The following is a 221,148-nucleotide window of genomic DNA, read 5'->3' as shown; positions in this document are numbered from 1 at the left end:
ATGATCGACGGGGTGCCCACGAAATACATGCGCGAGGTGTCCCCGTGCCAGCCGTCCTTGATGACCGTGACATCGATGTTGACGATGTCGCCGTCCTTCAGGACCTTGGATTCGCTGGGGATGCCGTGGCAGATCACGTTGTTGACGGACGTGCAGACGGTGGCCGGGAAGCCCCGGTAACCGACGTTGGCCGGGATGGCCTGCTGCACGTTGACGATGTGGTCGTGGCAGATGCGGTCCAGTTCGGCGGTGGTGGCCCCCGGCTTCACGTACGGGGCCACGACTTGCAGGACCTCGGCGGCCAGGCGGCCGGCGACGCGCATCTTTTCGATGTCCGCGGGGGACTTGATGGTGATCGACATGCGGCGATTATCGCCCCCCGGGCCCCGGTCCGGCCATCGGGGAATCCCGGAACGGTCCGTTGATTTGCCCCGGACCCCCACGGGCGACTAGAATCCCGCGGCTTCGCAGGGCTTCGTGCCCTCCGATCCGCCCACGAGGGGCGTCACCCTCGAATCCACACCTGTCGCAACAGCCCGCTCCGGGGTGCCTCGCAAGGGGTTCGGAGGCGGAAGCGAACAGGGAGGCCCAACCCCGGAACCATTCCCCGCCCACTGTCGGCGGCCGGTTCCCTTTCAGGAGTTACCTGCAATGCCCCAGATCACCATGCGCCAGATGCTGGAGGCCGGCGTGCACTTCGGCCACCAGACCCGTTACTGGAACCCCAAGATGGGTCCGTACATCTTCGGCGCCCGCGGCAAGATCCACATCATCAACCTCGAGAAGACGATGCCGCTCTTCTCCGACGCGATGAATTTCATCTCGGCCATCGCGCAGAAGCGCGGCTCGATCCTGTTCGTCGGCACCAAGCGCTCGGCGCGCGAGTCGATCAAGGAAGAAGCGACCCGTTGCGGCATGCCGTACATGACGCAGCGCTGGCTGGGCGGCACGCTCACCAACTTCCGCACCGTCAAGCAGTCCGTGCAGCGCCTGAAGGAACTGGAAGCCGGCGAAACCGACGGCACGTTCCAGAAGCTGGTCAAGCACGAAGTGCTGGGCCTGCGCCGCGAGCGCGACAAGCTGGAAGCCTCGCTGGGCGGCATCAAGGAAATGAACCGCCTGCCCGACGCGCTGTTCGTGATCGACATCGGCCATGAAGACATCGCCGTGAAGGAAGCCAAGAAGCTCGGCATCCCGGTCATCGCGGTCGTCGACACCAACTACGATCCGGCGCTGGTCGACTACGCGATCCCGGGCAACGACGACGCCATCCGCGCCGTGCAGCTGTACGCCCGCGCCGCCGCCGACGCGGTGCTCGAAGGCAAGGCCGCCGCGCCGTCGGCCGCCAACGTCCGCGAGGAAGACTTCGCCGAAGCCGCCAACGCCGAAGGCGACGACAAGAAGGGCCCGCGCCGCGCCCCGGCCAAGAAGGCCCCGCCGCGCAAGCCGGCTGCCCCGGCCGCCAAGGCCGAGTAATCCCGGCGTCATGCGGCCGCGCAAGCATGCGCGGCCGCACATCCTGGCTCGTCACTCCCGCGCAGGCGGGAGTCCACGCCGCCACCGCATTCGCTGGATCCCCGCCTTCGCGGGGATGACGGCATTTCAAAACAGAGGAACACCCCCATGGCTGAAATCACCGCTTCCCTCGTCAAGGAACTGCGCGAGCGCACCGGCGCCGGCATGATGGAGTGCAAGAAGGCGCTCACCGAGAACAACGGCGACATCGATGCGTCGGCCGAGTGGCTGCGCAAGACGGGCCAGGTCAAGGCCGACAAGAAGGCCGGCCGCGTCGCCGCCGAAGGCCGCATCGCGGTCGCCCAGGCCGCCGGCAAGGCCGTGCTGGTCGAGGTGAACTCCGAGACCGACTTCGTGGCCAAGGACGACAACTTCATCGCGTTCGCCAACGCCGTGGCCAAGGCCGCGCTGGAATCCGGCGCCGCCGATGCCGAAGCGCTGAAGGCCGTGAAGCTGGCCTCGGGCGAGACCGTCGAGGAAGCGCGCGCCGCCGTGATCCAGAAGGTCGGCGAGAACGTGCAGGTCCGTCGCCTGGTGCGCTTCGAGAGCAGCAACAACCTCGCTGCCTACGTGCACACCAACCACCGCATCGGCGTGCTGGTCGAAGTGAAGGGCGGCGACGCCGACTTCGCGCGCGGCGTGGCGATGCACATCACCGCGCTCAACCCGCCGCACAACAAGGCCGCCGACGTGCCGGCCGACTTCGTCGCGAAGGAAAAGGAAATCGAACTGGCCAAGATGTCCGACAAGGACAAGCAGAAGCCGGCCGAGATCCTCGAGAAGATCATCAGCGGCAAGATCGCGAAGATCGTCAACGAAGTGACGCTGTACGGCCAGTCCTACGCGCTCAACCAGGACCAGACGGTCGAAGCCGCGGCGAAGGCCGCCGGCGCCGACGTGCTGCGCTTCCAGCGCCTGGAAGTGGGCGAAGGCATCGAGAAGGTCAAGGAAGACTACGCGGCCGAAGTGGCCAAGGCGATGCAGGTCTGATCGCCGGGCGCCAAGCCTGATCCACGAAAAACCCGCGAGCGATCGCGGGTTTTTTGTTGCGCGTCAATCGAACAGGCGCTTGCCGACCTGCGGCGCGGACTTGCCGGTGGTGCGGCCCTTCTCGAAGACGACGAAGGAATCGTAGAAGCAGATCGAACGCGTGCTGGCGGTGAAGTCGTCCGGCGCGATCGCGCCGCGCGCGTGGTCGGCATTGAGGCGGTCCACCAGCGCCTTGCTGCGTTCGATGAAACTCCCCGCCCTGCCCAGGCCGCCGCCGAATTCGTCCCAGTACGCCGTGTGCATGTCTTCGACCATGTACACGCCATTCTTCGGGACCAGCGGATACAGCACGTCGAAGGTGGCGTTGACGTGTTCCATCACGTGGCTGCCGTCGTCGAGCACGATGTCCGGCGCGCCGAATTCCTCGACGACGCTGCGCAGGAACGCGGCATCGGCCTGGCTGCCGATGCGCACGTCGACCTGGTCTTCGGCGGCGCCCGCCGCGCGCGGGTCGATGTCGATGCCCACGATGCGTGCATGCGGGCCGAGCATCCGTTTCCACATCCGCAGGCTGCCGCCGTGGCTCACGCCGATCTCCAGCATCAGCACGTCCTGGTCGCGGAAGCGCGCGAGGTGGCGTTCGTAGATCGGGAAGTAGTGCTTCCACTTGTGGATCAGCAAGTCTTCGTTGGTCAGGAAATCGGACCAGAGCGACATGGCGTGCTCCTTGCGGGCGCGGATGGCCAGCTTGCCCGCAAGGCGGGGCGTTCACCCGTCCAGCGCGATGGTTTCCGACAAGTGGTGCGCGACGGTGGCGATCCTGCGCAGGTGGCGCGACTCGGGGTGCGTGAGCATCCATAGCTGCGTGCGCGCATCGAGGAGCACGTCCGTGAGCGCGACCAGGTCGTCGCGTTCGCGCGCGAGGAACACCGGCAACACGCCGATGCCCAATCCCGCGGCGATGCCTTCGGCCACCGACAGGATGCTGTTGACCTGGTAGCGCGGCACGATCGCGGGATATCTGCGCTTGCGCCACAGCACGCCGGGATGTTGCGGCAGGGCTTCGTCGGGCGCGATCCACGGTGCCGTCGCGGGATCGATGGGCGGCACGTGCTTGCCGCGACTGCGCGCGGCGTACAACGCGACGTCGATCGGGCCCAGGCGCTTGCCGACGACGTGGTCCGGCGGCGCCGATGTGGCGCGCACCGCGATGTCGGCATCGCGGCGCGTGAGGCTGGCGAGTTCGTTGCTCGCGGTGATCTCGAATTGCAGCAAGGGATGCTCGACCGACAACGTGCGCAGCGCCGGCATGATCAGGCCGTGCAGCAATGTGTCGGTGGTGCTGATGCGCACGGTGCCCGACACCGCACCGCCCGGCGATTGCGTGGCGCTGCGCGCGGCGTCGAGTTCGGCTTCGATGCGTTCGGCGTGGCGTACCAGGTGCGCGCCGAGCTCGGTCGGCCGATAGCCGCCACGCGTGCGTTCGAACAGGCGCTGGTGCACGCCCTTCTCGATGCGCTGCAGCGCGCGGAAGACGGTGGAGCTGTCGATGGCGAGGAGTTCGCCGGCGGCGGCCAGGGTGCCGCGGCGCGCGAGCGCGAGGACGGTGGCGAGGTCCGCGGGGGACAGGTCGTATTGCGATGGTGCAACGGGCATTTGCTTTTCCACCTATTCCGATTGCAGCGCCGCAATCCTAGGCTGGCGCCCCCCGAATCGCAAAGGAGCCTGTCATGGCTATTTCCGTTACTGCTTCCACCGGCGTCGCTTCGGCCCGTCCCGCGCCCCTGGGCGCCAACGCCGCCGGCCTCGCGCTGCTGCGGGTCTCGCTCGCCGCGATGTGGCTGTCGCACGCGATGCTCAAGCTCTTCGTCTTCACCCTGCCCGGCACGGCGGCCTTCTTCGATGCGCACGGCATCCCGGGGGCGCTCGCCTATGCGGTGGTGCCGTACGAGATCGCCGGCGGCCTGGCGCTGCTGTTCGGCGTGTACGCGCGGCAGGTGGCGGTGGCGCTGCTGCCGGTCCTGGTCGGCGCGCTCGCGGTGCACCTGCCCAATGGCTGGGTGTTCACGGCCACCGGCGGCGGCTGGGAGTACCCGCTGTTCCTGATCGTGGCCTCGGTGGTGTTGTGGCTGTCGGGCGATGGCGCGTTCGCGCTGCTGCGCTCGGATCGCTTCGCCCCGGCCGTCGGATAGAGCGGTTCGGCTAGAATCGCCGCCATCCCCTGCTATGCCCGGAGCGTCCATGTCCCAGCTCGCCTGTCGCCGCGTCCTGTTGAAGTTGTCCGGCGAGGCGTTGATGGGCGACGAGGACTACGGGATCGACCCGAAGGTCATCGGGCGCCTGGCGCGCGAAGTGATGGAGGCCCGCGAGGCCGGCGCGGAGATCGCGCTGGTCATCGGCGGGGGCAACATCTTCCGCGGCGCGGGCCTGGCCGCCGGCGGCATGGACCGCGTCACCGGCGACCAGATGGGCATGCTCGCCACCGTGATCAACGCGCTCGCGATGCAGGACGCGCTGGAGAAGGTGGGCGGCCGCTGCCGCGTGATGAGCGCGATCAAGATCAACGACGTGTGCGAGGACTACATCCGCCGCCGCGCCGTGCGCCATCTTGAAAAGGGCCGCATCACCATCTTCGCCGCGGGCACGGGCAATCCGTTCTTCACCACCGATTCGGGCGCGGCGTTGCGCGCGATCGAGATCGGCGCCGACCTGCTGCTCAAGGCCACCAAGGTCGACGGCGTGTACGACAAGGATCCGAAGAAGCACAGCGACGCGGTGCGCTTCGATTCGCTCACCTACGACGAGGTGATCTCGCGCGACCTGCAGGTGATGGATACCGCGGCGTTCGCGCTCGCGCGCGACAGCGACCTGCCGTTGCGCATCTTCGACATGTCGCAGCCCGGCGTGCTGCTGCGCATCCTGCGCGGCGAGAACATCGGCACGCTGGTCCGCGGCCGCAACTGACGGCATGGGCGCCGGACACTCGCACGGCGCCGACGACGCGCACGCAGCGCGCGACCACCACCACGGCGACGCCGGCGTCCGCGCCTTCGCGTGGGTGACGCTGCTCAACCTCGCCTACACCGTGCTCGAAGCCGCGTACGGCTTCGCGACCAATTCGCTCGCGTTGCTGTCCGATGCGGTGCACAACCTCGGCGACGTGCTGGGGCTGGCGCTCGCGTGGGGCGCGGCGACGATCGCGCGACGTGCGCCGACCGAGCGCCATACGTACGGCTGGCGACGCGCCACGCTGCTGTCGCCGCTCGCCAACGCGATCGTGCTCGCGGGGTTTTCCGGCGCGCTGGCGTGGGAAGCGGTGCGTCGCTTCAGCGCACCGCCGGAAGTGCCGGGCATTCCCGTGATGATCGTGGCCGGCATCGGCATCGCGGTGAACCTGGGCGCGGCGAAGTTCATGCATGGCGGGCACGACGACCTCAACCGGCGCGGTGCCTTCCTGCACCTGGTGGCGGATGCGGCGGTGTCGGCCGCGGCCGTACTCGCCGGCGCGGGCATGCTGGCCTTCGGCTGGCGCTGGCTGGATCCGCTGACCGCGTTGCTGGTCGGCGCGGTGGTCGCCTTCAGCGCCTTCGGCCTGCTGCGCGACAGCTTCGCTGCGGCGATGGACGCGGTGCCGCGCGGGCTGGATCCGGCGCAGGTCCACGACTTCCTCGCCGCGCAGCCCGGCGTCTCGGCGGTGCACCACGTGCACATCTGGTCCCTCGGCGCGGGCGAAATCGCGATGACCGCGCACCTGATCCGCCCCGGCCAGGTGGACCACGACGCCTTCCTCGACGCGGTGGTGGTGGAACTCGACGCCCGTTTCGGCATCAACCACCCGACCCTGCAGATCGAGCACGGGGCCGGCTGCGAGCACGATTTGCACGATCGGGCGCCGCATCACTGAAAAGCAGGGACCGGGGACCAGGGACCGGGGACCGGTAAAGCCAAGCGCTGTTCTGCTCGTCCCTGGTCCCTGGTCCCCGGTCCCTCGTCCCCGCTCCCCTATAATCCCGCGCCTGATCGCAAGGACCGGAGCCCCCGATGCTCAACGACATCAAGAAAGACGCCACGACCCGCATGCAGAAGAGCGTCGATGCCTTCCGCCAGGACCTCACCAAGCTCCGCACCGGCCGCGCCTCCACCGCGCTGGTCGAGCACCTGAAGGTCAACTATTACGGCACCGACATGCCGCTGAGCCAGGTGGCGACGATCGGCGTGGCCGACGCGCGCACGCTCACCATCACGCCGTGGGAGAAGCCCATGGTGGCGGCGGTGGAGAAGGCGATCTTCGCGTCCGACCTCGGCCTGACGCCCAACACCGCCGGCACCGTCATCCGCATCAACCTGCCGCCGCTCACCGAAGAGCGCCGCAAGGAACTGTCCAAGCACGTGCACGCCGGTGGCGAAGACGCCAAGGTCGCGATCCGCAACATCCGCCGCGACGCGAACCACCAGGTCAAGGAACTGCTGAAGGACAAGAAGATCACGGAAGACGAAGAGCGCCGCAGCGAGGACGAGATCCAGAAGCTGACCGACAAGGCGATCAAGGACGTCGACGACGTGGTGAAGGACAAGGAAAAAGAACTGATGGCGGTCTGAGACCGTCGCCATGCCTTCCGACGCATCGCCGGCGCGGGTTCCGCGCCACCTCGCCGTCATCATGGACGGCAACGGCCGCTGGGCCGAACGCCGTCGCCGTCCGCGCGCCATCGGCCATCGCGCCGGCGCGCGCGCGGTGAACCTGTGCATCGACTTCTGCATCGAGCACGGCATCCAGGCGCTCACGCTGTTCGCCTTCTCCAGCGAGAACTGGGGACGCCCCGACGAAGAAGTGGGCGCGCTGATGAAGTTGTTCCTCAACGCGCTGGATCGCGAAGTGGACGAACTGCATCGCTGCGGCGTGCGCGTGCGCTTCATCGGTGAACGCGAACGCTTCGGCGCCGCGATCCTCGCGCGCATGGACGCCGCCGAAGCCACCACGCGCGCCAACACCGTGCTGCACCTGACCATCGCCGCCAGCTACGGCGGGCGCTGGGACATCGCCAACGCGGCGCGCGCGCTCGCGCGCGAGGTCGCCGCGGGCCGCCTGCAGCCGGACGACATCGACGAGGCGTCACTGGGCCTGCACATGGCGCTGGCCGACCTTCCGGCGCCGGACCTGTTCATCCGCACCGGCGGCGACCTGCGCATCAGCAACTTCCTGCTGTGGCAACTGGCCTATACCGAGCTGTGGTTCACCGAAACGTTGTGGCCGGACGTGGATGCCGCCACACTCCGCCAGGCCCTCGCGGATTACGCGATGCGGGAGCGGCGCTTCGGACTCACGGGCGCCCAGGCCGGCACCCCTCAACGGAACCAAGAATGACCCGCACGCGATTGCTGGCCGCGCTGTTCATGACCCCGATCGCCGTGGGCGCCGTGTTGTTCGTCGACACGCCGTGGCTGGTGATGCTGGCGGCCATCCTGTTCCTGGCCGGCCTGTGGGAATGGTTCCGCCTGTCGGAGATCGACGACACGCTGCACCGCACGGTGCTGCTGGTGGCCAACCTCGCGCTGATGGTCGCCATCGTGTGGGCCTCGCGCACGCCGACGGGTTTCAGTTTCGTGCTGTTCCAGATCGCCACGGTGGTCGGCGTCGTCTGGTGGCTGCTCGCGATGTTGTGGCTCAAGCATTTCGAATTCGCGTCCGACCACGACACGCATGCGCGCATGTTCAAGCTCGCCGCGGGCACGCTGGCGGTGATCCCGGCGTGGGCCGCGCTCGCGCTGATCCACGGCAGCGATCCCGACGGCCACGTGTGGCTGCTGATCGCGCTGGGCATCTGCTGGGCCGCGGACTCGGGTGCGTATTTCGCGGGCCGCAAGTTCGGCAAGCACAAGCTCAGCCCGCGCATCAGCCCGAACAAGACGATCGAAGGCTTCGTCGGCGGGCTCGTCGCCGCAGTGGTCGTGTCGTTGATCGCCGCGCCCTTCGCCGGCGCCACCGTGGCGCAGTTGCCGCTGGTGGCGATCGTGGTGGTGGTGACGGTGGGCTTCTCGGTGGTGGGCGATCTCTTCGAAAGCTTGCTCAAGCGCCACGTGGGCGCGAAGGATTCGGGCGACCTCATCCCCGGGCACGGCGGCATCCTCGACCGCATCGACAGCGTGCTGGCCGCGCTGCCCGTGTTCGCGCTGGGCAAGGGCCTCCTCGGCTTCTGACGATGCAACGGGTCGCAGTCCTCGGCGCTACCGGTTCGATCGGGTGCAGCGCGCTCGACGTCATCGCGCGGCATCCGCAGCGGATGCGCGCGAGCGTGCTCGCGGCCGGATCGCAGGTGGACGCGTTGCTGGCGTTGTGCCGCACGCACCGGCCCGACCACGCGGTGATCGCCGATGGCGCGAAGTTCGCGGCGTTGCGCGATGGCTTGCGCGAGGCCGGCCTGCCGACGCAGGCGCACACCGGCGAAGACGCCCTCGATGCACTCGTGGCCGGGGATGCGTGCGACACCGTCGTCGCCGCCATCGTCGGCGCCGCGGGATTGCGCTCCACGCTCGCTGCGGCGCAAGCCGGCAAGCGCCTGCTGCTCGCGAACAAGGAATCCCTCGTCCTCGCCGGCGAACTGCTCACGCGCGCCGCGCACGCCGCCGGCGCAACGATCGTGCCGATCGACAGCGAACACAACGCGATCTTCCAGTGCCTGCCCGACGCGGCGGCGCACGCGGGGCTCGCACGCATCTGCCTCACGGCGTCGGGCGGTCCGTTCCGCGGACGCACGCGCGCGCAGCTGGCCGATGTCACGCCGGCGCAGGCCGTCGCGCATCCCAAGTGGTCGATGGGGCCGAAGATCTCGGTCGATTCGGCCACGCTGATGAACAAGGGCCTCGAAGTGATCGAGGCGCATCACCTGTTCGGCGTGGATGCGTCGCGCATCGACGTGCTCGTGCATCCGCAGAGCCTCGTGCATTCGCTGGTGCATTTCGTCGACGGCAGCACGCTCGCGCAGCTCGGCCTGCCCGACATGCGCACTGCGCTCGCCGTCGGCCTGGCCTGGCCGGAACGCGTGGCCTCGGGCGTCGGCACGCTCGACCTGCTGCAGCACGGCACGCTGGAGTTCGAAGCCCCGGATCGCGCCGCTTTCCCGTGCCTGGGCCTGGCGTATTCCGCGCTGGAAGCGGGCGGCACGGCGCCGGCGATCTTGAATGCCGCCAACGAAGTCGCGGTTTCAGCCTTTCTTCAGGGCCGCGTGGGCTTCCTAGGCATCCCCGCGCTGGTCGAGGACACCCTGGCCGCGCTGCCCGCCACCCCCGCCGGCACGCTCGACATCCTCCGCGAGGCCGACCGGGCCGCGCGCGAGCATGCCGGGCGCGCCATCGTCCGCATCCACGACCGAGACTGAGCAATGGGCGAAACGATCGGCTCTGCGTGGTGGTTCATCGTCGCACTCGGCGTGCTCGTCACCATCCACGAATTCGGACACTTCTTCGTCGCGCGCCGCTGCGGGGTGAAGGTGCTGCGCTTCTCCGTCGGCTTCGGCCGCCCGCTGTGGCTGCGCCGCGGCAAGGACGGCACCGAATACGTCGTCGCGATGCTGCCGCTCGGCGGCTACGTGCGCATGCTCGACGAGCGCGACGACCAGTACACGCCCGCGCTGCAGGCGCAGACGCTCGCCGCGAAACCCGTCGGCCAGCGCATCGCGATCGCCGCCGCCGGTCCGCTCGCCAACCTCGTGCTGTGCGTGTTCCTGCTGTGGGCGATGTTCGTCGTCGGGCGTCCCGATTACGCGGCGGCCGTCGGCAGCGCGCAGGGCATCGCCGCGCAGGCGGGCCTGCGCACCGGCGATGTCATCCAGAAAATCGACGGCAGCGACACGCCGACTTGGACCGAGGCGCAGTACGCGCTCACCATTTCGGCGATCGATCGCAAGCCGGTGCAGATCGACGTGCGCACGCGCGAGGGCGGTACCGCGCGCCGCACGCTGGACCTGTCGAAGATGCCGCAGGGCTTCGACGAGACCAACGCGGTCCGCCTGATGGGCCTGGTGCCGCGCCACATGCTGGTGCCGCCGGTGATCGGCGACATCACCAAGGGCGCGCCGGCCTACGGGATCCTCGCGCAGGACGACCGCGTCACCGCCGTGGACGGCCAGCCGGTCGAAAGCTTCGACGACATCGCGCCGAAGGTGCGCGCGCTCGCCGCGCGCGGCGGCCCCGGGATGATCGAAGTGCAGCGCGAAGGCGAACGCCTCGCGCTCGAAATCACGCCCGGCAAGCTGAAGCAGCCCGATGGCCGCGAAATCGTGGGCCTGGGCATCGTCAGCGCCAAGGCCACCCAGCCGGCCTTCGACGCGATGCTGCGCTACGGGCCCCTCGCGGCCGTGCCGCAGGCCTTCAAGGCCACCGGCGAGCTCACCGGGCAGATCACCGGCCTGATCAAGCGCATGGTCACCGGCCAGATGTCGCTGAAGTACGTGACGGGCCCCGTCACCACGGCCCGCGCCGCCAATGCCACCGCGCAACTCGGGCTGGGCTGGTTCCTGAACTTCCTGGCCCTGTTGTCGCTCAGTCTGGCGATCCTCAACCTCTTGCCCATCCCGCTCTTGGACGGTGGACACCTCTTGTACTACCTTATCGAGTTGGTCAAGGGCAGCCCATTGAGCGAGCGGGCGATGGCTGCCGGACAATACGTGGGCCTGGTGCTGCTGGTTGGCCTGATGGGGTTGGCGCTGTTCAACGACGTGCTGTTGAACCGACTGCTCCATTGGTGATCTTCCTGCTGCCGGCCCCCGGCGCGCCCTGCCCTGCGACCCAGCCACCGACCGTGGCACCGACCCCCAACCGGACGTGACGATGACGCGACACCTGCCCCGCCGCCTGCTCGCCCTTGCCCTCGCTTCGGCGATCGCCGCTCCCGCGGCCGCACAGGTTGCAGATCCCTTCTCCGTCCCCGGTGGCACGCCCGCGCAGTCCACCGCGCCCGGCCCGCTGGCGCAGCCCGCCGCCACCGGCTACGTGCCGTCCACGGTCGATGCGTCCGCGTTCACCATCAGCGACATCCGCATCGAGGGCCTGCAGCGCATCTCCGCGGGCACGGTGTTCACCTACCTGCCCGTGCAGCGGGGCGACACGCTGGATGCCGCCTCGGCCGCCGAGTCCATCCGCGCGCTGTACAAGACCGGCTTCTTCGAAGACGTGCACCTCGATCGCCAGGGCGACATCCTGGTGATCACGGTCGTCGAGCGTCCCGCCATCAACAAGCTCACGTTGACCGGCAACAAGGACATCAAGACCGAAGACCTGACGAAGGGCCTGAAGGAAATCGGCCTGTCCGAAGGCGAGACCTTCGACCGCCTGAGCCTGGACCGCGTCACCCAGGAGCTCAACCGCCAGTACAACAACCGCGGCAAGTACAACGTCCAGATCACGCCCACCGTGGCGCGCCTGGACCGCAACCGCGTCGATGTCACGATCACGATCAAGGAAGGCAAGGCCGCCAAGATCCAGCACATCAACCTGGTCGGCAACGAGAAGTTCTCCGACGAGGCGATCACGGACAACTGGGAATCCAAGGAACACAACTGGCTGTCCTGGTACAAGCGCGACGACCAGTACTCGCGCGAAAAGCTTTCCGGCGACATCGAGAAGCTCAACAGCTGGTACCTCGACCGCGGCTACGTCGATTTCAGCCTCGATTCCACCGAGGTCTCGATCAGCCCCGACAAGCGCGACATGTACCTCACCGCCGGCATCAGCGAAGGCGAGCAGTACACGATCTCCAGCGTGAAGGTCACCGGCGACACGGTCCTGCCGCAGGAAGACGTCGAGCGCATGGTGCCGGTGAAGAAGGGTCAGATCTTCTCGCGCGCGCTGCTGGAGTACACGTCGGACACCATCACCGCCAACCTCGCCAACATCGGCTATGCGTTCGCGCAGGTGAACCCGATCCCGGACGTCGACCAGCAGGCCAAGACGGTCGGGATCAACTTCCAGGTCGTGCCGGGCCCGCGCGTCAACGTCCGCCAGATCGTGTTCAAGGGCAACACGCGCACCGCCGACGAAGTGCTGCGCCGCGAACTGCGCCAGTTCGAAGGCGCGTGGTATTCGCAGGCCGCGGTCGACCGTTCGAAGGTCCGCCTGCAGCGCCTGGGCTACTTCGAAACCGTGGAAGTGGAGAACGTGCCGGTCGCCGGCAGCGACGACCAGGTGGACGTCACCTTCACCGTCAAGGAAACCACCTCGGGCAGCTTCATGTTCGGCGTGGGTTACTCGCAGCTGTCGGGCGTCAACCTGTCGGTGCAGCTGTCCGAGAACAACTTCCTGGGCAGCGGCAACCGCGTGAGCATGGCCGCGCAGCAGTCCAGCTACCAGAAGCGCTACGACTTCTCGTTCACCAACCCGTACTTCACCGACGAAGGCATGTCGCTGGGCTACAACTTCTGGTGGCGCGAGTTCGACTACTCCGACTTCGGCGTGGCCAACTACTCCACCAACAGCGGTTCGGCGCAGGTGTTCCTGGGCCTGCCGATCACCGAGTACGACACCGTCTCGGCGCTGGTGGGCATCGACACCAACGAGATCCTCACCTCGCTGGGCACGCCGCGCAGCTTCCGCGACTACATCGACGCCGTCGGCCAGAACACGTTCCATGCCTGGCGCACGCAGCTGGCCTACGCGCGCGACACGCGCAACGACTACTTCATGCCGTCGCGCGGCACGTACCAGCGCGCCAGCCTCGAAATCGCACTACCCGGTTCCACCGCGCAGTACTACAAGGCCGAATACGAGTTCCAGAAATACTGGCCGCTCAGCCAGTCGCTGATCCTGCTCACCGGCTTCGACGTCGGCTACGGCGACAACTACGGCAGCTTCCAGACGCGCGACCTGTGCGTGAACATGACCGTGCCCTGCACGCCGGCGTCCGACGACTTCCTGCGCACCGTCAACAGCGATGCGATGCCGTTCTTCGAGAACTTCTACGCGGGCGGCATCAGCTCGGCGGGCCGCGTGCGCGGCTTCGTCGACAACTCCCTCGGCCCGCGCGAATTCACCGGCGTGTGGCAGCCGATCGGCGGCGCGCTGAAGACCGTGGGCACGTTCGAACTGGTGTTCCCGAAGCTGTTCGATTCCCCGGCGGCGCGCATCTCGGCGTTCGTCGACTTCGGCAACGTGTTCGAAAGCTTCGACGCCTTCGACGCCGGCGAACTGCGCGCCTCCACGGGCGTGGCGCTGCTGTGGCGTTCGCCGATGGGTCCGCTGTCGATCAGCTACGCGATCCCGATCAAGTCGCAGGACAAGATCGACCCGGTCACGTTCCTGCCGGCCGACGAAACCGAACGCCTGCAGTTCAGCTTCGGCGGGCAGTTCTGACGCGCGTCGTCAGGACACGCAACGCATGAGCGACGCGACGTACAGCGCAGCAGACCTGGCGTCGCGGTTCGGCCTGGAAGTCGCCGGCGATCCGGCGACCACCGTGCACGGCGTGGCCACGTTGGCCGACGCCGGGCCCGGCACCCTCGCCTTCCTCGCCAACCCGCGTTACCGCGCGCAGCTCGCGCAGACGCAGGCCAGCCTCGTGGTGATGCGCGCCGAGGATGCCGAAGGCTTCACCGGCAACGCCCTCGTCGCGCGCGATCCGTACGCCACGTTCGCGCGCATCTCCGCCTTGTTCGAACCGGTCGTCGTCGCGCCGCCCGGCGTGCATGCGACGGCCGTCGTGGATCCCACGGCCACCGTCGATCCCACCGCGCACCTGGGCCCGCACGTCGTCATCGGCGCGCGCAGCGTGGTGGGTGCGGGCGCGATGCTCGGGCCCGGCTGCATCGTCGGCGACGACTGCATCGTGGGCGACGGCGCGCAACTCATCGCGCGCGTCACGCTGGTCGTGCGCGTGCGCCTCGGCAAGCGCGTGCGCATCCATCCGGGCGCCGTGCTCGGCGCCGACGGCTTCGGCCTGGCGATGGATGCCGGCCACTGGATCAAGGTGCCGCAGCTCGGCGGTGTGGTAGTCGGCGACGACTGCGAGATCGGCGCCAACACCACCATCGACCGCGGCGCCCTCGGCGACACCGTGCTCGAGGAAGACGTGCGCCTGGACAACCAGATCCAGGTCGGCCACAACGTGACCATCGGCGCGCACACCGCGATGGCCGGCTGCGCCGCGGTGGCCGGCAGCGCGAAGATCGGCCGCTACTGCCTCATCGGCGGCGGCGCCGGCGTGCTGGGGCACCTGGAAGTGTGCGACCGCGTCATCGTGACCGCGATGAGCCTGGTCACCCACAGCATCCGCGAACCGGGCGAATACTCCTCCGGCACGCCGATCATGGACAATCGCGCGTGGCGCAAGAGCGCCGCCCGCTTCAAGCAACTCGACGCCATGGCCCGACGCCTGTCGGCCGGCGACAAGGACTGACGAACGATGGACGTGCAACTCCCCCTCGACGTGCTGGCGATCCAGGAACTGCTGCCGCACCGCTATCCCTTCCTGCTGGTCGACCGCGTGACCGAATTCGAAGCGCACAAGCGCATCGTCGGCCTGAAGAACGTCACGATCAACGAGCCGTTCTTCAACGGCCACTTCCCCGGCCACCCGGTGATGCCAGGCGTGCTGGTGATCGAAGCGCTCGCGCAGACCGGCGGCCTGCTCACGCAGCTCTCGCACGGCGAAGGCGCGGCCGGCAAGTTGTTCTACCTGGTGAAGATCGACAACGCGAAGTTCACCAAGATGGTGGTGCCCGGCGACCAGCTGGTGCTGGAAGTCGTGCTCAAGCGCACCATCCGCAACATGGCCATGTACAACGGCATCGCGCGCGTGGACGGCGAACACGTCGCCTGCGCCGACATCCTGTGCGCGGAAGTGAAGGCCTGACCGCATGAGCGCGCAGGTGCACGCCAGCGCAGCCGTCCACCCGAGCGCGCAAGTGGATCCCGGCGCGCGCCTCGGCGCGAACGTGCGCATCGGTGCGTTCTGCGTCATCGGCGCGGACGTGGAGATCGGCGACGACACCATCGTCGGCCCGCACTGCACGATCACCGGCCCCACGCGCATCGGCGCGCGCAACCATTTCCACGCTCACGCCGCCATCGGCGGCGATCCGCAGGACAAGAAGTTCGCCGGCGAACGCACCGAACTGGTGATCGGCGACGACAACGTCATCCGCGAATTCACCACGATCAGCCGCGGCACCGGCAACGGCGGCGGCACCACGCGCATCGGCAACGGCAACTGGCTGCTCGCCTACGTGCACGTGGCGCACGATTGCATCGTCGGCAACGGCTGCATCTTCTCCAACAACGCCACGCTGGCCGGGCACGTGGAAGTGGGCGACCAGGTGATCCTGAGCGGCTTCGTCGGCGTGCACCAGTTCTGCCGCATCGGCGACCACGCCTTCGTCGGCATGGGCGCGTTCGTCAACGGCGACGTGCCGCCCTTCGTGATGGTGGCGCAGGAAGGCTACGGCCGTCCGCGCGGCATCAACGCCGAAGGCCTCAAGCGCCGCGGCTTCGACGCCGCGCGCGTCTCGGCGATCAAGCGCGCGTACCGCACGCTCTACGTCTCCGGCGCGAAGCTCGACGAGGCGCTGGCGCAACTGGACGAACAGGCCCGCGACAGCATCGATGTGCGCGCCATGCGCGACTTCATCGCGCGCGGCGAACGCGCACTGCTGCGCTGACGCGATGACCCCGGCCGACGCCCCGCGCCGCGCCTTCCGCATCGGCCTCGTCGCGGGCGAAACCTCCGGCGACCAGCTGGGCGCCGGATTGATCGAGGCCTTGCGCACGCGCTTCCCCGAGGCGGAGTTCGCCGGCATCGGCGGCCCGTTGATGCGGCAGGCCGGCTTCGACGCCTGGCACGACGCCGCCGAACTCGCCGTGATGGGCCTGGCCGAAGTGCTCGCGCACCTGCCGCGCCTGCTGGCGCTGCGTTCGGTCTTCCGCGCGCGCATGCTCGCGTGGCAACCCGATGTCTTCATCGGCATCGACGCCCCCGATTTCAATTTGCCCGTCGAACGCTGGCTCAAGCAGCGCGGCATCCGCACCGTGCACGACGTCAGCCCGTCGGTGTGGGCGTGGCGCGAATCGCGCGCCGCGAAGATCGGCCGCAGCGCGGATCGCGTGCTGTGCCTGTTCCCGATGGAACCACCCATCTACGCGCGCCACGGCATCGATGCGCGCTACATCGGCCATCCGCTCGCCGACGCATTGCCGCTGGAACCGGATCGCATGGCCGCGCGCGAAGCGCTCGGCTTCGCGCCGGACGACCACGTGCTCGCGATCCTGCCGGGCTCGCGCGTCGGCGAGATCCAGCGCCTGGGCCGCATCTTCTTCGACGCCGCTTCGCGCCTCGCGCGCGACATCCCGAAGCTCCGCGTCGTGGTGCCCGCGGCCAACGCGCCCTGCCGCGCGGCCATCGACGCCTTGCGCACATCGAACGACGCCTTCGACGTGACGATCCTCGACGGCCAGGCGCAGCGCGCGATGATCGCCAGCGACGCCGTGCTCCTCGCCTCCGGCACGGCCGCGCTCGAAGCGATGCTGTGCAAGCGGCCGATGGTCGTGGGCTATCGGCTCGCGCCGCTCAGCCACGCGATCGTGCGGGCGTTCGGCTTGCTGAAAGTGCAGTCGGTCTCGCTGCCGAACGTGCTGGCCGGCGAACCCATCGTCCCCGAACTGCTGCAGGACGACTGCACGCCCGACAAGCTCGCCGCCGCGCTGCTGCCGTTCCTGCGCACGCCGGACGCGGGCGCGATGCTGCAGCCGACCTTCCGCGCCCTGCACCTGGCCTTGCGCCGCGATGCCTCCGCGCGCGCGGCCGACGCGATCGCCGAACTGCTCGACGACGTGCCCGCCGTCGCCGTCGCGCAGGCCCCTCTTGCGTGAATGCGTCGCGCCGTCGCACGCTCGCGCCGCCGCCCGCCCTCGCCCGCCATGTCCTTCGAACCCGCCCTCGCCACCGACAGCGCCGATCCGCGCCAGCAGCGCTACGCCGGCGTCGATGAAGCCGGCCGCGGGCCGCTCGCGGGACCGGTCGTCGTCGCCGCCGTGGTGTTCGCGCCTGGCCGCACGCCGATCAACGGACTCGCCGATTCGAAGCAGCTCAACGCGGAACGCCGCGAGGAGTTGTTCCTGCGCATCGTCGATCGCGCGATGGCGTACAAGATCGTGAGCGTGGAAGTCGACGACATCGATCGCATCAACATCTACCACGCCACCATGCTCGGCATGCGCCTGGCGGTGGAAGGCGTGCGCCATGCCTGCGCGCTCGCGCGCATCGACGGCAACGCGATCCCGCGCATGCTGCCGTGCCCCGCCGAAGCATTGGTGGGTGGCGATGCGAGCGACCGCGCGATCATGGCCGCCTCGATCCTCGCCAAGGTCACGCGCGATCGCCACATGGTCGGCCTGCACGCGCAGTGGCCGCAGTACGGCTTCGACGAACACAAGGGCTATTCGACGCCGCAGCACCTGGCGGCGTTGCGCATGCATGGCCCGTGCCCGCACCACCGGCGCAGCTTCATGCCGGTGCGCGAATCCTTGCAGGGGTCGTTGCTGCTGGAACCGCTGCTCGCGGAGCCGGAAGCGGGCTGAACTCAGCGATTGCGCGCCGGGTGATGCGGCGCGGACGCGGGACGCGCCGGATTGCGCGGATCGGCGGAATCCATCGGATGGTCGTCGTCCTCGTGAGCCGCGTCCGCCGCATCCAGCGGTGTCTCCGGATGCTGGCTCGCGCCATCGGGCAACACCCGCTCGGGTTTCACCATGAAGCGATAACCGCGGCCGTGCAGCGTCTGGATGTACTTCGGATTGGCCGCGTCGTCGCCGAGCGCGCGGCGCAGTTGGGCGATGATCCGGTTGAGCACGCTGGGCGTGACGTGGCGATGGCCCCACACCGTGTCGAGCAGCGCTTCGCGCCCCACGGCCTCGCCGGCGCGTGACAGCAGCACCAGCAACACCGCGTGGGCCTTGGGTTCCACGCCGATGGCGCGGTCGCCGCGGCGCACTTCGTTCGCACGGCCGCGCACCTCGACATCGTCGAAGCGCCAGGATTCGTTCCGGTCACGCATGGGGGTCTGCATTCCCTCGCCAACGCGCAATCCTCGCGGGCCCGGCTACCGTCGGTCGGGACGTTCGGCACCCCGACTTCCCGGCCGGGACATCCCCGACGCAACGGCGCAGACTCATCCTGCATCCCGCTAGGGAGATGCCGGCGGGATGCACCGCATTCCGTGCCCGGCATCGGGACCCGCGCCGCTTCCGGCCGACGCCCGCCCCACCCCCCGTTCGCAGCCGGACACTTGGGAGGTGCGCCATGCGTCTTTACACCCCCACCCTGACCGATGAGCCCCTGCCGATGTCCTTCGGCACCGACCCCTCAGCCCCGGGTCCGGTCCTGCGTGGCGAAGCCGTCGCGCAGTTCGATGCCTTGCTCCACGAGCTCTATCCCGACGCCGTGCGCGTCGATGCCGACCGCGTGCGCAACCTGTGCATCTGGCTGGCCTCCATGCCGCCGCAGGCCGCCCAGGACGTGCTGGACCGCCGCCTGCGCCGCATCGAGGAACTGCGGCACATGCTCGACGACGACTGCTGGGACCCGCCGGATTCCGTCCGCGCCCGCCTGGCCAAGCTGATGGCCTACCTGGACCAGGACGACGACCTGATCCCGGACCACGAACCGCTGCTGGGCAAGCTCGACGACGTCCTGCTGCTGGAACTGGCGTGGCCTGCGTTCGCCTCGGAGGTCGAGGACTACCGCGACTTCTGCGCCTACCGCAGCGAGCACCAGCCCGCCGGCGAAGGCAGCGAACAGCGCGCCGCGTGGATCCGCGACCGCCTGGCCGAGATCGCGCTGTGGCAGCACAACATGCGCGTGAACGCGAGCCACTACAGCTATTCGGGCCACGCAGAGAATCCCTTCCACGTCGGCGGCTGACGCGTTGGAGCGGGAACGGGGAACGGGGAACAGGGAACGGACTGAACTTCTGTTCCCTGTTCCCTGTTCCCGCCTTTCGTTGTCAAGAACTTGTCCGCCCCTCCCCCTCCCCCCACACTGCCGGGCACCCAAGCCAACGTCCCGGCATGCCCGCTTTCGCCCACCTGCACCTGCACAGCGAGTACTCGCTGGTCGACTCGACCATCCGGATCCCGGAGCTGGTCGCGCGGTGCGTGGCGCTGGGCCAGCCCGCGGTCGCGGTGACCGACCAGAACAACCTGTTCGCGCTGGTGAAGTTCTACAAGGCAGCCGAAGGCGCGGGCGTCAAGCCGATCGCCGGTGCCGACATCCTGCTCGCCGATGGCGACGAAGCGCCCACGCGCCTCACCCTGCTGTGCCGCGATCGTGCCGGTTACCTCAGCCTGTCGCGCCTGCTGACGCGCGCGTGGATGGAAGGCCATCGCAACGATGGCGTCGTCGTGCGCCCCGCGTGGCTGCGCGACGAAAACGAAGGCCTGTTTGCGCTCGCGGGGCGCCACAGCGAAGCGGGCCGCCTCGCCGCCGCGGGCAAGCACGAGCTCGCCGAACAATGGCTCGCCGACTGGCAACGCCACACCGGCGAGCGCATGTACCTGGAGCTCTCGCGCACCGCGCGCGAAGGCGAAGACACGTTCAATGCATTTGCGTTGCACGCCGCGACGCGCCGCGGGCTGCCGGTCATCGCGACCAACGACGCACGCTTCCTCGACGCCGATGGCTTCGAAGCGCACGAAGCGCGCGTGTGCATCGCGACGGGCCGCGTGCTCGACGATCCGAAACGCCCGAAGGACTACAGCACCGAACAGTTCGTCAAATCGTCCGAGGCGATGTCGGAATTGTTCGCCGACGTGCCCGACGCGATCGACAACGCGATCGCGCTCGCCACGCGCTGCAACCTGGAATTGCGCCTCGGCACGTACTACCTGCCCGCGTTCCCGGTGCCCGACGACGAAACGCTGGACAGCTGGATGCGCGTGCAGGCGCGCGAAGGCCTGGTCAAGCGCCTGGAGAAGGCGCCGATCGCCGCGGGCCACACGCGCGAAACCTATTTCGAGCGCCTGGAGATCGAGCTCGACGTCATCATCAAGATGGGCTTCCCCGGCTACTTCCTGATCGTGGCCGACTTCATCAACTGGGCGAAGGACCACGACATCCCCGTCGGTCCGGGCCGCGGTTCGGGTGCGGGTTCGCTGGTGGCCTGGGCGCTGGGCATCACCGACCTGGACCCGCTGCCGTACGACTTGCTGTTCGAGCGCTTCCTCAATCCCGAACGCGTGTCGATGCCCGACTTCGACATCGACTTCTGCATGGACCGCCGCGACGAAGTCATCGACTACGTCGCCGCGAAGTACGGCCGCGACCGCGTCAGCCAGATCATCACCTACGGCACGATGGCCGCGAAGGCCGTGGTGCGCGACACCGGCCGCGTGCTCGGGCATCCGTACGGCTTCGTCGACGGCATCGCGAAACTGATCCCGCTCACGCTGGGCGTGAGCCTGGACGATGCGCTGGGCGAATCCGACGCCGCGCGCAAGAACCCCGAGCTCGCCTCCGCGGAGCTGATGCAGCGCAACGCGGCCGAGGACGACGTCCGCGACCTGCTGTCGCTGGCGCGCGACCTGGAAGACCTGACGCGCAACGCCGGCAAGCACGCCGGCGGCGTGGTGATCGCGCCGAGTCCGCTGTCCGACTTCTGCCCGCTGTTCGCCGAACACGACGCCGACGGCCGCGGCCGCAACCCGGTGACGCAGTTCGACAAGGACGACGTCGAATCCATCGGCCTGGTGAAGTTCGACTTCCTCGGCCTGCGCACGCTCACGATCATCGACTGGGCGGTGAAGGCGATCAACGTGCGCCGCGCCGCCGAAGGCGGCGAACCGCTCGACATCATCGCGCTGCCGCTGGACGACAAGCCCACCTACGACCTGTTCGCGCGCGGCGACAGCGTCGCGGTGTTCCAGTTCGAATCGCGCGGCATGCGCGAGCTGCTCAAGCGCGCCAAGCCCGATACGTTCGAAGACATCATCGCGCTCGCCGCGTTGTTCCGTCCCGGCCCGCTGGGCTCGGGGATGGACCGCGACTGGGTGGACCGCAAGCACGGCAACGCGGCCGTGACGTATCCGCATCCGTTGCTGGAACCCGTGCTCGCGCCGACCTACGGCGTGATCGTGTACCAGGAACAGGTGATGCAGATCGCGCAGGTGCTGGCGGGCTATTCGCTCGGCGGCGCCGACCTGCTGCGCCGCGCGATGGGCAAGAAGAAGCCCGAGGAGATGGCCAAGGAACGCGTCAAGTTCGAGACCGGCGCTTCCGCGCAGGGCGTCGACGCGCGCGTGGCCTCGTCGATCTTCGACTTGATGGAAAAGTTCGCCGAGTACGGCTTCAACAAGTCGCACTCGGCGGCGTACGCGCTGGTCGCCTACCAGACCGCGTGGCTGAAGGTGCACTACCCCGCCGAGTTCATGGCGGCGGTGTTGTCGTCGGACATGGACAACACGGACAAGGTGGTCGGTTTCCTCGACGAAGCGCGTGCGCTGAAACTCGAGGTGTTGCCGCCGGACGTCAACGCGTCGGTGTACATGTTCGAAGCGAAGGATCCCAAGACGATCCGCTACGGCCTCGGCGCGGTGAAGGGCGTCGGCCGCGGTGCGTGCGAAGCGATCGCCGAAGAACGCGCGCGCGGCGGCACGTTCGCGGACCTGCTGGATTTCTGCAAGCGCGTGGATTCCACCAAGCTCAACCGGCGTGCGCTGGAAGCGATGGTCAATGCCGGTGCGCTTGATGCGCTCGGGCGCAATCGCGCGTCGCTGATGGCGCAGTTGCCGGAAGTGCTGAAGGCCACCGAGCAGTTGGCGCGCGAACGCGAGGCCGGCCAGGTGTCGCTGTTCGGCGCGATGCCGGAAGCGCCCGCGCTGCACCTCACGCTGGCGGACCTCGACGAGTGGCCGCTGCAGCAGAAGCTGCAGGGCGAACGCGAAACGCTCGGCCATTACCTCAGCGGCCATCCGCTGGATCCGTATCGCGACGAGTTGCGCGGGCTGGTGGGCCACGACCTCAGCGACCTCGATCGCATGTGGAGCGAGCGCCCCGACAGCGAACGCAAGGGGTGGCGCCCGGAAATGCAGGTGGTGCTCGCCGGGCAAGTGGTCGGCATGCGCAAGCGCGGCGACAGCCAGGCCTTCGTGCAGCTGGAGGACGGGCGCGGGCGCATCGAGTGCGCGTTCTTCGCCGAGGCGTACTACAGCTTCGCGCAGTTGCTGACGCGCGATCGCATCCTCATCGTCGAAGGCGGGTTGCGCGAAGACGAGTTCAGCGGCGGGTTTTCGCTGCGGGCGAAGCGCTGCTGGGATTTCGGGCAGGTGTGCGCGCAGTACGCACAACGCCTGTCGGTGAAGCTGGACCTGCGGCAGAAGGATGCGTTGGCGCAGTTCGAACGCGCGTTGCTGCCCTACTCGCCGGGCGCCACGCCGATGTTGCTGGAAGCCATCACGTCGACGGCCGTGGGCCGGTTGAACATCAACGGCGGCCAGGGCATCCGCGCCGATGCGGCCTTGCCGGGCGTGTTGCGCGCGTTGCCGGCCGTGCGCACCGTGCGGCTGGCGCTGGCGAAGCCGTGGATCGGTGGCAACGCGTAACCCGGGCAAATTCCGCCCCAACTGACAATTGCATCGCCTAGTCCACGGCAGTGGAGTGCGTTATCCCACGCACCTCCCTCGCACCGCGGACTCCCATGGCGACCACACCGACCCTCGCGCCCTCGCGCAGCCTGCTCGACCGATTCCTCCGCATCGTCGAAACCGGCGGCAATGCCTTGCCGCATCCGGCCACGTTGTTCGCGCTGCTCGCCTTCGGCGTGGTGTGCGCGTCGTGGCTGGCGGTGCGGTTCGACCTCACCGCGGTGCATCCGGCCACCGGCGAAACCATCCACGCGGTCAACCTGCTCGGACGCGAGGGCTTGCATCGCATGCTCACGGGGCTCGTCACCAACTTCACCGGCTTCGCGCCGCTCGGTGCGGTGCTGGTCTCGCTGGTCGGCATCGGCGTGGCGGAACACTCGGGGTTGATCGGTGCGGCGTTGCGTCGGCTCGTGTTCGCGGCGCCAATGTGGGCGCTCACGCCGGTCGTGGTGTTCGCCGGCGTGATGTCGAACATGGCGAGCGAGATCGGCTACGTGCTGCTGATCCCGCTCGCGGGCCTGATGTTCCAGGGCGCGGGCCGGCATCCGATCGTCGGCATGGCCGCCGCGTTCGCGGGCGTGTCGGGCGGGTATTCCGCCAACCTGCTGCTCGGGTCCATCGATCCGCTGTTGTCGGGCCTGTCGCAGGAAGCCGCGCGCCTCATCCAGCCTGCGTACACCGTGAGCGCCGCGGCCAACTGGTACTTCATGATCGCGTCCACGCCGCTGGTCGTCGGCCTGAGCACGTGGGTCACCGAGCGCATCGTCGCGCCGCGCTTCACCTCGCTGCCCGACATCAACCCGAGCGAAGCGATCGCGCCGCCGGATGCGCTCGAACGCCGGGGCCTGCGCTGGGCGCTGTACGCCACGCTCGCGCTCAGTGCGTGGCTGTTGTGGGGCCTGCTGCCCGCCGATGGCTTCCTGCGCGATGCCGCCACCGGCAGCGTGCTCGACTCGCCTTTCATGAAGGGCATCGTCGTGCTGATCTTCCTGTACGGCGTGGTCGCAGGCGTGGCCTACGGCGTCGGCGCGCGCACGATCCGCAACGATGCGGACGTGATCCGCGGGATGGGGCAAAGCCTGTCGACGATGGGCGGGTACCTGGTGCTGGTGTTCTTCGCGGCGCAGTTCGTCGCGTTCTTCGGGTGGACGCAGCTCGGGTTGATCCTCGCCGTGAAACTGGTCGCCGTGCTGCAGGGCCTGGACCTGTCGGCGATCCCGTTGTTCGTCGGGCTCGTCGCGATCACGGCGGTGGCCAACCTTTTCATCGGCTCGGCGTCGGCGAAGTGGGCGTTGATGGCGCCGATTTTCGTGCCGATGTTCATGCTGCTCGGCTATTCGCCGGAACTCACGCAGGCCGGCTATCGCATCGGCGACTCGGTGACCAATATCATCTCGCCGATGATGAGTTACTTCGCGCTGATCATCGCGTTCTTCCAGCGCTACGAACCGAAGGCCGGGCTCGGCACGCTGGTCTCGGTGATGCTGCCGTACTCGGTGGTGTTCACGATCGGGTGGACGGTGTTGTTCGCGCTGTGGATCGCCTTCGGGTGGCCGATCGGGCCGGGGGCGCCGCTGGTCTATCCGGGCTGACGGAGCGTCACCTTCCATCCGGCGCGCGCGTCGCGGATGCGCGCGCCTTCCTTGCCGGGCCCGCCCTTGGGGCCGTGCACGATCACGACGATTTCGCGCCACCAGGGGACGAAGGCGGCGTGTTCGTTGACGGCCTCGAGCGTCATGACCCCGTCGAGCGCATGGCACGAGAAACGCACGCGCAGGAACTCGCCGCGCTGGTACGCCATGGTGTGGCCGTCGTCTTCGTAGAGCGAACCCGCGCACGGGCCGCCACCGACCGGCCACCACACGTGCACTTCAAGTCGACCCTTCGGCGTTTCGCTCGTCGACTGCACCAGGGGCTGCATCGGAATGATGGCGCCCGCTCGCACATACACCGGCACGTCGGCCGGCCGCGGATCCAGCACCAGCGGCTTCGCATCCGCATGCTGCACGCCATCGCGCAGCCCGTACCAGGTGCCGCGCGGCAACTGCACCGTGTGCGCATCGACGCGCTCGTCGACGACGGGCGCGACGAACAGGTCCGCGCCGAACAGGAAATCGCGATCGCTCCCCGCCGCGGCGACGTCGTCGAACCACACCGGTCGCATGATCGGCGCGCCGGTGCGCGCGCTCTCTTCCGCCGCCGTGTAGAGGTAAGTCATCAACCGGTAGCGTTGTTCGATCGCCGCGCGCCGCAGCGCTTCCTGCGCCGGCCCGTCCACCCACGGCTCGTGCCCGCGCGTATCCGTCGCCGCGTGGCTGCGGAACACCGGATTCCACGCGCCCAGCTGGTACCAGCGCGTGAGCAAATCCGCCGGCGGTGACCCGATGAACCCGCCGATGTCGTCGCCCGCCAGCGCCATGCCCGACAACCCGAGCGACAACAGGTTCGGCGTGCTCTGCGCGAGGTGCTGCCAGCTCGCCGAGTTGTCGCCGGTCCACGTCGCCGCGTAACGCTGCGTGCCCGCGAACGCCGCGCGCGTCAGCACGAAGGGACGCTCGCCTGGCCGCAGCTTCAACAAGCCCTCGTACGTCGCGCGCGCGTTCTGCATGCCGTACGCGTTGTGCAGCACGCGGTGCGTGCGCGTGCTGCCGTCGTCGAGGCGATGCACCACGTCGCCGGGCATCGTGCCACCGGGGACGTCGAACACGGACGGCTCGTTCATGTCGTTCCAGAACCCCGCCGCGCCCATGCGCACGAAGTCCGTGTACAACTCGCCCCACCAGTCGCGCACGCGCGTGAGCGTGAAATCCGGGAAGACGCTCGGGCCGGGCCACACGTTGCCGACGTAGTCCGCGCCCGCGCGCTTGACGAACACATCCTGCGCCACGCCGCTGTCGTACGGCGCATAGCCCGCCTGTTTCGCGATGTGCAGGTCGGTGATCAGCACCGTGTTGAACCCCTGCGCGCGCAGGTCGCCGATCATCTTCCCGAAATTCGGGAACAGCTTGCGGTCAACGGTGAACGGTTTGTTCGCGTCCTGGAACCCGATGTCGAGGTAGATCGCATCGGCGGGAATGCGATGCGCGCGCAACGTGTCCGCGACTTCGCGCACGCGTGCTTCCGGCACATACGTGTAACGCGATTGCTGGAACCCCAGCGCCCACTTCGGCGGCAGCGGCGCATGGCCGGTGAGGTCGACGTAGCGCTGCAGCACGTCGCGCGGCGTGGGCCCGGCGATCACGTAGACATCGATCGCACCGCCTTCGACGGTCACCACCATCCGCGACGGATCCGTCTGCCCCACGTCGAACGTGCTGCGCCGCGGATCATCGAGCAGCAAGCCGTACGCCCCGTCCTTGCCGACGACCAGCGCGAACGGGATCGCCTTGTACAGCGGATCGCGCGCGGCGTCCCACGCGTAGGCGTCGGTATTCCAGAACGTGAACGTGCGGCCGCGGCGATCGAGCGGACCGGCCTTGTCGCCCAATCCGTAGACGTGTTCGCCGGGCTGCAGCGCGAAGGACACGCGGACGTATCCGTCGTCGGTCGAGGTGATGCGCGGGGCCAGTCGCTCGGGCAGCGAATGCACCGGGTCCGTGTTGCCCGGGACGCGCGGCCGATCCGGATCGCGGAGCTGGAGGGCCCATCCCGACTCGGCATCGGTGGCGCCGGGCACCGACAGCCGCAAGCGCAGGACGCCGGCGTCGACGACAGCGGTCTGCCGCGCCGCCGCCTTCGGCCCTCCCGCGTACGCGAGCCCGCACGCCAGCAACCCCGCCACCATTGCCGCACCCGCCCACCCTGCACGTGCCATCGCCACCCTCCTCGGAGGGGTCCGAGCATAGCCGTCCGCACGGCTCGGTACGGTCCGGACCCGTGGGCTACACTGCCCCCCTTTCCGCGGCCGACCCTTGTCGCAATGAACCCGAATTACCTCGACTTCGAGCAGCCCATCGCCGACCTGGAAGCCAAGCTCCAGGAACTCCGCCACGCCAGCCACGGCCCGGCGGTGGACATGGATGCCGAAGTGCACGCGCTGCAGGACAAGCTGCGCCTGCGCACCGCGCAGATCTTCCGCGACCTCTCGCCCTGGCAGATCTCGCAGCTCGCCCGCCACCCGGCGCGGCCGTACACCCTGGATTACCTGCGCGTGATCTGCGACGAGTTCCAGGAACTCGCCGGCGACCGCGCCTTCGCCAACGACAACGCCATCGTCGGCGGCCTGGCCCGCATCGAAGGTCGCAGCGTCGTGGTGATCGGCCACGAGAAGGGCCGCGACACCAAGGCCAAGATCAAGCGCAACTTCGGCATGCCCAAGCCCGAGGGCTACCGCAAGGCGCTGCGCCTGATGAAGCTGGCCGAACGCTTCAACCTGCCGCTGCTCACCTTCATCGACACCGCCGGCGCGTGGCCCGGCATCGACGCGGAAGAACGCGGCCAGTCCGAGGCCATCGCGCGCAACCTGCTGGAGATGTCGGAACTCAAGACGCCGATCATCTGCACGGTGATCGGCGAAGGCGGTTCGGGCGGCGCGCTGGCCATCGGCGTCGGCGACCGCACGCTGATGCTCGAATACAGCACGTACTCGGTGATCACGCCGGAAGGCTGCGCCTCCATCCTGTGGAAGACCGCGGAGAAGGCGAAGGACGCTGCCGAACAGCTCGGCCTGACGGCCAAGCGCCTGAAGGAACTGGGCCTGATCGACAAGATCGTGCGCGAGCCCATCGGCGGCGCGCACCGCAAGCCGCGGCAGATGGCCACGCGCCTGAAGGCCGTGCTGGTCAACGAAATCGACGCGCTGTCGGGCGTGCCGGTGCCGGAACTGCTCGAGCGCCGCTACAAGCGCCTGCGCGGCTACGGCGCGTACGAAGCCGCCTGACCCGCAACCCCACGCCTCCATGAGCCCGATCTTCCTGCTGTCGATCGCGCTGCAGATCGCGTGCATCGTGCACGCGGTGCGCACGCAGCGGCCGACGTACTGGATCTGGATCCTGGTCGTCGGCAGCTACATCGCCGTCGCGGCGTACGTCTTCGCGGAAGTCGTCCCCACCCTCGGCAGCAGCCCCACCGCGCGCCGCGCCGTGAAGGGCGTGCGCCAGCGCATCGATCCGGAACGCGGCAAGCGCCACGCCGCGCGCCAGCTCGACATCGCCGACACGATCGACAACCGCCGCCGCCTCGCCGAACAAAGCCTGGCCAGCGGCGATTACCAGCAAGCGCTGGAGATGTTCCGCAATTCGCTCACGGGCATGTACCAGACCGACCCGCACCTGATGCTCGGCCTGGCGCAGGCGCAGTTCGCGCTGGACCTGCCCGCCGAGGCGCGCGCCACGCTCGACGCGCTGATCGCGGCCAACCCGAAATTCCGTTCGTTCGACGGCCATCTGTTGTACGCGCGCACCGTGGAAGCCAGCGGCGACATCGACAAGGCGCTGTCGGAATACGAAGCGCTGGTGCAGGGCTACCCCGGCGAAGAAGCCCGCGTGCGCTACGCGCAGCTGCTCAAGCGCGCCAACCGCCCCGCCGACGCCGCCAACGTGCTGCGCGAAATCGCCAAGCGTTCGTCGCTCGCGCCGAAGTACTACCAGCGCGAACAGCGCGCGTGGATCGACCTCGCCAGGCGCGAGCTGCAGGACCTCGCCTGACGGCGGCGGGCGCGATGACGTCCGCCCTCGACCTCCGTTTGCCCGAGACCGGCCGCGATGGCGCGATCGTCGTCGCGTTGAGCGGCGGGCTGGATTCCACCGTGCTGCTGCACGCGCTCGCGGCGATGCCGAGCGTGCGCGCACGCACCTTGCGCGCCATCCATGTCCACCACGGCCTGCACGCCGACGCCGATGCCTGGTCCGCGCACTGCGCCGTCGTGTGCGAAGCCTTGCGCATCCCGTTGCACATCGCGCGCGTGCAAGTCGACAGGCGCGCCGGCCTCGGGCTCGAAGCCGCGGCCCGCGCCGCGCGTCGCGCGGCATTCGTCGAAGCGCTCGATCCGGGCGACATCCTCGCGCTTGCGCACCACCGCGACGACCAGGCCGAGACTTTCCTGCTGCGGGCGCTGCGCGCCTCCGGCCCCGATGGCCTCGGCGCGATGCGGGCGCTGCAACCGTTCGCGCAGGGCTTCCTGTGGCGGCCCTGGCTCGACGTGCCGCGCACGGAGCTGATCGCGTACGCGCAGACACACGACTTGTCCTGGATCGACGATCCGTCGAACAGCGCGCTCGAACACGACCGCAACTTCCTGCGCCACCAGGTGTTGCCGCTGTTGCGCGAACGCTGGCCGCGCGTCGATGCCGCCTTCGCGCGTTCGGCCGCATTGAGCGCTGAAGCCGCCGAGCTGCTCGCCGACGACGACCTGCGTGCACTCGACACCGCACGCACCGACGATCCCGCGATCCTGTCCGTCCCCGCGTTGCGCGCGCTCGACCCCTCGCGCCGCGCCCGGGTGCTGCGTCGCTGGATCGCCGGGACGTCGCTGCCCCCGTTGCCCGCCGAAGGCATCGCGCAGATCGAAGCCGACTTGCTCCAAGGCGCGGACGATGCCGACTTCCGCTTCGCCTGGTCCGGCGCGCACATCCGCCGCTGGTGCGACCGCCTGCGCGCCGCGCCCAACGCGCCCGCCCTGCCCGCCGACTGGTCCGACACCTGGGACGGCCGCATGCCGCTGGTGCTGCCCGACGGCGGCGCCCTCGAACTGATCGGCGCCGACGCCTTCGACGCCCCGCTGCGCGTGCGCCTGCGCCGCGGGGGCGAACGCATCGTGCTGCCGGGCCGGTCGCATTCGCACAGCCTCAAACACGCATTGCAGGACGCGGGCCTGCCCACCTGGGACCGCGAACGCCTGCCCCTGCTGGTGGATGGCGACGACCAGGTCCTCGCGGCCGGCGACCGCCTGCTGGCCGACGTGTTCGCACGCTGGTTGCAGGACCACGACGCCAGCGTGCGCTGGACCCCGCCCTCGCCATAAGCGTGCGCGATTGACCCATGGCAGGCCGCGCATCACACTGCGCGCCATGCCGCGCATGCCCGACGCCAAGCTCGAAACCCCTTCCCCGGTCGCCGATTTCGAAGCCTCGCTCGACCAGCTCGAACAGCTGGTGGAGAAGATGGAACACGGCGAGATGAGCCTGGAAGAATCGCTCGCCGCCTACGAACGCGGCGTCGGCCTGTATCGCAAGTGCCAGACCGCGCTGGAACAGGCGGAACTGCGCGTGCGCCTGCTGAGCGACCCGGAACAGCCGGACAACGCCGAGCCCTTCGGCGCGCCGGCCGCGGATGCCTGAGGTCGACTTCGCGCCCTGGCGCACGCGCGTCGACGCGGCGCTCGCTTCCGCGCTGCCTTCCGCCGATCAATCCCCGCAACGCCTGCACGGCGCGATGCGCCATGCGGCGCTCGACGGCGGCAAGCGCATGCGTCCGTTGCTCGTGTACGCCACCGGCACCGCGTTCGGCGCGGACGTTGCATCGCTCGATGCGCCTGCCGTCGCCGTCGAACTGATCCACGCCTATTCGCTGGTGCACGACGACCTGCCCGCGATGGACGACGACGCGCTGCGCCGCGGCAAGCCCACGGTGCACATCGCATTCGACGAAGCCACCGCGATCCTCGCGGGCGATGCGTTGCAGTCGCTCGCGTTCGAGCAACTCACGCAAGCCCCGTTGTCCGCCGACCTGCGCGTGGCGATGCTCGCCGAACTCGCGCAGGCCGCCGGCGTGCGTGGCATGTGCGGCGGGCAGGCGCTCGACATCGACGCGACCGGTGGTGTCGCGATCGACCTGCCTGCCTTGCAACGCTTGCACGCGATGAAGACCGGCGCGTTGATCCGCGCGTCCGTGCGCCTCGGCGCGATCGCCGCGGGCGCGGAGGCCGCGTCGCGTGCGCGCCTGGATACGTTCGCCGATGCGCTGGGCCTCGCGTTCCAGGTGCGCGACGACCTGCTGGACGTCGAAGGCGACAGCGCCGCGCTCGGCAAGACCGCGGGCAAGGACGCCGCGCAGCAGAAGGCGACGTTCCCCGCCCTGCTCGGCCTGGACGCCACGCGCGCGCGCCTGCAGCAACTGGCGACCGACATGCGCGACGCGCTCGCGCCCCTCGGCCCACGCGCCGACGCCCTCGCCGCGCTGGCCCGCGCCGCGGTCGAACGGACGCACTGAGCCATGGGCCGACCCCGCGGAGGCAAGCGCAAGCTGCTGACCTGGGTCGATGCATGGATGGCGTCGTCGGCCGATGCGTTCATCAACGCGTGGACGTTCGTCGAGCGCAGTTACAAGCGTCCGTTCTCGCGGCTCGCGCTGCGGTTGAAGTTCGCGTTCTATCCGGTGCTCGCGTTGCTCGCGATCGGCTGGCTGGCGTACGACTGGGGCGTCGCGGGTTACGGCGGTGCGCGCTCGTTGAATTCCGCGGAAGACGCGGTGTTCGACACGGTGATCAAGAGCCGGCCGGTGCAACCGCCGACATCCAAGCGCGTGGTGGTCGTGGAGATCGATGATTGTTCGATCGACCAGTTCCGAAAGCGCGGGGAAGGCGGCTGGCCGTGGAGCCGGCAACGCCATGCGGACCTGCTCGATGCACTCGATCGCGCAGGCATCAAGGCGGTCGGCTACGACGTGATGTTCGCCGAGCCCTCGCCCGTGGATCCGATCGGTGACGACACGTTGGAGTCCATGGCCGAAGGCGGCGCCGGGCGTTTCGTGTTCGGCGCATCGCACCTGGACGACGACTTCAACGCCACCACCGGCACCACCACCACCGGCACCACGCGCGCATCGCTCGCGCCCGGCGCATTCGCGCGCATCCCCTCGGCCGAGCGTCCGGGTCCGTCCCTCGCGCTGCTGCTGCCCTACGGCAAGTCGATGCGCACGCACGCGGGCCTGATCAATGTCGAACGCGGCGTCGACGGCGTGCTGCGCGACATCCCGCTTTCGCTGTCCGCCGGCGACTGGGCGGTGCCCTCGCTCGCATTGCGCCTGGCCGTGTTCGACACGGGCCGGCCCGCGGCGTCGTTTCCCGCGTCCGTGCGCCCCGACTGGCGCAATGGCGATGAACACCGCCTGCCCTTCATCAGCGCGTTCGACCTGATCGAAGGCAAGCGGGTCTGCGACAAATCACCGATCCCGGACCTGAAGGGCCGCATCGCCCTCGTCGGCTACACCGCGTCCGGCCTCAACGATGCGAAACCGGTGCCGGTCAAACCCGCGATGGCCGGCGTCGAAGTCCACGCCGAAGCCACCGCCGCCCTCGTCGACGGCACCGCGATCTGGATGCCGCCGCCGTCGCTGAAATACCTGCTCGCGGCAACGCTCGTGCTGCTGACCGCGTTCGCCTTCTTCCGCGGCGAGCCGGCCACCGACATCGACTCGGTCTTCGTCGCCACCAACCTCGTGCTGCTGATCCTCGCGTACGCGGGCCTGACGTTCTTCCGCGTGTTCTTCGACATCTACGCGAGCATCGGCTTCGTCAGCCTGTGCTTCGGCGCGTGTCGCACGTATGCGGCGATCCAGCGCGGCCGCGCGGTGGGCAACGGCGACTTCCTCGAAGAGTTCGATCCGGACCGCGATCGTTGCCTCGTGTTCGCGCGCGTGCGCTTCGTGCCCTACTCCGCGCTGGATGAACGCGCCGCCGCGCGCCGTCGCCGCGAATACCGCCGCCGCCTGCGCAGGTTCCTGTATGCGGGCAGCGATGCGGTGATGCTGGAAGGCGTCGTCGAACGCAAGAGCTGGCTGCACGAAACGCTCGACGACCTGATGCTGATGGTGTGGAAGGGCGACGACCTGCCGCAGGCGATCGCGCTCGCCAAGCGCGACCTGGCCGACCTGCACGCGTACTTGAATGCGTACGACGATCGCCTGGACGACGACGGCATCGTGCTCGTGTACGTGATGGCCAGCGAAGTCGACGAAAACGCCGACCGCACGCCCGACGACAGCGGCGATCGCGGCAATCGCCTGCGCCTGCGCGAAGCGCTCGGACAGCTGCTGGACGCGCCGGGCGAGTGGCCGCTTTCGGCGGAAAATCCGTTATTGCAGGGTGACCCGAGCTGCAATCCCGGAGCCGCTGCATGCAACACGCCGCCCACCGAATAATCGTCCCGCTGCTGTCCGGCCTGGCCGGTGCACTGCTGGTGGCCGCGCTCGCGTTCGCGGCCGATCCGGCCACCTCGGCCATCGTGCACAAGCCGTCGGTGGACGTGCACAGCGCACCGGATTTCAACTCGCCCACCGTCGCCACGCTCAAGCGCGATGCGAAGGTGCAGGTCGCGGGACAGCAGGGCCTGTGGTTCCAGGTCGGCACGCCGGACGGCAAGTCCGGCTTCGTGCGCGTCAACGACGTGCGCATGGAATACGCGAGCGCGAACAACGGCAACGCAGGCGCGCTGTTCATCGGCAAGGCCGGCAAGGGCCGCGTGTCGGAAACGGCGGGCGTGCGCGGCATCGACGAAAGCGATCTCAAGTCCGCGGCGTACGACGGTGCGCAGTTCGCGCAGATGGAAAACAACCGCGTGTCGCCCGAAGCCGCCGCCAGCGATGCGAACGCGAAGGGACACCACGCGAAGCAAGTGCCCTACGCGACGGAGTTCAAGCCGGTCGCCGACGCCGCGCCGAAAGCGACGCAGCAGGAAAAGCGCGGCGGCATGTCGTTCGCGCGCGGGTTGTTGTCCGCGGTGGGCATCGGTGCGCCCGCGCCCGTGAACTCCGCGGCGGACGTCGCCGAGGCCGCGCAGGGCAAATCCGAATCCGAACAGCGCGCCGAAGAAGTGGCGCTCGGCCCGGAAATCGCCGGCCGCGTGCTCGGCGCCGCGCCGCTGTGGAACGACGCCGAGGCGCAGGCGCGCGTGAACCGCGTCGGCCGCTGGATGGCGTCGCAGACCTCGCGCCCCGACCTGCCGTGGAGTTTCGCGGTGATCGACACGCAGGAGATCAACGCGTTCGCCGCGCCGGGCGGCTACATCCTCGTGACGCGCGGCCTGTACGAATTGCTGGGCGACGACGACGAAGTGGCGGCGGTGATCGGCCACGAGCTGAGCCACGTCGTGCAGCGCGACCACTACAACGTGATCAAGAAACAGGAAACGCAGACGGCGCTGACCAACGCGGCGTCCGACAACGTGAGCGTCGGCGGCGGCGTGGCGGGCAGCATGGCGAAGGAATACGTCGCGCGGCACGGCGCCACCATCCTGGCGACGCGGCTGGACCGCGAGGCGGAGTTCCGCGCCGACGAGGCCGCGGAGGTGTACCTGGCGCGCGCGGGCTATGATCCGCTGGCGCTGTATGCGGTGCTGCAGAAGATGACGGCGCGCGGCAGCACATCGGGCAACCTGGCGCAGTTGTACAAGACGCACCCGCCGCTCGATGCGCGCCTCGACCGGCTCGATCGCAACAGCGTGGCCAGCGCGGGGCGCTGAGCCCGACTCCAACCCAAGGGGATGACGCAATGAACGATATCGATCCGACCTCCGCCTCCGATTCCGGCGTGTCCGCGGACGAACGGCAGTGGGGCATGTTTTCGCACCTGTCCATCATCCTGGCGTCGCTGATCACCGCGCTGGTCGGGCTGCCGGGGTGCCTGGCGTTCCTCGGGCCGCTGATCATCTGGCTGGCGAAGAAGGAAACGATGCCCTTCGTGGCCGACCAGGCGAAGGAAGCGTTGAACTTCAGCATCATGCTGACGATCGTGGCGGTGGTGCTGATGGTGATCGCCATTCCCTTCGGCATCCTCACGCTGGGCCTGGGCTTCATCCTCTTCGGCCTGATCGGCCTGGTCATCGGCATCGCGGCGCTGATCATGATCATCATGGCGTCGATGAAGGCGAACGAAGGCGTGCGGTACCGCTATCCGTTCAACCTGCGCCTGGTGAAGTAATCCCGCGCGTCGATCGCGACAAAGAAAAACGGCGCTTCGGCGCCGTTTTTTTTTGCATCAACCTCCTCCGGCACGGCGACCGGAACGTTGCGACGCTGCGTAGGGGTAGCGCCATGCACCGGATCGGTGTGTTTCTGGCGAACAGCTGCACTCGGACGGACGGCGCACCGCAACGTTGAGTCGTGCACGTTCGGCTCGGAGCGCAGTGCGCGGCTTCGGCGTGTTTCGGCGTTCGGGATAGAATTCGCAATTGATCGATTGCAACGCCAGGCAACGTCATGGCCCAGTTCCGCGTGACCAAGTACAACCCCGCCTTCCGCCGTGCCGATAACGGGGCTTACATGCGGGACGACTGGACCTCGGTGTCCGACATCGGGGGCACGTTCGCCGATGGCGTGTTGACGCGCGAGGAGTACGAACGCGTTGAAGGACTGTACGTCGAGGCGATCATGCGCTTCGTCGCGCTGGCGAACGTCGACACGCTCAGGGTCGCGGCGTTGGAGTTCTACGGTCCGGATGATCCAACCGAAGGGCTGATCGACATTCCCGTCGCGCCCGACGACCGCCTGCGATCCATCATCGTCGCGAACCTGCGGGAAACGATCTGGATGATGCTCGAAGGGCGCGACAACACGTTCATCCATTTCGGTGGCGACTTCTACGTCTTCGTCGGCTCCGATGCCGTGGACACGTTTCCTGCGCCCACAGGACTGTTCGTCGAAGCGTTCGATTCCCCGTTCCACCCCGAGCATGATCCGGAGGACACGACAGAGTGAGATGCGCAGATCCTGCGTCAGTCGCGCGCTTTGCTTCAAGCAAACCGAACCCGCAGCAACCAACGTTGCGGTGAGGCGCACCGCACGCCGAGCCAATCCCGCGCAGCCGTCCATGGATGGACGGCGCCGATGCTCGCAGCCATGGATGGCGAGGCAGCGGAGCGGGATTGGCTGGGCGTGCAGTGCGCCGTCCGTCCGGGTGCAGCTGTTCGCCAGCAACCTAGTGATTCGGTGCGAGGCTCTACCCTACGCAGCGTCGCAACGATCAGGTCGCGAAGCGCTTCGACGTGATGAGGGCGACAGGTCCTTGAACTGCGCCATGGATGGCGCACGGCCGGTGCCTGGAGCAGGGACAGCGGAACGCGCCGGGCAAGGACCTGTCGCCCTCATCGCGGCGGAGCGCCGTACCGGAGGCGGTTGATGCGCCTCGCTTCTGGGTCCCTGCTTTCGCAGGGATGACACAAGCTCACTCGCCCGCGACCGTCATCTTGCCGACCAGGATCGACCCCGAACGGATGTGCGAACGCGGATCGACGTCCGTGCCCACGGCTTCGATCGCACCCAGCATTTTCTTGAGGTTGCCGGCGATCGTGATCCCGTCGACGGGGAACGTGATCTGTCCGTCTTCCACCCAGAACCCCGCTGCGCCGCGCGAATAATCGCCCGTCACTGCGTTCACGCCCTGCCCCATCAATTCCGTCACCAGCAGACCGCGGCCCATGCCGCGCACGAGCGAATCGAAGTCGCCCGCGTTCGCCTTGACGTCGAGGTTGTGCACGCCGCCGGCGTTCGCCGTCGTCTGCAGGCCGAGCTTGCGCGCCGAGTAACTGCCGAGCACGTAACGCTGCAACACGCCGGCCGACACCAGCGGCGACTCGCGCGTCGCCACGCCTTCCGAATCGAACGACGACGAACGGAAGCCGCGCATCAGGAACGGACGCTCCTGCAGGTCGAACCAGTCGGGGAAGACCTGCGTGCCCACGCTGTCGACGAGGAAACTCGCGCGGCGATACAGCGCACCGCCGGAAATCGCGCCGAGGAAATGCCCGATCAGCGAACGCGCGACCTCGGAATGGAACAACACCGGCACCTCGCCCGTCGGCAACGAACGCGGCTGCAGGCGCGACGCCGCGCGCTCCGCCGCATGCCGGCCCACGGCCGCCGCGGCTTCCAGGTCGTCGGCCGCGATCGCCGTCGTGTACCAGCCATCGCGCTGCATCGCATCGCCGCGGCCGGCAATCAGCGCGCAGCCAATCGTGTGCTGCGTGCTGCGCTCGGCGCCGATGAAGCCGTGCGAATTCGCGTACACGCTCATCGACGCGCTGCTGCCCACCGACGCGCCGTCGCTGTTCTCGATGCGCGCATCCGCGTCGCGGCCCGCCTGTTCGCAGGCCAGCGCGATGTCGATGGCCTGGTCGGCGTCCAGCGCCCAGGGATGCCAGCCGTCGAACTCGCGCACCTCGCGCGCCATCAGCGCGGCGTCGGCCAGGCCCGCGGCTTCATCGTCTTCGGTGTGGCGGGCGATCGCGCAGGCCTGTTCGACGGTGGCCGACAGGCTTTCCTCGCGCAGGTCCGCGGTGCTCGCGCTGCCCTTGCGCTGGCCGAAGTAGACGGTGACGGCGATGCCGCGGTCGCGCGTGGATTCCACGGTCTCCACCGAGCCCATGCGCACGTTGACGTTGAGGCCGTGTTCCTGCGAGGCCGAGACCTCGGCCTGGGTGGCGCCGGCGGCGCGGCAGCGGTCCAGGAGTTGCCGGGCGATGCCGCCGAGGACCTCGAGCCGCGCGACGCTGTCGTCGCTGGACAGGGCGTGATCGGTCGTCGACAGGGGGGCGTTGTTCAATGGTCTATCCTTCCGGGCGAATTCAGAGACGGACGAGGCAAGGGCGATGCGTGGCAAGGATCCGGAAACCGGCGATTTCCTCGCCCCCAGCCGCAGCCAGCAACGGCGCGCGGCGCTGGACGTGTTCGACCTCGGCGAAAAGCTGGCGGCGCTGAGCGACGCGCAGCTGGCCAAGCTGCCGATCCCCGATGCGCTGATGCCGCACATCCTCGAAACGCGCCGCATCACCTCGCACGTCGCGCACAAGCGCCAGCTGCAATTCCTGGCCAAGCAGATGCGGCGCGAAGACGACGAGGCGCTGGACGCGATCCGCGATGCGCTCGAGGAAAAGGGCGAAGCCTCGCGCCGCGAAGTGGCTGCGATGCACCGCATCGAAGCCTGGCGCGACCGCCTGCTCGACGACGGCGACGACGCGCTGGCCGCGTTCCTCACCGAACATCCCACCGCCGACCGCCAGCACCTGCGACAACTGGTGCGCAATGCGATCGAGGAAAAGAAGCGCAACAAACCGCCGCGGGCGTATCGCGAGATCTACCACGCGGTGCGGGATGCGATGGATGCGGGACCGGGGACCGGGGACGAGGGACCGGAGGAAGCGGACGACGACGCCGAGGCCTGAGACCTGCACTGGTCCCCGGTCCCCGGTCCCTTGTCCCGGCTTCTGCTTCACGCCTGCGTCCCGCCCACGGTCAGCTGGTCGATCAACAGCGACGGCTGCCCCACGCCCACCGGCACGCTCTGCCCGTCCTTGCCGCATACGCCCACGCCTTCGTCGAGCGCGAGATCGTTGCCGATCATCTTCACGCGTTGCATGGTTTCCGGGCCGTTGCCGATCAGGGTGGCGCCCTTCACCGGCGCGGTGATCTTGCCGTCTTCGATCAGGTACGCCTCGGTCGCGGAGAACACGTACTTGCCGCTGGTGATGTCGACCTGGCCGCCGCCGAAGTTCACCGCGTACAGGCCCTTCTTCACCGAGCGGATCATTTCTTCCGGATCGTGCGTGCCCGCGAGCATGTAGGTGTTGGTCATGCGCGGCATCGGCAGGTGCGCAAAGGATTCGCGGCGACCGTTGCCGGTGGGCGCCATGCCCATCAGGCGCGCGTTGTGCGTGTCCTGCATGTAGCCGACCAGCACGCCGTCTTCGATCAAGGTGGTGCACGCGGTGGGCGTGCCTTCGTCGTCGATGTTGAGCGAGCCGCGACGGCCGGGCAACGTGCCGTCGTCGACGATCGTGACGCCCGGCGATGCGACGCGCTGGCCCATGCGGCCGGCGTACGTGGAGGTGCCCTTGCGGTTGAAGTCGCCTTCGAGGCCGTGACCGACCGCTTCGTGCAGCAGCACGCCGGGCCAGCCGTTGCCGAGCACGACGGGCATGAGGCCGGCGGGTGCGTCGATCGCGTCGAGGTTCACCAGCGCCTGCCGCAACGCTTCGCGCGCGAAGTGTTCGGGCTTGCCGCCGCCGAGCAATTCGGCATACGAGTAACGACCGCCGCCACCGGCGTAGCCGCTCTCGCGACGGCCTTCCTGTTCGACGATCACCTGCACGTTGAGGCGCACCAGCGGGCGCACGTCGGCGGCGAGCACGCCATCGCTGCGCGCGACGAGCACGGTGTCCACGCCACCGGCCAGGCTCACCATCACCTGCTTCACGCGCGGATCGGCGGCGCGCAGCAGGCGATCGAGCGCACGCAGCGCTTCCACTTTTTCTTCGTTCGGCAAGCCGTCGATCGGATCGTCCGCCGTATACAGCGAACGTCCGCCGCCCGGCACGAGCGCACGCGGCGACATCGCGGAGCCATCGCGCGCGATCGCACGCGCGGATTTCGCGGCTTCGAGCAACGCGGGCGTATCGATTTCATCGGAATACGCAAAGCCGGTCTTCTCGCCGGAGATCGCGCGCACGCCCACGCCCTGTTCGATCGAATGCGCACCATCCTTCACGATGCCGTCTTCCATCGTCCAGCTTTCGCGCCGCGCGTGCTGGAAATACAGGTCCCCGAAGTCGATGCCCGGCCCGAGCAGCGTGGAGAAGGCGGCATCGAGGTTGGCGGTGTCGAGGCCGGCGGGGACCAGCAGGCGGGTTTCGGCGAGGCGGAGCGGCAGGGTCATGGGGATCCCGTGGGCAATCGAAGGGGCAACGCTAGATCAGATGGTGTTGCGCGGGCGCGACGCAAGGCGGGCAAGCTCAGCCGCCCGTGGATTCATCGGCCGATGCGGACGCGCGGCCTTGCGGTTCGCGCTTGCGGACTTCCACCTTGGGGTCCTTCCACGGGCCGGTGACGCGATAGGTCTTCGCGGCGAGCTGGCCCAGCGGCTTTTTCAGCACGGCGTTGGCAGCCGCGCCGATCGCGGCGCCGACCGGGCCGCCGGCGATCGCACCGGCGACCGTGAGGAGGTTGCCGGCGCGCGGCAGCACTTCGACGGTCTGGTCGAATGTCTGCGCCTGCAGGTCGGCGGTGCCGTGGATGTGGATCTGCGCGGCGGGCCCGTCGATGGACAGGTCGTCGGTGCGCGCGATGCCGGAGACCAGCCGCACGTGGCCGGAGACGGTGTCGAACGCGAGGCCCTTCGAATAGAAATCGCGGAAGTCGAGCAGCATGCGCTTGGGCAGCTGCGCCAGGCTCAGCAAGCCGAGCACGCGGCCCGCGCCGGGTTCGATTTCGAGCAGGCGCCCTTCCTTCACGTCGAGCGCGAGGCGGCCGTCGACGAGGCGTGCATCGAAGTCGCGCGGCGCGCCGGGCCATGCGGCATCGAAGTTGGCCGTGCCTGCGCCGCCCGCAAGTTGTCCGCCGAACCCGAGGCCGTCGAGCAACGCGCCGAAATCCTGGCTGTCGATGCGCAGACCGATGTTGGAACGCGCGGACTTGCCCTGCCCGCTCCACTCGCCCGTCAGCGCGAGCTTGTGCTTCGCCGATTGCGCCTGCGCGGTGTCGAAGCGCAGGCCGTCCCCGGTGGAATGCGTGCGGATCGTCGCCTTGCCGAGCGCGAGCGCGTTGAGGCGCAGGTCGGCGACATCGAACGACAGCGGCGGGATGCTGCCGGGGGAGATGGGATTGGGATCTTCTTCCGGAGACGTCGCGGCGGTCGCAACCGTCTTCGGCGGCGCGCGCCAGTACGCGCGATCGAAGCGTCCGGAGATCGTGCCCTTGTCGGACGACGGCACTTCGACCGTGCCGACGAGCGCGGGACCGGCCACCTGCACCGTGCTGCCGGTCGCCGACGGCGACACCTGCAGGCGCGCGTCCGGGAACACGCCACCGAGCAGCAACAACCGATCGGCGCGCAGGTCGATGTGCCGCAACGCGAGGCCGTCGCCGCTCTTCTTCGTGTTGTTCGAGTCGCCCTGCGCCAATGCGATCCAGTCGATCGCATCGAGCGACGCCGCACGTCCCGTTGCAATGAGGCCCGATGCCGGCGGTGCGTCATCCACGCGATTGCTGCCGAGCACCACGCGCAATCCGGTCTGCGTGCCGCGCGTGCGCGCACGCAACGCCGCGAGGTTGCCGAGCGCGACGCGCACTTCGCCATCGCCCATCGGGAGATCCGTGTCGACGGTGGTCGCCAGCGCGACGCCCGCAGCCTTGCGCAAGGGCGCGGGCAAGCTGAGCGTGGTGCCGACGAGATTGGAGCGCAGCGACAGCTTGCTCGGCGCGGCGTCCTTCGCGCCGACGTTCTTCGGCAGCGCGACGCCGATCGTCCACGCCGAGCGCCCGTCGAGGTAAGGCTTCAGCCAAGCAAGATTGCCGGCGCGATCCACCAGCGTCTTCGCATCGAGGTTGGCGCGCAGTTCGCCTTCGAACGCTTGCGACGCGTCCTTCACGAACCCGGTGCCCGCGCGCAACGCGAGCGTGCCGGGTGCGCCGTCGTGCTGCACCTGCAAGGCATTGGCGGCAAATCCGCCGTCGCCGTAATCCGCGCGGCCACGCACATCGTCGAACGCCAGGTCCCAGCGGTTCTCGCGCAGCTTCGCGCCCTGCAGGTCCACCGTGCCGTGCGTGCGGCCCTTGCCGCCGCCCGGATGCATCGGCAACAACATGTCGAAGGTGACCGCGGCCGGACCGCTGGCGGTGATGTTGTCGAGCGTTTCGCCCTGGTCCTTCTCGAGCGGACTGTGCTGCAGCAGCGCGACGAGTTTCGACGCATCGCTTGCGCCGCTCGCCTGCACGGTGAGTTCGGCCTTGCCGTATTCGGCGATGCCCGCCGCGAGTTTGCTGACTTGCACGCCCTGCAGCACCGCGTGGTCGCCGACGACGTTGAACCCGTTGCCGATGAAGCTCGCCATCCCGTGCAGGTGTTCGGCCGCGGGCCACTCGGGCGAGAACTTCACTTGCATGTCGACGAGTTCGGCATCGGCGCGGAACAGGCCGTTGTCGTGCACGAACGGCCACTCGTCGAGGTCGCCGGTGATGATCGCGCGCCCGCCGTGCACGGTGCCGCTGAGCAGCGCGGTATCGAGCCAGTGTTCGGTGGCATCGGCCATCAGGTGCCGCACGAGGAAGCCGCGCGCGGCCGTGACCGGCGAATCATCGAGGTCGGCCGCGATGTCGATCCACGGCCGCGTGCCGTCGCCCTGCCACCACAAGCCGCCGCGGGCGAGCACGCCGAAATCCGAGCCCGTGACCTTCAGCGCGTCGGTGCCGACGCGCCAGCCCGCGCCTTCGCGCCAGCCGGCGATCTTGCCGCGCAGCGTCGCCGGATGGTGCACGCCGAACCCGGCGGGCCACCAGAAATCCATCTGCGCCGACGAATCGGCATCGAACACGAAGCCGTCGGCATCGGCGACGAAGCTGCCGCCCAGGCCCGACAGGCCCGGACTGTTGCCGACCGGTGCGAACGCGAGCGCGGAGATGCGCGCATTCGCACGCAACACGCCGTGTGCGCCGGCGACTTCGATGTGTTCGAGCGTCGCGTTGGGCTTCGATTGCACGACCCAGCGACGCAGGCCCGCGTCCATGCGATCGCTCAACGCGGCGACCTGCAGCAACGGGCCGGCATCGATGCGTTCGGCGGCCATGCCGAAGCGACGTCCGCCGCCCATCACCAGGCCATCGAGCACCTGGCGGTTGCCCTGTGTTTCCAGGCGCAGGCGCGGCGCATCGAAGCGCCAGTCGCCGCCGCCCGTGTGCCGGAATCGCGCGAAGGCATCGACGTGGTCGAAGCGCGCGCGCGGCGGCGTGGCCATGCCGTCGATGCGCGCGCCCTGCAACGCGACCGCATCGAGCGCGGCCTGGAAGGTGACATCGGCGACGCGATGGTCGCGCAACGTCGCCCACGCAGCGGCGCGGCCGCGACCCGCCTGCGCCTGCACGCCCATCAGTTTCAGCAGCGGCGCCCACACGGCGAGGTCGGCCTTCTGCGCGCCGGCATACGCGCGGCCGTCGCCCTGCTTGCGGTCGAAATCGAGCGTGGCATCCAGCGGCGACACGTTCGGCCGCATCCACGCGCGCAGGCCGCTGCGGATGCGGTCGCCTTCCACGCGCAGGCGCAGGTCGATGCGCGGCACGGTGGCATCGATCGACAGCGACGGCGCGACGACATGCAATCGCCCGCCGATGACCTGCAGTTCGCCGAGGCGTTCGAGCGCGGCGAACGGATCGCCTTCGGTCGTCTGCTGTTGCCCCGGCAGGCCGCGCACGCTCCACTGGCCGTCGTCGTCGCGCTGCACGGTGATGTCCAGGCCGCGCAGGCGCAGCTCGGTGAACGTGCGGCCCGGCAGCAGGCCGGCATACAGCGACACCAGCATTTCGGTATCGCCGACGAGGAACGACGACGCGCCCTCGCCGATGCGCAGGTCGTCCAGGCGCAGCACCGGCCCGCGCCGCGTCCATTCCGTGTCCAGCGCGGAGAAATGCACGGGCCGCCCCGCGCGCTCGCTCAGCCACGCGGCGACGCGTTGCGGATTGCGTTCGGCCAGCGGCAGCAACTGGTTGGCGATGCCGACCAGCAGCGCGACGAGCACGACCACCACGAGCGCGCCGTATCCGAAGAACCGGCGTGCGTGGCGGAGGCGTCGGCGCAACGGCGTCGGCATCAAGTCGTCCCGTCAGAGGAGGACGACATCGAATTGTTCCTGCAGGTATTGCTCGTCCGACTGGAAGCGGATCGACTTGCCGAGGAACTCCTCCAGCTCCGCCACCGCCGCCGACTCTTCGTCGGTGATGCGCGCGACGACTTTGGGCGAGGCGATGACCAGCAGGCGCGCCGCTTCGAACTGCCGCACCGCGCGCGTGATCTCGCGGAAGATTTCGTACGTCACCGTCTCCGACGTCTTGAGCGTGCCGCGGCCGCCGCATTCGTGGCAGGGCTCGCACAGCTGGCGCTCGAGGCTTTCGACCGTGCGCTTGCGCGTCATCTCGACCAGGCCGAGCGGCGAGAAGTCGTACACCGTGGTCTTGGCGTGGTCCTTCGCGAGCGACTTCTCCAGCGTGCGCAGCACCTGGCGGCGATGCTCGGCGTCCACCATATCGATGAAGTCGATGATGATGATGCCGCCGAGGTTGCGCAGCCGCAGCTGGCGCGCGACGGCCTGCGCGGCTTCGAGGTTGGTGCGGTACACCGTTTCCTCGAGGTTGCGCTGGCCAAGGAACGAGCCCGTGTTGACGTCCACCGTGGTCATCGCTTCGGTCTGGTCGATGACGAGGTAACCGCCGGATTTCAGCGGGACTTCCTTTTCCAGCGCGTGCTGGATTTCGTCCTCGACGCCGTACAGGTCGAAGATCGGCCGCGCACCGCTGTAGTGCTCGATCTTTTCCGCCAGGCCCGGCATGTACTGCGCGGCGAACACGCGCAGGCGGTCGAAGGTTTCGCGCGAATCGACTTTCACTTTCTCGACGTCGCGGCGGATGAGGTCGCGCACCGCGCGCATCGGCAGGTTGAGGTCTTCGTAGATGCAGGCGCCCACGCGCGTGCTGGCGGTGTGGTTTTCCACCAGCGCCCACACGCGGCTGAGGTAGGCGATGTCTTCGGCGAGCGCTTCGGCGGGCTGGCCTTCGGCGTTGGTGCGCACGATGTAGCCCTGCTCGCCGCCGCCGGCGAATTCGGCGACCAGGCTCTTCAGGCGCGCGCGTTCGGTTTCGTCCTCGATGCGCGAGGACACGCCGATCACGCGCGACTGCGGCAGCAGCACGAGATAGCGCGACGGAATGCTGAGCTGCGTGGTGAGGCGCGCGCCCTTGCTGCCGATCGGATCCTTGACCACCTGCACGACGACGTCCTGGCCTTCGCGCAGCAGGTCGAAGATGGGACGCGCCTGCTGCGTGGGCGGCATGGGGCCTTCGTCGCCTTCCGCACTCGGCAGGGGCGCGGGGCGCACGATGTCGTTGGCGTGCAGGAACGCGGCGCGGTCCAGCCCGATCTCGACGAACGCGGCCTGCATGCCGGGCATGACGCGCTGCACCTTGCCTTTGTAGATGTTGCCGACCACGCCGCGGCGCCAGCCGCGTTCGATGTGCAGCTCCTGCAGCATGCCGTTCTCGACGACGGCCACGCGCGTCTCGCGCGGGGTGACGTTGACCAGGATTTCTTCGGTCATGCGCGTGTCCCCGGGAGGATGTCGAATTCCTTCAGGAGACGCGCGGTTTCGAACAAAGGCAAGCCCATCACGCCGGAGTAGCTCCCCGAGAGGTGTTCGATGAAGGCCTGGGCGTGGCCCTGGATGCCGTAGGCGCCCGCCTTGCCGTCCCATTCGCCGGTGGACAGGTAAGCATCGATGGCCGCGGGGTCGAGCGTGGCGAAGGTCACCTCGGACCGCGAGACGGCCTGCGCTTCGCGCGCCGGCGAGACCACGCTGACGGCCGAGACGACCTGGTGCGTGCGGCCCGAGAGGCGCTGCAGCATGGCGGCGGCATCGCGCGCATCGCGCGGCTTGCCGAAGACGTCGTCGTCGAGGATCACTTCGGTATCGGCGCCCAGGACCACCGCGCCGGCGGTGGCCATCACCTGCATCAGTCCGGCCCCGGCCTTCTCGCGCGCGACGCGGCGCACGTAGTCTTCGGCGGGTTCGCCGGGCTGGCGGTGTTCCGGCAGGTCGAGCTCGAGCACGCCGAAGGCGTAGCCCAGGCGGGCCAGCAATTCGGAGCGGCGAGGAGAACGCGAGGCAAGATGCAGCATCGGCCGGAGTCTAACCCGCGGCTGTACCGCGCCCCGCGCAGGCACGCCGCGCAACCCCGGTGCGCCTCACAGTTCGTTCACCCCGCCGCTTCATGGTTCTTCATCCGCACGTTCGCACCCTCACGGAGTTCCACATGCGCCTGCGTCCCCTGCTCTCTCCCCTCGTGCTCGCCATCGCCCTTGCTTCCGGTACCGCCATGACCGCCCACGCCCAGACCGCCGCCCCCGGCTACGCCATCCCCGCCGACGGCACCCTGCTCAACGTCTCCGCGCAGGCGGAGTCCAAGCGCGTGCCCGACGTCGCCACGGTGTCCGCCGGCGTCGTCACGCAGGCCGCCGACGCCAACGCCGCGATGCGCGCCAACGCCGTGCAGATGGACAAGGTGATGGCGGCCATCCGCGCCGCGGGCATCGCCGAGCGCGACATCCAGACCGCCGGCATCTCGATCCAGCCGCAGTACCGCTACGCCGAGAACCAGCCGCCGGTGATCACCGGCTACCAGGCCAGCAACACCGTCAACCTCAAGGTCCGCGACATCGGCAAGCTCGGCAAGGTGCTCGATGCGCTGGTGGCCAACGGCGCCAACCAGGTGAACGGCCCGAACTTCGAAGTCGACCAGCCGGAACCGGCCTACGACGAAGCCCGCATCGCCGCGCTGCACAAGGCACAGGCGCGCGCCGAGACGTATGCCAAGGCCATGGGCCTGCGCGTGCGCCGCATCGTGAGCATCAGTGAAGGCGGTGGCTTCCCCCAGCCGCCGATGCCGATGATGGCGATGCGCGCGCAATCGATGGCGAAGGACACCGCGGTGTCGCCGGGCGAGACCACGCTGTCGGTCAGCCTTGACGTCGTCTTCGAACTCGGACGCTGACACTGCGCGCTGGCGTGCGCCCTGCGCACGCGGAGCGCCAGCACCATGAGCCCCACACGGAAAGACACCCCGCCCGCGGCCGACCCGCGGGCGGGTCGCAACGCCGGCTACGCCGAGAACCAACCGCGCGACAAGGGCGACGCCCAGGCGCAACACAACGAACCCCCGGCACCCAACCCGGACGAGCCCGGCATCGACCGCGACACGGACGAGTCCCCCGACCCGGCGCGCGACGAAAAAAAACGCTGACCGCAAACCCCATCGCCGAACCGCGCGCGTTGCAGCCATCACGCAACGTCACGGAGGCAAGGCCATGGGTCACACGCTCGTCCACGCTCCCCGCTTCGCACAGCTCGGCCAGCTCGCCGAGCGCCCGAGTCCCGCCCGCATCGCCGCGTACGCCGCCGTCATCGCACTGCACGTCGCGGCGTTCGCCTTGTTGATGTTGCCGATGGCGGCGCCGGTGCCGGAGACACGCGAAGACCTCTTCACCGACGTCGTCCTCATCCCGAAGAAGAAGCCCGACGTCGTCCCGGTCACGCCGCCCCCGCCGGTCCCGCATCCGGTCACGGTCACGACGCGCAACGTCGCCCCGCACCCGGTCGATCCGCCGGTGGTCACCGACGACAGCACCCCGATGTCCGACCCGTACGTCGAAACGACGCCCACCGAAGAAGTCGTCACCGTCCCGCCCGCGATCGACACCACGCCGATCGCCGACGCGCAGCTCGTCTACGCCAGCGCACCGCCGCCGAGCTATCCGAAGGAAGAAGAACGCCGCCGCATCGGAGGCACGGTGCTGCTGAAAGTGCTGGTGGACGTGGACGGCAAGCCGATCGACGTGGCGATCCAGTCGAGCAGCGGCAACCGCCGTCTCGATGACGCCGCGCGCAAGCAGGTCCTGACGCGCTGGACGTTCAAGCCGGCGATGCGCGGCGGCGTGGCGGTGCAGGCGATCGGGCTGGTCCCGATCAACTTCACGGTGCGCTAGGCGCGGCTGAGCCAGCCTTGGCTGGGTCAACCTCGATGATATGGGTGGTTGGCGAGCAGCGCGTTCGCGCGATACAGCTGCTCCGCCAGCACCAGCCGCACCAGCATGTGCGGCAAGGTCAGCGCGCCGAGCGACCAGGTTTCATCGGCGCGCGCGATCACCTCGAGCGCGTGGCCTTCGGGCCCGCCGATCAAAAAGCACAGGTCCTTGCCCGCGCCGCGCCAATGCTCCATGCGCTGCGCGAGTTGTTCGGAAGACCATGCCTTCCCGCGGCCGTCGAGCGCGACGACCCACGCGCCTTTCGGGATCGCCGCGAGCACGCGTTGACCTTCATCGAACGTCGCGCGCACGGCATCGCGGCCCTTGCCGCGAATGCCGGGTTCGATTTCGACCAGGTCCAGCGGCAACCAGTGCGAGAGCCGCTTGCGGTATTCGGCGAATCCGTCGGCGACCCACGCGGGTGCGCGTTCGCCGACGGCGATCAACCTTGCCTTCAGGCGCTGCGGCCCGAGGCGAGCGCGTCGTCCTGTTCTTCCGGCGGCTGGTCGCCGACGGTCCACAGGCGTTCGAGCGCGTAGAACTCGCGCACGCGAGGCAGCATGACGTGGACGACCACGTCGCCGAGGTCGACCAGCACCCACTCCGCCTCGCGCTCGCCTTCCACGCCGAGCGGCATGCAGTCGAGCTTCTTGGCGTGGCGCACGACTTCGTCGGCGATCGACTTGACGTGGCGCGTGGAGGTGCCGGAGGCGATCACCAGGTGGTCGGTGACGCTGGTCTTGCCGCGGACGTCGATCTCGACGACATCCTTCGCTTTGAGTTCTTCGACGGCGTTGCGCACGTGTTGCAGCAGGACGTCGGTCGGCGGCGGCGGGTTGGGAAGACGGGTCTTGATGACTTGGGCGGCAGTGGTCAAGTGGTTAGGGCCCGGGCGGCCTGGTGGTGTTGGCGGCCGTGATTATACGGGCCCGTTCTCGGCCGCTGGCGTGAATGCGTCGGCATCCCGGGCCCGGCCGTCGTAGAGGCGGTGTTCCCGGATGAAGTCCGCCACCGGCGGTGGCACCCAGTCGGGCCAGCGGGGGTCGCCGGCCGCGATGCGCCGGCGCAGCTCGGTCGAGGACTCCGGCCGGGCCTGCGGCAGCGGGAATTCCGCGAACCCGCCGGCCGGCATGGAATGCAGCTGGCCCGGCAGGCACCAGCGCGGTTCGAGTTCGGCCTGCACCGCGGGGGCGCGGGCGGCCAGCACATCGCGTTCGATCGGGGCGCCCGGGCGCGCGATGGCCAGCAGGTGCGCAAGGTCGAAGAGTTCGCGCCAGCGGTGCCAGGCGGCGAGTTCGAACACCGAGTCGCCACCGACGATCCAGGCGATGGGCACGTGCGGGCCGACCTCGTCGCGCAATTCGCGCAGGGTGTCGAAGGTGTACGACGGGCCGGCGCGGCGCAGTTCGCGCCGGTCGACGTGCAAGCCGGGTTCGCCCTGCACCGCCAGTTCGAGCATGCGCGCGCGTTGCTTGGCGTCGGCGTGCGTCGGTCCCTTGTGCGGCGGATCGGCGGCGGGCAGCAGGAAGACATCGGCGTGCATCGCATCGCGCACCGCGCGGGCGATCGCGAGGTGGCCGGTGTGCACCGGATCGAACGTGCCGCCGTAGCAGAGCATCAGCGGCGTCACGCGTCAGCCCAGCAACCGCATCGCTTTGGGATTGGCGACGGCAAGCAGCACGCGTTCGAGCGCGATCCACGCATCCATCGGATCCTGGCCCCAGCGCGGGCGCCCCTTCGCGATGCGATCCACGCGCCCGGCTTCGGCGGCGAAGCGTTCCCAGCGCGCGGCGTCATGCCGCTGCAACGCGCGCGTGTACGCGGCCTGCTTCGAATCCCAGATGCGTTGCGCCTTGAACTCCGCGTTGAGGTTGCCGCCGCGCGCCTGCACGCGCGAGAGCGCCGCGGCGCGCTGCAATTCCATGCACACCATGCCGAGCAAGGCGGGCACCGCTTCGCCTTCGGACCGCAGCCCGTGCAGCATGCGCGACACCTGCGCGCCCTCGCCGTTCATCGCTGCATCGACGAGGCGGAACACGTCGTAGCGCGCCGAATCCGACACCAGCGCCTGCATCCGCGCCAGGTCGATCGTGTTGCCGTCGGCGAGCAACGCCAGCTTGTCGATTTCCTGCGCGGCGGCGAGCAAGTTGCCTTCGACGCGTTCGGCCAGCGCCTGCACCGCGTCGCGATCGGCGCGCAGGCCGCGCGCGCGCAGGCGGCGTTCGATCCAGTCGGGCAATTCGTGCGGCTTGATCGGCCAGGCGATCACCTGGTGGCCGATGCGGCCCAGCGCTTCGCTCCACTTGCCGCCGTGCTGGCGGCTCCAGTCGGCGCAGGTGACCAGCAGCACGACGTCGGGCGGCGGATTGGCCGCGAATTCGGTGAAGACTTCCGCGCCTTCCTTGCCCGGTTTGCCGGTGGGCATGCGCACTTCGACGACGCGGCGCGTCGCGAACAGGCCCGGCGCATTGAACGCGGCGGACAACGAATCCCAGTCGGGATCGCGGCCTTCGATGTCGAACACTTCGCGATCGCCGATGCCCTGCTCGCGCGCGGCGGCGCGGATGGCGTCGGCAGCTTCGAGGACGACGAGGGCTTCGGGCCCGGCGACGAGGTACGCGGGCCGCAGGGGCTCGGCCGCCAGTTGCGCCGCGAGCCGGTCCGGCCGGAGTTCGCTCATCGCACGCGCCGGCGCATGTTCAGTGCACCGTGGCCGGGTCGGCCGAGGCGCCGGCCTTGCTGTCGGCCTTGGGCTGCGTGGACAGCAGCGCGGCGCCGATGCGGCGTAGCATCGCGGTGCTCATCTCGCGGCGCAGTTCCTTCGCCAGCAGTTCGCGCTCGCTGGTCTTGCCGATCGAGTCGGCCGGCGGTGCGACGTAATCGCGCGACAGCTCCACGGCCTGCTGCGGCACGACGATCGTGCCTTCGGCGTCGACGAGGGCGAAGATCACCGCGTAGCGCAGGCTGAATTCCTGCGCGCGGCCCAGTTCGTCGATGCTGATCGGCGTGTCGCCCCAGCGCTCGGACAGGATCTGCAGCGTGGTGGCCTGCTCCATGTCGTCCGTGGCCGGCTGCACGCCGGCGCGCTGCAACGATTCGGACAGCGACTCGGCCAGCGGGCTGTACGGATCCGGCGCGACGATGCGCATCGGGGTGAGCTCGGGCGGCACGACGATCGCGTTGCGCAGGTGGAAACCGCAGGCGCTGCACAACAGGACGAGCGTGGCCAGGCCGGCGCCGCGGAACCACTTGGGAAGATTGGGCATGCGGCGGAGTCTGGACGAGGGGGCGGTGGCGGGCAAGGTCGGGCCAGCCATCACGCAGCCGCCACGATGTTGACGATCTTCCCCGGCACCACGATCACCTTGCGCACCTGCTGCCCTTCGAGGAAGCGCGCGACGTGGGGTTCGGCCAGGGCCGCGGCTTCGATCGCCTCGCGCGACGCGTCGGGTGCGACCTCGATGGTGCCGCGCAGCTTGCCGTTGACCTGCACGGCGATCGTCAATGCGTCGCGCACGAGCGCGGCGGGATCGGCCTTCGGGAACGGCACGTCTTCCAGCAACGTCTCCGCATGGCCCAGCGCCTGCCACAACGCGTGGCACACGTGCGGCGTGACCGGGTTGAGCAGCAGCACCATCGCCTGCAGCGCTTCGTGGCGCACGGCGCGGCCCTGGTCGCTCATGTCGTTGAACTTCGCGACGTGGTTGAGCAGTTCCATCAGTGCCGCGATCGCGGTGTTGAAGCTGTGGCGGCGGCCGTAGTCGTCGCCGACTTTCTGGATGGTTTCGTGCAACTGGCGGCGCAGGGTTTTCTGCGCGGCGTCCAGCGACGCGGGGTCGACTTCCGGATGGTCGGGCTGCGCGACATGCGTGAGCACTTCGCGCCAGAAGCGGCGCAGGAAGCGCGCCATGCCTTCGACGCCCGCCTCGTTCCACTCCAGCGATTGCTCGGGCGGTGCGGCGAACATCGAGAACAGGCGCACCGTGTCTGCGCCGAACTTGTCGACCATCGCCTGCGGATCGACGCCGTTGTTCTTCGACTTCGACATCTTCTCGATGCCGCCGATGTGCACCGGCTGGCCGTCGGACATCAGGCGCGCGCCGGTGATGCGGCTGCGTTCGTCGCGTTCGGTTTCCACGTCCGCGGGGTTGAACCACTCGCGGTGGCCCTGCGCGTCTTCGCGATAGAACGTCTCGGCGATCACCATGCCCTGGCACAGCAGGTTGGTGGCCGGTTCGTCGCTGTGCACCAGGCCTTCGTCGCGCAGGAGCTTGTGGTAGAAGCGGAAATACAGCAGGTGCAGGATCGCGTGCTCGATGCCGCCGATGTACTGGTCCACCGGCGTCCAGTAATCGGCGCGCGCATCCACCATGTCCGCGGCGCCCGGCGAGGTGTAGCGCGCGTAGTACCAGCTGGACTCCATGAAGGTGTCGAACGTGTCCGTCTCGCGCTCCGCCGGCCCGCCGCATTGCGGGCAGGTGGTCTTGCGCCATTCCGGATCGGACTTCAGCGGCGACTGCACGTGGCCCTTCGCGAAGGCATCGGCGACGTCTTCGGGCAGCACGACGGGCAACTGGTCTTCCGGCACCGGCACCGCATCGCACTTCGGGCAATAGATGACGGGGATCGGGCAGCCCCAGTAACGCTGGCGGCTGACGCCCCAGTCGCGCAGGCGGAAGTTCACGCGGCGCGCGCCGTGGCCTTCGGCCGCGAAGCGCGTGGCGAGCGCTTCGAACGCCTCGTCGTACTCCATGCCGTCGAACGGGCCGGAATTCACGAGGATGCCGCGCTCGGTGTACGCGCCTTCTTCCTGGATGCTGCGCTCGAAGCCTTCGAACACTTCCACCGCGGCGCGCGTGTCGTACACGTCGAGCGAACCGCCGCCGTGCAGCGCCGCGTTCATCGTGTCGTCGTCGTGCGCGGCGACGTGCTTGCCGATTTCCTCCAGCGCATCACGCACTTCCGGCGGCACGATCACCATGCGGATGGGCAGGCCGTAGGCGCGGGCGAATTCCCAGTCGCGCTGGTCGTGGCCCGGCACGGCCATCACCGCGCCGGTGCCGTAGCCCATCAGCACGAAGTTGGCGACGTAGACCGGCAGCGGCTCGCCCGTGATCGGGTGCAGCGCGCGCAGGCCGGTGTCCATGCCGCGCTTGGCCTGGGTTTCCAGTTCGGCTTCGGACACGCCGCCCTGCTTGAGTTCATCGATGAACGCGCGCAGCGCCGGATCGGATTCCGCGGCGCGCAACGCGAGCGGATGCTCGGCGGCGATGCTGACGAAGGTGACGCCCATCAGCGTGTCGGGGCGCGTGGTGAACACCGGCAGCGTGGCGTCGGTGCCTTCCACCTTGAAGGCGAACTCCAGGCCTTCGCTGCGGCCGATCCAGTTGCGCTGCATCGTGCGCACGGCATCGGGCCAGCCGTGCAGCGTGTCCAGGCCGTCGAGCAGTTCCTGTGCGTACGCGGTGATCTTCAGGAACCACTGCGGGATCTCGCGCTTCTCGACGATCGCGCCCGAACGCCAGCCGCGCCCGTCGATGACCTGTTCGTTGGCGAGCACGGTCTGGTCGACCGGATCCCAGTTGACGACCGAATTGCGGCGATACACCAGGCCTTTCTTGAGCAGGCGGGTGAACATGCGCTGCTCGTGGACGTAGTAGTCCGGGCGGCAGGTGGCGAACTCGCGGCTCCAGTCGATGGCGTAGCCCATCTGCTGCAGCTGCGCCTTCATGTGTTCGATGTTGGCGTAGGTCCACTTGGCCGGCGCCGTGCGGTTCTTGATCGCGGCGTTCTCGGCGGGCAGGCCGAAGGCATCCCAGCCCATCGGCTGCAGCACGTTGCGGCCGGTCATGCGCTGGTAGCGGCTGATGACGTCGCCGATCGTGTAGTTGCGCACGTGGCCCATGTGCAGCGCGCCCGAGGGGTACGGCAGCATCGAGAGGCAGTAGAACTTCGGGCGCGGATCGTCTTCGCGCACTTCGAAGGCGCGCAGGCCGGTCCAGTAGCGCTGCGCGGCGGGCTCGAGCGCGGCGGGGTCGTAGGCCGGCACGTCGTGGCGGGGATCGGGGGTCGTGCCGGGCACGGCGGGAGCGGACATCGGCTGCCAGGGGGAATGCGAAACGGGGCCTGAAAGCCTAGCAGAGACCACCCTGCCGGAAGTGCCCCGCACCACCGCCACGTCCGCGCCGGATGCGCAGTCCCTATCGTGCGGTCGCTTCCTCCCCCATGTTTCCATGATGTCCCTCGCGATCCAGACCCGTGGCCTCACCCGCCTGTTCCCCGGCGGCCACGGGGTGCAGGACCTCGACCTGTCGGTGCCCGCCGGTGCGATCTTCGGATTCCTCGGGCCCAACGGCGCCGGCAAGACCACCACCATCCGCCTCCTCCTCGGCCTGCTGCGGCCGCAGCGGGGCGAGGTGGCGCTGCACGGCCACGCGCTGCACGCCACGCCGCGCACCGCGCTGGCGCAGGTGGGCGCGCTGGTGGAATCGCCCGCGCTGCACCCGCACCTCAGCGGCCGCCGCAACCTGGAAGTCACGCGCCGCCTGCTCGGTGCGCCGCACGCGCGCATCGACGAGGTGCTGCTGGTCACCGGCATGCGCGAGGCCGCCGACCGCACGGTGCGCGACTACTCGCTCGGCATGCGCCAGCGGCTGGCCATCGCGCTGGCGCTGCTGGGGGCGCCGAAGCTGCTGATCCTCGACGAACCCGGCAACGGCCTGGACCCGGCCGGCATCGTCGACATGCGCCGCCTGCTGCGCAGCCTGGCCGCCGACCACGGCATCACGGTGTTCGTTTCCTCGCACCAGCTCGGCGAAGTGGAACAAGTCGCCAGCCACGTGGGGATGCTGCGCGAAGGCCGCCTGCGATTCCAGGGCACCGTCGGCGAATTGCGATCGCGCACCGCGCCAAGGATCCTGCTGCGGGCGGATGACCTGTCGCGCGCGGCGACGTTGCTTGCGAACGCGGGCGAAATCGTCGATCCGATCGATGCGGAAACCCTCGCCATCGCGCTCGGCGCACGCCAGGAAGCGGAACTCAACCGGATGCTCGTCGAAGGCGGACTGCAGGTCTCGCATCTCGTGCGCGAGCAACCCTCCCTCGAATCGTTGTTCTTCCAGTTGGCGCACGCATGACCGCCCTCGCCCGCACGCTGTCCGCCGAAGTCCTCAAGCTGCGCGGCACGCTCGCCTCGTGGATGTGCGTGATCGCGCCGCTGCTGGTCGTCACCTTGTATGTGCTGCAAATGAGCTTCATCGACTACGGGCATCGGCCCGTCGCGCCGCCGGCGCAGGCGTGGTCGATGTTCGCGCAGAGTGCGATGGTGATGTGGGCGTTGTTGATGCTGCCCTTGTTCGTGACGTTGCAGGCGGCGTTGCTGGCGGGGCTGGAACACGGGCCGGATCGCTGGAAGCACTTGCTCGCCTTGCCGTTGCCGCGCAGCGCGCATTACCTGGCGAAGACGCTGGTGCTGGCGGCGATGGTGGCGTTCGCCACCATGTCGATGGTCGTGCTGGTGCCGATCGGCGGCGCGGTGCTGGGGTGGGTGCAACCGAAGTCCGGCATCGCCGGCGCGCCGCCGTGGGACTTGCTGGTCTCGCGCAGCCTGGCGTGCACGGCGGCGGCGATGCTGATCGTCGCGCTGCACACGTGGGCGTCGATCCGCTGGCGCAGCTTCACGGTCGCGGTGTCGTTCGGGATGACGGCGACGGTGGCGGGGTTCCTCATCGGCCAGTCGGCGCGCTTCGGGAAGTTCTACCCCTGGAGCCTGCCGCTGCAGGTGCATGCGGCGGACGGGCGCTTCACGACGTGGGCGGTGACGGCGGGACTGGTGGGCGGGCTCCTCGTCACGACGGCCGGGGCGATCGCGTTTGCGCGGCGCGAGGTGCAATAAGCGGATGCGATTGGCGATACTCCGCGCCATGGACAACGAATGGCCCGGCTACGTCGCCGCAACGCTTACGACGGTTGCATTCCTCCCGCAGACGATCAAGACGATCCGCACGCGCGACACCCGCAGCATCTCGCTGGGGATGTACGTGGTGTTCACCATCGGCGTGGCGTTCTGGCTCGCGTACGGGATCGTGCTGCATTCGTGGCCGATGATCCTGGCCAACATCGTGACGTTCGGGTTGTCGACGACGATCCTGGTGTTGAAGGTGCGGTATCGGTAGAGCGCGTGTAGGAAAACCCTGACCCCACGACGCGCAATCCCCCGACAGACCCGGCGCGGACGCGCGCATAACGTGACGACTCCCACCACGCAAAGGAGTCGCCCATGCAATTGCCTTTCCGTTCCCTGGTCCTCGTCGCAGGCACGCTGCTGGCGTCGGGCACCGCCTCCACCGCGTCGGCCAGCGGGCACATCACGTTCTTCGGCGAACTCACGGCCGCCACGTGCTTCGTGCATGGCGTGGACAAGCCGGACGTCTCCGGCAACTTCAGCGTCAACCTGCCTACGCTCAGCGCCCCGCAGCTCGAACACGTCGGCGTGGCCGCCGGCCATACGCGCTTCGGCCTGCAGCTCAGGGACTGCACGGGCACCAACCCGGTGCAGGCCTTCTTCGAGGCCGGGCCGTTCATGGACACGGTCAACAACACGATCCGGCCCACCAACGACGGGCCCATCCACTTCGCGTTGTTCGACGAGGAAGGCCGCGCGATCCGGATCGGCGACCTCACCTCGCAATCGGCCGCCCGCCAGTACCAGCCCAACGAACGCATGTTCTTCGACGTGGCCTACGTTCGCGTCGCGCCGGGTCCGATCACGCCGGGCGCGTTCACCGGGCTGGTCACCTACTCGCTGATGTACCGCTGAGCCGGATGGTCCGGCGCGGCGGGCCGCGCCGGGCCTTGGAGACGACATGCGTTGCCTCTTCCTGATCGTCGCGGCGCTGGCCGCGTGCGCAGTGCTGCCCGCGCGTCCCGCCGTTGCGAGCGTCGTCGTGTCCGCGACGCGCGTCGTGCACGAAGGCGACGCGCGCGACGCCAGCATCCGCCTGACCAACAAGCGCAATGGTCCTGCGCTCGTGGAAGTGTGGGTGGAACGCGCAGCGGTGGACGCCGCGCCGGGCCAGCCGCCCGCGTTCGTGCCGGAGCCCCCGTTGTTCCGCATCGAATCGGGCCGCGGGCAGGTCGTGCGGTTGCAGCGCACGCAAGCCCCGTTGCCGGCGGACCGCGAATCGCTGTTCTGGCTGCACGTCCTCGACGTGCCGCCCAATCCCGTCGACGCGGCGGACGCCCGGCTGAAGATCGCCGTGCGCAGTCGCCTCAAGCTGTTCCATCGGCCCGACGGATTGGCCGGCTCCGCGGCGAAGGCGCCGGATCGCCTGCAATGGGAGTTGCAGGCCAACGCCGCGGGATCGCCGGTGTTGCGCATCCGCAATCCCACGGCATTCCACGTCACCATCGCCACCATCGGCGACGACGTGCTGGCGATGAACGGGGAGATGGTGGCGCCGTTCGATGTGCTGGCGTTCCCGCTCGATGGCGAGCGCGCCAAGGCTTGGCAGCCAGGCCATGCGGTGCGCTTCGCGTTCATCAACGATGCCGGCGGCGAGGAAGTCCGCACGGCGCGCATCGCCAGCGCCGTGCCGTGATCCGCGGGGCGCGTGCGGGCCTGGCCGTTGCGCTCGTGCATGCAATCGGCAGCGTGCACGCGGGAGACGTGCCGCACGCCACGTTCGATGCGGGTGCGTTGCGTCGCACCGCGCACGGACTGGTCGATGTGTCGCGCTTCGAACAGGGAATGCCGGCACCGGTCGGCCTCCACGAGGTCGAACTGCGCCGCAACGGGCAACCGCTCGGGCGACAACGCGTGCGCTTCGCCGCGGGCGCGACGCGCGCGACGTCGACCCCGTGCATGGACACGGCGGTGCTGCGCCGCCTGGATCTCGCAGCGGGCACGACGCCCCCGCCGCCCGCGACCTCGGACGCGTGCGTTCCCATCGATGCGCTCGTCCCCGGCGCAACCGCACACTACGACGGTGCCGAACTGATGCTGTCCTTCGACATCCCGCAGGCTGCGTTGGCGATGCGCGCCGACGACGCGATCGACCCTGCGCAGTGGGACGCCGGCATCGACGCGCTGCGCATCGACTACGGCGTCGCGTTCGGGCGTGCATCGCAGCCTGCCGCGGGGGCGCGCACGCGCACGGCGCTCCGGCTGGGGCTCGGTGCCAACGTGGGTGCGTGGCGGCTGCGCCATCGCACCACGCACGCGTGGCAATCCGATCGCCCGTCGCGCAAGGACACGTTGGGGACCACGCTCTCGACGGACGTCCCGTCGCTCGGCGCGCAGTTCCAGCTCGGCGACTTCCACACCAGCGGCGTGTTGTTCGACGCCGTCGGCGTGCGCGGCGTGCGACTGGAATCCGATGACCGCATGTTGCCGGTGTCGCTCGCGCGCTACGCGCCGGTCGTGCGCGGGGTGGCCGCGACGCGCGCGCGGGTGCAGGTGCGCCAGGGCGGCCACCTGCTTGCCGATACGTTCGTCGCGCCCGGCCCGTTCGCGCTGCGCGACCTGCAACCACTTGGCTATGGCGGCGCGTTCGATGTGCGCGTGCAGGAGGCGGATGGCGCGGTGCAGGTGTATTCGGTCCCGTACGCGGCCATCCCGGGGTTGTTGCGGCAGGGGCAGGCGCGTTTCAGCGTGGTGGCGGGCAACATCGATGCGGCGATGTCTGCGCCTCCCTTCATGCAAGGCACCTTCCAGCGCGGCGTGCGGGACCGCGTCACGCTGCAGTTCGGTGCGCAACTTGCACCGGATTACCTGCAGGCGCTTGGTGGCGCGGCGATCTCCACCGCTGTCGGTGCGTTTTCAATCGATCGTGCGCATTCGCGCATGGCGCAGGGCCCCGACGAGTTGCGCGGCGCGAGCTTGCGGCTTGCCTACACAGGCCAGGTGCCTGCGACGGACACAACGATCGGCGTCGCCGCCTGGCGGCACGGCAACCGCGCCTTCCGCACCGTGCAGGACGCGTTGCACCAGCGCGACGCCATCCGCATGGGCGCGCACATCGCAGAACCGAGATCGCGCGAGCGTTCCCGCATCGACCTCGCGCTGCAGCAGCGCCTCGGCCGCACCGGTGACGCCCTCTTCGCGACGCTGGCCCACGGCGCCGATCACGCCGGTCGTGCACGCAGCAGCGCGCAACTCGCCTACACCGCGCGCATCGGCCGCGGCACGATGCACGCCGCCTGGGTCCGCACCTTGCGGAACGCCCTCGGCGCCAACGATTCAAGCGCGTCCCTCGTGTTCTCCGTTCCCTTGTCCACGTCGCGCGCGCGCCACGCGCTGCAGGTGCAATGGCGCGATGGCGGCGGCGCGGGTACGACGGGAGTTGCGGCCACAGGTCAGTTGTTCGAATCCGGCAACACCGCTTACGCGCTCGGTATCTCGACCACGCAGCACACCGGCGCCACGGCGATGGCGCGCGATGCGAGCCTGTCGCATGCCACGGGCGTCGGGATATTCGCCGTCGGCGCCAGCGCCAGCGGTGCAGCACGCCAGCAATCGGCGACCGCCGACGGCGCGCTGGTCATGCATCGATACGGTGTGACAGCGGCCCCCCCGCTCGGCGACACCCTCGCGCTGGTGCGTGCACGCGACGGCCACGGCGCACGCGTGGCGGGACATGCGCACGTCCGCCTCGATCGCCACGGCCACGCGCTCGTGCCCGCGCTGCCCGCCTATCGCGCATCGCAAGTCGGTGTGGATCCCGGCGAGGCCGCCCCCGATGTGCATTTCGCCTGGACGGAATCGCGCGTCGTCCCGCGCGCCGGCGCGATCGTCGACGTGCTGCTGCCGACCACCCGCGCGCGCACCGCCTGGCTGCGCCCGCTGCAACCCGATGGCACGCCGTTGCCGTTCGGCACCGACCTCACCGATGCGGCGGGCGCATCGCTCGGCACGATCGGACGCGACGGCGCCGCGCTCGTCCGCATCGCCGCGGACACGACCGCGATCGACGCGCGCTGGCACGCCCCCGAACCCATGCATTGCCGCATCCCCGTCGATGCGCCGGGCCCGCTTCCCGCCGAACCACGCGACGTCCGCTGCGAGGAGGTACACGCCCGCGACTGAGCCGCATGGACACCGGCCTCATGCCCCCATGCTAGCGTTCGGCCTTGCCACGCCCCGCGCGCGACCCCATGTGGTCGCCCTCTGCAAGCCGCCGCGAGCCCCCATGTCCACTTCCGCTCTCTCCAATCCCCACGTCTTCGACGCCACCGCCGACACGTTCGAAGCCGAGGTGCTGCAGGCATCGCTGCAGGCGCCCGTGCTCGTCGACTTCTGGGCCGAATGGTGCGGCCCGTGCAAGGCGCTCGGACCGATCCTCGAAAAGCTCGCCACCGAATACAACGGCGCGTTCCGCCTGGCCAAGGTGGACGTCGACAAGGAACAGCAGCTCGCCGCCGCGTTCCAGGTGCGCTCCATCCCCACCGTGTACCTGGTGAAGGACGGCCAGCTCGTCGACGGATTCCCCGGCGCGTTGCCGGAAGGCCAGCTGCGCGAATTCCTGCAGCACCACGGCGTCACGCCCGCAGCCGCGAGCGAAGACGCACCGGTCGAAGCCGAAGCCCCGCCCGCGCCGCCCGCCGATCCGCACGCCGAGGTGATGCGCCTGCGCAAGGCGATCGAGGCCGAACCCGACAAATCGGAACACAAGCTCGACCTCGCCCTCGCCCTGCTGCAGACCGGCAATGCGCGCGAAGCCGAACAACACCTCGACGGCCTGCCCGCCAACCTCGCGCAGGACGCGCGCGCGATCCGTGCGCGCGCGCAACTCGGGTTCGCGTCGCTGCTGCAGGACGCCCCCGCACCGCAGGTGCTCGAAGCCGCCATCGCCGCCAACCCCGACGACCTGCGCGCGCGCCACCTGCTCGGCGTGCATCGCATCGTCGCCGGCGACGCCGAAGCCGGCCTCGAACAATTCCTCGAAATGCTGCGCCGCAACCGCCAGTACGAGGACGGCCTGCCGCGCAAGGCGTTGCTCGATGCGTTCCAGGTGGTCGGCGACGAAGACCTCGTCGGCCGCTATCGCCGCCGCATGGCGTCGCTGCTCCTGGTCTGAACGCGCGCCCCGCGGCGCGGCCGTTCCGCGCCGCACCAATACGTCCGCGTACGCACACGCACGCGTGAAGACGCCCTTCACGCGAAAAGCGCGACGTTTTGCGCCGGCCGGCCCCCAACCGCTCGCTGAATGGTTCTGCGATGCGCGTGCCGCCGGTGATGCGCCGCATTCCGCAATCAAGCTCGGCGGCGTATTCTCCGGCCACGGATAAGGGGACCGTACTGGATGAACGTGGAGACGTCGCACAACGACGCTGCCAATGCCATGCCGCGCATCGCCGGTTATCGCCTCCTGCGCGAAATCGGCCAGGGCGGCATGTCCACGGTGTACCTGGCCGAACAGGAGTCGCTCGATCGCAAGGTTGCCGTGAAGGTGATGCTGCCCGAAGCGCTGGCCGATGAAGTGAGCCGCCGCCGCTTCGAGAACGAAGCCCGCACCATCGCCCGCCTCGACCATCCGAACATCGTCGGCATCTACGACGTCGGCCGCACCAAGGACGACCTGCCCTATTACGCGATGCCGTACCTCGGCCGCGGACACCTCGGCACGCGCATCACGCGCCAGCACGGCATCTCGCACGACCAGACGCGCATCATCGCCACCCTGCGCGCGTTGCTCGAAGCCCTCGACTACGCGCACGTGCGCGGCGTGGTGCATCGCGACGTCAAGGCGGAGAACGTGTTGTTCGACGACGCCGAGCGCCCGCAGCTCGCCGACTTCGGCATTGCCCTGCGCAAGGGCGTCAACCCGCGCCTCACGATGACCGGCCTCGCGGTCGGCAGCACGGCGTACATGCCGCCGGAACAGGCGCGCGGCGAAGAAGTCGACAGCCGCGCGGACCTGTACAGCATCGGCGTGCTCGCCTGGGAAATGCTCACCGGTTCGCTGCCCTTCAACGCCGGTGACGCGCTGTCGATGGCGGTGATGCACGCGAAGGATCCGATCCCGCGCCTGCCCGCCGAACTGATGCACTGGCAGCGCTTCATCGACCGCGCGATGTCCAAGTCGCCCGCCACGCGCTTCCGCAGCGCGCAGCAGATGCTCGAAGCACTCGATCGCATCGAGCGCGGCGGCTTCTCGTTCGAAGTGATCCAGTCGAACGCGGCCATGCTGATGCGCCGCATGCGCCAGATGCCGAAGCCGTTGATGATCGGCGGCGGGTTGCTGGCGGCGGCGATGATCGGCGTGGCGTTGCAGCACGATCCGGCCAACGCGATGGACAACTTCTTCCGCGTGCAGCCCGTGGCGACGTTGCCGACGATCCCGTCGGATCCGGTCGACCACATGCTCACGCCGCCGCCGGAATCCCCGGCGCAGGACTGGGTGACGCAAGGCCAGACGCAGCTCGCCGCGCGCAAGATCACCTCGCCCAAGGGCGACAACGCCTACGACAGCACGCTCGCCGCGTGGGACGCCGACCCGACGCACGAAGGCCTCGCGCCGCTCGTGATGGCGGTGGTCGGTGCGCTCGGCGACGAGATGGCCACGCGCCTGCGCCAGGGCGACGAAGACAAGGCGCGCGAATACCTCGATCGCGCGACGCAGATGGCCAACCGCACCGCGCCCGTCGGCACCGAAGCGCTGCGCGGCATGCATGACAAGGCCGCCGAGGCCTTGCGCCGCCGCATGGCCAACGCCGAGAACAAACGCGATCGCACCGACGCGTTGGCCACCGCCTCGCTGGCGAACGAATTCGCCGGCGACCAGGGCCTGGCCGATGCGTTGCGCGCGCGCGCCGAGAAGATCGCCACGCCCGTCGCGGCGGATGAAGTGGAACTGGTGGCCAATGCCGGCGCTGCGCCGACCGCCGTGCATGCCGTGACGCGCGCCGAATACGCGCGCTTCGCCGCCGCCACCGGTCGCCCGTCCGCGTTGTGCCGCGAAAAGCTGTCGCTGCTGCGCCTGGTCAAGCCGCGCGACTGGAAGACGCCGGGCTTCGAACAGACCGACGCGCAACCGGTCGTCTGCATCTCGTACGACGACGCCACCGCCTACGTGCACTGGGCCGCGCGCAACGGCCAGCACATGCGCCTGCCGAGCAGCAGCGAACTGCAGTCGATGCCGCCTTCGCCCGCGGGCGGTCGCAACGTGGCCGCCTGGCTGCGCGACGGCTCCATCGCCGGCACCGGCTGGCGGGGCCCGCGCCCGCGCACGATCGAGCGGTCGCGCGGGTACGACGACGTCGGCTTGCGCCTCGTGCGCGACTGAGGTCCTGCACTCCGCATCGCGGCTCTACAATGCGCCGCATGCGCAAAGCCCCCCGCCCCAGCCTCAAACGCCTGTTTCTCGCCGGCCTGCTCACCCTGTTGCCGATCTGGCTGACGTGGGTGGTGGTCAAGTTCGTGTTCGTGCTGTTGTCGGATACGAGCCGGCCGCTGATCGGTCCGTTGCTCGCCAACGCCGCCGCGGGTGATCCGCGCATGGCCTGGCTCGCCGATCCGTGGGTGATCACCGCCATCGCGCTGGTTGCTACGCTCGCTGTGATCCTGCTCTCCGGCTTCATGGCGCAACGCGTCGTCGGCCAGACGCTGCTCGGGTGGTTCGAAGGCCTGGTCAAGCGCATCCCGCTGGCCAACACGATCTACGGCAGCGCGCGCCAGCTGCTCGACATCCTGCAAACCAAGCCCGACGGCACGCAGCGCGTGGTGCTGATCGATTTCCCGCACAAGGAAATGAAGACGCTCGGCTTCGTCACCAAGGTGATGCGCGAGGAAGGCACCGGGCGCGAACTGGCCGCGGTGTACGTGCCCACCACGCCCAACCCGACATCCGGTTACCTGGAGATCGTGCCCGTGGAGAAGATGACGCCCACCGACTGGACGGTGGACCAGGCGATGAGCTTCATCATTTCCGGTGGCGCGGTGTCGCCGGACACGATTCCGTTCACGCCCTCGGGCGCGACGCAGCAAGACGCCTTGCCGCGCGCATGAGCACGCCGGCAGCGGAAGTCGAAGTCCAGCGTCTCGAAACCGCGGCCAAGTTCGCCGCCACCCACCCGCTCGCCGATCGCGCGACGAAATTGTTCATCGCGCTCGCCGCGTTCTTCTGCGTCAACGCGGTGCTCGCCGAGTTCATCGGCGTCAAGATCTTCGCGCTCGAAGACACGCTCGGGATCAACCCGTTCCAGTGGAACCTGTTCGGGCAGCAAGGCTCGCTGAGTTTCACCGCCGGCACGCTGCTGTGGCCGATGGTCTTCATCTTCACCGACGTCATCAATGAATTCTTCGGGCGCCGCGGCGTGCGGATGATTTCGTGGATCGCGGTGGTGCTGATCGTGTACGGCTTCGCGTTCGCGTTCGCCGCCATCTCGCTCGCGCCCGCCGGCTGGTGGGTGAGCGCCGCGCAATCGCAGGGCGTGCCGGATTACCAGGCCGCGTTCGCCGCGGTGTTCGGGCAGGGCCTGTGGACGATCGGCGGCTCGGTGATCGCGTTCCTGATAGGCCAGCTGATCGACGTCTCCGTGTTCCACCACATCCGCAGGCGCACCGGTGGCCGCCACGTGTGGTTGCGCGCGACGGGCTCCACTGCGGTGTCGCAACTGGTGGACAGCTTCGTCGTGTTGTACATCGCCTTCGTGATTGGCCCGCAGCACTGGCCGATCTCGCTGTTCCTCGCGGTGAGCACCGTGAACTACGCGTACAAGATGCTGGCGGCGATCGTGCTGATCCCGCTGATCTACATCGCGAAGGGCGCGATCGTCCGGTACCTCGGTGAAGCGCGGGCGGACGCGTTGCGCGAGGCCGCGGCCGCGGCTTGATGCGCGCGATGCGAATCGTCGACATCGCGGCCTTGGCGAAATTGCAGCGCTGCGACTGACTTCACCGCGACATCGCAGAGCAATCGCGCGCACGTCGCTGCGAAGTCGACACGACGCGCGTTGCGCGCAGGCGGACACTCCATCGCACGATTCCGTGCCGGAGCTCCCATGAAACGATCGATGCTTGCACTGTCGCTGCTCGCCGCGCCCGTCGCTGCCTTCGCCTACGAACCGGGCCACTTCTACGTCATCAAGTCGAAGATCAACGGCCACGTGCTCACGGCCGAGGGCGACGCCGCCAGCCAGCGCTACCACGTGTCTCCCGTCGCGATGCGCCCGGCCACCGGCGCGAAGAACCAGCTGTGGTACGTCGAACGCGCACCGGGATGGCACGGAGCGGCCGGCCTGCATTACATCCGCAACTATGTCGGGGGTCGCGTGCTGGACGTGGAGGGCGCGCAGACGAACGTCATCACCTACCCGCGCATCCCCACCCCGCAGGTCAACCAGCTGTGGTTGTTCAACGGCGCGCGCATCCAGGGCCTGTCCGCGAACAGCCAGTGGAAGTGCCTCGACGTGCTGTATGCCAACTGGCAATACGGGCCGAAGGTGGGCACGTGGGCGTGCAACGGCGGCGCCAACCAGGATTGGACATGGGAACGCAAGGACGCCATCGTCGCCATCGGCGATGTACCCGGCCGCGTCACCACGGCGGACACGCGCACGGGGGCGGGATCGCTCCTCTTCGCGCGCCCGCTCACGCCGCAGGAAGCCGACCGGTTCGGCATCGCGGGCGTGCGTTCCTACGAGACCGGTTATTACAAGCCCTTCGTGCTCCACGAGCGCGACGTGGGCGCCAACCTGTGCGAGCGCCTGGTCGTGCAGGGCCTCGCGAACTGGCGCCTGCCGACGAAGACCGAGTTCACCGTGTTCCTGAATGCCTGGCAGCCCACGGCGGCATCGAAGGGCGGCGCCTCGCTGGAACGCCTCGGCTGGGTGAACGCACAACACTGGTCGTCGCACGAACGGCCCGCGGGTTCCTACGTCCAGCACTTGCAGCTCTGGCCGGACAATCTCGCGGACGAAACCTGGGTCACGCGCGGCGAAAAAGTCCGGCAGGCACTCGTGTCCTGCGTGCGTTGAGGCGACGCAGGCGGAGGTCGAGGGCTTCAAGAAGACCGCGGAGCGCGCAGGTGTTTCGTTTTGCTGGATCTCCAAGTGGGAGACACCGCATACGGATCGGGAACTTTAACTCGTGTGGCACGCGCTCTGACGCAGGATTCAGTGAGGGGGCGAATGTGCGCTCCGGGCCGATACCGGTCGTCAGAAGAAACACCGGGGTTCAGAACGCAGTAGCGCGTTGAGTCAGGCAGGCACGTACGTCAACCGAATCACGACGTCGTCGATCAACGTGCTGGCCAGCAGGCGGAGCGGCGGGCGAGCGCCCGCAAAGAACGGTTTGCCGTGGCCCAGCACGACGGGGTGGAGGTAGAGCCGGTATTCGTCGATGAGGCCCAGGTCGGTCAGGCTGCGCGCCAGGTCGGGGCCGGCGACTTCGATGTCCCCGGCGAGATCGGCCTTCAGCTTGCGAATCACTGGCTCCAGATCATCGGCGACCAGGGTGGCATTGGGGCCGACCGACTTCAGCGAGCGCGACACGACCCACTTGGGATGGCTTCGCCACACCGCCGCGAACTCGCGTTCCTCCGCGCCCCAATCCGGCTGGTTTTCGTCCCAATAGCGCATCACCTCGTAGGTGCGTCGGCCGTAAACGCTGGCCGTCATCCCACGCACCAGTTCGATGAAGTGGCGAAAGAGTACGGGACTGGGCCGAAAGGCCTCGTGGTCGACGTAGCCGTCGAGGGATTGGTTCAAACCGAAGATGATCTTCGCCATGGGCATTCTCCTCGCCGGGGTGGTTGAGCAAGAACAGATGGTTTGCAGTCTTCCCGAATCGAACCGGACATTGCGGCTGCACCGTTCGGTGCAACGGCTTCAAAAATGTCCGCCGCACTTCCACCCTTCCGGCGCTCGCGCGGGGTCGTACGTGCAGTTGTTGACACCAGGCCCGTCGTAACCGATGTCCAGCTGATAGGTGCCGTAGTCCTGGCGCGTGTAGTCCACGCGATACGCACCGGCCCCGCTCCCTGGCGCTTCCGGCAGATATTTCGGTACGAGGTCCAGGAGCTGCGCCGGGTATCGATCGTTGTCCCCTGCGTACGCATCGATCGCCCGCACGATCGTCTCGCCGCGCGCAATCGCGCCGGCCTGGCTGGCCTGCGGCGATCGCCAGCACGAAACTACGATCAACGCCACGATGATCAACAAGGGGATCGCGGCGTAGAGGTGCCGCCAGGTGCGCTGCATGACGTTCCTTCAACGGGTGTCGACGCGCTTGGGCCGCAGTGGCGCCCCTTATCGCTCTTCGGTTTCCGGCAGCGCGCAGCAGACGCCCTGCTCGACCTGTTCGCGCACCTGCTCGCTCGTGAGCGACGGCGCGATCGTGCCTTTCTCGCAATCGCCCATGCGCGTGCAGGCGGCTTCGATGTACGCGAGCATGTCTTCGTGGACGTACATCGGGCGATGTTCCAGCCAGTGCTGTTTCAACTGGCGCAGGTCACGGTCGCGAAGGTCGAAATACCGGTCGCCCTTCGGCATCACGGGGTCGGCGTTGAGCATCATGACGAGCTCGAGGGACAAGCCCGCGTCCAGCACCTCCAGCGCTTCCTGGGTCTTCCCCTGCCGGATCAACCGCTGGACCTGCAGATTCTCGGACATCGCGATGGCGGCATTCCTTCCCACGATGTCGGTGACGCCGGGGTCGGGCTTCCAGTCCGCGGAGACCCCTGCCGATGACGTCGCGCAGGCGGCGACCGAAATCGCAAGGAAGGCGGAGAGCAGGTGCGGGCGCATCGAAGCTCCTTGATCAAAATGGATTCATTGGTCCGCGAGCGCGGGGCCAGGACGGCGCCGGCTTCGCAACAGCGCCTCACGCATCGATCCACTCCCCCGGCCGCGCCAGCTGCACCTTGCGCCCCGAGCGTTCGAAGATCTCCCCCGCCAGCGTCTCGCGCGCCTTGTCTTCGCCATGCACCAGCACCAGCGGCGGTGCGTTCTCGAACGCGCCATACCACGCCAGCAACCCGCTCTGGTCCGCATGCGCCGACAAGCCACCCACCGTGTGCCGCTGCGCATTCACCCGATAGTCCTTGCCGTGGATGCGCACCCACTGCGCACCATCGACGAGCTTGCGCCCCATCGTCCCCTGCGCCTGGTAACCAACGAACACCACGTGCGCGTTGCGCCGCCCGAGGTTGTGCTTGAGGTGGTGCACGATGCGGCCGCCGTTGGCCATGCCGCTGCCGGCGATGATGATCGCGCCGCCTTCGAGGCGGTTGATCGCCATCGAATCCTCGATCGATTCGCTGACGTGCAGGTTCGGCAACTTGAACGGATGCGGCTTGTCCTGCCACACGCGCCGCGCGGCGTCGTCGAACAATTCCGAATGCTGGTCGTACACGCGCATGACCTTGGCGGCCATCGGGCTGTCGAGGAACACCTGCCACTTCGACAGCTGCCACTCGTCCCAGTACTGCGCGAACCAGTACAGCAATTCCTGCGAGCGCCCCACCGCGAACGCGGGGATCAGCACGTTGCCCTTCTCGCGCGCGGCGGTGGCAAAGATTTCGCCAAGCTCGTGCACGGTGCCCATGCGTTCGCGATGGTTGCGGTCGCCGTACGTCGATTCCATCAGCACGACGTCCGCCTGCCTGATCTGCGTGGGGTCGCGCAGGATCGGCGTGCCGACCGGACCGAGGTCGCCGGAGAACACCAGCTTCTTTCCGTCGGCCCACAGCTCGACGATGCTCGAGCCGAGGATGTGCCCCGCATCGCGGAAGGCAATGTCGACGCCCGGCGCGATCGTGGTGCACGTGTCGTACGGCAGCGGCTTCACCTGCTTCATCGCCGCGACGACATCGTCCTTGGAATACAGCGGCACGATCGGCGGCATGCCGGCGGGCCGGTGGCGGTTCGCGCGCTCGGCTTCGCCCTCCTGCAGCGACGCGGCGTCGAGCAACATGATCGGCATCAGGTCCGCCGTGGCCCCTTGCGCGTAGATCGGCCCGCGGAACCCCCGCTTCACCAGCAGCGGGATGCGCCCGATGTGGTCGATGTGCGCGTGGCTCACCACGAGGGCGTCCTGCGCCGTCGCATCGAACCCGAAGGGCGCGACGTTGCGCGCCTCGGCCTCCCGGCTGCCCTGGATGAGGCCGCAGTCCAGCAGGATCCGGTGCCCGGCCGCTTCGACCTCGTGCATCGAGCCGGTCACCTCGCCGGCCGCTCCATGGAAATGCACGCGCATGCCGATCACCCCTCGTGAAGGTGTCGAAAACTTAACACGGCCCCCCGTGACGGCCATGACCTTCGACACCCCTGTGACCCCCCGGCAGCCGGTAGAGTCGGCCGCTGCCTTTCCGCCGTCCGAACCCATCCAACGGAGTTGCCCGTGACCCGTACACCCCGCGTCCTGCTGCTGTCCCTGTCCGTCGTCGCCGCGCTCGCGGCGTGCAAGAAAGAAGGCGCCGCCAATACCGATGCGCCTGCCGCCCCGGCTTCCGCCGCCGCCGCGCCCGCGCTGACCCTCGACGAATCCAAGCTGCCGGCGCTGGTGTCGTTCAACAAGAACGAAATCGACGCGTCGAAGAACGCGTGCACCGACTTCAACGGTTACGTCAACGGCAAGTGGCTCGCCGCCAACGCGATCCCGGGCGACCGCACCTCGTGGGGCGCGTTCGAGATGATCGACGAGCGCTCCACCGCCGTGCAGCAGCAGCTGGCCGAACAGGCCGCCGCCGATGCGAAGGCGACCGGCGTCGAGAAGATCGTCGGCGACATCTGGTCGACCGGCATGGACGAAGCCAAGATCGAAGCCCAGGGCATCAAGCCGCTCGCCGGCCGCCTGTCGGAGATCGACGCGCTGGCCAACGGCGATGCCGTCGCCGATTACCTGCGCACGTCGGCTGCGAAGGGCGAAGGCTACGTGTTCGGCTTCGGCTCGGACGCGGACTTCAAGGATTCGGCGAACAACATCGCCTACGCGACGCAGGGCGGCCTGGGCCTGCCGGATCGCGAGTACTACTTCGATCCCAAGTACAAGGGCGAGCGCGCCGATTACGAAGCGCACATCGCCAAGGTGCTGGAGCTGTCCGGCACCGACGCCACCACCGCCGCCAAGCAGGCGAAGGACGTGATGGCGTTCGAGACGCGCCTGGCGAAGGTCTCCAAGTCGAGCGAGCAGATGCAGCGCGACGTGTCGATCTTCTACAACCCGGTGTCGATGGCCGACGCCGACAAGATGACGCCGCACTTCCCGTGGACGAAGTTCTTCGAATCGCAGGGCGTCGCGCCGCAGAAGATGTTCTCGCTGGCGATGCCGGAGTTCCACAAGGAAGTCGACAAGATGCTGGCCGACACGCCGGTCGACCAGTGGAAGAGCTACCTGCGCTTCCACACGATCGACGAGGCCTCGCCGTACCTGTCGAAGGCCTTCGTGCAGGAGAACTTCGACTTCTACAACGCCAAGCTCAAGGGCCAGAAGGAAATGAAGGCGCGCTGGAAGCGCGTGCTGCGCACCCTCAACGGCCAGGCCGGCGAAGCGCTGGGCCAGATGTACGTGAAGGTGGCCTTCCCCGCCGAATCGAAGGCGCGCATGGAGAAGCTCGTGCAGAACCTGCGCGACTCGCTCAAGGGCCGCATCGAGAACCTGGCGTGGATGAGCCCGGAGACGAAGAAGAAGGCACTGGAGAAGTGGGCCGCGTTCACGCCGAAGATCGGTTACCCCGACAAGTGGCGCGACTGGACGGGCCTGGAGACCTCGCGCGACAGCTACATCGGCAACGTGCTGGCCGCCAACGAGTTCAACTACAAGTGGCAGCTGGGCAAGATCGGCAAGCCGGTCGACAAGACCGAGTGGGGCATGAGCCCGCAGACGGTCAACGCGTACTACAGCTCGCAGCGCAACGAGATCGTCTTCCCGGCCGCGATCCTGCAGCCGCCGTTCTTCGACGCCAAGGCCGACGACGCCACCAACTACGGCGGCATCGGCGCGGTGATCGGCCACGAAATGATCCACGGCTACGACGACCAGGGCAGCCGCTTCGGGCCGACGGGCAACTTCGAGAACTGGTGGACCGACGCCGACGCGAAGGGCTTCAAGAACCTGACCGGCATGATCGTCGACCAGTTCAACGCGTACGAAGCCGCCCCGGGCATGCACGTCAACGGCAACCTGACGCTGGGCGAGAACATCGCCGACCTCGGCGGCCTCAACGTCGCCTATTCGGCGATGAAGAAGGCCACCGAAGGCACGCCGGACCCGATGACCGACGGCCTCTCGCGCGACCAGCGCTTCTTCCTGAACTTCGGCACCGTGTGGCGCCGCAGCTTCACGGACAAGGAGCTCAAGTCGCGCATCGCGACCGACGAACACGCACCGGCGAACTTCCGCGCAATCGCGGCGCCGTCGAACATGCCGGAGTTCGCCGCGGCGTTCTCGTGCAAGGCCGGCGATTCGATGGTGCGCGGCGACGGGAAGAAAATCGTCATCTGGTAAGTCGCGTCGATCTGGATGCAGGAGGAAGCCCGGAGAAATCCGGGCTTTCTTTTTGGGGCCACCATCCGTGTTCCGATTCCGTGACCCCCGCCCCGGCCATTCATCCGGCCCGCCCCACCCCCCTTGCTACACTCGCGACACTTTTCCGACAGGAAGTACGCGATGTCCCGAGGCCTTCAGACCCTTTCCCTGCGTCCCTTGTCGATGGCCCTGGTCGTGGCCTTGCTCGCCGGCACCGGCGCTTCCGACGCGCTCGCCGCGAAGAAGAAAAAGGCCGCCGCGAAACCGAAGGCCCCGCCCGCCGCCACCGTCTGTTCCGATTTCTACAGCGTCGCCGATGCGGCGTGGCTGACGGCGCATCCCGCGCCCGCCACGGGCGCGACGTCCGCCATGGGCGAACTGGTCGAGAAGAGCGTGCAGCAGCAGCGCGATTTGCTGGACAACGCGATGCGCATGCCGCAGGGCAACGTGCAGAAGTTGCTCGGTGATTTCTGGGCCAGCGGCCTGGACGAAGCCGCGGTGGAACGCGACGGCGCCAATCCCGTCGCACCGCTGCTCTCGCGCATCGACGGCATCAAGCGCGCGAAGGACATCCCGCCGGCGATCGCCGCGCTGCACCAGGTGGGCATCCCGGTCGCGTTCAACTTCGGCGCCGACATCGACCTGCGCGACCTCAACCGCCACATCGGATATTTGAGCCAGGGCGGCCTCGGCCTCGTCGATCCGGCGTTCTACACGCGCACCGACGCCGACACGCGCGCGGTGATGACGCGCTACGACGCGTACGTGCAGAAGATCCTGTTGCTGTCCGGCACGCCGCAGGCGCGCCTGGCCGCGGATGCGAAGCTCGTCATCGACCTGGAAACGCGCATCGCGCAGGCCAGCAAGCCGCTCGTATCGTTGCGCGATTACGGCGCCAACTACGCGCCACAGGCCAGCAAGGATCTCGGCAAGACCTACAAGCGCCTGCAGCTCGCGGAATTCCTGAAGGCGCAGGGCATCAACGACGACACGGTGTCGATCGCCAACCCGCAGCTGTTCGCGCAACTCGATGCGATGGCCGCGACGTTGCCGCCGGCGCAATGGCAGGCGTACCTGCGCTTCCATGTCGGCGACGCGATGGCGCCTTACCTCAGCAAGGCGTGGCGCGATGCGGAATTCGACTTCCGCGGCCGCGTGCTGCGCGGGCAATCCACGCCACCGGAACGCTGGCGCCAGGTGCTCGACGCGATGAACACCGCGGCCGGCCCGATGGTCGGCAAGGAATACGCGGCGCGCTACATGCCGGCGGCGACGAAGCAATCCGCGGAAAAGATCGCCGGTGAAGTGCGCGATGCGCTTGGCCGCGCCGTGGATCGCAGCCCGTGGATGGGCGCGTCGGCGAAGACCGAAGCGAAGGCCAAGCTCGCCAAGCTGTCGATCGAGATCGGCACGCCGCATCGCGACCTCGACTACACCGTGCAACCGATGGGCCGTGGCAGCTTCGGCGGCAACATGCTGATCGCCTCCACCTGGCGCCATCGCGAGGAAATGAAGCGCATCGGCCGCGGCAACGCGGATCGTCGCTGGGATGTGTTGCCGCAGCAGCCAACGCTCGCCTACGACATCGCGCAGAACCGATTGATCGTCACCGCCGCGATGCTGCAGGACCCGGTGTTCGACGCCAACGATCCGAGCCCGTCGCAGTACGGCGCGTTCGGTGCGCTCGTCGGCATGGAACTCGGGCACGCGGTCGACAACAAGGGCCGCCTGATCGATGCCTCCGGCAAGATCCGCGACTGGTGGACGCCCGCCGAGAACGATGCGTGGAATGCACTCGGCCAGCGCGTGGTCGCGCAGTACGGCGCGTTCGACGAACCGGCGATCAAGGGCATGAAGGTCAACGGCACGCAGACGCGCGATGCGAACCTCGGCGATTTGTCGGGCCTCGAACTCGCGTGGGATGCGTGGCGCAACGCCAACAGCGCCGCCGATGCGGCCACGCAGAAATCCTTCTTCGAAGGCTGGGCCAGCCTCTGGGCGCAGAGCGAAAGCCTGCAGGCCGCGACGGCGCGCGCCGCCACCACGGTGCACGCCCCGGGCCAGTGGCGCGTCAACGGTCCGCTGATGAACCTGCCCGCCTTCGGCGAAGCGTATGCATGCAAGGCCGGCAGCGCGATGGTGTCGAAGGATCCGGTGCGGATCTGGCCGTGATGCACCCGCCGCGCATCACCCGTTGATGCGCGGCTTCGGTCTGCCGAACGGCGGTTGGCCGCGCCAGTAGCGGATCGTCAGCCACCCGAACAACATGCCGCCCAGGTGCGCGAAGTGCGCGACGCCGGGCTGGAAGCCCGACACGCCGAGGAACAACTCGCCGAGGCCGTACAGCACGACGAACGTGCGCGCCTTCATCGGGATCGGCGGAATGATCAACATCACGCGGTTGTTCGGGAACAGCATCCCGTAGGCCAGCAACAGGCCGAACACGCCGCCCGAGGCACCGATCGCCGGCCCGATCTGCGCGCCGTGCTGCAGCTGCCACCAGCCCACGACCAGTTGCAGCACGCCTGCCCCGACGATGCAGATCGCGTAGTACGCCGCATGGCGCCGGCTGCCCCACGTTTCTTCCAGCGGCGCGCCGAACATCCACAGCGCGAACATGTTGAACAACAGGTGCGTCGGACTCGACGGATCGTGCAGGAACGCATACGTCACCAGCTGCCACGGCATGAACGGCGGCGCGCCGAGTTGCTCCGCGCCGATCGGCCACAGCGCAAGCGAATCCAGGATCGGCGAATCGCGCAGGAACCACTCCAGCGCGTAGATCGCGATGTTGGCGATCAGCAGGAGTTTGGTGACGGGCGGAAACCGCGAGGCCATGCCGATCCTTGCTCAGTGCACGACGCGCAGGTGCGATTTCTTCTTCGGCACCACTTTCTTCCGGCGCCACTTCCCGAACGGCGGCTCCTGCCGCCAGTAGCGCAGCACGATCCAGCCCGTGAGCATGCCGCCCAGGTGCGCGAAGTGCGCCACGCCTTCCTGCGAACCGAACACGCCGTACAGCAGCGCGGCGACGGCGTAACCGATCGCCATCGTGCGCGCGCTCATCTGGATCGGCAGCGGGAACATCATCACGCGCTGGTGCGGGTACTTCACCGCGAAGGCGAGGATGAGGCCATACACGCCGCCCGATGCACCGATCGCCGCGCCCGGCGACACGAACGTCTGCATCAGCAGCTGGCACACGCCCGCGCCGATGATGCAGAGCATCCAGTAGGTGATGAAGCGCTTCTCGCGCCACTCGTATTCCAGCTGCGCGCCGAACATCAGCACCGCGAGCATGTTGAAGAACAGGTGCCCGAAGTCGCCGTGCAGGAAGGCGTAGCTCACCAGCTGCCACGGCATGAACGGCGGATAGTCGACACGGCCGCCGACGCCGAACGGCAGCGGCCACAACGCGAACACGTTCATCAACGCCGCGTTGGCGAACAGCTGCAGCACGAACACGAGGGCGTTCGCGATCAGCAGCGCCTTCACGGCGCGCGGGATGCTGGCAATCAGGCGGGGGACCATGCGGGGCCTATGATAGCGACATGTCCCTGCTGCCCGATGTCGACGTCCGCGATCCCGATGCCCTCGCCGATGCATTGCGGACGCACGGTGCCTGTCGGTTGCAAGGCTTCCCCGGCGACGCCGCCAGCGCCGCCCTGCGCACCGACCTGCTGCGCCTGCGTGAAGATCTCCCGTTCGTGCCCGCCTCGGTCGGCCGCGGCACCGGGCTGGCCCACCATGCGGCCACGCGCGGCGATGCGACGCTCTGGCTCGACGATCCGCGCGCGGGCCTGGCCGCGGCCGATTATCTCGGCGCGCTCGGCGCGTTGTGCGTCGCGCTGAACCGGCGCCTGTTCCAGGGCCTGGACCACGTGGAAGCGCACTACGCCGCCTATCCGGCCGGCGCGCGTTACACGCGGCATCGCGATCGCTTCCGCGACGACGACGCGCGCGTGGTCTCGCTCGTCACCTACCTCAACCCCGGATGGGGCCTCGACGATGGCGGTGCGTTGCGCCTCGCGCTCGACGCCGGCGACGTCGACGTGGCGCCCACCAGCGGCAGCGTGTGCTTCCTCAGCGAACTCGAGCACGAAGTGCTGCCGTCCACGCACGCGCGCTACAGCATCGCCGCGTGGCTGCGCCGCAGGCCTGCCCGCAACTAACGCGGGCGCCAGAGCGCCGCGTCGAGGTCGCCGTCGAGGTCCTTCACCGAATCGCTGATGCGCACGCGGCCATCGCGCACGTCCACGCCTTCGGCGCGCAATCGCTGCGTCTGCTCGGCGAAGCCTTCCGAATCCGGTGGGAACGCGATGTGCCCATCCGAGCGCAGCACGCGGTGCCACGGCAGTTTGGGGTCCGTGTTGTCGCGCAGCACGCGCGCGACCATGCGCGCGCGACCCGGCAGTCCGGCGCGGCGCGCGACGTGCCCGTAACCGGCCACTTCCCCGCGCGGAATGGCCCGGATGGCGGCAAGGATGCGATCAACGGGAGACAGGTCGGCCATGGCGGGGCTAGCATAGCCGCCGGCCTACGCTGTCCGGAACATCCCCCAATGCAGAACTTCGAACAGATCCGCACGCACATCGCCGGTGGCGATTACCGCATCCTGATGACGGAGCCGTACGTGATGTGCGTGGAGTTGTCGCTGGAACAGGGCACGCGCCACCAGGCGATCTTCCTGTCGGAAATGCAGGACGACGACGGCCGCGACTACCTGCGAGTCAGCACCGCGGTGGCGCCGACGACGGGCCTGGATGCGCGCCGCGCGCTCGCGTTCAACTGGGAAAGCCGCGTCGGGTATCTCGCCATCGGCGAACTCGACGGCGTGCCCTACCTGCAACTGTGCGAGAACCGCCCCTACGACTGCGTGTCGCCGTCGGAAGTGGACCGCCTGATCCTGGAGATCGGCGGCATGGGCGACGAGATGGAACGTGCGTTGTCCGCGGGCGGCGACCTGCTGTAACGCAGCGCCGCGTCAGCTCCAGCCCAGCATCTCCACGATGCGGAACAACACGTAAGCCAGGCCGCCCGCCGCGGGGATCGTCAGGATCCACGCCCACACGATGCGCTCGATCACCGTGATCTTCAGCGCGCGCGGGTTCTTGGCGAAGCCCACGCCCATGATCGACGTCGAGATCGAATGCGTCGTCGACACCGGCATGCCGAAGTGCGCGGCCGTGAGCAGGATGGTGGCGCTCGCCGTTTCCGCCGCGAAGCCGTCGATGGGATGCAGCTTCACCATCTTGTGGCCCAGCGTCTTGATGATGCGCCAGCCGCCCGCCGCCGTGCCGGCCGCCATGACGAGCGCGCACGTGGCGACGATCCAGGTGTCGATGTCCTTCTCGCCGCCATCGGGATGCAGGAAGTGCAGCCAGCCCGGCAGCGTGTCGAGCACGCCGGTGGCCTGCGCGCCGAAGATCGCGAGCGCGATGATGCCCATCGTCTTCTGCGCATCGTTGCTGCCGTGCGCGAAGCCCATGTACGCGGCGGACGCGAGCTGCGCCTTGCCGAAGAACGCGTTGACCCAGCGCGGGCGCGAGGCGCGGCGCAGCGGACCGCCGGCGGCGAACATGCCGGCGATGATCGCGTAGAGGATGGCCAGGATCAGCGCGCCGAGGATGAAGCCGAAGAACGGCGAGGTCACCATCGGCAGGAACACTTTCCAGAGCAGGCCCTTGTTGGTGGACCAGTCGCCGTCGCCGAGCTTGGACCAGATCAGCGCGCCCCAGTTGTTGTGCGCCGCCGACAATGCCGCGCCGCACAGGCCGCCGATCAGCGCGTGCGACGACGAGGACGGCAGGCCGCGCCACCAGGTGATCAGGTTCCAGGCGATCGCGCCGAGCAGCGCGCAGATCAGCACCTGCGAGGACACGTGCACGACGTCGGTATCCACCAGCCCCGACGAGATCGTCTTGGCGACCGCCGTGCCCCAGAACGCGCCGAGGAGGTTCATCGCCGCGGCCAGGATCACCGCCTGCCCCGGCGACAGCACCTTCGTCGCAACCACGGTCGCGATCGAGTTGGCGGTGTCGTGGAAGCCGTTGATGAACTCGAACACGAGCGCGAACAGCACCACCAGCAGCACGAGGGTCAGCATCGGGGCGGCCTTCGTCAGCTGTTCTTGAGCGCGATCGAATAGGCGACCACGCCGGCTTCGCGGCAGCGGTCGATCGCCTTCTCCAGGATCTCGAAGAATTCCTTGAGCAGGAACATCTCGCTCGCGTCCAGGCGGCCGGAATAGATTTCGCGGTGCAGCTCGAGGATCAGGCGATCGGCTTCGGCTTCCAGCACGCGCAGGCGATCGTTGAGTTCCTTCATGGGCTCAAGGCGCAGGTGCGGGAGTTCCTTGACCATCTGCACCACCACGCCGGCGGCCTGCTCCAGCATCGCCGCGCGCGGCGCGAAGTCGATGCCGGCCAGCCGGTGGCGGGCGAGCGCGTAGCGGTCGGCGAAGCGCTCGACCTGCTTGGGGATCTTGTACAGCGCCGAGGCCAGCGACTCGATGTCCTCTCGCTCGATCGGGGTGATGAAGCTGTCGACCAGCGCCTGGCTGATCTTGTCCGAGGCCTCGCGCTCGCGCTGGCGGGCCAGCTTGAAGGCTTCCAGGCCCGGGGTGCGCTCGGGGGACTTGAGCATCTCGTGGAGCGCAAGGGTGCTGTCGTGCGCGGCGACGGCCGCGTCGTTGAGCAGCGAGTAGAACTGCTTGCCCTGGCCGAAGATCGTCTGCAGGGAGAACATGCGGGAGGCCTCGTCGGTCGCGGGGTGGCTGGGCGGCGCGCATTATGACAGTCCGTCATATGACAGGGTTATGACAGTCGCCGCCCCGGGGGCGCCATCCGGACGCCATCCGGACGCCATCGGGACGTCACGGGACCGGCTGCTATGATCCGCCCCGCGCTCCTGCGCACGCCCATGGACGAACCCAGACCCGCCGCCGCCGATCGCCCCACGGCCTCGCCGACCCCCACGGGCGCCCCCCGGATGGAACCGCCCGCGTGCTTGCCCTGCTGATCGTCCTCGTCCTCGTCCTGTTCAACGGCTTCTTCGCGATGTCGGAGATGGCCGTGCTCACGTCCCGCAAGTCGCGCCTGAAGCACATGGCGGTGACCAGCCGCGGCGCGGCCAAGGCGTTGTTGCTGGCCGAGCATCCCGAGAGCTTCCTGTCCGCGGTGCAGCTATGGATCAGCTTGCTGACCCTGGCGCTCGGCTACTTCGGCGGCGAATCGATGGGCGAGAAGATCGCCGTCCCGCTGGCGAAGATCCCGTTGCTCGCGCCCTACGCCGACAACATCGGCTTCGTCACCGGCTTCCTGGTGATGCTGTTCGTGTTCGGGCTGCTGGGCGAACTGGTGCCCAAGCGCATCGGCACGTTGCGACCGGAGCAGATCGCTTCGGTGGTGGCCTACCCGATGGATTTCTTCGCGACCATCGCCAAGCCGTTCGTGCTGGCGCTGTCGGCGGCCACGCGCCTGTGCATGCGCATCGTGGGCCTGGGCGCGCCGAACGAATCGGGCGTCACCGAAGACGAGATCCGCATGCTGGTGAGCGAAGGCCACGAGCAAGGCGTGATCGACGTGGACGAACGCAACATGATGAATCGCGTGCTGCGCCTGGGCGACCGCACCGCGGCCAGCCTGATGACGCCGCGCATGCGCATCGACTGGCTGGACGCCGCCGCCGACCGCGAAACCAACCTGCAGACGATGCGCGAGACGCCCTACTCGCGCTATCCGGTGTATCGCGGCAACGATTCGGACGTGATCGGCGTGCTGGAAGTGAAGACGCTGCTCGACGAACTCGGCAACCCCGCGCCGGAACTGTTCCGCGACATCCGCCCCGCACTGTTCGTCTCCGAATCCACGCACGCGTTGAAGCTGCTGGAGATCTTCCGCGAAGAACAGCAATCCATCGCGCTGGTCGTGGACGAATACGGCGAGATCCAGGGCATGGTCACCGTGACCGACCTGATGGGCGCGATCATCGGCCGCCTGCAATCCGGCGAAGCCGCCGAGGATGGCGAACCGATGGTGATCGCGCGCGAGGACGGCTCGCTGCTCGTCGACGGCGCGTTGCCCGTCGATGACCTGCGCGAATTGCTCGGCGGCGGCCCGCTGCCCGACCTCGACTCGCTGGACTACCACACCGCCGCGGGCATGGCGATCGCGCACTACGGCCGCATCCCGAACGTCGGCGAACACTTCGAGTGGGAAGGCTGGCGCATCGAAGTGATCGACCTCGACGGCCCGCGCGTCGACAAGCTGCTGCTGCAGCGGATCCAGGACGTGGGCCACGATGGTTGATCCCCACGACACGCAAGGCGACGACGAAGCGCACGTCCGCGAACGCGGCATCCGCGCGATCCTCGACGACCTGGCGGTCGGCGACCCGAACGACCTGCTGAGCCTGCGCGATCTCCTGTCGGGCCTCGGCCGCCGCGCCTTCGGCATGCTCCTGTTCGCGTGCGTGCTGCCCGCCTTCATCCCGATCCCGATCGGCGGCGCGATCAGCGGCCCGCTGACCATCCTGATCGGCCTGCAGTTGTGCATCGGCATGCGCAAGCCCTGGCTCCCGGAATTCCTCGCCAAGCGCGGCCCGCATCGTCATGCATTGCAGAAGTTCGACGCCAAGATGTCCCCTTGGCTGGCGAAACTCGAACACCTGATCAAACCCCGCATGCCGCAGATCCTCGACCTGCGCATCGCCTCCGCAGTGACAGGCGTGTTGCTCGTGCTTCTCGGCATCCTCCTCTCCCTGCCGATCCCGCTCACGAACTACCTGTTCGGCGTCCTGCTGCTCGCATACGCACTCGCGCTGCTGGAACGCGACGGCGCACTGATGCTGGCCGCGTGGATCGCAGGCGCGATCGCAGTCGTCGTCTTCGGCGTGCTGTCCGGCGCCCTCGTGGCACAGGCCACCAAGTGGATCGACTACCTGATCTGACAGGAATCCGCGCCTGCGCTCTTGCTCGTCGCGAAAGAAGTGATTGGGTTGCGCGTGCGTCACCACGCACGCCAGCGACCTCGAATCAAGGTCGGCCCCTTGATCGAAAAGGCTCGCAAGGTGATGCCCCAGCCCGTGGTGGGGTGAGAATTTTCGCCGCCACGTCGGCGAGAAATTCTTACCACGCCGCGGGTTCGGGCGACGCGGTCTTCACTTCAAGCGGGCTTCTGCAGCAACCCTGGGTTCCCGCTTTTGAAGTCAGGCCAGCAACAAAGAGAAATCCGAAGCACTCACCGGATGCCCCAGCCAATACCCCTGCGCCAGATCGCACCCGCGCTCGCGCAGGATCGCGTACTGCCCCTCCTTCTCCACGCCCTCCGCCACCACCGTGATGCCGAGCGAATGCGCCATCGCAATGATGGCCGTCGTCAGCGCCAGATCGTCCGGATCGCGCAACACATCCGCGATGAAGCTGCGATCGATCTTCACCCCATCCACCGGCACCCGGCGCAGATGGCTCAGCCCCGAGAACCCCGTGCCGAAATCGTCGAGCCAGATCTTCACGCCCGACGCGCGCAGTCGCGCCAGCAACCCGCTCGCGTGGATCTCGTCGCCGATGACCGCAGTCTCGGTGAGTTCGAGATGCAGGCGCGCGGCTTCCAGCCCCGTATCGCGCAACGTCGTCGCCACCTGCCGCGGCAAATCCCCGCTGCGCAACTGGCGCGGCGACACATTCACCGACACGAACATCTGGTCCGCCGACGGATGCGCCTGCTGCCAGCGCATCGTGTCTTCGCACGCCAGGCGCAACACCTGCGGCCCGATGACTTCGATCAGGCCGCTCTGCTCCGCCACGTCGATGAACACCGACGGCGCGATCGCACCATGTTCGGGATGCTGCCAGCGCAGCAGCGCTTCGGCGCCGCGCAACTGGCCGTCGGCGAGGCTGTAGACGGGCTGGTACGCCAGGCTCAGCTCGCCGCGTTCCCACGCACCGCGCAAATCCTGCTCCATGCGCACGCGGCGTTCGACCGCCTGGTCCATCGCGCGCGAGTAGAAGCGGTGGCAATTCTTGCCGGCGACCTTCGCCTGGTACATCGCGATGTCGCCGTTCTTCATCAGCATCGTCGAACCCGACGCGTCTTCCGGGAACAACGTGATGCCGATGGACGTGCCGAGGAACACCTGGCGGTCGTGCACCACGATCGGCCGGCTCAATTCGGCGACCAGCGCTTCGGCCAGGCGGCTCGCCGCGGTGCGCACGTCGCCGTGGTTGCCGGTGGGCGAGAGCACGCTCTCGATCAGGATCACGAACTCGTCGCCGCCGAAGCGCGCGAGCATCGCGCCTTCGCCGCCCATGCGTTCGACGGTTTCGCGGATGCGGTTGGCGAACTGCACCAGTACTTCGTCGCCCGCGTCGTGGCCCAGCGTGTCGTTGACGCGCTTGAAGTCGTCGATGTCGGCGAACAGCAGCGCGAGCTGCCGGCCCGCGCCGCGCAACTGCAGCAGGCGGCGGTCCAGGCTTTCGCGGAATGCGAGGCGATTGGCCAGGCCCGTCAGCGCATCGCTGTAGGCCATGCGGCGGATGTCGCGGTCGTGGCGCGCCACGCTGCTGCTCATGCGGCCGAACGCGCGCACGAGGTCGCCGACTTCATCGCCGCGCGTGGTCACCGGCGCGTCGGCTTCGAAGTTGCCGCTTTCGATTTCGTGCGCGACGTCGGCCAGCTGCCGGATCGGGCGCACCAGCGTGCGCTGCACCAGGCCGACCACGATCGCGCCGAGCGCGAGCAACGCCGCACCGAGCAAGGCGATCCAGCCGAGGTGCCGGCGCGCGATCTCGTCCAGCCGCGTGCGCATCGCCTGCGTCGCGCGGTCTTCGTCGCTGCGCATCGCCGCGAGCGAATAGCCCACGCGCACGCCGCCCAGGCGCTGGTCGCCGATCATGATCGGGCTGGCGATGTCGACGATGCGATCGGAACTCTGCGTGTGCGGCGAGCGCGCGGACACCACTTCGAACGCGAAGGGGTCGTTCATCGGCTGGCCGTACGCGGGGATGTCGCCGGAACCGTCGTGCACGATGCGGCCCTGCGGATCGAACACGATCACGTACGCCACGTCCGGCTGGCGCATCGCGGCGCGCGCGATGTTGCCGATCGCGTCCAGGTCCGAGTAGTACATCGGGTTGGTCAGCGAATCGGCAAGCTGCGCCACCGCGCTTTCGCCGCGGCGCTTGAGGCGGTCGGACACCAGCTCGCGCATGGATTCGCGGCCGAGGCTCGACACCTCTTCCTGCATCGAGGTCTGCCGCTGCCACATCAGGCCGATCAGCGCGAGCACGCCGACGAACACGATGGCCATGCCGGCGAGGAACTTCGCCTGCAGGCCGAACCGCACGCTCATTCGACCTCCGCGCGGATGCGCTTGACGCCGCTGCCGATGCGTTCCAGCGCGTGTTCGCTGTTGGCGTCGATCGGCAGGAAGCGCGTGGTCTTGAAGAACTGCAGCAGCGCTTCGCGGGCGTCGGGGTCCTTCGAGGCCTCGACCAGCACTTCGCGCAGGCGCGCTTCCACCTTCGGATCCATGCCGCCGCGCACCATCTCCAGCGCGCGGGGATAGGACGGCGTTTCATGCACGATCACCAGGTCCGCGCGGAACGCGAGCGGCACGCGCTGCGGGTTCTGCCAGTCCAGGTTGCTCATCACGCCGACGTCGACCAGGCGCTTGTGCACCCAGGTGGCGATGTTGAGTTCGGTGCGCGCGAAGAGGTAACCGACGCCATCGGGCGCGGGCCGGTCCATCGGCGACAGAAGGATTTCCAGCGGCAGGCCGCGATCGAGCACGTCCGCCGCGGGCACGTAATAGGCGCTGGTGGAATACGGATTCTGGAATGCGACGCTGCGGCCGCGCAGGTCGTCGATCGAGCGGATGCCGCTGTCGCGGCGCGCGAAGAACACCGTCGTGTACTGGCTCACGCCGTCGCGTTCGGTGATCAGCAGCGGCTTGGCGCCCGAGCCCTGCTGCAGCAGCATGCCGGTGCCGGCGGTCTCGGTGACCCAGTCGACGCGGCCGCGGCGCAGGTAGGAATTCATTTGTTGCACGTCGTGCGCCATCAGGATCCGCCCTTCGCGGATGCCGACGTTGGCCATGCGCGGCACGACGTAATCCAGCAAGGGCTTCAGCTGCTCGTAGTGCGCCTTGGGGTCGTCGCTGATGCGGCCGAGCACGAGCACGTGCGCATCGTCTGCGGTCGCGGCACGGGTCGGGGATGGGGAGCCTGCCGCGGCGAAAATGACCAGCAACGCGGCGAGACAGCGACGGAGCGCAACCAAAGCGTGTAGTCCTGCGAGACCCCAGCGGCAAGCCTAGCCGAATTGCCGCTACCAAAGAAGCGCAGATTCCCTGTAACTGCGAGTGAAACGCTTACGCGTCACCCGGTTTGCCGGTCCCCTGCCCCCGCCCCGCGAGCATCGCCATGCGCTGGGTGTCGGCAAGGATGCCGCGCAGCAGCCGCACCTCGGCGCTGTCCAGCGCGGCCCGCAGGTACAGGCGGCGCAACTTGCGCATGGCCGAATCGGGCGTGCGCCCCTTGTGGAAGTCGATGGCATCCAGGGCTTCGGCCAGTTGGGCGAAGAAGCCTTCGAGTTCGGCGTGCGGGGCGAGCTGTTCGCGGACGGGGGCCGATTCGGCCACCGCGGCCCGCGGGGCCGGCGCGCCGAGCAGGCCCATGCGGACCTCGTAGCTCATGACCTGCACCGCCGCGGCCAGGTTGAGTGAACTGAATGCGGGATCCGACGGGATGTGGACCGCGGCGTGGCACAGCTGGAGTTCGTTGTTGTCCAGGCCCGTGCGTTCGCGGCCGAAGACCAGGGCGACCGGGCCGTTCGCGGCGAACCCGAGGGCCCGCGCGGCCGCTTCGCGCGGATCGAGCTGTTCCAGCTGGACCCGCCGGCTGCGCGCCGTGCAGCCCAGGACCAGCGCGCAATCGGCGACGGCCTCGGCCAGCGTGGCGTGGACGGGAGCGGCCGCGACGAGGTCGTCGGCGCCCGCGGCCATGGCCTCGGTGTCGTGGTTGGGCGCCTTTTCGGGGGCGACCAGCACCAGGTGGTGCAATCCCATCGTTTTCATCGCGCGCGCGGCGGCGCCGATGTTGCCGGGATGCTGGGTGCCGACGAGCACGATGCGCAGGTCGGGCGTGGGGGTGATGCTCGGGGCCGGTTCGCTCATGGCGCGAATGTTAAACTCCGCGCCCCTCGCCGCCGGCCCTTCCCCCTTCGCCATGCAGAAACCCGCAGTCACCGTCATGGTCAAGGCCGCCCGCGCGGCAGGCAATGTCCTGCTCCGCCACCTCAACAAGCTCGATGCGCTCAACGTGGTCGAAAAGGACCGCATGGACTACGCGAGCGAGGTCGATGGCCTGGCCGAGGCCGAGATCATCCGCGAGCTCAAGCGCGCGATGCCCGACTGCGCGATCCTCGGCGAGGAGACCGGCAGCAGCGGCAAGGGCCGCCAGACCTTCGTCATCGATCCGCTCGATGGCACCAGTAATTACCTGCACGGCATCCCGCACTGGTGCGTGTCGATCGCGCTGGTGGAAAACGGCGAACCGCAGCACGGCGTGATCTTCGATCCGCTGCGCAACGAGCTGTTCACCGCCAGCCGCGGCAGCGGCGCGGTGCTCAACGACAAGAAGATCCGCGTGTCCGAGCGCAAGGACCTCACCGGCGCGATGCTGATCACCGGCTTCCCGCCGCGCGAACGCGAACGCCTCGCCCCACACCTGGCGTGCATCGGCGAACTGCTGAAGGACGCCGAAGACATCCGCCGCACGGGTTCGGCCGCGCTGGACCTGGCGTACGTCGCTTGCGGCCGCGCCGATGGGTACTTCGAAGCCGGCGTGAAGCCGTGGGACATCGCCGCCGGCGTGTTGCTGGTGCGCGAAGCCGGTGGCCGCGTCACCGATTTCCGCGGCGCGGGCACGGGACCGATGGATCATCGCGGCGTGCTGGGTCGCCAGATCGTGGCCGGTGGCTTGAAGCTGAGCGAGTCGCTGCAGAAGGGCATCGTCAATTCGGGATACGCGAAAGCCTTTTGAAAGACGGGGACCGGGGACCAGGGACCAGGGACCAAACGCAACAGCCCAACAAAAAGCCGCGCAAATGCGCGGCTTTTTGCTTTCCCTGGTCCCCGGTCCCGGGTCCCCGGTCCCGCTGTTACGGGCGACGCGCCAACGCCGCCTCGTCCTGCGCCTTCGGCAACAGGTCCTGCTTCGTCACGCCGAACCACAGCAGCAGCGGGCACGCGACGAAGATCGACGACAGCGTGCCGACGATGATGCCGATGATCTGCGACTCGGCCATGCCGCGCAGCGAACCGCCGCCGTAGATGTACAGCGCGAGCACCGTGAGGAAGGCGACGAACGAGGTGATCACCGTACGCGAGAGCGTCTGGTTGACCGACTTGTTCAGCACTTCGTACGGCGAGGCGCGCATGCCGCGGAAGTTCTCGCGCACGCGGTCGAACACCACGATCGTGTCGTTGATCGAGTAGCCCATCACCGACAGCACGCCGGCGAGCACCGTGAGGTCGAACTCGTGCCCGGTGATCGCGAACCAGCCCGCCACGACGACCACGTCGTGCAGCGTGGCGATGATCGCGGCCAGTGCGAACTTCCGCTGGAAGCGGAACGCGATGTAGAACAGGAAGCCGATCACGACGAACGCGAGCGCGTACGCACCGTTTCGGGCCAGCTCGCGGCCGATCTGCGGGCCGACGAATTCGCTGCGCAGGATGTGCGGGTTGGTCGCCCCCGCGGTGGTCAGCGCGCGCGTCACCGCTTCCTTGGCGTGCGTGGTGGCCTGCGTGCTCGACTCGCCTTCGCGCGGCTGCAGGCGGACCAGCAGTTCGTTGCCGGAGCCGTAGGTCTGCACCTGCGCGCTGTCGTAGCCCTGCTTGCCCAGGTCCTTGCGGATGTCGTCGATGTCGACCGGCTGGTCGGTGCGCACTTCCACCAGCGCACCGCCGGTGAAGTCGAGGGCGTAGTTGAAGCCCTTGAAGGCCATGGCGCCGATCGCACCGAACATCAGCAGCGCCGCGAGGGTGATGGACGCCCAGCGCAGCCGCATGAAATTGATGTTGGCGTCGTTCGGCAACAGCGTCAGCGGGAAAATCTTCATGTTCTGGTTCTTCCCGTCAGATCGCGATGGACTTGGGCTTGCGGCGGCCGCCGTACACCAGCGTCGCCATGGCGCGCGACACCGTCACGGCCGTGAACACCGAGGTCAGGATGCCGATGATCATGGTCAGCGCGAAGCCCTTCAGCGGGCCGGTGCCGAACAGCAGCAGCGCCAGGCCGGCGAGCAGCGCCGTCATGTTGGAGTCGAAGATCGTGCCGGAGGCGCGGTCGTAACCGGTGGCGATGGCGGCCTGTGGTGGCATGCCCGCCCGCAACTCCTCTCGGATACGTTCGTTGATCAGCACGTTCGCGTCGACCGACATGCCGACGGTCAATGCCAAACCTGCGAAGCCCGGCAGGCTCATCGTCGCGCCGATGAAGGGCAACGACATCACCGCGATCACCATCAGCAGGTTGAGCAGCAGCGAGAGGCAGGTGATCAGGCCGAACATGCGGTAGTACAGCAGGAAGAAGCCCAGCGCGAAGAGGAACGAGTACAGCACCGCGGTGGTGCCGCGCTTGACGTTCTCGGCGCCGAGGCTCGGGCCGACGACGCGTTCTTCGACGAAGCTCATGGGCGCGGCGAGCGCACCGGCCTTCAGCTGCTTGGCCAGGCTCTGCGCTTCTTCGCGCGACAGGCCGGTGGTCTGGAAGTCCTTGCCGAACACGCCCTGGATCGTCGAAGAGCTGATCACGCGCTCGTCGATGCGCGAGGAATGCACTTCCTTGCCGTCGACGATCTTCGTCTCCGGGATGCGCTCGACGTACACGATGCCGAGGCGGTTGCCGACGTTGTCGATCGTGTGGTCCAGCATGCGCTGGCCACCCGTGCTGTCGAGCGTGATGCTGACGTTGGGCACGCCGCGCTGCGCGTCGATGCCGGGCACCGCGTTGACCAGCTGGTCGCCGGACACGAGCAGGCGCTTGGAGAGCAGCAGCGGACGGTGGAACTGGTCGTAGTAGATGCGCGCGTCCGGCGGGACGCGGTTGTCGGCCAGCGCGGCGGCGGCCTGCGCTTCGTCGCCGACGACGGCGCGGAATTCCAGCGTGGCGGTCGCGCCGATCTGGCGCTTGGCTTCGGCGGTGTCCTGCAGGCCGGGCAGCTGGATCACGACGCGGTCGGTGCCCTGGCGCTGGATCACCGGCTCGGCGACGCCCAGGTTGTTGACGCGGTTGCGCAGCGTGGTGAGGTTCTGCTCGATCGCCTCGGTGGCGAGCTGGCGCAGGCCGGCGTCGGGCACGGTGATCGCCAGGCGCGTGGCTTCGCCGCCCACCTGGTAGGTCGGGAACATGCGGCGCAATTCGTTCTGCGCCTTGTCGTTGTCGGCGCCTTCCTTGAGCGTGATGCCGATGGTCGCCGGGCCGGTGCGGCTCACCGACGAATAGAGGATGCGCTTTTCGCGGAACGTGGCGCGGATGTCTTCCTGGAAGGCATCCATGCGCTTGTCGATCGCCGCCTTCTGGTCCACTTCCATCGCGAAGTGCACGCCGCCCTGCAGGTCGAGGCCGCGCGGCATGGGCTTGGCGCCGAACCAGTCGAGCCACTTCGGCGCGGTGGGCGCCAGGCTCAGCGCGACGACGTAGTCGCCGCCCAGCAGCGGGCGCAGCATGTCGGCCGCGCGCGTCTGCACGTTCGGGTCCGGCAGGCGCACCAGCAGGTTGTCCTTGCTCTCGATCGCCACCGAATCGGCGGTGATGTGGGCCTTCGTCAGCTCGGCCGCCACGCGGTCGCGCAGCGCCTTGTCGATCGCCACGCCCCCGGCGCGCGCCGCGGTGACCTGCACGGACGGGTCCAGCGGGTACGCGTTGGGCAACGCGTACAGGGTGCTGAGGATCAGCACCAGCAGGATGGCGAAATATTTCCAGCGCGGAAAGGTGAGCATCGAATTCCCCGCGGCGGCCGAGGCGGCCGCCGACTACAGCAAGTTGTTGACTACGTGTCGGTCTTTGGAACGTGTCCGGTGCTTACGCGGACTTGAGCGTGCCCTTGGGCAGGACGTTGGCGATGGCGCCGCGCTGCACGCGCAGCTGCACGCCGTTGGCCACTTCCACGGAAACGAAGTTGTCGCCCATCTCGGTGACGGTGCCGGCGATGCCGCCGCTGGTGATCACCTCGTCGCCGCGCTGCAGCTTGTCGAGCATCGCGCGATGGTCCTTCTGCCGCTTCATCTGCGGGCGGATCATGAGGAAGTACATCACCGCGATGAAGATGATCGGCAGGGCCAGCGTGGACAGCATGCTGGTGCCGGTGGCGGCGGGCGCGGCCGACTGGGCATGGGCGGAGGGGATCAGCAGGTCGAGCAGGTCCATGCGGTGCATCCGGTTGGGCGTGAAAAGGCGGGGGATTATGCCACGCGGGGGCGGCCCGGCCGGGGCCGGGGCCCGGGTTCAGGTGCGGGCGGCGTGGAAGGACTCGCGGAACGCCTGGAAGGTTCCCGCCTCGATGGCAGCGCGCATGTCGGCCATGAGTTTTTCGTAGTACCAGAGGTTGTGCAGCGTGCCGAGCATCGGCGCCAGCATCTCGTTGCAGCGGTCCAGGTGGCGCAGGTAGGCGCGCGTATAGCCGCCGGCGCAGGCCACGCAGCCGCAGCCCTCCTCGATCGGGCGCAGGTCCTTCTCGTACTTGGCGTTGCGGATGCGGACGGTGCCGGTGGCGGTGAAGTAATGGCCGTTGCGCGCGTTGCGGGTGGGCATCACGCAATCGAACATGTCCACGCCGCGGGCGACCGCCTCGACCAGGTCTTCCGGCCGGCCCACGCCCATCAGGTACCGCGGGCGGTCGTCGGGCAACTGCGGGCAGGTGTGGTCGAGCATCGCGTTGCGTTCGGCCTCGGGCTCGCCGACCGCCAGGCCGCCGATGGCGTAGCCGTCGAAGCCGAGCGCGCGCAGGCCCGCGGCGGACTGGTCGCGCAACGCGTGGTGCACCCCGCCCTGCACGATCCCGAACAGCGCCGCGTCGTTGCCTTCGTGCGCGCGCTTGCTGCGTTCGGCCCAGCGCAGGCTCAGTTCCATCGACTTGCGCGCCACGTCTTCCGTGGCCGGATACGGCGTGCATTCGTCGAAGATCATCACGATGTCCGAGTCGAGCACCTTCTGGATCCGCATGCTTTCCTCGGGACCGAGGAACACGGTGGAGCCATCGGTCGGCGCGGCGAAGGTGACGCCCTGCTCGGTGATCTTGCGGCGATGCGCGAGCGAGAAGACCTGGAAGCCGCCGGAGTCGGTGAGGATGGGCCCGCGCCAGCCGGTGAAGCCATGCAGGCCACCGTGCGCTTCGATGATCTCCAGGCCCGGGCGCAGGTAGAGGTGGAACGTGTTGCCGAGGATGATCTCCGCGCCCAGCGCGCGCACCTGGTCGGGCAGCACGCCTTTCACCGAGCCATACGTGCCCACCGGCATGAACGCCGGCGTTTCCACCGTGCCGCGCGGGAAATGCAGGCGGCCGCGGCGCGCGGCGCCATCCTGGCCGAGGAATTGAAACTGCATGCGGCTCACGCGCGCACCTCGTCCATCGACGGCCACAGCAGCATCGCGTCGCCGTAGGAGAAGAACCGATAGCGTTCGGCGATCGCGTGCGCGTAGGCCGCGCGGATGCGTTCGCGGCCTGCGAACGCGGACACCAGCATGAGCAAGGTGCTCTCCGGCAAATGGAAGTTGGTGAGCAGCGCATCCACGGAACGGATGCGGTAGCCCGGCAGGATGAAGATCGAGGTTTCGCCGGCGAAGGGTTGCAGTTCGCCATCGCGCAGCGCGGATTCGAGCGCGCGCACGACGGTGGTGCCGACCGCGATCACGCGACCGCCGCGCGCCCGCGTCGCGCGCACCTGTTCGACGAGGTGCGCACCCACGTTCAACCACTCGCTGTGCATCTTGTGTTCGGACAACTCGTCCACGCGCACGGGCTGGAACGTGCCGGCGCCGACGTGCAGCGTGACGTGGCCGAAGTCGATCCCGCGCGCGCGCAAGGCATCGAGCAGCGCTTCGTCGAAATGCAGGCCCGCGGTGGGCGCGGCGACCGCGCCGGTCTCGCGCGCGAACACGGTCTGGTAGCGCGCATCGTCGTCGGCGTCGGCCGTGCGCTGGATGTAGGGCGGCAACGGCAGGCGTCCCGCGTGCTGCAGCCATTCCTCGAGCGAACCGGGGACATGGAAGCGCAGCCGGTAGAACTCGCCTTCGCGGCCCAGGACTTCCACTTCGCCGCCGGCATCGAGCGCGATGCGCGCACCGGGCCGCGGCGACTTGCTGGCCTTGAGCTGCACGCGCGCTTCGGCATCGGGCAGCAGGCGTTCGATGAGGATCTCGACGCGACCGCCGCTCGACTTCTGCCCATGCAGGCGCGCGGGGATCACCCGCGTGTCGTTGAAGACCAGCAGGTCGCCTTCACGCAGCAGGTCCGGCAGGTCGCGCACGCCGCGGTCCTGCAACGGGGCCGGCAGCGGCGGGACGACCAGCAAGCGGCTGGCGGAGCGTTCGGGCAGCGGTGCCTGCGCGATCAGCTCGGGCGGCAGGTCGTAGTGGAAATCGGAGCGCTTCAAGGGGGTGGCCGCGGGGGCCCGGGTTTTCGAGGCCGCACAGTGTAGCCGCGCGTCGCTTTGTCGGTTCTTGCGGGGTTTTTGGGGGTTATATCGCCGGAATCGGGGTGGTAGAATCGCGCAAGTTTTTGAAATTGCTCGTTAAATCAACCCATTGTTGGTTCATCCCGGGATTTCCCACGCTGCGCGGCGCACACCGCGCAGTTTTCATTTCCAGCCTGTCCCAAGTGAGGCCGCCATGACCGCCACCGCCCTGCTCGCCCCCCTCGCCCCCCTTCGCGCCCATGCCGGTGCGCGACGCACGCAGGGCCTGGACGAAGCGACGCTGCAGCGCTTCGCGCCGACCCACCCGGACCTCGTGGACGCCATCGCCGCCGCCGCCGAGGAATACGCGCGCGTCCGTGCCGAGTTCCCCGAACTGCTGGACATGGACGAAGACGCGCAGCTGCGCACCGTGCAGGCCGGCTTCGTCAATTTCTATTCGATGGATGCGGTGAACCCGTACATCGCCCTCGCCGCGCGCGGCCCGTGGGTGGTCACGCTGAAGGGCGCCGTGCTGCACGACTCCGGCGGCTACGGGATGCTGGGCCTGGGCCACACGCCGAAGGCCGTGCTGGAAGCGATGGCGCGCCCGCAGGCGATGGCCAACATCATGACGCCCAACGTGGCGCAGCTGCGCTTCGACCGCGCCATGCGCAAGGAGATCGGCCATACGCGCGGTGGTTCGCCGTACACCAAGTTCCTGTGCCTCAACTCGGGGTCCGAATCCGTCTCGCTCGCCGCGCGCATCGCCGACGTCAACAGCAAGCTGATGACCGATCCGGGCGCCAAGTACGCCGGCCGCGCGATCAAGCGCGTCGTCGTCAAGGGCAGCTTCCACGGCCGCACCGAGCGCCCGGCGCTGTATTCGGATTCCTCGCGCAAGAACTACCTGCAGCACCTCGCCAGCTTCCGCGGCGAAGACTCCGTGCTCACGGTGGAGCCGTACGACATCGACGCGCTCAAGCAAGTGTTCGCCGATGCCGACGCCAACAACTGGTTCATCGAAGCGATGTTCCTGGAACCGGTGATGGGCGAAGGCGACCCGGGCCGCAGCGTGCCGCCGGCGTTCTACGCCGCCGCGCGCGAGCTCACCAAGTCGCATGGTTCGATGTTCCTCGTCGACTCCATCCAGGCCGGCCTGCGCGCCAACGGCGTGCTGTCGATCGTCGACTACCCGGGCTTCGAAGGCCTGGAAGCGCCGGACATGGAAACCTACTCGAAGGCGCTCAACGCCGCCCAGTACCCGCTGTCGGTCGTGGCCGTCACCGAGCGCGCGGAAAAGTTGTATCGCGCCGGCACCTACGGCAACACGATGACCAGCAACCCGCGCGCGCTCGAAGTCGCCGTGGCGGTGCTCCACGAGTTCACGCCCGCGCTGCGCACCAACATCCGCGAGCGCGGCAAGGAAGCGATCGCGAAGCTGGAAGCGCTGAAGGTCGAACTCGGTGGCCTGATCACCAAGGTCCAGGGCACGGGCCTGCTGTTCTCGTGCGAACTGGCGCCGCAGTTCAAGGGCTACGGCGTGGGTTCGACCGAAGAATGGTTGCGCGAGCGCGGCCTCGGCGTGATCCATGGTGGCCTGAACTCGCTGCGCTTCACGCCGCACTTCGGCGTGACGAGCGAAGAGATCGACCTGCTGATCGCGATGGTCAAGCGCGCGTTGCTGGAAGGGCCGAAGCAGCAGCAGCAAGCTGCGGCGTAACCCTTTACTGCATGGACATCCAGAGCGCGGCGATGGCCGCGCTCCCCAACGCCGTCAACGTCAGCACCATGCCGACCAGGCGGCCGAACGACGTGCCCTGGTAACGCGACAGGCCAAACGCGTGCAGCACGCGGCCCAGCAGCAACGTGCAGCCGCCGGCAAACAGCCATTGACGCGGGAACCCACTGAGTTCCAGCAACGCCATCAGCAGCAGCGTCAGCGGGACGTATTCGGTGAAGTTGCCATGCACGCGGACCCAGCGTGCCAGGTCGGTGTTGTCGCCGAGCCCGATGCCGACGCGGGAACGCACGCGCCAACGCACGACCTGCGCGGTGAGGCCGAGCAGCAGCAAGGCATGCAGGCCTGCGAACAGCAGCGTCGTTTTCGTCGCGATGACTGTCATGCGAATCATCGAGGGATTCGATTCCGGCGCAGCCAACGGCGCGGGATCGTTGATCGGATCGCCCGCGATCGGGAACCACGTGCCGCGCGACAACTCCACGCGGCCCTGCAACGGCGGTAGCGTCAGTTCGCGCCAGCCGATGCGCAGGTCGCCGACTTGCGGATCCAGCGGATTCTCCGCGCTGCCGAGGCCATCGCCTTCCGGCTGGAACGTGGCGGCGAGGTTGCCGGGCAACGCCGAGAAATTCGGGCGGAACGTGCGCCACTGGCCGAACTGTTCGATCACGCTGCGATCGAGCGGCTTGTCGTCGAGCGTCACGCGCTCGGCGAGCCAGCGGCGGCTGCGCAGCGGGAACTCGGGGTTGTCGTGGCCCGGCGCATAGCCCGTCGAGTCGATGGGGGCTTCGCTCCAGACGCGTTCGTAGCCCGCGCCCTTCGCGCGCCACTGGTACATCGACACGCGGCGTTCGAGGCCGAAGTGCCGCGCGGTGACGCCGAACTCGCGGTCGCGCGCGACGGCATCGGTGACGGGGTCGTTTTCCTGCGCGAATGCGAGGAGCGGGAGCAGCGCGACGAGGAGCGCGAAGAGCCACGTCCAGGTGCGACGCGACCGGGCTGCCCCCTCCCGGCCTCCCCCGCAGGGGGAGGAGATCGATGTTGGCGTCATGCCGCGAGCGCCCGCGCGTGCAGGGCTGCGACTTCGTGCGTGGTGCCGAACTTGCCGGCCGCGTCGCGCGTCACCTGCGCCAGCGCGCACGCCGGGTCGTGGGTGAAGAACAGATGGACGTTCCGCGCGAGCTTGTCCTCCAGGAACGCGCGCTTCTCGTCGATCAGCAATTCCGCGTTGCGGTCGTAGCCCATCGTGATCGGCACGTGCACCCACGGGCGACCGGGAATCAGGTCGGCGCAGAACACCACGCCGCCATGCGGTTCGCCGTTGACCATGTCGGGCCCGACGATCTCGCCGAGCATCAAGCCCGGCGTGTGCCCGTCGCTGTAATGGAATCGCACCGTCTTGCCGAGTGCTTTCGCGTACTCGCCTTCGACGATCTCCAGCCGACCGCTTGCTTCCAGCAGCCCCTGCAATTCCGGGATGAAGCTCGCGCGGTCGCGCGGATGCGGATCGCGCGCGCGGTCCCAGCAATCGCGGCTCACCAGGTACGTCGCGTTCGGGAACAACAGTTCCGGCGAACGGCCTTCCACCCACGGTGCAAGCAAGCCGCCCGCATGATCGAAGTGCAGGTGCGACAACACGACCACGTCGATGTCGTCATGTTCGAAGCCCGCCGCGCGCAGCGACTCGAGCAGCACGTGGCGGTCTTCCACCACGCCGTAGCGTTCGCGCAGTTTCGGTTCGAAGAACGCGCCGATGCCCGTTTCGAACAACACGGTCTTGCCGTTGAGCGGGCTGGCGAGCAGCGCGCGGCAGGCCAGCGCGATGCGGTTGGCGTCGTCGGGCGCGGACCAGCGCGACCAGAGCGCGCGCGGCGCATTGCCGAACATCGCGCCGCCGTCCAGTTTTTGCGAGTTGCCGAGGATCGACCAGAGTTTCATCGCCACGCGCCTTGCGGAGTGCGGCGATTCTAGCGCCGTGGGCGCGACGCGCTGCTAGCGAAGCGTTATTCGGCCGGATCGGCGGACAGGAAGAACACGAACGCGCCGGCCTGGGGCAAGGCCTTGGGGTTGGCGTGCGGCGCATCCACCCGGATCGGGCCGATGGTGCCGCTGGCGGAGAGCCGGCCTTCACCGGAGACGTCCGGTGCGCCGCCACCGCCGAAGATCATCCGGCCGCGCCAGCCCTTCACCACGATGCGCGCGCCGGGCTTGCCTGCCAGGCGCAGCGTGCCGTCGGCTTCCTTCGGGCGCGCGACGTTCATGCCGCCGGTGTCGTCCAGGCCGGGCTGCGCGAAGGCGAACAGCGGTTCGTCGTCGGCTTCCACGACGAAACGCCAGTCGGTGGTGCCGGGCGAACCGTCGTGCTCGACCGCGATGCGATCCACGCGCAACGTGAACTTGTCGATCGCCTTCGCCGGCGCGGGCTGGGCTTCGGTGGTTTTCGCGGGCGCGGCGGGCGCGACGGCTTGCGCCTGTTGCACGACGGGTTGCGGTGCGCGATCGCCGCGCACGTTCACGTACACCGCGGTGAGCGACGCGATCAACGCCGCGGCGCCCGTGAGGATCGCCGGCACCGTGTGCAGCGCAGGCTTGCGCTCGGGACGCTTCGACGGATCGTCGGTCACGGCTGCGCCCTCGCCTCGCCCTTGCCTTCGGGATGGCGCGGATCGCTTGCGCCGGACAGCGTGTTGGTCGCGCGGTTCCATTCCACCGTCTGCACGTTGCCCCAGATCGGTTCGGCGTCGTTGACGGTGTGGCCCATCTTCCTCAACGCCTCGACGACGTCGGGCTTCAGGGCGCCCTTCTCCGCCGAGATGACATCGGGATACCACTGGTGGTGATAGCGCGGCAAAGCGGCCACCTGCTGCGGCGTGAGGCCATCGTCGTACCCGAGGATCGCCAGCAGCACCTCGGTGATGATGCGGCTGCCGCCCGGCGCGCCGACGGCGATCACCTTGTCCTTCGATTGCAGGAACGTCGGCGTCATCGAGCTGAGCATGCGCTTGCCCGGCTTCGGCGCGTTCTTGTCGAAGCCCATCACGCCGAACGCATTCGGCGTGCCCGGGCGCAGCGCGAAATCATCCATCTCGTCGTTGAGCAGCACGCCCGTGCCCGGCACGACCATGCCCGAGCCGTACAGCAGATTGACGGTCTGCGTGGTGCTGACGCGGTTGCCGTCGCGGTCGATGATCGCGAAGTGCGTGGTCTCGTCGTCTTCCAGCGGCGCGGGCTTGGCGTCGAACAGGTCGCTCGGCGTCGCCTTCTCCGGATGGATGGACGCGCGCAGGCCCGCGGCGTAGTTCGGATCCATCAGGCGCGACAGCGGCACGGTGACGAAGTCCGGATCGCCCAGGTAGATCGTGCGATCGCGGAACGCGCGGCGCATCGCTTCCACGACGATGTGCGTGCGATGCGCGTCGTCGAGTTTGCGCAGGTCCCAGCCGGACACCATCTGCAGGATTTCCGCCAGCGCGATGCCGCCCGACGACGGCGGCGGCGCGGTGACGATGTCCCAGTCGCGGTACTTGAAGCGCAGCGGTTCGCGTTCGCGCACCTGGTAGGCGGCGAGTTCCTTCGCGGTCCAGTGGCCGCCTTCGGCCTTGACGCCCGCGACGAGCTTGTCCGCCGTTTCGCCGCGATAGAAGCCGTCGAAGCCCTTCTGCGCGAGCAGTTCGAGCGTGTGCGCGAGTTCGGGCTGCTTGAGGATTTCGCCGACTTCCGGCGGATCGCCGTCGGCCAGGTACACCGCGCGCGTACCGGCGTAGCGTTCCATCACGTCGCTGCGGCTGCGATAGCCGCGCGCGAGGCGGTCGTAGACGGGGAAGCCTTCGCGCGCGAGGCGGATCGCCGGGGCGAGCGTGGTGCGCAGCGGCAGCTTTCCGTACTTCGACGCGATGTGCACCAGCGCGGCCGGCAGGCCGGGGATGCCGGCGGACCACGGGCCGTTTTCGGCGCGGTCGCGGTCGAGCTCGCCCTTCGGATCAAGGAAGGCCTGCATCGTCGCGGATTCGGGCGCGGTCTCGCGTGCGTCGATGAAGACGTCGCGGTTGGTCTTCGCGTCGTGCAGCAGGAAGAAGCCGCCGCCGCCGATGCCGGAAGAAATCGGCTCGACGACCGACAAGGCGGCCGACGTGGCCACCGCGGCGTCGAACGCATTGCCGCCCTGGCGCAGCGCTTCGAACCCGGCTTCGGTGGCGAGCGCATGCCCGCTGGCGATCGCCGCGCCCGGCGGATGGGCTGCCTGCTTCGCCTCGGCGGCCGGTGCGGGAAGTGCGGTGAAGCCGACGCACAGCAGCAGGCCGGTCAAGGCGGAACGCAACATCATCGGGCGTCTTCCTGTTGGAGTCGCAGCAGCTTGGACAGCAACTGCTCGTTGGATTCGGGATGGGACGGATCGGGGTCGATGCATTCGACCGGGCAGACGACGACGCATTGCGGTTCGTCGTAATGGCCCACGCATTCGGTGCAGCGCATCGGATCGATCACGTAGATCGACTCGCCCTGCGTGATCGCCTTGTTCGGGCACACCGGCTCGCAGACGTCGCAGTTGACGCAGGTTTCGGTGATGCGGAGGGACATGATCGTTGGTGCTCTTTGCTCGTCATTCCCGCGAAGGCGGGAATCCAGAAGGTGGCGTCGCAACCGTCTGGATCCCCGCCTTCGCGGGGATGACGGATCGGCAAGGGCGTCGCCGCGATGCGGCGACGCGCCGATCCGTCACTTGGCTTCGACGAACACGTAGGTGACGCCGGCCGGTGCGACGGCGGCCTTGACGCGCTCGCTGTCGGCGGCCTGGCCGATGAAAAGGACCTTGACGCCCTTCATCGTGTTGGGCTCGATGCCGGTGAACGCGGCGGTGACCAGGTCGGCCATCTTGGCCGAGGCCGGCGACACGAAGGCGAGCATGTTGCCTTCGAGGATGCCGCGGGTGATGTCGGTCTTGACCTTGTCCAGCTGCGCGTCGTACTGGCCCTGGAAGTCGGCGGAGCTTTCTTCCGGCAGGAAGTACACGTACGGGCTGTTGGTGACGCCGTCCATGTTGCGCTTGACGACATCGCTGGCGTAGGCCTGCCAGGCGTTCTCGTTGCCGTCCTTCGGCGCGGTGACCGGCGCGGCGGCGGCAGCCTTCGGCGCTTCTTCCTTCTTGCAGGCCGCAAGGCCGAAGGCGAACAGCGCGAGCAGCGCGATGGTGGCGGTGCGGTGGAGCGTGGTGGTCAGGTTGCGCATCGGTGTGTCCCCCATAGGACGCAAGTAAGCGAATCGATCAAGTGGAAGTGCGTTGCCATTCTGCCTGCAACGCGGCGGCGACGGCCGCCGGCACGAAGCCCGAGACATCCCCGCCGAGGCGGGAGATCTCGCGCACGAGCGACGACGAAATGAAGCCGTATTGTTCGGCCGGCGTCAGGAACAGGGTTTCCACCTCGGGGATGAGGTGGCGGTTCATGCTCGCCAGCTGGAATTCGTACTCGAAGTCCGACACCGCGCGCAGCCCGCGCAGCAGCACGCCGGCGCCCAGGTCGCGCACGAAATGCGCGAGCAGGCCGGAAAAGCCCAGGACTTCGACGTTGGGGAAGGCCGACAACGCGGACTTGGCCAGGTCCACGCGCAGTTCGAGCGGCAGCGCGGGGCCTTTGCCCGGGCTCTGCGCCACGCCGACGATGAGGCGTTCGAACAGGGGCGCGGCGCGATCGACGAGGTCGACGTGCCCGTTCGTGATCGGATCGAACGTGCCGGGATAGACCGCGATGCGGGTGGCGACGCTCATTCGGGGGCTACGTTCCGGCCGGGACTGGCTCGGGCGCGAGTGTATCAGCGTCCGTCGCCGCGTCGCGGCGGTACAGCGCGTGCCGGGTTTCGCGCGTGCGGCCTTCGCGGTGCAGGCGCCAGCCGGCCGGCAGGTCGACCGCGCCCGCCAGCGGTTGCTCGACATAGAGCCAGGCATCCGGCCGCAGGCAACGCACCAGTACGGGCATCACCCCGCCCCACAGGTTGGCGTCGAAGGGCGGATCGACGAAGGCGATGTCGAACGCGCCTTCCGGCTGCGCGTGCAGCCAGGCCAGCGCGTCGGCCTGCACGATCTCGGCGATGTCCTGCGCCTGCAGGCGCGTCGCGCTGGCGCGCAGGTGGTCGGCGATGTCGCGGTCGTGTTCGACCAGCACCGCATGGTCCGCGCCGCGCGAGAGCGCCTCCAGCCCCAGCGCGCCGGTGCCCGCGAACAGGTCCAGCACGCGCGCACCCGGCAGCTTCGGCATCAGCCAGTTGAACAGCGTTTCGCGCACGCGATCGGACGTGGGGCGCAGGCCGGGACGATCGAGCACCGGCAGCTTCGTCCCGCGCCAGCGGCCGCCCACGATGCGCACGCTGCCGGTGGGCTGCGCGGGCGTGTTGCGGGGTGCGGGCGCGCGGTGTTTCATCGGGGACGCTCGGGGGCCGGTGCTACCATGCCGGCCATTCTCCACCATCGACGTGCCCCGGCCAGATGCGTTGGTTCCGCCGCAACAAACCCGACGCCCCCGCCGACGCCGCCGTGCCCGCGCCGACCGAGGCGCCCGCACCTTCGCCGTTCGAAGGCGCGCCCGTCGACGATCCTTTCCAGGCCACGCCCGTCGCCACCGACGTGGCGCCCGATGTCGTGCCCGACGTCGCGCCGCCCGAAGCGCCGGCCCGCGCGCCCGACCCGATCGACGCCAACGCATTGCCCGCGGCCGCCGCCGGGAAAACCGGCTGGCGCGAACGCCTGCGCGGCAGCGCCTTCGCGAAGAGCCTCGGCGGCTTGTTCTCGCGCAACCCGAAGCTCGACGACGACCTGCTCGATGAAGTGGAAACCGCGCTGCTCACCGCCGATGTCGGCGTGGCCGCGACGACGCAGCTGCTCGAAGGCCTGCGCCAGCGCATGAAGCGCCGCGAGTTCGAAGACGCGACCGCGATGCTGCGCGCGCTGCGCCACGAACTGATCGCGATGCTCGCGCCGGTCGCCGTGCCGCTGGTGATCGATCGCGATGCCAAGCCCTTCGTGGTGCTCACCGTCGGCGTCAACGGCGTGGGCAAGACCACCACCATCGGCAAGCTCGCGCGCCGCTTCCGCGACGAGAAGCGCAGCCTGATGCTCGCCGCCGGCGATACGTTCCGCGCCGCCGCGGTCGCGCAGTTGCAGGCCTGGGGCGAACGCAACGACGTGCCGGTGATCGCGCAGGGCCAGAACGCGGATGCGGCATCCGTCGCATTCGATGCGCTGCAGGCCGCGAAGGCGCGGGGCGTCGAAGTCCTGATCGCCGACACCGCCGGCCGCCTGCACACGCAGCAGGGCCTGATGGCGGAACTGGGCAAGATCCGCCGCGTGCTCGGCAAGATCGATCCCACCGCGCCGCATGAAGTGCTGATGGTGATCGACGGCACGACCGGGCAGAACGCCTTGTCGCAGCTGCGCCAGTTCAATGCCGCGGTCACGGTGACGGGGCTCGTCGTCACCAAGCTCGACGGCACGGCGAAGGGTGGCGTGGTGTTCGCGCTCGCACGCGAATTCGGCATCCCGATCCGCTATGCGGGCATCGGCGAACGCCCGGAGGACCTGCGCGTGTTCGACGCGGAATCCTTCGTGGACGCGCTGTTGCCGGAAGCCCTCGGCGGCGCGTGACGATCTCCCTGCGCGCACGCCGCTGGCTGCTGGTGTCGGCGGCGCTGTTGCTGCTCGCCGTCGTCGCGCTCCATTGGATATCGCGGCCGCAACGCGTGGCCTCGCTGGTGTTGTCGCAAATCGGCTCCGCGCTGGGGCTGCAGATCACGTCGGACGGCACCGCCGAATATCGCTTGCGCGGTGGCCCGCAACTCGTGCTGCGTGAAGTGGATGCGCGCGTGCCGGGCGCGAAGACCGCGGTGCTGCATGCGAAGCGCGTGAGCGTGGCCGTGCCGTGGTCGACGGTGCGCAGCCGTGGCGCAACGCTCGCGTTCACCCGCGTCGAACTCGATGCGCCGGTGATCGACGTGGTGGCGATGCAGCAGTGGCTCGCGTCGCTGCCGCCGAGCGAAACGAAGATGCCGACGCTCTCCGATGGCCTGCAGGTGCGCGATGGGCGCGTCGTCGGTGCGGGGTGGTCCGTGGACATCGATGCGCTCGACGTCCCGCGCTGGATGCCGGAGCGTGCGCTGGAAGCGACAACGAAGGGCCGCTTCGTGCAAGGCACCACGCGCGTGCCGTTCGCGCTGCGCGTGGATGCCACGCGGCCGGCGAGTGGCGCGCAGGTCACGGTGCGCGGCGATGTGTCGCTGGAACAGCCGCAACGCAAGCTGGTCGCGCGCTTGAATGCGCGTGGTCCGTTGCAACTGGGCGACGGCCTCCGGATCGTGCCGCTGCGGCTGTCGCTCGTATCGCGCTACACGCAGGACAAGACGGACCTGCCCTTCGTGTTCGCAATGAATGGCCCGCTGCGCGTTCGCAATGGCACGGTGGCGTTGTCGCCGGCCGGTGTCGCGTTGCGCGGTGACGATGTCGTGCCGGATTTCGACGCACGTGCCGCGTTCGCGTGGACGAACGCCGCGTCGCTGCACCTCGATGGCACGCTCGCCACGTGGCCCGACGCCTGGCCCGTGTTGCCGCCGCCGATCGGGCAGTCGACGTCGCCGCTGCCGTTCGTGCTCGATTACGCCGGCCCGTTCGATTTCTCCGACATCGCGCGCTTGCAATTGAAGCGCGATGCCACCGCCGTCGACGCGCGTTTCCGCTTGCCGGAAGTGCTCGCCTGGATCGATGCGGATGCGACGTCGCCGTTGCCGCCGCTGTCCGGCACCGCGCACACGCCGACGCTCGAGATCGGCGGCGCAACGCTGGAAGGCGTGGACGTGCGCATCGACGATCCCGCACTGGATACCGCCGCGCCGTGACCATCGAGGCGCGTTTCGCCGACTTGTTGCTTGCGTGGTTCGACGTCTCGGGCCGCCACGATTTGCCCTGGCAGCATCCGCGCGCGCCGTATCGCGTGTGGTTGTCGGAAGTGATGCTGCAGCAGACGCAGGTGCGCGTCGTCATCCCGTATTTCGAACGCTTCGTCGCCGCCCTGCCCGACGTGCGCGCGCTCGCCGCCGCGCCGCTCGACGACGTGATCGCGCTCTGGGCGGGCCTGGGTTACTACGCCCGCGCGCGCAACCTGCATGCCGCGGCGCGCATCTGCGTCGAACGACACGGCGGCGAGCTGCCGCGCGATTTCGATGCGCTGCACGCCCTGCCCGGCATCGGCCGCAGCACCGCAGGCGCGATCCTGTCGCAGGCGTGGGGCGATCGTTTCCCGATCCTCGATGGCAACGTCAAACGCCTGCTCGCGCGCGCGCATGGCATCGAGGGGTGGCCGGGCTTGCCCGCGGTCGAAAAGGCGATGTGGGCGATTGCCGACGCGCAGCTCCCGCACGCGCGCCTGGCCGACTACACGCAGGCGCAGATGGATTTCGGTGCGACGCTGTGCACGCGCGCGGACCCGGCGTGCGTGTTGTGTCCGCTGCAGCACGATTGCGTCGCGCTGCGCACCGGCCGCGTCGCCGAATTGCCGACGCCCAAGCCCGGCAAGCCGCTGCCCGAGCGGCGCGCGTTGATGTTGTGGATCGAGGATGCCGAAGGCCGCGTGCTGCTGCAGCGCCGCCCGCCCGCCGGTATCTGGGGCTCCCTGTGGTCCTTCCCCGAACACGCCGACCACGCGCCCGCGCGCGAATGGCTCGGCGCGCACGTGGATGCGGATTACGACGCGGCCGAAACGCTGGCCCCCGTCGCGCACGGCTTCACCCATTACCGGTTGCAGATCCAGCCGTTGCGCTGGCGCAACGCCACGGCGCGCGATAATCCCGGCGAGCACTTCCGCTGGATCGCGCGCGACGCCCTGCCCGCGCTGGGCCTGCCCGCGCCGGTCCGCAAACTATTGGAGCCATGACATGCCCCGTACCGTGTTCTGCGACGTCGACCAGGTGGAAACCGAAGGCCTGGATTTCGTGCCGTGGCCCGGCGCGTTGGGCAAGCGCGTGTTCGAACACGTCGGCAAGCCGGCCTGGCAGCGGTGGCTCGCGCACCAGACGATGGTGATCAACGAAAACCGCCTGTCGCCGCTGGACCCGAAGCATCGCGCGCAGCTGGAGGCCGAGATGGAGAAATTCCTGTTCGGCGGCGGCGCGACGAAACCCGAGGGTTACGTCGCGCCGGACGCCTGAGGCCGATCGTCAGGCCTTGGTGTCGCGCACCGCCGTCATGTCGACCTGGCGGATTTCCTCGATGCGGCAGCTCATCGACGAGTTGGGGAAACTCACCCGGTCGAACTTCGGCTGGATGACGCCGGCGGTGTTGCTGATCAGCATCGCGGCCGCACCGTTGTCGTAATCCAGGCACGGGCCGTTCAAGCGCATCAGGTACACCTCGGTCGGCCGCATCGTCACGAGGACGTGGTCGCGGTCGATTTCCTCCCAGCCCTGCGGGCTGAAGAACGGCACCTGCTTGACGGGCGCGCTGGCATGCGCCTGGTACATCGCGAGTTTCTCGGCCTTCGTCTGGCTGGAAGCGCAGCCTGCGAGCAGCGCCGCCGCGGCGATGCCCGCGGCCAGTGTCCAATGGATCCCTTTCATGGCGTCCTCCCTGTGGTGGCGGCCTCGCTCGAGGCCGCTGGCCGGATCATGCGCCTGCCATCGCATCGCGGAAGGGGTGATCCGCACGAGCATTCAGCCAACATCCGGCTTGCCCGGGCCGGGTCGCATCCGTATCATGCCGGGCTCGCTGGCCGGGTAGCTCAGTTGGTAGAGCAGGGGATTGAAAATCCCCGTGTCGGGGGTTCGATTCCCTCCCCGGCCACCAGCGGTTCAAATCGATTGGAAAAAGCCCGCACTGGTTGCGGGCTTTTTTTCGGCCATCGCTCAGCATGCTGAATGTTTCGCCGGACGAATTCACGGCGACGGTCTGACCATGTGCGACAACGCCCCATGGCAGACGATCGACATGGCGGGTCCCTCTCCGGATTGGTCGAGGTGCTGTTCGTGGGTGGGCCCCACCATGCGCAACGCGTGCTGATGGGCCGCCCCGAGTTCCAGATGGCGCTGGAGCAGCCTTCCGGCGAACGCGTCACCTACTGCCGGCACATGCTCGAAGCCGCGCTGCGCGATGGTCGCTGGATGAACATCGCCACCTACGCGCCCGTCGGCACTTCGGACGATGAATTCGCACGCCTGGTCATGGACGTCGCCCGACTTCGCTGACCGCCTCAGCGCTTGCCCGCGAACGCATTGGTGGTCGACGCGCAAGTGAAATCCGCTGGCGCTTCCCACAACGTCCGGGCGGTCTTCCCCTCGCCCGGGATCAACTGGATCGTTTTTTTCGCATCGGCGCGGCCGACGTTGATGAATTCCAACCACACGAGGTCGTCGACCGCACCGGACACGCGCAGCGACGCCACGTGACCGCGACGCCGCAAGCGCGTTGCGCCCAACGCGCCAAACTCGGCCGGCATCTGCGCATCCTGGAGCCTGCTGTCGTCGGGAAGCGCATCGACCGTGCAGAACGCATGGGCGAGCTGGGCTTGCGTGAGGTGTCCGATGCGCTTCACCGCCGCATCGTTGCCCGTGCATGCGACGAGCAACAGGGTCGAGGCCGTTGCGGCCAGCCAGGCGGGCACGCGAACGTCGAATCGCATCATCGTGTTGCGCCTCGGTCCTGTGCGTCGCACCAGCCTGGGTGATGTCGTCGGGTCATGTACGCGCGTCGAGGGGCGGCCACCTGACAGTAGCCGGGACGCGACCCCGTCCCAATCAGAATAATTCCGGCGAACGCCCGCATGCGCCGCGGCGCGCTAAGCTCGCGCATCAATGCCGGGAAGCCCCCAATGGCGCCTGATGTCCATGTCAATGTGATCGTGGTGCTGGTGACGGTGCTGACGGTCGGCATGGCCGTGGGATTGCACTACGAGGGACTCAACTGGCTTGCGCGACGCCTGTCGACGCAACCCCATGCGCGACGTCGCCGCGTGCTGTACGCCGTGGTCGGTGCGCTGCTGCTGCACATCACCGAAATCTGGATGTTCGGCGCCGCGTACTGGGCATGCCTCGCCCTGCCGGGCGCAGGCGGCGTCACGGGCGCCGCCGACGGCGGGCTGCTCGAGAACGTCTACCTGTCGGCGATGACGTTCTCCACCGTCGGGTTCGGGGACGTCGCCCCGCACGGCGCCATCCGCTTCATCGCCGGGACGGAGGCCGTGCTCGGGTTGTTCCTGATTGCCTGGTCGGCCACGTTCACCTATTACGAGATGTCGCAGAACTGGAAGGATCGGTGACGGACCGACCGCCGCACGTGGTCGCGCACCATCGACGTGGCGTCGCGCGCCGCTTCGCCCGGCTTCGCGCCGAGGGGGTGGGTGCGTTTGCTGCCTTCCTCGCCGTGCTCGGACCGGGTTTGCTGGCAGGCCTTTCGGACGACGACCCGGCCGGCATCACCACGTATTCCGTCCTGGGGACCGACCACGGCTATCTGCTGTTATGGATCATTCCCGCATCGACGGTGCTGCTCGTGCAGTTCCACATGATGGCGATGCGGATCGGTGCAGCGACGGGCAAGGGATTCGTCGGCGTCATTCGCGATCGCTGGGGACACCGATGGGGCTATGCCGCGGTGGTCGGTCTCGTGTTTGCGAACTTCGGGACCATCTGCGCGGAGTACGCGGGCATTTCCGCCGCGTGTTCGCTCGTCGGGATCCCGCCATGGATCAGTACGCCGCTGGCCGCGGTGCTGATCTGCCTGGTCGTCGTCCTCGGTTCGTTCCATCGCGTGGAACGCGTCCTGCTGGTCATCTCGGCGACGCTGGGCCTGTACCTGGTCGATGGCATCCTCGCGAAGCCGGACTGGTCGCAGGTCTTCCATCACGCGCTCGTGCCGCATCTTCCGCGCGATGCGATCGGATGGATCGCGGTCGCCGCCACCCTGGGCACGACGCTTGCGCCCTGGGGCCTGGCCTTCATCCAGTCCTACGCCGTCGACAAGAAGATCACGCTCGCCAACCTGCGCTGGGAACGCGTCGACGTCGTCATCGGTTCCCTGCTGACCGGCCTGATCGGCATTGCCATCGCCGTTGCCTGCGCCGCGACGTTGCATCGTGCGGGCGTGCACATCAACGAGGCGAGCGATGCCGCCGCCGCATTGCGCCCGCTCGCCGGTTCGTTCGCGACGGTGTTGTTCGGCGTCGGATTGCTGGGCGCAGCGCTCCTGGCCGCGGCCATCGTGCCGCTCGCGACGGCGTACTCGATTGCCGAAGGTGTCGGCTCCCCGGCGTCGCTGGACCTGGACGCACGCCATTTCCGGATCTTCTACGTCGCGTTCGTGGTGCTGACGGCGGCCGCGGCCAGCATCGTGTCCCTGCCCGACTTGCCCCTCGTCCCGCTGATCTACAGCAGCCAGGTGGTGAACGCGGTGATGCTGCCGCTGCACGTCATCGCACTCCAGCTGCTGGCGCGCGATCCGCAGATCATGGGCGATGCGCGATCGGGCGGAGGCTCGGTGATCGCTGGCTGGACAAGCATCGTGCTGATCCTCGGATGCATCGCTGCGCTCGCATGGAGCTGGATCGGTACGGTCACGCCGGGGTAGACCGGATGCGCGATCAGTCCTCTTCGTCGGGCGCGCCGATGCCGCGACTCACGCGGAACACATGCCCATCCGGATGGCGCACGTGCATCTCGCGGACATTCCATGGCATGTCCGTCGGCGGCCACGTCACTTCGATGCCGTGCTCCAGGCAATGTCGATGCACCGCGTCGACGTCCTCGACCCACAGCGACATCCACACGCCTTTCTCCGCCGCCTGGTTGGCGTCCGGTCCGAAGGTGGTCGGATAACCGCTTGCGCCCTTGCCGCCCTGCCCGCCTTCGCACAGGAAGATTTCGCAATGCCCGGAACACACGCCGCCGAACGTGGGCGGCGTGCCCCAATCCCATCCCTTCTTCCAGCCGAGTGTTTCGAACCACCGGAAGGACTGCTGGATGTCGGAGACGTTCAGGATCGGGGTGAGGTGCGTGACGCGCATGGTGGCTTCGCGGAGTGCTGGCTTACGCAGGAACGCGGCGCGCATGCGGTGTCGGCCAGTACGACGCGGGGCGCTTTCCGCGCTCAGCTTCCGGCGTAGCGCGCCCTGTCGATGAAGCGCTTGATGCCCGCACTGCCCAGCACCAGGAAGGCCCCGAAGCCGAGCTGGAACGCGGCCATGACCATCGAGGCGATCTGCTCGGGCCGCCACGAGAATTCCACCGGGGCTTCCTGCCTGGTGCGCAGGATCAACGCGAGCCAGTAGACCGCGTCGACGACGCCCTGCGCGAACAGCCAGAAGCCGATCAGCGTGAGGCCGAGGGAGAGGCCGACCGACGCGTCGATCGCCTGCTCGGACCGCGGCTCCTTCATGACGGGCATGAGCTTCCGCGCGATGGTCAGCGGGAAGAACCAGAGGAATGCGCAGAACGCCAGGGTCAGCAACAGCATCAGCGCATAGACCGCGACGTAGGCCATGGTGTCCGGTTGCGTCGACAGGATCCGCGCCGCCGTCGGGATCTGCAGCACGGTCTTGATGCCGACGTACACGGCGAACAGGCGCGCAGCGATGGCGACGTAGTCTTCTCTGCTCACGACGGCTCCTTCCGGTGATGGGTGGGCTTCCTGTCTGCGTCGCGACGACGGTCGTCCCCTGCGGCACGAAATAGCACGCCGCCCCCTTCGACGGCCAGTGGCTACGTTTTCGCCACCAGCCACGCGATGGCCGGCTCGCGCGCCTCGAACACTTCGAAGGCGATCTGCCGGACGGTCGCTGCGATCAAGGCGGGCCTGGCGTCGCGCGCCGAGATGCCGACCATCGCGATGCGCCGGTTGGTGAAAAACCCGTCGGTGATGGCGCGGGCCATGTAGTCCACGCGCGCTTCCTCGTCGGCATCGACGCCGGGGGTGCCCGTCAGCACCGACGCGTCGAGGAAGTTGATCAGGACCGGCAACCGCGCCTGCAGGCCGTCGGTGGCCTGCACCGATTGCAGCGCGGCCAGGCGGTCGGCATAACGCACCTCGCCCGTGTGGACCACTTCCACGAACCCCGGTCCAACCACGATGTGATGTGTCACGTGCCGCGCCTCCGGAACAAGCGATCCAGTAGGCGCGTTGCGGGGTGTGGTTTCGATGAAGTTTTCGTGCCGGCAGCGCGTTTCAGGGCGACGCTGCCTGCTTCTGCAACGCAGGAATGGACAGCGCCTGGTAGCGCAGCTTCGGCACCGTCATGTGCGGTTGCGTCGTGTGGCCCGTGAACAGCACGGCCGGGATGCGCTTCTGCCAAGCCTCCGAGTAGACCTCGCCGTCGTCGACCAGCGCGTGGCTGAACGTGGCGAGCACCGCGCCATCCGCGCCGACGGCGATGTCGTGGATGTCCCAGGGATAGCCCCAGAAGTCGGTCTGGTGTTTCGAGGCGTCCCGCAGCACGGGATGGACGCGCACGAGATACCGATAGCCCCCGTTCGCCTGCTTGCGATGGAAGGCGTATTCGATGCCGGCCTCATGCCCGATGGCGATGAAGCGCAGGCTCGGGTCCGAACGCAACATCCACTCGTGGCAGATGCCGTCCTTGCCAGCGCAATAGCCGGTCCCCTCCGGCACCGCGGTCATGCCGCGGTCCTTCGCGGCCAACGGACTGGCGAACGCGAACACCACCAACACCGCCATGGCGCCGATCGCCTTCATGCCATCCGCTCCTTACCTCGAGACGACATTCGTCCCCTGCGGCACCATGTAACACGCGGTCGCCTTCTTGCATGCGTCGGCCTGGATCTCGGCGAGCTGGCGCGCCAGGTACTGCTCGGGCGACAGGCCCATCTTGTTGCGATAGGCGTTGTCGGCGTCGGCCTTGGCTTCCTGTTCCAACTTGCGCTGCTGCTCGGCGATCGTCGCGGCGACCAGCGTGAGGTTGCGCTGCTGCTCGGCGGCGGTGTTGTTCATCTGCGTCAGGACGTTTTCGTTCGGCTTGGCCTTGCCGAGGTTCACCGCCATCACTTCCACGCGGATGCCGGAGGCCTTGATCAGCGCGCGCAGTTGTTCGGTGACTTCCTGGTCCACTTTTTCGGCGGCGACAGGGTCGGACATCATCTGCGCCATCTTCTCGGACTTCACCGCCTTGCGGACGATGGAGTTGTAGGGCGAGACGACGTTGTTGTCCCACCAGTTCGGGCCGAAGCGCTTCAGCGTGTCGGCCGCATCCACCACGCGCAACTGCACGCTGGTGTCGAAGTCCAGCAGGATGTTGTCCATCGACGACAGGTCCTGGAACGGCACGTGCAGCGTCTGCGGCGCGGTGGTGACGTAGATGATCGTGGTGGACGGCCAGGTCACGTCGCGCCCCTCCTTCAACACCTCGGGGCGGATGCCTTCGTGGCCGACGAAATATGGGCGGTCCTGGTAGACGGCGACGTCGCCGGGTTCGGGCTGGGCGACGGTGCAGCCCACGGTGGACAAAGTGATGCACGCGGCGATGGCGAGCATCGCGGAACGACGAACGAAAACCGACACTGGTACTTCCCCTGGAAATGCTGGGGGGCAGGCTACCGGACGGCGTGGCTCGATGCGAGCCACGCGATCGCGCGGTCGCGGTCGTCGAAGACCTGGAAGGGAATCTGCTGCACGATCGAAGTGACCCGGGCCGGCTTCGCGTCGTCGTTGGAGATGCCCACCATGGCGACGCGCCGGCCGACGAAGAACTGGCTATTGATGGTCCGGGCCATGTAGTTGACGCGTTCCTCTTCCGACGCGTGCAGGTCGTCGTTGTGCAGCACGAGCGACGCATTCGAGAAATCGATCAGGACCGGCAGGTGTGCGTTGACGCCCCTGGTCGCCTGCAGCCCTTCCAGCGCGATGAGCCGATCCTCGTAGCGGACCGGTCCGGTATGCAAGACCTCGACGAACTCGGGGCCGACGATGATGCGATGCGCCACGGGGCGGGCCTGCCTGGGGACGAGGGCAGGATTCTAGGGGATGCCCGATCCACGCTAGCATCACGGACGGGCCGCGAACCACCGGGGGAGCGCATGCGACGCACGTTGAAGGTGCTTGGGGTGCTGGTGGGGCTGGTGGTCGCGTTCCTAGTGTTCGCGTACTGGTACGACAGCGTGGGGCAGAAGGCGGATCCCGGCTTCGTCGTCGCGGTCGCGCACCCGGCGTATGCGGGGACGACGGCGCCGCGGGTGGCGTTCGACGTCGCGCATCGCAACTGGCACACGCCGACGGAGCGTTACCGTCCCCTCGCCGACTTGCTGCGCAAGGATGGTTACCGGGTCGACGCGCTCGCCACGCCGCTGAGCGCGGAAGCATTGCGCGATGTCGATATCCTGGTGATCGCGAACGCGATGGGGCCGGACGGGCACGAGACGCAGCCTGCTTTCACCGATGCGGAAGGGATCGCGTTGCAGCAGTGGGTGCACGACGGTGGCGCGCTGCTGCTGATCGCCGACCACTCGCCGTTCGGCGCGGCCGCCGCGCCATTGGCGAAACACTTCGGCGTCACGATGTACCTCACCTACGCGCGCGACGACGATCATCATTCCGGCTGGGACAACGAGCGCTTGTTGTTCAGTCGTGCGAACGGGTTGCTGCCGGATTCCGCGATCACGCGCGGGCGAACGAAGGACGAGCAGGTGTCCAGCGTCGTGACGTTCACCGGGCAATCGCTGTCGGTGCCTGCGGGTGCGACCGTGCTGTTGCGCATGAGCGATGTCGCCTACGACTGGGAATCGCGCAGCGTCCGCACGCCGGCGAAGGGGCATGCGCAAGGCATCGCGATGCAGGTGGGCGCTGGCCGCGTGGTCGTGCTCGGCGAGGCCGGCATGTTGTCGGCGCAGGTGGATCCACTCGGTTTCAAGATGGGCATGAATACCGACGGGAACGACAACCGTCAGTTCGCGCTCAACGTCTTCCACTGGTTGTCGGGCGCGCTTCGCTGATCCGGCAACGCGCCGGTTCACGCGCAACAATCGTGACGCCACACCATCGCAGGATCGGCCCGGTGATGAGCGCCCCCAGGATCGCGCTTGGCGTGCCCCAGAACTGGACGACCACGTAGATCATCGACGCGCCACCACCCGTGTAGGGCGCGATGCAATCGACGTAGATGGCCAGCAGCATCCATGGCGCAAGGAACAGCACGGCGCCTACGGCCCGCAGTGGATTGGCAGTCGCCATCGATACGATCGCCGGGACCAGGGGCGGCAGCACGAAAATGCCGAACCCTATGAGCAATGCGCGGAGCCACTGCTCGCCACCGGCGCAAAAACTGTAGATGAGATGCAACACGAGGATGCCGCACACGGCTGCGATGGCGAGTTGCAGCGCGCGCCTGCGGCTCACGGGACGTCGAGGCTGCAAGTCATCATCCATGGCGCGCAACAACGCCGACCGTGTGCCTGCGCGCAAGCAACTCACCCGAGCCCCCCGCGACCCCTGCGATGAGGGCGGTTCCGAACGCCGCCGACCCCAGCAACGCGACGGTGGCCGTGGAGGCCGACAAGGTGTCGAATTCGGAAAGCACGAGCGCCACCTGCACGGGCCCTGCGAGCAGGCCGCTCAGCGCGCCCAGCAGCAATCCGTCGCGCCTGGCCAGGAAACCGAGGACAAGCGCGGGCAGCACGCAGACGATGCCGTTGAGCGGCCCCTGCAGCAGCACGTACCACGTGGGTGCGTCGCCGAAGCCCGGATCCAGCCGGGTGTCTACCGCCGACAGGCCCCATGAGAACAGGACCTGGACGATCGCCGCGACGAGCACGAGCAGGGATTGCCGGGCCATGTGGTTTCCCCTGGAAGTCCGCCGGATGTTCGGGGTGTCCCGGGGTAGCGTCAAGTCGAACGCCGATCGCGATCCTGGCTAATCGAACGCACCCGTCTGCACTTCCCCACTGCGCACGTAGTGCGCCAGCAGCACGCCGCCGGGCGAAGTCACCGAACTCGTCACCTTGAAGGACGACGCGCTTGCCTTGTCGTCGAACAACCGCTTCCCGGGCCCAAGCAGCACCGGGAAAGTCTGCAGCCGCAATTCGTCGACCAATCCGGCAGCCAGCAACTGCCGCACCAGGTGCGCGCTGCCTTGCGTCAACAGCGCGTCGCCGTCCTGCTGCTTCAGCGTGCGCACCGCGGCGACCACGTCGCCCGACAACGCCACGCTGCCTTTCCATTTCAGCGAATCGGGACGGTGCGTCGCCACGTGCTTCGGCACCTTGTTGAACAGGTCCGCGATGTAGTTGTCTTTCACCTTCGGCCAGTACGAGGCGAAGATGTCGTACGTCCTGCGCCCCAGCAGCAATTCGAAGGGCGTGGCGAACATGTCCGCGATCGCCTGGTTGGTGGCATCGTCGGACAGCGGCACGGTCCAGCCGCCGTAGCGAAACCCGCCGCTGGTGTCTTCGTCCGGGCCACCGGGGGCCTGCATCACACCATCGAGACTGACGAACGCGGCGACGACGAGCTTGCGCATCGAGGCTTCTCCGGGCGGGAGGGCCTACGCTAGCGCCAGCGATGCGAAGGAATCGCGAGCGTTCTCAGCCACTTGCGACTTTCCTGTACGCCCCCAACGGGCCAGACCGCACGCGGGGAGGCTTGCGCGTATGGTGGGGAGATGATGTACGCGTTCCTCATCGCGCACCGGGCGGAACTCATCTCCCGCTGCCGCACGAAGGTCGCCCTGCGCGCCATGCCGGGCATGCGGGAGCGTGAGCTGGAATTCGGCATCACGGTGTTCCTCGACCAGCTGATCCGCACGCTGCAGATCGAGCAGACGGCCACGCCGATGCGCAGCCGCAAGGTGTCGGGCCCCGCCGGCGGCGGACAACAGTCGTTGTCGGAAATGAGCGCGTCGGCCGCTGCGCACGGCAGCGAGTTGCTGAAACACGGCTACACCGCCGAAGAACTGGTCCACGACTACGGCGACCTGTGCCAGGCGATCACCGACCTCGCGGTGGAAACGCAAACCCCGATCACGGTCGACGAGTTCCGCACGCTCAACCGGTGCCTCGACAACGCGATCGCCACGGCCGTCACCGAGTTCGGCTACCTGCGCGATTCGCAGGTGGCGGGCCAGCAGGCCGACGCCATGAACGAGCGGCTCGGGTATTTCGCGCACGAACTGCGCAACCACCTCAGCACCGCCACGCTCGCACTGGCCGTCATCAAGGACGGCTCGGTGGGCCTGACGGGCGCGACCGGCGGCATCCTCGACCGCAGCCTGGTCAACCTGCGCACGCTCATCGACCGTTCGCTCGCCGAAGTGCGGATGACGGCGGGCATGTCCGTGCAGCACGCGTTGTTCTCGCTGTCCGATTTCGTCGCCGAAGTGAAGCTGGCGGGCGACCTGGAAGCGCGCGTGCGCGGCTGCGTGCTGTTCGTCTCGAAAGTCGATGTGCGCCTGGCCGTCGACGCCGATCGCGACCTGCTGTTTTCCGCGGTGGGCAACCTGCTGCAGAACGCGTTCAAGTTCACGCACCCGGGTACCGAAGTCACCTTGAACGTGTACGCCGTCGCCGATCGCATCCTGATCGACGTCGAAGACAATTGCGGCGGGCTCCCCGCCGGCAGCGCGGACACGCTGTTCCAGCCTTTCGTGCAAAGCAGCGACGACAATCGTGGACTGGGCTTGGGGTTGTCGATCTCGCGGCGCGGCGTGGAAGCCAACGGCGGGACGCTCGGCGTGCGCGATGTGCCCGGCGTGGGCTGCGTGTTCACCATCGACCTGCCGCGCCATGAATTGCCGCGCACACGGATCGAATCCGAGTCCCGCCTGTTTCCGGACGAAGTGGCCTAGTGCCTGCCCGCGCGCGGGAATAGCAACGCCGCCATCCGCACGTACACCGAATCGGACATCCCGATCGGCGCATACAGGATGCGCCGCGCCAGTGCGGGTTCACTGCCGCTGCAGCGCGGCCCGTATACCGCCACCTGGCCATCCGGCAGCGTGTGCCACACGGGGCCTTCCACCGCATCGCAGGCGCGCACCGTCCCGTGCAGCGGACCGCCGACGAAGGTGACGACGGCGCGGGCGTTCATGGCGGGGCGTCGGCGCGTCGCGCGGTGCGCGCGATGACGAGGATGCACACCGCGAGGACGAGGAAGCAGGCGATGGCGGGCAGCACGGACATGCCCGTATCAATGGCACGGATGGCGGGCAGGAAGTGCGAAGCGCCCCGCAGTTGCGGGATTCCTCGCCCGGTTAGGGCGATTCAGTGACCGTCGAGCAGCAGGCGCAGGTCGTCCACGAAGCCGCGGTAGGCGTTGTCGCGATCGGCCGGCGGTTGGCGCAGCACCCACGCCGGATGCACGGTGGCGAAGGCGCGCGTGCCGTTGGCCAGGCGCTCCCACTGGCCGCGCATCTCCATCAAGCGGAAGTCTTTCCCGAGCACGCTGCCGGCGGCGGTGGCGCCGAGGCAGACGATGACTTCGGGCTTCAGCAGTCCCAGTTCCCGCACCAGCCATTGGCGGCACGCGCGCACGTGCGCCGGATCCGGGGTCTTGTGCAGGCGATGCTTGCCGCGTTGTTCGAAGCGGAAGTGCTTCACCGCGTTGGTGAGGTAGAGCGTGTCGCGCGCGATGCCGAGCTCGTCGAGCGCGCGTTGCAGCAGGCGGCCGGCGGGACCGACGAAGGGATGGCCGCTCAGGTCTTCTTCGTCGCCGGGTTGTTCGCCGACGAGCGCGATGCGGGCATTGCGCGGGCCTTCGCCGAAGACGGTCTGCGTGGCGGGTTCCCACAGCGGGCAGGCGCGGCAATCTCGGGCGCGCGTGCGCAGCGTGTCGAGATCGCTTGCGGGGCTGTCGATGACCGGCGCGGGCGCCGGGATGCGGCGACGCGGGGCCTGCGGTGCGCGATCGGCCATCGCTTCCACGCGCGCGCCGGCGTCGCGCAGCAGCGTGGGCAACGTGTGCGTTTCCGGCAAATGCTTCCAGTATTTCTGCGGCATCTCCTGGCGCATCATCCGCGGGTTGAGGCGCGCGGGATTGAAGATGTGCGCGTAGTACGTGCGCCACATCGATTCCTGCGCATCGTCCGCCGGTGTATCGCTGCGCAACGCACCGGGTGCGAACACGAGCGCTTCGCCATTCCAGTGCGCGCTGCGGTCGGGCGTGAGGATGGACCAGCGCATGCCCGCGAACCGGCGCGCGAAGAACGGCGAGACGCGATCGACGATGTGGTGGTCGGGTTCGAACCAGGCGATGAAGGCGTCGTCGACCCCGGGCACGGCGCGGAAACGCACGAAGGCTTTCATCTTGTGCAGGTCGCGGCGGACGGCCTGGTCGAGTTTCTGCGCGCGGTGCGTGTCGATGTCGGTGGCGAGCGTGCACAGGTGGCGTTCGCCGTGCGCGATGCGCCAGGCCATGCGGTAGAGCAGCGCGTGCGCGTCGGGGTCGCGATGGCAGGCGACGCGCGCGGCGAGGTCGAAGAAGTCGCGCGGCATGGTGGGGACGTCGCGCACGGGCGGTGCGGTGGTGATGGCATTGCCTACGAGCAGCGCGCCCTGGGCGTCGCCGCGCCAGTCCAGCGCCTCCTGCGCAATGTCCGCACGCAATGCCGCCCTCGCTTGCGCGCGCCACGCATCGAAGTCCCACGGAGGATCGACCGTCGCGGACCAGCGTTCGCTCATGCGGCGAACAGGTCCGCCTGCCGCGGCTTCGGCGCGAGTTGCGCGCGCAACGCAGCGGGATCGTCGAGCCTGCGATGCGGATGGTGGTCGAGCAACGCCACGAACGGCAGCACCTTCGCGAGCGGCGCGCGCAGGCGCGAGAGATCGGCGACGCGCAGGCGTCCGTGGCGCCGCGACTGCACGATGCGCGCGACGTTGCGCGTGCCCAGGCCCGGCACGCGCAGCAGGAGTTCCTTCGGCGCGGTGTTGAGGTCCACCGGGAAGCGATCGGGGTGGCGCAGCGCCCACGCGAGTTTCGGATCGATGTCGAGGTCCAGCATCGTGCCGCTCGAGTCGGCGTTGGGCGGCACGATTTCCTCGACGCCGAACCCGTAGAAGCGCAGCAGCCAATCGGCCTGGTAGAGGCGATGCTCGCGCTGCAGCGGCGGCGGTTGCAGCGGCAGCTTCGACGACGCGTCGGGGATTGGGCTGAAGCCCGAGTAGTACACGCGGCGCAGTTTGTAATTGCCGTAGAGGTTGTCGCTGGCGAGCAGGATCGCGCGATCGTCCGCGCCGTCGGCGCCCACGATCATCTGCGTGCTCTGCCCCGCCGGCGCGAACTTCGGCGGCTTGCGCACCTTCGTCGCCCTGCGCGCTTCCTTGCCTTCCTCGATGCGCCAGCGCAGGTCGCCCATCGCGGTGCGGATGCGCGGCAGGCTCTTCTCCGGTGCGAGCGTGGACAGGCCCGTCTCTGTGGGTAGCTCTACATTGATGCTGAGGCGATCGGCGTAGCGGCCCGCGGCGGCGAGCAACTCGGGCGATGCATCCGGGATGGTCTTGAGATGGATGTAACCGGCGAACAGATGGTCCTCGCGCAGGCAGCGCGCGACCTCGACCAGGCGCTCCATCGTGTAGTCGCTGTCGCGGATGATGCCGCTGGAGAGGAACAGGCCTTCGATGTAGTTGCGCCGGTAGAAGTCGAGCGTGAGGCGCACCACTTCGTCGGGGGTGAACCGCGCACGCCGCACGTTGCTGGAGACGCGATTGACGCAGTAGGCGCAATCGAAGATGCAGAAGTTGGTGAGCAGGATCTTCAGCAAGGACACGCAGCGCCCGTCGGGCGTGTACGAATGGCAGATGCCCATGCCTTCGGTGCTGCCGATGCCACCGGTCTTCGATGAGTCGCGCTTGCCGGCGCCGGACGATGCGCAGGAGGCGTCGTACTTGGCGGCGTCGGCGAGGATGGCGAGTTTGGTGAGCGTGTCCACCTGCAGAGCGTGCGCGTGGCGGGTCTCAGTCCGTGAGACGGCAGATGAAGCGTTCAGGCAACGCGAAACGATGCACGGCAGAGCTTCACTCACACATCACGTTGACACGCGCCGGGAGACGCTCGCCCACCCGTGCGTGAGGAACCTGCCATGCGTGGACCGCTGTCGCTCTTCGTCATCGCCGCCGCGCTGTGGTTGTCAGCGGGCACCGTCCACGCGCAAGCGCGCGTCACCAACTGCAACGATGCCGGGCCCGGGAGCCTGCGCGCGGTTGCGCAGTCCGCGCCAAACAACACCCAGGTGGACCTGCGCGGCCTGCCGTGCAACCAGATCGTGCTGAAGACCGGGCCGATCCGCCTGTCGCAATACACCATCGCGTTCCTCGGCCCGGGCTGGACGCACCTGACCGTGAACGGCGACAGCCGCGGCCCGGTGTTCGTGCACACGCCGCCGGCGCCGATTCCGTTCGAAGCGTTGCCGGTGCTGGTCCTGCAAGGCTTCACGGTGTCGTGGGGCCGCGCGCTGGATGCCGATGCGTTCGGCGGCTGCATCCATGGCGGTGGCCGCGTGCAACTGCAGAACATGCAGATCCACCACTGCGTTGCGCGCGAAACGCGCAGCGGCGGCGATGGCGGTTACGGCGGCGCGGTGTTCGCGTTGATGGGCGCCAGCGTGTTCTATTCGCGCATCCACACCAGCCGCGCCGAAGGCGGCGACGGTGGTGGCCTCTGGTCGGGCAGCGGGCTCACGTTGCAGACCAGCAACGTCCTCAACAACTTCGCGTCCGGTGATGGCGGCGGCGTGGTGTCCGTCTCCGGCGGGCGCATCGAGATGAGCAACGTCAACGGGAACACGGCCGGGGGTTTCGCGGGCGGATTCGCGATGGGCGGCGGGTTGATTTCGATCATCCGCTCGACGATCGCGAACAACCACGCGCACGATTCCGCCGGCGGGCAACTGCTGCCGGGTGGCTCGACGCGCATCATCCAGAGCACGGTGTCCGGCAACGTCGCCGACGAGAGCGTGGGCGGCGTGTCGATGCCGCACGAGAACGCGATCCGCGAAATCCTCAACAGCACGATCACGCAGAACCGCGCGCTGGCCGCGGGGACGCGGGGTTGCCGCGGGGGCGGGTTCGGTACCGGGAGCACGGTGCTGCTCAACAGCGCGATCGTCTCCGGCAACACCTGCGCGGGGCTGGCGAACGACATCGGGCTGGAGGATTCGGAAGTCGGCGGCGACGGGATCAATGGCCAGGACAACATCATCGGCGTGTCGACCGTGCCGGTGTCCGCGACGAATACGATCACGACCAACAATCCGCGGTTGGGTGCGCTGGCTGATAACGGCGGGTTGACGTTGACGCAGTTGCCGCTGGCGGATAGCCAGGCGATTGATGCGGGGAACAATGTGCAGAACTTCGCGACGGATCAACGCGGGGCGGGATTCCCGCGGACGAAGGGCGTCGGGACGGATATCGGGGCGGTGGAGCGGTAAGACATCGCAGGCGCAGGCCCGTCAGGCCTGCGCCTTCGCCGGTGTCCGTGCAAAGCGTCCCGGCGGTTGCCCTACGTGCCGGCTGAAGGCCGCGCTGAACGTACTCGCCGATCCATAGCCCACGCGTTCGGCGACTTCCGCCAGCGCGACGCCTTGCCGGCGCAACAGATCCTTTGCGACCGCCATGCGCCAGGCGAGCAGGTATTCCATCGGCGGCAGGCCCACGGTGCGCGTGAAGCGTTCGAAGAACGCAGAGCGAGAGAGCGCGGCCTTCGCGGCGAGTTGCGCCATCGTCCACGGGCGCGCGACGTGTTCGTGCATCTGGCGGATCGCGGGCGCAAGACGCGCGTCGGCCAGGCCACGCAGCAAACCGGGCGGTGCATCGTCCCCGGTCGTGGCGCGCAACGCTTCGATCAGCAGCACTTCGACGAGGCGCGTGAGCACGAGCTCGCGGCCGGGGCGTTGCGACATCGACTCGGCGCCGACCATGCGCACGAGTTCCGACAAACGCGCCACGCCGCGCACGTGGATCACGGCGGGCAGCAGCGACACCAGCAATCCCGCGTCCGGCGATTCGAAATCGAAGTAGCCCCCGAGCAGGCGCACGTCCGGCTTGCCGCCGCGCGTGCCGTGGCGCACTTCGCCTGATTGCGAGGCGGCCGCGACGAACGGATCGAGGTGCTGCGGCGCGACGTCGTCGAAGCCCACGAGCGTGAAGCCCGGCGTGGCGGGCAGCAGCACGAAGTCGCCGGCTGCAAGCCGCAGCGGTGCGTGCCCGTCGACGGCCAGGCGGCACGCGCCTTCGAGCACCGCGCAGAAACTCGGCTGGCCGAACGGCGCATAGCGCACGCCCCAGCGCCCGGCGCCGCTGATGCGCTTGGCGAACACGGTGCGCGGCTGGAGCAGCGCGATGGCCTCGGACAGCGGATCACCCATGGCTGGACGCTCGCCAATGAAAGGTGGACGCCGCATCGTAGATCGTCCGGCGCCCGGGCGTCATCGTGGCCCCTCCCCCACGACCCCGAGGTCCACACCATGAAAACCGTCCTGATCACCGGCTGTTCCTCGGGCTACGGCCTGGAAACCGCCCGCCATTTCCACTGGGCCGGCTGGAACGTCATCGCCACGATGCGCACCCCGCGCGAAGACGTGCTGCCCAAGTCCGAACGCATGCGCGTGCTGGCGCTGGACGTGACGCGGCCCGAGAGCATCCAGGCCGCGATCGCAGCGGCCGGCCCGATCGACGTGCTGGTCAACAACGCCGGCATCGGCGTGATGGGCGCGTTCGAAGCCACGCCGATGGCGACCGCGCGCGAAATCTTCGAAACCAACACCTTCGGCACGATGGCGATGACGCAGGCCGTGGTGCCGCAGTTCCGCGCGCGCGGCGCCGGCGTGGTGGTCAACGTGACGTCGAGCGTGACCCTGGCGCCGATGCCGCTGGTGGCGGTGTATGCGGCCAGCAAGCATGCGATCGAAGGGTTTACCGAATCGCTGGCGCTGGAGCTGGGGGCGTTTGGGGTGCGGGCGAAGTTGGTGGAACCCGGGTATGGGCCGACGACGAAGTTCATCAGCAACACCGGGCAGCGGTTGGAAGGGTTGATTCCGCAGGAGTACGCGGCGTTTGCGGAGCCGATCTTCCAAGGGTTCGGGAAGACGACGGTCACGACGAACGAGCTGGATGTGGCGGAAGGCGTTTGGCGCGCGGCGCATGACACGACGCGCCGGCTGCGGTTTGCGGCGGGGCCGGATGCGGTGGCGTTGGCGGAGGCAAAGTTCGGGGGTGTGGCGGCGTAACACCGGGTCCATCGGATGTGTTCGCGAAGATTGATGGAAGCGTCCGCAATCGGGTGGGAGGCGTTGACTGAAGACCAGTCGGCCGCTAGCCTCTCCCGCACGTTCCCTAGCCGGTGCAAGGAACCGCCCGCCATCGAAGGATGGTCCAGCAAGCGCTGATAAGAGGATCCGGTCCGCGACAACAAAAGCCCCGCATTGCGGGGCTTTTGCTTTTCAACGCTTGTGCGCTCGTTTGCGGGTCTTCGGGCCGATGAGCCCCATGGTAGCTGCGCAGACAGTGGCGAAGACCAACACCTTTTCGCGCTGCACACCGAGCGGGCGATCCTTGAGGTACGCACTTTGCACGTACAGCACGAGGCGCGGTTTCGGTTCGTTGGTGCGGTAGAGATCGAAGAAGACCTGGTAGTGCGGCCCGCCAGGCCCGGTGCCGTGCGGGCGCCAGACCATGTAGTTGTGCCTGCGTGCAGCGAAGCAACGGGTCGCCCCCGTCACTAGTCCAAGGATCAACGCGGGCAATGCCTTCGACAGCGCGTAACGGTCGGCATGAAAGAGGCGCATGGCGCCACCGGCGTCGAACCAGAGGTGCGCCGATGCGTCGAGAAGACCGCCCTTGGGGAAGCCGTGCTTCGCCGGGTCGTATCGCTCGGTCACCACATGGCAGTCGAAGACCACGCGAATGTCGACGCACATTTCGGGCAGGCCGGTGCGTGCCGGCCTGGTCAATTGCATGTCGAAGGGCCACAGGTGCGCGAAGGAAGTCGGCACATCGTCGATGACACGGTCGCGCCACGTCGCCCACAGCGAAGGGTTGCGCCACGGACAGCGATCCAGCTCGTGCCGGAGTGGCTTGGGAATCGCGGCAAGCGGGGCTATTGCATCCACGCAAACGTCCTTGTCTTCGCCGAGCCAAGCCTATCCGTGCGGGCACGTTTCGAACTTGAGCGCGCCTCGGCAAATCTAGGCGCGCTTCCTTCGTCGTACACACATTGCGAAACGTCGCAGTCAGTGTTCTGCAGTGCCGCTCGCCGCAGCCGCGGACCAATACGTCTCTTCAAGGATGTGGTCGATGTCGCGCGAGAGACGCGAGAACCACCACGACATCGCGTGGGGGCGCAGGGCCATGTCGTGGTCGCTGGCGGCGGTGCCGGGTTCGGTGAGGCGCGTCAGCAGGCGCAAGTGATCGCGGATCTGGACCAGTTCCAGGTGCGCGTGGTCGGGGATGACGAAGACGGTGGGCGTTTCGTGCGCGCGGGGCATGTCGTGCATGGGGACCTCCGTGTTTCCGGGAAGGAAAACCTTGCGTCGCGGGTGCGACGCAAGGTGTCGGGAGGTTGAAAGACCGCTCAACTACGGCTGGGCTTATTCCCTCTTGCGAGGTCTTGTATTAGTCCCCTCCCGACGCGGAGCGATGCGCTTCCGTGTCGCGACACATGGTTGAGCGGAGCTTTCAAACTCCGTGCGCAAATCATGTCTTGCGCCCCACTCCACCCCAATCAGACAACAACGCAGCAACGGAACGACACATCGCTACATCGCTTCACCCAATCGGGAGAACCTGCTGCATTCCGGCAATCAATGCGCACTCCCGCGCGCACGCATGTCGCGATTGCCCCACAACGCCTGCGGCGTCCTCGGCGCACGCAGATGGCGATAACCGCATTCCTTGCGGATCCCCTGCAGCCCGTCCTGGTCGCCGAAGAGCTTCAGCAGCCCATGGCCTGCGTGCGCGACATCCATGACATCGCTGCACAGCGCGGCCATCGTGTCCGCCACGCGCAAGGCGAGTTGCTGCAGCACGATGTCGATCCGGCGCATGCGGTCCAGCGCCGCCAGGTCGGCGAGTGCGCCGGCGAGGTCGAGGCCGGGCGGCACGAGGTGCGCGTTGTGCTGCAACTGGCGGATGACACAGCGGGCGAACCGCTCGCACTCCGGGCCCATCACCGGGAGTGTTTTGCGGTCGCCCGCCTCCAACGACACCAACCCGCGCAGCTGCGCCTCGATCTGCCGGACGGCCGCGAGGACGGCATCTTCCTGGTCCTGGGTGACGGTCATCGAAGCGAGGGTCTGCTGCTGCATTTGCGTACTCCAACACGGGAAACTTCGTGTCGGAGTTTTCTGCCGAAACGACGTGCGAACAATTGGGAAATGTCCCTATTAGCAATCCGCAGCGGCGACGGGTGTCCGCCGTTGATCCGTTCGTAACGCCGATCACGCCCACGAACACAATAAAAAAGCCCCGCCGCAAGGCGAGGCTTTTCGATTACAGATTTGGTCGGGGTAGCCGGATTCGAACCGACGACCACCAGTCCCCCAGACTGGTGCGCTACCAGGCTGCGCTATACCCCGGGTAGGCCGCGGATTATAGCGGCTTCGAACTCATCGGCGCAGCAGCACGAGGATTTCCTCGAGCTCCATCCGCACCTGCTTGATGATCTGCGTGCTCAGCGCACTCTCCTGCTTGGCCCCCTCGCCTTCCAGCCGCAGCCTGGCGCCGCCGATCGTGTAGCCCTGCTCGTACAGCAGGCCGCGGATCTGGCGGACCATCAGGACGTCGTGGCGCTGGTAGTAGCGGCGGTTGCCGCGGCGCTTGACGGGCTTCAGGCTCGGGAATTCGGTCTCCCAGTAACGCAGCACGTGCGGCTTCACGTCGCACAGCTCGCTCACCTCACCGATGGTGAAGTAGCGCTTGGCCGGGATGGCCGGCAATTCCTTGTTGCTGCCGGGGTCAAGCATTCCCCGCTCCCGTGTAAGCCTCGACGCGTTCCTTGAGCTTCTGGCCCGGCCGGAACGTGACCACGGTGCGCGCGGAGATCGGGATCTCTTCGCCGGTCTTGGGGTTGCGGCCCGGGCGCTGGTTCTTGCGACGCAGGTCGAAGTTGCCGAAGCCGGACAGCTTCACCTGGCGGCCGGCCTCGAGGGCCTCGCGCAGGGCATCGAAGAACGCGTCGACGAATTCCTTCGCCTCGCGCTTGTTGAGGCCGACCTCGTCGAACAACCGCTCGGCCATCTCTGCTTTGGTCAGTGCCATCTCGTCCCCCTAGACGATCAGACCCGCAACGCGGCGTGGTGGGAGTGCTGCAGCGCCGACACCACGTCGGTCACCACGGCATCCACGTCGCGGTCGGTCAGGGTGCGTGATTCATCTTGGAGAATCAAGCCCATAGCGAGACTCTTGAATCCCGATTCGACCCCCGCGCCGGCGTACCGATCGAACAGCACCAGATCGCGCAACGACGCGCCCGCGGCCGCTTCCACGGTGGCGCGCAGGTCGGCCCAGGAGACGGTTTCGGGGACGACGAACGCGAGGTCGCGGCGGACGGACGGGTACTTCGACAGCGGCCTGGCGCGCGCGATCGGCCGCGACAGCAAGGGCCCCAGCAGCAGCTCGAAGACCACCACCGGATGTTCCAGGTCCAGGGCGCGCTGCAGGGCCGGATGGAGTTGCCCGATCTCGCCGATCCGGACCTCGGTGCCATCGTCGTTGCGGCGATACACATCCGCCGAGCGGCCCGGGTGCAGCGAAGGCGTGTGCTCGGCGGGGCGACGGAACTCGAGCTTCGCGCCCGACAGCGCGGCCAGGCTTTCGATGTCGCCCTTCAGGTCGTGGAAGTCGACGTCGCGCGCCTTGCCGCCCCAGTGCTCGTCCGCCACGGGGCCGCACGCCACGCCGGCGACGAACGTCGCTTCGATCGGCGCGTCCCCGGCCTTGAACGGCTGCATGAAGATCTTGCCGAGCTCGAACAGGCGCACGCGCTTCTGCTGGCGCGCGAGGTTGCGCCCGAGGGCGGACACCAGGCCGGGCAGCAACGCCGTGCGCATCACGCCGAGTTCGGCGCTGAGCGGGTTGGCAAGGCGGACGGCGAGCTCCATCGCGTGCCACTTGGTGAGCAGCGCTTCGTCGACGAAGGCGTAGTTGACGGCTTCGAGGTAATCGCGCGAGGCCAGGTGGCGACGCACGGTGGAGGCTTCGACGCGCGTTTCCGTCGGCGCGGCCAGGCGCGTGCCGCCGCCGGGGAGCGTGGCGGGGATGTTGTCGTAGCCGACGATGCGCGCGATCTCTTCGATCAGGTCTTCTTCGATCGCGAGGTCGAAGCGGCGCGTCGGGGGCGTGACGGTCCAGCCGTCGTTGGACTTTGCAACGTCGAGGCCCAGCGCGCGGAGGATGCGTTCGACATCGGCGTCCGCGACTTGCATGCCAAGCACACGTGCGAGGCGTGCGCGACGCAACGTCACCGGCTTCGGCTGCGGCAGGTGTTCCGGCAACACGGCTTCGGTCACCGGGCCCGGCGCGCCGCCGGCGATTTCAACGATCAACCGCGTCGCAATCTCGATGGCCTGGCGCGGCAATTCCGGATCCACGCCGCGTTCGAACCGATGCCCCGCATCGGTGTGCAACCCAAGGCGACGCCCGCGCCCGATGATCGCGCTCGGCACCCAGTGCGCGGCTTCGAGGAACACGTTGCGCGTCGCGTCGGTCACCTTGGTGTCGGCGCCGCCCATGATGCCGCCGAGGGCGACGGCGCGGTCGTTGTCGGTGACGACGAGAAACTGGTCGTCCAGCGCGACATCGCGGCCATCGAGCAACTTCAGCGATTCATTGGCGCGCGCACGGCGCACACCGATGTCGCCCTTCAGCAGATCGCGATCGAACGCATGCATCGGCTGCCCGATTTCCAGCATCACGTATTGCGTGACGTCGACGAGCAGGCTGATCGGGCGGATGCCGCTGCGGCGCAAACGCTCGGCCATCCAGATCGGCGTGCGCTTCGTCGCGTCCACGCCTTCGATCACGCGGCCGACGAACCGCGGCACGTCGCTGCCGGCGCCGAGCGTGATCTTGAGCGCGGCGTCGTTGAGCGCGGGCATCGGCGTGGCGTCGAACGGCACGACTTCGCTGCCGAACGCGGCGGCCACGTCATACGCGATGCCGCGCACGCTGAAGCAATCGGCGCGATTGGGCGTGAGCTTGAGTTCGAAGCGCGCGTCCGGCAGGCCGAGGTAATCGGCGAGCGGCGTGCCGATCGGCGCGTCGTCGGGGAGTTCGAGCAAACCGGACGCATCGGCGTCCAGGCCGAGTTCCTTCGCCGAACACAACATGCCGTTGGAATCCACGCCGCGCAGCTTGGCGGCCTTGATCACCAGCGTGCCCACCTGCGTGCCGATGGTGGCCAGCGGCGCGACCAGACCGGGGCGCGCGTTGGGCGCGCCGCACACGATCTGCAGCATCTCGCTGCCGGTGTCGACCTTGCAGACCTGCAGCTTGTCGGCTTCGGGATGCTTCGCGCATTCGACGATGCGCGCGACGATCACGCCGTCGAGGTTGTCGCCGAGCGCTTCCATCTCCTCGACCTCGAGGCCGATGGCGGTGAGCGTGGCGGACAGTTGCTCGCGCGTGGCGTCGGTGCGCACGTGCTGGCGGAGCCAATTCTCGGGGAACTTCATCCTTGGACCCTCAAGCGAACTGGCGCAGGAAGCGCACGTCGTTGTCGAAGAAGCTGCGCAAATCGTCCACGCCGTAACGCAGCATCGCGAAGCGCTCCACGCCCAGGCCGAACGCGAAGCCGGTGTAGCGCTCCGGGTCGATGCCCACGTTGCGCAGCACGGTCGGATGGACCATGCCGCAGCCGAGCACTTCGAGCCAGCGCGTCGACCCGTCCGGCTGGTGCCAGGCGATGTCGACTTCGGCCGAGGGTTCGGTGAAGGGGAAGTAGCTCGGGCGGAAGCGCATGTCGAAGTCGCGCTCGAAGAACGCGCGGACGAATTCGGCGAGCGTGCCCTTCAGGTCGGCGAAGCTGGCGCGTTCGTCGATCAGCAGGCCTTCGACCTGGTGGAACATCGGCGTGTGCGTCTGGTCGCTGTCGCTGCGATACACCTTGCCCGCGGCGATCATGCGCAGCGGCGGTTGTTCGCCGCGCTTGATCAGGTCCTGCATGTAGCGGATCTGCACACCGGACGTGTGCGTGCGCAGCAGGCGACCATCGTCGAAATAGAACGTGTCGTGCATCGCGCGCGCCGGATGGTGCGGCGGGAAATTCAGCGCTTCGAAGTTGTGCCAGTCGTCCTCGATCTCCGGGCCGTCGGCGAGTTCGTACCCGAGGCGGCCGAAGATGTCGGCGATGCGTTCCAGCGTGCGCGACACCGGATGCAGGTTGCCGCGCGCGGCATGGCGGCCGGGCAGCGTGATGTCGATGGTTTCGGTGGCCAGGCGGGCGTCGAGCGCGGCGTCGTCGAGCGCGATCTTGCGGGCGGACAACGCCTCGCCGATCGCATCGCGCGCGCGGTTGATCGCTTCGCCGGCGGTCTTGCGTTGCTCGGGTGCCAGCGTACCCAGCGCCTTCAGTTGCGTGGTGACGCTGCCCTGCTTGCCGAGCAGCGCGACGCGCAGGTGTTCCAGCGCGTCGGGTGCGTTCGCACCGGCGATGTCGCGCAAGGCCTGTTGCAGCAGCGATTCGATTCCGTCCATCGCCATCCTTCCAGCAAATTTTTCGTGATCCCTGAAACGCAAATGGGGAAGGACTTGCGCCCTTCCCCATGCGTTGCTTCCCTTCGAAAGCCGCGCCTGGGGCGCGGACTTCGAGGTTGTTACGCCGCGAGCGCGCTCTTCGCCTTTTCAGCGAGCGCCGCAAAACCCACCGCGTCGTGCACGGCGATGTCGGCCAGCACCTTGCGGTCGAGGGTGATGCCGGCCTTCAGCAGGCCGTTCATGAAGCGGCTGTAGCTCATGCCGTTGATGCGGGCCGCGGCGTTGATGCGCGTGATCCACAGCGAACGGAAATTACGCTTCTTCTGCTTGCGGCCGATGTAGGCGTACTGCAGGGCCTTCGTGACCGCCTGCTTGGCGACGCGGAAGACCTTGCGGCGGGCGTGGTAGTAGCCCTTGGCCTGCTTCAGGATTTTCTTGTGTCGACGGCGGGCCGTCACACCACGTTTGACTCGTGCCATTTGTCAGCCCTCCTCAGAGATACGGAAGCATGCGGTCCAGACGGCCCGCGTCCTCGGCACGAACGTGGTTCGTCTGCCGGAGGTTGCGCTTCCGCTTGGTCGCCTTCTTGGTGAGGATGTGGCTCTTGTTGGCGTGGCCGCACTTGTACTTGCCGGAAGCAGTCTTCCGGAAGCGCTTGGCCGCCGCCCGATTGGTCTTGATCTTGGGCATTGGGGTATCCGTTCGAAATCTGTCACTGGCCCGGGCGGTGGCTCGCGCCACGCTTTCCGTCCTGCCCTTGCCGGTCGTAAGCCATTGATCCGGATGGATCAAGGCGGGTCCTGGTGCTGCATGAAACAACCCCGGACGAGCCGGGGCCGCGCATTATGCAGGGGCCTGCGCCCCAACACAATGAATTTGCTTGGGTTTTCCGGCCTGAATGGCCGGAACCCTCAGGTCTTCTTCTTGGGGGCGATCATCATGACCATCTGGCGGCCTTCCAGGCGCGGCCGCGACTCGATCACGATGTCCTCGCCAAGGTCGGTCTCGATCCGCTTGGCCATCTGCTGGCCCAGTTCCTGGTGGCTCATCTCGCGGCCACGGAAACGGATGTTGACCTTGATCTTGTCGCCCTCTTCCAGGAAGCGGCGCATGTTGCGCAGCTTGATCTGGTAGTCGCCCTCGTCCGTGACGGGGCGGAACTTCACTTCCTTGATCTCGACCTGCTTCTGCTTCTTCTTCGCAGCAGCCGCCTTCTTTTGCGTCTCGAACTTGAACTTGCCGAAGTCCATGATGCGGCACACCGGCGGATCGGCGTTGGGCTGGATTTCCACCAGGTCCATGCCTTCGTCCTCGGCCATCCGCAGCGCTTCGTCGCGCGTCAGGACGCCGATCATTTCGCCGTCGCTGCCGATGACGCGCACGCGGGGTACGCGGATTTCGCTGTTCTTTCGATTCTGCTTTTCGGGCGTGCTGATGTCGCAATCTCCAACGTGGAATGATCCGGCCGCGCGAGGGAACGCGACCGGGCCTTTGAATGCTTACGCTGCTGCGGATGACTCGTCGCGCAGGCGCTGCGCGAAGTCGGCGATGGACATGGTGCCCAGGTCTTCGCCACCGCGCGTGCGCACGGCGACTGCGCCGTTTTCCTTCTCGCGGTCCCCGACCACCAGCAGGTACGGCACGCGCTGCAGCGTGTGCTCGCGGATCTTATAGCCGATTTTCTCGTTCCGCAAATCGGCGTCGACCCGGAAGCCTTGATTCGTAAGGGTTTTCCGAACCTCGGCCACCCAGTCTGCCTGCGCGTCGGTGATGTTCATGACGACGGCCTGCACCGGGGCCAGCCACGGCGGGAAATGGCCGGCGTGGTGCTCGATCAGGATCCCGATGAAACGCTCCATCGACCCCACGATCGCCCGGTGCAGCATGACCGGGTGGCGCTTGGCGCTGTGTTCGTCCACGTACTCGGCGCCCAGGCGGCCCGGCATCATGAAATCGACCTGCATCGTGCCCAGCTGCCAGGTGCGGCCGATGGCGTCCTTGAGGTGGTACTCGATCTTCGGGCCGTAGAAGGCGCCCTCGCCCGGCAGTTCCTCCCATTCCACGCCGGCGGCGCGCAGGGCCGAGCGCAGGGCGTCCTCGGCCTTGTCCCAGGTGGCGTCGTCGCCCAGGCGGGGCTCGGGGCGCAGCGCGATCTTCAGCTGCACGTCCTGGAACCCGAAGCGGGCGTACACGTCCATCGCCTGCTTGTGGAAGGCGGTGACCTCGGCCTCGATCTGGTCCTCGGTGCAGAAGATGTGCCCGTCGTCCTGCGTGAAGCCGCGCACGCGCAGGATGCCGTGCAGCGCGCCCGAGGGTTCGTTGCGATGGCACGCGCCGAATTCGCCGTAGCGGATCGGCAGGTCGCGGTAGCTGTGCAGGCCGTGGTTGAACACCTGCACGTGGCCCGGGCAGTTCATGGGCTTGACCGCGTACGTGCGCTTCTCCGATTCGGTGAAGAACATGTTGCTCTGGTAGTTGTCCCAGTGGCCCGAGCGCTTCCACAGCGACACGTCGAGGATCTGCGGGCAACGTACTTCCTGGTAGCCGCTGTCGCGGTACACGCCGCGCATGTACTGCTCGACGACCTGCCAGATCGACCAGCCCTTCGGATGCCAGAACACCAGGCCCGGCGCTTCTTCCTGCAGGTGGAACAGGTCCTGCTGCTTGGCGATCTTGCGATGGTCGCGCTTCTCGGCCTCTTCCAGCTGCGTCAAATACGCCTTGAGGTCCTTGTCGTTCAACCACGCGGTGCCGTAGATGCGGCTGAGCATCTGGTTGTTCGAATCGCCGCGCCAATACGCGCCGGCCACCTTCATCAACTTGAAAGCGCGCAGCTTGTCCGTGCCCGGCACGTGCGGGCCGCGGCACAGGTCGGTGAACTCGCCCTGCGAATACAGCGAGAGGTCTTCCGTCGCGGGGATCGATTCGATGATCTCCGCCTTGAAGTGTTCGCCCATGCCCTTGAAGAACGCCACGGCGTCGTCGCGCGACTTGACGCTGCGCGACACGGGCTGCGCTTCCTTCACGATCTTCTGCATCTCCGCTTCGATCGCCGGCAGGTCTTCCGGCGTGAACGGGCGCTCGTAGGCGAAGTCGTAATAGAAGCCGTTGTCGATCACCGGGCCGATGGTGACCTGCGCGCCGGGGAACAAGCGCTGCACCGCCTGCGCCAGGAGGTGCGCCGTGGAGTGGCGCAGCACGTCGAGGGCGTCGGGATGCTTGTCGGTGACGATCTCGAGCGAGGCGTCGTGGTCGATGCGGAAACTGGTGTCCACCAGCTTGCCGTCGACCTTGCCGGCCAGCGCGGCCTTGGCCAGGCCCGCGCCGATGGAGGCGGCGACGTCGGCGACGGAAACGGGATGGTCGAAATTGCGGACGCTGCCATCGGGCAGCGTGACGGCGACGGCGTGCTGGACTTCTGCGTTCATGGCTCGGAGCACCGGGAAATGTGGCAAGGGCTGGAAACGAAAAAAGCGCCCGAAGGCGCCTGCAGACCAGCCAGCGACTCGGACGGGATCAAATGTGGGCGTCGGTAGTGCTCATGTCGCACGCTCGGCCAGCGTTTCCGCGGGCCACCTCGTTCTGTCGTTTGGATGCCACGCCGTGGAAGCGTGGTGGGCGGTACAGGTTTCGAACCTGTGACCCCTACCATGTCAAGGTAGTGCTCTACCGCTGAGCTAACCGCCCGTGTTGCCCCTCGGCGACGAAGCCGCCAAGGGGCGCGAAGTGTAGCCCAGCCCTAACGCCACCGACAACCGGTCACTGCGCCGGATCCGGGCGCAATGCACCGCCCGTCCTGCGGGACTCGACGATCCACATGCGGATCCGGGTCACGGGCAGCGAAGCGCCGGAGGCCTGGTCGACCTCGAAGTCGAAATATTCCGACCCTTCGCGCTTGTCGTCGCCCAGGATGTGGGGGGCGCTGAACTGCACGAACTGCTGCCCTTCGGGAATCGTGACCGTCCCGCTCTCCGCGTCGAAGTCCTCGCCTGCGTGCGCCGTGCCGTCCACGAGCCGGTAATGGAACGTCGTACCGCCGACGGGCGCCGGCGCGCTGAGGTACGCCGAGACGAAGAAGTAGCCGTGGTACTCCGACGTCGGCGCCTCCATGCTCCAGTTGCCGCAACACCAGCGCAGCGTGGGCAGCGTCGACAACTGGACGTCGAATGTCGTGTCCTGGCGCAGGTCGAACAGGTAGTACGAGTAAGGCAGGAACGGCTTCGCGTTGCCTGCCACCGGCAGCGCGTCCGGCATCATCACGTGCAGCGCCCCGCCCGTGACCACGCGCCACGAATAGGAGAAGTCCGGCGGCGACACGGCCACCGGGTGTTCGACCATGTGGTTGACCACGCCGTCGCGCAGGGTCAGCTGCACCGGTCCGGTGGGCAACGCCATGCCCGGCGGCGCACGCAGGCGGCCGGTCACCACGACACCGCGCTCCGCACGCAGGTCGTAGGCCGTGTCCCGGAGCACTTCGTTGAAGCGGGCACGCGGCGTGACGAACGTCGCCGCCATCGATGGTTGGATCACCAGCGGCGCGCCCGGCGAGGCGGGGATCGAATAGCGGAAATCCGGCGGCGCGACGCGCAGCACGGCGCTCGACCACGGGTTGTCGCCGATGCCGGTGACCGTCAGGTCGAACGACGTCGCAGGCGGCGTCACGTTGGCGGGAAACACCACGCGGCCCTTCACCGACGGGCGCGGATCGTCGTTGGCGATCGTGACCACGGCATCGGCATCGTGGATCGCGTACCCGGACGACGTCGCGATGTGCAGGAGCACGGTTTCGTCGGGTTCGATCGCATCGTCCGCGAGGACCTCGAACGCGAACGTCGCTTCGCGTTGTCCCTCCTCGATGACGATCGACGAGGCGTACGGCGTCGTGTAATCCACGCCCGGCGTCGCCGTGCCGCCCGTGACCGAGACCTGCACCGTGACGCCGCCGACCGGCGCCTTCGCGGAGAGCCGGATCGGCACCCAGCCCGTGCGCGTGCCGTCCGCGGCTTCGAGCATTTCCACGTCGGCGATCGACAGCGTGTTCGGCGGTCCGCGGAAGGCGGCGATGGAAGGCGCCATGCGGTTGAGGCTTTGCACGTTGTCGGTGTCGTCGGGCAGGCCGCAGGGCTGGCCGGCGCATCGCGTGGACGCGGGATTTGAGAAGAAGGGGATCGACGGCTGGCCGTGCGCGTACGCCATGATCGTCGCGAATTCCGGCGTGGCGCGCCCGAACGAATACACGTACGCCCCGTGGCTGAGGTCGCCTTCGTACGACGTCGCGGTGCCGCGGTCGTGCATGGACCCCATCAGGTGGGCGAGTTCGTGCGCCAGGGTATTCGCCCAGCACGGATCCACGTCCACGACGCTGTAGGCGTAGGTGGCCGCCAGGTTGCTGCTGCGCGCGAGCTCGGCGCCGCCGAGCCAGGCGATGCCGCAGGACCCATCGAAGTCGTGGTATGGGCGCACCAGCGTGACCAGGTCGGCGCCGTAGCTGTCGCGCATCGCCTCCAGGTCGACGCCCGGCACGCGTCCGTAGCTCATGTCGTTGAGGATCTTGCTGTTGGTGTCCGTGTCCGGCACCGCCAGTTGCTGCACGCCCACGGCGTTGAGCCGTACGCGCGAGCCGCTGTCGACGTGGCTCTGGTTGGCGACGGCGAACAGGTTCGCCATCTCGGTCTGCACGGCGGACACGCTGCCGCGCTTGGTGACGAGGTCCGGCGAATAGAACGCCAGCACGTCGATCTGCACGGGCGTGGTTTCGGGCGGCGCGGCAGCCGTCGAAATGACGGGCGTGACCACCGAAATCGGCGCATCGCCGACGAGGCGCGTGCGGCCGCGCGCGTCCGGGCGCACGCCGTCGACGACCGCGCGCGGCGGTTCGGGACTGGGGTCGCGCGGTGGCACGAGGAAGTCCGGCGCGACGTCGAGCCCCGGCTTGCCTTCGGGCACCATCCCGCCCGAAGGCGCGATGGAGACGACGCCGCCGGGACCGGTGGTCACCTGCATCGTGCGGCCGTCGGGCGTGGGCAGCACGCCGAAAACCGCGTCGCCGCCGAACGTGAGCACCATCGGCTGTGCACCGAACGGCGTCTGCACGCGCCCCACGAGCGACCAGTGCCCGTGTGCATCGGTTTCCTGGCGTTCGATGCGCACCGGATAGCTGTCGCCATCGGCGAGCGTCACGCGCAGTTCGCCATCGTGCAGCGCCCGGCGCGCCAGGCTGGCATCCAGCGCGATGCGTTGCGGGGCACGCGGTGTCGTCAATGCCGGCACGCGCAATGCGGGGCGCGACGATGACGTGGCGACGATCTCGCCGGTGCCCGCCCGAACGGGCGCTTCATTCCGATGGCCGAGTCCCCACCCGACGATCCCCACGCACGCAAACACCCCGGCCCACAGGGCCGTCCCCTTCCATCGCATCATGCGCAACATTCCCCTGGTTCCCCGCCGCGCAGGATAACGTCAGGCACCTGCGTGCGGGAGGGGCGAACTGGGACGCGCGCCCGACTTCAGGTCGCCAGGCTGGCGTCCTTGAGCTTGCGGATCTGGTCGCGCACGCGCGCGGCGTCCTCGAACTCCAGGTCGCGCGCGTGCTGGTACATCTTCGCTTCCAGCGCCTTGAGCTTCGCCGCGGCCTGCGCGGGGTTGAGCACCGTGTAGTCGGCGTTGTCCTCGGCCACGGCGGCGGCGGTGCGGCCCTTGCCCTTCTTGCGTTCGCCGCCCGGTTCGGTGCGCGCGCCTTCCAGGATGTCGACGATGGGCTTGGCGACGGAGCGCGGCACGATCCCGTGCTCGGCGTTGTATTCCACCTGGCGCGCGCGGCGGCGATCGGTTTCGTCGATGGCGTGCTGCATCGACTTGGTGATGCGGTCGGCGTAGAGGATCGCCTTGCCGCGCAGGTTGCGCGCGGCGCGGCCGATGGTCTGGATCAGCGACCCGCCGGACCGCAGGAACCCTTCCTTGTCGGCATCGAGGATCGCCACCAGCGAGACCTCCGGCATGTCGAGGCCTTCGCGCAGCAGGTTGATGCCCACCAGCACGTCGAACTTGCCGAGGCGCAGGTCGCGGATGATCTCCACGCGCTCCACGGTGTCGACGTCCGAATGCAAATACCGCACGCGGATGCCGTGTTCGCCGAGGTATTCGGTGAGGTTTTCCGCCATGCGCTTGGTCAGCGTGGTGACCAGAACTCGGTCGCCCATCGCGATGCGCAGGTTGGCTTCGCTCAACAGGTCGTCGACCTGCGTGGCGACGGGGCGGATCTCGACGACGGGATCGATCAGGCCCGTGGGGCGCACGACGAGTTCGACGACTTCCCCGTTGGATTCGCGCAATTCGTACGGGCCCGGCGTGGCGGACACGTACACGCTGCGCGGCGAACGCAATTCCCATTCCTCGAACTTCAGCGGGCGGTTGTCGAGCGCCGACGGCATGCGGAACCCGAACTCCACCAGCGTTTCCTTGCGCGAGCGGTCGCCCTTGTACATCGCGCCGATCTGCGGGACGGTCACGTGCGATTCGTCGACGATCAGCAGCGCATCCGGCGCGAGGTAATCGAACAGGCACGGCGGCGGCTCGCCGGGCATGCGCCCGGTGAGGTAGCGGGAATAGTTTTCGATGCCGTTGCAGTAGCCGACTTCCGACAGCATCTCCAGGTCGTACTGGGTGCGCTGCTGCAGGCGCTGGGCTTCGACCAGCTTGTTCTGCGCGTACAGCTGCTCCAGGCGCTCGCGCAGTTCGGCCTTGATGCCTTCCACCGCGTTGAGCACGGTGGGGCGCGTGGTGACGTAGTGCGACTTCGGGTAGATCGTGTAGCGCGGCACCTTGCGCATCACCTCGCCCGTCAGCGGATCGAAGAGGGACAGCGTTTCGATCTCGCCGTCGAACAGCTCGATGCGCAGCGCTTCCATGTCGCTTTCGGCCGGGTGCACGTCGATGGTCTCGCCGCGCACGCGGTAGTGGCCGCGCTGCAGTTCGAATTCGTTGCGCGTGTACTGCATCTCGGTGAGGCGGCGGATCAGCTCGCGCTGGTCGATGCGCTCGCCCCGCACCATGTGCAGGACCATGTTGAAGTATTCGTTCGGGTCGCCCAGGCCGTAGATCGCCGACACGGTGCACACGATGATCGCGTCGCGGCGTTCCAGCAGCGCCTTGGTGGCGGACAGGCGCATCTGCTCGATGTGTTCGTTGATCGAGCTGTCCTTCTCGATGTACGTGTCCGACGAAGGCACGTAGGCCTCCGGCTGGTAGTAGTCGTAGTAGCTGACGAAATACTCGACCGCGTTGTGCGGGAAGAACGCCTTGAACTCGCCGTACAGCTGCGCGGCCAGCGTCTTGTTGGGCGCCATCACCAGCGTGGGTTTCTGCACCGCCTGGATCAGGTTGGCGACCGTGTAGGTCTTGCCCGAACCGGTGACGCCGAGCAGCGTCTGCTTCGCCAGGCCCGATTCGAAGCCCTGCACCAATTTCTCGATCGCCTGCGGCTGGTCGCCCGCGGGCGTGTACGGCGCGACGAGCTGGAACTTCGTGTGGTCGGACGGTGGTTCGGGTCGCGGCATCGGGTGCGATCGGTTCTGGAACGGGAAGCGGGCGAGTGTAGCCCCGGGGTCATGAAGCCTGACGCGCTGGCGGGGGATCTCCTGACACGGTGTGGCAGCAATGTCCGATGGGGCGGAGGCGGCGCGGTGCGTAGCGTTCATCGGCATGAAGCCGCCCTGCCCCCGATCCCGCAACCGCTTGCCCGTCGCGGGCGTGTCGATGATCGAAGTGATGATCGCCGTCGCGGTGCTGGGGGTGCTGGCGGCCGTGGCACTGCCGGTGTTCGACGGCGCGCGCGAGGCCACGCGGAGCGGCACGGCGCAGCAGGCGCTGGCGGCGAGCGTGTTGCTGGCGGCCAGCCGGGCGGCGTCGGGCGCGCAGGACGTCGTCGTGTGCCCCGGCGTGCCGCATGCGTGCGGGGGCGGGATCGACTGGCATCGCGGGTGGATCGCCTATGCCGACGCGGATGGCGATCGCGTCCACGATGCGGGGGAATCGTTGCTGCAGCAGGTCGGGCCGCTGGGCGGCAAGGTGCGCCTGCGCAGCACGATCGGGCGCACGCGGCTGGTGTTCCAGCCCGATGGCAGCAGCGCGGGGACGAACACCACCTTCACCCTGTGCGACGGGCGCGGCACGGGGCACGCGACGGCGCTGGTGCTCAATAACGCGGGGCGATTGCGCGCTGCTGCGCCGGACGCGGGCGCGGCGCGTGCGTGCGTGGATGCGCAATGAAGCGCGCACCTGGACCGCAAAAACGAAAGGCCAGCCTGGTGGCTGGCCTTTCGCGGAATCTGGCGCCCGAAGTTGGACTCGAACCAACGACCCCCTGATTAACAGTCAAGTGCTCTAACCGGCTGAGCTATTCGGGCGGGGGCGCGTATTTTGGGCCGCCCGCCCGGGTGCGTCAATCCGTCAGATGCATGTTTCTTGCTGCATCCGCATCAGGGCGCCAGCCACGACTTGGTCCACGTGCCCGTTTCGAAGTAGTAGTTGTTGCCCTGCTTCGTGGCCGTGCACGCCGTCAGGACCGCCTTGATCGGGCTTCCCGACTGCTCCGCGAGGGTCACGGTGATCGTGCCGTTCTTCGGCAGGGCGGTGAACGAGATCGTGGTGGTTTCCGTGGCCTTCGTGTCGTTGACCGGGAGGCCGATGCTCGCGCCCGTCCCGCCGGTAACGCCAGTCACGACGTAGTTGCGGAACGAAGGCACGTCGATGTTCGCGTTCTGGCCGTTGGTGGCGATGGTGACGGCCGATCCGTTGTACGTGCACTGCACGCTGCCCAGCACGGTGCTGGCCGCGGTGGCGATCGTCGTTTCCTGCCAGTAGTGCTCGAGGCGGATCGAACCCGCCGCGGGCAGCGCGGAGTTGGTGGAGCAGCGACGGTTGCCCGAGGTCGGCTTGACGCACTCGCCGGTGTCGCTGGCGATCACGTAGAAGGCGTACGGGTTGGTGCCGCCACCGGACAGCGCGATGTAGAACTCGTCGCCGGTCGGCGGCGTGGTGGCGCCGCCCACCGTGTACGCCTGCAGGTCGCTGACCAGGGGTTCGTCGCCCAGCTTGTCGGTCGCGGCCGGGATGATCGAACTCACCGCGACGCCGGAGTTGGACGTGCGCACCGAGGCGGTGTTGTTCGACGTGCCGACCTTGACGCCGTACGCGCGACCGCCCGAAGGCTGCGACGGATTGAGCGACAGCAGGTTGCCGGTGTTGACGGCGAGCACCGTGTCGTCGGACGCATCCCAGTCGGCGATTTCGGTCATGTTGACCGTGGTGAACGGCAGGTACGGCAGCACGCAGTCCGGCAACGTGGAGCTGCCCGCGGCGCACTGGCCCTGCGCGCGCTTGTCGGCCAACGCCTTGGCCAGCGTTTCGCGTGCCTGCTTTTCAAGATGGTCGACGTACAGGCCACGGGCATGCAGGTAGCGATAGTCCGTGGTGGACGGCGTGCTGATCGTGATCGTGGCCGGGTTGTTGAGGCCGCGCGCGGAGTCGTCGTACATCGACTGCGCGTTGGTCGGCGCGCTCGCGGACGTCCCGTCGTACTGCTTGAGGTAGTCCTTGACGTAGGTGGTGTACGCCGTGGTGGCGGCGGTCGTCGGCAGGCCGGTCTTGGCCTGGACGCCCTGCACCGTTTCGGTTTCCAGCAGGCCGAACTGGCGCGAATACATGTCGGCCGCCGTGCGCCAGAACCCGTCGACGCGGATGATGCGGCACGAGTCGACGTACGTGGACGAGGTGGTGTTGCCCGCGTTGACGAGCTGGTTGGAGCCGTTGAGGTCGTACTTCTGGTACGTGGTGCCCGTGGCTTCCGGATCGAACTTCGCGTTGGTGCTGTCCGCCGGGTTGTCGTGGTGGTCGCGGCAGCATTCCTGGCACAGCGGGCTCTGCGAGACACCCGCCTTCGGGCCGGACGCGTACTGCTGGCCCGGCGCGGTGGTGGCGGTGTCCGGGATGTACACGTCGTAGCGCTTGCCGGTCCACACGGCCGGCCATTGCGACGCGCGATAGATCTCGCCGAGGTTGTTGCCGCCCGCGCCGTACTGGCACGTGCACTTGAGCACTTCGGTTTCGATGCGCTGCTGGATGACGGCCATCGTGCCCGACGGCGTGTAGGTGAGCACGTTGAACTTGGTGCCGACCAGCTGCTGGTTGTTGTTGCGGCCCACGAGTTCCGGCGTCGGGTTGGACGCGGCGGTCGAGTCACCGTTGCCCAGCGCGATCGGGATCATGCCGGCGGTGGTGGGATCGGCCTGGCGCACGACCGGCGACTTCGGCGGCGCGTTGCCGGAATTGTTGTCGACGAGCGGATTGTTGACGTCCAGCGCGAGCGGGCTGAGCGAGGTGCTCATGTTGGCGCTGCGCGCCTGGCCCTGCGCGTCGGTCCATGCCGCGGTGACGGTGATCTGCTTGAACTCCGCCTTGCTGGGCGCCACCGGCGCGCCGGCACCGAACGCGCTGCCGTTGGCGAGGCCGCCGTACTGCGTGACGGTGCGCGTGAGCGTGAGGTTGCCTAGGCCCGCTTCGCAGGCGGTCACTTCCACCGCGTTGAGCACGGTGAGGTCGGAGCAATCCGGGTTGGTCGCCGTGATCGGCGCGCCCAGCGACGCGACGGTGGTGTATGACGTGGACCGTTGCGTGTCGAGGTCCGCCTCGAGCAGCGCGACCACGCGCGACCGGATCTTGGCGTCCGCCGAGTTGCGCGCCAGCGCGCCCTGCAACGCGGCGAGCGCGAGCAGGCCGGTCGCGAGCAGCACGACGGCGAGGAGCACTTCGAGCAGCGAGAAACCGCGGGCCCGGGCGCGAAGAGTGTGTGTGCGAGTCATGTCCATGCTCCGCTCAGTAGGTCAACCGGTCGGTCCACGCGCCGGGGAGGTTGGAAGTCTTGGGCGGAATGCTGCCGGCGAAATTCTTGAACACGTCGCCGCTGTAGATGATCGCGGCGGTGCCGTTGGCCTTGTCGATCTTGCCCTGCACGACGACCGCGCCGTACACGGTGGCGCCGGCGTTCATGTCGAGCGTGGCCGTGCCGCCGGTGGCGGGATCGAGCTTGTCCGCGGTGTGGTCGTGCGCGCCGTTGAGCGGATGCTTGGCCGGCGTGGCGGCCGGCGTGCGCATGAACACCAGGCCGAACACGCGGCCCTGGATGCGCGCGTTGCCGTCGATCACCAGCACGACCGGCTTGGCCGGCGTGCCGACCTGCGTGTTGGAGCCGATGTTGCAGTTGGTCTGGCACCAGACGATGCCGGACAGCGAGGAGGACGGATAGCCGCCGCCCCACGTCTGGCTCGGATCCATCAGGCTCTGCGCCGTGCCGTCGCGCGGCAGGATGTACGTGGCGTTCTTGTAGAGGAACGCTTCGTCGGCATCCAGGTTCACCGTGGCCATCGTGGTCGGCGAGGTGTACTGCACCGCCGGGACCAGCGTTTCGCAGAAGAAGTCGCCGTTGGTGTCCATGCGTGCGTTGACGCCGAAGACGTAGCCGAACAGGTCGCACGGGAATTCGGATGCCACGACGTCCGCGTTGACGCCCTTGCCGTTGGTGCCGGTGCTGCCGTCGACGTCGAGGATGTCCATGCCCTCGTCCTGCTGGTTGCCGGACTTGTCGTAGGACAGGCTGACGTCGCCGTTGCAGCCGCAGGTGTCGCACAGCACCACGCCGCTCGTGTCGAGCGTGGGCGGCGCGTTGTTCTTGGCGCCGTAGCGGTAGAACTCGTCGGCGTAGCAGGTGTTGGGCGTACCGGTCTTGGTGATGTCCTTGCGCGTCCACACCGACACCGGCACGCCGGGGCCGCCGCCGTTGGGATTGGTGACGAGTTGCAGGCCGCCGGTGACGTCCACGCTGCCGGACGCGATGACCGGCGGCATGTTCATGTTCGGCTGGAAGATCTGGTACTGGCCCAGCATCTGCGACACGGTGGTGCGCGTGCCTTCGGTCTCCGTCTGGCCCAGGCCCGCGATGCTGACGAAGTTGTAGACGTAGGTGCTGCTCTGCTCCGACGCAACGGTGGTGCAACGCGTCGGATCGCCCGGGGCGGTCGGCAGCGCGATGCGGCACAGCACGACGCCGACGCCGTAGGCCACGTTGTTGAAGTTGCCGACGGTGGTGATGCGCGCCGGGGCGCTGCCGCCGGTCAGCACGCTGCCGAGCGGCAACATGCGCTGGTCGAGCAGGTCGTTGCTGATGCCGTCGCCGTTGACGTCGCCCGGCGTGCTGCCGTTGACCCAGTAGTACATCGTGTCGCGTCGGCCGGCGTCCGGGATGGAGCCGCACGGGAACTGCGTCTTGTCCGCCAGGTCGATGCAGCGCGCCCAGTTGCCGGACGTGGCGAGCAGCGACGTCGGCTTGAGGCGGAAGTATTCCGCGCCCTGCGAGACGCCGGCCTCGGCCACTTCGGAAATGATCTTGGCGCGCGCGTCGTTGCCCGACGAGCGTTGCTCGAACAGGCCGACGTTGAGCGTGAGCAGCGTGATCACGCTGGCCAGCAGCAACAGGATGACCGCGACGAGCAGCGCGTTGCCGCGCGCGTGGCGTTGCGGGGTGAAGTTGCGATTGCGGGTCATCGTCGACTCCTGCGATGTCTCGTGCGTGTCCATCAGGTCCCGTTGGACCGGATGGAAATGGTCTGGCGGATCGTCTTGGTGGTGATGGCCATCGACGGCGTGGCACCCATGTAGGCCGGCGGGTTGCGCAGGCGGCCCGTCATCAGGATGTCGATGCGCCGCGCGTTGCCGCCCGGGTTGGTGAAGGTGAGGCTGGTGATCTCGATGCCGTTGGTGTTGAGCACCGTGCCCGCGGCGGCGCACGTGGCGGCGGCGGCGGTGGCCTGGCGCACCAGCACGACCTTGCCCGCGTTCAACCGGATCGCGCGGAAATTGGTGGTGCCGCCGGCGATGTCTTCGGCATACGAGTAGCGCGCGCAACCCGCCGTCGAGACATCGACGTTGGAGAAGGGATTGGTGACCGTGCCGCCCTGGTTCACCGCGGCGATCGGATCGGCCAGGCCGCGCGCGCGGCGCAGGTCGTTGGCGACCAGCGACATCGTGGCGCGCAGTTCCTGGTTGAGGCGCGTGGACAGCACGGTTTCGCTGTTGGCGCGGATCAGGCTGAAGATGAAGGCGAGCACCGCGGACACCACCAGCAGGCCGAGCACGATGGCGACCATCATCTCGACCAGGGTGAAGCCGCGTGCGTTGCGCGGCGACGGAAGCGCGCGACGGATCAGCATGTCGGATACCCCAGGATGTTGCCGGACTTGCTGCAGACGGAGGCCTGGCCCAGCGGCGAGACGCTCACCGTGAGCACGTAGCGCCCCGACTGCGACGTGAGATCGAAGCTGCTGGCATCGGCATCGCCGGTGAAGGCGTCGGAGCGCGCACCGAGGCGGCCGTCGAACACGAGTTCCGACGCGGCGGAGCTGAGCGTCACGCCGGGATGCTGCACGTTGCCGATCACCATCTCGCGGCTGTCGACCATGCACGCGCTGGCCTGCGTGCAATCGCACGCGACCGGGGCACCCGTCTGGCTGCCGACGGTGGGCGTTGCCGCCTGGTTGGCGCCGAGGCACCACGTGGCGCCGGTGCCGGTGGTGGACAACGACACGCTGCGATCGAACTTGACCGCGACCTGCCGCGCCTGCCCGATCTGGTTGACCACCGAATCCGCGGCGCCGCGCACGCGCGCCTTGTCCAGATAGGTGATGAAGCTCGGTGCCGCGAGCGCGGAGAGGACGATGAAAACGGCGACCGCGACCATCAGCTCCAGGAGCGTGAAGCCGTCTTGCGCAGTACCGGATTGGCGTTGCATGGCGCGCATGGGCCGAAGCCCTCCCCCTGAGTTCGATCGCAGTCTCACGTAGGTCCCGGCCCCGTTTCCAGCGCTTACCGATGAGTGGGAAGTCCGATGGGGCCAACGGTTTTGCGCCCCGAAGGGCACCGGCGTAGCATCGCAGCGGGACTACAGGGGAAAACCGTGATGCACGCCACACGTTCGAAGGCCAGGCGCCCGAAGGGCTTTACGCTGATCGAGTTGATGATCGTGGTCGCGGTCATCGCGATCCTGGCGATCATCGCGATTCCCCAGTACGTCGAGCATGTCCGCAAGGGCAAGCGCGCGGAGGCGATGCAGGCGATCGGCGACATGCAACTGCGCGAAGAACGCTGGCGCGCCGACAACCCGACGTATGGCACCCTGGACCAGTTGACCGGCAATGCCGCGAACAGCACCGCGTACAACGCGTCGCTGAAGTACTACACGGTCAGTACGACCATCGTCGCGGCAACCGCCCCGACGACTTACGTCCTGACGGCGACCCGCAAGGGCGACCTTGCCAATGACCCCCGCTGCGCCAATTTCGTCCTCACGATGGCAGCGGGCATCGCGACCAAGGGCATGAGCGACAGCAACAACGTGGATTACTGCTGGCGCCAGTAAGCCGTAAGCCGCTAGTGGTGCCGCCGCTCGGCGGCACCTTCGCTTCAGGCCGCCACGCTCACGACAGCACGCGATAGCACGGCCGGTATTCGCCGGCGATCTTCATGCGGCGCTGTTCGACGAACGCCCGGAGCAACGCATCGAGCGCCTGCATCATGTCGGCGTCGCCGTGGATCTCGAACGGCCCGCGCTCCTCGATGCGGCGCAACCCGTCTTCCTTGACGTTGCCGGCGACGATGCCGGAGAACGCGCGGCGCAAATCCGCGGCGAGTTCGTGCGGCTTGCGCCCGTGGTGCAGGTCGAGCGCGGCCATCGCTTCGTGCGTCGGCACGAACGGCTTCTGGAATTCCAGCGGCACCGTCATCGACCAGTTGAAGTAGAACGAATCCTTGTGCGCGATGCGGTACTCGCGCACCTTGCGCACGCCCGCCGACATCCGCTTGGCCACCTTCGCCGGATCGCCCACGATAATCTCGTAGCGCGACGTGGCCGCATCACCCAGGGTAAGGCGCAGGAAGTGGTCGATCTGTTCGAAGTACGGCGCCGATGCGGTCGGGCCGGTGAGGATCAGCGGGAACGGCAGGTCCGCGTTCTCCTCGCGCAGCAGGATGCCGAGCAGGTACAGGATTTCTTCCGCCGTGCCCACGCCGCCGGGGAACACGATGATGCCGTGGCCCATGCGCACGAACGCTTCGAGGCGCTTCTCGATGTCCGGCATGATCACGAGGTGGTTGACGATCGGGTTCGGCGATTCGGCCGCGATGATGCCCGGCTCGGTGATGCCGATGTAACGCGTCTTGCGACGGCGCTGCTTGGCGTGCGCGATCGTCGCGCCCTTCATCGGGCCCTTCATCGCACCCGGGCCGCAGCCCGTGCAGATGTCCAGGCCGCGCAGGCCGAGTTCGTAACCGACCTGCTTGGTGTAGACGTATTCGTCGCGGCCGATCGAATGGCCGCCCCAGCAGACGACGAGGTTGGGATCCGTCGGATGCAGCACGCGCGCGTTGCGCAACAGGCCGAACACGGCGTCGGTGATGCCGGGGCCGCTTTCGAGGTCGCGGTCTTCGTGCAGTTCGATCGCGGTGTAGGCCAGGTCGCGCACGACGGCGAACAGCAGCTCCGCGACGCCGCGGATGATCTCGCCGTCGACGAACGCCATCGCCGGTGCGTGGTGCAGGTCGATGCGCACGCCGCGATCCTGCTGCAGCACCTGGATGTCGAAATCGGGATAGAGCTCCTGCGCCGCGCGCGGATCGTCCGACGCGCTGCCGCTGGTGAGCACGGCGAGCGCGCAGCGACGCAGCAGGTCGTGCATGCCGCCGGAGGAAGCGTCGCGCAGGCGCGCGACTTCGGCGCGCGACAACACGTCGAGGCCGCCGCGCGGATAGATGCGCGCGTTGACCGTGGGCAGGAGGGTGTCGTTGTGGACGGCCGGCTGTCCGGCGTCGGTGTGGTCGTGTGGATTCATCGGCAGGACTTTATCGCGTCGGGGCCCGGCTTGCAGCTTCCCCAACGAAAAACGGCCGGGTTTCCCCGGCCGTTTTCGTGACGCCTTGGTGCTGGATCAGAACTCGTAACGGAGCGTCACGTTCGCCGCCCAACGCTGCGACGGGTTGAAGTTCTCGTTGACCGGCAGCGGCGCCGGCGCGTAGTTGCCGAACGCGTCCAGCTGGGCATTGATGTTGTAGATGTAGTGGCCCTGCGCATCGATGCCCGCAACCGTCGCCAGCGTGCGCTCGAGCGGGAAGCTCGCGCGGTGCTCGACGCCCCAATCCTTGTTGAGCAGGTTGAGGAAGTTGAAGATGTCGAGGCGGATTTCCGCCTTGTGGCCTTCGCCGAAGCCCGGGAGCTCCTGCGCCAGCGACAGGTCGATCTGGTTCACCCACGGCGCGCGACCTTCGTTGCGGTCGAAGATGCCGCCCTGCTGGCGCACCAGCTGGTCGTTGTTCGCGATGTAGTTGAAGAACGAGTCGATCGAGGCCTGGCTGGTGCCCGGGGCGAACGACACGTCGCCGCGGTTGACCGGGATGTAGGCCAGGTCGCGGAACGAGGTGTCGCCGTTGACGTCGTTGAAGAACACCCAGCTGTACGGCGCGCCGGAGTGGCCGTCATAGAACGCCGACACGCGCGTCTTGTGCTCGCCCCAGAACGCGTGTTCCCACGTGACCTGGCCGATCAGGCGCTGCGGGATCGAGTAATTCGACGTGGCTTCGTAGTCGTCGTTCGGGTTGATCCAGTCGCGGTTGCCGTACGAGGAGCTGGCGACCGAGCTGGTGCCCGGGTTGACGTCCGTCGCGTCGCTGATCGTGTACGCCACCATGGCGGACCAATCGTTGGCGAACGGCTTCTTCCACGAGAAGGTCAGGTTTTCGGCGTGGCCCTTGTCCGTGTTGGTCAGCAGGATGTTCTGGCCGAACGAGGGGTTGGCGTTCCAGCGGGCCGGGTTGGCGCCACCGGTGCCGGTGGTCGTGCCGTTCGGGGTGCGCTGGTACGTCAGGCGACCATCCGGCAGCACGCCGGTCGGCGCGCCGAGGTTGATGTTGTCGTACTTGATGCCGTGCACGGTGTCGATGTACTGGCCTTCGACGGTGAACACCGAATCCAGGAACGGCAGCTGCATGTCGAAGCCGAGGGTGTACTTGGCGACGGTCGGCAGCTTGAAGTCCGGATCGACGACGGCGAGCGTCATCGAGGAGGTGCCCAGGCCCGGGTCGGTCAGCGTCACGCCCGGCACGGTCTGCGTGCTGCCGTTCGGGCTGAAGGGCGGCGTGACGGTCGGGGTGGCCGGGTTGAAGCGGCCGATGTCGTACGTGGACACGGCGACGCCGTTGTTCGAGTACGGGTTGGCGACCCACACGGCCGGCGTGTTCGACACGAACAGGCCTGCACCACCGCGCAGCTGCATCTTGTCGTTGATGGTGTAGTTGAACGACGCGCGCGGCTGGACGATCGAGTTGCCGTCGATCGTGCCGGTGTTCGGGTAGCCGTAGCCGCCCGTGGCCGACGCCGTGTTGGAACCGACGGCCGTGTTGGCGCGCAGGCCGCACGGGCCGAGGTCACCCAGGGTGCCCGGGGGCGCGGCGAAGCACGGGTTGTACGTCGGGTCCGGCGAGATCTTCGGCACGTCGTAGCGCAGGCCGTACTGCAGCGACAGCTTGTCGCTGGCCTGCCACGTGTCCTGCAGGAAGAAGCCGTACTGCTTCATCGTCAGCAGCGCGGCGACGTTGTTGAGCGTGTAACCCGGCGCCGGCGTGGCGAGCTGGTAACGGTTGTACACGCCGTTCTGGAAGTCGGCGAGGTTGTTGAACTCGTAGTTGCCGTTGTACTGCTGCAGGAACAGGTTGTAGATCTTGTCGCTCTGGTAATCCAGGCCACCCTTGACCACGTGGTCGCCGAGGTACCAGCTGCCCGCGAAGTAACCGTTCCAGGTTTCCACGTTGAGGCGGTTGGCGTGGGTCGGCGGCTCGGTGCCGAGGAAGATGCCCGGGCCCGTCGTGCCGTTGACGCGCACGAGCACGGCCGGCTGGTGGCCGCCGACCATCGGGTCGCGGTCCTGGTTGAATTCGCTGTAGCCCACCGACGCTTCGGTCGAGAAGTTCTCGGACCAGTCGTCGTAGAAGCTCAGGGCGTAGCTGGTCGACTTCTTGTCGAGCACGTACCAGTTGGACGACAGCGCCAGGCGCGGCGACGAACCGGTCACGGTGCCGTTGGTGACGATGGGTTCGAATTCCTTCGTCTGGCTCAGGCGCAGGCTGGCGCGGTGCGCGTCATTGATGTTCCAGTCGAACTTGACCAGGCCACGCTTGGTGTCCATGTCCGGCGCCTGGCCGTTGTCGCCCGGCGTCAGGCCGCGCGCCTGCGCGGTGGCGATGACGCTGTCGATGAAGGTCTGCGAGATGCCCGGGACCTTCAGCGTCGCGTTGGATTCGGCCGGGCCGGTGATAGAACCGATGCCGTCCTTCTTCTGCTTCTCGAGCGAGAGGAAGAAGAACAGCTTGTCCTTCACGATCGGGCCGCCGAAGGTCAGGCCGAGCGTGCGGTCCTTGTCGTAGCCTTCCCACTTCTTGCCGCTGGCGTTCTCGCCGACCATGCTCGAAGCGTTCTGGTAGACGTAATACGCCGAGCCGTGGAAGTCGTTGGTGCCCGACTTGGTGACGGCGTTGATCGTCGCGCCCACGCCGCGGCGCGTGGCCACGTCGTAGTTGGCGGTGGAGATGTTGTATTCCTGGATCGCGTCCTGCGAGATCGGCGTGCCCTTGGTCGGCAGGCCGTTGTCGTTCAGGCCGAAGGGGTCGCCGGCGTTGATCGTGTCGACGGTGATGCTGTTGTAGCGGAAGTTCTGGCCGTTGGCCGAGAACGCGCCGCGGTCGCGGTCGGTGACAACGACGCGGGGATCGGCACGCACGATGTTCTGGATCGAACGATCCGGCGACGGCATGCGGTCCATGTCTTCGCGCGACATGTTGGTGCTGATGCCCTTGTTGTCGGGCTGGAACTGCGTCGAGGCGCCGACGACGGTGATCGTGTTGAGCTGCTGCGCCGGGGCGAGCGAGAGGTCGACTTCAGCCACCTTGTCCAGGCCCAGGAACACGTTTTCCTGCGAACGCGTGCCGGCATCGGCCTTGTTCACCGTGACGGTGTACGGGCCGCCGACGCGCAGGCCGCGCGCAGCGTAACGACCGTTCGCGTCCGTGACGGCGCGGCTGACGGTGCCGGATTCGGCGTGCACGATGGTGACTTCGGCGCCGGCGACCGGCTGGCCGTCCGCACCGACGACGCGACCGCCGACACCGGCGGACGTGCTCTGCGCGAATGCGGGGGCTGCAGCGAGTGCAGCGATCAGCGCCAACGACAGCTTGGACAGCCGGACGCGGTTACGATCAGTCATCTTCTTCAAGGCCTCGGATATACGGGATGGTTTGGCGGCGTACGGGCGCAGTCCCACGCACGCAAATCCGTTTGCGAATGAGGTGGAACCTCGTGGAATCCCCGCCCTACGAGCGTCTCGTGGGGTTAACGCCAGTTTAACACCATAATTTCGGTGTGTGACTGAGCCGTGTCAGGGGGAAGACGGACCGGATTCGGGCTTGCCGAATTCAGGAAGGGCCGACCGTGCTTGAGATGTAAACCCCGAGCCCGTCCAGGAACATCTGGACCGAAATGGCGACCAGCAACATGCCCATCAGCCGCTCGACGGCGATCAGCACCCGCGTGCCCAGCCAGCGATAGAGATAGGTGGCCGAAAACAGGATCACGGCGGTCGCCACCCATGCGATCAGCAGCGCCAGGCTCCATTCCGGCAGGCGGCCCGGCTCGTTGGATCCCATCAGCATCACCGCGGCCATGCCGGACGGGCCGGCCACCAGCGGTATGGCCATCGGCACGATGAAGGGCTCGCCGCCGGGGATGTCGCCCATCAGGCCTTCGGGCCGCGGGAAGATCATCCGCAGGCCGATCAGGAACAGCACGATCCCGCCGGCGATCGACACCGACTCCTGCCGCAGGTGCATCAGCTCCAGCGCGTACTTGCCGCCCCACAGGAACACCATCAGCACGCCGAGCGCGATGAGCAGCTCGCGCCCCAGCACCACGCGGCGGCGGGCTTCCGGCAACGGCTTGAGCAAGCCCAGGAACACCGGGATGTTGCCCAGCGGATCCAGGATCAGGAACAGCAGCAGCGCGGCGGAGGCGATGGTCATCGGTCTGCGTCAGGCGAGGTGGCGGATGGTGCCGCGGTCGGCCGCGCCGGCCGGCGACAGCAACGCCACGCACGCGGCCGCTGCGAGCGCGGGATCGCGGGCGTCGAGGTCCTGGTCGTCGACGTAGGCCTTCGCGCGCAACGCCGTGCGCATCGGGCCGGGTTGCAGGCCGGACACGCGGATCGGCGTGCCGGCGAGTTCGGCGTGCAGCATGCCCACGAGCGCACCGCGCCCGTGCTGGGCCAGGCCGTAGCCGCCCCAGTACGCCTGCGACACGCGCGCCGCATCGTCGACCACGAACACCACCGCGGGATCGTCGGACTTGCGCAACACGGGCAGCAGCGCCTGCGTCAGCCACCACGGCGCGGTGAGCCCGATGTGCAGCGCGCGCGCGAACGTGGCCGGATCGGTGTGCTCGAGCGGCGTGAGCCCGCGGAATTCGGCGGCGCAATGCAGCAGGCCATCGAGGCGGCCGTACGCATCGCCGATGCGTTGCGCGAGTTCGGCGTAGTCGTCGGGCGTGGCGCCTTCCAGGTCCAGCGGATACAGCACCGGCGCCGACGCGACCTGCGGGTCCTTCGCGATCGCATCGTGCAGGCGTTCGAGGTTGCGCACGCGACGCCCGAGCAGCACGACGGTTGCACCGGCGCGCGCGCACGCCATCGACGCCGCAGTGCCCAGGCCGCCATGCGCGCCGGCGATGAGCACGACGCGCCCGGCGAGCGGCGCGTGCGTGGACTCCCCTTCGACCGCCACGCTCACGCCTTCTGCGCTTCGGAAATCATGCGCGCCAGCTCGCCCGACTCGGCGAGCTCGCACGTGATGTCGCATCCGCCGATGAGTTCGCCGTGGATGAACAGCTGCGGGAACGTCGGCCAGTCGGAATAGCGCGGCAGGTTGGCCCGGATCTCGGGTTCTTCGAGCACGTTGACCGTGTGCAGCTGCGACGCGCCGGCGGCCTTGAGCGCCTGCACCGCGCGGCTGGAGAAGCCGCACATCGGGAACTGCGGCGTGCCTTTCATGAAGAGCACGATGGGGTGGCCGGTGACTTCCGAACGGATCCGGCTCTGGATGGGGGTGCCCTGGACGGACATTCAGACTCCTGCATGACAAGCGTAGGGCTAGAATTGTAAGCCTTCGCGCACTGCGCCCCCACCGCCCGCAAGGAGCCTGACATGGCGATCGAACTGCCACCCCTGCCCTACGACCGTACCGCGCTCGAGCCGCACATCTCCGCCGAGACGCTCGATTACCACCACGGCAAGCACCACAAGGCCTACGTCGACAACCTCAACAAGATGATCGAGGGGACGGAGTTCGCGGCGATGGACCTGGTCGGGATCATCCGCAAGTCGCAGGGCGCGGTGTTCAACAACGCAGCGCAGGTCTGGAACCACACCTTCTACTGGAACTGCATGAAGCCGGCCACGGCCGGCGGCGGCGGCGATCCCTCCGGCAAGCTCGGCGAGGCGATCAACAAGGCCTTCGGCGACGTGGCCAAGTTCAAGGAACAGTTCACCGACACCGCCATCAAGACCTTCGGGTCGGGCTGGGCGTGGCTGGTGCAGCGCCCGGATGGTTCGCTCGCGCTGGCGAGCACGTCGAACGCGGCCACGCCGATCACCGGCGAAGACACGCCGCTGCTGACGTGCGACGTGTGGGAACACGCGTACTACGTCGACTACCGCAATGCGCGGCCGAAGTATGTCGAGGCGTTCTGGAACCTCGTCAACTGGGATTTCGTCGCACAGCAGATGCGCTGAAACACGCGCGCATGAAAGAAGCCCCGCGATGCGGGGCTTTTTTTTGCCTCATCGCAGCGCGGCGATGACGGGTTGCACCTGGACTTCGCGCCCGAGCGACTTGCCCACGCGTTCGAGCGTCGCCGCCAGTTCCTGCGGCGTATCCGCGCGCAACGTCGCGTGCCCGACCTTGCGGCCGGCGCGCGATTCCTTGCCGTAGTCGTGCCAGTGACCGCCCGGTTCGGCGAGCACCGCGCGCGCATCGGGCATCTCGCCGATCCAGTTGAGCATGCACGCCTCGCCCACCATGCGCGTGGCGCCCAGCGGCAGGCCGAGCACGGCGCGCAGGTGATTCTGGAATTGCGACGTCTCGCTGCCTTCGATCGTCCAGTGCCCGGAGTTGTGCACGCGCGGCGCGAGTTCGTTGGCGAGCAGTTCGCCACCGCGGCAGAACAACTCCAGCGCGAACACGCCGACGTACGACAAGGCTTCGGCCAATGCGCGCGCATGCGCGACGGCGGCGTCCGCGAGCGCGGCGTCCACCGGCGCGGGCGCCAGGCTCGCCGACAGCACGCCATCGACGTGCCAGTTCTGCGTGATGGGCCACGCGCGGAACTCGCCATCGCGGCCACGCACGGCCACCACGCTTACTTCGCTTTCGAACGCGACGAACCCTTCGAGGATCAGTCCCACCGTCGTGGCCTGGACGCCGAGCGCATCCCATGCTGCATCCAGGTCGCCCGGCGACTTCAACCGGAACTGGCCCTTGCCGTCGTACCCGAGGCGACGCGTCTTGAGGATGCACGGCGTGCCGATGCGCGCGATCGCCGCTTCGAGCGACGCGCGCGAATCCACCGCGGCGAACGGCGGCACCGGGATGCCGAGGTCGCGGAACAGGGTTTTCTCGGCGAGGCGATCCTGCGCGACGGCGAGCGCCGTCGGGCTGGGGAACACGGGCACGCGTTCGGCGAGCCATTGCGCGGCTTCGGCCGGCACGTTTTCGAAATCGAACGTCGCCACGTCGACGCGCGACGCGAATTCCGCGAGCGCGGTTTCATCGCGCCAGTCGCCGACGATCATCGGCGCGAACTGCCCCGCGCACGCATCGGCCACGGTATCCATCACCAGGAAGCGCAAGCCGAGCGGCGCGCCCGACAAGGCGAGCATGCGCGCGAGCTGGCCGCCGCCGAGGATGCCGACGGTGGTCATGCCGTGCACTCCGTGCCGTTCACTTGCGCGGATCGTCATTGCGCGCGACGTCGTCGGTCTGGCGCGCGCGGAAGTCTTCGAGCGCCCTGGCGATGCGCGCGTCACCCGACGCCAGCATCGCGGCCGCGAACAGGCCCGCGTTGGACGCCCCCGCATTGCCGATCGCGAACGTCGCGACGGGAATGCCGGCCGGCATCTGCACGATCGACAGCAGCGAATCCATGCCGTTGAGCGCCTTGCTCTGCACGGGCACGCCGAGCACCGGCACCGCGGTCTTCGCAGCGAGCATGCCCGGCAAGTGCGCTGCACCGCCGGCGCCGGCGATGATCGCGCGCAATCCGCGCGACGCCGCCGTGGCTGCGTATTCGAACAACACGTCGGGCGTGCGATGCGCGGAGACCACGCGCACTTCGTGCGGCACGCCGAGCGCTTCGAGCTTGGCCGCCGCGTGCTGCATCGTCTCCCAGTCCGAGCGCGAGCCCATCACGATGCCGACCAGCGGCTTCGCCGTGCTTGCCGCGGTGTCTTCGTTGGCCATGGGTTTCCCGGGGCTCGCGCCTGCTGCGAAGGGGCGTATTCTAGCGGCCCCGCCGCGCCGACGAGGCCACAGCCCGCCGATGGATCGCAAGCTGCTCGACATCCTCGCCTGCCCCGCCACGCGCCAGCCGCTGTCCTTGCTCGAGGCGCGCGGCCTGCAGGCGCTCAACCAGGCGATCGCCGCGGGCAGCGTGAAGCGCGCCGACGGCCAGCCGCAATCCGACGCCCTGCGCGAGGCGCTCGTCACGCGCGACCGCAAGCTCGCCTACCGCATCGACGACGGCATCCCGGTGCTGCTGGCCGATGAAGGCCTCGCGACCGGCCAGGTCGCGGACTTCCCCGCCGCGCCATGAGCCACGAGTTCGCACCGCCGCCGGCCGACGTGGTCGCCGCCGATGTCGCGCGCGCACTCGCCGAAGACCTGGGCACCGGCGACGTCACCGCCGCCCTGCTCCCCGACATCACCGACACCGCCTACCTGTTGTGCAAGGAATCGGCGGTCGTGTGCGGCCGTCCGTGGTTCGATGCGTGCCATCGCGCGCTCGACCGCGACGTCGCCATCGCCTGGCACGTGGCCGAAGGCGACCGCGTCCGCGCCGACACCGTCATCGCTACGCTCGAAGGCCGTGCGCGCGCGCTGGTCAGCGCCGAACGCGCGGCGCTCAATTTCCTGCAGACGCTCAGCGGCACCGCCACGATCACCGCCGAGTACGTCGAAGCCGTGCGCGGCACGGGCGCGGTGATCCTGGACACGCGCAAGACGATCCCCGGCCTGCGCATCGCGCAGAAGTACGCCGTGCGCGCGGGCGGCGGCGCCAATCACCGCATGGGCCTGCATGACGCGGTGATGCTGAAGGAAAACCACGTGCGCGCCGCGGGTTCGATCACCGCCGCGATCAAGCGCGCGCGCGAAGCGCAGCCGTCATTGCCGCTGATCGTGGAAGTGGAAACGCTGGCGCAGCTCGACGAAGCGCTGCTGGCCGGCTGCGAACGCATCCTGATCGACGACTTCGACGCGGCCTCGCGCCGCGAAGCCGTGCAGCGCGCGAAGGGCCGCATCCCGCTGGAAGTCTCCGGCGGCGTGGACCTGCAGACGGTGCGCGCGATCGCCGAGGACGGCGTGGATTGCATTTCGATCGGCGGACTGACCAAGCACGTCCGCGCGATCGACCTGTCGATGAAGCTGGGCCGCCGCGGCGGTTAGCGGAACGCGGCCACCAGTACGATCGCGACGACGGCCAGCAGGCCCATCGCCACCAGCCACGCGCGACGCGACGTGCCGCCATCGACGCTGGCGAGCACTTCTTCGTGCGTGGCATCGGCCTGGCCCGGTGCGATCAGGCGGAAGCGCAGCGTGTCGAAGCCGATTTCGTCGCCGATGTGCGCTTCGCCGCGGATGACGCGCTTGCCGTTGAGGAAGGTGCCGTTGGTGGACCCGAGGTCTTCGAGCAGCACGCCGTCGTCGGTGGGCATCAGGCGCGCATGCACGCGCGAGAGGCCGGGTTCGTCGATGCGCAGGTCGCATTCCGGAGAACGGCCGACGCTGGTGCTGCCGTGGATCGCATGCGAACGGCCGAAGCCTTCGCCCGAGACGCCGCGCAACACGTAGCGCGGCACGACGGGACGCACGGCGGTGGCGCCGGGATCGTCGTTGGCCGATTCCGGCAAGCGACCCGCCACGCCGACCTGGTGGCGCACGGACGCGACCGCGGTTTCGATCGAGGCCAGGCGCGCTTCGACGCGATCGAACGCGACGCTGTCGCCCGGACGCAGGGCGATGAGCCCGTCGACCTGGCGGCCGTTTACGCTGACCGTGGTGCCGTGCGGCACGTCGAGCATCACGCCGGTGGGCGTGACATGCAGCTGGCAGTGCTGCGGGAGGACGCCGGGACTGTCGAGCACGATGTTCGCCCGCGGATCGGAGCCGATGCGATTGACGCCCGGGCCGAGCAGGACCTGCGGGTGTTCGCCGCCAGGAAAGACGAGTTTCATGCGTGGGTTCCCCAATGTTTGGCCGACGGCCTTGCAGGGCCGCGGAAGCGCCGTCACATTAGGTGCATGCCAAGTATTCTCGTTGTGATGATCATCGCAGGGTGCGCACTGGCGTACTGGGAACGGGCGCGTGCCGCCGCCGAGCGCGCCGAAGCCCTGGGACGCGATGCCTGCAGCGCCGCCGGCGTGCAGTGGCTCGACCAGACGGTGCATGCCGCGGGCTTGCGCATCCAGCGCAACGACGACGGCAAGCTCGGGTTCGAGCGGACGTTCCGGTTCGAGTATTCCTACGACGGCAGCGATCGGCACGTCGGCCGGCTCGTGTTGCGTTCCGGTCGCCTGGTGTCTTTCAGTGGCCCGGTGCGCGCGGCGAACGTGGTGCAGTTGCATTGATGCGCGCTGGATCCCCGCCTTCGCGGGGATGACCACCTCCGGTGGTCACTTGATGACGCGCAAATGCCCGCGCCGCGGCGGCGTCGTGCTGCCCGGCGAATCCGGTGTTGCATCGGAAGGCGGTGGCGGTTCGTCGTGCGAGCCCGTCGGATCGTCCGGCAGCGCCATGCCCTGCCCCGTCTCGCGCGCATAGATCGCAAGCACCGCGGAGATCGGCACGACCACCGGATGGCTCACGCCACCGAAGCGCGCGGTGAAGCTGACGGCGTCGTTGTCGATGAGCAACCGCGCGACCGCGCGTTCGGCGATGTTGAGCACCACCTTGCCGTCGCTCACCGCCTGCGCCGGCACCTGCACGCCGGCGCGCGTGGCGTCCACGAGCAGGTGCGGGGTCATGTTGTTGTCGGCGATCCACTCGTTCAACGCCCGCAGCAAATACGGGCGATGGCTCGTCATGGCCGGACCGTCGACGCCGGGACTGTCTTCGCTCATGCCGGAAGTCTAGCGCCCGTCCCGTGCATCACGCAGGGATGTCGCGCAACTTCTTTTCCTGGTCGGTGAGGCTGCGCATGAAACCGGGGTTGCGGAAGATCCGGTTGCCGTAGTCCTCGATGACCTTGCCGTCCTTCGGCAGCGGGATGTCGAGGGAATTCAGGCGCCAGATGATCGGGGCCATCGCGCAGTCGGCGAGGCTCATTTCCGGGTTCAGGAAGAACTTGCTGGCCTTGAACAGCGGCACCGAGGCGGTGAGCAGTTCCTTCAGGCGCTTGCGGCCGGCCTCGGCCTGCTGGCGGTTGCCGAGCTGGATGGCCTGGACCTGCGGCACCCAGTCGTGTTCCAGGCGCAGCATCGCCAGGCGCAGGCGGGCGCGCGAGAGCGGGTCGACCGGCATCAGCGGCGGATGCGGGTAGCGCTCGTCGAGGTATTCGGTGACGACGGAGGCCGCGTACAGCACGAGTTCGCGCTCGACCAGGGTCGGCACGGAGTGGTACGGGTTGAGGTCGATCAGGTCTTCGGGCGGGTTCTGCGGATCGACCGGGATCAGGTCGTACGTGACGCCCTTGGCGGCCAGCACCAGGCGCACGCGGTGGCAGAGCACGTCGTCGGTCGACGAGAACAACGTCAGGGCATTACGCATACGCGGGCTCGCGGCCATCATCGATCTCTCCATCGATCGGTAGCGCCGGCTGCGGACCCGTCGATGCGGGCCCTGCCGGAAGGCGCCATCCACCCCTTGCGGACGGTCACCGGCCCCCGAGCCTAGCGTTCATTCCGCGAAATGTCGCCACCCCCGGGGTGGTCCGGGTGCCGGACGCCCCTTCCCGCGTGGCGTCCGGGTGCGAAACCCGGGCGCCATGGGGTCGATCTCAGTGCACGTCCTTCCAGTATTCCTTCTTGAGGAGCCAGGTGAGGAACGTGAACGCGGCCAGGAACAGGATCACCCACACGCCCATGCCCTGGCGCTTGAGGGAGGCCGGCTCGCCGGCGTATTCGAGGAACGCGGTGATGTCGCGCACCGTCTGGTCGAACTGCTCGGCGTTCTGCGCGCCGGGCTGCGTGAGCGCCAGGCGCTCGACGTGCGCTTCGCCGTTGGCGTCCTTCGCGCCCATCACGCCGTGCTGCAGGCCCTGCATCTGCCACAGCGGGTTCGGCATCGAGGCGTTCGGGAACACGGTGTTGTTCCAGCCCACCGGGCGCGTTTCGTCGAGGTAGAACGACTTGAGGTACGTGTAGATCCAGTCGTTGCCACGGACGCGCGCGATCAGGGACAGGTCCGGCGGCATCTTGCCGAAGGCGTCCTTGGCATGCTCCGGCGTCATCGCCGTGCCGATGGTCTCGCCGAACTTCACGCCGCTGATGTTGAGGTTGTCCATCACCTCGTCCTCGCTCAGGCCGAGGTCTTCGGCCATGCGCGAGTAACGCAGGTACTTCAGCGAATGGCAGCCGCTGCAGTAGTTGATGTACAGCTGCGCGCCGCGTTGCAGCGAGGCGCGGTCGTCCAGGCGCGCGCCGGCCGACTGCAGGTTGCCTTCCTCGGAAGCGAAGGCGGCGCCGGCGAGCAGCAGGCCCGCCGCGAAGGCGGCCAGGCGGGAGAGCGTCTTAGTCATGCATCGTCACTCGTTCCGGCACCGGCTTGGTCCTGTCGAGCTTGGTCCAGATCGGCATGGTGATGAAGAACACGAAGTACAGGAAGGTCAGCACGCGGCCGATGATCGTCTCGACCGGATCCGTGCCCGGACCCGCGCCGATCTTGCCCAGCCACACGAAGCTGATCGCGAACATGATCAGCATCGCCCACGACAGCAGGCCGCGGTAGCGATAGGACTTGACCGGCGACTTGTCGAGCCACGGCACCAGGAACAGCACCGCGATCGCCGCGAACATCACCAGCACGCCCCACAGCTTGATCGCGAAGAACGACGGGATGACGCGCAACATCGCGTAGTACGGCGTGAAGTACCACACCGGCTTGATGTGCTCCGGCGTCACCAGGCGGTTGGCCTCGGTGAAGTTGTCGTGCTCCAGGAACCAGCCGCCGAACGTCGGCGCGAAGAAGATGATGAAGGCCGCCAGGATCAGGAAGAACGCGACGCCGAACAGGTCCTTGCCCACCGTGTAGTACGGGTGGAACGGGATGCCGTCGGCCGGCGCGGTGGTGGACCAGCGGTTGCCCTTCGGGCCCTTTTTGATGTCCACGCCGTCCGGGTTGTTGGACCCGACTTCGTGCAGCGCGCCCAGGTGCAGCACGACGAGCAGCAGCAGCACCAGCGGCAACGCGATGACGTGCAGCGCGAAGAAGCGGTTGAGCGTGGCGTCGCCGGGCAGGTAGTCGCCCATGATCCATTCGGTCAGGCCGTTGCCGATGACCGGGATGGCGCCGAAGAGCGAAATGATCACCTTCGCGCCCCAGAACGACATCTGGCCCCACGGCAGCACGTAGCCCATGAAGGCTTCGGCCATCAGCACCAGGTACAGCACCATGCCGATCAGCCACACGAGCTCGCGCGGCTTCTGGTACGAGCCGTACATCAGGCCGCGGAACATGTGCAGGTAGACGCAGATGAAGAACAGCGAGGCGCCGGTGGAGTGCATGTACCGGATCAGCCAGCCCCATTCGACGTCGCGCATGATGTATTCGACCGACGAGAACGCTTCCGCCGCGGACGGCTTGAAGTGCATCGTCAGGAAGATGCCGGTCAGGATCTGGTTGACCAGGATGACCAGCGCCAGCGAACCGAAGTAGTACCAGACGTTGAAGTTCTTCGGCGCGTAGTACTCGGACATGTGCTTGCGGTACACCGGCATCATCGCCGGCGCGCGCGCATTGACCCAATCCATCATGTTCTTGGAAGTGCGGGCAAGGAAGTTGGCCATGGCTTATGCCTTCCCCGTCGGATCGACGCCGATGACGATGGCGTTGTCACCCTCGAAGTGGTGCGGCGGGACCAGCAGGTTGATCGGCGCCGGGACGCCGTCGAACACGCGGCCGGCCATGTCGAAGCGCGACTTGTGGCAGGGGCAGAAGTAGCCGCCCTTCCACTGCGGGTCGAACGGTTCGGGCTTGATCTCGGCCTTCATTTCCGGCGAGCAGCCCAGGTGCGTGCACAGGCCGACCAGCACGGAGATCTCCGGCTTGATCGAGCGCAGTTCGTTGCGCGCGTAGGCGGGCTGCTGGTCGAGGTTGTCCGACTTGGGATCGCGCAGGCGCGGATCGAGCGTCGGCAGGATCTCGAGCATCTGCTTGGTGCGCTTGACGATCCAGATCGGCTGCCCGCGCCACTCGAGCACCATGCGCGTGCCTTCGGCGAGCGCGCTGATGTCCGCGGTGATCGGCGCACCGGCGAGCTTCGCGCGGGCGCTGGGATTCCAGGACTTGATGAAAGGCACGGCCGCGACGCCGACACCGACCGCACCGACCACCGCGGTGGTGGCGGTCAGGAACCGGCGACGGCTCAGATTGACGGGTTCACCGTCATGGACATGAGCGGGATCGTTGACCCCTGACCCAACGTTGGACATCCGGCACTCCGCTTTAAGACGCTGATGCGATGCACGGCTTGCCTGGCGCAGGGACGCGCGTGGGACAGGCCGCAAAGACGGCGAAGTGTAACGGAACGCTTAATCGGCCGACAATCCGAGCGTGGGTCCGGGCGGCGGATTTGTGCCGTGGGCAGAACTCTGCCGCAGTCCGGCGACGCCGGATTACTTGGCGGCGACGGCCGCCGGGCCCGCGATGGCGCCGCGGTAGCGCTCGGCCAGCAGGGCCACGCGCTCGACGTAGCGGCGGGTTTCGCTGTACGGCGGGACGCCCCGGTACTTGTCGACCGCGCCTTCGCCGGCGTTGTAACCGGCCGCGACCAGGCTGAGGTCGCCGTGGAAGCGCTTGATGAGCCAGGCGAGGTACTGCACGCCGCCGGCGATGTTCTGGTTGGCGTCGAAGGCATTGCCCACGCCGAAGCGACGCGCGGTGGCCGGCATCAGCTGCATCAGGCCCTGCGCGCCCACGCGCGACAGCGCATTGGGATTGAAGGCGGATTCGGCATGGATGATCGCGCGCACGATGGCTTCGTCGACGCCGTGCTGCTTGGCGGCCGCCGCGATTTCCGCCGAATACGCGTTGGTGTTGAGGCGCAACGTATTGAAGTTGACGCCCGGGCGCGCACCGCAGGCATAGCAGGTTTCCATGAAGCTGTACTTGATGGTGCGGACCGCCGACGCACCGGCCACGCCCTTCGGCGCCTTGCTGGTGTAGTGGCGCACGCCATCCTGGATGTACGAATAGACCTGGCCCTGCACGAGGCGCGGCGCCTGGTACGGGCGGGTGGCGACGGGTGCGGGCGGCGGCGCGATTTCCGTGGCGGCGGGCGCGGCCGGGAGGCTGGCGGTGACCGGCGTGCCGGCGACGTTGCTTGCGGTGGTGGTGCTGCCGACATGCAGGGACGGCGCGGGCCCGGTGGCGCGCGCGGCCTTCGGCGAATAACTGATGACGGTGCACTTCGCGCCGGGGACGCGCTTGCTGACGTAGCTGCGCGCGCCGTCGGCGCCGTCGCAGCGATACAGGGTGCCCGCGAAGGCCGGCATCGCGCCCAGCGCGAGCGCGCCGACGACGATGGCCCCGAGGACTTTCCCCATGCCCCTTCCCCTAGTCATGGCGCGGGATCGTCCTCTCAATCATGAGGTTTGACAAGTCCTTGATTCCTATGAACGGCCGGTTGATTTCAGTGAACGCGGACCCCGTCACGATCCGGCCGCGGTAGACTCCCGCGCCTTCACACCCCGGCGCGGATTCACCGCCGCCCACCCGGACCAGACCCATGACCGAACTGACTGTCCTCGAGACGGCGCCCGTCGCCGCCGACCCCCGCCCTGCCCCCCGCGGCAAGCTCTTCATCAAGACCCACGGGTGCCAGATGAACGAGTACGACTCGGCCCGCATGGCCGACGTCCTCGCCGCCAGCGAAGGCCTGGAGCTCACCGACAACGTCGAGGACGCGGACGTCGTCCTGGTCAACACGTGCTCCATCCGCGAGAAGGCGCAGGAAAAAGTCTTCAGCCAGCTGGGCCGGTGGAAGGCGCTGAAGAAGGACGGCAAGCCCGTGCTGATCGGCGTCGGCGGCTGCGTGGCCTCGCAGGAAGGCGCCGCCATCGTGAAGCGCGCGCCGTACGTGGACCTGGTGTTCGGCCCGCAGACGCTGCACCGCCTGCCCGAGCTGCTGCGCGAGCGCCGCGCCACCGGCCTGCCGCAGATCGACATCAGCTTCCCGGAGATCGAGAAGTTCGATCGCCTGCCCGAGCCGCGCGCCGAAGGCCCCAGCGCCTTCGTCTCGATCATGGAAGGCTGCTCGAAGTACTGCGCGTTCTGCGTCGTGCCCTACACGCGCGGCGAAGAAGTCAGCCGTCCGTTCGAGGACGTGCTGGTGGAAGTCGCGCAGCTCGCCGCGCAGGGCGTGCGCGAGGTCAACCTGCTCGGCCAGAACGTCAACGCGTATCGCGGCCCGCTGGGCGATGGCGACCATGCCGATGAAGGCGTGGCGGACCTCGCGCTGCTGATCCGCGCGATCGCTGAAATCGACGGCATCGGCCGCATCCGCTTCACCACCTCGCATCCGCTGGAGTTCTCCGATTCGCTGGTCGAGGCGTATCGCGACGTCCCGCAGCTCGCCAACTACCTGCACCTGCCCGTGCAGGCCGGCAGCGACCGCGTGCTGTCGGCGATGAAGCGCGGCTACACGGCGCTGGAGTTCAAGTCGAAGATCCGCAAGCTGCGCGCGGTGCGCCCGGACATTTCGATCTCGTCGGATTTCATCGTCGGCTTCCCCGGCGAGACGGATGCGGACTTCGAGAAGACGATGAAGCTGATCGAGGACGTCGGCTTCGACCAGTCGTTCTCCTTCATCTATTCGCGCCGCCCCGGCACGCCGGCCGCGGACCTGCAGGACGACACGACGTCCGCGGAAAAACACGCACGCCTCGAACGCCTGCAGGCGCACATCAACGCGCATGCGGCCACGATTTCGCAGGCGATGGTGGGCACGGTGCAGCGGGTGCTGGTCGAGGGCCCGTCGAAGAAAGACCCGAACGAACTGACCGGCAAGACCGAGAACATGCGGTCGGTGAACTTCGCCGCGCCCGCGCGCCTGATCGGCCAGTTCGTCGACGTGCAGATCACCGAAGCGTTCTCGAACTCGCTGCGCGGGCGCGTGGTCGTTTAATCCAGGCGCTTGCTGAAGCGCAGGATCGCCGCCGTCATCATCACGGCGGTGAAGGCCAGCAACGCCAGCACCTCCGGCCACAAATCCCCCAGCGTCGCGCCGCGCAGCATCACGCCGCGGATCATCCGCAGGAAGTGCGTCAGCGGCAGCACTTCGGCGATCCACTGGATGAGCTTCGGCATGCCCGCGAACGGGAACATGAAACCCGACAGCAGGATCGACGGCAGGAACACGAAGAACGTCATCTGCATCGCCTGGAACTGCGACTGCGCCTTGGTGGAAATCATCAGGCCCAGCGACAGGTTGGCGAGGATCAGCAGCACGGCCGCGAAGTAGACGTCCAGCAAGCTTCCGCGGATCGGCACTTCGAACAGCCACGCGCCCAGCAGCAACACCAGCGTCGTCTGGATCAGGCCGATGCCCGCGAACGGCAACACCTTGCCGATCATCAGTTCGCTGCGGCTCACGGGGGTTGCGATCAGCAACTCCATGTTCCCGCGCTCGCGTTCGCGCACGATCGCGACCGCGGTGAACATCACCATGGTCATCGTCAGGATGATCCCGATCAGGCCTGGCACGATGTTGATCGCCGAGCGCCGCTCCGGGTTGTAGAAACCGACCACGTTGATCTGCGACGGCTTCAGCTTCACCGTGGACGCACTGTCGATCGGCACCTGCGAGAGCTGCGCGGCCGCGCCCTGCACCGCCGAATCGGCGCCGTCCACCAGCACCTGCACCGCTTCGCGGCCATCGATGCGGCGGCGTTCGAAATCCGAGGGGATCACGATGCCCACGCTGATCTCGCCACGCCGCAGCATCGTCATCAGTTCCTGCGGGCTGCTTGCGTCCTTCACCGGGTGGATCACGCCGGTGTTCACCATGTCCATCACCAACGCGCGCGAGCCCGCGGTCGAAGCCTGGTCCGATACCGCGGTTTCCAGGTCGCGCAGGTTGAAGTTGATCGCGTAGCCGAACAGCACCAGCTGCATCACCGGGATGCCGACGATCATCGCCAGCGTGATGCGGTCGCGGCGCATCTGCCGCAATTCCTTCTGCATGATCGCGAACAGGCGGCGCGCGCTCATGCGGCGGCCTCCTGCGTGGCGGCGTCGTGCTTGCGCGTGGCGGCGACGAACACGTCTTCGAGGTTCGCCTCGGCGGGTTCGACCGTCGCGTCCAGGCCGGCCTGCGCCAGGCCTTCGCGCACGCGGGTGATGGCATCGCCGCCGGCCTCGGTGAGCACGCGCAAGGTGTTGCCCACCTGCGCGGCGCTGATGACGCCCGGCGCGGCGATGATCGCGCGCTGCGTGCGGCGCGGTTGCTTGGAATGCACGGCGAGCGTGCGGCCGGCGAGCGCTTCGGTGAGTTCGGCCGGCGTGCCGTCGGCAACCAGCGCGCCGCGATCCAGGATCGCGAGACGATGGCAGCGTTCGGCTTCGTCCATGTAATGCGTGGAAACGAGGATCGTGGTGCCGCCGTCGGCGAGTTCGAACAGCTTTTCCCAGAAGTCGCGGCGCGATTCCGGATCCACCGCGCTGGTGGGTTCGTCGAGGAACAGCAGTTCCGGCGAATGGATCACCGCACCGGCCAGCGCGAGGCGCTGCTTCTGCCCGCCGCTCATCGTGCCCGCGAGCTGCTTCTGCCGATCCTCGAAGTGGTAGCGCTGCACGAGTTCGTCGATGCGCACGCGCGCCTTCGCCTTCGGGATGTCCTGCACGGCGGCGAGGAATTCCAGGTTCTCGCGCACGGTGAGGTCGTCGAACAGGGAGAACTTCTGCGTCATGTAGCCGATGCGGCGGCGCAGCGCTTCGGCCTGCGCGGGGATCTCCAGCCCCAGCACTTCGATGTCGCCTTCGGTCGGCGTCATCAGGCCGCACAGCATGCGGATGGTGGTCGACTTGCCCGAACCGTTGGGGCCGAGGAAGCCGTACACGCTCGCCTTCGGCACGCTGAGGTCGACGTGGTCGACCGCGGTGAGGTCGCCGAAGCGCTTGGTCAGCCCGTGCGCGACGATCGCGAGGTCGTCGTCCTTGCTCATTTCCCGAACTCCACGCGCACCGGCAGGCCCGGCGGCAACGACGCGGCGTCGCCGCTTGTCAGCGTGATCTCCGCGACATAGCTCAGGCGCGCCGCGTCCTTGCCGATCAACGCGTAGTACGGGGTGAAGCTGGGCTCGGTGCGGATCATGCGCACGGTGCCGGGCCGCGATTCCTTCTGCCCGCCGACGAACACGCGCGCGGCATCGCCGACCTTCACGTTCGCGCGGATCGTCTCCGGCACGTACACGCGTGCATACGGCGCACCGCCGACGAGCAGGATCGCGAGCGGCTGGCCCACCGGCGCCTGGTCGCCGAGCTTGTAGGGAATGCTGTCGACGAGCGCATCGCGCGGCGCGACGACGGTGAGTTTGTCGAGCGTCACCTGCTGCGCGGCGGCCTGCGCTTCGGAGGCGGCGAGCGCGGCTTCGCCCTGCGCGATCTGTTCGCGGCGCGTGCCGGCTTCGAGTTCGCGCAAGGCTTCGGCCTGCGCGCGCGCGGTGGCGGCGGCGTTGTCCACGGACGCGCGGGCGCGCTCGACTTCCGCGGCGGCAATCAATTGCTGGCGACCCAACGGCCGCACGCGCGTGTAGTAGTCGCGGGCCTGGCGTTCCTCCGCCTGCGCGGCGACCAGTTGCGCGCGGGCCTGCGCGATCTGTTCGCTGCGCGGGCCGGCTTCCAGTTCCTGCAGCGAGGCGCGCTGGCGTTGCGCTTCGGCGCGCGCCACGTCCGTGCTCGAACGCGTGCGGTCCAGTTCCAGCCGCAGCAGGGACTGACCCGCTTTCACGCGCTGTCCTTCGCGCACGTCGATCGCGACGATCTTTTCCGCGGCCGGCGACGGCAACGTGATGCGGTCGTATTCCAGCGTGCCGAGCGCCTGCGGCGTGTCGTTGCGGCACGCGGGCAGCGTGGCGGCGATGCAGAGCGCGAGGAGGGCGGGGGCGATGGTCGTGCGCATCTGGGATCTCGCAGGCAAAGGGGGGTCAGGGCGTACCGAGGCCGCGATCGAGCAGCGCGATGGCGTGGTCGCGCATCGTGGTGGCATCGATGTCGTCGGCGGCGAACAGGCGGCGCCAGATCGGCGCGCCCGCGGCGGGGAACAACGTCAGGCCCACGAGCGAGGCGACCAGCAGGCGCGGATCGAGGTCGGGATTGAGCTCGCCGGCGTCCTGCGCGGCGGCGAAGCGCGCCGCGAGCAGTTGCGGGACCTGCGGCGCCATCGTCGTGAACAGCACTTCGCGCAGCGCACCGCCTTCGCACAGCACTTCGCGCACCCACAGCGGCGGCAGCCAGGGATGGCGTTCGACGGCGTCGCACATGCCGCGCACGAACCCGGCGACCAGGCCGGCGATGTCGTCGCCGGATTGCATCGTCGCGTTGCGCACTTCGGCGAACGCCGGCATCAGCCGTTCGGCGATCACCGCCTGCTGCAACTGCAGCTTGTCGCCGAAGTAGTAGTGGACGAGCGCCGGATTCACGCCGGCATCGGTGGCGATCTCGCGCAGCGTGGCGGCGGCGATCCCGCGGCGCGCAAAGCACCCGACGGCGGCGTCCAGGAGGCGGGCGCGCTGGTCCGGGCTTTCGCCCGTGGGACGGCCGGGGGCGCGCTGGTCGGCGCTGCGGGCGCGCACGGCCGGTTTGGCCGGGCTGCGGCCCGAAGCCTTGCGGGGCGCGGGTTTGGCGGGGGTGCGGGGCATGTCGTGCATATTTAATTCAGCAATGAATTAGGGGCAAGCGAGGTCCGACGGACGGTCCGCGGGGCCCTGCCCCCGGCCGTCCCCGGTGCGCTGCATTCCAATCCAGGGCCCGATCTTTTTGACCTACTTTTCCCGAAGCGCCCGTGATCGCCTCCAACACGACGCCGCGCTACGCTTGCCGCGATGAATGCACCCGCACAACGCGACTTCACCCTCGACCCGCCCGACAGCGAACGCCTCGCGAACCTCGCCGGCGCCTTCGACGCCCACCTGCGCCAGATCGAACTGCGCCTGGGCGTGGAGATCGCCAACCGCGGCAACATCTTCCGCATCACCGGTGCGGAGGCGAACGTGCAGCGCGCCGAGCGCTTCCTGCGCGAGCTCTACGCCGAGGCCGGCGAGGAAATCTTCGACGGCCACGCGATCAACATCCGGCTCAACGCCGTCGACGCCGATCCCGTGCGCGCCACCGACGGCATCGAACCGCAGGACGTCGCCATCCGCGTCAAGCGCGGCACCATCCGCGGCCGCGGCGCCAACCAGGGCAAGTACCTGCACGCGATCGCGACCAACGACATCAACTTCGGCGTCGGCCCCGCCGGCACCGGCAAGACCTTCCTCGCGGTGGCGATGGCGGTGGAAGCGCTCAACGAATCGCGCGTGCAGCGCCTGATCCTCGTGCGCCCCGCCGTGGAAGCCGGCGAAAAGCTCGGCTTCCTCCCGGGCGACCTCACGCAGAAGGTCGATCCCTACCTGCGCCCGCTCTACGACGCGCTGTACGAAATGCTCGGCGTGGAGAAAGTGATCAAGCTGCTGGAGAAGAACGTCATCGAGATCGCGCCGCTCGCGTACATGCGCGGCCGCACGCTCAACGATGCGTTCGTGATCCTCGACGAAGCGCAGAACACCACCATCGAACAGATGAAGATGTTCCTGACGCGCCTGGGCTTCGGCGCCACCGCCGTGGTCACCGGCGACCTCACGCAGATCGACTTGCCGAAGCACCAGAAGTCCGGCCTGCGCGACGCCATCGACGTGCTGCATGGCGTGGACGGCATCAGCTTCACCTTCTTCCAGGCGCGCGACGTCGTGCGCCATCCGCTGGTCGCGCGCATCGTGGATGCGTACGACGCACGCGATGCGCAGGACGCCTCGACAGGAAAGAATCCATGACCCGTGGTCCGGTCCGACTCGATGTCGGCGTCGAATACGCCGTCCCGCGCGCCGGCCTGCCGGCGGCGGTGAGCTTCCGCAAATGGGTGGCCGCCGCGCTGCAGGGCCGCATCCGCGAGGCGGACCTCGCCCTGCGCATCGTCGGCACCAAGGAAGGCCGCGCCCTCAACCGCCATTACCGGGGCAAGGACTACGCGACCAACGTCCTGAGCTTCCCGGCCGACCTGCCCGAAGGCGTGAAGCTGCCCCTGCTCGGCGACATCGTCCTGTGCGCCCCGGTGGTGGCCCGCGAGGCGAAGGAACAGAAGAAGCCCCTGCTCGCCCACTACGCCCACCTCACGGTCCACGGCGCCCTGCACCTGCTGGGCTGGGACCACGAGGACCCGCGCGACGCCGAGGCGATGGAGGGCCTGGAACGCGAGATCCTGGCCGACCTCGGGATCGAAGACCCCTACGCCCTCGAGTGAAACGGCCGTTTCACCGAACCTGCGCACTTCCGCGCTAGACTCGCCGCCCGTTCGTTCCGCGTTGCCCGGAACTGCTTTCCCCCCGCCCATGGCCGACGACGACAGTCCCCAGCAGCACGAAGACAAGAGCCGCCGTACCTGGCTCGATCGCATCACCGCCGCCCTTTCCGGCGAGCCCACCACCCGCGAGGATCTCGTCGAGTTGTTGCGCGACGTGCAGGCCGATGGCCTGATCGCGGCCGACACCCTGCGGATGATGGAAGGCGCCATCGCGGTGTCCGACCTCACCGTGGGCGACGTGATGATCCCCCGCGCGCAGATGGTGGCGCTGACCCCGGAAGCCGACCTGATGACGCTGATGCGCCAGGTCGTCGAGTCCGGCCATTCGCGTTATCCGGTGCATGGCGAAGACAAGGACGAGATCCTCGGCATCCTGCTGGCCAAGGACCTGCTGCGCGGCGTGGTCGCCGAACACGCCCCGGCCAGCGTGCGCGAACTGCTCCGTCCCGCGGTGCTGATCCCCGAATCCAAGAAGCTCAACGTGCTGCTGCGCGAGTTCCGCCAGTCGCGCAACCACATGGCCATCGTGATCGACGAGTACGGCGGCGTCGCCGGCCTGGTCACGATCGAAGACGTGCTGGAACAGATCGTCGGCGACATCGACGACGAGCACGACGAAGCCGTCGACGAGAACCAGCTGATCGCCGCGCAGGCCGACGGCCACTTCGTGGTCGATGCGCTCACGCCGATCTGCGATTTCAACGAACGCTTCGGCGCCGATTTCGACGACGACGAGTACGACACCATCGGTGGCCTGCTCACCGCCGCGATCGGCCACCTGCCGGAAGCCGGCGAGGAACTCACGCTGGGCCGCTTCGGCTTCCGCGTCGCCCGCGCCGATGCGCGTCGCCTGCACGCGCTCCATGTCAGCGTGCATGCGGACTCCTGACCGCTTCGCGCAACTGCTGATTGCCTTCGCGCTGTGGCTCTTCGCCACGGTCGCCTTCGCCACGCCGCGCATCGGCGTGATGACGATGCAGCCCGGCGAAATCTTCTTCGAACGTTTCGGCCACAACGCCATCGTCGTCGCCGATCCCGATGCGCCGGGCGGGCCGATCTCCTACAACTTCGGCTTCTTCGACCTCGACGAACCGGGCTTCATCGGCCGCTTCGTCAAGGGCGACATGGAATACATGCTCGTCGCGCTGCCGCTCGAGCAGGACCTCGCGTATTACCGCGACGTCGGCCGCGGCGTGTCGATCCAATGGCTGGATCTCACGCCGCAACAGTCGGAAGACATCGCCGCCGCGCTCGCCGAGAACGCGAAGCCCGAGCACGCGCGCTACCGCTACGAATACTTCACCGACAACTGTTCGACGCGCGTGCGCGATGCGGTCGACCGCGCACTCGGCGGCGCCCTGCAACGCCAGCTCGCGGGCCGTTCGCAGGGCAACACGTATCGCTACGAAGCCGTGCGCCTCGCCTCGCCGGCCTGGTGGATGGGCACGGGGTTCGACATCGGCCTGGGCCCGTACGCCGACAAGCCTTTGTCGCGCTGGCAGGACGCGTTCGTCCCGATGCGCCTCGCCGACAGCCTGCGCGAAGCCCGCAACAGCGCGGGCCGCCCGCTGGTGTTGTCCGAGAGCGTCCTCGTCGAACACCGCCTCGCCCCCGAACCGCCGGACGCCCCGCGCCGCTGGTGGCCGTGGCTGCTCGCCGGCCTGGTCGCGGCCGGACTGGTGCGCATGCTCGCCGCGCGCGCGCCGCGCCTGCTCGGCGGGATCGCGCTGCCGTTCTGGACGGTGCTCGGGCTGCTCGGCCTCCTGCTGGCTTTCATCTGGTGCTGCACCGCGCACGTCGCGGGCTGGGCCAACCACAACCTCCTGCTGTTCTCGCCGCTGTGCCTGCTGTTGCTGCCCGGCGCCTGGGCGATGCTGCGCGGGGGCGCGACGTCGCGTTTCCACGGCATCGTCCGCTACGTGGTGTTCGGCGGCGGCGTGCTGGCGCTGGCGCTGCAGTTGCTGCCGGGGGGCCAGGTGCAGATCGCCTGGCTCGCGTTGCTGCTCCCGATCCACGCCGCGTTCGCATTCACCCCGCGCCCACGCTGACGCGATGCTTGCCCCGGCCCCGTCCGACGGGGCACGATCCGGGCAATGAACGATCCCGCCGCCCTGCCCGCCTGCGTCATCAACTGCGTGGTGTACGACCGCCACGGCAAGCGGCGCGACATCAGCCTCGATGCGATCAGCGACGTGCTGGCCGTCGATGACGGCAGCTTCGTCTGGGTGGGCCTGTACGAACCCGAGGACGCGCTGCTCGACAAGCTGCAGGAAGAATTCGGCCTGCACGACCTGGCGGTGGAGGATGCGCAGCACGCGCACCAGCGCCCGAAGATCGAGGCGTACGGCAATTCGCTGTTCGTCGCGGTGCACACCGCGCAGATGATCGACGACCACATCCGCTTCGGCGAAACGCACGCCTTCCTCGGCGCGCGTTACCTCGTGACGGTGCGGCACGGCGCATCGCTGTCCTACGCGCCGGTGCGCACGCGCGTGGAGCGCGAACCCGAACTGCTCGCCCTCGGCCCCGCCTACGCGCTGTACGCCGGGCTCGACTTCATCGTCGACAACTATCTTCCGATCGTCTCCGAGTTCCGCGATTCGCTGAACGCGCTGGAGAAGGACATCTTCGCGGAGAGCTACAGCCGCGACACGGTGGTGAAGCTGTACGAGCTCAAGCGCGAACTCACGCAGCTGCGCCTGGCGGTCTCGCCCATGCAGGACATCCTGGCGCAGCTCACGCGCATGCACGGCGGGCTGGTGCCGGAAGAAGTGCGCCTGTACTTCCGCGACGTGCTCGACCATGCCGTGCGCATCAACGAAAGCACCGACACGCTGCGCGAGATGCTCACCGCGGCGATGAGCGTCAACCTCGCGCTGGTCACGGTAAACCAGGGCGAGGTGGTGAAGAAGCTCGCCGGCTGGGCCGCGCTGCTCGCCGCGCCCACGCTGATCACCAGCTGGTACGGCATGAACTTCAGGCACATGCCCGAGCTGGAAGGCCGCTACAGCTACGCCATCCTCGTGGTGGTGGTGGGCGCGGTCTGCATCGGCCTGTACCGCTATCTCAGGAAAGTCCGCTGGCTGTAGGCCGCGCGACGGGGAGTTCGTGCATGCGCTGGATCAAGGGGCTGGGCTGGGCCGCGGTGGCGGTGTTCGCGGCGTGTTGCCTGGGCGTGCTGGCGTTGTCGCGCGGCGAAACCGTCGGGGCGATGTGGGTCATCGCGGCGTCGATCTCGGTGTTCGCCATCGGCTATCGCTTCCACGCGCGCTACATCGCCACCCACGCGATGCAACTCGATCCCTCGCGCGCGACGCCCGCATGGCGTCGCAACGACGGGCTCGATTACGTGCCGACGCAGAAGGTGGTGCTGTTCGGGCACCACTTCGCGGCCATCGCAGGCGCGGGTCCGCTGGTCGGTCCCGTGCTCGCGGCGCAGATGGGCTACCTGCCCGGACTGTTGTGGATCCTGTTCGGCGTGGTGCTCGCGGGCGCGGTGCAGGACATGCTGGTGTTGTTCCTGTCCGTGCGGCGCGACGGGCGTTCGCTCGGCGAAATGATCCGCAACGAACTCGGCGCCGCCGCGGGCGTGACCGCGATGATCGGCATCCTCGCGATCATGGTGATCCTGCTCGCAGTGCTGGGCCTGGTCGTCGTCAAGGCGCTCGCGGTGAGTCCGTGGGGCACCTTCACCGTCGCGATGACGATCCCGATCGCGTTCCTGATGGGCGCATGGCTGCGCTGGTGGCGGCCGGGCCGCATCCTCGAAGCGTCCGTCGTCGGCCTGGTGCTGTTGCTCGCGTCGATCTGGTGGGGCGGCCACGTCGCGGCATCGCCAACCTGGGCGGCGCTGTTCACCTTCGACGGCAAGGCGCTGGCGTGGATGCTGATCGCCTACGGCTTCGTCGCCGCCGTGCTGCCGATCTGGATGCTGCTCGCGCCGCGCGATTACCTGTCCACGTTCCTCAAGCTCGGCACCGTGGCGTTGCTGGCGGTCGCGATCTTCATCGCGATGCCGCAATTGCAGATGCCGGCGGTCACGCGCTTCATCGACGGCAGCGGGCCGGTGTTCGCGGGCAGCCTGTTCCCGTTCCTGTTCATCACGATCGCGTGCGGGTCGATCTCCGGCTTCCACGCGCTGATCGCCTCGGGCACCACGCCCAAGATGATCGCGAACGAACGCGAGATCCCGGTGATCGGCTACGGCGGCATGCTGATGGAAGCCTGCGTCGCGGTGATGGCGCTGGTGGCGGCGTGCGTGCTGGACCCGGCGGTGTACTTCGCGATGAACGCACCGACGGCGGCGATCGGCACGACGGTCGAATCTGCCGCGCAGGCCATTTCGCAATGGGGCTTCGTGGTCACGCCCGACGTGCTCGCGCAAACCGCGCGCGACATCGGCGAGACGACGATCCTCTCGCGCACCGGCGGCGCGCCCACGCTGGCCGTGGGCATGGCGCAACTGCTGCACGGCATCGTGGGCGGCGGCGGGATGCTCGCGTTCTGGTACCACTACGCGATCCTGTTCGAAGCCTTGTTCATCCTCACGACGCTCGACGCGGGCACGCGCGTGGCGCGCTTCATGATCCAGGAGGTGGTGGGCCTGGCCGTGCCGTCGTTCCGGCGCACGGAAAGCTGGACCGCCAACCTCGTGTGCACCGCGCTCGCGGTGTCGGGCTGGGGCTGGTTCCTCTACCAGGGCGTGGTCGATCCGCTCGGCGGCATCAACACCTTGTGGCCGCTGTTCGGCATCGCGAACCAGATGCTCGCGGGCCTGGCGATGATCTTCGTTTGCGCGGTGCTGGTGAAGATGAAGCGCGAGCGCTACCTGTGGGTCGCCGCGTTGCCGACCGCCTGGCTGCTCGCGTGCACGCTCACCGCCGGGTGGCAGAAGCTGTTCCATGCCGATCCGAAGATCGGGTTCCTGTCGAACGTGCGGCGTTACACCGACGCCCTCGCGCACGGCGAAGTCCTGGCGCCGGCGAAGTCGCTCGACGACATGCGGCGCGTGCTGCTCAACAACCAGATCGACGCGGCGTTGTGTGCGTTGCTGATGGCGGTGGTGGTGCTGACGCTGGTTTTCGCGACGCGGGCGGCATGGCGGGCGCGGCGCGCGGACCTGCCGACGGCGCGGGAGAGCGACTATGTGGCGCTCGATGCGGTTCGCTGAGCAATGGCGCGACGCCTGGCGCGCGGCGCTGCAGACCGCGCGGCTGGCGATCGGCGTGCCGGATTACGACGCCTACGTCGCCCACGTGCGCGCGCATCATCCCGGCGACGTGCCGATGACGCGCGAAGCGTTCTGCGTCGAGCGCATGCATGCGCGCTACGGGCGCGGACGGTCGCGGTGTTGTTGAAGCTTGCGCTGCCTCTGACTCAATAACGCGAGAGCGGCTTCCCCCACCCGTCCTGCTGCCGGCGATCCTTGCCGCTGCGGCGATCTTCCTTCGTCAGTTCGAAGCGGATCATTTCGCGGCGATCGTGGTTCTGGCGGCGCTCGCCGCCGCGGCGACGTTCCGGACCGTGGTAGCGCACGCCGTCGTTCGGACCGTGGTGATGCGTTTCCATGCGAGTTCCCCCTGGCATTGCGCGAGAACGTCCACTGCGCGGCGTGGAGGCGGCGTGAACGCGAAAACATCGCGAAAACGCCGCTAATTCCCCGATATGCACCGTTGGTCGTCGAATGGCCGAGCTGGCCGAACTCGTCCGTTTCCTTGGCCAGCGACAACGTGTCAGGGCGCGTTCCTCGCGAACTCCCAACGCAACCAACGGACATCACGAGGTGCATCCATGATTCGCAACATCCCGCGCCGGCGCGCCATCAAGCTGGCGGTGCTCGCCACCGCGCTCAGCGCCTCCACCGCCTTCGCCTGCATCTGCTCGAGCGGCATCATCCTCGTCAAGAAGTTCTACGACGCGAACGCGAACGGCATCCACGATCCCACCGAACCACGCCTGCGCGACTGGCCGATGACGCTGGGTTCGGCGAGCCTGGGCGACATCGCCACGCTGCTCACCGATTCGTTCGGCTATGCGCAGTTCAACGGCGTGATCCCCGGCACCGACTACACGATGTTCGAAGCCGTGCCGGTCGAAGGCAACTGGTTCCAGTCCAAGCCCGTCGACGCGGGCGGCGATCCGATCAATCCGCAGACCGGCATCGTCGTCACCGTGGGGCACACCACGCAACTGAGCTTCGGCAACTACTGCACGAAGGGCAGCGGCGGCAAGACGCCGGGCTTCTGGAGCAACAAGAACGGCCAGGCGACGATGCTGGATGGTTCGCCCGCCAGCCTGTTGCCGGAACTCAACCTGCTCGGCAGCCTCAACCTCGTCGATGCCAACGGCGTCGGGTTCAACCCGGTGGACTATCCGTCGTTCCGCACGTGGCTGCTCGACAGCAATGCGACCAACATGGCGTACAAGCTCTCGTCGCACCTGGCGGCGATGCAGTTGAACGTCGAAGCCGGGTTCGTCAGCGGCAACGCGATCTACGCGCCGTTCGGCGGCACGGTCAACGAACTGATGGCGCTGGCCAATGCCTCGCTGGGCAGCGATCCGTACACGCCGTCCGGCCACCCGGAACGCGCTTACCAGGAACAGCTGAAGGACTACCTCGACGCGCTGAACAACGGCGCCGGCGTGGTCAGCCCGACGCCCTGCAAGCGCACCTTCACGACCACGTACTGACACCGCGCACCTCGAGACGCTTCCCCCTGTTGCGTCGAGAGTGGAACGCCCCGTGGAAACACGGGGCGTTCTTTTTGCGAAGGCGCCTCGCATTCGGCGCGAAACAGCAGCGCACTCCGCGCGTCCGACCAGCGCGAGATCGCGACCTTTCCACGCGCTGCACTAGAAACCCGAACACCGCCGACCACGCGCCGATGGAATCCGGCGACTGCGTCACATCCTCGCGTCCACGAGAAAACTCTCGTTCGTCCACGCCGTGCATCCGCTGGCGCGCGTCCCGCCCCGTTGCCTCCACTGCGATCGGATTTTCCCGGCCACGCATGAGGACGCACGATGACGCCACGCACCCCCACCGCCCTGTCCACGTTCTGCGCGCTGCTGCTCGCATCGCCGGCCTACGCGCTCGAACCGGCGCCCACGACCGAGTGCGACGGTCCCTTCGGCGATGCGACGCAGGACTGCGACAACGCGCTCCCGGTCGCGGGCGCATCGTGGTTCGACGCGCGCATCGGGGCACCCGTCGCCGCGTTGCTCGGCTTGCACCTGCTGTCCTCCGACGAGGCACCGGTCGCCCCTGCGTCCACGCCCGCGACACCCGCGACGACGCCCGCCACGCCCGTCGGCGTGTCCTCGCGCCTGTTCGACGCGGACGGCCTGGAAGACGGCACGCAGGATGCACGCGCCACCGGACCGCATGCGGTCGCCGCAGGGGCGCGTTCGCTGGCCACCGGCCAGTACGCCATCGCGGCAGGGTTCGAATCGGTTGCACTCGGACGCCATGCGTTCGCGGGAGGCGTTTCGGCGCACGCGCTCGGGGATTTCTCGATCGCGCTCGGCGGTACCGCGTATGCGACGGGCGTGTCATCGATCGCCATCGGGCCGAGCGCCTTCGCCGCGCACGATGACGCCATCGCGCTGGGCCAGTGGACGCAGACCGACCGCGCACGCTCGGTCGCGTTCGGACTGCGCCAGCTCACGCAGGTCGCCGCCGGCACTGCGCCCACCGATGCGGTGAACGTGCAGCAACTCGAAGCCGCGCTGGCCGGCGTGATGCCGGTCGCCGCGACGCCGCGCTACTTCAAGGCGTCCGGCAACGACGACGGCAGCGACGATGCGCTGGTGGTCGGGCGCGACAGCGTCGCGGCCGGTGCGTCTTCGCTCGCGCAGGGCGACGACAGCACCGCCGTCGGCGGCTACGCGCTCGCGGTCGGGGATCGCAGCGTCGCGCTGGGCAGCAACGCATTCGCCGACGGCGAAGACAGTCTCGCCACCGGCAACAACGCGGCCGCGATCGGACAACGTGCGATCGCGCAGGGCGCCGGCAGCGTCGCGTTCGGCGACGACAGCGTGGCCACCGGTTACCAGGCGCAGGCGATGGGGCGCAACGCCGTATCGCATGGCGCGTTCGCCTTCACCGAGGGCGCGGATACCGCTGCGTTCGGCGTGCGCGCCCGCGCCGTCGGCGACTTGAACATGGCCTTCGGCGCCGACAGCTTCGCCACCGGCAACGGGGCCGCGGCCTTCGGTGCATGGAGCGAAGCGAAGGGCGTGCAGGCCACGGCGGTCGGCACGGGCGCGTTCTCGTACGGCTGGCGCAGCACCGCGATCGGCGGCGCGGCGTACGCGCGTTCGCTGAACGCCACGGCGATCGGCTTCGACAGCGATTCAGCGGGCGACAGCGTGGCGGTGGGGTCGTATTCGTTCGCCGATGCGAATGCCACCGCGACGGGCCATCGCAGTTACGCGAACGTGCAAGGCACGGCATTGGGCAACTGGACGGTCGCCGGCGAGCGCAGCGTCGCGGTGGGCAACGATGCACGCGCCGGCACGCAGGCCGCCGCCGTCGGCATCTACAGCACGGCCGACGCGTTGCGCGCGTCGGCGTTCGGCGCGGAAGCGCGGGCTTCGGGGATCGCGAGCACCGTTGCGGGCTATCGGAGCCTCGCGATGCCGGAGCGCGCGTTGGCGCTCGGCGCATGGGCGAACGCCAGCGGCGAGCGCGCCAGCGCGATCGGGACCGGCAGCGCGGCACAGGCGGCGCACAGCGTCGCGCTGAGCGAAGGCTCGCTGGCGGACCGCGCCAACACCGTGTCCATCGGCGCCGCGCAGGCGTGGACGGATCGCGGCAACGTGGCGCACGCGATGCGCGCACGGCAACTGGTGAACGTCGCGGCGGGCGCGGAAGGCACGGACGCGGTGAACGTCGACCAGCTCAACGCGGCGATCGGCACGGTCGCCGACGGCGATGCGAATCGCTACTTCGCCGCGCACGGCAAGCGCGACCGCAGCGACGATGCGAGCGCTGCGGGCATCTCCGCAATCGCGGCCGGCGCGAATGCGCACGCGGCCGGTGCCGAGTCGGTAGCGATCGGCCATGCCGCGCACAGCGCTTCGACCGGCGGCATCGCGATCGGCGCACGCGCCGAAACCACGCACACGAACGCGATCGCCATCGGCGCGAACAGCCAGGCGGTGGCGACCAACACCGTCGCCTTCGGCCCCAACGCCACGTCCGCGGCGACCAACGCCCTCGCCTTCGGCGCCAATGCGCAGGCGCTCGCGCTCAACAGCGTGGCCATCGGCGCGCAATCGAGTGCGATGCGCGCCAACACCGTGTCCTTCGGCAGCGCGGGCGCGGAACGCCAGCTCACGCACGTGGCCGCCGGCACGCAGGACACCGACGCGGTGAACCTGGCGCAGCTGCGCCAGCATGTAAATGCCTTCGGTGTGCGCGCGGCCGCGTTCGACAGCGGCGTGGCCCAACTCGACGCCTTGCACCAGCGCGTGGCGATGCTGGAATCCACGTTCAACGCATCGGCGCCGATGCAGGAAAGCGCGGCGCCATCGCGCCCCGCCACCGGGCACGACGTGGCGCAGACCGAGGCCGTCGTCGCCACGGCCAACCGCTACGCCGACACCGCCGCACAGCAGAGCGTCCAGCAGGCCACCGCGTATGCCGACCTCCAGATGCAGGCGTTGCAGGGCCAGCTCGATGCGTTCGAGACCCGCGTGGACGCGCGATTCATCGACCAGGACCGCCGCATCGACCGGCAAGGCGCGATGAGCGCGGCGATGACGCAGATGGCGATCAACACCGCGGGCCTGCGCACCGACAACCGCCTGGGCATCGGTGTGGGCGGCGCGCATGGCGAAGCGTCGATGGCCGTGGGCTTCCAGCGCGCGTTGAGCGAGCGCGCGACCTTCAGCCTAGGCGGTGCGTTCTCCGAAGGCGGCGAGCACTCGCTCGGCGTCGGCGTCGGCTTCGGCTGGTGACTTTCCCCTGCGCGGGCGGGTCCCGGCCGCGCGTCTTTTTTCGCCGCACCCGCGGCTTCCACGAGGAATCCTGCATGACCTCCATCCGCTTCCCCCGCGGTGCGTTGCCGTGCGTGGCGACGCTCGCAACCCTGCTGGCTTCGCCCGTCGACGCGCACGCGCAGACTGCTTCGCCGCTGTACGTCGTGCCGCTGGCCACCACTACCGAAGGCCCGGCCAGCCAGCGCATCATCGTGAAGTTCCGCGACGGCACGCCCGAGCAGCGCCAGCGCACGGTCGCGACGCAGCGCATCGCCGACCTGTCCGCCCACGCTTTGCGCACGACGACGCGCGTGGTCGCGCGCGATGCAATCGTGCCGGCCAACGCAGGCTTCGTCGGCATCGCGCCGATCACGCGCCTGGCCGTCGGCGCCGATGTGGTGCGGTTCTCGCTCCCGCTCGCGCGCGGCGACGCCGAAGCCATCGCACGCGAGATCGCGAAGGATCCGTCCGTGGAATACGCCGAAGCCGAGCGCATCGCGCAACGCACGGACGAACCGAACGACCCGTGGTACAGCGGCCCCATCGAACGCTCAGGCGTCACGTACACGCACCTCCAGTCCGACCTGTACGACCCGAAGGGCGGCATTGCCGCGCCCGGTGCATGGGCGCAGGGCGCGCGCGGCAACGGCATCGTGGTCGCCGTGCTCGACACCGGCATCACCGCGCATCCGGACCTCGACGGCAACGTGGTCGATGGCGCGGGGTACGACTTCCTGAGCGATCCGTTCTTTTCGGGACGCGAAACCGCCGATCGCCAACCCGGCGGATGGGATCCCGGTGACTGGACGCACGGGCCGCCGTGGTCGACCGCAGGCTGCCCTGCGCGCGACAGCAGCTGGCACGGCACGCACGTGGCGGGCACGATCGCCGCGGTCACGAACAACAAGGTCGGCATTGCGGGCGTGGCAGGCGATGCAAAACTATTGCCGGTGCGCGTGCTCGGGCATTGCGGCGGTCCGCTCGCGGACATCGCGGATGCCATCACCTGGGCCTCCGGCGGCGCGGTCGATGGCGTGCCCGCCAATGCGACGCCCGCGCATGTCATCAACATGAGCCTCGGCGGCGGCGGAAGTTGCCCGGCGTACCTGCAGTCGGCGATCGACGGGGCACGCGCGCGTGGCAGCACGATCGTGGTCGCGGCCGGCAACAGCAACGTGGATGCCGCGGGGGCGACGCCTGCCAACTGCAAGGGCGTGGTGACCGTCGCCTCCAACGGGTTGACGGGCAAGCGCGCGCATTACTCCAACTTCGGCGCGCCCGTGGACGTCGCCGCGCCCGGCGGCGGCCGCTACGTCAACGATGGCAGCAGCGGCGCCTTGTGGATGCCGCACGGGTTCATCTGGTCGACGTGGAACACCGGCAAGACCGTGCCCGCGACGGCGGACTACGCCGGGATGGCCGGCACGTCGATGGCCGCACCACACGTGGCCGGCATCGCGGCGTTGATGCAGGGCGCGGCGAGCGAACACCTCGCGCCCGACATCGTGGAGCGCTACCTGGTCGGCACCGCGCGCGCATTCCCGGCCACGCCGGACCAGCGCATCGGCGCGGGCATCGCGGATGCAGGGGCGGCGGTCTCCGCGGTGATCGCCGGCGTGATCCCGCCACCGCAACCGGTGCGCGTGTCCAGCGGGCAACTGGTGTCGAACCTCGTCGCATTGCCCGGGCAGGCGCACGCCTTCGTCATCGACGTGCCGGCGGGTGCGAGCCGCGTGACGTTGCGAACGTTCGGCGGCACCGGGGACGGCGACATGTACGTCAGGTTCGGGAGTCCTGCGGGCACGGCGGCGGGCGACCACGATCACGCGTCGGTTCGCCCGGGCAACAACGCGCAAATCGTCGTGCAGCCGTCGCAAGCGGGCGAGTACCACGTGCTGCTGTCGCCGACGCGCGCCTACCACGCGATGCATTTCCAGGCGACGGTGCAGTAGCACCGATGGCCCCGCTTCGCACGGGAGCGGGGCCACGGCTGCGATTGTGCAGGCGTGGATCGGGAGCGTTCCGACCATGGACGGTGACTTTCCGGCGTGCTTACCGAAGGCAACAGGCATAGACCATGTGTCCCGGGCCCAATGCCCATTGCCGGAGACACCGCATGAAACGCTTCGTCGTTGCCAGCCTGTCCGGATCGCTGCTGTTGTCCGCCACCACCTTCGCCCAGTACACCGGTCCCGCGCAGGAAGCCGCCGCCGGCACGGGCTACCAGGGTCCGAGTTCGATCCCGACGATGACCGCCGCGCAACTGGTGGCCGAAGGACGCGACGACCAGTACGCGCGCCTGCAAGGCAACATCGTGTCCCACGACGGCGGCCACGAATACACGTTCGCGGACAGCAGCGGGCGCGTGACCGTGGAGATCGCAGGCAACCGCTTCCCCGCCGGACAACCGATCGCCGCCGACCAGCGCGTCGAACTGGTGGTGGAAGTGGACAAGGACGTGCTGGGCACGGAATTCGAAGTGGAGAAGATCCGCGTGCTGCGTTGATCGTCAACGCGATCGACCCCGCTTCGCGACGAAGCGGGGTCGTGCGGGATCACCAGCGGTACTTCATCCCAAGCTGCCCCTGATACGTGCGCGTCGCATCCGCGAACTGCAGGCCCAGGCTGCCCCACCCGGCCCAGCCCTTGCCGAAATCCACCGTCAACCCGGCGTTGCCTTCGTACATCACCGGATCCAGCGCGAGGTCCACCGCCTGCCCATCGAAGCGGATCGCGTTGCCGGTGTCGTTGTGCCACGCGTTGAACTCGGCGAAGGGCTGCACTTCCTTGACGATGCCGTAGAGGCGCACGCCGAGGCGGGTGGTCAGGCCGCCGTCGCCGTGCGGTGCGACGACGGTCCCGTTCGCCTCGACGTGCGTTTTCGCGTCGTAGTCGGTGTTGATCAACTGCAGTTGCGGTTGCAGGTAGAGCGCGAGGCCGTCGCGCGCATGGATCGGAAAGGCATAGCCGCCTTCCAGCGACGCCGACCACGCACGCGCGTCGTATGACTCCTGCACCAGGCCCTCGCCCTGCACCGTGTGTTCGTACGTCGCGCGCTGCACCCACGCATCGACGGACAATCCGCCGCGCTCGGACGCATCCTGCACCCACGTGCCGAACAGCGCCGCCGCCTTGCCGCGGACTTCGCCATTCGCGCGGTACAGCGTGGGCAACGACACATCGCGCGTGTCGGCCTCGGCCCGGTTGAGCGTGGCGCCCACCGTGACCGCGCCCATCGCCGTCTCCCACGCATGCAGCGTGCTGCCGATCTCGAGCCCGCGATGTTCGGCGCCGATGTCGACCTGGCCCGCGCCCGCGGTAGCGCTGAACTGGCCGCGCGTCACGCGCACCCATGCGTTGCGATCCAGGGTGTCCTCGTGGCGCAGGCGGCCGCGATCGTCGTGGCGGTGCACGAACATCGCCGTCGCCATCGCCTGGTTGGCGAGGTACGCGCCGGTCTCGGGGCGATAGACGGGCGTGATCGGCGTGCCCGGATCGACCGGCGTTTCCTGCGCGAGCGCCGAACGCAGGTACCAGTCGCCGTCGTTCGGATCCGCGATGCCGCCCTGGTGGAGCGAATACTCGTACGCGCCGCCGACCGCACGGCTGGCCAGCGCGAACGTGCCATCGGACGCACCGTCGACCCGCACCACCTGGATCCCGTCCGCGTTGGTCTGCATGCCCGCGCCACCGGCGTTGGTGACTTGCACGTGCGTGGTCCCGCGCGTGTTGCCTTCGACGACGAGGCGATCGGTGCCCGCGTCGTCTGCGGCAAGATGCGTGTTGAGCGCGAGCGTGCCGCCATTGCCGGCGTAGTCGCCATGGACGGTGAGGGTCTTGAACACGCCGCCGCCGGGTTCGGCGAACCCGACGGTGCCCGCGAGGTTCAGAGATTGCACGTCCGAATCGCCGGAAAGCGTCCAGTTCGACCCGGTGTCCATGGTGGTCGTGGCGCCGTTCGAGATCGTGCCGTTGAGGATCGCGTTGTTCCGCAGCGTGAGGTCGAGCACGCCGGTCGGCGCCGCGGTCAGCGCGCCCACGAGATCGACGCCGTCGAACACCGTCGCGAGGCCCGCCCCACCCGCCACTTCGACGAGCGTGTTGTCGTCGGCCTGCAGTTGCGCGCCGTTCGACACGGTGAGCGAATGCGTGCCGGACCTGGCGATGATCGCGGATCCCGCGGATTGCAGGCTTCCGCCCGACACGGTGAGCGCGCTGCTGCCGGCCGCCGACTTGAAACTCACCGCGTTGTCGCCGCCGGTGACGGTGGTATCGATGAGCGTCGCCGAACCACCGTTGGTCAACCGCACGCCGGTGCTTTGCGCGGACGTGATGGAGGCACCGGTGGCCTGGAACATCGATCCCGCATCGGTGACGCCGACGGCGGCAGCGCCTGCGCCGGTGGCCTGCACGGAAGCGCCATCGAACGTGATCGAACCACCGGTGCTCACGTCGGCCCCGGTGCCGCCGATCGTCGTGATGCGCGTGCCGTTGCTGACGTTGATGACGCTGCCGGCATCCTGCGCGACAAGTCCGCGTCCGGCGGCGGAGGTTGCATCTACCGTGCCGCCGCGCAGGGTGATGACGCCGGCGGTGAGGGCCTGCACCACATCATTGCCGTTGGCGCGGATGGCGACATCGGTTGCGTTGATTCGTCCGTCGTCGGACGCCGCCATGAGCGCAACCGCCGCATCGGTGGTGACGGATCCGCGCGTCAACGCGAGGATCCCGTCGAGGGACGTCGCGCCGTAAGCGTTGACACCCGTCGTGCGGATGCTGGTATCCGTGGCCGAGATGGCGAGAGACCCCGCCGTGGTGTTCGCGGCAATCAGCCCCCCTGCGTTGCTGCCAGTAGTCACGATGGTGCTGTTGCGCAGGACGACGGAGCCACCGTTCGTGTCCACGTAGACACCGAATGCCGTACTTCCCGACGTCGCGACGTCGACGCCGGTCATGTCGATCGTGCCGCCGTTGAACGTCATCATCCCCATGGCGTTATTGCCCGCGGTCCTCACGACAACCGACGTGCCCTCGATACGCGATCCTGCATTCTGCGCAGACAACGCATGTCCGAGCGGCGTGCTTCCCGTGTCGTAGGTACCGCTGGCCGTGTGCGTCAAACCGTCGCTGACGTTCAGCGACTGCGCCGCCACCTGCGGCGCCATCCACAATGCCACCATCGCGACGCCCACGGCTTGCGCCAGCGGCTGTCGCGCGAAAGAACGAAATGCCATCGAATGCTCCCTGGAAATGCGTGCGCCGGTGCTGCGCGTTGCAGCCCATCGATCGCGGAACGGCCACGCGGCGTAGCCTGCGGCCTGCACGCGCCCGGGAGTAGTGAGAATTTTCCGCGCAGACGCGCGACGCGTTTTGTCTACGGACGCACGATTGCATCTGCCCCGCGGGCCAACGCCGCCATTGCACGAATCGTCATGCCTTGCGCTTCGAATCCGAAGCGCGCCGGGCGGAGCAATCGACGCGTGATCGAAGAACACTCGCTACACCGACCCACGACACGATCCCCAAGCTGGCCGCCCTTCCGAGGACCCGGCCATGGCACGTTTTCGTCCGTCGCTGCACATCGCGCTCGCGATCTGTTCGACGCTGCTGCTTTCCACCACCGCCTGCACCGCATCACGCGAAACCCCGTCCCACGCCGAGCGCCGCATCGCGGCCGACTGGATCCTGATGGTGGCAGACGTCGGCGATGCCTACGCCGCAGCGCCGCGCAACCTGCAACCCGCGTTCCCGCACTGGAAGTCGCTGCCCGCGCAGTGGCGCGTCGAGGGCCATCTCGTCGGCAACGATCGCCCGCCGCTGCACGATGCGTCGAAAGCACCCATCCCCACGATGCATGGCGTGCTCGCGCGTACCGACGATGCGCATGGCAACGCGGCCTACGCCGTCCTGCTGCGCGGCACCGTCGGTACGGACGAATGGGAAATCGATGCGTTCTTCCCGCATCGCGCCGGGCCGTGGCCCGACAGCGGCAAGGTGCCCGGCGGATTCCTGGACTTGTACGAATCCCTGGCGTTCGTGCCGCGCACCGGCGACGCGCAACCCACCCGCGCGGCCGAAGCCTTGCGCAACCACATCGGCGAAGCGCCCGTCACCGTCGTCGGCCACAGCGCGGGGGCGGTGCTGGGCACCTATCTCACGCTCGACCTGGTGCACGACGCCACCACCAATCGCGTCGCCGGCCGCTTCTTCGCCTCCGCGCGCCCGGGCGATGCGGCGTTCGCGGCCGCCTATGCACGTGCCGTCACCGACCATCGCGCATACGACAACGTGCGCGACCTCGTGCCGCACTTGCCGCCGGACCTCGGCCCCGATGGATTCAAGCCGTTGGCCAACATCACGCCGCTGGATCCAACACGCCTGCGCGTGCACCTGCGCGACACGCCGGGCTGCAACCACCACGCGGTGAGCTATGCCGCGTTGCTCGACTTCGCGCGCATGCCGCTCGCGGCCTGGCAGGCGCGCCTCGCCGACAGCCAGCAACCGCGCGACTGCCTCGTTCCCGTGCCCCCACACCGGACGTTGCTGCCATGACCGACAACCTCATCGATCTCTCGCACTGGCAGGCTCCGGTGGATTTCGCGCGTGTCGCAGGCAGCGGCATCGTCGCCGCGATCGGCAAGGCCACGCAGGGCGCGATGGGCGTTGATCCGATGTACGCGCAGTACCGCAGCGATGCGCTGCGCGCAGGCTTGCGGTGGGGGTCGTACCACTTCGGCACCGCCGATGCGCCCGCGTTGCAGGTCGCGCATTACCTGCAGGTCGCATCGCCTGCCGACGTGGAGGTGATGTGCCTGGATTTCGAAAGTGGCGCCGGCATGTCGCTCGCACAGGCGCGCGCGTTCATCCAGGGCATCGAAAGCGCGACGGGCCGCCTGCCGATGCTCTACGGCGGTGCGTATCTCAAGAGTTGCCTCGCGGGCAAAGCGGATCCCGTCCTGCAACGCTGCGCCCTGTGGCTCGCGCAATACAGCGAGTCCGCCATCGTGCCGCCGGGCTGGGACCGCTGGACGCTGTGGCAATTCACCGACGACGCCCGGGACATCCCGGGCGTCGCACGCTGCGACCGCAATCGCTACGCGGGCAGCGACGCCGACCTGCGCGAACGCTGGCCGGCGCTTTGATCCATCCGCGCGGTTACTTCGACCCTTCGCCGATGTACTGCTTCAGCCACGCGTTCACCGTGTCGTGCCACAGCACGCTGTTCTGCGGCTTGAGCACCCAGTGGTTCTCGTCGGGGAAGTAGAGGAACTTCGACGGCACGCCCTTGCGCTGCGCGGCGGTGAACGCACCGATGCCCTGCTCCACCGGGATGCGGAAGTCCTGCTGCCCGTGCACGACGAGCATCGGCACCTTCCAGTCCTTGACGTGGTTGACCGGGTTGAAGCGCTCGTAGCCTTGCGGGTTGTCGAACACGGTGCCGCCGTTCTCCCATTCGGAGAACCACAGCTCTTCGGTCGCGTAACCCATCATGCGCTGGTCGAACACGCCGTCGTGCGTGACCAGGCACTTCCACGGCGTGTTCCAGTTGCCGGCGATCCAGTTGACCATGAAGCCGCCGTACGACGCGCCGAGCGCGCACGCCTTGTCGCCGTCGAGGAAGTCGAACTGCTTCTGCGCGGCGGCCCAACCCTTCTGCAGGTCTTCGAGCGGACGATCGCCCCAATGCTGGCTGATCGCGTCGGTGAACGCCTGGCCGTAACCGGTGGAGCCGTGGAAGTCGATCATGACCACCGCGTAGCCCTGGCCCGCGTACGTCTGCGGATTCCAGCGATAGCTCCAGCCGTTGCCGAAGCTGCCCTGCGGGCCGCCGTGGATCAGGAACGCCACCGGGTACTTCTTGCCCGGCTGGTAATTCCACGGCTTCACGACGTAGCCGTACACGGTGTCGTTGTTCCAGCCGACGAACTTGAACTGCTGCGCTTCGCCGAACTTCACGTCCTTCACCATCTCGCCCGCGCTCTGCGTGATCGCACGCGGCGTGCTGCCATCGGGCTGCGCGGCGAACAACTGGTCGCCGGTCTGGATCGTGTTGCGCGTGTACACCAGCGTGGGGCCGGCCATCGCGAACGACGACACCGTGCCGTCCTTCACCAGCGTAGTCACTTCGCCGTTGTCCACGTTGACGGCGAACAGCGGCGCCTGGCCGAGTTCCTCCGCCGTCGTGTAGATCGTCTTGCCGTCATCCGACAGCGCGATGCCGTTGGCCGAGGCGTCCCACTTCGGATCGATCTCGCGCGTCTTGCCCGAGGCCATGTCCATCGCCATCAGCGCGAAGCGGTCGGCTTCGAAGCCCGGGCGCTTCATCGCGCGATAGAACAGCGTCTTGCCGTCCTTCGAGAACACCGGGCCGGTGTCCCACGCCTTGTTGGCGGCGGTGAGGTTCTTCGCAGCGCCCTTGCCGTCGGCCTGCACGAGGTACAGGTCGAAGTTGGTCGACCACGGTTCCTGGCCATCGGACTTGCGCGCCGACAGCACGAGCGACTTGCCGTCGGGCGACCACGCGAATTCGCCGGTGTCGCCGAACGGACGCGACGGCACGTCGCCGATCACGTCGCCGCCGACCAGCGTGGCGGTGGAAATCTTCGCCTTGCCATCGCCCAGCGGCGCGACGAACACGCGGTTCAGCTTGCCTTCGTTCCATGCATCCCAGTGGCGGATGAAGACGCGGTCGAACACCTTGCCCGAGGCCTTCTTCGCCTCGGCGTCCTTCGAACGCTTCTGCGTGCACGCGAAATCCGACTTGCAGTCGGCGAACGCTTCCACCGCCAGCGCGACACGCTTGCCGTCGGGCGACACCTTGAAACCGCCGACATCGCCGGCGATGTCGGTCAGCTGCACGGGCGCGCCGCCCGCGGTGGGGATCGCGTAGAGCTGCATCGAGCCCGACTTCGCGCTGAGGAAGTACACGCGGCTGCCGTCGGACGCGAAGTCCGGCGAGTTGACGCTCCAGCCTTCCGGCGTGAGGCGCACGGGCGGTGCGGCATCGCGCGCCATCAGGTCTTCGATCCACAGCGAGGTGGCCGACTTGTTGGCATCGAAGTCGACGACGCGCTTGGCGAACACGACCTTGCGGCCGTCCGGCGAAAGCACCGGCGAGGACACGCGATCGAGTTTCGCGAGGTCGCGGACTTCGAAGCCGCGTTCTGCATGGGCGACGGACGGAAGCGCCGCCGCGAGGGCGAGCGCGAGGAGTGCGGGACGAAGCGTCATGGTGGAATTCCGATCAGGAAAGGAATGCGGCGGATCAGGCAATGACCTTGCGGCTCATGCGTTCGATCCAGCGATACAAAAGGAACACGGCGGCGACGAACGCGACGCCACCGATCCACAGCGAATAGTTGGCGGCGAAGTCGTCGCCCACCAGGCCCAACGGATAGTTGGAACCGGAGAACGCCACGATGGCCGCGATCAGCACGCCCACCAGGCCTTCGCCGACGATCATGCCGGAGGCCAGCAGCACGCCGAGTTGCTTGGTGGCTTCCGGGCGCGGGCTGCGTTCGGCGCGCTTGTCGTAGATCGCCCCGATCACCGCACCCACCACCACCATCAGCGTGGCCGACGTCGGCAGGTAGATGCCCAGGCCCACGGCGAGCGGCGCCAGGTGCGCGGACTTCGTCGTATGGCGCAGCACCGCGTCGATGATGATCAACGCCACGCCGATCGCCGCACCGATGCCGATCAGCGACCAGTCGATGTTGTTTTCGATCACGCCCTGCGCGAGCGCGGAGATCAGGCCGGCCTGCGGCGCGGCGAGCGCATGCGCGGGATCCACGCCCGGCGCGCCGGTGAAGCCGTAGGCCTTGTTGACGATCGACAGCACCGGCGGGATCACCGCCGAGCCCGCGATCACGCCGACGATCAGCGCCCACTGCTGCGCGGATGGCGTGGCGTCGACGAGCTGGCCGGTCTTGAGGTCCTGCAGGTTGTTGTTCGCGATCGCGGCCACGGTGAACACCACCGCGGTGACGAACAGCGCGAATGCGACGAGTCCCTTCTCGTGCCCCGGTTCCAGCATCGGCTTGATGCCGTACACCAGCAGCAGCGCCGCACCGATCACCACCAGGATGCCGATGCCGGACAGCGGCGAGTTGGACGACCCGATCAGGCCCGCCATGTAGCCGCACACGGTGGAGACCAGGAAGCTCATGACCACGATGTAGAGCAGGCCGCCGATGACGAGCGCCGGCGTGACCGATCCCAGTCCGGTCTCGTTGCTGAAGTGCACCAGCAGGAAGGCGATCGGCACGAAGCACGCGGCCATGATCATGCCGACCACGGTGATCGGGATGTCGTGTTCGGTGCGCGGCAGCGTGGCGAGGTTGCCGGCGGCGCGCACGCGGCTGGCGTGCATCGCCGAGGCCAGGCCGCTGACCACCGGCTTCACGAGCTTACCGAGTGTCCAGATGGCCGCGACACCGATGGTGCCCGCGCCGACGAAGCGCACCTTCGCGCTCCACGTCGCGCCCGCGATGTCTTCCAGGCCGCCGGTGCCGGGCACGAGCGCGGAGAAATGCGGCACGCCCCACACCCAGCCGATCAGCGCGCCGAGCAGCATCGCCAGGCCCACCCACAGCCCGACGAGGTGGCCCACCGCGAACAACGCCATCGACAGCGCGAAGTCGAACCCGGACACGCCGTTCTCGCCGACCTTGAAGTAACTCTTCACGTCGCTGGCGAACACGCGCGTCGCCACGATCAGCGCGAACGCCGACGCGACCACCGCGCCCCACACCACCGCCAGCAAGCCGGCGCGGCTTTCCTCGGCGCCGTGCTTGGTGCCTTCCGCACCGGGGCTGCCGACCTTGAGCACTTCCGCGCATGCCACGCCTTCGGGATACGGCAGGTCGGAGTTGGTGACCAGCGCGCGGCGCAGCGGGATCGAATACATCACGCCCAGGATGCCGCCGAGCGCGCAGATGGCGAACGAGGCCCAGTACGGGAAGCCCGTCCACCAGCCGATGATCACCAGGCCCGGCAGCACGAAGATGATCGACGACAAGGTGCCGGCGGCCGAGGCCACCGTCTGCACGATGTTGTTTTCCTGGATGGTCGCGCCCTTGAAGTTGCGCAGCAGCGCCATCGAAATCACGGCCGCCGGGATGGACGTGGCGAACGTCAGGCCCGCCTTCAGGCCGAAGAACACGTTGGCGGCGGTGAACGCCAGGGTGATGACGACGCCCAGGACCAGGGCGCGCAGGGTGAATTCGTTGCGCGGCGCGAGGCCGGGCGTGGCGGGTTGGGACACGGGGCGTGATCCTCGCAGGACGCGGACGCACGGTCCGCAGGTTGGTTCGAAAAGCGCGGCCAACCCTACGCCGGGGGCCGGCCCCAAGTCCAGCCGGGGCGGGGCTTTGCGGGCGCCGAGGGTATGCTCCGGCCACGCCGCCCACGGAGTCGCCTCGCGTGTCCGCAGTCACCGCCTTCACCGACATCCCGCGCAGCGAGGACTTCATGGGGCACCCGAAGGGGGTGTTCGTCTGCTTCTTCACCGAGATGTGGGAGCGCTTCTCCTTCTACGGGATGAAGGCGTTGCTGCTGCTCTATTTGCTGAAGCACCACCGCTTCAACGACGACGCGGGCTACGAATTGATCGGCGCATACGGCGGGCTCGTGTACGCGGTGCCCGTGATCGGCGGCCTGCTGGCGGATCGCTGGCTCGGGATGCGCAAGGCCGTGGTGCTCGGCGGCGTGCTGTTGTGCCTCGGGCATTTCGGCATGGCGTTCGAAGGCCAGGACGCCCGACTGGTGAACGGCGTGGTCGTGCGCGACGAAGGCGCGCTGCAGGTGTTCTACCTCTCGCTCGCGCTGATCATCATGGGCGTAGGCTTTTTGAAGCCGAACATCTCCACCATCGTCGGCAAGCTGTACGCGGACGATGATCCGCGGCGCGATTCCGGATTCACCTTGTTCTATGCGGGCATCAACGTTGGCGGGTTGTTCGCCGGCTTGATCTGCGCGTTCCTCGGCGAGACCTACGGGTGGAAGTACGGGTTCGGCGCAGCGGGCATCGGCATGGTGGCGGGCCTGGCGATGTTCCTGTGGGGACAGAAGTACCTGCATGGCCACGCGGAGCCGCGCGATCCGGTCGCGTTGCGCGAACGCGTGGGTGGGTTGCCACGCGAGTGGTGGATCTACCTGGGGTCGTTCGCGGGCGTGGCGGTGGTGTGGCAGCTGATCCAGCGCACGGCCACGGTGGAAAACGCGATGCACGTGGTGGCCGCGGTGTTCCTCGCGTGGTTCGCCTGGTACCTGGTGGCGCGCTGCGATCGCGTGCAGCGCCAGCAGATGTTCGCGCTGATCGTGATCATCCTGGCGGTGCTGGTGTTCTTCACCTTGTACGAGCAGACCTACGGGTCGTGGCTCACCTTCACCGATCGCCTGATGACGAAGGACATGTTCCCGTCGATGGTCAGCGACGCCAGCGGCACGGTGCCGTGGTCGGTGTACCTGATGGCGGGCACGCCGATCGGCATCGTGATCGCGTTGAAGGCGAGCGACCGCGGCAACCACGCGCTGGCGACCACCGCGGTGATCGTGCTGGCGCTCGCGATGGCGGTGGCGTGTTTCCGCGACGTGATCCTGGTGCCGCAGACGGCGGGTTCGCTCACGTTCCTTGGTTCGTTCTTCGTCGTGATCCTCTCGCCCTTCTTCGCGTGGCTGTGGCCATGGCTGGAGAAGCGCGGCATGAATCCGAGCAAGCCGCTGAAGAGCGTGTTCGGGTTGTTGTTCGCGGCGCTGGCGTTCCTGCCGTTGCTGCAGGCCACGCAGCACGTCGCCGCGACCGGCGCGATGGCAAGCGTGTGGTGGCTGGTGCTGGCTTACCTGCTGCTGGAAATCGGCGAGATGTGCCTGTCGCCGATCGGTCTTTCAGCGGTGACGCAGCTGTCGGTCGCGCAGGTCGTCGGCCTGATGATGGGCGGCTTCTGGCTGGCGACGGCATATTCGGAAGTGCTGGCGGCGCAGTTCGGGAAGCTGGCGTCGATCGACATCCCGGAAAGCGGCGCGATCGATGCCGTTGCCGCGGCGGCCAAGTACGCGCACCTGTTCGAGCTGATGTGGATCATCGGCCTCGTGTCGGCGGGCGCGTTCCTGTTGCTGACGTTCGTGTTCCTGAAACGGTGGATGCACGGGGTCAAATGAAAAAGCCCGCATCGCTGCGGGCTTTCCCGTGTGTGCACGCGTGAAGCGTTGCGACGATTACTTCGCCTTCGCGATCGTGAACTTGCCGAAGGTGATGCCGACGTCCCAGCCCTTGCCGGCGCCGGCGAGCTTGAGCTCCGTGTCGCCCTTCACCATGACCTGCGCGGTACCGGATTTCGCCGCGCCCGCGTGCGCCTCGGCAGAGGCGTAGCTGCCCAGCGTTTCCTTGATGTCGCTGACGCCGCTGAAATCGCCGGTGCCGCCTTCGATCTTCTGCTTGCCCACGCTCAGGCCGCCGCCCTTCGCGCTGACGGTGACATTCATCTTCTGGCCGTTGTCGCAGGTGATCGTGCCGCTGCCGGAGGCGGTCTTGTACAGCACCGACCAGCCGCTCATGTTGAAACGCAGGTTGCAATCGACCTTGCCCTTCGCGAACGCGGCGGGGGACGCCAGGACCAGGGTCAGGCCGGCGAGGGAAAGCAGACGGTTCATGGCGGCACTCCGTGTGCGGGGATGGGAAACGACGATATACGCCTAACCCGACCGGGGCGCGTAAAGGCCGCCTTCACCCGACGGCTATCGAGCCGGATTGCTTCGTGCGCGCCGCTGGCGAAGGAAGATCGCCAGCAACAGGCACGCCAGCATGCCGACGCCGCCCCACGCCACCATGAAGAGGGATTCCCAGGCCGAATACGCGGACGGATCCCGTCCCCCGAACCATACCGGCGCCCAATAGGCGACATACGCGACGGCGAGCGGGACGACCACCGCCGCCACCCACAACCACCGACACCGCAACAGGGATGCGATCGCGAGCAGGAGCAACAAGGACGTCACCGCGACGATGGCCGTCGTGGCGGCAAGCGACAAGGATTCGAAAGCCTCGATCATGGCGCGCTCCCGTGGCTCGACATCAGAGCAGGATCGCGTGCCTTGCACGCGTGTCCGGATCCATCCCCTTGAACACGACGCTTTGCGTCGCGGCGTCCCACACCATGGGCTCCCCGGTGTACGGGTCCTTCAGCGCGGAGGCCCGGATGCGACGCGCGGCATCCGCCGGTGTCGCGTTGGCAGCGCGCAGTTCCACCGCCAGCATCGCGGCGCGACGCTCGCCCTCCACATCGCTCACGCGAACGGCGTACCGCATCGGGTCGGTCTCGGTGGTGATGCGGAACAGGACGTAGCCGAGCGGGTTGTAGGCGCGGTAGACGTCCTCGCCGTGCTGCGGCGCCGACGCCGCCGCGTCGCGCAACGCTTGCGGCAGCGCGCGATAGTCCGCGTCCATGCGACTGGCCATGCGCATCGTGCGGGCGGCGTAGAGATTGCGCGTCGCCTGCGGCTTGTACATCGGTTGCAGGATCCACCGGCCGACGCGCCCGCCGGGAACGTCGCCGTCTTGCAGCGACGGACCGAGCGATGCAGCGATGAAGGTCGCTTCGCCCGCCAGCACGCGGCGCATCGATCGCTCCTCGCGCGTCAGCGGCGTGCGCCAGCCGTCAGGCGGCGCGGCGGGCTGGCCGCGAGCGTGCAGTTCGCGAAGCACCAGGTTGCCCAGCGCGAAATGATGCCGGATCGCGGCGCTCGAGATGATCTTCGCCAGCGTCGTATCCGACGATCGCAGCAACATGCGCCAGAACGCCAGGTCCTGATCGAGCAGCGCACGCGCGGCATCGCCCTTGCCGTCGCGCGCGAGCGTCCAGGCGTTCGCGAGGAGCAGTTGCTGCCCGTTGATCGCGTGCTGGTAACGGACGAACGGCGTGCCCATGTCGCGCGGGATCTCTTCGCGCCATTGGTGGAACTGGATGAGCCGAAGGTAACGCTCGAGCAACCACGACTCCGAAGCAAGCCACTGGTCGACCCGTTCGGGATGCCGTTGCCACTGTTGAACGCACGCAGCGCTGCCGTCGAAGCACGCTTCGGCCATCGCGGTGATCGCCGGCGACCTGCGTTCCTTGACGTTGACTTCCTTGCCCGGGAAGTCGAACGGCGGTGCATGCGGATTCCAGGCCGCCATGTTCCGCAGGAACGCCATGCGCGTCCGCCCCATGGCGACCGGATCCGCGCCGGGCGGCGCCCCCATCCCGAGCATGAAGACGAACGCATTGTCCTGGTCCGGCACCGCCGGCCGATCGCGGACGGCACGGACCAGTTCCTGCGACGCCACCGACGGCGGCTCGTCGTTCCAGTTGATCGCCACCATCACGCCGTACAACGCGACGACCAGCAGCAGGAGACCCGCCACGATCCACGCGATCACCCGCACTGCGCGTGGCATCGGCATCACAGCGGCACCGCATGGCGCGCATGCGTTCCCTTCGCCATCCCGGTGAACACGATGCGCTTGTTCGCCGCATCCCATTCGAACGGTTGGCCGGTGTACGGGTTCTTCAGCGGCGAAGCCTGCACACGTTGCGCAAGGTCCGTTGCGTCCGCACCGGCGGCACGCAGCTCCGCCGCCAGCAACGTCGCGCGGCGCTCGCCTTCGAGGTCGGCCACGCGCAATGCGTACTGCGCGTCGTCGCTCGCGGCGCCGATGCCGTACAGCACGCACCCGACGAAGTTGTAGAGGCCGTCGCACCGCCCGGTCGGTGCCTGCATGTTGGCCGCGGCCGGCAACGCGGGATAGTCGGCGTCGAACCGCAGGCCCGCCGCACGGAACCGCGCTGCGGACAGGTTGTTCGTTGCCTGCACCTTCAGCATCGGGCGCTTGAACCAATCGCTCAGGCGATCGGTGCCGAACGCGTCCGCGATGGGCTGCAGCGATCCGGACTGGAAGCGGAACTCACCCGCGAACGGGCGCTGCATGGAACGCTCCGCCAGGCTGAGGGGCGTCTGCCACGCATCGGGCGGCGCGGCGGGTTTGCCGGCAGCGTGCAGATCGCGCAGCGCCAGGTTGCCCAGCGCGAGGTTCCGTTCGACGGCACCCGTGGCGATCATCTTGGTGATCAGCGTGTCGCTCGATTGCAGCACCATGCGCCAGAACGCGAGGTCGTCCTGCAACAGGGCGCGCGCGGCATCGCCCTGCCCTGCGCGTGCGTGCTGCCAGGACTGCATGAGCAACAACAGTTGCCCATCCCGGGCGACGAGGAAGGACGGCATGGGCGCCGCCATGTCGTTCGGCACGCGTTCGCGCCACTGGCGCAGCGCCACGAGGTCCTCGTAGCGCGCCAGCAACCACGATTCCGAATCCAGCCACTGCGCGACCTGCGCCGGGTCCGCATGCACCAGGCGCACGCATTCCGCGCTGTCCGTGTCGAACTTCCCGCAGGCCTCCGCGATGGCCGCGATCGCCGGCGTGCGTGACCCTTTGTATTGCACTTCCCGTCCGGGCAAATAGACCGGAGCGTCCCCCGCTTTCCACGGCTGGACCCGCGTCAGGAAGCGATTGCGTTCCTGGCCGCGGATGAAGGGGTCTTCCTGCAACGGCGCCGACAGGCCGAGGAACAGGATGTAAGCGTTGCTTTGGTCGGGAATGATCGGCCGGTCGCCCGTGATGCGTGCAAGCGCCTGCGCATCGGCCGACGGCGGCTCGTCGAACCAGTTGATCGCCACGACGGCGAGATACGCCACGACGACGGCGACCGCGCAGCTCCCCAGCGCCCACGCAACGCCCTGCCCGAAACGATGCATCGTGTTCTCCCCCGAACATCGAACGACGCGAGCTTACCCAAGACGACCGGCGCTTGCGCCTACCGGGTCTTCGAAAGATTGGCGATCGTGGCCTGCATGAGGGCGATGGAGACGTCTTTCCCGTCTTGCGTCGCCAGGATTTCAGCGGTGCACACCGTCAGCATCCTGCCGGCCTTCCTGACCTTGCCGATGGCGACGAAATGGTCCGCGAGCGCAGGTCGCAGGAGGTTGACCTTGAATTCAACGGTCAATACGTCGCAGTCGTCCGGCGCCACGCTCAGCGCGGCGAAGCCGCACGCGCTGTCCAGGATGGTGGTGAGCGCACCCGCGTGGACGTAGCCGTTCTGCTGGCAGATCTCCGGGCGGGAAGGCAGCGAGATGTGCACCTCGCCTTCCGCAACGGACGCGAGCCTCGCGCCCAGCGTCGTCATCAGGCCCTGGGCTTCGAAGCAGTCGACGACTTTCTGGTGCCAATACCGCATCGACGTTGGCCCCGCTCGCGTTGCGCGCCACGGTAGCAAACCCCCGCGTCACGCGCGCTTCGGCAGCTTCCAGCCCGGGCGGATCACGTGGCAGGTGTAGCCCTCGGGATAACGCTCCAGGTAATCCTGGTGTTCCGGTTCGGCTTGCCAGAACGGGCCGGCCGGCGAGACTTCGGTGACCACCTTGCCCGGCCACAAACCCGACGCATCGACATCCGCGATCGTGTCTTCGGCCACGCGCTTCTGTTCGTCGTCCAGGTAGAAGATCGCCGAGCGATAGCTCATGCCGACGTCGTTGCCCTGGCGGTTCTTCGTCGACGGGTCGTGGATCTGGAAGAAGAACTCCAGGATGTCGCGATAGCTCGTCTGCGCCGGATCGAAGGTGATCTCGATCGCCTCGGCGTGCGTGCCGTGGTTGCGGTAGGTCGCGTTCGGCACGTCGCCGCCGCTGTAGCCCACGCGCGTGGCGAGGATGCCGGGCTGGCGCCGGATCAGGTCCTGCATGCCCCAGAAGCAGCCGCCGGCCAGCAGCGCGGTACTCGTTTGCGTGGTCATCGTGCTTGGTCCTCGTCGGGTGGGGGTGCGATATTGCGCCCCGGCCGGGTCGACCGACGTCGATCGCCCGGACCCAATGGATAGGGGCGCCCACGATGCTCCGCAAGGCCACGCCGGAACGCCTGACCCTGTTTTCCGACGGCGTCTTCGCCGTCCTCATCACCGTGCTGGTGCTGGAACTGCGCCCGCCCGCGCAAAGCACCTATGCCGCGCTGCTGGCGCACTGGCCGTCATGGCTGAGCTACGGGATGAGCTACGTGTTCATCGCCATCGTCTGGATGAACCACCATTACCTGCTGCGCTACGCGCGCGAAGCCACGCCGCGCCTGCTGTGGACCAACTTCGCGCACCTGTTCGCGATGTCGCTGGTGCCGCTGTCGACGGCGTGGATGGCACGCAGCAAATTGGCGCCGGCGCCCGTGTCGTTCTACGCGGCGGTCTTCGTGCTGGTGAACGCGACGTACCTCGGGCTGATCACCGAACTCATCGGGCGCGCACCGGCCGATGTCGCACCGGCGCGGATCCGCCACCGGATGCGGCTGCGGGCCACGTTCACGCTGGGCTTGTTCGTGGTCGCGACCGTGGTGGGGTTGTTCGCACCCCTGATCGCCATTGCGCTGTGCTTCGTGTGCCTGGTGGTGTACCTGCGGCCGGATCCGCCGGGGGTTTGACCGTGTCCTCCAAGGGAGCGAACCCCATGGGCCGGTGCTGCTCGAAATCGTTGACGCCGCGACGGGTGCCCGGGATCATCCTGGCGCGATTCCGCTTTTCGGGATCCGCGCCAGCACAGGGGATGTTCCGGGTGATGTTCATGATCGGCCGCGGCGAGCGGGTCGTGCAGGTGGGCCCTGCCGAGACGCACCACTGCCCGCGTTGCGAGGAAGACAAGGACTTCATCCCGCAGCTCAGGTATTCGTACGGCCAATTCGACCTTCTGTTCGGGTTCGTCTACGACAAGCGGTACCAGCTCGCATGTTCGCAGTGCCAGCACGGATGGAAGCTGGAGACGAACGTCATGGAACAGGCACTGGGCCGCGTGCCGATCCCGTTCCACCTGCGCTACGGCCTGTTCGTCGCGATCGCCTGCGCCGCGGCCCTGGTGTGGGCCGCGCACGCCTACCGGCATCCGGGTTAGGTCGGCAGGCCCTGCTCGCGCGCGGCATTGCGGAACAACCACGCCGACACGAGCCACAGCACGACGAAGATCGCCGTCAGCGCCAGCACCTCGCGGTTCGACCCCAACGCTGCGACCAGCACGACCACCGCCACCGAGGCCTGCGCGATCGCCGTCGCGACCAACGCACGCGCCATGCCGAGCGGCTGGAAGCGCCCGATCAGCGCGCCGATGCCGCCGACGGCCAGGACGCCCGCGAACATCAGGTTCGCGCCATTGGTTTCGCTGCCGATGATGCCGACGGCCAGGGTGATCCACACCAGCAGGAAGCCGGTGACCACCGCCACGCCGACGCCGGCGCGATAGGTCCGGTTGCCCGTCCTCCTCGCGCCGAACTCGTACGCACCGCACGCGATGGCGAGCATCGCGCCCCAGGTGAGGAAGTCGGTTGCCGTCCAATTCACGCCGGTGTCGAACTGCATCGCCACCGCCGGGAGCGCCAGCAGCAACGCTGCGAAGCCCCACATGGCCCACCGCAATCCGTTCCCGCGCCGCCCGCTCCCGCTGATGTTGGCCGCCATCGCTGCGTCTCCGTGCATGAGTGGCGCGCAGCATCGCGCGCGCGGGTGTGTCCACGATGGGCGTTGTGTGAAGCGAGGAAGAAGTCAGCCGGCCTGCCGGCCCTCGAGCTGCTTCCACGTCGAGCGGACGAACCACAGCGTCCCGAGGGTCCCCGAGATGATCAGGGCCACGGACCCTCCGCCGATGACCAGGGAGACCACGTTCGGCACGGGCCAGGGTTCGAAGCCGCGCGCAATCAGCAGGTTCTTGTAGTGGAAGGCCTGCATGGCCGCGCTGCCGAAGCGCACCAGCAGGATGAAGGACGCGAACGCGTAGAGGCACGTCAGCAACCAGTACACGTGCCGGTTGAAGCGATCGCCCGCGATGTAGGTCGACACGATCACCGCGAACGTCAGCGTGATCCAGATCTGCAGGATCGAATCGGTGAGGCCCAGCGCGGCATAGAGCGCCGTGTAGATCACGTCCTGCGGAATCGGTGGCGGATGCATTCGGGCGCCTCCTGTCAGAGCACGCGGTACTCGCTCTGGACCAGCCCGCTCACGAACTGCCGCGTGCAGAGATGTTCCAGCTTGATGTCGCGCTGCAGCGGACCGAAGAGCGGAATGCCGGTCCCGATGAGCACGGGCACGCGCGTGACCACGAGGCGCTGGATCAGGCCGGCGTCGAGGAACCGCTGGATGGTGATGCCGCCGTCGATGTACAGGTGCTCGAATCCGCGTGCGGCGAGGTGCGCGGCGATGGCTTCCGGTGCGCCGGACAGAGGTTCGACCACCGCACCCGCCGGTGCAGGCGCCAGCGCATGCGTGCTGAGCACGAACACCGGCTTGTCGCCGTAGGGCCACTCGGGGAAGGCGAGCACGACCTCGTACGTATTGCGGCCGATGACGAGCGCATCCACCGTGGCCATGAATTCCTCGTAGCCGTGCGGCTCGCCGCCGCCGGGCGGGAGGAAGTCGAGCGCACCGTTCGCGCGGGCCAGGAACCCGTCGAGGCTGGTGCCGACGAAGACGGAGGCTTTCATGCGTGCGCTCCTGCTCAGCTCGCGCGGAAGTGGTGAAGATACCGCCGACTCACGGGTAACACGTCCAAACGCGACCTCAGGTGCAACGTTCCGGTCTCGTTGTCGCCGCGCACCATGTGGCTCACCGCACGCAGGTTCACCACCACGGCGCGGTGCACCCGCACGAACTGATCGGGATCCAGCTGCGCCATCAGCTCCTTCAGCGGCGTTCGGACGAGCGCTTCGCCGCCGCGCCCGGTTTCGCCACGCCAGGCGATCCGCGTGTATTTCTCGTCGGAGCGCAGGTAGTCGATGTCCTCCACCGCGATCAGGCGCACATCGTTGCCCACTGACGCGCGCAACCAGCGCGCGTGCTGCCGCGACAGGCGTGCGAGCATCGGCGCGAGGTCCGCCATCGGCGAAGCGGCCTGCAGGCGCGCCTGCAAGCGCGCAACGGTGTCGGCCAGGCGCGCGCCTTCCACCGGTTTGACCAGGTAATCGATCGCGCCCTGTTCGAACGCCTGCACCGCATAACGATCGTAGGCAGTCACGAACACGACATGCGCGCGCCGCCCAATCGCGTGCGCGGCGTCGATGCCGTCGAGGCCGGGCATGTGCACGTCGAGGAAACACACGTCCGGGCGCAGCGCTTCGAACCGGTCCACCGCTTCGCGGCCATTGCGTGCCTGGGCGACGATCTCAAGCGACGGCCAGGCCTCGGCAAGCTGCCGCGCGAGCGCGCGTCGCAGCAACGGCTCGTCGTCGGCGATCAATGCGGTGGCCGCGATGCTCATCTTGGCGGTGCCGGCATCGGAAACACGAGTTCCGCAGTCGTGCCATGCGGCGGCAGCGGCGCCAACACCAGTCGGGCCTCATCGCCGAACGCGAGTTGCAGCCGTTCGCGCAGGTTCGACAAGCCCGTGCCTGCGTTGATCGTCGAAGCCACGCCCACGCCGGTGTCAGCCACCACGATGCGGCACTGCCCGCCCTGCACCGTCGCGCGCACATCGATGCGCCCGCCCTCTTCCGCCGGATCGATGCCGTGCCGCACCGCGTTCTCCACCAGGGTCAGTACGCTCGTCGGCGGGCACGGCACCTGCAGCGCGCCCGGCTCCGCATCCACCGACCACCGCAGACGGTCGGGCATGCGCATGTGCATCACTTCGAGGTACGCGCGCACCAGTTCCAGTTCCTGCGCCACCGTGGCGTTGGCTTCGTGCAAGCGCGGCACCGCTGCGCGCAGGTACGCGATGAGGCTGCCGAGCACCTCCGATGCCTGCGGCGAGCCCGCATCCACTAGTTCGCGCACGTTCGCGAGCGTGTTGAACAGGAAATGCGGCTCGACCTGCGCCTGCAACAACCGCAGCCGCGCGTCCAGCGCATTGCGGTCGTACTCGCTGCGTTCCAGCTCGAAGGCCAGCGCCTGGCTGCGCGCCTTCCCGCTGATGTGCCGGTACAACGCGGACATCGCGATCCACGGCGCGACCAACAAGCCCATGAACGCGATGAAGCTGAAACCCTCCATGCGCGACTTTACCGACCACCAATGCACGTCGTGCGGCGTGGTGAAGGCGTACGAGAGCGCGGCCGCAACTGGAATGATCGCCGCCACGCCCGCCACCTGCAGGCCCCAGCGTGCGATCCAGCTGGGCAAGCGGCGCGGCCAGCGTTCGAACAGCCCGAACATGCAGAGCGCGGCCATGCCGACGAGGAACAGCCGCACCAGCAACAGCCAATACGAGGCGGTCCAGTTCGTCGACATCGGCAGGCTGACGACGAACGCCGCGATCGCCACCGTGCGCACGCGCTTCCAGCCGAACCAGGGTCCGGGCGTCGGCGCGGCAGGAACGCGGGTGTCGGGCATGGGACGACGATACCAGCGTGCCGCGCGCGGATCGTCGGCGGGGACCGTGCTTCGTCCACGCCAGGCCGTCGTTCGTCGCAATCCCCGTGGACGCCCCGCCGGCGCGCTTCCAGAGTCGCCGCAACAGAGAAGCAAGGGGACATCGCCATGCTGCTGCGCTGGCTGCATATCACCGCCGGGCTCGTCGTGATCGTCGCCGGCGCATTTGCGCTGTTCGCGAAGAAGGGCTCGCGGCTGCATCGAAGCGCGGGCACCGTCTTCTTCGTCGCGATGGTGACGTTGACGGCGACCGGCGCCATCGCCGCCACGTTCGTGCATCCCAACCGCGGCAACGTAGTCGCCGCGTTCTCGACGTTCTACCTCGTCACGACCGCGTGGCTCACGGTGAAGCGCGATGTCGTGGCCGCGCGCGGCTGGTACGTCGCGTTGATGGCGTTGGGGTTCGCCACGGGCCTTCGTGCCTTGTCGCTCGGGGTGCTCGCCGTGCGGCATGGCCCGGTGGACCAGTTCCCGCCCGCACCGTTCTTCCTGTTCGCACTCGTCGTGCTGTCGGCCGCGGCACTCGACGCGCGTCTCCTGGTAGCCGGCCACATCGCCGGCGCCCAACGCCTCGTGCGCCACCTCTGGCGCATGGGCATGGCGTACTGGATCGCGACCGCGTCGCTGTTCCTCGGCCAGGCGAAGTTCTTCCCCGCGCCGATCCGGGCCTCCGGCTTGCTCGTCGTGCCCGTGCTGCTCGTCGCGGGCACGACGCTGTACTGGCTGGTGCGCACGCTGCGGGGGCGCAAGGCGATGCGATCCGTCGCGAAAGCGACCCAGGGAACGTGACCGGGACGCTCAGTTTTTTTCTTGCTGCGCCGCCCGCGCCAGCAGCACGAGGAAGATCGCGAGCACCAGCGCCGACACCACCAGCAATGCGATCAGGCTTCCGACGTACGCGGGCACGATCGACGCCTGCAGGCTTCCCGCCGCCCCCGCGCCCGTTGCGATCGCGGAGACGCCAAGCAACGCAAAGATCGCCGACGGGAAGAACTTCACGCGCGGCGGAAACCCGCGCAAGGTCAGGCGCCGTCCGCGCCATGCCATCACGCCTCCGAGCACGCTGATGTAGGCAAACGCGACGACGCTTGCGACGCGATACACGCGCAGGGTGGTCCAGTCGAACAACGCCAGCCACGCCGGCAGCAACCCGAGCACGAGCGCGCCGATGCTCGCCCCCAGCATCCACGACAGCGACCAGATGTCGCGCGGATGCCAGCCCTCCGGCGAGGCCGTGCGGATCGCGGCGATCAGGCCCGAGAACCCGGCGAGCGCGACGCCGAGTTGCGTGATGGCGATGAGCAGGTCCGACGCAGGCATACCCCGGCCAACGTCGCCGCGGGCACGGAAGCGGTCATCGCCCGCCGTTGAAGGCCGCCGCGGATTCGGATTGAATCGCGCGATTCGCGCCAGCCCGGACCGGAGACACGCCACGCCCATGGAGCACCTCGCCCACCTTTCCACGTTCGTCTCGCTGATCTACGGCCTGGGCGTGGCCAACGTGCTCGCGCACATCGCCTCGCTGATCAAGCGCGGGCGCAGCGCGGACTGGTACTGGATCCACACGGTGTGGAGCGCGTTCCTGCTGATCGCGATGGCGAGTTTCTGGTGGATGCTGCAGGCCTGGGCCGCGGTGCCGCACATCGGGTATCTCAGTTACCTGAGCATGCTGCTGATCCCGTCGCTGCTTTTCGTGATGTCGGACCTGATGTTCCCGGACCGCGGCGGCGCCGGCGTCGTGAGCCTCAAGGCCCATTTTTTCGCCATCAAGCGCCCGCTGTTCCTGTTGCTGCTCGCGTTGCTGGTGTCCGACGAAATCGACACGGTGCAGAAGGGTTGGCAACACGTGATCGACCTGGGCCCGTTGTACTGGGGCTCGCAGGTGTTCTGGCTCACCGGGTGCCTGGTGTGTGCCCGCTCGGAAAGCGAGCGCGTGCAGGGCGTCTTCGCGGCCGTGTCGTTCGTGTTGTTCCTCGGCGCGATGTACAACGGGCTGGCGGCGGTGTAACCGGGTCACCTCGCACTCATCCGCCAGGGCGCACCGTGTCGGTCGATCGTTGCGCCCCTGCGCGACCGCACGCACCCAGGCGCACCGATGCCCCGCTTGTCCTCCCGCCTTCCCGCGCGCGCTTCGCGCTGGTTCGCCGCCCTGTCCCGCGCCTGGCAGGCGCCGCGCGCATCGCAGTCCTTCACGCTGCGCGAGTTGCTGCGCACGCTGGAAAGCGCCGGCCCGCGCGATACGCCCCCGCCGCCACGCCTGGCGCGGTTGCTGGCGAAGGTCTCCGGCGATCTCGCCGTGGCGGTGCGCGATCCGGAACGACGCGGCGGCCCGGACACGCTGCGGCCGCTCGCGACGTGGAAATCGCGCTACAGCCACCTCGATCGCTACCTGCCGCGCGCCTGAGACCGCTCCAGGCCCAGCCGTCACCACCCCGTAATGCCCCGCGGCGCATGTTGCACGGGCACCGAGCGACACGCGCCACTTCGCTCCGGCGGCACTCATCGAAATTGCGATCCCGCCTTTGAGCCTCCTCCTGCGCATGCAGGCAATGGCCACGGCCAAACGGATCCGGTCAACGGATCCCATTCGCAAGGATCACACCATGAGCAACGACACCAAGCCGGAAATCACCGGTACCAAGCCGGCCACGCCGGAAGTCTCCAAGGTCGACGCAACGGACCCCAAGTTCGCTGCCGCGCCGAAGGCGATGAGCGATGCCGACAAGAAGTCGCTGGAAGAAGGCAACAAGGGTTCGTCGACCGCGCCGGCTTCCAACCGCTGAAACGACATCGCACGCTCCCGGGTGCTTCGGCATCCGTGATGCGTGAAGCGTCAACGAAAGGCCCTCGCTTCGGCGGGGGCTTTTTCGTTGCGTCACTGCATCGAGTGCAAACCGATCATGTTGCCGTCGGGATCGGTCACGAGCGAAATGAAGCCATGCTCGCCGATGGAAAACTTGTGCTTGAAGACCTTGCCGCCGTTTTCCGACGCACGTTTCTCTTCGTTCGCGCAGTCCTCGCACATGAAGTACACGATCGTGCTGTTGCCGCCCGACGGAAAGCCTTTCATGCAGACGAGCGCGCCGGTGCTGCCGTTGCTGTTCGCGAACGCGGGGAACGACCACATCTGCAGTTCCGATGTCTCCAGTTGCTGGAACTGCGTTTCGAACACGGCGCCGTAGAACGCCTTCGCGCGTTCCATGTCCTGCACGTAGATCTCGAACCAGCCGACGGGATTGCGGTCCATGGCGGCCTCCGGTCGTTGCGGGGCCGGGATGCTACTGCCCAGGGCGTTCCAGCGACGTCAGCGAACCCCGCCCCGGCCGCCGCGAGGCCGCCAGTTGCGCGCCCGCAGCGATGGGCGCAGGCTCCGCCGAACGCCGCGAGGGGGAATGCACGCATGGAACCGGTCCTGCCGTTGACGCATCCGTTCACGCTCTTCCACACGGCCCTGAGCCTGGTCGCGATCCTCGCAGGCCTCGTCGTCGCGAAAGGCCTGCTGCGCAACCAGGCGATGCCGGGGTGGACCTCGCTCTTCCTGTCCACCGCGGTACTCACCACGGCCACCGGCTTCCTGTTTCCCTTCCGCGGCTTCACGCCGGCGTTGGGAACCGGGGTCGTGTCGTCGGGCGTGCTCGCGCTGACGCTGATCGCGTTGTACGGGCAACGCCTCGCCGGACCGTGGCGCGCGATCTACGTCATCGGCGCGATGGTCTCGGTGTACCTCAACGTGTTCGTGCTGGTCGTGCAGCTGTTCCTGAAGGTGCCCGCGCTGCACGCGCTGGCGCCGACGCAGAAGGAGCCGCCGTTCGGGATCGCGCAAGGCCTCGTGCTGGTGCTGTTCGTCGTGTTGACGGTGCTCGCGGTACGGCGCTTCCACCCGCGCGTCGAGGCCACCGCGCCGGCGCCGGTCAGAAATCCGTCGTGATGTGCACCACCGCCATTTCGCGCGCCTGCGGGCCATGCCCGAATTCGAGCGGGGCGCCGGGCGACGTGGCGCGCGCGGCGCGCGTCACGTGCACCTGCTCGACGACGTAGACGCGGAACGGCGTCGTGCGTTGTCGCGTTCCTTCGTCGCAGCAGAAACAGACGAGTTCGAGCCCACCGTCGAGTCCAGCGAGGCGACTGCGCAGTTGGTCGACGGTCATGGGGGCTGATTCGCGGGACATCGCTGGATATTACGGACGGTGGCGTTTGCAACGGTCGATGAAATCGTCACCCGCTCGGTGTATTGCGTTCCCCCGTCAGGGGGAGGCGGGAAACCGGCCGTGAAACTCCTCCCCGCCGCCGTCCTGTTCGTGCACGACGTCGCGCGCATGACGGCGTTCTATCGCGAGCTGGCGGGCATGCAGCGCGTGCACGGCGACGATCGCCACGCGGTGCTCGAATGCGACGGCTTCCAGCTCACGATCCACGCCATCCACGGTGCGGGCACCGACTTCTCCACGCGCGAAGACAGCTATCTCAAGCTGTGTTTCCCCGTCGATGACCTGGCCGCGGCGCGCGTGCGCACGCGCGAACTCGGCGGCGAACTCTGGCCGCCGGAGCGCGAGTGGCAAGCGCGGGGATTCCGCGCATGCGATGGCCGTGATCCGGAAGGCAACGTCTTCCAGCTGCGGATGCCCGCGCCGTGAGCGACGACTTCGACTTCGAATGCCTCGACGCGGAGCGCCGCTTCGCGTTGTTCAACCTGTCCGGTGCGATCGCGCTGCACGAAGGCGTGGCGCGCGTCGCCAAGGTCATCGCCGCGGCCACGGCGCGCGGCTACCACGGCCTGGTCGTGGACATCCGCGGGATTGCCGGCTTCGAACCGCCGGGCGTCGGCGCGCGCCACGAGATGGTGCGCACGTGGGCCGCGGTGGCCGGCCCGCGGTTGCGCCTGGTGATGGTCACGCGCCCGGAGTTCATCGACCCGGAGCGGTTCGCGATGGTGGCGGCGCGCAACTTCGGCCTGGTGGCCAACGTGTTCGAAACCCGGGCCGAAGCGCTGTACTGGCTGCGCAGCGAAAGCCTCCTCGATCCCTGATCCGGCGCGTGCCCGGGTCGTGTGAGATTCCGCCCGCTGCCGCGTATCACCCAGCAAGCCCCGCCGGACACGAGCCGCCTTGACCGCCACGCCGCCACCGCCGACGACTTCCCTGCCCTGCTTGAAGCCCATCGCGGGATCGTGCTGAAAGTCGCCGCCGCCTTCCGGCAGGCACCGCACGATCGCGCCGACCTCGCGCAGGACATCGCGCTGCGCCTGTGGCAGGCGTGGCCCGGTTACGACCCCGCGCGCCCGTTCTCGACGTGGATGTATCGCATTGCATTGAACGTGGCGATCTCGCAGCAACGCCGCGAACGCCCGCGCACGCACGCCGCGCTCGACGACCTGCAGGACGAACCCGCGGGCGACACCGACGTCGACTTCGCCGCGCGCCAGCAACTCGCGCTGGTGCAACGCGCGATGGCCACGCTCGTGCCGCTCGACCGCGCGCTGTTGCTGCTGCACCTGGAAGGCTGCAGCCATCGCGAGACCGCCGAGGTGCTCGGCACGAGCGAAGGCAACGTCGCCACGCGCCTGAACCGCATCAAGGATCAATTGCGCCGCAGCGTCGGCGCCGAACGAGGAGACGCATGATGGAACTGCAGGACCTGCAAGCCGCCTGGCAATCCGCCACGCAAAAGCTTGAAACGCAAACGCTGCGCCTGGCGGAACTGGAAGGCCATGCCTTGCGCCATCGCGTGCACGGGCGGCTGGGCCTGGTGTCGCTGGGACAGTGGATCGAACTGGCGGTCGGCATCGCCATCGCGGTGTGGGCGGGCGGGTACTGGTTCGACCACCTCGGCACGCCGCACCTGGTTGCGTACGGCGTCGCGGTGCACCTGTATGGCATCGCGCTGATCGCGATGGCCACGACGCAACTGGTGAAGCTGGCCGCGATCGACTGGACGCAACCCGTGGCGCAGGTGCATGCGCGCGTGCTGGACGTGCGCCGCCAGCGCATCCGCGGCGAGCGCGTGTTGCTCCTCGTCGGTGCGATCGCCTGGGCGCCGCTGCTGTTCATCGGCTTGAACGCGATCGGCCTGGATGTGTGGCGTTACCAGCCGATGTACGTGCTTGCCAATCTGGCGTTCGGTGCGGTGCTTGCGATCGCCGCGGCGTGGGCGATGCGGCGCTGGCCGTCGTGGCTGGAGACGTCCGCGGTGGGGGGCCGGTTGCAGCAGGTCGAACGCGAATTGCGCGACGCCCGGGAATTCACGCAGGGCTGACCGCGCGGCGTTTCAGCACCGCACGTTGCAACACCGCGCCCAGCAACATCGCCGGCACGAACACCCACGCGGTCCACGCCCCACCCGCGGCGCCGACGAGTACGGGGGCCGGGCAGTAGCCCGCCAGCCCCCAGCCCACGCCGAAGACGACGGCGCCGACGACGAGGTCGCGATCGACGAGCGTGTACGTCGGCAGGTGGAAGTCCGCATCGAACACGGGGCGATCGCGGCGCAGCACGAACCGGAACGCGATCGCCGTCGTGCCCGTCGCGCCGAGCATCACGCACAGCAAGGTCGGGTTCCATTCGCCCGCGACATCGAGGAAACCGAGCACGACATCGGGATCGGTCATCCCGCCGATCACCAGGCCGACGCCGAACAACGCGCCCGCAAGCAACGCCGCCAGGATCCGGTTCATGCGGCCCCCGCAACGTGCCGCAGCACGAACACCGTGGCCATCCCCGACGCGACGAACAGCACCGTCGCCACGAGCGAGCGCTTCGACATCCGGCCGATGCCGCACACGCCATGCCCGCTCGTGCAGCCACCGCCGAGCCGCGTGCCGTAACCGACGAGCAGCCCCGCCACCGCCACCACCGCGAACGGTGCGGGCGAAAGCGCGACCTGCCCGGTCGCGCGCATCGCGATGCCGCCGGCGATCATCAATCCTGCGAGGAAGGCCCAGCGCCACGCCGATTCGCCGCGCGGGTTGCGTTGCAGGGCAGCGTTGAAGGTGATCCCGCTGACGCCCGCGATCCGCCCGTTGAGCAACAACAACAAGGTGGCCGCGATCCCGATGAGCACGCCCCCGAGCAAGCCTGCTTGCCACGACGCCATCGCACGCTCCCACCGATGTGTTGCGGCATCTTCGCACTCCACGCAGTCGCCGCACAGCGCGCGCGTCCCCCGCATGGGTGTCCCCTGTCCGCTGCGCATCGCGTCCGCGTTGCTTCTGTTGGCGGGCCACTTCCGCCAGGAGATTTCCCCATGAAACCAAACTCTTCCGTGCGCACCTGCGCACTCGCGATCGCGCTCGCCATTGCGGCATCCACGGCAAGCGCCGGCCAGTCCGATCCGTTGTTGCGCGCCGCAGACCTCGTCCGCGTGGAGGCCGCGCAGTCCATCAGCGTGTCGGTCTTCGCCAAGGGACTCAACAATCCGCGCGGCCTGAAATTCGGACCCGACGGCAATCTCTATGTCGCCGAAGGCGGCACCGGCGGCACGGGGTCGACCACGCCTGCGCAATGCACGCAGGTCGTCCCGCCCGTGGGCCCGTACCTCGGCAGCAGCACGGGCGGTCGCATCTCGCGCATCGATTCGTCGGGCCACCGCACCACGGTGACGACCAACCTGCCCACCAGCACGACGGCGGCGACGCTCGGCTCGCTCGTCAGTGGCGTGGCGGACGTCGCGTTCGTGAACGGACAGCTGTATGCGCTGATCTCGGGCGGCGGTTGCTCGCATGGCGTGCGCAACCGCGACAACGCGATCGTGCGCATCGGCGCCGGGGGCGCGCCTTCGCTCGTCGCCAACCTGAGCGCGTACCAGAAGACGCATCCCACCGCGGTCGTCGAGCCGGCGGACTTCGAACCCGACGGCACGTGGTACAGCATGGTCGCGCGCGATGGCTGGCTGTACGCGGTGGAACCCAACCACGGCGAACTCGTGCGCGTGTCGGCCAGCACCGGCGCGATCCAGCGCGTGATCGACATCTCCGCGCACGTCGGCCACGTGGTGCCGACGGCGCTCGCGCGCCATGGCGGCTACTGGTACATCGGGAACCTCAACTTCTTCCCGATCGTCGACAACTCCTCGCGCGTGTGGCGCCTGTTGTCGAACCCGACGCGCCTGCAGGTCGTCGCGCAAGGCACCACGATCCTGGGCCTGGCGTTCGACGCGAAGGACAACCTGTACATCCTGCAGAACACCAGCGGGAACCCGGATCCCACGCCGGGCGCGGGCAGCATCGTGCGCATCCGGCCGGGCGGCGGCCCGGAAACCATCGTGAGCGGCCTCACCCTGCCGACCGCGATGACGATGGGACCGGACGGCGACCTCTACGTCTCGCACATCGGCTTCGGTCCGCCGATCCCGGGCGTGGGCGAAGTGCTGCGCGTGGACCTGTGACCGCATGACCCCTGCCGCGGTGTGAAGGCATCTTCACATCGCGGCTCGGCATCCTGCCCAACCTCGTGCGCCTGCGCCCGGGGTTCCGTGGACAGGGGTGATGGGGATGCCGAGCAAGTTTCGGGGCGTCGCGTTGGCGTGGGCGTGCAGCCTTGCCGCGCCTTGCTTCGCGCAATCGACCACCAACGAAGACCTCGCGCGCCTGGCGAACCTGCCGCTCGAGGAACTCGTCAACACGCGCGTGACGTCGATTTCCGGGCGGCCGGGCACGCGTTTCACCACGCCCGCCGCGGTCAGCGTCATTTCCGCCGAGGACATCCGCCGCAGCGGCGCACGCAGCGTCGTCGAAGCGCTGCGCCTGGTCCCCGGCTTCTACGTTGCGCAGATCAATGCCGGCAGCTGGATCGCGGGCGCGCGCGGGCTGGCGGGCTCGGCGCTCACGGCCAACCGATACCTGGTGATGGTCGACGGGCGCTCGGTGTACGACCCGCTCACCTCCACGACCTGGTGGGATTCGCTGGACCTGCCCTTGTCCGAGATCGACCGCATCGAAGTCGTCCGCGGCCCCGGTGCGTCGTTGTGGGGCGTCAACGCGATGCAGGGCGTGATCCAGATCGTGACCAAACGCGCCGCCGAAACGCAGGGCGCGTTCGTGAAGGCCAAGCTGGGCACGAACGGCAACGACTCCGTGCTGGCGCGTTACGGCGCGTCGCCGAGCGAGACCACCAGTTACCGCGTGTACGCGAAGTACGAACACCACGGGGCCTTCGAAGACGTCAACGGGCGCTCGATCGAAGACCAGTGGGCCTCGTTGCGCGGCGGCTTCCGCGTCGATGGCGCGCTCACGCCGCAGACCACGTTCACCGTGCAGGGCGACGCCTACATGCACCCGCAGGCGCATGCGACCGTGCAGATCCCGGTGTTCGGCCAGGATCGCCGCTTCATGACCGCCAGCGGCGACGACACGGTCGAGGGCGGCTCCTTGCTGTTCCGCGCATTGCACGGGTTCGAGGACGAACGCGGCTGGCTGTTGCGCGCCTGGACGGCCCGCACGGTGCGCGACAACGCGCGCTTCGGCGTGGCACGCAACACCTTCGACGTGGAATACCGGCGCTGGCTGCCGTGGGGCGAGCAGAACCAGTTCATCTGGGGCCTGCAGTACGACGTGACGCGCGACAACGTGCGCAACGGCGCGCAACTGTTCGTCGATCCGACGCGGCGCACGTGGAGCACGCTCAACGCGTTCGTGCAGAACACCACCGAGCTCGTGCCCGAACGCCTGTTCCTGATGCTGGGCACGAAGGTGACCGACCACGCGTTCGTGAAGCCGCAGTGGCAACCCAACGTGCGCGCGTGGTGGACGCCGAGCGAACGCCAGACGCTGTGGTTCTCGGCGGCGCGCCCGGTGCGCGTGCCATCGCGCTTCGAGGAAAACGGTGCGCTGGTGTTCTCGTGGTTCGACGTGGGCGCGGTGACCACCGGCACGCCGAACGGCAACATCCTGCCCATCGCACTCGCAGGCAACGACCAGCTGCGTCCCGAGCGCATGGTGGCGCTGGAAGCGGGCCATCGCTGGCAGGTCACCGATCGCTGGGCGATCGATACCGCGCTGTTCCACCACGACCACCAGCGCCTGATCGAACCGCCGCCCGCGGTCTTCGGCACGTTCACCGACAAGGCGAGCGGCGAATCCTGGGGCGGGGACTTCTCGGTGTCCGGGCGCATCACCGATCGCTGGCGCGTGGATGGCTCGTACAGCCGCCTGCGCGTGCGCATCGACGGCCCGGCCTTCCCGTTCGACGAGACCAGTTCGCCGTCGGAGCTCGCGCAGTTCCATTCGTACTACGACGTGCGCGACGACTTCGAATTCAACGCGGCCGTCTACCACGTGGGTCGCGTGCCGTTCAACGCGATCCCCGCCTACACGCGCACCGATATCGGGTTCACGTGGCGTCCGCGCCACGGGCTGGAACTCGCGTTGTGGGGACAGAACGTGTTCGACCCGAACCACGCGGAAGCCTCCGGCGCGCAGGTGCCGCGCACCGCCTACCTGCAGGTGACGTTCGACCTTGGCCACTGATCGACCCGCGCCGATGCCGTCGCGTGCAGCGTGGTGGATGCTGCTGGGCGCGATCGCGTGCCTGTTGCTGTCGCCGCCCGCGCGGCCGCAGCCGGTGCCGCGCGCGTTGCAGGTGGAAGCGGCGTTCCTGGTGAACTTCCTGCGCTACACCGACTGGCCGCCCGAACGCGCAGGCGTGGACGTGCCCTGGCGCATCGCGGTGGTCGGCAGCGCGGATGCGGCGGCCACGGTGCGCGCCGTCGCGGCGGCGGCGGGCCAGGTACGCGGGCGGCGGATCCAAGTGGAACTCGTCGCGCTCCCGCGCAGCGGCGCCGTGCAGGCCGGGCGACTGCGCGCAAGCCACCTGGTGTTCCTGCACGACGTGGAAGCCGACCGTCGCAACGACATCCTGCGCAGCGTCGCGGGCGCGCCGGTGCTCACCGTCGGCGACGACCGCGACTTCGCCGCGCGCGGCGGCATGCTCGGCATCGTGCGCATCGATGCGCGGCTGGGCATCGAAGCCAATCCAAAGGCGATCGACAACGGCGGCCTGCAGGTGAGCGCGAAGGTGCTCAAGCTGGCGCGCATCCGCCACGGGGACTTGCCGTGAGCGTGCACGTGCGCCGGCGGTTCAGCGACCAGATCGGGCGACTGGTGACGATCACGTGCGCCGTCGCGATCCTCTTCGTGTCGGGCGCACTCGCGCTGGCGAACCATCGCAACCTGCGCGCGGCGGCGTTCGATGCATTGCGCGCGCAGACGGAAATCGCGGCGATCAACAGCGGCGCGCCGCTCGTGTTCGGCGATCGCAACACGGCGAGCGAAGTGCTCGAAGCCTTCCGCGCCACGCCCAACGTCAGTTCCGCGACGCTGTACGACTTGCGCGGGCGTGCCTTCGCGCGCTACCGGCGCAACGGCGCCGACGACGAACCGCCCGCTGCGCGACAACTCGGCCTGAGCGAGACCGGCCACCACGCCATCGCCGTCGTGATGGTGCAGGAAGCCGGACAAGCGCTCGGCCGCCTGCAGGTGGTGTACGACCTGGACGCGCTCAACCGCGACCTGTGGCGCAACCTGCTCGTCGTCGCGGGCGTCGCACTGATGGCGCTGCTGCTGGTGGCGGCGATCGCGCGGCAACTGGCGCGCGTGGCCACGCGCCCGCTCGCGGACCTCACCCGCACCGCGCAACGCGTGTCCGACAGCCGCGACTACGCGCTGCGCGCCGAAGTGCCGCCGGGCGACGACGAGATCGGCGTATTCACGACGACGTTCAACGAAATGCTGGCGCAGATCGAACGCCAGGACCGCGACCTCAAGGCCTCGCGCGCGCAGGCCGAAGCCGCGAGCCAGGTGAAGGACGAATTCCTCGCCACGCTCTCGCACGAACTGCGCACGCCGATGACGCCGATCCTGGGTTGGGCGCAGATCCTCGGGCGCATCGCGCACGACGACCCGCGCATCCGCCAGGGCGCGGAGATCATCGAACGCAATGCGCATGCGCAGACGCGCATCGTCGACGACCTGCTCGACATGAGCCGCATCGTCGCCGGCAAGGTGCGCCTGCAGGTGCAGGCCGTGCGCATCGATGAAGTGCTCGCCGCTGCGCTGGATGCCGTGCGCGTGGCGGCCGACGTCCGCGAGATCACGATCCGCGTGGAAGCCTCGCCCGACCTGCCGCTGGTGCACGGCGATCCGCACCGCCTGCAGCAGGTGTTGTGGAATTTGTTGTCGAACGCGATCAAGTTCACGCCGCGCCACGGCGCCGTCGATGTGATCGCGCGCGCCGACGGCGACGTGCTGCGCGTCGTGGTGCGCGACAGCGGCGAAGGCATCGAGCCGGAATTCCTGCCGCACGTGTTCGATCGCTTCCGCCAGGCCGACAGTTCGATCACGCGGCCGCACGAAGGCCTGGGCCTGGGCCTGGCGATCGTGAAGCAGCTCGTCGAACTGCACGGCGGCAGCGTCGGCGTGCACAGCGACGGGCGCGGGCTCGGTGCGCGCTTCACCCTCGAGTTGCCGTTGCGGCGCGCGTTGCGCGACCAGGGGCCGGACGTGGTGCAGCTGGTGTCGTCCGACGTGGCGCCGCGCGTGCAGCCGTTGCGCGCCTTGCGCCTGCTGGTGGTGGAGAACGACGAAGACGCACGCGCCTGGCTGCGCCACGTGCTCACCGACCACGGCGCGCAGGTGCAGACCGCGGGGTCGGCGGAAGAAGCGCTGGCGTTGCTCGAACGCGCCGTGTCCAACCAGTCGCCGCCCGATGTGCTCGTGAGCGACATCGGCATGCCGGACGTGGACGGTTACGAATTCCTGCGTGCGGTGCGCCGCCTGCGCCCGGCGCGCGGCGGGCAGACGCCGGCGATCGCCGTCACGGCGTTCGCGCGGCCGGAAGACCGCGAGCGCGCGTTCGCCGCCGGATACCAGCGGCACCTCGGCAAGCCGATCGACGAACACGCGCTGGTGGGCGCGATCCTCAGCTTGCTGCCCACACCGGCGGCAAGCTGAGCGGACTCACTTTTTCTTCTTCGCGGGCTTGGCCTTGTCGGCCGCCGCGACTTTGTCGAGCGACATCGCCACCGATTCGGCGATCGTGACGACCACGGTGTCGCCGACCTTCGGCTTGGCGAGCACCGCGGGATCGGCCACCTCGATGGTCATCGAGTTGCCGTTGGGACCCTTCAGCGTGACGGTGTTCTTTTCGCGGTCGATCGCTTCGATCGTCGCGACGACGCGGATCATGCGGCCGGCACCGGCGGCGGGCGCGGCGTCGGTGGGCGCGCGGGCGCCGCCTTCGACCACGACCAGCGGGTCGGCTTTTTCCGCATCGGTGGGTGCGCGCAGTTCGGTGGTGACGCCGATGGTGTAGCGCGCGTGCACTTTGTCGCCGACGGCGAATTCGTCGAAGCGCTTCACGTCGGGGCCGGCCACGATTTCCGTGGTGGTGCCGTCGTCGAGCTTCAGGGTGACGGTGCGCGAGGCCTTGTCGATCGCGGCGATCGTGGCGGTGGCCTCGACCGACTGCTGCATGCTGCGCGGCGCGTCGGTGGTTTGCGGTTCGGGTTGCGGTTGGGCTTGCTGTGCGAAGGCGGGCACGCTGCAGAGCAGCAGGGCGCCGAGTACGAAGGCACACGGTGTCGGGCGGGCGTTCGAAGTCATGGACAAGGCTCCGTGGGGGGCCACGCAGTCTGTTCCGGCGCAGGGGGCCCGCGACATTGCCCCTAGGGGCAATGGATCAATGCGGGATGCGGCCGGAAGACAACAACAGGATCGCCTTCTCGAGCGGCAGGAACACGAACAGGCTGTGGTCCACCCCGTCCAGGATGTGGCGCCAGTCGCCGATCGCCGGTTCGGGCACCACCACGCTGCCGCACAGGCGGGACTCGGGCATCTGCCGGTCCATGTCGCGCGGCGGCAGGCAACAGGCAGGCAGGAAGGCCACTGTGGCGCCCTGCCGGTACACGGACAGCTTCATCGCACTTCCCCCGAAGGACACTTCCGGCGGTCCCGGCCGCCTCGCGGAACATCGCGAGGAATGGCAGAGCTTGTGGGCCCTGTGTGTACATCAACGTAGCGTGATGGCGTGCCGGACAACCGTTCGTCGGTCAGCGCGCGCATTCGCGCGAATCCGCACGAAACAGGCCGCCGCAACGCGCCTCCGGGCCGCGATACCCCACCGCATGTATGCTTCGCCGTCCCCGCAGATGAGGTGGTGCATGGCGAAGTTCGGCAGGCTTGTGGCGTCCGCCACGTTCCTTTTGGTCACCCTCGCCGCGTGCGGCGGCGGCCCGGTCAAGCGCGTGTCCGAACCCGCGGCGGGCATCCAGCAGCTCACGGTGCGCGCCGACGGCCAGTGGTCGGTGGACCTGCGGATCGACAACTTCAGCAGCGTGCCGATGCGCTTCGACGCCGCCTCGCTCGTGCTCACCATCGGGGGCGAGAACGCGGGCACCCTGGCCGCCAACCCGGGCCTGACCATCGGGCCGGAATCGGCGGACGTGGCCACCCTGACCCTGGCGCCGTCGTCGGCCGCCCGGATCACCGTCGCCGACGCGCTGTCCAACCGCCGCGAACTCGCCTACACGCTGAAGGGCACGCTCGACGCCGGCCCCGAAGGCGAGAAGTCGCGCCAGTACCGCATCGATCGCTCGAGCGCCCTCAACCCCGCCCCCGGCTTGCCGGGCGTGCTGCGCTGAGGACGGACGGACGATGGGAAGCTCCTACCGCGCACCGCTCGACGACATGCGCTTCGCCCTGTACGACGTGCTGGGCGCCGAAACCCTGTTCGCGCAACTCGGCTTCACCGACGCCACGCGCGACGTGGTCGACGCGATCCTCGACGAAGGCGCGCGCTTCAATGAAAACGTGCTGGCCCCGCTCAACGAGATCGGCGACCGCGTCGGTTGCACCTACGACAAGGCGACGGGCGACGTGCGCACGCCGCCGGGCTTCCGCGAGGCCTACGCGAAATTCGTCGAAGGCGGCTGGAGCGGGCTGGTGTCGCCGGTGGAATTCGGCGGCCAGGGCATGCCGCACCTGGCGGGCCTGCCGCTGAAGGAAATGATCGACGCCGCCAACCTGGCGTGGGGCAACTTCCCGCTGCTCTCGCACGGCGCGACCGAAGCGCTGGTGCACCACGGCGAGGCCTGGCAGCGCGAAGTCTTCCTCAAGCCCATCGTCGACGGTCGCTGGACCGGCACGATGTGCCTCACCGAATCGCATTGCGGCACCGACCTCGGCCTGCTGAAGACGCGCGCCGAACCGCAGGCGGACGGCACGTATTCGATCACCGGCACGAAGATCTTCATCACCGCCGGCGAGCACGACTTCACCGACAACATCGTGCACCTGGTGCTCGCGCGCCTGCCCGATGCGCCGGCGGGCGTGAAAGGCATTTCGTTGTTCATCGTGCCGAAGATGCAGGTCTCGCGCGACGGCGTGGTGGGCCAGCGCAACGCGGTCCGCTGCGGTGCGCTCGAACACAAGATGGGCATCCACGGGTCGGCGACGTGCGTCATCAACTTCGACGGCGCGCAGGGGTATCTGATCGGCGCGCCGAACAAGGGCCTCATCGCGATGTTCACGATGATGAACACCGCGCGCCTCGCGGTCGGCCTGCAGGGCCTCGGGCTGTCGGACCGCGCGTACCAGAACGCATTGCGCTACGCGCGCGAACGCTTGCAGATGCGTTCGCTGTCGGGCCCGAAAGCGCCAGACAAACCCGCCGATCCGATCATCGTGCACCCCGACGTGCGCCGCATGCTGCTCACGTGCAAGGCGCTGATCGAAGGCGGTCGCGTGCTCGGGTACCACGCCGCGTCGCTGGTCGACATCACGTCGCATTCGACGGACGAAGCGCAGCGCACGGAAGCCGATGCGCTGCTCGGGTTCGTCACGCCGATCGTCAAGGCGTGCCTCACCGAGTGGGGCGTGGAATGCACGTACCACGCGATGCAGTGCTTCGGCGGCCACGGCTACATCGCCGAGCACGGCATGGAACAACTCGCACGCGATGCCCGCATCACCACGCTGTACGAAGGCACCACCGGCATCCAGGCGCTGGACCTGGTCGGCCGCAAGATCATGCAGCAGCAGGGCGTGGGCCTGCGCGTGTTCCTCGGGATGATCGATGCGTTCTGCCGCGAGCACGCCAGCAACGAAGCGATGGCCGAATTCACCGGTCCGCTGCGCGAGCTGGCCAACGACTGGCAGGCGCTGACGATGCAGGTCGGGCAGCGCGCGGTGGGCAACGCGGAGGAAGTGGGCGCGGCGTCGTACGACTACTTGTTCTATTCCGGCTACGCGGCGCTGGCCTACTGGTGGGCGCGCAGCGTCGCGGCGGCCGATGCGTCGGATCGACCGGCCGCGTTCAAGCAGGCCAAGCGCGACACCGCGCGCTTCTATTTCGCGCGCGTGCTGCCGCGGACGAAGGCCCATGCGGCGATGATCGCCAGCGGTGCGGGCCCGGTGATGGCGATGGCCGCGGACGCGTTCGGGGACTGACGGAACCGGGATGCCGGGTAGGCATCCCGTCATCAAAGGGGTATAAGCTCGGTTGCGTATGGAGACGGATACAGTCCAGCGCACGCCCGGGATCCTCCGCGTTGTCGGATCCGACGCTTCGACGTCGGCCGAATCCGCATCGGCATCGCCCACCGATGCACCGCGCATCGCCACGCTCCACGCGGTCCGCCTCCTTTCCCTCGATGCCCACGGCCGCGTCCTCGACTGGATGAGTTGGCAGGACGCCGCATGCCTGTATGCACGCGGCGCGGTGGCGTGGACCCTCGGCGATCCCTGCCTCACCGTGCATGGCGGCACGTGTCGCGCCACCGGCGCGCAGAGCACCATCGACCTGCATCCCATCGTCGCCGCGCGCGGGCATGCGCGTCCGCATGCGCTCGATCCCACGCCCGCGCTGACCAACGCCGCGCTCTTCGCGCGCGACCAGCACCTGTGCCTGTACTGCGGCCATGAATTCCCGCGGCCGCACCTCACGCGCGACCACGTGATGCCGCTCTCGCGCGGCGGGCGCGACACCTGGGAGAACGTGGTGTCCGCGTGCTTCCACTGCAATTCGCGCAAGGGCGGCCGCACGCCGCAGCAGGCGAGCATGCCGCTGCTCGCCGTGCCGTATCGCCCGAGCTGGATCGAGCACCTGATCCTGTCCAACCGGCACATCCTCGCCGACCAGATGGCGTTCCTGAAGTCGCACCTGCCCAAGCGCGCACGCGCCTTCGGCTGACCGCCCCCGCGGGCACCCACCGGGGCCCGAATCCCGCGCGCGGCACGCTACACTCGCGACCTTTCCCGTTTTCCGGATCGCGACATGGCATTGACGCTCGGCACCACCGGCATGGATTCCGCCACCGAGGCGGAACTGCGCTCGGCCTTCCAGCAGGCAAACGCAGGCCTGGGCAACCGCTGGCAGCTGGTGGACGAGGGGCAGGCCGACTATGTCGTCGTCGACATGGACAGCATGTACGGCCCCATGAGCTGGCTGCGGCTGCACGCCGCGGGCAAGCAGGTGATCGGCCTGACCTCGGCGCCGCGCACGCAGACCGACTTCCGCCTCGAGCGCCCGATCGATGCCAACGGCGTGTCCGCGCTGCTCGTGCAGATGTCCGGCGGCGCCGTCGCCCCGCAGGCCGCCGCCGCGCCGATGCCCTCCGGCATGAGCCCCTCGCCGGTCCCGAACGACCAGCTGCCGGAAGAAATGCCGCAGAAGCCGCGCGAAGACCTGCGTCCGCCGGCGCCCGCGCCGAAGCTCCCCGATTCCGTCCAGGCCGGCACGCTGGCCCCGACCTCCATCGAGCCGCCCAAGCCGGCCCCGGTCGCCGCGGCGCCCGCGCCCGCGCCGGTCCCGCCGCCGCCCGCACCGCCCGCACCGCCTGCCCCGCCGGCACAGCGTCGCCTCGCCGACTGGCTGGCCGCGGGCGAGATCGAAGGCCGCGTGCGCTACCAGCGCGGCGCCGGCCCGGCCCTGCTGATCGACGGCCGCGAACGCACCTACCACGGCCCCGCCGCGCTCAAGCCGCTGGCCGGTTACTTCGATTCGCCCGTGTCGCGCGGCGACTTCGGCGCGATCGACGACGCCACCTGGGCCCGCGAATCCGGCCCGCTCGGCGCCGCGCAACCGCTGCAGCGCCTGGAGTGGTACGGCGGCCTGCTGGCCGGCAAGGGCAAGCTGCTGCCGGGCGTGGAATCCGACGCGAAGTTCAAGCTCGGCAAGTGGCCGCAGACCGAACGTGAATTCCCGAAGCACTTCCGCGTCGCCACCGCGATGATGAAGGGCCCGGCCACCATCGACGAACTCGTCGCCGCCAGCGGCGTGCCCACCGAGGACGTCGTGGATTTCGTCAACGCCAACCTGGCCACCGGCTTCGCCGAAGTGGTGCAGGACGCGCCGGAACCGGATGAACCGCAGAAGGGCGGGCTGTTCGGGCGACTGCGCGGCAAGTGACGCAGTGGCCCACGCAAAGCGTGGCGAGCCGCTGCGCCATCCCCGCGAAGGCGGGGATCCAATCGCTCGCATGAAGCGTGGATTCCCGCATTCGCGGGAATGACAGGCCTCAGGGCTACAATCTGCCCCCTTTGCATGACCGTCGCGGCCCCCTCCCTCGATGATTGATTCCACGCGCTATCCGCGCCTGTCCCGGATTTCGGTCCCGGCAGACCTCCGCCAGTTCGACGAAGACCAGCTCCCGGCCATCGCCGAGGAGTTGCGCGCCTACCTGATCGAATCGGTCGGCCGCAGCGGCGGGCATTTCGGCGCGGGCCTGGGCGTGATCGAACTCACCGTCGCCCTGCACTACCTCTACGAAACGCCGGACGATCGCCTGGTGTGGGACGTCGGCCACCAGTGCTACCCGCACAAGATTCTGACCGGCCGCGGCGAACGCATCCACACGGTGAAGCAGAAGGACGGCGTCGCGCCGTTCCCGAAGCGCGAAGAGAGCGAATACGACACCTTCGGCGTCGGCCATTCGTCCACGTCGATCTCCGCCGCGCTCGGCATGGCGATCGCCAACGCGCGCGCCGGCAACGAACGCCGCGTCGTGGCGATCATCGGCGACGGCGCGATGACCGCGGGCATGGCGTACGAAGCGCTGAACCACGCCGGCGGCATGGAACCCGAGCCCAACCTGCTCGTGGTCCTCAACGACAACCGCATGTCGATTTCCGAGAACGTCGGCGGTTTGACGAAGATGCTCGGCCGCATGACGGGGTCGAAGACGCTCAACGCGATCCGCGAAGGCGGCAAGAAACTCCTCGGCGACAAGAACAACCCCACCGCGCGCTTCGTGCGCCGCTGGGAAGAACACTGGAAGGGCATGTTCGTGCCGTCCACGCTGTTCGAGGAAATGGGCTTCCACTACACGGGCCCGATCGACGGACACGATGTCGATGCGCTCGTCGCGACGCTGAAGACGCTCAAGACCCTCAAGGGTCCGCAGCTGCTCCACATCATCACGACGAAGGGCAAGGGCTACGAACTCGCCGAAGGCGACCAGATCGGTTACCACGCGGTCGGTCCGTTCGATCCCGCGCAGGGCCTGGTGAGCAAGCCCGGCGCGAAGAAGCCGACGTACACCGACGTGTTCGGCGACTGGCTGTGCGACATGGCCGCGGCCGACGACACGCTGCTCGGCATCACGCCGGCAATGCGCGAAGGCTCGGGGCTGGTGCGCTTCAGCAAGGAATACCCGGAGCGCTACTTCGATGTCGCGATCGCGGAACAACACGCGGTGACGCTCGCCGCCGGCATGGCGTGCGAAGGCGCCAAGCCCGTCGTGGCGATCTATTCGACGTTCCTGCAGCGCGGTTACGACCAGCTGGTGCACGACGTGGCGATCCAGGACCTCGACGTGCTGTTCGCGATCGATCGTGGCGGCGTCGTCGGGCCCGATGGCGCGACGCATGCCGGCAACCTCGATTTGAGCTACCTGCGCTGCGTGCCGAACATGGTGGTGATGGCGCCGGCCGACGAAAACGAATGCCGGCAGATGCTCACCACCGGCTTCAGGCACGTGGGCCCGGCCGCGGTGCGCTATCCGCGCGGCACCGGTCCCGGCGTGGCCGTGCAGGAATCGCTCGACACACTGCCGCTCGGCAAGGCCGACGTGCGCCGCAAGGGCACGCGCCTGGCGTTGCTCGCGTTCGGCGCGATCGTGCCGGCCGCGGAGAAAGTCGGCGAAGAACTCGGGCTTACCGTCGTCAACATGCGCTTCGTGAAGCCGCTGGATCGCGCGTTGCTGCTCGAACTGGCGCAGTCGCACGAAGGCTTCGTCACGATGGAAGACAACGTGGTCGCAGGCGGCGCCGGTTCCGGCGTGGCAGAACTGCTGGCCGCCGAAGGCATCGCCCTGCCCCTCCTGCACCTGGGCCTGCCCGACCATTTCCAGCACCACGCGAGCCGCGAGGACCTGCTGGCCGAAGCGGGCCTGGACGTCGCCGGCATCCGCGCGGCGGTGACCGCGCGCTGGCCGCAGCTCACCTCGCCCACCGCGAAGACCGCCGCGGGCTGACGCCCAGCGGCAGTGCGCCCGGGACTTTCACCCGGGCTATGCATGAGCCACCGGAGAGTGCCGGGACCTACACGTCCTGGCGATCCCATGCTGTCTTCCCGGCAAGTCCTTGCACGCGCCATCGCGGCCACCCTGGTCGCCGTCCCGGCGCTGCTGCTGATGGGCGCGCGGCCGATCCAGCAGGAGGACGGCCTGGGCGCGACCCGCGCACAGCGCCTGGTGATCGCGGGCGTCGCCGATCCGCGGTTGCAGCCCGCGATCCCGGGAACGCTTTCCACCAATCCCGACAGCCTCGTCATCGTGACCGCGCACTGGCGCAATCGCGCGCAGTTGCGGCGCATCGCGTCGAAGTTCCAGCACGTCGCGGTGGACGAGGCGAATCGCACGGCGCGCGTGGAAGCCAGCGCGGAAGACCTGCTGTTCCTGCGTCGCCTGGGCGTGCGCTTCGAACTCGACCAGGCCTCGACGCTGCGCATGCAACGCGCCGATGCCGCGATGGCGCGCGCGCCGACCACCACGATCATGAAGGACGGTCGCCGCCTCACGACGGGCAATTCGATCCCGCAGTTCGCGTGCTACCGCACCGTCGAGGAAACCTATTCGACGATGGACGAACTGGTCGCGCTGCGCCCCACGATGGCGCGCGTGGTCGACATCGGCCCGACCTGGACGTGGCAGAAGACCGGCGGCACCGGCGGCCATCGCATGCGCGTGCTGCGCATCAACAACAGCGCGACCGATGCCGCGTTGCCCAACAAGCCGAACATGGTGGTGCTGGCCGCGATCCATGCGCGCGAGTACACGACCGCCGAACTGACGACGCGCTTCGCCGAATGGCTGGTGCGCGACTACGGCATCGATCCCGATGCCACGTGGCTCGTCGACAACTTCCGCTTCCACTTCATCCTGCAGGCCAACCCGGATGGCCGGAAGAAAGCCGAGTCCGGCCTGTCGTGGCGCAAGAACACCGACACCGACAACGGCACGTGCAGCGCGAACAGCTACGGCGTTGACCTCAACCGCAACTTCACGTGGGCGTTCGGCCAGGTGCCCGACGGCTCCAGCGGCGATGCGTGCGATGCGACCTATCGCGGGCCCGCGGCGGCGTCGGAAATCGAAACCGTGAACCTGATGCGCTACATCCTCGGCACGCGCGGCACCAATGGCGAGTTCACCGGCGGCGTGCTGCCCGACCAGCGCACCGACAGCGGCACGGCACCGGCCAACTATCGCGGCCTGTTCCTCGACATCCACAGCTTCTCGCAGCTGGTGCTGTGGCCGTGGGCGAACACGAGCACGGCCGCGCCGAACGGCCCGGCGCTGCGCACCATGGGCCGCCGCCTGGCGTACTTCAACGGCTATGCGCCCAAGCAATGGATCGGCCTGTATCCCGCCGACGGCACCAACACCGACACGGTGTACGGCAGCACCGGCGCGCCGAGCTACACGATCGAACTGGGCCAGGAGTTCTTCGAGGACTGCACCACGTTCGAGACCAGCACGTATCCGAAGAACATCGACGCGCTGAAGTACGCGGCGCGTTCGCTGTTCTCGCCGTACACGTTGCCGGGCGGGCCGGACACGACGGAGATCGCCGTGTCGGCGCCCACCGTGCCGCGCGGCAAGGCCATCGCGGTGTCGGCGTGGGTGGACGATGCGCGCTTCAACCAGAACAACGGCGCCGAACCGGTGCAGAACATCGCCAGCGTGCGTGCGTACCTCGATACGCCGCCGTGGGCGACCAGTCCGAATGCGTTCGTGATGGCGGCCAACGACGGCGCGTTCAACAGCAGCCGCGAACTGGCGACGGTCACGATCCCGACGGGCGCCCTGCGCGCCGGCCGCCACATCGTCTACGTCACCGGCACCGACGCCAACGGCAGCCCGGGCACGCCGCGCGCGGTGCTGTTCAACATCATCGAGCGCTCCAAGCCCATGCCGGCGACCCCCGCGCCCTGACACTTGTGCGACCCCGGGGGCCGGCGCACGATGGCCCGGCCCTCCCCGCCTCCCCGAGGCATGCGTGTCCAGCGAACGCTACGTCGCGCTCCGCCAGTTGTTGAATGGCGATACACGCCGGCTGCTGCGGCTGCTCGACATGTTCGCGGCCACCACGCGCAAGGATCTCGACGTCCTCGACCAGGCGCGCCGCAACGGCGACGCGAACGCCATCGCGTTGTCCGCGCACCGGTTGAAGTCGGCGCTCGCGCAGGTGGGTGAACCGGAAACGGCGCAGGCCCTGCAGTCGCTCGAGGATGCAGCGCAGGGACGGCGGTTCTCGCCGGCGTTGTCGGATCACGCAGCAAAGTTGCATGCGCGCATCGCGGACCTGCTCCGCGCGGTCGAAGCCTACATCGCGTCCGATGGCACCGTTGACATCGACTGACTGGGCCTTGCTGGGCGTCGCGCTGCTCGCGACGGTGGCGGCGATCGTGCTCGTCGTGCGCCATCGCAGGCTGGACGCACGCTTGCGCGCCGCCGAATCGCAACATCGCCGCCTCGACGAAGTCACCAGCAAGGTCCCCGGCGCCATCATCGAATTCCTGGTGCGCTACGACGGTACGTCGGCGTTGTTGTTCGCCAGCGCCGGCGCCGAGGAGATGTCGGGCTTGCCGGTCGAAGTGATGCTGCAGGACTACGCGAACTTCGAAGCGCTGATGGATCCGGACGACGTCATGCCCATCCGCGAACAGGTCGCCGCCAATGCGCGCGCGATGATGCCGGCACGCGTCGAATATCCGATCCGGCATGCGAAGACGGGCGAGCGCCGCTGGCTCACCGCGTTCGGCGTGCCCACGGCGGTGCCGGAAGGCGTGTTGTTCCGCGGCCACTGCCTGGACATCACCGCGCAGCACGAGACGGAAGTCGAACTCGCGCAAGCCCTGTCCGACCTCAAGGAAGCCAACCGCATCGCCGAAGACGCCGCCGACGCGAAGGCCACCTTCCTCGCCAACATGA

At 68.3% G+C, this 221,148-nt stretch carries 218 protein-coding genes, 4 tRNA genes and 1 pseudogene (2 of these 223 running past the window's edge); 107 read left to right on the top strand and 116 right to left on the bottom strand.

All coding sequences use genetic code 11. The annotated features are described in order from the left end of the window. On the bottom strand, positions 1-362 hold the beginning of the coding sequence (gene map / locus LYSHEL_RS10860; protein ID WP_213434056.1) for a type I methionyl aminopeptidase. 415 nt of this gene lie to the left of the window's left edge; the window shows 362 of its 777 coding nt (coding positions 1-362); the start codon lies at positions 360-362; its stop codon lies beyond the left edge, outside the window. Between the two features lie 289 nt (positions 363-651). Between map and rpsB the strand changes: the two genes are divergently transcribed. Both rpsB and tsf read left to right on the top strand, forming a co-directional pair. Further along, positions 652-1,476: a 30S ribosomal protein S2 gene (rpsB, locus tag LYSHEL_RS10855; protein WP_213434055.1), complete on the top strand. Its 825-nt coding sequence runs from the start codon at positions 652-654 to the stop codon at positions 1,474-1,476. A 147-nt stretch (positions 1,477-1,623) separates the two neighbouring features. Further along, the gene (gene tsf, locus LYSHEL_RS10850) at positions 1,624-2,505 is read left to right on the top strand and encodes a translation elongation factor Ts (RefSeq protein ID WP_213434054.1); all 882 of its coding nucleotides are present in this window, start codon (positions 1,624-1,626) and stop codon (positions 2,503-2,505) included. Between the two features lie 63 nt (positions 2,506-2,568). On the opposite strand, the gene LYSHEL_RS10845 is transcribed toward tsf, so the two are convergent. After that, positions 2,569-3,222, bottom strand: coding sequence for a CmcI family methyltransferase (locus LYSHEL_RS10845; RefSeq protein ID WP_213434053.1), 654 nt, complete (start codon positions 3,220-3,222; stop codon positions 2,569-2,571). A gap of 51 nt (positions 3,223-3,273) precedes the next feature. After that, a complete protein-coding gene (locus tag LYSHEL_RS10840; protein ID WP_213434052.1) occupies positions 3,274-4,161 on the bottom strand; it encodes a LysR family transcriptional regulator in 888 nt (295 codons plus the stop codon). 74 nt (positions 4,162-4,235) lie between these two features. Here LYSHEL_RS10840 and LYSHEL_RS10835 point away from each other — a divergent pair, with 74 nt between their 5' ends. From LYSHEL_RS10835 to LYSHEL_RS10770, 14 genes and pseudogenes are all read left to right on the top strand, one after another. Beyond that, positions 4,236-4,697, top strand: a complete 462-nt coding sequence (locus LYSHEL_RS10835; protein WP_213434051.1) for a DoxX family protein — start codon at positions 4,236-4,238, stop codon at positions 4,695-4,697. Between the two features lie 49 nt (positions 4,698-4,746). Next, positions 4,747-5,469, top strand: a complete 723-nt coding sequence (gene pyrH / locus LYSHEL_RS10830) for a UMP kinase (RefSeq protein WP_213434050.1) — start codon at positions 4,747-4,749, stop codon at positions 5,467-5,469. Between the two features lie 4 nt (positions 5,470-5,473). After that, complete coding sequence (locus tag LYSHEL_RS10825; protein WP_213434049.1) at positions 5,474-6,409, top strand: cation diffusion facilitator family transporter; 936 nt, start codon at positions 5,474-5,476, stop codon at positions 6,407-6,409. 137 nt (positions 6,410-6,546) lie between these two features. Next, positions 6,547-7,104, top strand: coding sequence for a ribosome recycling factor (gene frr / locus LYSHEL_RS10820; RefSeq protein WP_213434048.1), 558 nt, complete (start codon positions 6,547-6,549; stop codon positions 7,102-7,104). Between the two features lie 10 nt (positions 7,105-7,114). Beyond that, positions 7,115-7,870 carry a polyprenyl diphosphate synthase gene (uppS, locus tag LYSHEL_RS10815; RefSeq protein WP_213434047.1) on the top strand — a complete coding sequence of 252 codons (756 nt, stop codon included), beginning with the start codon at positions 7,115-7,117 and terminating at the stop codon, positions 7,868-7,870. Further along, positions 7,867-8,703, top strand: a complete 837-nt coding sequence (locus LYSHEL_RS10810) for a phosphatidate cytidylyltransferase (protein ID WP_213434046.1) — start codon at positions 7,867-7,869, stop codon at positions 8,701-8,703. Before uppS ends, LYSHEL_RS10810 begins: the two co-directional genes overlap by 4 nt. A 2-nt stretch (positions 8,704-8,705) precedes the next feature. Beyond that, the gene (locus tag LYSHEL_RS10805) at positions 8,706-9,881 is read left to right on the top strand and encodes a 1-deoxy-D-xylulose-5-phosphate reductoisomerase (RefSeq protein ID WP_213434045.1); all 1,176 of its coding nucleotides are present in this window, start codon (positions 8,706-8,708) and stop codon (positions 9,879-9,881) included. 3 nt (positions 9,882-9,884) lie between these two features. Beyond that, entirely contained in the window at positions 9,885-11,249 is a 1,365-nt protein-coding gene (gene rseP / locus LYSHEL_RS10800; RefSeq protein ID WP_213434044.1) for an RIP metalloprotease RseP, read from the top strand. Between the two features lie 271 nt (positions 11,250-11,520). After that, positions 11,521-13,848: pseudogene (gene bamA, locus LYSHEL_RS10795) on the top strand (outer membrane protein assembly factor BamA); the annotation flags it as partial. A 25-nt stretch (positions 13,849-13,873) separates the two neighbouring features. Beyond that, the gene (gene lpxD, locus LYSHEL_RS10790) at positions 13,874-14,890 is read left to right on the top strand and encodes a UDP-3-O-(3-hydroxymyristoyl)glucosamine N-acyltransferase (RefSeq protein ID WP_213434042.1); all 1,017 of its coding nucleotides are present in this window, start codon (positions 13,874-13,876) and stop codon (positions 14,888-14,890) included. Between the two features lie 6 nt (positions 14,891-14,896). Then, a complete protein-coding gene (gene fabZ / locus LYSHEL_RS10785; RefSeq protein WP_213434041.1) occupies positions 14,897-15,346 on the top strand; it encodes a 3-hydroxyacyl-ACP dehydratase FabZ in 450 nt (149 codons plus the stop codon). Positions 15,347-15,350: 4 nt separating this feature from the next. Further along, complete coding sequence (lpxA, locus tag LYSHEL_RS10780) at positions 15,351-16,151, top strand: acyl-ACP--UDP-N-acetylglucosamine O-acyltransferase (protein WP_213434040.1); 801 nt, start codon at positions 15,351-15,353, stop codon at positions 16,149-16,151. Between the two features lie 4 nt (positions 16,152-16,155). Next, the gene (gene lpxB, locus LYSHEL_RS10775; protein WP_244858518.1) at positions 16,156-17,358 is read left to right on the top strand and encodes a lipid-A-disaccharide synthase; all 1,203 of its coding nucleotides are present in this window, start codon (positions 16,156-16,158) and stop codon (positions 17,356-17,358) included. A 48-nt stretch (positions 17,359-17,406) separates the two neighbouring features. Beyond that, positions 17,407-18,066: a ribonuclease HII gene (locus tag LYSHEL_RS10770; protein WP_213434038.1), complete on the top strand. Its 660-nt coding sequence runs from the start codon at positions 17,407-17,409 to the stop codon at positions 18,064-18,066. 2 nt (positions 18,067-18,068) lie between these two features. On the opposite strand, the gene LYSHEL_RS10765 is transcribed toward LYSHEL_RS10770, so the two are convergent. Beyond that, a complete protein-coding gene (locus tag LYSHEL_RS10765) occupies positions 18,069-18,542 on the bottom strand; it encodes a winged helix-turn-helix domain-containing protein (protein ID WP_213434037.1) in 474 nt (157 codons plus the stop codon). Between the two features lie 245 nt (positions 18,543-18,787). Here LYSHEL_RS10765 and LYSHEL_RS10760 point away from each other — a divergent pair, with 245 nt between their 5' ends. The 3 genes from LYSHEL_RS10760 (at position 18,788) to LYSHEL_RS10750 (ending at position 24,716) form a co-directional block, all read left to right on the top strand. Beyond that, positions 18,788-19,408, top strand: a complete 621-nt coding sequence (locus LYSHEL_RS10760; RefSeq protein WP_213434036.1) for a YkvA family protein — start codon at positions 18,788-18,790, stop codon at positions 19,406-19,408. 146 nt (positions 19,409-19,554) lie between these two features. After that, positions 19,555-23,082, top strand: coding sequence for a DNA polymerase III subunit alpha (dnaE, locus tag LYSHEL_RS10755; protein WP_213434035.1), 3,528 nt, complete (start codon positions 19,555-19,557; stop codon positions 23,080-23,082). Between the two features lie 95 nt (positions 23,083-23,177). Further along, the gene (locus LYSHEL_RS10750) at positions 23,178-24,716 is read left to right on the top strand and encodes an AbgT family transporter (protein WP_213498422.1); all 1,539 of its coding nucleotides are present in this window, start codon (positions 23,178-23,180) and stop codon (positions 24,714-24,716) included. On the opposite strand, the gene LYSHEL_RS10745 is transcribed toward LYSHEL_RS10750, so the two are convergent. Beyond that, positions 24,704-26,938, bottom strand: coding sequence for a glycoside hydrolase family 31 protein (locus LYSHEL_RS10745; protein ID WP_213434033.1), 2,235 nt, complete (start codon positions 26,936-26,938; stop codon positions 24,704-24,706). The genes LYSHEL_RS10750 and LYSHEL_RS10745 overlap by 13 nt on opposite strands. 105 nt (positions 26,939-27,043) lie before the next feature. Here LYSHEL_RS10745 and LYSHEL_RS10740 point away from each other — a divergent pair, with 105 nt between their 5' ends. The 9 genes from LYSHEL_RS10740 to LYSHEL_RS10700 all read left to right on the top strand — a co-directional run bounded on the left by LYSHEL_RS10740 (position 27,044) and on the right by LYSHEL_RS10700 (position 35,754). Continuing rightward, complete coding sequence (locus LYSHEL_RS10740; protein WP_213434032.1) at positions 27,044-28,003, top strand: acetyl-CoA carboxylase carboxyltransferase subunit alpha; 960 nt, start codon at positions 27,044-27,046, stop codon at positions 28,001-28,003. Positions 28,004-28,022: 19 nt separating this feature from the next. Then, positions 28,023-28,769, top strand: a complete 747-nt coding sequence (locus LYSHEL_RS10735; protein ID WP_213434031.1) for a tetratricopeptide repeat protein — start codon at positions 28,023-28,025, stop codon at positions 28,767-28,769. A gap of 14 nt (positions 28,770-28,783) precedes the next feature. Then, positions 28,784-30,085 carry a tRNA lysidine(34) synthetase TilS gene (tilS, locus tag LYSHEL_RS10730; RefSeq protein ID WP_213434030.1) on the top strand — a complete coding sequence of 434 codons (1,302 nt, stop codon included), beginning with the start codon at positions 28,784-28,786 and terminating at the stop codon, positions 30,083-30,085. Between the two features lie 55 nt (positions 30,086-30,140). Further along, positions 30,141-30,401 carry an exodeoxyribonuclease VII small subunit gene (locus LYSHEL_RS10725; RefSeq protein WP_213437792.1) on the top strand — a complete coding sequence of 87 codons (261 nt, stop codon included), beginning with the start codon at positions 30,141-30,143 and terminating at the stop codon, positions 30,399-30,401. Continuing rightward, positions 30,394-31,272, top strand: coding sequence for a farnesyl diphosphate synthase (locus LYSHEL_RS10720; RefSeq protein WP_213434029.1), 879 nt, complete (start codon positions 30,394-30,396; stop codon positions 31,270-31,272). The genes LYSHEL_RS10725 and LYSHEL_RS10720 overlap by 8 nt, the downstream gene beginning before the upstream one ends. 3 nt (positions 31,273-31,275) lie before the next feature. Then, on the top strand, positions 31,276-33,201 hold the full coding sequence (locus tag LYSHEL_RS10715; RefSeq protein ID WP_213434028.1) for a CHASE2 domain-containing protein: 1,926 nt from the start codon (positions 31,276-31,278) through the stop codon (positions 33,199-33,201). Then, the gene (locus tag LYSHEL_RS10710; RefSeq protein WP_213434027.1) at positions 33,177-34,520 is read left to right on the top strand and encodes a M48 family metalloprotease; all 1,344 of its coding nucleotides are present in this window, start codon (positions 33,177-33,179) and stop codon (positions 34,518-34,520) included. The genes LYSHEL_RS10715 and LYSHEL_RS10710 overlap by 25 nt, the downstream gene beginning before the upstream one ends. Before the next feature lie 29 nt (positions 34,521-34,549). After that, the gene (locus LYSHEL_RS10705) at positions 34,550-34,978 is read left to right on the top strand and encodes a DUF4870 domain-containing protein (RefSeq protein ID WP_244858516.1); all 429 of its coding nucleotides are present in this window, start codon (positions 34,550-34,552) and stop codon (positions 34,976-34,978) included. A 278-nt stretch (positions 34,979-35,256) separates the two neighbouring features. Next, positions 35,257-35,754 (top strand): hypothetical protein, encoded by a 498-nt coding sequence (locus tag LYSHEL_RS10700; RefSeq protein WP_213434026.1) that lies wholly within the window; start codon positions 35,257-35,259, stop codon positions 35,752-35,754. Positions 35,755-36,220: 466 nt separating this feature from the next. Here LYSHEL_RS10700 and pmbA read toward each other — a convergent pair whose 3' ends face one another. Beyond that, a complete protein-coding gene (pmbA, locus tag LYSHEL_RS10695) occupies positions 36,221-37,582 on the bottom strand; it encodes a metalloprotease PmbA (RefSeq protein WP_213437788.1) in 1,362 nt (453 codons plus the stop codon). Between the two features lie 61 nt (positions 37,583-37,643). Between pmbA and yjgA the strand changes: the two genes are divergently transcribed. After that, positions 37,644-38,216, top strand: coding sequence for a ribosome biogenesis factor YjgA (gene yjgA / locus LYSHEL_RS10690; protein ID WP_213434025.1), 573 nt, complete (start codon positions 37,644-37,646; stop codon positions 38,214-38,216). A gap of 47 nt (positions 38,217-38,263) precedes the next feature. Here the strand turns inward: yjgA and tldD are convergent, their stop codons facing one another. From tldD to LYSHEL_RS10670, 4 genes are all read right to left on the bottom strand, one after another. Further along, the gene (tldD, locus tag LYSHEL_RS10685) at positions 38,264-39,706 is read right to left on the bottom strand and encodes a metalloprotease TldD (protein WP_213434024.1); all 1,443 of its coding nucleotides are present in this window, start codon (positions 39,704-39,706) and stop codon (positions 38,264-38,266) included. A gap of 76 nt (positions 39,707-39,782) precedes the next feature. After that, positions 39,783-43,628, bottom strand: a complete 3,846-nt coding sequence (locus LYSHEL_RS10680) for a YhdP family protein (protein WP_213434023.1) — start codon at positions 43,626-43,628, stop codon at positions 39,783-39,785. 12 nt (positions 43,629-43,640) lie between these two features. Further along, positions 43,641-45,128 (bottom strand): ribonuclease G, encoded by a 1,488-nt coding sequence (rng, locus tag LYSHEL_RS10675; protein ID WP_213434022.1) that lies wholly within the window; start codon positions 45,126-45,128, stop codon positions 43,641-43,643. Then, a complete protein-coding gene (locus LYSHEL_RS10670) occupies positions 45,125-45,706 on the bottom strand; it encodes a Maf family protein (RefSeq protein ID WP_213434021.1) in 582 nt (193 codons plus the stop codon). Before LYSHEL_RS10670 ends, rng begins: the two co-directional genes overlap by 4 nt. A 140-nt stretch (positions 45,707-45,846) precedes the next feature. On the opposite strand from LYSHEL_RS10670, the gene LYSHEL_RS10665 reads away from it, so the two are divergent. From LYSHEL_RS10665 to LYSHEL_RS10655, 3 genes are all read left to right on the top strand, one after another. Next, positions 45,847-46,578, top strand: coding sequence for an SIMPL domain-containing protein (locus LYSHEL_RS10665; RefSeq protein WP_213437786.1), 732 nt, complete (start codon positions 45,847-45,849; stop codon positions 46,576-46,578). 45 nt (positions 46,579-46,623) lie between these two features. Next, positions 46,624-46,827, top strand: coding sequence for a hypothetical protein (locus tag LYSHEL_RS10660; protein ID WP_213434020.1), 204 nt, complete (start codon positions 46,624-46,626; stop codon positions 46,825-46,827). A gap of 64 nt (positions 46,828-46,891) precedes the next feature. Further along, positions 46,892-47,569, top strand: a complete 678-nt coding sequence (locus tag LYSHEL_RS10655; protein ID WP_213434019.1) for an energy transducer TonB — start codon at positions 46,892-46,894, stop codon at positions 47,567-47,569. 26 nt (positions 47,570-47,595) lie between these two features. On the opposite strand, the gene rlmH is transcribed toward LYSHEL_RS10655, so the two are convergent. From rlmH to leuS, 6 genes are read right to left on the bottom strand one after another with little or no spacing between them, the layout of a single operon-like run. Next, positions 47,596-48,066: a 23S rRNA (pseudouridine(1915)-N(3))-methyltransferase RlmH gene (gene rlmH / locus LYSHEL_RS10650; RefSeq protein ID WP_213437784.1), complete on the bottom strand. Its 471-nt coding sequence runs from the start codon at positions 48,064-48,066 to the stop codon at positions 47,596-47,598. Further along, on the bottom strand, positions 48,063-48,485 hold the full coding sequence (gene rsfS / locus LYSHEL_RS10645; protein WP_213434018.1) for a ribosome silencing factor: 423 nt from the start codon (positions 48,483-48,485) through the stop codon (positions 48,063-48,065). The genes rlmH and rsfS overlap by 4 nt, the downstream gene beginning before the upstream one ends. Before the next feature lie 42 nt (positions 48,486-48,527). Next, positions 48,528-49,238, bottom strand: coding sequence for a nicotinate-nucleotide adenylyltransferase (gene nadD, locus LYSHEL_RS10640; protein ID WP_213434017.1), 711 nt, complete (start codon positions 49,236-49,238; stop codon positions 48,528-48,530). Between the two features lie 3 nt (positions 49,239-49,241). Continuing rightward, entirely contained in the window at positions 49,242-50,288 is a 1,047-nt protein-coding gene (holA, locus tag LYSHEL_RS10635) for a DNA polymerase III subunit delta (RefSeq protein ID WP_213434016.1), read from the bottom strand. A gap of 19 nt (positions 50,289-50,307) precedes the next feature. After that, positions 50,308-50,874, bottom strand: coding sequence for an LPS-assembly lipoprotein LptE (locus LYSHEL_RS10630; protein WP_213434015.1), 567 nt, complete (start codon positions 50,872-50,874; stop codon positions 50,308-50,310). 50 nt (positions 50,875-50,924) lie between these two features. Next, positions 50,925-53,705 carry a leucine--tRNA ligase gene (leuS, locus tag LYSHEL_RS10625; RefSeq protein WP_213434014.1) on the bottom strand — a complete coding sequence of 927 codons (2,781 nt, stop codon included), beginning with the start codon at positions 53,703-53,705 and terminating at the stop codon, positions 50,925-50,927. A 136-nt stretch (positions 53,706-53,841) separates the two neighbouring features. On the opposite strand from leuS, the gene LYSHEL_RS10620 reads away from it, so the two are divergent. The 11 genes from LYSHEL_RS10620 to LYSHEL_RS10570 all read left to right on the top strand — a co-directional run bounded on the left by LYSHEL_RS10620 (position 53,842) and on the right by LYSHEL_RS10570 (position 65,584). Beyond that, positions 53,842-54,744, top strand: a complete 903-nt coding sequence (locus LYSHEL_RS10620) for an ATP-binding cassette domain-containing protein (protein ID WP_244858514.1) — start codon at positions 53,842-53,844, stop codon at positions 54,742-54,744. Beyond that, a complete protein-coding gene (locus tag LYSHEL_RS10615) occupies positions 54,741-55,502 on the top strand; it encodes an ABC transporter permease (RefSeq protein WP_213434013.1) in 762 nt (253 codons plus the stop codon). Before LYSHEL_RS10620 ends, LYSHEL_RS10615 begins: the two co-directional genes overlap by 4 nt. Before the next feature lie 28 nt (positions 55,503-55,530). Then, entirely contained in the window at positions 55,531-55,782 is a 252-nt protein-coding gene (locus LYSHEL_RS10610) for a SemiSWEET transporter (RefSeq protein WP_213434012.1), read from the top strand. 104 nt (positions 55,783-55,886) lie between these two features. Further along, on the top strand, positions 55,887-56,426 hold the full coding sequence (locus tag LYSHEL_RS10605) for a fimbrial protein (RefSeq protein ID WP_213434011.1): 540 nt from the start codon (positions 55,887-55,889) through the stop codon (positions 56,424-56,426). 46 nt (positions 56,427-56,472) lie between these two features. Next, positions 56,473-57,207, top strand: a complete 735-nt coding sequence (locus LYSHEL_RS10600) for a fimbrial biogenesis chaperone (RefSeq protein ID WP_213434010.1) — start codon at positions 56,473-56,475, stop codon at positions 57,205-57,207. A 68-nt stretch (positions 57,208-57,275) separates the two neighbouring features. Beyond that, on the top strand, positions 57,276-59,693 hold the full coding sequence (locus LYSHEL_RS10595; protein ID WP_213498419.1) for a fimbria/pilus outer membrane usher protein: 2,418 nt from the start codon (positions 57,276-57,278) through the stop codon (positions 59,691-59,693). Between the two features lie 103 nt (positions 59,694-59,796). Next, positions 59,797-60,684: a thioredoxin gene (gene trxA, locus LYSHEL_RS10590; protein WP_213434008.1), complete on the top strand. Its 888-nt coding sequence runs from the start codon at positions 59,797-59,799 to the stop codon at positions 60,682-60,684. Between the two features lie 225 nt (positions 60,685-60,909). Beyond that, on the top strand, positions 60,910-62,892 hold the full coding sequence (locus tag LYSHEL_RS10585; protein ID WP_213434007.1) for a bifunctional serine/threonine-protein kinase/formylglycine-generating enzyme family protein: 1,983 nt from the start codon (positions 60,910-60,912) through the stop codon (positions 62,890-62,892). A 38-nt stretch (positions 62,893-62,930) separates the two neighbouring features. Beyond that, positions 62,931-63,614 (top strand): DUF502 domain-containing protein, encoded by a 684-nt coding sequence (locus LYSHEL_RS10580; protein WP_244858512.1) that lies wholly within the window; start codon positions 62,931-62,933, stop codon positions 63,612-63,614. Next, positions 63,611-64,441, top strand: a complete 831-nt coding sequence (locus LYSHEL_RS10575) for a queuosine precursor transporter (RefSeq protein ID WP_213434005.1) — start codon at positions 63,611-63,613, stop codon at positions 64,439-64,441. The genes LYSHEL_RS10580 and LYSHEL_RS10575 overlap by 4 nt, the downstream gene beginning before the upstream one ends. A 168-nt stretch (positions 64,442-64,609) precedes the next feature. After that, positions 64,610-65,584, top strand: coding sequence for an RICIN domain-containing protein (locus tag LYSHEL_RS10570; protein ID WP_213434004.1), 975 nt, complete (start codon positions 64,610-64,612; stop codon positions 65,582-65,584). A 222-nt stretch (positions 65,585-65,806) separates the two neighbouring features. On the opposite strand, the gene LYSHEL_RS10565 is transcribed toward LYSHEL_RS10570, so the two are convergent. The 4 genes from LYSHEL_RS10565 to LYSHEL_RS10550 all read right to left on the bottom strand — a co-directional run bounded on the left by LYSHEL_RS10565 (position 65,807) and on the right by LYSHEL_RS10550 (position 68,804). Then, entirely contained in the window at positions 65,807-66,337 is a 531-nt protein-coding gene (locus LYSHEL_RS10565) for a dihydrofolate reductase family protein (RefSeq protein WP_213434003.1), read from the bottom strand. Between the two features lie 99 nt (positions 66,338-66,436). Further along, the gene (locus LYSHEL_RS10560) at positions 66,437-66,808 is read right to left on the bottom strand and encodes a hypothetical protein (protein ID WP_213434002.1); all 372 of its coding nucleotides are present in this window, start codon (positions 66,806-66,808) and stop codon (positions 66,437-66,439) included. Positions 66,809-66,856: 48 nt separating this feature from the next. Beyond that, on the bottom strand, positions 66,857-67,354 hold the full coding sequence (locus LYSHEL_RS10555; protein WP_213434001.1) for a hypothetical protein: 498 nt from the start codon (positions 67,352-67,354) through the stop codon (positions 66,857-66,859). A 76-nt stretch (positions 67,355-67,430) separates the two neighbouring features. Continuing rightward, positions 67,431-68,804: an MBL fold metallo-hydrolase RNA specificity domain-containing protein gene (locus LYSHEL_RS10550; RefSeq protein WP_213434000.1), complete on the bottom strand. Its 1,374-nt coding sequence runs from the start codon at positions 68,802-68,804 to the stop codon at positions 67,431-67,433. Positions 68,805-68,969: 165 nt separating this feature from the next. Here LYSHEL_RS10550 and LYSHEL_RS10545 point away from each other — a divergent pair, with 165 nt between their 5' ends. Together LYSHEL_RS10545 and LYSHEL_RS10540 are read left to right on the top strand one after the other, a co-directional pair. Then, positions 68,970-71,054, top strand: coding sequence for a M13 family metallopeptidase (locus tag LYSHEL_RS10545; protein WP_213437780.1), 2,085 nt, complete (start codon positions 68,970-68,972; stop codon positions 71,052-71,054). Positions 71,055-71,216: 162 nt separating this feature from the next. Continuing rightward, positions 71,217-73,247, top strand: coding sequence for a M13 family metallopeptidase (locus LYSHEL_RS10540; RefSeq protein WP_213433999.1), 2,031 nt, complete (start codon positions 71,217-71,219; stop codon positions 73,245-73,247). A 15-nt stretch (positions 73,248-73,262) separates the two neighbouring features. On the opposite strand, the gene LYSHEL_RS10535 is transcribed toward LYSHEL_RS10540, so the two are convergent. Together LYSHEL_RS10535 and LYSHEL_RS10530 are read right to left on the bottom strand one after the other, a co-directional pair. After that, positions 73,263-73,913: a rhomboid family intramembrane serine protease gene (locus LYSHEL_RS10535; RefSeq protein WP_213433998.1), complete on the bottom strand. Its 651-nt coding sequence runs from the start codon at positions 73,911-73,913 to the stop codon at positions 73,263-73,265. Between the two features lie 12 nt (positions 73,914-73,925). After that, positions 73,926-74,606, bottom strand: a complete 681-nt coding sequence (locus tag LYSHEL_RS10530; RefSeq protein WP_213433997.1) for a rhomboid family intramembrane serine protease — start codon at positions 74,604-74,606, stop codon at positions 73,926-73,928. A 20-nt stretch (positions 74,607-74,626) separates the two neighbouring features. On the opposite strand from LYSHEL_RS10530, the gene LYSHEL_RS10525 reads away from it, so the two are divergent. Next, a complete protein-coding gene (locus LYSHEL_RS10525; RefSeq protein WP_213433996.1) occupies positions 74,627-75,247 on the top strand; it encodes a 2OG-Fe(II) oxygenase in 621 nt (206 codons plus the stop codon). Here the strand turns inward: LYSHEL_RS10525 and LYSHEL_RS10520 are convergent. Next, complete coding sequence (locus LYSHEL_RS10520; RefSeq protein ID WP_213433995.1) at positions 75,244-75,588, bottom strand: MGMT family protein; 345 nt, start codon at positions 75,586-75,588, stop codon at positions 75,244-75,246. The genes LYSHEL_RS10525 and LYSHEL_RS10520 overlap by 4 nt on opposite strands. 48 nt (positions 75,589-75,636) lie before the next feature. Between LYSHEL_RS10520 and LYSHEL_RS10515 the strand changes: the two genes are divergently transcribed. Then, on the top strand, positions 75,637-76,047 hold the full coding sequence (locus LYSHEL_RS10515; protein ID WP_213433994.1) for a hypothetical protein: 411 nt from the start codon (positions 75,637-75,639) through the stop codon (positions 76,045-76,047). A 12-nt stretch (positions 76,048-76,059) separates the two neighbouring features. On the opposite strand, the gene LYSHEL_RS10510 is transcribed toward LYSHEL_RS10515, so the two are convergent. Together LYSHEL_RS10510 and LYSHEL_RS10505 are read right to left on the bottom strand one after the other, a co-directional pair. Beyond that, entirely contained in the window at positions 76,060-77,181 is a 1,122-nt protein-coding gene (locus LYSHEL_RS10510) for an inorganic phosphate transporter (RefSeq protein ID WP_213433993.1), read from the bottom strand. A gap of 14 nt (positions 77,182-77,195) precedes the next feature. Continuing rightward, positions 77,196-77,822 (bottom strand): DUF47 domain-containing protein, encoded by a 627-nt coding sequence (locus tag LYSHEL_RS10505; RefSeq protein ID WP_213433992.1) that lies wholly within the window; start codon positions 77,820-77,822, stop codon positions 77,196-77,198. Between the two features lie 257 nt (positions 77,823-78,079). Here LYSHEL_RS10505 and LYSHEL_RS10500 point away from each other — a divergent pair, with 257 nt between their 5' ends. Together LYSHEL_RS10500 and LYSHEL_RS10495 are read left to right on the top strand one after the other, a co-directional pair. After that, on the top strand, positions 78,080-79,384 hold the full coding sequence (locus tag LYSHEL_RS10500) for a hemolysin family protein (protein ID WP_213433991.1): 1,305 nt from the start codon (positions 78,080-78,082) through the stop codon (positions 79,382-79,384). After that, complete coding sequence (locus LYSHEL_RS10495) at positions 79,377-80,024, top strand: exopolysaccharide biosynthesis protein (protein ID WP_213433990.1); 648 nt, start codon at positions 79,377-79,379, stop codon at positions 80,022-80,024. The genes LYSHEL_RS10500 and LYSHEL_RS10495 overlap by 8 nt, the downstream gene beginning before the upstream one ends. A gap of 258 nt (positions 80,025-80,282) precedes the next feature. Here the strand turns inward: LYSHEL_RS10495 and LYSHEL_RS10490 are convergent, their stop codons facing one another. The 3 genes from LYSHEL_RS10490 to LYSHEL_RS10480 all read right to left on the bottom strand — a co-directional run bounded on the left by LYSHEL_RS10490 (position 80,283) and on the right by LYSHEL_RS10480 (position 84,248). Beyond that, positions 80,283-82,424, bottom strand: coding sequence for a putative bifunctional diguanylate cyclase/phosphodiesterase (locus tag LYSHEL_RS10490; protein WP_213433989.1), 2,142 nt, complete (start codon positions 82,422-82,424; stop codon positions 80,283-80,285). Then, positions 82,421-83,353: a phosphate/phosphite/phosphonate ABC transporter substrate-binding protein gene (locus tag LYSHEL_RS10485; protein ID WP_213433988.1), complete on the bottom strand. Its 933-nt coding sequence runs from the start codon at positions 83,351-83,353 to the stop codon at positions 82,421-82,423. The genes LYSHEL_RS10490 and LYSHEL_RS10485 overlap by 4 nt, the downstream gene beginning before the upstream one ends. Before the next feature lie 91 nt (positions 83,354-83,444). Then, a complete protein-coding gene (locus tag LYSHEL_RS10480; RefSeq protein ID WP_213433987.1) occupies positions 83,445-84,248 on the bottom strand; it encodes an RNA methyltransferase in 804 nt (267 codons plus the stop codon). 52 nt (positions 84,249-84,300) lie between these two features. Between LYSHEL_RS10480 and LYSHEL_RS10475 the strand changes: the two genes are divergently transcribed. Next, positions 84,301-85,116 carry an inositol monophosphatase family protein gene (locus LYSHEL_RS10475; protein ID WP_213433986.1) on the top strand — a complete coding sequence of 272 codons (816 nt, stop codon included), beginning with the start codon at positions 84,301-84,303 and terminating at the stop codon, positions 85,114-85,116. A gap of 118 nt (positions 85,117-85,234) precedes the next feature. Here the strand turns inward: LYSHEL_RS10475 and secF are convergent, their stop codons facing one another. The 5 genes from secF to queA form a co-directional block, all read right to left on the bottom strand. Further along, the gene (gene secF / locus LYSHEL_RS10470; RefSeq protein ID WP_213433985.1) at positions 85,235-86,197 is read right to left on the bottom strand and encodes a protein translocase subunit SecF; all 963 of its coding nucleotides are present in this window, start codon (positions 86,195-86,197) and stop codon (positions 85,235-85,237) included. A gap of 16 nt (positions 86,198-86,213) precedes the next feature. Further along, positions 86,214-88,079 carry a protein translocase subunit SecD gene (gene secD / locus LYSHEL_RS10465; RefSeq protein ID WP_213433984.1) on the bottom strand — a complete coding sequence of 622 codons (1,866 nt, stop codon included), beginning with the start codon at positions 88,077-88,079 and terminating at the stop codon, positions 86,214-86,216. Between the two features lie 82 nt (positions 88,080-88,161). Continuing rightward, positions 88,162-88,506, bottom strand: coding sequence for a preprotein translocase subunit YajC (gene yajC, locus LYSHEL_RS10460; RefSeq protein ID WP_213433983.1), 345 nt, complete (start codon positions 88,504-88,506; stop codon positions 88,162-88,164). A 78-nt stretch (positions 88,507-88,584) separates the two neighbouring features. Continuing rightward, entirely contained in the window at positions 88,585-89,691 is a 1,107-nt protein-coding gene (gene tgt / locus LYSHEL_RS10455) for a tRNA guanosine(34) transglycosylase Tgt (protein WP_213433982.1), read from the bottom strand. Further along, the gene (gene queA / locus LYSHEL_RS10450) at positions 89,688-90,731 is read right to left on the bottom strand and encodes a tRNA preQ1(34) S-adenosylmethionine ribosyltransferase-isomerase QueA (protein WP_213433981.1); all 1,044 of its coding nucleotides are present in this window, start codon (positions 90,729-90,731) and stop codon (positions 89,688-89,690) included. The genes tgt and queA overlap by 4 nt, the downstream gene beginning before the upstream one ends. Positions 90,732-90,966: 235 nt before the next feature. Between queA and LYSHEL_RS10445 the strand changes: the two genes are divergently transcribed. Beyond that, complete coding sequence (locus tag LYSHEL_RS10445; RefSeq protein ID WP_213433980.1) at positions 90,967-92,472, top strand: aminotransferase class III-fold pyridoxal phosphate-dependent enzyme; 1,506 nt, start codon at positions 90,967-90,969, stop codon at positions 92,470-92,472. 4 nt (positions 92,473-92,476) lie between these two features. Here LYSHEL_RS10445 and LYSHEL_RS10440 read toward each other — a convergent pair whose 3' ends face one another. From LYSHEL_RS10440 to rsmD, 8 genes are all read right to left on the bottom strand, one after another. Further along, positions 92,477-93,541, bottom strand: coding sequence for a TMEM43 family protein (locus tag LYSHEL_RS10440; protein ID WP_213498417.1), 1,065 nt, complete (start codon positions 93,539-93,541; stop codon positions 92,477-92,479). Next, a complete protein-coding gene (locus LYSHEL_RS10435) occupies positions 93,538-94,428 on the bottom strand; it encodes an MBL fold metallo-hydrolase (RefSeq protein ID WP_213433978.1) in 891 nt (296 codons plus the stop codon). The genes LYSHEL_RS10440 and LYSHEL_RS10435 overlap by 4 nt, the downstream gene beginning before the upstream one ends. Positions 94,429-94,493: 65 nt before the next feature. Next, positions 94,494-95,114, bottom strand: coding sequence for a hypothetical protein (locus LYSHEL_RS10430; protein ID WP_213433977.1), 621 nt, complete (start codon positions 95,112-95,114; stop codon positions 94,494-94,496). Next, positions 95,111-96,814, bottom strand: a complete 1,704-nt coding sequence (gene ggt / locus LYSHEL_RS10425) for a gamma-glutamyltransferase (protein WP_244858510.1) — start codon at positions 96,812-96,814, stop codon at positions 95,111-95,113. Before ggt ends, LYSHEL_RS10430 begins: the two co-directional genes overlap by 4 nt. Next, the gene (locus LYSHEL_RS10420; protein ID WP_213433976.1) at positions 96,811-97,068 is read right to left on the bottom strand and encodes a YfhL family 4Fe-4S dicluster ferredoxin; all 258 of its coding nucleotides are present in this window, start codon (positions 97,066-97,068) and stop codon (positions 96,811-96,813) included. The genes ggt and LYSHEL_RS10420 overlap by 4 nt, the downstream gene beginning before the upstream one ends. A 138-nt stretch (positions 97,069-97,206) precedes the next feature. Then, positions 97,207-97,716, bottom strand: coding sequence for a hypothetical protein (locus tag LYSHEL_RS10415; RefSeq protein ID WP_213433975.1), 510 nt, complete (start codon positions 97,714-97,716; stop codon positions 97,207-97,209). A 37-nt stretch (positions 97,717-97,753) separates the two neighbouring features. After that, positions 97,754-98,254 carry a pantetheine-phosphate adenylyltransferase gene (gene coaD / locus LYSHEL_RS10410; protein ID WP_213433974.1) on the bottom strand — a complete coding sequence of 167 codons (501 nt, stop codon included), beginning with the start codon at positions 98,252-98,254 and terminating at the stop codon, positions 97,754-97,756. 7 nt (positions 98,255-98,261) lie between these two features. Next, positions 98,262-98,903, bottom strand: a complete 642-nt coding sequence (rsmD, locus tag LYSHEL_RS10405; RefSeq protein ID WP_244858509.1) for a 16S rRNA (guanine(966)-N(2))-methyltransferase RsmD — start codon at positions 98,901-98,903, stop codon at positions 98,262-98,264. Between the two features lie 65 nt (positions 98,904-98,968). On the opposite strand from rsmD, the gene ftsY reads away from it, so the two are divergent. Genes ftsY through LYSHEL_RS10385 form a run of 4 tightly spaced genes read left to right on the top strand, consistent with a single transcriptional unit; the run spans position 98,969 to position 102,675 of the window. After that, on the top strand, positions 98,969-100,123 hold the full coding sequence (gene ftsY / locus LYSHEL_RS10400) for a signal recognition particle-docking protein FtsY (protein ID WP_213433972.1): 1,155 nt from the start codon (positions 98,969-98,971) through the stop codon (positions 100,121-100,123). Further along, positions 100,120-101,367, top strand: coding sequence for an AsmA family protein (locus tag LYSHEL_RS10395; protein ID WP_213433971.1), 1,248 nt, complete (start codon positions 100,120-100,122; stop codon positions 101,365-101,367). Before ftsY ends, LYSHEL_RS10395 begins: the two co-directional genes overlap by 4 nt. Next, positions 101,364-102,401: an A/G-specific adenine glycosylase gene (gene mutY, locus LYSHEL_RS10390; protein ID WP_244858507.1), complete on the top strand. Its 1,038-nt coding sequence runs from the start codon at positions 101,364-101,366 to the stop codon at positions 102,399-102,401. The genes LYSHEL_RS10395 and mutY overlap by 4 nt, the downstream gene beginning before the upstream one ends. Before the next feature lies 1 nt (position 102,402). Next, on the top strand, positions 102,403-102,675 hold the full coding sequence (locus tag LYSHEL_RS10385; RefSeq protein WP_213433970.1) for an oxidative damage protection protein: 273 nt from the start codon (positions 102,403-102,405) through the stop codon (positions 102,673-102,675). Between the two features lie 9 nt (positions 102,676-102,684). On the opposite strand, the gene LYSHEL_RS10380 is transcribed toward LYSHEL_RS10385, so the two are convergent. Further along, positions 102,685-103,083, bottom strand: coding sequence for a DUF6491 family protein (locus tag LYSHEL_RS10380; RefSeq protein WP_213433969.1), 399 nt, complete (start codon positions 103,081-103,083; stop codon positions 102,685-102,687). A 150-nt stretch (positions 103,084-103,233) separates the two neighbouring features. Between LYSHEL_RS10380 and LYSHEL_RS10375 the strand changes: the two genes are divergently transcribed. Beyond that, a tRNA-Phe gene (locus tag LYSHEL_RS10375) sits at positions 103,234-103,309 on the top strand. Positions 103,310-103,434: 125 nt separating this feature from the next. Next, on the top strand, positions 103,435-103,707 hold the full coding sequence (locus tag LYSHEL_RS10370; RefSeq protein ID WP_213433968.1) for a hypothetical protein: 273 nt from the start codon (positions 103,435-103,437) through the stop codon (positions 103,705-103,707). A 5-nt stretch (positions 103,708-103,712) separates the two neighbouring features. Here LYSHEL_RS10370 and LYSHEL_RS10365 read toward each other — a convergent pair whose 3' ends face one another. After that, on the bottom strand, positions 103,713-104,144 hold the full coding sequence (locus LYSHEL_RS10365; protein WP_213433967.1) for a hypothetical protein: 432 nt from the start codon (positions 104,142-104,144) through the stop codon (positions 103,713-103,715). Positions 104,145-104,330: 186 nt separating this feature from the next. Between LYSHEL_RS10365 and LYSHEL_RS10360 the strand changes: the two genes are divergently transcribed. Continuing rightward, positions 104,331-104,777, top strand: coding sequence for a potassium channel family protein (locus LYSHEL_RS10360; RefSeq protein ID WP_213433966.1), 447 nt, complete (start codon positions 104,331-104,333; stop codon positions 104,775-104,777). After that, positions 104,774-106,084: an NRAMP family divalent metal transporter gene (locus LYSHEL_RS10355; RefSeq protein WP_213433965.1), complete on the top strand. Its 1,311-nt coding sequence runs from the start codon at positions 104,774-104,776 to the stop codon at positions 106,082-106,084. The genes LYSHEL_RS10360 and LYSHEL_RS10355 overlap by 4 nt, the downstream gene beginning before the upstream one ends. A 13-nt stretch (positions 106,085-106,097) precedes the next feature. Here the strand turns inward: LYSHEL_RS10355 and LYSHEL_RS10350 are convergent, their stop codons facing one another. From LYSHEL_RS10350 to LYSHEL_RS10325, 6 genes are all read right to left on the bottom strand, one after another. Continuing rightward, positions 106,098-106,520, bottom strand: a complete 423-nt coding sequence (locus LYSHEL_RS10350; RefSeq protein WP_213433964.1) for a bleomycin resistance family protein — start codon at positions 106,518-106,520, stop codon at positions 106,098-106,100. A gap of 83 nt (positions 106,521-106,603) precedes the next feature. Beyond that, on the bottom strand, positions 106,604-107,113 hold the full coding sequence (locus LYSHEL_RS10345; RefSeq protein ID WP_213433963.1) for a hypothetical protein: 510 nt from the start codon (positions 107,111-107,113) through the stop codon (positions 106,604-106,606). 101 nt (positions 107,114-107,214) lie between these two features. Further along, a complete protein-coding gene (locus tag LYSHEL_RS10340) occupies positions 107,215-107,595 on the bottom strand; it encodes a hypothetical protein (RefSeq protein ID WP_213433962.1) in 381 nt (126 codons plus the stop codon). 82 nt (positions 107,596-107,677) lie between these two features. Beyond that, a complete protein-coding gene (locus LYSHEL_RS10335) occupies positions 107,678-108,205 on the bottom strand; it encodes a hypothetical protein (protein ID WP_213433961.1) in 528 nt (175 codons plus the stop codon). Positions 108,206-108,217: 12 nt separating this feature from the next. Then, positions 108,218-109,000, bottom strand: coding sequence for an SPFH domain-containing protein (locus tag LYSHEL_RS10330; RefSeq protein ID WP_213437774.1), 783 nt, complete (start codon positions 108,998-109,000; stop codon positions 108,218-108,220). 59 nt (positions 109,001-109,059) lie between these two features. Next, a complete protein-coding gene (locus LYSHEL_RS10325; protein ID WP_213433960.1) occupies positions 109,060-109,449 on the bottom strand; it encodes a hypothetical protein in 390 nt (129 codons plus the stop codon). 93 nt (positions 109,450-109,542) lie between these two features. Between LYSHEL_RS10325 and LYSHEL_RS10320 the strand changes: the two genes are divergently transcribed. Next, on the top strand, positions 109,543-110,454 hold the full coding sequence (locus tag LYSHEL_RS10320; RefSeq protein WP_213433959.1) for a DUF4350 domain-containing protein: 912 nt from the start codon (positions 109,543-109,545) through the stop codon (positions 110,452-110,454). Here LYSHEL_RS10320 and LYSHEL_RS10315 read toward each other — a convergent pair. The 3 genes from LYSHEL_RS10315 to LYSHEL_RS10305 form a co-directional block, all read right to left on the bottom strand. Continuing rightward, positions 110,417-110,887: a DPY30/SDC1 family protein gene (locus LYSHEL_RS10315; protein WP_213433958.1), complete on the bottom strand. Its 471-nt coding sequence runs from the start codon at positions 110,885-110,887 to the stop codon at positions 110,417-110,419. The two genes, LYSHEL_RS10320 and LYSHEL_RS10315, sit on opposite strands and share 38 nt — an antisense overlap. Further along, positions 110,880-111,293 (bottom strand): hypothetical protein, encoded by a 414-nt coding sequence (locus LYSHEL_RS10310; protein ID WP_213433957.1) that lies wholly within the window; start codon positions 111,291-111,293, stop codon positions 110,880-110,882. The genes LYSHEL_RS10315 and LYSHEL_RS10310 overlap by 8 nt, the downstream gene beginning before the upstream one ends. 78 nt (positions 111,294-111,371) lie before the next feature. Continuing rightward, positions 111,372-111,977: a dihydrofolate reductase family protein gene (locus LYSHEL_RS10305; protein ID WP_213433956.1), complete on the bottom strand. Its 606-nt coding sequence runs from the start codon at positions 111,975-111,977 to the stop codon at positions 111,372-111,374. 141 nt (positions 111,978-112,118) lie between these two features. Between LYSHEL_RS10305 and LYSHEL_RS10300 the strand changes: the two genes are divergently transcribed. Next, the gene (locus LYSHEL_RS10300) at positions 112,119-113,300 is read left to right on the top strand and encodes a sensor histidine kinase (protein ID WP_213433955.1); all 1,182 of its coding nucleotides are present in this window, start codon (positions 112,119-112,121) and stop codon (positions 113,298-113,300) included. Here LYSHEL_RS10300 and LYSHEL_RS10295 read toward each other — a convergent pair. The 3 genes from LYSHEL_RS10295 to LYSHEL_RS10285 form a co-directional block, all read right to left on the bottom strand. Then, entirely contained in the window at positions 113,297-113,542 is a 246-nt protein-coding gene (locus LYSHEL_RS10295; protein WP_213433954.1) for a hypothetical protein, read from the bottom strand. The genes LYSHEL_RS10300 and LYSHEL_RS10295 overlap by 4 nt on opposite strands. A 173-nt stretch (positions 113,543-113,715) precedes the next feature. Further along, a complete protein-coding gene (locus LYSHEL_RS10290) occupies positions 113,716-115,131 on the bottom strand; it encodes a UdgX family uracil-DNA binding protein (RefSeq protein ID WP_213433953.1) in 1,416 nt (471 codons plus the stop codon). Continuing rightward, positions 115,128-116,378, bottom strand: a complete 1,251-nt coding sequence (locus tag LYSHEL_RS10285; RefSeq protein ID WP_213433952.1) for a putative DNA modification/repair radical SAM protein — start codon at positions 116,376-116,378, stop codon at positions 115,128-115,130. The genes LYSHEL_RS10290 and LYSHEL_RS10285 overlap by 4 nt, the downstream gene beginning before the upstream one ends. 150 nt (positions 116,379-116,528) lie before the next feature. Here LYSHEL_RS10285 and LYSHEL_RS10280 point away from each other — a divergent pair, with 150 nt between their 5' ends. Beyond that, the gene (locus tag LYSHEL_RS10280; RefSeq protein ID WP_213433951.1) at positions 116,529-117,875 is read left to right on the top strand and encodes a choice-of-anchor Q domain-containing protein; all 1,347 of its coding nucleotides are present in this window, start codon (positions 116,529-116,531) and stop codon (positions 117,873-117,875) included. Between the two features lie 21 nt (positions 117,876-117,896). On the opposite strand, the gene LYSHEL_RS10275 is transcribed toward LYSHEL_RS10280, so the two are convergent. Next, positions 117,897-118,811, bottom strand: a complete 915-nt coding sequence (locus LYSHEL_RS10275; protein ID WP_213433950.1) for an AraC family transcriptional regulator — start codon at positions 118,809-118,811, stop codon at positions 117,897-117,899. A 99-nt stretch (positions 118,812-118,910) separates the two neighbouring features. On the opposite strand from LYSHEL_RS10275, the gene LYSHEL_RS10270 reads away from it, so the two are divergent. Then, on the top strand, positions 118,911-119,672 hold the full coding sequence (locus LYSHEL_RS10270) for an SDR family oxidoreductase (protein WP_213433949.1): 762 nt from the start codon (positions 118,911-118,913) through the stop codon (positions 119,670-119,672). 213 nt (positions 119,673-119,885) lie between these two features. Here LYSHEL_RS10270 and LYSHEL_RS10265 read toward each other — a convergent pair whose 3' ends face one another. The 15 genes from LYSHEL_RS10265 to uvrB all read right to left on the bottom strand — a co-directional run bounded on the left by LYSHEL_RS10265 (position 119,886) and on the right by uvrB (position 134,690). After that, positions 119,886-120,554 (bottom strand): hypothetical protein, encoded by a 669-nt coding sequence (locus LYSHEL_RS10265; RefSeq protein WP_213433948.1) that lies wholly within the window; start codon positions 120,552-120,554, stop codon positions 119,886-119,888. Positions 120,555-120,674: 120 nt separating this feature from the next. Continuing rightward, positions 120,675-120,938 (bottom strand): XAC0095 family protein, encoded by a 264-nt coding sequence (locus tag LYSHEL_RS10260; protein WP_213433947.1) that lies wholly within the window; start codon positions 120,936-120,938, stop codon positions 120,675-120,677. Positions 120,939-121,244: 306 nt separating this feature from the next. Further along, positions 121,245-121,748 carry a hypothetical protein gene (locus tag LYSHEL_RS10255; protein WP_213433946.1) on the bottom strand — a complete coding sequence of 168 codons (504 nt, stop codon included), beginning with the start codon at positions 121,746-121,748 and terminating at the stop codon, positions 121,245-121,247. 193 nt (positions 121,749-121,941) lie between these two features. Beyond that, positions 121,942-122,018, bottom strand: a tRNA-Pro gene (locus LYSHEL_RS10250). 30 nt (positions 122,019-122,048) lie between these two features. After that, on the bottom strand, positions 122,049-122,405 hold the full coding sequence (locus LYSHEL_RS10245) for a MerR family transcriptional regulator (RefSeq protein ID WP_213433945.1): 357 nt from the start codon (positions 122,403-122,405) through the stop codon (positions 122,049-122,051). Beyond that, the gene (locus tag LYSHEL_RS10240) at positions 122,398-122,700 is read right to left on the bottom strand and encodes an integration host factor subunit alpha (protein ID WP_213433944.1); all 303 of its coding nucleotides are present in this window, start codon (positions 122,698-122,700) and stop codon (positions 122,398-122,400) included. Before LYSHEL_RS10240 ends, LYSHEL_RS10245 begins: the two co-directional genes overlap by 8 nt. 17 nt (positions 122,701-122,717) lie before the next feature. Continuing rightward, positions 122,718-125,114, bottom strand: a complete 2,397-nt coding sequence (gene pheT / locus LYSHEL_RS10235) for a phenylalanine--tRNA ligase subunit beta (protein ID WP_213433943.1) — start codon at positions 125,112-125,114, stop codon at positions 122,718-122,720. A gap of 10 nt (positions 125,115-125,124) precedes the next feature. Then, complete coding sequence (gene pheS / locus LYSHEL_RS10230; RefSeq protein WP_213433942.1) at positions 125,125-126,135, bottom strand: phenylalanine--tRNA ligase subunit alpha; 1,011 nt, start codon at positions 126,133-126,135, stop codon at positions 125,125-125,127. 119 nt (positions 126,136-126,254) lie between these two features. Then, complete coding sequence (rplT, locus tag LYSHEL_RS10225; RefSeq protein WP_036169932.1) at positions 126,255-126,614, bottom strand: 50S ribosomal protein L20; 360 nt, start codon at positions 126,612-126,614, stop codon at positions 126,255-126,257. Between the two features lie 13 nt (positions 126,615-126,627). Further along, positions 126,628-126,825: a 50S ribosomal protein L35 gene (gene rpmI / locus LYSHEL_RS10220; protein WP_027083463.1), complete on the bottom strand. Its 198-nt coding sequence runs from the start codon at positions 126,823-126,825 to the stop codon at positions 126,628-126,630. Between the two features lie 221 nt (positions 126,826-127,046). Continuing rightward, positions 127,047-127,571, bottom strand: a complete 525-nt coding sequence (gene infC, locus LYSHEL_RS10215; RefSeq protein WP_213437772.1) for a translation initiation factor IF-3 — start codon at positions 127,569-127,571, stop codon at positions 127,047-127,049. 63 nt (positions 127,572-127,634) lie between these two features. After that, the gene (gene thrS / locus LYSHEL_RS10210) at positions 127,635-129,563 is read right to left on the bottom strand and encodes a threonine--tRNA ligase (protein ID WP_213433941.1); all 1,929 of its coding nucleotides are present in this window, start codon (positions 129,561-129,563) and stop codon (positions 127,635-127,637) included. A 184-nt stretch (positions 129,564-129,747) separates the two neighbouring features. Next, a tRNA-Val gene (locus LYSHEL_RS10205) sits at positions 129,748-129,822 on the bottom strand. A 72-nt stretch (positions 129,823-129,894) separates the two neighbouring features. After that, a complete protein-coding gene (locus LYSHEL_RS10200; RefSeq protein ID WP_213433940.1) occupies positions 129,895-132,555 on the bottom strand; it encodes a reprolysin-like metallopeptidase in 2,661 nt (886 codons plus the stop codon). A gap of 86 nt (positions 132,556-132,641) precedes the next feature. After that, positions 132,642-134,690 (bottom strand): excinuclease ABC subunit UvrB, encoded by a 2,049-nt coding sequence (gene uvrB, locus LYSHEL_RS10195; RefSeq protein WP_213433939.1) that lies wholly within the window; start codon positions 134,688-134,690, stop codon positions 132,642-132,644. Positions 134,691-134,835: 145 nt separating this feature from the next. On the opposite strand from uvrB, the gene LYSHEL_RS10190 reads away from it, so the two are divergent. Next, positions 134,836-135,402: a GspH/FimT family protein gene (locus LYSHEL_RS10190; RefSeq protein WP_213437770.1), complete on the top strand. Its 567-nt coding sequence runs from the start codon at positions 134,836-134,838 to the stop codon at positions 135,400-135,402. Positions 135,403-135,462: 60 nt separating this feature from the next. Here the strand turns inward: LYSHEL_RS10190 and LYSHEL_RS10185 are convergent. From LYSHEL_RS10185 to LYSHEL_RS10165, 5 genes are all read right to left on the bottom strand, one after another. After that, a tRNA-Asn gene (locus LYSHEL_RS10185) sits at positions 135,463-135,539 on the bottom strand. Positions 135,540-135,611: 72 nt separating this feature from the next. Further along, positions 135,612-137,993, bottom strand: a complete 2,382-nt coding sequence (locus LYSHEL_RS10180) for a prepilin-type N-terminal cleavage/methylation domain-containing protein (protein ID WP_213433938.1) — start codon at positions 137,991-137,993, stop codon at positions 135,612-135,614. Positions 137,994-138,006: 13 nt separating this feature from the next. Then, positions 138,007-139,731, bottom strand: a complete 1,725-nt coding sequence (locus LYSHEL_RS10175; protein WP_213433937.1) for a PilX N-terminal domain-containing pilus assembly protein — start codon at positions 139,729-139,731, stop codon at positions 138,007-138,009. Between the two features lie 32 nt (positions 139,732-139,763). Next, positions 139,764-140,396 carry a prepilin-type N-terminal cleavage/methylation domain-containing protein gene (locus LYSHEL_RS10170; protein ID WP_213433936.1) on the bottom strand — a complete coding sequence of 211 codons (633 nt, stop codon included), beginning with the start codon at positions 140,394-140,396 and terminating at the stop codon, positions 139,764-139,766. Further along, positions 140,390-140,983: a prepilin-type N-terminal cleavage/methylation domain-containing protein gene (locus LYSHEL_RS10165; RefSeq protein WP_213433935.1), complete on the bottom strand. Its 594-nt coding sequence runs from the start codon at positions 140,981-140,983 to the stop codon at positions 140,390-140,392. Before LYSHEL_RS10165 ends, LYSHEL_RS10170 begins: the two co-directional genes overlap by 7 nt. A 216-nt stretch (positions 140,984-141,199) precedes the next feature. On the opposite strand from LYSHEL_RS10165, the gene LYSHEL_RS10160 reads away from it, so the two are divergent. Then, positions 141,200-141,601: a type IV pilin protein gene (locus LYSHEL_RS10160; protein WP_279640118.1), complete on the top strand. Its 402-nt coding sequence runs from the start codon at positions 141,200-141,202 to the stop codon at positions 141,599-141,601. A gap of 58 nt (positions 141,602-141,659) precedes the next feature. Here the strand turns inward: LYSHEL_RS10160 and ppnN are convergent, their stop codons facing one another. The 5 genes from ppnN to grxD form a co-directional block, all read right to left on the bottom strand. Further along, the gene (gene ppnN, locus LYSHEL_RS10155) at positions 141,660-143,069 is read right to left on the bottom strand and encodes a nucleotide 5'-monophosphate nucleosidase PpnN (protein ID WP_213433934.1); all 1,410 of its coding nucleotides are present in this window, start codon (positions 143,067-143,069) and stop codon (positions 141,660-141,662) included. Positions 143,070-143,165: 96 nt separating this feature from the next. Further along, complete coding sequence (locus LYSHEL_RS10150; RefSeq protein WP_213433933.1) at positions 143,166-146,489, bottom strand: TonB-dependent receptor; 3,324 nt, start codon at positions 146,487-146,489, stop codon at positions 143,166-143,168. A gap of 208 nt (positions 146,490-146,697) precedes the next feature. After that, on the bottom strand, positions 146,698-147,300 hold the full coding sequence (locus tag LYSHEL_RS10145; protein ID WP_213433932.1) for a MarC family protein: 603 nt from the start codon (positions 147,298-147,300) through the stop codon (positions 146,698-146,700). A gap of 9 nt (positions 147,301-147,309) precedes the next feature. After that, positions 147,310-148,056 (bottom strand): SDR family NAD(P)-dependent oxidoreductase, encoded by a 747-nt coding sequence (locus LYSHEL_RS10140; protein WP_244858505.1) that lies wholly within the window; start codon positions 148,054-148,056, stop codon positions 147,310-147,312. A gap of 2 nt (positions 148,057-148,058) precedes the next feature. Next, complete coding sequence (gene grxD, locus LYSHEL_RS10135; protein ID WP_213433930.1) at positions 148,059-148,394, bottom strand: Grx4 family monothiol glutaredoxin; 336 nt, start codon at positions 148,392-148,394, stop codon at positions 148,059-148,061. Positions 148,395-148,475: 81 nt separating this feature from the next. Here grxD and LYSHEL_RS10130 point away from each other — a divergent pair, with 81 nt between their 5' ends. Then, the gene (locus tag LYSHEL_RS10130) at positions 148,476-149,063 is read left to right on the top strand and encodes a superoxide dismutase (RefSeq protein ID WP_213433929.1); all 588 of its coding nucleotides are present in this window, start codon (positions 148,476-148,478) and stop codon (positions 149,061-149,063) included. Positions 149,064-149,111: 48 nt separating this feature from the next. On the opposite strand, the gene LYSHEL_RS10125 is transcribed toward LYSHEL_RS10130, so the two are convergent. Both LYSHEL_RS10125 and purE read right to left on the bottom strand, forming a co-directional pair. After that, positions 149,112-150,251 (bottom strand): 5-(carboxyamino)imidazole ribonucleotide synthase, encoded by a 1,140-nt coding sequence (locus tag LYSHEL_RS10125; RefSeq protein ID WP_213433928.1) that lies wholly within the window; start codon positions 150,249-150,251, stop codon positions 149,112-149,114. A gap of 19 nt (positions 150,252-150,270) precedes the next feature. Beyond that, positions 150,271-150,789, bottom strand: coding sequence for a 5-(carboxyamino)imidazole ribonucleotide mutase (purE, locus tag LYSHEL_RS10120; RefSeq protein WP_213433927.1), 519 nt, complete (start codon positions 150,787-150,789; stop codon positions 150,271-150,273). Positions 150,790-150,868: 79 nt separating this feature from the next. On the opposite strand from purE, the gene LYSHEL_RS10115 reads away from it, so the two are divergent. Both LYSHEL_RS10115 and nadC read left to right on the top strand, forming a co-directional pair. After that, the gene (locus LYSHEL_RS10115; protein WP_213433926.1) at positions 150,869-151,141 is read left to right on the top strand and encodes a Trm112 family protein; all 273 of its coding nucleotides are present in this window, start codon (positions 150,869-150,871) and stop codon (positions 151,139-151,141) included. Continuing rightward, a complete protein-coding gene (gene nadC / locus LYSHEL_RS10110; RefSeq protein ID WP_213433925.1) occupies positions 151,138-151,992 on the top strand; it encodes a carboxylating nicotinate-nucleotide diphosphorylase in 855 nt (284 codons plus the stop codon). The genes LYSHEL_RS10115 and nadC overlap by 4 nt, the downstream gene beginning before the upstream one ends. Here nadC and LYSHEL_RS10105 read toward each other — a convergent pair. Continuing rightward, positions 151,989-152,780, bottom strand: a complete 792-nt coding sequence (locus LYSHEL_RS10105) for an FHA domain-containing protein (RefSeq protein WP_213433924.1) — start codon at positions 152,778-152,780, stop codon at positions 151,989-151,991. The genes nadC and LYSHEL_RS10105 overlap by 4 nt on opposite strands. A gap of 66 nt (positions 152,781-152,846) precedes the next feature. On the opposite strand from LYSHEL_RS10105, the gene LYSHEL_RS10100 reads away from it, so the two are divergent. Further along, positions 152,847-153,173 (top strand): DUF3301 domain-containing protein, encoded by a 327-nt coding sequence (locus LYSHEL_RS10100; RefSeq protein WP_213433923.1) that lies wholly within the window; start codon positions 152,847-152,849, stop codon positions 153,171-153,173. 45 nt (positions 153,174-153,218) lie between these two features. Here the strand turns inward: LYSHEL_RS10100 and LYSHEL_RS10095 are convergent, their stop codons facing one another. The 6 genes from LYSHEL_RS10095 to LYSHEL_RS10070 form a co-directional block, all read right to left on the bottom strand. Then, positions 153,219-153,665 carry a ClpXP protease specificity-enhancing factor gene (locus LYSHEL_RS10095; RefSeq protein ID WP_213433922.1) on the bottom strand — a complete coding sequence of 149 codons (447 nt, stop codon included), beginning with the start codon at positions 153,663-153,665 and terminating at the stop codon, positions 153,219-153,221. A gap of 28 nt (positions 153,666-153,693) precedes the next feature. Then, positions 153,694-154,329 carry a glutathione S-transferase N-terminal domain-containing protein gene (locus LYSHEL_RS10090; protein ID WP_213437766.1) on the bottom strand — a complete coding sequence of 212 codons (636 nt, stop codon included), beginning with the start codon at positions 154,327-154,329 and terminating at the stop codon, positions 153,694-153,696. 211 nt (positions 154,330-154,540) lie between these two features. Further along, positions 154,541-155,281: a cytochrome c1 gene (locus LYSHEL_RS10085; RefSeq protein WP_213433921.1), complete on the bottom strand. Its 741-nt coding sequence runs from the start codon at positions 155,279-155,281 to the stop codon at positions 154,541-154,543. Next, the gene (locus tag LYSHEL_RS10080; RefSeq protein ID WP_213433920.1) at positions 155,274-156,548 is read right to left on the bottom strand and encodes a cytochrome b; all 1,275 of its coding nucleotides are present in this window, start codon (positions 156,546-156,548) and stop codon (positions 155,274-155,276) included. The genes LYSHEL_RS10085 and LYSHEL_RS10080 overlap by 8 nt, the downstream gene beginning before the upstream one ends. 3 nt (positions 156,549-156,551) lie before the next feature. After that, positions 156,552-157,193, bottom strand: a complete 642-nt coding sequence (gene petA / locus LYSHEL_RS10075; protein WP_213433919.1) for a ubiquinol-cytochrome c reductase iron-sulfur subunit — start codon at positions 157,191-157,193, stop codon at positions 156,552-156,554. 183 nt (positions 157,194-157,376) lie between these two features. Further along, entirely contained in the window at positions 157,377-158,306 is a 930-nt protein-coding gene (locus LYSHEL_RS10070) for a lytic transglycosylase domain-containing protein (RefSeq protein WP_213433918.1), read from the bottom strand. A gap of 182 nt (positions 158,307-158,488) precedes the next feature. Between LYSHEL_RS10070 and miaB the strand changes: the two genes are divergently transcribed. Beyond that, complete coding sequence (gene miaB, locus LYSHEL_RS10065) at positions 158,489-159,886, top strand: tRNA (N6-isopentenyl adenosine(37)-C2)-methylthiotransferase MiaB (protein WP_213433917.1); 1,398 nt, start codon at positions 158,489-158,491, stop codon at positions 159,884-159,886. On the opposite strand, the gene LYSHEL_RS10060 is transcribed toward miaB, so the two are convergent. Genes LYSHEL_RS10060 through LYSHEL_RS10045 form a run of 4 tightly spaced genes read right to left on the bottom strand, consistent with a single transcriptional unit; the run spans position 159,883 to position 163,619 of the window. Beyond that, complete coding sequence (locus tag LYSHEL_RS10060; protein WP_213433916.1) at positions 159,883-160,971, bottom strand: ABC transporter permease; 1,089 nt, start codon at positions 160,969-160,971, stop codon at positions 159,883-159,885. The two genes, miaB and LYSHEL_RS10060, sit on opposite strands and share 4 nt — an antisense overlap. Next, positions 160,968-161,900, bottom strand: a complete 933-nt coding sequence (locus tag LYSHEL_RS10055; RefSeq protein WP_213437764.1) for an ABC transporter ATP-binding protein — start codon at positions 161,898-161,900, stop codon at positions 160,968-160,970. Before LYSHEL_RS10055 ends, LYSHEL_RS10060 begins: the two co-directional genes overlap by 4 nt. Positions 161,901-161,920: 20 nt before the next feature. Further along, positions 161,921-162,880, bottom strand: a complete 960-nt coding sequence (locus tag LYSHEL_RS10050; protein WP_213433915.1) for an HlyD family secretion protein — start codon at positions 162,878-162,880, stop codon at positions 161,921-161,923. Between the two features lie 25 nt (positions 162,881-162,905). After that, positions 162,906-163,619: a TetR/AcrR family transcriptional regulator gene (locus LYSHEL_RS10045; RefSeq protein WP_213433914.1), complete on the bottom strand. Its 714-nt coding sequence runs from the start codon at positions 163,617-163,619 to the stop codon at positions 162,906-162,908. A gap of 183 nt (positions 163,620-163,802) precedes the next feature. Between LYSHEL_RS10045 and LYSHEL_RS10040 the strand changes: the two genes are divergently transcribed. From LYSHEL_RS10040 to LYSHEL_RS10010, 7 genes are all read left to right on the top strand, one after another. After that, positions 163,803-164,792 carry a PhoH family protein gene (locus LYSHEL_RS10040; protein ID WP_213433913.1) on the top strand — a complete coding sequence of 330 codons (990 nt, stop codon included), beginning with the start codon at positions 163,803-163,805 and terminating at the stop codon, positions 164,790-164,792. Further along, positions 164,789-165,259 carry an rRNA maturation RNase YbeY gene (gene ybeY / locus LYSHEL_RS10035; RefSeq protein WP_213433912.1) on the top strand — a complete coding sequence of 157 codons (471 nt, stop codon included), beginning with the start codon at positions 164,789-164,791 and terminating at the stop codon, positions 165,257-165,259. Before LYSHEL_RS10040 ends, ybeY begins: the two co-directional genes overlap by 4 nt. Before the next feature lie 88 nt (positions 165,260-165,347). After that, on the top strand, positions 165,348-166,208 hold the full coding sequence (locus LYSHEL_RS10030; protein ID WP_213433911.1) for a CorC family transporter: 861 nt from the start codon (positions 165,348-165,350) through the stop codon (positions 166,206-166,208). Continuing rightward, on the top strand, positions 166,195-167,367 hold the full coding sequence (locus tag LYSHEL_RS10025; RefSeq protein WP_244858503.1) for a lipoprotein N-acyltransferase Lnb domain-containing protein: 1,173 nt from the start codon (positions 166,195-166,197) through the stop codon (positions 167,365-167,367). Before LYSHEL_RS10030 ends, LYSHEL_RS10025 begins: the two co-directional genes overlap by 14 nt. A gap of 45 nt (positions 167,368-167,412) precedes the next feature. Continuing rightward, complete coding sequence (locus tag LYSHEL_RS10020) at positions 167,413-168,408, top strand: magnesium and cobalt transport protein CorA (protein WP_213433909.1); 996 nt, start codon at positions 167,413-167,415, stop codon at positions 168,406-168,408. Between the two features lie 23 nt (positions 168,409-168,431). Beyond that, entirely contained in the window at positions 168,432-170,489 is a 2,058-nt protein-coding gene (locus LYSHEL_RS10015) for a carbon starvation CstA family protein (protein ID WP_213433908.1), read from the top strand. Further along, positions 170,476-170,676, top strand: a complete 201-nt coding sequence (locus tag LYSHEL_RS10010; protein ID WP_244858501.1) for a YbdD/YjiX family protein — start codon at positions 170,476-170,478, stop codon at positions 170,674-170,676. The genes LYSHEL_RS10015 and LYSHEL_RS10010 overlap by 14 nt, the downstream gene beginning before the upstream one ends. Positions 170,677-170,695: 19 nt before the next feature. Here LYSHEL_RS10010 and LYSHEL_RS10005 read toward each other — a convergent pair whose 3' ends face one another. Next, positions 170,696-170,887, bottom strand: coding sequence for a hypothetical protein (locus LYSHEL_RS10005; protein ID WP_213433906.1), 192 nt, complete (start codon positions 170,885-170,887; stop codon positions 170,696-170,698). Positions 170,888-171,109: 222 nt separating this feature from the next. Between LYSHEL_RS10005 and LYSHEL_RS10000 the strand changes: the two genes are divergently transcribed. From LYSHEL_RS10000 to LYSHEL_RS09985, 4 genes are all read left to right on the top strand, one after another. After that, a complete protein-coding gene (locus LYSHEL_RS10000; RefSeq protein ID WP_213433905.1) occupies positions 171,110-172,009 on the top strand; it encodes a hypothetical protein in 900 nt (299 codons plus the stop codon). Between the two features lie 333 nt (positions 172,010-172,342). Beyond that, positions 172,343-175,282, top strand: coding sequence for a YadA-like family protein (locus LYSHEL_RS09995; RefSeq protein ID WP_213433904.1), 2,940 nt, complete (start codon positions 172,343-172,345; stop codon positions 175,280-175,282). Positions 175,283-175,356: 74 nt separating this feature from the next. Then, complete coding sequence (locus LYSHEL_RS09990) at positions 175,357-177,255, top strand: S8 family peptidase (protein WP_213433903.1); 1,899 nt, start codon at positions 175,357-175,359, stop codon at positions 177,253-177,255. Between the two features lie 164 nt (positions 177,256-177,419). Continuing rightward, the gene (locus LYSHEL_RS09985; RefSeq protein WP_213433902.1) at positions 177,420-177,809 is read left to right on the top strand and encodes a YgiW/YdeI family stress tolerance OB fold protein; all 390 of its coding nucleotides are present in this window, start codon (positions 177,420-177,422) and stop codon (positions 177,807-177,809) included. Positions 177,810-177,858: 49 nt separating this feature from the next. On the opposite strand, the gene LYSHEL_RS09980 is transcribed toward LYSHEL_RS09985, so the two are convergent. After that, entirely contained in the window at positions 177,859-180,537 is a 2,679-nt protein-coding gene (locus tag LYSHEL_RS09980; RefSeq protein ID WP_213433901.1) for an autotransporter family protein, read from the bottom strand. 319 nt (positions 180,538-180,856) lie between these two features. Here LYSHEL_RS09980 and LYSHEL_RS09975 point away from each other — a divergent pair, with 319 nt between their 5' ends. Together LYSHEL_RS09975 and LYSHEL_RS09970 are read left to right on the top strand one after the other, a co-directional pair. Continuing rightward, on the top strand, positions 180,857-181,855 hold the full coding sequence (locus tag LYSHEL_RS09975) for a lipase family protein (protein ID WP_213433900.1): 999 nt from the start codon (positions 180,857-180,859) through the stop codon (positions 181,853-181,855). Then, complete coding sequence (locus LYSHEL_RS09970) at positions 181,852-182,445, top strand: glycoside hydrolase family 25 protein (protein ID WP_213433899.1); 594 nt, start codon at positions 181,852-181,854, stop codon at positions 182,443-182,445. Before LYSHEL_RS09975 ends, LYSHEL_RS09970 begins: the two co-directional genes overlap by 4 nt. A 13-nt stretch (positions 182,446-182,458) precedes the next feature. Here LYSHEL_RS09970 and LYSHEL_RS09965 read toward each other — a convergent pair whose 3' ends face one another. Beyond that, positions 182,459-184,534, bottom strand: a complete 2,076-nt coding sequence (locus LYSHEL_RS09965) for a S9 family peptidase (protein WP_213433898.1) — start codon at positions 184,532-184,534, stop codon at positions 182,459-182,461. Between the two features lie 34 nt (positions 184,535-184,568). Then, positions 184,569-186,569, bottom strand: a complete 2,001-nt coding sequence (locus LYSHEL_RS09960; protein ID WP_213433897.1) for an OPT family oligopeptide transporter — start codon at positions 186,567-186,569, stop codon at positions 184,569-184,571. A 206-nt stretch (positions 186,570-186,775) separates the two neighbouring features. On the opposite strand from LYSHEL_RS09960, the gene LYSHEL_RS09955 reads away from it, so the two are divergent. Next, a complete protein-coding gene (locus LYSHEL_RS09955) occupies positions 186,776-188,464 on the top strand; it encodes a peptide MFS transporter (RefSeq protein WP_213437762.1) in 1,689 nt (562 codons plus the stop codon). A gap of 57 nt (positions 188,465-188,521) precedes the next feature. On the opposite strand, the gene LYSHEL_RS09950 is transcribed toward LYSHEL_RS09955, so the two are convergent. The 6 genes from LYSHEL_RS09950 to msrA form a co-directional block, all read right to left on the bottom strand. Continuing rightward, positions 188,522-188,956 (bottom strand): hypothetical protein, encoded by a 435-nt coding sequence (locus tag LYSHEL_RS09950; RefSeq protein ID WP_213433896.1) that lies wholly within the window; start codon positions 188,954-188,956, stop codon positions 188,522-188,524. A gap of 84 nt (positions 188,957-189,040) precedes the next feature. Continuing rightward, positions 189,041-189,355: a hypothetical protein gene (locus tag LYSHEL_RS09945; protein ID WP_213433895.1), complete on the bottom strand. Its 315-nt coding sequence runs from the start codon at positions 189,353-189,355 to the stop codon at positions 189,041-189,043. A 22-nt stretch (positions 189,356-189,377) separates the two neighbouring features. Further along, the gene (locus tag LYSHEL_RS09940) at positions 189,378-190,739 is read right to left on the bottom strand and encodes a hypothetical protein (protein ID WP_213433894.1); all 1,362 of its coding nucleotides are present in this window, start codon (positions 190,737-190,739) and stop codon (positions 189,378-189,380) included. A 5-nt stretch (positions 190,740-190,744) separates the two neighbouring features. Continuing rightward, positions 190,745-192,094, bottom strand: a complete 1,350-nt coding sequence (locus tag LYSHEL_RS09935) for a hypothetical protein (protein WP_213433893.1) — start codon at positions 192,092-192,094, stop codon at positions 190,745-190,747. A 59-nt stretch (positions 192,095-192,153) separates the two neighbouring features. Next, complete coding sequence (locus tag LYSHEL_RS09930; RefSeq protein ID WP_213433892.1) at positions 192,154-192,525, bottom strand: PaaI family thioesterase; 372 nt, start codon at positions 192,523-192,525, stop codon at positions 192,154-192,156. Positions 192,526-192,624: 99 nt separating this feature from the next. Next, on the bottom strand, positions 192,625-193,131 hold the full coding sequence (gene msrA, locus LYSHEL_RS09925) for a peptide-methionine (S)-S-oxide reductase MsrA (protein WP_213433891.1): 507 nt from the start codon (positions 193,129-193,131) through the stop codon (positions 192,625-192,627). Between the two features lie 95 nt (positions 193,132-193,226). Here msrA and LYSHEL_RS09920 point away from each other — a divergent pair, with 95 nt between their 5' ends. Together LYSHEL_RS09920 and LYSHEL_RS09915 are read left to right on the top strand one after the other, a co-directional pair. After that, positions 193,227-193,802, top strand: a complete 576-nt coding sequence (locus LYSHEL_RS09920) for a TMEM175 family protein (RefSeq protein ID WP_213433890.1) — start codon at positions 193,227-193,229, stop codon at positions 193,800-193,802. A 134-nt stretch (positions 193,803-193,936) separates the two neighbouring features. Further along, complete coding sequence (locus LYSHEL_RS09915; protein ID WP_213433889.1) at positions 193,937-194,266, top strand: hypothetical protein; 330 nt, start codon at positions 193,937-193,939, stop codon at positions 194,264-194,266. Here the strand turns inward: LYSHEL_RS09915 and LYSHEL_RS09910 are convergent. The 5 genes from LYSHEL_RS09910 to LYSHEL_RS09890 all read right to left on the bottom strand — a co-directional run bounded on the left by LYSHEL_RS09910 (position 194,263) and on the right by LYSHEL_RS09890 (position 197,691). Beyond that, entirely contained in the window at positions 194,263-194,772 is a 510-nt protein-coding gene (locus tag LYSHEL_RS09910; RefSeq protein ID WP_213433888.1) for a hypothetical protein, read from the bottom strand. The genes LYSHEL_RS09915 and LYSHEL_RS09910 overlap by 4 nt on opposite strands. 138 nt (positions 194,773-194,910) lie before the next feature. Next, positions 194,911-195,315, bottom strand: a complete 405-nt coding sequence (locus tag LYSHEL_RS09905; protein ID WP_213433887.1) for a hypothetical protein — start codon at positions 195,313-195,315, stop codon at positions 194,911-194,913. 14 nt (positions 195,316-195,329) lie between these two features. Next, a complete protein-coding gene (locus LYSHEL_RS09900; protein WP_213433886.1) occupies positions 195,330-195,848 on the bottom strand; it encodes a dihydrofolate reductase family protein in 519 nt (172 codons plus the stop codon). A 14-nt stretch (positions 195,849-195,862) separates the two neighbouring features. Further along, positions 195,863-196,621, bottom strand: a complete 759-nt coding sequence (locus tag LYSHEL_RS09895) for a LytR/AlgR family response regulator transcription factor (protein WP_213433885.1) — start codon at positions 196,619-196,621, stop codon at positions 195,863-195,865. Then, positions 196,618-197,691, bottom strand: a complete 1,074-nt coding sequence (locus tag LYSHEL_RS09890) for a sensor histidine kinase (RefSeq protein ID WP_213433884.1) — start codon at positions 197,689-197,691, stop codon at positions 196,618-196,620. The genes LYSHEL_RS09895 and LYSHEL_RS09890 overlap by 4 nt, the downstream gene beginning before the upstream one ends. A 147-nt stretch (positions 197,692-197,838) precedes the next feature. Between LYSHEL_RS09890 and LYSHEL_RS09885 the strand changes: the two genes are divergently transcribed. Continuing rightward, complete coding sequence (locus tag LYSHEL_RS09885; RefSeq protein ID WP_213433883.1) at positions 197,839-198,519, top strand: DUF2306 domain-containing protein; 681 nt, start codon at positions 197,839-197,841, stop codon at positions 198,517-198,519. A 9-nt stretch (positions 198,520-198,528) separates the two neighbouring features. Here LYSHEL_RS09885 and LYSHEL_RS09880 read toward each other — a convergent pair whose 3' ends face one another. Then, positions 198,529-199,050 carry a hypothetical protein gene (locus tag LYSHEL_RS09880; protein ID WP_213433882.1) on the bottom strand — a complete coding sequence of 174 codons (522 nt, stop codon included), beginning with the start codon at positions 199,048-199,050 and terminating at the stop codon, positions 198,529-198,531. Between the two features lie 118 nt (positions 199,051-199,168). Between LYSHEL_RS09880 and LYSHEL_RS09875 the strand changes: the two genes are divergently transcribed. From LYSHEL_RS09875 to LYSHEL_RS09865, 3 genes are all read left to right on the top strand, one after another. Further along, the gene (locus LYSHEL_RS09875; protein ID WP_213433881.1) at positions 199,169-199,738 is read left to right on the top strand and encodes a hypothetical protein; all 570 of its coding nucleotides are present in this window, start codon (positions 199,169-199,171) and stop codon (positions 199,736-199,738) included. A 96-nt stretch (positions 199,739-199,834) separates the two neighbouring features. Next, positions 199,835-200,134, top strand: a complete 300-nt coding sequence (locus tag LYSHEL_RS09870) for a hypothetical protein (RefSeq protein ID WP_213433880.1) — start codon at positions 199,835-199,837, stop codon at positions 200,132-200,134. Between the two features lie 199 nt (positions 200,135-200,333). Continuing rightward, the gene (locus LYSHEL_RS09865; RefSeq protein ID WP_213433879.1) at positions 200,334-200,513 is read left to right on the top strand and encodes a hypothetical protein; all 180 of its coding nucleotides are present in this window, start codon (positions 200,334-200,336) and stop codon (positions 200,511-200,513) included. A gap of 92 nt (positions 200,514-200,605) precedes the next feature. Here the strand turns inward: LYSHEL_RS09865 and LYSHEL_RS09860 are convergent, their stop codons facing one another. Continuing rightward, positions 200,606-200,977, bottom strand: a complete 372-nt coding sequence (locus LYSHEL_RS09860) for a VOC family protein (RefSeq protein ID WP_213433878.1) — start codon at positions 200,975-200,977, stop codon at positions 200,606-200,608. A gap of 153 nt (positions 200,978-201,130) precedes the next feature. Between LYSHEL_RS09860 and LYSHEL_RS09855 the strand changes: the two genes are divergently transcribed. Continuing rightward, positions 201,131-201,658, top strand: a complete 528-nt coding sequence (locus LYSHEL_RS09855) for a hypothetical protein (protein WP_213433877.1) — start codon at positions 201,131-201,133, stop codon at positions 201,656-201,658. Here LYSHEL_RS09855 and LYSHEL_RS09850 read toward each other — a convergent pair. After that, positions 201,642-201,878 carry a hypothetical protein gene (locus tag LYSHEL_RS09850; RefSeq protein WP_213433876.1) on the bottom strand — a complete coding sequence of 79 codons (237 nt, stop codon included), beginning with the start codon at positions 201,876-201,878 and terminating at the stop codon, positions 201,642-201,644. The two genes, LYSHEL_RS09855 and LYSHEL_RS09850, sit on opposite strands and share 17 nt — an antisense overlap. A gap of 120 nt (positions 201,879-201,998) precedes the next feature. Between LYSHEL_RS09850 and LYSHEL_RS09845 the strand changes: the two genes are divergently transcribed. The 4 genes from LYSHEL_RS09845 to LYSHEL_RS09830 all read left to right on the top strand — a co-directional run bounded on the left by LYSHEL_RS09845 (position 201,999) and on the right by LYSHEL_RS09830 (position 203,982). Next, the gene (locus LYSHEL_RS09845) at positions 201,999-202,364 is read left to right on the top strand and encodes a VOC family protein (protein ID WP_213433875.1); all 366 of its coding nucleotides are present in this window, start codon (positions 201,999-202,001) and stop codon (positions 202,362-202,364) included. Further along, on the top strand, positions 202,361-202,756 hold the full coding sequence (locus LYSHEL_RS09840) for a hypothetical protein (protein WP_213433874.1): 396 nt from the start codon (positions 202,361-202,363) through the stop codon (positions 202,754-202,756). Before LYSHEL_RS09845 ends, LYSHEL_RS09840 begins: the two co-directional genes overlap by 4 nt. 138 nt (positions 202,757-202,894) lie before the next feature. Then, positions 202,895-203,350 (top strand): RNA polymerase sigma factor, encoded by a 456-nt coding sequence (locus tag LYSHEL_RS09835; RefSeq protein WP_407075184.1) that lies wholly within the window; start codon positions 202,895-202,897, stop codon positions 203,348-203,350. After that, positions 203,347-203,982: a hypothetical protein gene (locus LYSHEL_RS09830; protein ID WP_213433873.1), complete on the top strand. Its 636-nt coding sequence runs from the start codon at positions 203,347-203,349 to the stop codon at positions 203,980-203,982. Before LYSHEL_RS09835 ends, LYSHEL_RS09830 begins: the two co-directional genes overlap by 4 nt. On the opposite strand, the gene LYSHEL_RS09825 is transcribed toward LYSHEL_RS09830, so the two are convergent. Together LYSHEL_RS09825 and LYSHEL_RS09820 are read right to left on the bottom strand one after the other, a co-directional pair. Further along, positions 203,969-204,400: a DUF6691 family protein gene (locus LYSHEL_RS09825; protein WP_213433872.1), complete on the bottom strand. Its 432-nt coding sequence runs from the start codon at positions 204,398-204,400 to the stop codon at positions 203,969-203,971. The two genes, LYSHEL_RS09830 and LYSHEL_RS09825, sit on opposite strands and share 14 nt — an antisense overlap. Beyond that, positions 204,397-204,819: a YeeE/YedE family protein gene (locus LYSHEL_RS09820; RefSeq protein WP_213433871.1), complete on the bottom strand. Its 423-nt coding sequence runs from the start codon at positions 204,817-204,819 to the stop codon at positions 204,397-204,399. Before LYSHEL_RS09820 ends, LYSHEL_RS09825 begins: the two co-directional genes overlap by 4 nt. Before the next feature lie 150 nt (positions 204,820-204,969). Between LYSHEL_RS09820 and LYSHEL_RS09815 the strand changes: the two genes are divergently transcribed. The 4 genes from LYSHEL_RS09815 to LYSHEL_RS09800 all read left to right on the top strand — a co-directional run bounded on the left by LYSHEL_RS09815 (position 204,970) and on the right by LYSHEL_RS09800 (position 210,670). Continuing rightward, entirely contained in the window at positions 204,970-206,109 is a 1,140-nt protein-coding gene (locus LYSHEL_RS09815; protein WP_213433870.1) for a ScyD/ScyE family protein, read from the top strand. 106 nt (positions 206,110-206,215) lie between these two features. Further along, complete coding sequence (locus LYSHEL_RS09810; RefSeq protein ID WP_213433869.1) at positions 206,216-208,189, top strand: TonB-dependent receptor plug domain-containing protein; 1,974 nt, start codon at positions 206,216-206,218, stop codon at positions 208,187-208,189. Next, the gene (locus tag LYSHEL_RS09805) at positions 208,179-208,778 is read left to right on the top strand and encodes a YfiR family protein (RefSeq protein WP_213433868.1); all 600 of its coding nucleotides are present in this window, start codon (positions 208,179-208,181) and stop codon (positions 208,776-208,778) included. Before LYSHEL_RS09810 ends, LYSHEL_RS09805 begins: the two co-directional genes overlap by 11 nt. Continuing rightward, positions 208,775-210,670 (top strand): hybrid sensor histidine kinase/response regulator, encoded by a 1,896-nt coding sequence (locus LYSHEL_RS09800; RefSeq protein ID WP_213433867.1) that lies wholly within the window; start codon positions 208,775-208,777, stop codon positions 210,668-210,670. Before LYSHEL_RS09805 ends, LYSHEL_RS09800 begins: the two co-directional genes overlap by 4 nt. Positions 210,671-210,676: 6 nt before the next feature. Here the strand turns inward: LYSHEL_RS09800 and LYSHEL_RS09795 are convergent, their stop codons facing one another. Continuing rightward, entirely contained in the window at positions 210,677-211,321 is a 645-nt protein-coding gene (locus tag LYSHEL_RS09795) for a hypothetical protein (RefSeq protein WP_213433866.1), read from the bottom strand. A 76-nt stretch (positions 211,322-211,397) separates the two neighbouring features. Beyond that, positions 211,398-211,637, bottom strand: coding sequence for a hypothetical protein (locus LYSHEL_RS09790; protein ID WP_213433865.1), 240 nt, complete (start codon positions 211,635-211,637; stop codon positions 211,398-211,400). Positions 211,638-211,878: 241 nt separating this feature from the next. Here LYSHEL_RS09790 and LYSHEL_RS09785 point away from each other — a divergent pair, with 241 nt between their 5' ends. From LYSHEL_RS09785 to LYSHEL_RS09750, 8 genes are all read left to right on the top strand, one after another. Beyond that, positions 211,879-212,358: an LEA/WHy family protein gene (locus LYSHEL_RS09785; protein WP_213433864.1), complete on the top strand. Its 480-nt coding sequence runs from the start codon at positions 211,879-211,881 to the stop codon at positions 212,356-212,358. A 13-nt stretch (positions 212,359-212,371) separates the two neighbouring features. After that, positions 212,372-214,165 (top strand): acyl-CoA dehydrogenase C-terminal domain-containing protein, encoded by a 1,794-nt coding sequence (locus LYSHEL_RS09780; protein WP_213433863.1) that lies wholly within the window; start codon positions 212,372-212,374, stop codon positions 214,163-214,165. Between the two features lie 58 nt (positions 214,166-214,223). Then, the gene (locus tag LYSHEL_RS09775; RefSeq protein ID WP_213433862.1) at positions 214,224-214,907 is read left to right on the top strand and encodes an HNH endonuclease; all 684 of its coding nucleotides are present in this window, start codon (positions 214,224-214,226) and stop codon (positions 214,905-214,907) included. Positions 214,908-214,991: 84 nt separating this feature from the next. Beyond that, the gene (locus LYSHEL_RS09770; protein WP_213433861.1) at positions 214,992-216,125 is read left to right on the top strand and encodes a hypothetical protein; all 1,134 of its coding nucleotides are present in this window, start codon (positions 214,992-214,994) and stop codon (positions 216,123-216,125) included. A gap of 160 nt (positions 216,126-216,285) precedes the next feature. After that, positions 216,286-218,190: a 1-deoxy-D-xylulose-5-phosphate synthase gene (gene dxs, locus LYSHEL_RS09765; protein WP_213433860.1), complete on the top strand. Its 1,905-nt coding sequence runs from the start codon at positions 216,286-216,288 to the stop codon at positions 218,188-218,190. Positions 218,191-218,277: 87 nt separating this feature from the next. Further along, a complete protein-coding gene (locus tag LYSHEL_RS09760; RefSeq protein WP_213433859.1) occupies positions 218,278-220,149 on the top strand; it encodes a M14 family zinc carboxypeptidase in 1,872 nt (623 codons plus the stop codon). A gap of 64 nt (positions 220,150-220,213) precedes the next feature. Next, the gene (locus LYSHEL_RS09755) at positions 220,214-220,576 is read left to right on the top strand and encodes an Hpt domain-containing protein (RefSeq protein ID WP_213433858.1); all 363 of its coding nucleotides are present in this window, start codon (positions 220,214-220,216) and stop codon (positions 220,574-220,576) included. After that, positions 220,563-221,148: the start of a PAS domain-containing hybrid sensor histidine kinase/response regulator gene (locus tag LYSHEL_RS09750; protein ID WP_213433857.1), read on the top strand. Its footprint extends 1,109 nt past the window's final position; 586 of the gene's 1,695 nt are visible here — the first part of the coding sequence; the start codon lies at positions 220,563-220,565; its stop codon lies beyond the right edge, outside the window. Before LYSHEL_RS09755 ends, LYSHEL_RS09750 begins: the two co-directional genes overlap by 14 nt.

The sequence above is a fragment of the Lysobacter helvus genome (assembly GCF_018406645.1).
Lineage (GTDB): Bacteria > Pseudomonadota > Gammaproteobacteria > Xanthomonadales > Xanthomonadaceae > Noviluteimonas > Noviluteimonas caseinilytica.
The sequence above is the reverse complement of the archived record's forward strand: the minus strand, read 5'-3'. Positions and strand labels throughout refer to the sequence as shown.

What these genes read in the sequence shown, in the direction of transcription:
- rpsB (WP_213434055.1), top strand. Translation starts at nt 652, where the DNA reads ATGCCCCAGATCACCATGCGCCAGATGCTGGAGGCCGGCGTGCACTTC.
- tsf (WP_213434054.1), top strand. Translation starts at nt 1,624, where the DNA reads ATGGCTGAAATCACCGCTTCCCTCGTCAAGGAACTGCGCGAGCGCACC.
- LYSHEL_RS10845 (WP_213434053.1), bottom strand. Translation starts at nt 3,222, where the DNA reads ATGTCGCTCTGGTCCGATTTCCTGACCAACGAAGACTTGCTGATCCAC.
- LYSHEL_RS10840 (WP_213434052.1), bottom strand. Translation starts at nt 4,161, where the DNA reads ATGCCCGTTGCACCATCGCAATACGACCTGTCCCCCGCGGACCTCGCC.
- LYSHEL_RS10835 (WP_213434051.1), top strand. Translation starts at nt 4,236, where the DNA reads ATGGCTATTTCCGTTACTGCTTCCACCGGCGTCGCTTCGGCCCGTCCC.
- pyrH (WP_213434050.1), top strand. Translation starts at nt 4,747, where the DNA reads ATGTCCCAGCTCGCCTGTCGCCGCGTCCTGTTGAAGTTGTCCGGCGAG.
- LYSHEL_RS10825 (WP_213434049.1), top strand. Translation starts at nt 5,474, where the DNA reads ATGGGCGCCGGACACTCGCACGGCGCCGACGACGCGCACGCAGCGCGC.
- frr (WP_213434048.1), top strand. Translation starts at nt 6,547, where the DNA reads ATGCTCAACGACATCAAGAAAGACGCCACGACCCGCATGCAGAAGAGC.
- uppS (WP_213434047.1), top strand. Translation starts at nt 7,115, where the DNA reads ATGCCTTCCGACGCATCGCCGGCGCGGGTTCCGCGCCACCTCGCCGTC.
- LYSHEL_RS10810 (WP_213434046.1), top strand. Translation starts at nt 7,867, where the DNA reads ATGACCCGCACGCGATTGCTGGCCGCGCTGTTCATGACCCCGATCGCC.
- LYSHEL_RS10805 (WP_213434045.1), top strand. Translation starts at nt 8,706, where the DNA reads ATGCAACGGGTCGCAGTCCTCGGCGCTACCGGTTCGATCGGGTGCAGC.
- rseP (WP_213434044.1), top strand. Translation starts at nt 9,885, where the DNA reads ATGGGCGAAACGATCGGCTCTGCGTGGTGGTTCATCGTCGCACTCGGC.
- lpxD (WP_213434042.1), top strand. Translation starts at nt 13,874, where the DNA reads ATGAGCGACGCGACGTACAGCGCAGCAGACCTGGCGTCGCGGTTCGGC.
- fabZ (WP_213434041.1), top strand. Translation starts at nt 14,897, where the DNA reads ATGGACGTGCAACTCCCCCTCGACGTGCTGGCGATCCAGGAACTGCTG.
- lpxA (WP_213434040.1), top strand. Translation starts at nt 15,351, where the DNA reads ATGAGCGCGCAGGTGCACGCCAGCGCAGCCGTCCACCCGAGCGCGCAA.
- lpxB (WP_244858518.1), top strand. Translation starts at nt 16,156, where the DNA reads ATGACCCCGGCCGACGCCCCGCGCCGCGCCTTCCGCATCGGCCTCGTC.
- LYSHEL_RS10770 (WP_213434038.1), top strand. Translation starts at nt 17,407, where the DNA reads ATGTCCTTCGAACCCGCCCTCGCCACCGACAGCGCCGATCCGCGCCAG.
- LYSHEL_RS10765 (WP_213434037.1), bottom strand. Translation starts at nt 18,542, where the DNA reads ATGCGTGACCGGAACGAATCCTGGCGCTTCGACGATGTCGAGGTGCGC.
- LYSHEL_RS10760 (WP_213434036.1), top strand. Translation starts at nt 18,788, where the DNA reads ATGCGTCTTTACACCCCCACCCTGACCGATGAGCCCCTGCCGATGTCC.
- dnaE (WP_213434035.1), top strand. Translation starts at nt 19,555, where the DNA reads ATGCCCGCTTTCGCCCACCTGCACCTGCACAGCGAGTACTCGCTGGTC.
- LYSHEL_RS10750 (WP_213498422.1), top strand. Translation starts at nt 23,178, where the DNA reads ATGGCGACCACACCGACCCTCGCGCCCTCGCGCAGCCTGCTCGACCGA.
- LYSHEL_RS10745 (WP_213434033.1), bottom strand. Translation starts at nt 26,938, where the DNA reads ATGGCACGTGCAGGGTGGGCGGGTGCGGCAATGGTGGCGGGGTTGCTG.
- LYSHEL_RS10740 (WP_213434032.1), top strand. Translation starts at nt 27,044, where the DNA reads ATGAACCCGAATTACCTCGACTTCGAGCAGCCCATCGCCGACCTGGAA.
- LYSHEL_RS10735 (WP_213434031.1), top strand. Translation starts at nt 28,023, where the DNA reads ATGAGCCCGATCTTCCTGCTGTCGATCGCGCTGCAGATCGCGTGCATC.
- tilS (WP_213434030.1), top strand. Translation starts at nt 28,784, where the DNA reads ATGACGTCCGCCCTCGACCTCCGTTTGCCCGAGACCGGCCGCGATGGC.
- LYSHEL_RS10725 (WP_213437792.1), top strand. Translation starts at nt 30,141, where the DNA reads ATGCCCGACGCCAAGCTCGAAACCCCTTCCCCGGTCGCCGATTTCGAA.
- LYSHEL_RS10720 (WP_213434029.1), top strand. Translation starts at nt 30,394, where the DNA reads ATGCCTGAGGTCGACTTCGCGCCCTGGCGCACGCGCGTCGACGCGGCG.
- LYSHEL_RS10715 (WP_213434028.1), top strand. Translation starts at nt 31,276, where the DNA reads ATGGGCCGACCCCGCGGAGGCAAGCGCAAGCTGCTGACCTGGGTCGAT.
- LYSHEL_RS10710 (WP_213434027.1), top strand. Translation starts at nt 33,177, where the DNA reads ATGCAACACGCCGCCCACCGAATAATCGTCCCGCTGCTGTCCGGCCTG.
- LYSHEL_RS10705 (WP_244858516.1), top strand. Translation starts at nt 34,550, where the DNA reads ATGAACGATATCGATCCGACCTCCGCCTCCGATTCCGGCGTGTCCGCG.
- LYSHEL_RS10700 (WP_213434026.1), top strand. Translation starts at nt 35,257, where the DNA reads ATGGCCCAGTTCCGCGTGACCAAGTACAACCCCGCCTTCCGCCGTGCC.
- yjgA (WP_213434025.1), top strand. Translation starts at nt 37,644, where the DNA reads ATGCGTGGCAAGGATCCGGAAACCGGCGATTTCCTCGCCCCCAGCCGC.
- tldD (WP_213434024.1), bottom strand. Translation starts at nt 39,706, where the DNA reads ATGACCCTGCCGCTCCGCCTCGCCGAAACCCGCCTGCTGGTCCCCGCC.
- LYSHEL_RS10680 (WP_213434023.1), bottom strand. Translation starts at nt 43,628, where the DNA reads ATGCCGACGCCGTTGCGCCGACGCCTCCGCCACGCACGCCGGTTCTTC.
- rng (WP_213434022.1), bottom strand. Translation starts at nt 45,128, where the DNA reads ATGACCGAAGAAATCCTGGTCAACGTCACCCCGCGCGAGACGCGCGTG.
- LYSHEL_RS10670 (WP_213434021.1), bottom strand. Translation starts at nt 45,706, where the DNA reads ATGCTGCATCTTGCCTCGCGTTCTCCTCGCCGCTCCGAATTGCTGGCC.
- LYSHEL_RS10660 (WP_213434020.1), top strand. Translation starts at nt 46,624, where the DNA reads ATGAGCCCCACACGGAAAGACACCCCGCCCGCGGCCGACCCGCGGGCG.
- LYSHEL_RS10655 (WP_213434019.1), top strand. Translation starts at nt 46,892, where the DNA reads ATGGGTCACACGCTCGTCCACGCTCCCCGCTTCGCACAGCTCGGCCAG.
- holA (WP_213434016.1), bottom strand. Translation starts at nt 50,288, where the DNA reads ATGAGCGAACTCCGGCCGGACCGGCTCGCGGCGCAACTGGCGGCCGAG.
- LYSHEL_RS10630 (WP_213434015.1), bottom strand. Translation starts at nt 50,874, where the DNA reads ATGCCCAATCTTCCCAAGTGGTTCCGCGGCGCCGGCCTGGCCACGCTC.
- leuS (WP_213434014.1), bottom strand. Translation starts at nt 53,705, where the DNA reads ATGTCCGCTCCCGCCGTGCCCGGCACGACCCCCGATCCCCGCCACGAC.
- LYSHEL_RS10620 (WP_244858514.1), top strand. Translation starts at nt 53,842, where the DNA reads ATGATGTCCCTCGCGATCCAGACCCGTGGCCTCACCCGCCTGTTCCCC.
- LYSHEL_RS10615 (WP_213434013.1), top strand. Translation starts at nt 54,741, where the DNA reads ATGACCGCCCTCGCCCGCACGCTGTCCGCCGAAGTCCTCAAGCTGCGC.
- LYSHEL_RS10610 (WP_213434012.1), top strand. Translation starts at nt 55,531, where the DNA reads ATGGACAACGAATGGCCCGGCTACGTCGCCGCAACGCTTACGACGGTT.
- LYSHEL_RS10605 (WP_213434011.1), top strand. Translation starts at nt 55,887, where the DNA reads ATGCAATTGCCTTTCCGTTCCCTGGTCCTCGTCGCAGGCACGCTGCTG.
- LYSHEL_RS10600 (WP_213434010.1), top strand. Translation starts at nt 56,473, where the DNA reads ATGCGTTGCCTCTTCCTGATCGTCGCGGCGCTGGCCGCGTGCGCAGTG.
- trxA (WP_213434008.1), top strand. Translation starts at nt 59,797, where the DNA reads ATGTCCACTTCCGCTCTCTCCAATCCCCACGTCTTCGACGCCACCGCC.
- LYSHEL_RS10585 (WP_213434007.1), top strand. Translation starts at nt 60,910, where the DNA reads ATGAACGTGGAGACGTCGCACAACGACGCTGCCAATGCCATGCCGCGC.
- LYSHEL_RS10580 (WP_244858512.1), top strand. Translation starts at nt 62,931, where the DNA reads ATGCGCAAAGCCCCCCGCCCCAGCCTCAAACGCCTGTTTCTCGCCGGC.
- LYSHEL_RS10575 (WP_213434005.1), top strand. Translation starts at nt 63,611, where the DNA reads ATGAGCACGCCGGCAGCGGAAGTCGAAGTCCAGCGTCTCGAAACCGCG.
- LYSHEL_RS10570 (WP_213434004.1), top strand. Translation starts at nt 64,610, where the DNA reads ATGAAACGATCGATGCTTGCACTGTCGCTGCTCGCCGCGCCCGTCGCT.
- LYSHEL_RS10565 (WP_213434003.1), bottom strand. Translation starts at nt 66,337, where the DNA reads ATGGCGAAGATCATCTTCGGTTTGAACCAATCCCTCGACGGCTACGTC.
- LYSHEL_RS10560 (WP_213434002.1), bottom strand. Translation starts at nt 66,808, where the DNA reads ATGCAGCGCACCTGGCGGCACCTCTACGCCGCGATCCCCTTGTTGATC.
- LYSHEL_RS10555 (WP_213434001.1), bottom strand. Translation starts at nt 67,354, where the DNA reads ATGCGCCCGCACCTGCTCTCCGCCTTCCTTGCGATTTCGGTCGCCGCC.
- LYSHEL_RS10550 (WP_213434000.1), bottom strand. Translation starts at nt 68,804, where the DNA reads ATGCGCGTGCATTTCCATGGAGCGGCCGGCGAGGTGACCGGCTCGATG.
- LYSHEL_RS10540 (WP_213433999.1), top strand. Translation starts at nt 71,217, where the DNA reads ATGTCCCGAGGCCTTCAGACCCTTTCCCTGCGTCCCTTGTCGATGGCC.
- LYSHEL_RS10535 (WP_213433998.1), bottom strand. Translation starts at nt 73,913, where the DNA reads ATGGCCTCGCGGTTTCCGCCCGTCACCAAACTCCTGCTGATCGCCAAC.
- LYSHEL_RS10530 (WP_213433997.1), bottom strand. Translation starts at nt 74,606, where the DNA reads ATGGTCCCCCGCCTGATTGCCAGCATCCCGCGCGCCGTGAAGGCGCTG.
- LYSHEL_RS10525 (WP_213433996.1), top strand. Translation starts at nt 74,627, where the DNA reads ATGTCCCTGCTGCCCGATGTCGACGTCCGCGATCCCGATGCCCTCGCC.
- LYSHEL_RS10520 (WP_213433995.1), bottom strand. Translation starts at nt 75,588, where the DNA reads ATGGCCGACCTGTCTCCCGTTGATCGCATCCTTGCCGCCATCCGGGCC.
- LYSHEL_RS10515 (WP_213433994.1), top strand. Translation starts at nt 75,637, where the DNA reads ATGCAGAACTTCGAACAGATCCGCACGCACATCGCCGGTGGCGATTAC.
- LYSHEL_RS10510 (WP_213433993.1), bottom strand. Translation starts at nt 77,181, where the DNA reads ATGCTGACCCTCGTGCTGCTGGTGGTGCTGTTCGCGCTCGTGTTCGAG.
- LYSHEL_RS10505 (WP_213433992.1), bottom strand. Translation starts at nt 77,822, where the DNA reads ATGTTCTCCCTGCAGACGATCTTCGGCCAGGGCAAGCAGTTCTACTCG.
- LYSHEL_RS10495 (WP_213433990.1), top strand. Translation starts at nt 79,377, where the DNA reads ATGGTTGATCCCCACGACACGCAAGGCGACGACGAAGCGCACGTCCGC.
- LYSHEL_RS10490 (WP_213433989.1), bottom strand. Translation starts at nt 82,424, where the DNA reads ATGAGCGTGCGGTTCGGCCTGCAGGCGAAGTTCCTCGCCGGCATGGCC.
- LYSHEL_RS10480 (WP_213433987.1), bottom strand. Translation starts at nt 84,248, where the DNA reads ATGAGCGAACCGGCCCCGAGCATCACCCCCACGCCCGACCTGCGCATC.
- LYSHEL_RS10475 (WP_213433986.1), top strand. Translation starts at nt 84,301, where the DNA reads ATGCAGAAACCCGCAGTCACCGTCATGGTCAAGGCCGCCCGCGCGGCA.
- secF (WP_213433985.1), bottom strand. Translation starts at nt 86,197, where the DNA reads ATGAAGATTTTCCCGCTGACGCTGTTGCCGAACGACGCCAACATCAAT.
- secD (WP_213433984.1), bottom strand. Translation starts at nt 88,079, where the DNA reads ATGCTCACCTTTCCGCGCTGGAAATATTTCGCCATCCTGCTGGTGCTG.
- yajC (WP_213433983.1), bottom strand. Translation starts at nt 88,506, where the DNA reads ATGGACCTGCTCGACCTGCTGATCCCCTCCGCCCATGCCCAGTCGGCC.
- LYSHEL_RS10445 (WP_213433980.1), top strand. Translation starts at nt 90,967, where the DNA reads ATGACCGCCACCGCCCTGCTCGCCCCCCTCGCCCCCCTTCGCGCCCAT.
- LYSHEL_RS10440 (WP_213498417.1), bottom strand. Translation starts at nt 93,541, where the DNA reads ATGACGCCAACATCGATCTCCTCCCCCTGCGGGGGAGGCCGGGAGGGG.
- LYSHEL_RS10435 (WP_213433978.1), bottom strand. Translation starts at nt 94,428, where the DNA reads ATGAAACTCTGGTCGATCCTCGGCAACTCGCAAAAACTGGACGGCGGC.
- ggt (WP_244858510.1), bottom strand. Translation starts at nt 96,814, where the DNA reads ATGATGTTGCGTTCCGCCTTGACCGGCCTGCTGCTGTGCGTCGGCTTC.
- LYSHEL_RS10420 (WP_213433976.1), bottom strand. Translation starts at nt 97,068, where the DNA reads ATGTCCCTCCGCATCACCGAAACCTGCGTCAACTGCGACGTCTGCGAG.
- LYSHEL_RS10415 (WP_213433975.1), bottom strand. Translation starts at nt 97,716, where the DNA reads ATGCGCAACCTGACCACCACGCTCCACCGCACCGCCACCATCGCGCTG.
- coaD (WP_213433974.1), bottom strand. Translation starts at nt 98,254, where the DNA reads ATGAGCGTCGCCACCCGCATCGCGGTCTATCCCGGCACGTTCGATCCG.
- rsmD (WP_244858509.1), bottom strand. Translation starts at nt 98,903, where the DNA reads ATGAAACACCGCGCGCCCGCACCCCGCAACACGCCCGCGCAGCCCACC.
- ftsY (WP_213433972.1), top strand. Translation starts at nt 98,969, where the DNA reads ATGCGTTGGTTCCGCCGCAACAAACCCGACGCCCCCGCCGACGCCGCC.
- LYSHEL_RS10385 (WP_213433970.1), top strand. Translation starts at nt 102,403, where the DNA reads ATGCCCCGTACCGTGTTCTGCGACGTCGACCAGGTGGAAACCGAAGGC.
- LYSHEL_RS10380 (WP_213433969.1), bottom strand. Translation starts at nt 103,083, where the DNA reads ATGAAAGGGATCCATTGGACACTGGCCGCGGGCATCGCCGCGGCGGCG.
- LYSHEL_RS10370 (WP_213433968.1), top strand. Translation starts at nt 103,435, where the DNA reads ATGGCAGACGATCGACATGGCGGGTCCCTCTCCGGATTGGTCGAGGTG.
- LYSHEL_RS10365 (WP_213433967.1), bottom strand. Translation starts at nt 104,144, where the DNA reads ATGATGCGATTCGACGTTCGCGTGCCCGCCTGGCTGGCCGCAACGGCC.
- LYSHEL_RS10360 (WP_213433966.1), top strand. Translation starts at nt 104,331, where the DNA reads ATGGCGCCTGATGTCCATGTCAATGTGATCGTGGTGCTGGTGACGGTG.
- LYSHEL_RS10350 (WP_213433964.1), bottom strand. Translation starts at nt 106,520, where the DNA reads ATGCGCGTCACGCACCTCACCCCGATCCTGAACGTCTCCGACATCCAG.
- LYSHEL_RS10335 (WP_213433961.1), bottom strand. Translation starts at nt 108,205, where the DNA reads ATGAAGGCGATCGGCGCCATGGCGGTGTTGGTGGTGTTCGCGTTCGCC.
- LYSHEL_RS10330 (WP_213437774.1), bottom strand. Translation starts at nt 109,000, where the DNA reads ATGCTCGCCATCGCCGCGTGCATCACTTTGTCCACCGTGGGCTGCACC.
- LYSHEL_RS10320 (WP_213433959.1), top strand. Translation starts at nt 109,543, where the DNA reads ATGCGACGCACGTTGAAGGTGCTTGGGGTGCTGGTGGGGCTGGTGGTC.
- LYSHEL_RS10315 (WP_213433958.1), bottom strand. Translation starts at nt 110,887, where the DNA reads ATGGATGATGACTTGCAGCCTCGACGTCCCGTGAGCCGCAGGCGCGCG.
- LYSHEL_RS10310 (WP_213433957.1), bottom strand. Translation starts at nt 111,293, where the DNA reads ATGGCCCGGCAATCCCTGCTCGTGCTCGTCGCGGCGATCGTCCAGGTC.
- LYSHEL_RS10305 (WP_213433956.1), bottom strand. Translation starts at nt 111,977, where the DNA reads ATGCGCAAGCTCGTCGTCGCCGCGTTCGTCAGTCTCGATGGTGTGATG.
- LYSHEL_RS10300 (WP_213433955.1), top strand. Translation starts at nt 112,119, where the DNA reads ATGATGTACGCGTTCCTCATCGCGCACCGGGCGGAACTCATCTCCCGC.
- LYSHEL_RS10295 (WP_213433954.1), bottom strand. Translation starts at nt 113,542, where the DNA reads ATGAACGCCCGCGCCGTCGTCACCTTCGTCGGCGGTCCGCTGCACGGG.
- LYSHEL_RS10290 (WP_213433953.1), bottom strand. Translation starts at nt 115,131, where the DNA reads ATGAGCGAACGCTGGTCCGCGACGGTCGATCCTCCGTGGGACTTCGAT.
- LYSHEL_RS10280 (WP_213433951.1), top strand. Translation starts at nt 116,529, where the DNA reads ATGCGTGGACCGCTGTCGCTCTTCGTCATCGCCGCCGCGCTGTGGTTG.
- LYSHEL_RS10275 (WP_213433950.1), bottom strand. Translation starts at nt 118,811, where the DNA reads ATGGGTGATCCGCTGTCCGAGGCCATCGCGCTGCTCCAGCCGCGCACC.
- LYSHEL_RS10270 (WP_213433949.1), top strand. Translation starts at nt 118,911, where the DNA reads ATGAAAACCGTCCTGATCACCGGCTGTTCCTCGGGCTACGGCCTGGAA.
- LYSHEL_RS10260 (WP_213433947.1), bottom strand. Translation starts at nt 120,938, where the DNA reads ATGCACGACATGCCCCGCGCGCACGAAACGCCCACCGTCTTCGTCATC.
- LYSHEL_RS10255 (WP_213433946.1), bottom strand. Translation starts at nt 121,748, where the DNA reads ATGCAGCAGCAGACCCTCGCTTCGATGACCGTCACCCAGGACCAGGAA.
- LYSHEL_RS10245 (WP_213433945.1), bottom strand. Translation starts at nt 122,405, where the DNA reads ATGCTTGACCCCGGCAGCAACAAGGAATTGCCGGCCATCCCGGCCAAG.
- LYSHEL_RS10240 (WP_213433944.1), bottom strand. Translation starts at nt 122,700, where the DNA reads ATGGCACTGACCAAAGCAGAGATGGCCGAGCGGTTGTTCGACGAGGTC.
- pheT (WP_213433943.1), bottom strand. Translation starts at nt 125,114, where the DNA reads ATGAAGTTCCCCGAGAATTGGCTCCGCCAGCACGTGCGCACCGACGCC.
- pheS (WP_213433942.1), bottom strand. Translation starts at nt 126,135, where the DNA reads ATGGACGGAATCGAATCGCTGCTGCAACAGGCCTTGCGCGACATCGCC.
- rplT (WP_036169932.1), bottom strand. Translation starts at nt 126,614, where the DNA reads ATGGCACGAGTCAAACGTGGTGTGACGGCCCGCCGTCGACACAAGAAA.
- rpmI (WP_027083463.1), bottom strand. Translation starts at nt 126,825, where the DNA reads ATGCCCAAGATCAAGACCAATCGGGCGGCGGCCAAGCGCTTCCGGAAG.
- thrS (WP_213433941.1), bottom strand. Translation starts at nt 129,563, where the DNA reads ATGAACGCAGAAGTCCAGCACGCCGTCGCCGTCACGCTGCCCGATGGC.
- LYSHEL_RS10200 (WP_213433940.1), bottom strand. Translation starts at nt 132,555, where the DNA reads ATGATGCGATGGAAGGGGACGGCCCTGTGGGCCGGGGTGTTTGCGTGC.
- uvrB (WP_213433939.1), bottom strand. Translation starts at nt 134,690, where the DNA reads ATGCCGCGACCCGAACCACCGTCCGACCACACGAAGTTCCAGCTCGTC.
- LYSHEL_RS10190 (WP_213437770.1), top strand. Translation starts at nt 134,836, where the DNA reads ATGAAGCCGCCCTGCCCCCGATCCCGCAACCGCTTGCCCGTCGCGGGC.
- LYSHEL_RS10180 (WP_213433938.1), bottom strand. Translation starts at nt 137,993, where the DNA reads ATGACTCGCACACACACTCTTCGCGCCCGGGCCCGCGGTTTCTCGCTG.
- LYSHEL_RS10175 (WP_213433937.1), bottom strand. Translation starts at nt 139,731, where the DNA reads ATGACCCGCAATCGCAACTTCACCCCGCAACGCCACGCGCGCGGCAAC.
- LYSHEL_RS10170 (WP_213433936.1), bottom strand. Translation starts at nt 140,396, where the DNA reads ATGCTGATCCGTCGCGCGCTTCCGTCGCCGCGCAACGCACGCGGCTTC.
- LYSHEL_RS10165 (WP_213433935.1), bottom strand. Translation starts at nt 140,983, where the DNA reads ATGCGCGCCATGCAACGCCAATCCGGTACTGCGCAAGACGGCTTCACG.
- LYSHEL_RS10160 (WP_279640118.1), top strand. Translation starts at nt 141,200, where the DNA reads ATGATCGTGGTCGCGGTCATCGCGATCCTGGCGATCATCGCGATTCCC.
- ppnN (WP_213433934.1), bottom strand. Translation starts at nt 143,069, where the DNA reads ATGAATCCACACGACCACACCGACGCCGGACAGCCGGCCGTCCACAAC.
- LYSHEL_RS10150 (WP_213433933.1), bottom strand. Translation starts at nt 146,489, where the DNA reads ATGACTGATCGTAACCGCGTCCGGCTGTCCAAGCTGTCGTTGGCGCTG.
- LYSHEL_RS10145 (WP_213433932.1), bottom strand. Translation starts at nt 147,300, where the DNA reads ATGACCATCGCCTCCGCCGCGCTGCTGCTGTTCCTGATCCTGGATCCG.
- grxD (WP_213433930.1), bottom strand. Translation starts at nt 148,394, where the DNA reads ATGTCCGTCCAGGGCACCCCCATCCAGAGCCGGATCCGTTCGGAAGTC.
- LYSHEL_RS10130 (WP_213433929.1), top strand. Translation starts at nt 148,476, where the DNA reads ATGGCGATCGAACTGCCACCCCTGCCCTACGACCGTACCGCGCTCGAG.
- LYSHEL_RS10125 (WP_213433928.1), bottom strand. Translation starts at nt 150,251, where the DNA reads ATGACCACCGTCGGCATCCTCGGCGGCGGCCAGCTCGCGCGCATGCTC.
- purE (WP_213433927.1), bottom strand. Translation starts at nt 150,789, where the DNA reads ATGGCCAACGAAGACACCGCGGCAAGCACGGCGAAGCCGCTGGTCGGC.
- LYSHEL_RS10115 (WP_213433926.1), top strand. Translation starts at nt 150,869, where the DNA reads ATGGATCGCAAGCTGCTCGACATCCTCGCCTGCCCCGCCACGCGCCAG.
- nadC (WP_213433925.1), top strand. Translation starts at nt 151,138, where the DNA reads ATGAGCCACGAGTTCGCACCGCCGCCGGCCGACGTGGTCGCCGCCGAT.
- LYSHEL_RS10105 (WP_213433924.1), bottom strand. Translation starts at nt 152,780, where the DNA reads ATGAAACTCGTCTTTCCTGGCGGCGAACACCCGCAGGTCCTGCTCGGC.
- LYSHEL_RS10100 (WP_213433923.1), top strand. Translation starts at nt 152,847, where the DNA reads ATGCCAAGTATTCTCGTTGTGATGATCATCGCAGGGTGCGCACTGGCG.
- LYSHEL_RS10095 (WP_213433922.1), bottom strand. Translation starts at nt 153,665, where the DNA reads ATGAGCGAAGACAGTCCCGGCGTCGACGGTCCGGCCATGACGAGCCAT.
- LYSHEL_RS10090 (WP_213437766.1), bottom strand. Translation starts at nt 154,329, where the DNA reads ATGGCCGCGAGCCCGCGTATGCGTAATGCCCTGACGTTGTTCTCGTCG.
- LYSHEL_RS10085 (WP_213433921.1), bottom strand. Translation starts at nt 155,281, where the DNA reads ATGACTAAGACGCTCTCCCGCCTGGCCGCCTTCGCGGCGGGCCTGCTG.
- LYSHEL_RS10080 (WP_213433920.1), bottom strand. Translation starts at nt 156,548, where the DNA reads ATGGCCAACTTCCTTGCCCGCACTTCCAAGAACATGATGGATTGGGTC.
- petA (WP_213433919.1), bottom strand. Translation starts at nt 157,193, where the DNA reads ATGTCCAACGTTGGGTCAGGGGTCAACGATCCCGCTCATGTCCATGAC.
- LYSHEL_RS10070 (WP_213433918.1), bottom strand. Translation starts at nt 158,306, where the DNA reads ATGGGGAAAGTCCTCGGGGCCATCGTCGTCGGCGCGCTCGCGCTGGGC.
- miaB (WP_213433917.1), top strand. Translation starts at nt 158,489, where the DNA reads ATGACCGAACTGACTGTCCTCGAGACGGCGCCCGTCGCCGCCGACCCC.
- LYSHEL_RS10060 (WP_213433916.1), bottom strand. Translation starts at nt 160,971, where the DNA reads ATGAGCGCGCGCCGCCTGTTCGCGATCATGCAGAAGGAATTGCGGCAG.
- LYSHEL_RS10050 (WP_213433915.1), bottom strand. Translation starts at nt 162,880, where the DNA reads ATGCGCACGACCATCGCCCCCGCCCTCCTCGCGCTCTGCATCGCCGCC.
- LYSHEL_RS10045 (WP_213433914.1), bottom strand. Translation starts at nt 163,619, where the DNA reads ATGCCCCGCACCCCCGCCAAACCCGCGCCCCGCAAGGCTTCGGGCCGC.
- LYSHEL_RS10040 (WP_213433913.1), top strand. Translation starts at nt 163,803, where the DNA reads ATGAATGCACCCGCACAACGCGACTTCACCCTCGACCCGCCCGACAGC.
- ybeY (WP_213433912.1), top strand. Translation starts at nt 164,789, where the DNA reads ATGACCCGTGGTCCGGTCCGACTCGATGTCGGCGTCGAATACGCCGTC.
- LYSHEL_RS10030 (WP_213433911.1), top strand. Translation starts at nt 165,348, where the DNA reads ATGGCCGACGACGACAGTCCCCAGCAGCACGAAGACAAGAGCCGCCGT.
- LYSHEL_RS10025 (WP_244858503.1), top strand. Translation starts at nt 166,195, where the DNA reads ATGCGGACTCCTGACCGCTTCGCGCAACTGCTGATTGCCTTCGCGCTG.
- LYSHEL_RS10020 (WP_213433909.1), top strand. Translation starts at nt 167,413, where the DNA reads ATGAACGATCCCGCCGCCCTGCCCGCCTGCGTCATCAACTGCGTGGTG.
- LYSHEL_RS10015 (WP_213433908.1), top strand. Translation starts at nt 168,432, where the DNA reads ATGCGCTGGATCAAGGGGCTGGGCTGGGCCGCGGTGGCGGTGTTCGCG.
- LYSHEL_RS10010 (WP_244858501.1), top strand. Translation starts at nt 170,476, where the DNA reads ATGCGGTTCGCTGAGCAATGGCGCGACGCCTGGCGCGCGGCGCTGCAG.
- LYSHEL_RS10005 (WP_213433906.1), bottom strand. Translation starts at nt 170,887, where the DNA reads ATGGAAACGCATCACCACGGTCCGAACGACGGCGTGCGCTACCACGGT.
- LYSHEL_RS10000 (WP_213433905.1), top strand. Translation starts at nt 171,110, where the DNA reads ATGATTCGCAACATCCCGCGCCGGCGCGCCATCAAGCTGGCGGTGCTC.
- LYSHEL_RS09995 (WP_213433904.1), top strand. Translation starts at nt 172,343, where the DNA reads ATGACGCCACGCACCCCCACCGCCCTGTCCACGTTCTGCGCGCTGCTG.
- LYSHEL_RS09990 (WP_213433903.1), top strand. Translation starts at nt 175,357, where the DNA reads ATGACCTCCATCCGCTTCCCCCGCGGTGCGTTGCCGTGCGTGGCGACG.
- LYSHEL_RS09985 (WP_213433902.1), top strand. Translation starts at nt 177,420, where the DNA reads ATGAAACGCTTCGTCGTTGCCAGCCTGTCCGGATCGCTGCTGTTGTCC.
- LYSHEL_RS09980 (WP_213433901.1), bottom strand. Translation starts at nt 180,537, where the DNA reads ATGGCATTTCGTTCTTTCGCGCGACAGCCGCTGGCGCAAGCCGTGGGC.
- LYSHEL_RS09975 (WP_213433900.1), top strand. Translation starts at nt 180,857, where the DNA reads ATGGCACGTTTTCGTCCGTCGCTGCACATCGCGCTCGCGATCTGTTCG.
- LYSHEL_RS09970 (WP_213433899.1), top strand. Translation starts at nt 181,852, where the DNA reads ATGACCGACAACCTCATCGATCTCTCGCACTGGCAGGCTCCGGTGGAT.
- LYSHEL_RS09965 (WP_213433898.1), bottom strand. Translation starts at nt 184,534, where the DNA reads ATGACGCTTCGTCCCGCACTCCTCGCGCTCGCCCTCGCGGCGGCGCTT.
- LYSHEL_RS09955 (WP_213437762.1), top strand. Translation starts at nt 186,776, where the DNA reads ATGGGGCACCCGAAGGGGGTGTTCGTCTGCTTCTTCACCGAGATGTGG.
- LYSHEL_RS09950 (WP_213433896.1), bottom strand. Translation starts at nt 188,956, where the DNA reads ATGAACCGTCTGCTTTCCCTCGCCGGCCTGACCCTGGTCCTGGCGTCC.
- LYSHEL_RS09945 (WP_213433895.1), bottom strand. Translation starts at nt 189,355, where the DNA reads ATGATCGAGGCTTTCGAATCCTTGTCGCTTGCCGCCACGACGGCCATC.
- LYSHEL_RS09940 (WP_213433894.1), bottom strand. Translation starts at nt 190,739, where the DNA reads ATGCCACGCGCAGTGCGGGTGATCGCGTGGATCGTGGCGGGTCTCCTG.
- LYSHEL_RS09935 (WP_213433893.1), bottom strand. Translation starts at nt 192,094, where the DNA reads ATGCATCGTTTCGGGCAGGGCGTTGCGTGGGCGCTGGGGAGCTGCGCG.
- LYSHEL_RS09930 (WP_213433892.1), bottom strand. Translation starts at nt 192,525, where the DNA reads ATGACGACGCTGGGCGCGAGGCTCGCGTCCGTTGCGGAAGGCGAGGTG.
- msrA (WP_213433891.1), bottom strand. Translation starts at nt 193,131, where the DNA reads ATGACCACGCAAACGAGTACCGCGCTGCTGGCCGGCGGCTGCTTCTGG.
- LYSHEL_RS09920 (WP_213433890.1), top strand. Translation starts at nt 193,227, where the DNA reads ATGCTCCGCAAGGCCACGCCGGAACGCCTGACCCTGTTTTCCGACGGC.
- LYSHEL_RS09915 (WP_213433889.1), top strand. Translation starts at nt 193,937, where the DNA reads ATGTTCATGATCGGCCGCGGCGAGCGGGTCGTGCAGGTGGGCCCTGCC.
- LYSHEL_RS09910 (WP_213433888.1), bottom strand. Translation starts at nt 194,772, where the DNA reads ATGTGGGGCTTCGCAGCGTTGCTGCTGGCGCTCCCGGCGGTGGCGATG.
- LYSHEL_RS09905 (WP_213433887.1), bottom strand. Translation starts at nt 195,315, where the DNA reads ATGCATCCGCCACCGATTCCGCAGGACGTGATCTACACGGCGCTCTAT.
- LYSHEL_RS09900 (WP_213433886.1), bottom strand. Translation starts at nt 195,848, where the DNA reads ATGAAAGCCTCCGTCTTCGTCGGCACCAGCCTCGACGGGTTCCTGGCC.
- LYSHEL_RS09895 (WP_213433885.1), bottom strand. Translation starts at nt 196,621, where the DNA reads ATGAGCATCGCGGCCACCGCATTGATCGCCGACGACGAGCCGTTGCTG.
- LYSHEL_RS09890 (WP_213433884.1), bottom strand. Translation starts at nt 197,691, where the DNA reads ATGCCCGACACCCGCGTTCCTGCCGCGCCGACGCCCGGACCCTGGTTC.
- LYSHEL_RS09885 (WP_213433883.1), top strand. Translation starts at nt 197,839, where the DNA reads ATGCTGCTGCGCTGGCTGCATATCACCGCCGGGCTCGTCGTGATCGTC.
- LYSHEL_RS09880 (WP_213433882.1), bottom strand. Translation starts at nt 199,050, where the DNA reads ATGCCTGCGTCGGACCTGCTCATCGCCATCACGCAACTCGGCGTCGCG.
- LYSHEL_RS09875 (WP_213433881.1), top strand. Translation starts at nt 199,169, where the DNA reads ATGGAGCACCTCGCCCACCTTTCCACGTTCGTCTCGCTGATCTACGGC.
- LYSHEL_RS09865 (WP_213433879.1), top strand. Translation starts at nt 200,334, where the DNA reads ATGAGCAACGACACCAAGCCGGAAATCACCGGTACCAAGCCGGCCACG.
- LYSHEL_RS09860 (WP_213433878.1), bottom strand. Translation starts at nt 200,977, where the DNA reads ATGGACCGCAATCCCGTCGGCTGGTTCGAGATCTACGTGCAGGACATG.
- LYSHEL_RS09855 (WP_213433877.1), top strand. Translation starts at nt 201,131, where the DNA reads ATGGAACCGGTCCTGCCGTTGACGCATCCGTTCACGCTCTTCCACACG.
- LYSHEL_RS09850 (WP_213433876.1), bottom strand. Translation starts at nt 201,878, where the DNA reads ATGACCGTCGACCAACTGCGCAGTCGCCTCGCTGGACTCGACGGTGGG.
- LYSHEL_RS09830 (WP_213433873.1), top strand. Translation starts at nt 203,347, where the DNA reads ATGATGGAACTGCAGGACCTGCAAGCCGCCTGGCAATCCGCCACGCAA.
- LYSHEL_RS09825 (WP_213433872.1), bottom strand. Translation starts at nt 204,400, where the DNA reads ATGAACCGGATCCTGGCGGCGTTGCTTGCGGGCGCGTTGTTCGGCGTC.
- LYSHEL_RS09820 (WP_213433871.1), bottom strand. Translation starts at nt 204,819, where the DNA reads ATGGCGTCGTGGCAAGCAGGCTTGCTCGGGGGCGTGCTCATCGGGATC.
- LYSHEL_RS09815 (WP_213433870.1), top strand. Translation starts at nt 204,970, where the DNA reads ATGAAACCAAACTCTTCCGTGCGCACCTGCGCACTCGCGATCGCGCTC.
- LYSHEL_RS09810 (WP_213433869.1), top strand. Translation starts at nt 206,216, where the DNA reads ATGCCGAGCAAGTTTCGGGGCGTCGCGTTGGCGTGGGCGTGCAGCCTT.
- LYSHEL_RS09795 (WP_213433866.1), bottom strand. Translation starts at nt 211,321, where the DNA reads ATGACTTCGAACGCCCGCCCGACACCGTGTGCCTTCGTACTCGGCGCC.
- LYSHEL_RS09790 (WP_213433865.1), bottom strand. Translation starts at nt 211,637, where the DNA reads ATGAAGCTGTCCGTGTACCGGCAGGGCGCCACAGTGGCCTTCCTGCCT.
- LYSHEL_RS09785 (WP_213433864.1), top strand. Translation starts at nt 211,879, where the DNA reads ATGGCGAAGTTCGGCAGGCTTGTGGCGTCCGCCACGTTCCTTTTGGTC.
- LYSHEL_RS09780 (WP_213433863.1), top strand. Translation starts at nt 212,372, where the DNA reads ATGGGAAGCTCCTACCGCGCACCGCTCGACGACATGCGCTTCGCCCTG.
- LYSHEL_RS09775 (WP_213433862.1), top strand. Translation starts at nt 214,224, where the DNA reads ATGGAGACGGATACAGTCCAGCGCACGCCCGGGATCCTCCGCGTTGTC.
- LYSHEL_RS09770 (WP_213433861.1), top strand. Translation starts at nt 214,992, where the DNA reads ATGGCATTGACGCTCGGCACCACCGGCATGGATTCCGCCACCGAGGCG.
- dxs (WP_213433860.1), top strand. Translation starts at nt 216,286, where the DNA reads ATGATTGATTCCACGCGCTATCCGCGCCTGTCCCGGATTTCGGTCCCG.
- LYSHEL_RS09760 (WP_213433859.1), top strand. Translation starts at nt 218,278, where the DNA reads ATGCTGTCTTCCCGGCAAGTCCTTGCACGCGCCATCGCGGCCACCCTG.